Here is a 230,686-nt window from a genome sequence, read left to right as displayed (position 1 = left end):
AAACAAAAATGGTTATTTAGCAAGCGTTCGTTTCTATTCTTTATGTAGTATGTTTGATTCATTTTCGCCTGATACATAACGTCGAACAGAAAAACCCCTTCCATTGCGAAGGGGCTATTATCATACGGCTACGCCTACTGATAAACACCATCATCATTTTAACAACTTTCGTATGAATTTTAAAGCACTTTTTGTAGAAGAGTAACGAATTTTCATGTCGAATGCTGTAGATTGGGCTAAAATGCTTTTATAATGTGAAAAAGTCCGAAAACTTTCTTTCCCATGATAACCCCCTAATCCACTACTTCCAACACCCCCAAAAGGTAAATATGGCGTAGCAAGGTGATAGACAACATCATTAATACAGCCTCCACCATATGAAATATTACTCGTCACTTTCTTTTGTACTTCTTTATCTTCAGAAAATACATATAACGCTAACGGCTTCGGATGTTGCTGGATTGTGCCAATTACATTTTCTATATTGTCGTACTCTATGATTGGTAAAATCGGACCAAAAATTTCATCTTCCATAACAGCATCTTGCCATGTAATATCCGCTAGTACTGTCGGTTCAATATGTAAAGTATCTTTCTCATAGTTTCCACCAATTACGACTTGACCATCTTGTAAGAATCCACATAATCGTTCAAAATGACGCTCACTTACAATACGCACGTAATTTTCATTTTGTAAAGGTTCTTTACTATACTGCTCTGTAATTTCATGTCGCAGTGCCTCAATTAGCTTTTCTTTCACGGAAGAATGCACGTACATATAATCAGGCGCTACACACGTCTGCCCTGCATTTAAAAACTTTCCCCAAACAATTCTTCTTGCTGTCATCTCTATCTTTGCATCTTTATGTACAATACAAGGACTTTTCCCGCCAAGTTCTAAAGTGAGCGGCGTCAACTGTTTCGCTGCTGCTTCCATTACAACTTTTCCAACGCCAACACTACCAGTAAAGAAAATATAATCAAACGGTTCCTTCAGCAAAGATGTACTCTCTTCAACGCCACCTTCTACTACCGCTACAAGCTCTTCCGGGAATAATTCATCTAACATTCTCTTAAGCACTTTTGAAACGCTTGGCGTTAACTCTGACGGCTTTAAAACGATTGTATTTCCAGCTGCCAGTGCTCCTACAAGTGGTGCAATTGCTAATTGAAAAGGATAGTTCCACGGTGCAATAATAAGCGTCACACCATACGGTTCTGGCACTACTTTTCCTTTTGATCCAAAATGAGTAAGTGCTGTTCGAACTCGTTTCGGTTTACTCCACGATGACATATGTTTCAATTGAAAGGAAATCTCTTTTAATACATATCCAACTTCCGTTGTAAACGACTCGTGAACTGACTTATTTAAATCTAATTTCAATGCCTGAAATATTTCTTCTTCAAAACGCTGAATGCCTTCATAAAGCTTCTTCAAATTATTCTTTCTCATTTCGATGCTTCTCGTATGCCCTTTTAAAAAATATTCCTTTTGCCTACTTACAATAGAGGAAATACTCATTCACTCACCTTCTCCCACTATTTTTATCCAATTCTTTCATTATTTATATAAACTTCATATATAACAAATTTCTATTCTTAAGGTTACATTATATATGACTTTTTCAGCTATATAAAATTCATTGCTCACAAAAAAACTACCGAAAGAAAATCTCTCGGTAGTTTTACAGTATTAACGATATAAACGAACAGCACCTGCAGAATTATCATCAGCTTGTCCTACTACTTCAAATTTCAAACCAAGCTTCGGTAAAATACGTCCTGCATCTGGAATCTGTTGATTAATATACGTTTTAGAATCATCAAACTTCGGTACGCCTGCTAAGCCATCATACGTAAATGTTCCACGCGTTGGAGATACGACTTTCCAAGCTGGCGTTTTGTCAAATGAAAACGCTGCATCAGCGATTTGGAATCGTGTACTACTCTTAACTGTTGGTTTACCATTTAAAGTACCAACAATTGCTTCTGGATGAGAATCAACTACACCAAGGAAACCGTGTCCTGGATGTACACCAACCCAGTTATCTGTATAAGCTGAATCTGCATACCATACAACCATACCAGTGTTAAATACTGGACCGCGAGCAAATTTCAACGCGTTATCTGCCCCAGCATAGTTTCTCCACTCAACATAGTAGTTATGTTTTTTCTTCTCTGTTCCGTTAGATACAACGAAACCATCTAATTTTAATTGTGGTGTACCTTCTGCGTCATCAGAGAATACTACTTTACCATCTACTGTTAATGAAGCATTATCAAGAGCGAATCCATTTAATGCTAAACCACCATCAGTAATGTAATCAAATGTTAATTTTACTTTCTTGCCTTTGAATTGACTTAAATCATATGATTTGTCAATCCATTTTCCATTTGTCGAATCTGCATTTCCACTATTTGCTTTCTCACCAAGTCTTTCAATTAACGTTTGTTTACCATCTTCTGTTACAGCGTGTACTTCAAGGAAATCATAACCTGCTTCAATCTCATATAATGACTTGAAATCAAATTTTGCACTCGTTGCATTCGTTAAATCGAACAACGGTGTTTCCATCTTCGTATGAAGATCGTCACCTTTTGTGCTGTAATAATATTGTTTACCAAATGCTGGCTCAATTGTTTTAACATCTTTATCCGGTAAGTTAACACGGATCATGCCTGGTCTTGCTGATTTCGTAACACTTTGATCCAAATATGTCGCTAGACCGATACCTTTATTTAATTTCTCGTAATCTACTTCTACGATATTTGCCCAGTTACCACCGATTGTTTTTTGGAAAAACTCTTTATTTTGTGGTGAGAAACTCGTTGGCGTCGTTCCAGCGATTTTACCAGCCCAGCTTCCGCCACTCATAATAGACCAAGCTTCAATCGGCTCACCTTGACCACTATATTGTGTATCGTACTCATCTGGAAGACCTAAATCGTGACCATATTCATGTGCGAATACACCAACTGCTCCATCTTCTGGTTCAATTGTGTAGTCGAATGCTGCCATCTTTCCACCCCAATATGGTACTTTCGCTTGTGTACCTTCAATTGGGAATGGCTTTGGTCCAACTGTCCAACGGTGCGACCAAATTGCATCATCGCCTAATTTACCACCGCCTGCTTCTTGTCCAACACCCGCATGAATAATCATTAAGTGATCGATTAAACCGTCTGGTTGATTTTTATTCCCATCACCATTTACATCGTATTGATCAAATTGGTCGAACTCTGATAAATCAATACCACTATCTACAGCTGCTTTTAATGCATCTTTTACTAAATCACGTGGCCCTTTTGGTCCTTTATTATCATGGCCTCCGCCCGGAGCATCTGCACCGTAATCAGCAGCTTTACCAGGAACTGTTAACCATTTTGTAACTGTTCCGTCTACAGTATAACTACCACCAGATTGCTCTTCGTAATATTGTTTAAACGTTTCAATTTTACTTCCATCATCTAATGTGAATGGCTCGTTGCCGAATAACATTTTTTCATAATGTTCTTTATTAAAATCGTTAGAATACATATATCCAGGCTCTTTGTCGATATTATTATGTTTAAAGTCAGCGTACTCTACAAGTAAAACGAGTACTTTGTCTTTACGAACTTCACCGTTATAGTCTTTTTGTTTCGCTGGAGAAGTTGGTACTTTACCATTTAGACCGCCTTTAACTGGGCCTGTCGCTGCAGGTGTGCCTGTTGCTGGTTGATTTAATTTTTCTTTCGTGTCTGCTTTCGCATCTTTCACTTTCTTTAAAAAGTCGGATGCATCTTTCGTAAGTTGGTCCCCATTCGCTGCTTCTTTCCCAGGATTTTCACCCTTTTTGTTCTCTACATACTTTTCGACTGCTTTCTTTGTTTCTGTCTCTGAAGCCTTCGAATCAATTACCCCACGTTTTTTTAATGCATCTGCTAAACGTTCTTCCGGAATTAAATGATCATCCACTGGGCTCGTAGCTGTTTTATTCACAGGCGTTTCAGCATATGCAGATTGAGTGCCAGCTCCGAATGAAAGGCCTAATACAGCTGTCAATGCGATTGATGACAAAACTTTGAACGGTTTCTTGTTCATCCCTTATTTCCTCCCCTAATAAATAATATGTATTACAAATTAAATTTTATTAAAAATTCAATATTTTTTCAATATTTAGTCATATTATGTAATGTTTTTAATATATTTGTAAAAATTTCATAGTTAGCATACGAATATATCACAATTCAACAATGTTTTCTGAAAATATTGAAAGTTTTTATCGAACAATTTATAATTTCCATAGAGGGAGTTTAATGGGGATTTTATCTTTGTTTCATCTACACAATATTTGATAATTCACTATATAAAACACAAAATCGGATTTCATTATCATGTATTCTGTAGCAGCAATTATGACCGATAATTAGGGAGGAATTACATTTGTACAAAGATAAGACAGACGCACTGGATCAAGAATGGATTGATTTAATACTTGAAGCTCTAGATGCCGGTATCGCCATGCAAGACATCGAGCAATTTTTCCAACGTATGAAGCCATCCAGTCAGGCTCAATAGGTTTGTTCTTTTTAACGAAGTTTATGTTATAATAATAACATCATAAGACAACTACATATTGATAGAAAGGTGCGCAAATATGATTGGAGAACGTATAAAACGCCTTCGTTTACAAAAAGGGATTTCATTAACTGAACTTGCCGAAAAAGCTGGCGTTGCTAAATCTTACATTAGTTCTATAGAACGAAATTTACAAAAAAACCCTTCCATTCAGTTTCTTGAAAAGATCGCAGCAGTTCTACAAATTCCAGTTGATACTTTACTTCATGATGAAACAACAAAGGAAACTAACCTAGACTCCGAATGGACACAACTCGTTAAAGATGCAATGAACTCTGGTGTCTCCAAAGAACAATTTCGTGAATTTCTTGAATTTACAAAGTGGAAGCAAAATCAAAAATAATAATAGAAAGAAGTGCTTACAACCAGCACTTCTTTTTCTTTATAAAAAAAAGCGGGAATACCCGCTTTTTTTATTATTTTTCTTCCCCAGCTTCTTGGTTAGCATTGAATGTCCATTCTAAATTCAATGTATCACCTTGGAAGATATTTTGGTCTTTTCCATCATCTACAAATTCAAATTGTACCCATAGATAATCCTCTGTACCAGCTGCTAATCCACCCTTTTCTCCCCACTCAGGAGCAAAGATATCTTTAGCTAAAAGATCTGGATCAACTTTTTGTAAGTCTGCTAAAGTTGTTTCGTATACAGGCTCACTTTGTTTATCCCAGTTCCAAAGGAATTTTACTTTAACGTGCTTACCAAAGTCTTCACCAGCATTATCACCTTTTGCATCTTTAACAGTATACTTTGTTGCTAATTTAACGTCTTTAATAGTTAACGAACCGCTGTTTTGTAATAAGAACTCTTTCTTAACAGAATCCCCTGGTTTTAAATCTTTAATATCTACAAGCGTCTTAGGGTTTAATGTAAGGTCTAACGTCCCAGCTGCAAATGTATTGTTTGATACTTCTTTATCGCTAAAGAATGCAAATGTTCCTCCACCAATTAAAGCTAACCCCAATGCTGCTGATGCAACTCCCATACCTAATTTCTTTTTCAGACTCACAATCAATTCCCCCTAGCTTTTTTTTATATTTTTATCACTTATTTTTCAATAAGAGATGTAAAGAAAACTATATTAGCTTAGCTAATATGTGTTCTTTTTTAAAAACCTTATGTTCATTATAACGAACAACCCTATATAAACACAACACATATTTATTAATATTTTCAGTTATTTTTATTTCTCAATATCATTTAGACTTTTCAGAAAAAAACAATGATAATTTATAACTTTTTTCACACTCAAATCATTTAATACTATAAGAAAAAAGAAAAACAAAGAGGTGAGGGCTAACGTTCCCTCACACTCGTATAAATATTACTAGTCTTGCTTATTCGTTCACTCTCTCTTACACCACATTCTTGTTTTCCGGCTGTTTCACTAAAGCAGTTACTCCGCTTTCTTTTGCTCTTCTAGCTTTTTCTGTTCTTCTGCTTTCTTCTGTTCTTCTGCTTTCTTCTGTTCTTCTACTTTCTTCTGTTCTTCTGCTTTCTTCTGTTCTTCTACTTTCTTCTGTTCCTCTGCTTTCTTCTGTTCTTCTACTTTCTTCTGTTCTTCGGCTTTCTTCTGTTCTTCTACTTTCTTCTGTTCTTCTGCTTTCTTCTGTTCTTCTACTTTCTTCTGTTCTTCGGCTTTCTTCTGTTCTTCTACTTTCTTCTGTTCTTCGGCTTTCTTTTGTCCTTCCGCTTCAATTGCAACGTTTAATTGTTGCTGAAGAGCCTGAATTTGCTCATCAATAGCTTTCAAGCTAATTTCTTTCTCAATATAGTCACGCTTCTCTTTGATACTGCGGAAGCCTTCATTTACATATATGGACACTTGCTGCATCGACTCATCTTTATTTACCTTTAATTCTTCTTGTATTTGATTGTAAGGAGCTTCTATTTCAGTATATACATTTTGCAGGGCTTCCTTCTCAGCAACAATTTTCTCACGCCCTTGTTGCCATACAGAAATCGCCTGTTTTATTTCTTCAATAGAAGTTGCTTTCGATTTTCCCTTCATCGTTCCATACTCACGCTCAATAAACTGTTTATGTTTCTCAGATTGCTCTTTTAACGTATTAACTGTTTTCGGAAATATAATTGCTGTAGAAAGCGTCGCTTCTACTTTCGTTTCATGAATGAACGCCGCTTCTGTATGCGTCATAATTTGAGATCCTAAATAAAACGTAATAGAACACATACACGGCAATATAAGCATCTTTTTAAAATTACGCGGTCTTTTCAGCATCTTAATCTCTCCCATCGAACATTACGTTCTTTATACAGAACATTATCTATATTATAGTAAAGAACTATTAAAATTGATAGACAAATACTAGAAAAATAGAAAAAGGGCTATCCATGTGATAGCCCTTTTTCTTATTATCTTTCTTCACCTGCTGTTTGTTGTGCATCAAACGTCCAATTTAATTGTAACTTGTCGCCTTGGAATTGATTTTGATCTTTTCCATTATCAACAAACTCAAATTTCACTTTGAATTTATCAGATTTACCTGCTGAAATACCTTTTTCATCCCAGAACCAAGCCGATAAATCATTATCTACAGCTGTAAGTGTGTCACCTTTTAATTTATCTAAAGTAGTTTGTTTCACAATTGTCTCATGCTTATCTACATTTTTTAAGAATGTTACTTTAATATGTTTACCAAAATCATCTTTATTGTCTTTCTTTACATCTTCTACATTATAATCTGTTTTCAGTAGAACCTTTTTAATATTTAAAGAGCCTTTATTTTCTAGTTTAAATTCTTTTTCAATTGTATCCCCAGGTTTTAAATTCGATACGTTAACAACTGTTGATGGATTTAATGCTAAATCCAGTGTTCCAGCCGCAAATGTATTATTTGACACTTCTTTATCACTGAAAAATGCAAATGTTCCTCCACCAACTAAAGCTGCTCCTAATACTGCTGATGTAATACCCATTCCTAATTTTTTCTTTAAAGTCATGTCCATATCCCCTTAATATATATTTGTTAACTTCCTAAACGGAAAGTATAACCAAACGAACTAGACGGATTGTTCTACTTTTTTATCTTTCTTTTCTCCGTCAATGCTACGAATAGCACCAAAAATAGAAATCGCGGAATACCCAAGTAAAAAGACTCCTGGAATAATAAGAAGTAATGCTGCTCCCGCTTTTGAATTCGCATAATTCAGTAAATAACCAACATACGGAACTGTAATATCTGCATACTTTCCAACTACATTTTCTGCAAGTACTGGCTCTAAATCTGGTCCGTTGTTGTTATCCCCTTTTGTTTCATACATTACTTTTCCATTTGTATCTTTCACACCGATAATACGGTGAGTGATAATTTTTTGATCTTTCTCTTTAAAGGTAATAACATCACCTTTTTGATATTTAGAACCATCTTTGTTTGGTTCTATTGCAATGATTGATCCTGTTAAAAACGTCGGCTCCATTGATCCTGAAAGAACGCTCTTAAATTGATATCCCATCACTGTCGGATCACCACCGCTTGCTTTTGAAGAAATAACTACAAAAGCTAAAAAAACCATCAATGCAAATAAAACAAATGAGATCGCGTTGCTAATTATCTTCCATATTAATTTCATCGTCTCTCTCCCTCTCCGTTGTTTTATATTATTTGAAGTATGCAATATCCGCTTACGTTCTTTAACAAGAACACAAGTAAATGATATAACGAACTTTAAGTTATTGCAATAAGAAAATTTACAATTATTAGTTATTTAAAATATAGAAAAAAGACTGTGCCAAAATTTTACACAGTCTTTTTATTAGTAATTTATTTACCTTCTGATTTCATTCCTTTTGTATTTCGGCGCAACACTACATATAAAATTGCTCCAAATAATATAATCGCACCTATCCCAACACTTATTACTTTCACATTTGAGTCTTTTACTTCAGGCATAGTTGTATCTTTTTTAGGCATCGTAAAAGTGACATCTTCTGTTGAAAGAACATTTACCGTCGCAATTGTTTGATTATTTTTCGTAATATCAACTGCACCAACTACCTCACCACGATGTATTCCTTTATGATATAAAGATTCTTTATCTAATGAAGCCGCCCGGAAAATAGTTTTCACATTTTTCCCTTCATCTTTCTTAAGCATAAGCTCCGCACTTTGTTCCAACTCAGAATTAACATCTTTATTTAAATATGTTGTTTTTTGATGCCAATTATGTTTATCAAGCACCATTTGCTTCGTAAATTGACCGAAAGAATATTCCGCCATCTGCTTCAAATCTTCATAAATTTCAGGTCTTTGAGAAGCCATTACTACGCTTATAATACGATTTCCATCTTTCTCATTTAATAAAACAAGTGTATTACGTGCTTCATTCGTAAACCCTGTCTTACCGCCAATGCTATATGGATTTTCAAAAAAATTAGATTTATTAAAAATAGACACCGTCTGCCTAGACGTCGTAACTGTCGTTCTTTTCGTATTCATCGCTTGTAAAATTTCAGGATACTTTTGCACACCCTTCGTAATCATAGCCATATCATACGGCGTCGTATAATGGTTCGGATCATGCAATCCATTCGGTGTTACAAAGTGGCTATCTTTCGCTCCTAATTGCTTCGCTTTCTCATTCATCATATTAGCGAAATTCTCAACACTCCCGCCAATCCGCTCCGCAATCGCATACGACACATCATTCGCACTCAGCACCATTAAAATCATAAGCGCAGTATTTCTATTAATTGTCTCTCCAGGTTGAAACTCAATTTGATAATTACTCTTCTCTTGATCTAATGCTAATTGTGAAAATGTAAATTGGTCCTCTGGCTTTGTATGCTCCATGAGTAAAATCGCTGTTAACACCTTCGTCGTACTAGCAGGATATGCTCGGTGATATGCGTTTTTATCATACAAAACATCTCCTGTTTTCGCATCAATTGTCGTTGCAAACTGACTAAAAACATTCGGTCCTTCCGCAGGTGGTGGTGCAACTTGTTCTGGATTTACTCCAATATTCGTCTCAGCACGCAATGTTATGGGCGTCAAAAAAAACGAACAAATAACTGTAATAAAAACCAAAATTTTCTTAAAATTTACCATATGACTCTCCCTTTTCCATTTACTCCTTAACAAAATAATAAATCTACCAATCATATGTGATTTGTATTATATTGGAAGAAATTTCACTATTTTTTACTATATCATACTTTTACGATAAAGAACATAAATATACAATAAAAATAAGAAGGAATTACTCTTTCTTATCCTTCTCATCAATCAACGAATCTATTAACTTTTGACTAGCTTCCTCGGGCGTAATCTCATCTGTTATTCCCATAAACGACCAACCTTTAGAATCAACCCACTCAACAAACTCTTGTAAAAATTCATCATGTGTAACATCCACATCAAGAATCGATCCATTAATCGAAATCGTTCTATTTTTAGACACGCGCATCTTGAACGTTTTTCTTACCATTACAACTTTTCTCCCTCTACTTCTGAATATTTATAAAGTGAAACTTTCATCAACCCTCACGAATCGGACTTTTACGGGCATTCCGACCCGAACCTAACTTCTTTACTTTTGCTGAATTTCGAGGTAAGGGATCTTACTGCCCGCAAATAGCGAGATAAAATAATCATGTATCTCTGTTATACATGATTTTCAGTAAATTGTAAAAAGGATATATTGGCCAATTTAAATAGCAAAAATGAAAATCTCTTACCTATGTAAACGTAATACGACATACAATTGCTCATACATTATTAAATAAATTCATAAAAACATACAGTCTAAAACATAATTGACGTTGTTTAAACAACGTCAGTTATGTGGGTTTAGTTGAGTAAGCCATTATAAACTTTTGGAAGATATTATCTAAAATAGTATACTAAACGGATAAAGGATATTTGAATAAAGAAACTGAGGCCTTCTATTTAGCTGGACTCTTAAGTGGTAGACTTAAAGACTAATGCCGGAATTCATATTTAATTTCTATTTCTGTACATAATATCGGAAGAAAGAAGGTAGTGCTGTGAAAACAACAGAAAATTTTACTGACAGGGCCGATATGTATGCAAAATATCGCCCTAGTTATCCTAATGAATATATTGATTACTTGCTTCCAGCTAACCAAGTGAAAGGGAATCGGATTGTGGCTGATATTGGTTCAGGTACGGGGATATTTAGCCGCCAGCTGCTTGAAAGTGGTTTACATGTTATTGGAGTTGAGCCAAATGATGATATGAGGAAGATGGCTGAGCAATCGTTAAAACTATATTCTCGTTTTCAATCCATAAAAGCAACTGCTGAAAATACCACTTTAAAAGAAAATAGTGTAGATTTAGTAACTGTTGCCCAAGCATTTCATTGGTTTGATAAAGAAGCTTTCAAAATCGAATGCCAACGAATTTTAAAACAAAAAGCAAATGTTGCACTTGTTTGGAATAGCAGAGATTTAACTAGTCCACTTATTAAAGAGAATGCAGAAATTTGCCAGAAAACCTGCCCAAACTTTAAAGGCTTTAGCGGTGGAATAGATGAAACTCCAGAAGTATTTAACAGCTTTTTTAAAGATGGAAAGTATGAGTTTAAAGAATATCAAAATGATTTACTTTTTGATTATGAAGGGTTTTTGGGAAGAAATCTATCAGCGTCTTATGCTCCGAAAGAAAATGACGAACAGTATAAAAACTTTATTTTTCTCCTATCAGAGCTATTCGAAAAATACAGTAAAGATGGAAAAATTATTCTCCCGAATTTAACGCGAAGCTATCTAGGCAATGTATAAACGGCCTGATACAAAGAGGCTTTGAACGGAATTAAAACAAGCCTAACCCCTCCCTAAGTGTAGAACGAGGTTAGGCTTGTTTTGCATTTTACCACATCAAATTCAAATGACTTTCGTACAATAAAGTAGAATATATTAGAAAACACCTTAAACTGAGGAGGAACTCAATGGCGCGTTGTACGTATTGTAAAAAGAAGTGGAAAGTAAAAGACATATGGTCGATACTCGTGACATTTGAAAAAGATTGTCCGTATTGTTTTGGGAGGCAATATATGTCTAATGATACTTTTCATCAAGCTAACGCCGCTTTACCACTGTTATTTTTATGCCCTTTAATTGTTGATTTAAGCGATGAAAATCCTTTAGATAAATACCGGAAATAATATAACAGCTACATTCAAAAACTATTTTCTACTGAATTTTCTTCTCATCATTATCCCTTCATACATTACGAGCATAATCGCTTATACTTTCCCTTTTGAAGATCCTGTATCTCAGCATGAAGGGCGCCCCCTGGACAATGTTTATCAATTATGACTTTAATAAACATTGATAGATTTATACTGTTAAACATAAAAAATTAGCATTAGATTCCACTCAAATATTAATCGAAACCCAACACTGCTTGTATTATGCATTTTTGCATACAGTATTGTTTTCTCTTGTAAATAGATAATAATGGTATATAATTAAATCAACGTTTTACCAATAAAAGGTAATAAAAGTAGTGGGATAAGCAAATAACCAAAACGTATTAACAGATTTGTTCTATGTAAATCATGATACATATATGGAATCAAAACTATGAAATTTTATGTAGTGATTAGATTACTACAAGATGAAAGATTCATAGCGAATACACTTAAGGAAAAAACGTTCCATTAGATTAATGTGATATCTATCGAACGAATTGAGAATATACTTAGGGGGAATTTCAAGTGAAAACATTTTGTAAAGTATTATTAACTGGCGCATTAGCTTTAGGCGGTTTAACGGTTATGAACATTGATACACCAAAAGCACATGCTGACGAATGGGATGGTTGTCATTACATTTGTGGTCCTGGTGAAACGGTGAACGGTGTTACAGTTCAGGTACACTCTACACAAGTTACTTTTGGTAACAGCGTAATTGCAAGAATTACAAATGACCGAGCTGAAGAAATTCATTACAATGTCAGCCTTGAAAAGAAATATGGCGATAGATGGGGAGAATTTGAAACCAACTTCCGTTGGCAAAATCAATGGGTCCCAGCTGGAAGCAATGATGAAATTGCAACTTTCACAGGATATGGCGATGATATTTATGAAGATGGAACATATCGTTATAAAGTCGAAATAAAAGGCGCTGACGGTTCTATTGATACAATTTACACAGCAGGAATGACAGTTACAGGACGATAGCTTATGAACAAGCTCCATTATTTATGATTGTATTTTTGAAAATATCATTGATAATTGCGTTGATATTATTATTAAAATAAGCTCTTCGGGGCTTATTTTTTTATACAAAAATTAGAATATGAATATTCGGAAAATTAAACCTTTACACCATTAAAGTTTGTTGCTATTATAGGAATACATCAAATGTTACAATACTCAACAAATTGTACAAATTCTCCGATTACACGAATGAAATGAAAATACATTGCTGATGGTAACATTTATAGTTGGGATCCCGTAGCTCAGCAGGGAGAGCGCCACCTTGACAGGGTGGAGGTCGTGAGTTCGAGCCTCTCCGGGGTCATATGAAAAACCCCTTGATAGTCAAGGGGTTTTCTTTATGTAGCAAATAAATGATTATTATTAAAACTAAATTTTTCCCTACTTCTTTTCTCCATTTTGGAGAAAGACATAAATTATATTAATTATCGCTCTACGTTGTTCGCTAGAACTCGATTCTTTACTCTCTTTTGGGAGCTTTTTAAAATTCTCTTTGAAAAATAGCCTAATACAGCAATTTTTATATTTATTTATATAAATTTCTCAACAAAAAAGATCTACACAGTTTAACTATGCAGATCTTTGTAAATTTAAGTTTAGAAATGAATAGACGAATCCTATTTTCGCCCTAATTTGATTGCCTTTTTGATATTACTAAATGCACCTTTACCATATATTAATACGCCACCGCGGTAAACACGACTCGTTAAACCAATCATCATACATATTGTTGCAATTAGAATTGCTAATGCAAGCGCAATCTCCCATACTGGGATATTGAGGAATCCAATTCGTACAAGCATAACAATAGGAGTGAAGAAAGGTACATAACTAGTAATGGTAACAACCATGCTGCTTGGGTTTGACATTCCATAAATTGCTATATACAAAGCAGCAAGTAACATAAACATCAGCGGCATAACAGCTTGAGAAGATTCCTCTATACGCGTAATGATAGAGCCAAATAGACAAGATAATGAGCCATATAATAAGAATCCTAATGTGAAGAATAGAATCCCATAAAACACTAGAGTTGGAGCAACAGAATTTAAATCAATACTATTTAAAATATCATTTTTCGAATCATTAATTGCTGTTTTATATCCAACAGTTGCGACCAAGCCCCAAATTATGATTTGCGTAATACCAGCCAATAATGTTGAGAATAGCTTTGCATATAAATGTTTGGTAGGCGAAATACTTGAAACAACTAACTCCATAACACGAGAAGATTTCTCTGTTGCAACATCTGTTGCTAATTGTGCAGCATACATTAATATCATTAGATAATTTAGCATGATAAAGACATTAATTAAAATCCCTACACCCTCAGTATGTTCTCCATCTTTAACCTTATCTGAAACCGTTTTGGTATGAATTTCTACTGGCGTTGTTAACACCTTTAATTCATCTTGAGATAGATTCAATTGCTGGGCGAAATTAGAAGATTGTATTTGAGATAAAATCGTTTGAACCTTGCTAACATCTTGCTGATTTACATCCGTCTCAGTTATATACGTAGCCTTTAATTGTTTATTATTCAATTCCTCTACAACGATTGCATATGTATAATCACCATTTTTAACACCTGATTCTGCTTTTTGTTTATCCGTGCTACGTTTAACTTGTATCTTACTATCGACATTTTTAAACACTTGATGAATGGTTGAATATAATTCTTCTTTTTCTGTAACAACAACAACTTGATCGTCCTCGTTACCTGCAAACAAGTTATAAATCTTGTCAAAATTCATCAATCCTATAATTAACATAGAAACTATTATTGTAATAGCAAAATATGATTTTGATTTCACTTTAGATTTATAGTTTTGTAAAAAAATTGTCCAGAAACTATTCATTTTGTGCACCTACTTTCGCAATAAAGATATCATTTAATGTAGGCTCTTCTACTGCAAACTTTTTAACATACCCTAATTTTGTTATCTCTTTAAATAAAACATGTGACACTTCTTCATATGAAATTTTAAGAGTAACTGCATTTTTACGTTTCTTCATACTTTCTACACCTTTTATTTCTTTCAAATGGTCAAAGTCATGATCGCCAACGATTACAACGTTCTTTTTACCAAAATCACTTTTAATTTTGGCAATGTCACCCTGAACAACAGGTACACCTTTGTGCATAATACAAATGTGTTGGCATAACTCTTCCACATGTTCCATACGATGTGAACTAAAAAGAATTGACGACCCTTGTTTTTGCATATCAAGAACAGCGTCTTTTAACATTTCAACATTTACTGGGTCTAAACCACTAAATGGTTCATCTAAAATTAAGAGTTCAGGCTTATGTATAATCGCTGTTATCAGCTGGATTTTTTGCTGATTCCCTTTAGAAAGTTCTCCTACCTTTTTGTTCAGATGCTCAGTAATATTAAAACGCTCCAGCCAATAGTGAAGTTCTTTTTCTGCATCTTTACTTTTCATGTTCTTTAGTTTTGCAAAAAAGTTAACTTGTTCTTTGACAGTCATTTTCGCATAAAGACCACGTTCTTCCGGTAAATACCCAATTTTATCTGTAACACCATAATTTATAGGTTTACCATTCCATGAAATGGTCCCACTTGATTTCGATAAAAGTCCAAGTATCATTCGAAATGTAGTCGTTTTACCTGCTCCATTCCCGCCCAAGAATCCAAATATTTCACCTTTTGGTATCTCGATATTCAAATTATCCACTGCAACATGCTCGTCAAATTTCTTTGTTAAATCTTTAATTAGTAAACTCATTATCCACACCCTTAATTCCCAAGATGATTTATTTATACAATTGTATATCCATAGTCAACCACAATATTTTGCCCTCTAATGGCATCGCTTTTATCAGACATTAAAAATAAAATGACATTTGTTACATCTGAAATTTCAACAAATTTTCTATATGGAATTTTTTTCAATAACTTATTTCCTTCAAAGGACTTCAAATAGCTTTCGTTATTATCGTTTATACTATAGGACAGTGGTATACAATTCACTGTAATTATTCATTTTTTATCTTTCAAAAATGAATAATTACCAACAAATGTTATATTTCGCATTATAAGGTTAGCATAAGATTTAAAATATTTAATATGCAATTTTGCATATTTTAACATTCCTAATTATTTACATAGTGTTTGACCATCTTTATTTAAAGCAGCCCCCACATTCACAAAATTCACTTAAAACAAGAATTTGTTTATCCATACTTTTTCTATAATTTTTCATGAAAGAACTGAAATTAATTAGTACCCCCTGTTAAACACCTAAATCTGATACTTAAACTAACTAATCTTCCTCTAATAAATTGTTTTCTTATTTGACTTCACAATTAATAATACCCAGCAGGTATAGTCACAACATCTTCGTACACCTCCTCATTAAAGCTGAAGGAACACTAATTAAAATCTGGTCCAGAAATTTTACCTTTCTACGTTATAGGATCCGCATAAGAAAACATAGAATACAGTACCTCCTCTGTTACAACTAGCTGTATGTCATAAACCAAAAAATCATAATATAAAATTTATAGAATTAATTTCTTGAGTTCAAACCTCTCCAGGTTCATAAAAAAGAGACACCATATCAACCTTCTGGTATTATCCCCTATAGGTAGACAGTAAAAAAAGAGTCCATCTGATATGATGGACTCAATACTGTTTTATCTGGAGGGGATTTTTTTATGGCAAGAAAAGGACAATCATTTCAAAAATATACAGAAGAACTAAAGCGAGAAGCAGTTCGTCTTCGATTAGAAGAGAGAAAATCATTGCGAGAAATTCGTGAACAACTCGGTGTGAAGAGCGATGCCCAGATTATTGAGTGGGTAAAACGTGCGCAACAAGGGGAGTCCTTTGATGATCAACGTGGTGTCTGGAATCGAAAGAATTTTAATAGTCTAGAAGAAGAAAATGCTTATTTGAAGGCACAGGTTGAGTATTTAAAAAAGCGCAATCCAAATCTACACGGGAAGGAATGGTCCTAAAGAAAGAACGATTTTCTCTTATCGATTCATTACGCCAAGCCTATCCACTCCGATGGTTGCTTCAAATCGCGGAAGTTTCTAAGGCTGGCTACTATAAATGGCGGAAATATCATAACGTGCAGCGTTTACGTCAGAAAAGGGATATGTGGCATAAAGAACATATTTTATCTATTCATCGTCAGCACCCTTACTATGGGTATAAACGTATGACTCGTGCTTTGGCTCGAGAAGGAATGGTAATGAATCATAAACGTGTTCGTCGTCTTATGAGAGAGCTGGGTATTCAATCTATCATTCGAAAAAAACGTCCGTTTTATGGAAGAAAAACATCTGTGGTATTTAAAAATCATTTGAATCGAGAGTTTCAAGCTGAAAAGCAAAATCAAAAATTCGTAACAGATATTACTTATGTACGAATCGGAGAACAATTTGCCTATTTGTCGGCTGTGTTAGATTTATACAACAATGAAATTGTTGCCTGGAAGCTATCTTCAAGAAATGATTTAGATTTGGTTTTAACTACATTACGTCAATTAGAAGGGAAGTCATTAACTACTAAGCCCCTTTTCCATTCAGATCAAGGGTTTCAATATACATCTAAATCCTACGCAAAACAGTTAGAGAAATTAGGATTTGTCGGTAGTCATTCTAGACGTGGAAACTGTTTTGATAATGCGTGTATCGAATCATTCTTCTCACATTTAAAAACAGAGAAGTTGTATTTAGTGTGCCCAAAAACATATGAAATGGCCTACCGAGCAATTCAAGAATATATTCAATTTTATAATACAGAAAGATTCCAAGAAAAACTTCACGGCCTTTCCCCGATAGAATATCGGGAAAAGGCCGTGGCATAATACTCTTTTTATTTCTGTCTACTTGACAGGGAGATGACCATTCTACGTGATATGGTGTCTCTTTTTATCTAATTCAATTACTTCCCACCAAACATCTTCTCCAAAGACTTCGCATTGGCAAACAATACTTCTTTCAAGTTATCGTCAGCAACGATTTTATAGTCGCCATCTTTGTCTTTCTTTAAGTTCAATGTAACTTCGCGAGTTGCCATTGCTGCATCTTTATCTGCTAAGTTTTTGACGATAGTTGATGTCATTGTTTTTTCGATTGCTTTTTCAGATTGTTCTTTGTCTTCACTAAAGGCACTAGCGAACGCCATTGGCATAACTTCTCCCACTGCTTTTGTTACAGCAACGGATAGATCAGCAGATGTAATTTTCACTTTCACTTCTGCTTTGTCATCCTTTTTCGATACTTCTTCTAGCTTTTCAAATTTAAAGGTTTTTGTAATTGCACTTAGCATTGCTTTTGCCTCAGCATCATCTGTTTTTTCATTTAGTTTATTAAATTCCTTGTCACTCTCAACAAATGTACGAGCCTTTTCTACATCACCTTTTTGTATCGCTGTTAAAAATTCTTCTGTAGTATCTTTCGGATTTGCACACCCTGCTAAAACAACTGCTGTTAATCCTACTACCATCATTAATAGCAATAATCTCTTTATCTTTTGCACGCTCATTCTCCTCTTATCTTTTCTAGTAAGTCAGCATTATATAATAGTATGAAACTGACATTACAAACATTTTTTAGTATATCATTTATATGATTCGTTTTCTATTAATTCCCAAAAGATAAAGGGCCTTGCAGCATTCCTACAAGGCCCGGCTTCTATCAATCTGTATCCGTAGCACAAATGAACCACATTTTCTGTTCCCTACTATCTAACACCATCCAAGTAACATCCCACGCAACATCGTAAAACCAATCTGTCCAAGGGCGATAGCTTTCGAACACTTTAATATCTTCGTATCGATCTTGGAACATATATTGACATACATTGACTGCTAATTGTTTTGCGATAACTGGTCGTTCCTTAAACCCTTCATATGCTCCGCCCCACAAAATTTGCGCAGCAATGCTACCATCAAGCATGACTGCGAGCTGCTCTTTAAAACAAAACTTATATTTGTCTGATGTATGTATTTTTAACTCTTCTAAGTTATTGATTATGTCTAAAGAGTTGAAGATTCTTCTAAAGAAGTGCTCATGTCCATCTTTCGAATGTGGTATTTCTTTAAAAAAATTTTCGTTATGCACTTTAAAACAGCTTATTATTGCTCCACCAATTAAGTTTTGTTCCTTAAACGTGTTTATAAGTTGCTCAACAGGTGAGTCATTCGTGTCTATTTTTTCAAACGTTCCCTCTTTCCATCTCATAACGCCCACTACTCTCTATTAAAAATTTGTTTCTTTATTATAAATAGCAAAATAAAAACCAGCAACTTTGAGGTTGCTGGCTTATCTCTTATTCATATTCGAAACAACAACAACTGCTCCAAACACATAATGCCCTGCTACCATCCACATACTCCGATCAAAAATCATAAGCGATAACCAGAGTGATATATTCATAGTAGCAAATAATAAATATAAAATGTAATCTCTCTTTTGTATTGCTCCTCTATTCATCAAAATGTAAGCGGCACCGATAGGAGGAAAAAGACAAATATTTTTCTTAACGACTACGGATGCGGAGTTAGTGTCTGCATATGAACCTCCTTTTCATCATAATACTTGCTTCAACATCGGCCTCACTACCCTATATTCATCACTATAAGCTTCCTTTATGATTAAAGGCGGGTAATCACTTTTTTCTTCCTCAATCATTATGAATACTTCTGTTTTCTCTTGTAATGTATTAGATTCTCTATTTTTAGTAGGTTTTTTACTTGTTTTAATTTTCTTTGTTACTTCGCCAAGTTTTTGCCCAACTTCTTCTACTTTGACAGGTTCATTCGTAACATAGTATTCTTGTTCGTCCCATACTAATATAGGTGGCACTTGTTCTCTTTTGTTACATATTATATAAGTAGTACTAGCTACCAGTAGTATACAAGTTAATAAATAGAAGATAGTTCTTTTATTCAAATACTACACTCCTTATCTATCATTTCATTGGATTATATAACACAAATTATTTACGGTAAATGGATTTGGTGGTAATTTTTAGGTTTAATAATAAAAAAAACCTTACCGAAGTAAGGTTCCGTTTTTACATTCTATAGTGACTGATTAATTAATACGATCATTACAATAATTGCTATAAGCATAACAACTAAACAGCCGATTAATTTATAAAATCCTCGCTTCGTTAACGTCCCACCTTGAACGTCTTTACGAATAAATAAGAATACGGCTAAAAATAATACAAGCCCAATGCCAAAAGCATACATCATTTGCATATGTTAATCTTCCTTTCTCTCCTCCATCTTAATATCTTTTTGCTAAAACAACAAATGAGATAAAGACGGTACTCATTGTAAGTGCCATAAGTATATTCAATAATTCAGTAGCTGATAGTGTAAGTATTTTTAAGTTTAAGCCGATAGAGAAAAGAAGATAATATGCCGTTAATGCAAAAAAGGTTACAAACATTCCTTTATAACGAATCAGTTTCATTCGCTCGTCTTTTTCTTTAAATTGCGGATGCAAGTAGCTTAGACAGAAACACATAATCATCATCCCCAGCAATGGATACGTTATGGCTGGCGGTGCAGAATGCGTCATTATACCTGTTAATATCATAAATCCACTCATAAATAGAAAAATAATCCCCATAATTACAAAGTACTTTTGTGAATAATTCATCCCTATTCCCCCTCTTCTTTTCCTTCATAAATAAATACATGTTCTATTGTTGTCTGAAATGTTTTCGCTATTTCAAATGCTAGCGGAAGTGATGGATCGTATTTCCCTTTTTCAATTGAGATAATGGTTTGTCTGGAAACTCCAAGTTTCTCAGCCAACTTTTCTTGAGATAGTCCAAATTTTTTTCGGTATTCGACCATTTTATTTTCCAAGGAAATTTCTCCCTCCTTCCATATACCGAGTATATATGTAAAGTAAACTTTACGTCAAGTTCCCTTTACATATATTTTGATTATTATTCACGCTATTTATATAGAAGAAACTTTTTTAAATTTCAGCACGTCTATTTTGAAGCGAAACACGGAACACTGTAAATAACTGTTACTATATCTCCTCACTTCTTTTTTTAAAATTTAATATCTCCATATTTGTTTTATCCTTTTAAAATATTTCATTTATTTCTTTATTTCACGAAATGCGTTATTTGTTTTACGGTGTTTTTCGTCATATTTATAGAAACTAACTGTTTATGGAGCATTTTTTATGTTTAGCAACTTTTTTTGTAGAAATCCTTCACTTTCCTTTCAATATTTAACACTATCTAAATAAAGTTTACGATAAATTCATAATTTTTTATTTTTTATACTATATTCCGTTATATTGTTGTATAATATCTATGAAAGCGCTTATTATTTCAATATACATAATTCAAACTGTTTTTATCGAAACATTCTAACTATTATACCTATATTTAAATGCAACAATTATAGCTATTAGTATAGGCATACCAAATATATCCACCCCATTTTTCTGTAAAATTACTTTATAACATGAAAGATTAACTTGGGTGATAAGTTATTGTGAATGTTTTTTTACAAAACAGATAAGTAATAGTGTTTGGTATTATGTAAATTATTGTAATAACATAAGAGTAAAGAAAAACATTTACATTGATTATTGATTCATTACTTATTGAAAAAGAGCAAAATGCACCTTTGTATGGAAAAGGATTATATGCATTGGGAGGTTTAAACAAATGACGAGGAAGAATACAACGACAAACCCTTGGGCCAAGTTCCACGGTCCGAACCTTGGTTATGTTATTGAGCAGTATGATCTTTACGTAACTGGAGCAGGTTCTGTTGATCCGGAATTACAAGAGCTTTTTGAAATTTTTGGAGCTCCTTCGTTTCAAGATGATGTCGTAACAGGGGACAACACAGCAACACATTTTTCTCCTCAAAACACAGGTAACATTGAAAAAATTCTTAAAGTCGTTCAACTTGTTGAGCAGATTCGTTCTTTCGGGCACACGTTGGCTCACATCAACCCGATGGAAGATGCTGCAAATGGACAATCTCTTCTTGAGAAAGCAATGAACGAACTGAGCGATGCTGACTTGAAAGCGATTCCAGCGAAAACGGTATGGCAAGATGCACCAGAAGGTATTCACACTGCACTTGATGTAATTCATAGATTAAAAGACGTTTATACAAAATCTTTAGCTTATGAATTTTCTCATATACAAGATAGTGAAGAACGCGCGTGGTTGCATCAAATGGTGGAATCAAATTCATTGCGTCAACCACTATCAAATAAAAAACGAACTGCTCTTTTAAAACGTTTAACAGCTGTTGAAGGTTTCGAGCAATTCTTGCATAAAACATTCGTTGGGCAAAAACGTTTCTCTATCGAGGGCGTTGATATGCTTGTACCTGTTTTAGATGAAATTGTTCTAGAAGGTGCTAAGAACGGCGTAGAGGATGTCATGATTGGTATGGCTCACCGCGGTCGCCTAAGCGTACTTGCTCACGTATTAGAAAAACCATATAGCCACATGTTTGCTGAGTTCAAACATGCAAAAATAGAAGGCGCAGTGGCTAATTCTGGCTGGACTGGCGACGTGAAATACCATTTAGGTAGAGAACAAGTCGTTAGTAACGAAGAAGTTAGTACTCGCGTTACATTAGCAAATAACCCGAGTCATCTTGAGTTCGTGAATCCTGTAGTAGAAGGTTTCGCACGTGCGGCTCAAGAGAATCGTAAAAAATCTGGTCTTCCAGATCAAGATACTTCAAAATCATTCGTAATTTTAGTTCATGGTGATGCTGCATTCCCTGGTCAAGGTATTGTATCTGAGACACTCAACTTAAGCAGATTGAACGCGTATCAAACAGGCGGAACGATTCATGTTATCGCAAACAATGCAGTTGGTTTTACGACTGATAGCTATGATTCTCGTTCTACGAAATATTCAAGTGACCTTGCAAAAGGTTTCGATATTCCGATTGTTCACGTGAATGCTGATGATCCGGAAGCTTGTCTTGCAGCTGCTAACCTTGCGATTCAATATCGCATGTTGTTCAAAAAAGACTTCTTAATCGATTTAATTGGTTACCGCCGCTACGGTCATAACGAAATGGATGACCCGGCAGTTACGCAACCACAAGTGTACAAAAAAATTAAAAACCATCCAACTGTAAGAGCAATTTATGCAGATCAATTACAAGCTGCTGGTGTTCTAAATGCAGATGAGGTTGAAACAATTACACAGTTTATACAAGAGCAATTAAAATCCGACTATGCACTCGTACCACCAGCTGATACGAGTGATGCAACAATTCACGTTAAAGTACCAGATGTTGTTGCAAAAGGTATTCAGTCAATTGATACTGGCGTTGAGATTGACTCACTTCGTGCAATTAATGAAGGTCTACTATCTTGGCCAGAAGGCTTTAACGTATATCCGAAAGTGAAGAAAATTCTTGAGCGCCGTAAAGATGCTCTTGAAGAGAACGGCAAAATTGAATGGGCACTTGCTGAATCATTAGCATTCGCTTCTATTTTACAAGAAGGTACGCCAATTCGTTTAACTGGTCAAGATTCACAGCGTGGTACATTCGCACACCGTCATATCGTATTACACGATACTGATACAAATGAAACATATTCACCATTACATCGCTTACCAAACATTAATGCTTCATTCTCTGTTCATAACAGTCCGTTATCAGAGGCTGCTGTTGTTGGTTACGAATATGGTTATAACGTATTCGCTCCAGAAACTCTTGTTATGTGGGAAGCGCAATATGGTGACTTCTCAAATACTGCGCAAGCATTATTTGATCAATATGTTTCAGCTGGAAGAGCAAAATGGGGTCAAAAATCTGGCTTAGTTCTTCTATTACCACACGGTTATGAAGGTCAAGGACCAGAGCACTCTAGTGCACGTCCAGAGCGTTTCTTACAGTTAGCTGCTGAGAATAACTGGACAGTTGCAAACTTAACGAGCGCGGCTCAATACTTCCATATCCTGCGTCGTCAAGCATCTATCTTAGGAACAGAAGCTGTTCGACCATTAGTATTGATGACGCCGAAGAGTTTATTACGTCACCCACTTACGCTTTCAACTGCTAGTCAGTTAAGCGAAGGACGTTTCCAACCTGCTTTAGAACAAGAAAACCTTGGCATGAAACCAAATAAAGTAAAACGTCTTGTTTTAAGCACAGGTAAAATGGCGATTGACTTAGCAGCAGAAATCGAGTCTGGTAAACATGAGTACAACTTAGACGAAGTTCATGTCGTTCGTATTGAGCAATTGTACCCATTCCCTGCTGAGAAAGTTCAATCTATTATTAAACGCTTTAAAAACTTAGAAGAAATCATTTGGGTTCAAGAAGAACCTCGTAATATGGGCGCATGGCATTACATGGCTCCAATTCTGTTCGAACTTGCTGGAGATAAAGTGAAAACAGGCTACATTGGACGTCCTGATCGCTCTAGTCCATCTGGCGGCGATCCATTCGCTCACAAAGCTGAGCAAGAACTAATTGTTGCACATGCTTTAGATGTGAAGTATAACTTCCGTCAAGATAAACAAGAAATTGAAGTTTACAGCAACTAAAAAGTAACAATGAAGCTTTCTAGCTTGTTCCTTGGGCAGATATTCTGCCCAAGGCCAGGCTAACAAATGGAGATTACCGAAGACAAAAGAAGAAAAAACACACCGTTAGGCAAATAAGGGGAGGACATTTAAAATGATCGAAATTAAAGTACCTGAGCTTGCAGAATCTATTACTGAAGGAACTATTTCACAATGGCTTATCAACGTAGGCGACAAAGTTGAGAAAGGTGGCAGCGTTGTTGAGCTTGAAACTGATAAAGTCAATGTAGAAATCATTGCAGAAGATTCAGGTATTGTATCGAAGTTACTAGGCGAACCTGGGGATACAGTTGAAGTTGGTGCAACTATCGCAATTTTAGATGCTAATGGAGCACCAGTTGCAGTAAGTACACCTGCACCAGTGGCTGAGCAACCAAAACAAGAAACGACTGAAGCACCGAAAGCTGCGGCACCAAATGCTGAGCAAACTGCAACACTACAAGGGTTACCAAATACAAACCGTCCTATCGCATCACCAGCTGCTAGAAAAATGGCTCGTGAATTAGGAATCGACTTAAACGACGTACGTAGCACAGACCCACTTGGACGCGTGAGACCACATGATGTACAAGCTCATGCTGCAGCACCAAAAGAAGCACCAGCTGCTCCAAAGAGTCCAGCTCCTGCTCCAGTTGCAAAAACGGAATTCGAAAAACCAGTTGAGCGCGTGAAAATGTCCCGCCGCCGTCAAACAATTGCAAAACGTCTTGTAGAAGTTCAACAAACATCTGCAATGTTAACAACCTTTAACGAAGTTGATATGAGTGCGATCATGGAATTACGTAAAGAACGCAAAGATGCTTTCGAGAAAAAACATGATGTACGTCTTGGCTTCATGTCATTCTTCACAAAAGCAGTTGTTGCAGCATTAAAACAATTCCCATTATTAAATGCTGAAATTCAAGGTGACGAGCTTATCATTAAAAAATTCTATGATATCGGTATTGCAGTAGCAGCTCCAGATGGATTAGTTGTTCCAGTTGTACGCGATGCCAACCAATTAAATTTCGCTGAAATTGAAAGTGAAATTCGTGAATTAGGTAAAAAAGCACGTGACAACAAACTTTCATTAAAAGAACTACAAGGTGGTACATTTACAATTACAAACGGTGGTGTGTTCGGTTCTCTAATGTCAACACCGATCCTAAATAGCCCACAAGTTGGTATTTTAGGAATGCATAAAATCCAAGTACGCCCAGTTGCAATTGATAACGAGCGTATGGAAAACCGCCCAATGATGTACATTGCTTTATCTTACGATCACCGTATTGTTGATGGTAAAGAAGCAGTTAGCTTCCTTGTTGCTGTTAAAGATATGCTTGAAGATCCAAAGTCATTATTATTAGAAGGTTGATAGATTAAAAATCTATTAAAGGCTGTAGAATGAATCATTCTACAGCCTTTTTTTATTGTGTTCATACGGGACAAATTTCATGACATAAGGTAATAATGTATGCCTAAACGTAAGGAGGATTAAAATGAATAACCTTCCAATTCATGCAAAACTTAAAGTAAATAAGGATACTTTCTTCCTCCCCGATTCAAACGGGGGTGTCTATTTTCGAAATAACGCCAGTTCATTTCGTATGGACGGTGATGGAATTTATGATTGGATTGAAAAATTAATGCCAATGTTTAACGGGAATTATTCTTTAGCCGAAATAACCGATGGCCTCCCTCTCCCCTATCAAAACCGTGTATTTGAAATTGGAGAGATTTTATATGAAAATGGTTTCGTTCGCGATGCAAATCAAGATGCACCTCATGAATTAAACAGTACATTACTCGACAGATATGCTTCACAAATTGAATTTTTAGAAGCTGATTCTCATTCAGGTGCTTTAAAGTTTGAAACATACCGCGGAGCAAATGTCCTTGTACTTGGTTCTGGGGATATGCTCACTTCCTTAGTTTCTTCTTTATTAGAATCTGGTTTACCTACATTTCATTACCTCGTTACAGATCGGGATGAAACAAACTATGACAGAATACATGAGCTAATAGAACGTGCATATGAAGTTGATAACAGTGTACTCCTTCAAGAAATCGATACTACAATTGACCGTCCCTTGCGTGAAGTATTCGAACCTTTTGATTGGATTTTATATGTTTCTCAAAACGGAGACATTGACGGTTTAAAAACAGTTCACACTATTTGTAGAGAAACGAAAAAGAATTTCATACCAGCTATTTGTTTATCAACACTCGGTATAGCTGGACCTGTCGTAACAGAAAATCGTGATGAATGCTGGGAATCCGCATGGCATCGGCTACATGAAACGACTTTACAAAATGAAAATTCATCGGATTCCTTCTCACCAATTACATCTGCCATGTTAGCAAATGTAATCGTTTTTGAATTGTTTAAACATGTCGCGGATGATTCATATCGTGAAAAAGAATCACAATTCTTTTTATTAAACTATGAAACACTTGAAGGAACGTGGCATCCTTTTATAAAACACCCTCTTGCAACTGATGAAAGTTTTACAATTGATACGATAGAAAATATTTCTGAAAAACTTGAGCATCGGTATGGCCAACATACTTCAACTGATGTATTCCGCTTTTTCGATTCATTAACTTCTAAAGAAGCCGGTATATTCCATGTATGGGATGAACAAGATTCATATCAATTACCATTATCACAATGCTATATTCAAGTAGCTACTCCACTATCAGATGGCCCAGCTCCCCTTCTGCCTCTTATGACTCGTAGTGGATTGACTCATAATGAAGCACGCCGAGAAGCTGGTTTAACAGGAATTGAAACATATGTAGCAGAAATCATTCACCGCCTTATTCCTGAACATAACAATATCGGTATCGGTGCTGGAGAAACGATGACAGAAGGATTTTACCGGGCACTACAACAACATTTAAACAATAAACTGTATGAGCGGCAGTCACATATTCTAGAGGAACTTACAACTGTTGATTTAATTGATATTCAAGATAAACATTGTAAATTTTATTACGATGCTCTCTCTACAATCCATGAAACACCTAAAATCGCAATGAGTGAAGAGATTCTCAGTTTTCCAGTCGTTTGGGTTGGTATAAATGATAGATGGTACGGTGCATCTAATATTAATATGACGTTAGCGTTACGAAACGCACTACAACTATCACTCTTTCACGTTCAAAATGAAGAAATTCCTTACAGAGCTAATATCTTGCCTGAATCCTCTATTATTTTATATGACACGGATTCTTTTAGAGTGGAAATACAAGCGGAAGAAGAAATTCCAAGTGTGCAATCTTTACAGCTTGCCTTACAGCATTTAGAAGAACATAATTTTTATCCCTTCGTGTTCGATTTAGCAATCGAACCATTTTTAAAAGAAAACCTAGACGGTGTGTATGGGGTATTAATTGCAAAGGAGGACGGTTTATGATTCAAAATATATTGCTTATAGGAGATGGCCTTCTTGCAGACTATGTACATGATCAATTATGCAAACAATATTCCATCATTCGTCAGCAGACCCTTACAGAAGAACTTCCTGAAAATATTCATCTCGCTCTCGTATTACATGACGGATCTCCTTCTACTATTCATCATGATGCCGAACTTATTTTTCGCTCAAATCATATTCCATGGCTTCGTGGTTTTACTTCATTTGGCGAAGGTATTATCGGTCCTTACATTCATCCTCTTACGCCTGGATGTTCCCATTGTTCTGATGGACGCCGTTTTATCGCTGGCTTTGATCAAAAAGAAATGTGGGAACTACAGCGGAAATATGCCTTTAAAGCAGATAATGTAACGAGACGTGACGTACGTGCCACCCAAAATGGAATGTTGCAAATGTGCCATCTTATTTGCGCAGAAACAGGAAAAATATTAACTCATAACCATTCTTCTTTAGAAAATGAACTTATTTTACTAAACTTACAAACATTACAATGTACGCGGCATTCTTTTCTTCCAGATCCTCTCTGTCCTGTATGTAGTAATTTACCTGATGATACTGCGGATGCGGCGGAAGTTTCTTTACAACCGAGTTTAAAAGTAAGCACCGAAACGTATCGCTGCCGTTCCATTCATGAGCTAAACACATTTTTAACGAGAGACTATTTAGATTATCGGGTCGGTATGTTGAACGGAAAAATGCAGCATTCTGTATTACCATTCGCTGACGTCATTATAAACATGCCATTAATGTTCGGAAATGAAGGTGTTGCGGGACGAACTCATTCATTTGCAGTGAGTGAAGCAACTGCTATTTTAGAAGGTTTAGAACGATATTGCGGTATGTCGCCTCGAGGGAAAAAGACAAATGTGCATGGTAGTTTTCATGATTTAGAGGAACATGCACTAAATCCCCTCACACTCGGTGTCCATACAAATGAACATTACAATCGTGATAACTTTCCATTCAAGCCGTTTGATCCTGATTATGAGCAAAACTGGGTATGGGGATATTCTTTATCACAAAACAGACCGCTTTTAGTTCCTGAATCAATTGCTTATTATAGCCTCGGTCATCGAGATGCTTTCGTGTATGAAACATCAAATGGATGTGCAATTGGCGGTAGTTTAGAAGAAGCGATTTTTCACGGCATTTTAGAAATTGTAGAGCGTGATGCCTTCTTACTCACTTGGTATGCCGAATTACCTCTTCCCCGCCTGGATCTTAATTCAGCAAATGATACAGAATTACAATTAATGATTCAGCGGTTACGTACGATTACCGGATATGAATTACACGCTTTTAACGCGACGATGGAACACGGCATTCCTAGCTTATGGGTAATTGCAAAAAATACGCGTGAAAATGGAATGAACGTTGTTTGTGCAGGAGGCGCTCATTTAGATCCTATTCGAGCCTTAAAAAGCGCCATTCAAGAAATAGCAGGCATGTTACTTATAACAGACGATGAGCTCGAGCACAAAAGAGAATACTACGAAAAATGCTTACAAGATCCTTATTTCGTTAATAAAATGGAAGACCATAGTATGCTGTATGGATTGAAAGAAACAGAAGAACGTCTTCACTTCCTTTTACGGGAAGATGCACCGGTGCAAACGTTCCAAGAAATGAATGTATCACAATCATTTGATATGGATTTAACATCCGATCTCCACCAACTTTTAAATCGTTTGCATCAATCTAATCTTGAAATAATCGTTGTAGATCAAACCGTTCCCCTCATAGAAAAGAATGGATTACATTGTGTAAAAGTTATTATTCCAGGCATGCTACCGATGACGTTTGGTCACCATCTTACTCGAGTTACAGGACTGGACCGGGTATATACCGTACCGATGACACTTGGATATACAGACGAACCTTTAACGAATGAAAGATTAAATCCACATCCACATCCGTTTCCATAGTAAAGGAGGGATTTCATGCAGCTAGATACTTTTTTACATCATCTCCATTTCTCTATCGATGAAATTATGCCGAATCATGAGGTGGACTGGAAAGACGCACCGCTTCCTTATAAATTATATCGAAATTTACCTACCATCCCGCTCTCCTTAGAAATCCCATTATCTTTACCGAACTCTTCTACTACACCTACTTTAGATGAGATTGGTCACTACCTTTGGTATTCATTTGGTGTAACACAATTATGTCAGCTAAATAGCGAGAGAAATGTATTACGAAGATCTATTCCTTCGGGTGGTGCTTTATATCCGAATGAATTGTATATCTATTTAAAGATTGACGATTACCCAGACGGCATTTACCATTATGACGCCGCACATCACCGACTTATTTTACTTCGCGAAGGAAATTTCGATTCTTATTTGGCAGACACACTCGGTAATCGCTGTAATATAGATGATTGTTTCGGTGCTGCATTCGTATCCACTATGTTTTGGAAAAATTTCTTTAAATACAATAATTTTTCATATCGTCTTCAAGGATTAGATAGCGGGGTCCTCATTGGACAATTGCTAGAATGTGCAAAGCAATTCGGTTATACAAACGGCGTATACTTTCAATTTCTAGACCGTGCACTGAACCATTTACTCGGATTGTCAGAAGGTGAAGAAAGTGTGTATGCCGTTATTCCTTTAAGTACAGAGCCAGAAACTAATTGGTTTCACAATGATTACCGTGAAAATAAAACAGTTACTTCTCATGAGTTGTTGCAACAAATTCCGCCGCTCGCACATGAACATTTCATTCGCTCAAAACATGTAGGTGAATATCCGATGATAACAAAAATAAATGAAGCTTCTATGATCGAATCAACAGCACACTTCCAAACACTACATCATGAAGAGCACTATCAACATAATCCGTACGCTGTACAGCTACCAAAAGTAGAACGGTTATCGTATGATTTCCTACAACTTTGTAAAAAACGATATTCTCCTGATGCGGATTTTATTTTAACGAAATGGGATGAAGCTGAGCTCGCTACTTTACTACAAGAAGCGAGCCTTTCCTTCCCCTATTACAACGACCTTGACGGTAAGTATACAAATGAAAATACACGCGTCTCCTTATACGGATGTTTTTATAGCGTGAAAAATATTGAAAACGGAGCTTACGCTTATAACAGTAAAACACATTCCATACAACCAATTCGATATGGAGACCTTCGCTACCCACTTCAGTCTAGTATGACGATGGATAACGTAAACCTTTTTCAAGTACCACTTTGCTTACATGTAGTCGGACAGAAAGATTACTATACACGTGCATTAGGCTATAGAGGATACCGCATTCACCAAATGGAAGCTGGTATCCTCGTTCATAAACTCGTTTTTGCTGCAACTGCTATGGGGATGGGCGGGCATCCGTTACTAAGTTTTGATACAAATTCATGTGATCAATTGTACGGTATTGATGCTGGGAATGAAACATCTCTTATTCAAGTTCCAGTCGGGGCATATCGGGCGCGGAATTGGTTAAAAGGGGCTTTGCATTGTTAGAAGTACGCCGTCTATCGGCGTGCTTTTTTTAAAGGATTTAATTTATAAAAAGCGAAATGAGTATATATTCTTACATAAAAGGAGAATTTAACTTGAGTATTTTACAACGATTAATCCAGCAAGCAAAAAAGCCTCGCGGGACAATTGGTTCTTCCATGCTTTGTATTATGAACAGTGCACATACGAGACTAACCAATTGGGCATTACAAAAAGTACATATAAAGAAAGATGCAATCATATTGGATATCGGTTGTGGCGGCGGTAAAACGATACACACTCTTTCAAAACGAACTCCACTTGGGAAAATATATGGGATTGATTACTCCGATCAAGCTGTAAAAAATTCTATACAGACGAATATAAAGGATGTTCAAAAACAAAAAGTCCTTGTTCAACAAGCAAGCGTTTCTTCTATTCCCTATCATACAAACTTCTTCGATCTCATAACCGCTTTTCAAACACACTACTTTTGGCCTGATGTGGAACAAGATATAAAAGAACTATTTCGCGTCCTACAACCAAACGGATCCTTTTTATTGGTCGCTGAAACTTTTAAAATTCAATATCATATGGAGAAATGGAAAACGAATGAAGAATTAATAAACCTATTTTATAAGACAGGATTTACAAATGTGAAATGTTATGAAGAAAGAGGATGCCTTTGTGTAATAGGAAACAAATAAAAAAGCAGACCCTTTGTAATCTGTACCCTTTGTAAAGGACATTTTGAAAAAAGTTAGGCAACATCAAGAAGATGGTTTCTGTATCCAACAGGAGTCATCTTTTTTAAATTCCATTGATATCTATAATGATTATAATACGTCATATATTTCTTAATCTCTTGTTTCAATTCATTAAAGGACACGCAAGGTTTTATATGAGCTTCATCTTTCAGATGACCAAAAAATGATTCTTGTGGGGCGTTATCCCAACAGTTTCCTCTTCTTGACATGGATTGTCCTAGGTTTAGCTTTTTAACTAGCTTTTGATAGGTAGGGCTTGTGTAGTGGGATCCTTGATCTGAATGAATATAAGCACCTTCAGTCAATCGAATCCGCGGATTCCTTTTTAGTTTATGGAGAGTTGTCGTTACGAGCTCTAATGTCATCTGTTCTGAAACATGGTAAGCTAAAATTTCATTAGTTGAGCCGTCTAAAATTGTAGATAAATAGGCCCTTTGATTCTTACCGTAAACTAAATAGGTGATATCTGTAAGAAGTGTTTTCCCTGGGGTATTTTGTTTAAATTCCCGATTTAATTGATTTGGTACTATTCGATGTTCTTTTGTAGCTTTAAGCATTCTTTTATAAGGATTCGCTTTGCGAACCGGACAGATAATCTCGTATTTCTTCATAATTCTACGGATACGCTTTAAATTGTAGACAACTTGAAACTGACCCGCCAATGTCATCTTTATCTGACGAGCCCCTTTGTTTCTATTTCTAAATCGAAGTGCTTTTAATATGGTTTCCTTCAAGATTTCATCTCGATCACTCTTTTGTTTCCGTTGTTCTTGAGATGAAACTGAAAAGTAATTATAGTATCCCGAACGGGATACACCAGCTACTTTACACAAATGACTGACCATATTCCTTAAGTTGTATTTCATGATGACAGAACGAATCAAGATGAATTTCTGACTAGGTGGTAGTGTTATTTCCTTCTCATCCTCCCTTCCATAAGTTTGATTTTTTTTAGCAATTCGTTTTCCGCCTTTAGTAAGTTTCGTTCGGCTTCTAAACGGGCATACTTTTCTTCTAACGTAAGCTCTCTCTCAAGAGTTCTTCCAGCGTTTTCGATACGTGTATCCCTTAAACCCAATACACCATTTTTTCTATAAGCAGCACGCCATCTACTTCCCGATGACATAACTCGTTTCATTCCAATCATATCTATATCAAAACCACATTCTTCAAAAATATTTCGAGGTAGCTTTCCTTTTTCATTTTCCTCAATAAAAATATGCTTAAATTCCTCTGTATAAGTGATACCTTTCTGACTTACAGATTTTACGTATAGGTTATTTGATAGAATTTGAATTTCTCTTTCTGTAAATAGTTTTTTTGTCATTTTCAACATTCTCCGATCCCAATTTTCCTTTTATTATACAAGAAATACCCTATAGAATAGACTTTTTTCAAGTGTCTATTCTATAGGGTACATTTTATTGAGGTCTGCTCTTTTTACTAGATTAACTTAAAAATACTCTTAATTTGTCTAGCAAATAACCAATTTTTCGTACCGTAGTTATCATTTAAACTATCTAAATTGATAGATTGTCCGTTAGCAAACTTTAATTCTAACGTAGTATTTTTGTCATTTGTTTTTAAGTTACTATTTGTAATGTCATCATACTTTAATTTTTCAATCTCAACATATTCGTCTTTTTCTTGTCCAATCACGACATGGTCTTGGAAGAAGAAAAAGACTTCTACTTTTTTACCGAAACAAAATACATTTTTCGTATAAATTAATGTCGCGTTATCAAGTCCGACACATACTTCTTTCATTTCTTCCACAACGTGTCCAAAGTCTTCTTCATGTCTTGCATTTGATTCAGCAATCCATTCTTCGATTGTTTTCATGTTAATTGCCATACTGCGCCCCCTGGTTCGTTCATTGCTTCGTTTAAAAAATAAATACTATATGAAAATATAAGCGATACGTAATATGTTTTCAAGGGGAAACGGTATATTCAAAATAAAGTGAAACTTTAATCAGTGGGGTCTTACTGCCCGCAAATAGCAGGATAAAGTTAAATTTCAAAGTAATATAAAAGGAACACCAATTTCATTAAATTTTAAACGTTTGAACAAGACATTCTTCATCATCAATTAGCTGCGCTCTCTCATCAAATTCAATGTTTAATTCTTTATATACTTTCTTCCAAAACGACACTGCTGGTACATTTTTTAGAAGTTCGATAACGAAATATTGTCCTCTTTTCTCTTCTAGTAAATTCTCAACTACTTGTTTACCGATTCCTTTTCCTTTATATTGATTCAATATGAAAATATCATTAATACCAAAATCATTTTCCTTCTTCAAAAACGGACGTTCCAGTAGTAATAAGAATCCTACAATACTATGATCAACTTTTATAAAATACGGCGTGATTCCGTCATTTTTCCAAAACATATGCAAATCTTCGTATTCAAAAAATCCGTTCGCTCCGATAGTTATATTCATAGTGAACTTAGAAAGGTCATGAAGATATAAAGCGTACAAATTACGTAATATTTCTTTTTCTGATTCTTGAACCTTTTGAAGTGCTACAATCATAAAAAAACTCCCCTTCCTCATATGTAACTATTTCCCGATCCTCTTCATTCGACAAAAATGATAATTCCCCTTTAACAAAAAAATAGCACTTTAAAAAGTGCTATTCTGCTCTCCTTGCCGCTTGCTGAATTGGATCCCACACGCTGTTATATGGTGGTGCATAACTTAAGTCGACATCTTCTAAATCGTGAATACTCATTTTATTGAAAAGCGCCATTGCGATCACATCAATCCGTTTATCTACCCCTTCTTCTCCAATTACTTGCCCGCCCAATAATTGTTTCGTATCGGAGCGATATAGTAATTTTAAGTAAAGTGGTTTTGCATTTGGATAATAGCCCGCCATATTTGTAGAATCTACTTTGACTGTTTTATACGGGATGTGTAGCCCTTTCGCTTCTTTTTCATTTAATCCTGTTCTTGCGAGTGTCAAATCCATAAATTTAATAATGCCTGTACCTAACGTACCTTTAAATGCTCTTCGTTTATCCAGCATATTCAGTCCAGCAAGTCGCCCTTGTTTATTGGCAGTCGTTCCGAGCGGGATATGATCATGAATTTCCTTTATAACGTGGTAATGTGTTGCGCAATCACCGGCTGCATATACGTCTTGCACATTCGTTTGCATGTATGCATTTACTTCGATTGCTCCTTTATGATTCTTACGTATATTTGTCCCTTCAAGAAAATCAGTATTTGGCTTCACTCCAACCGACATTAAAACAAGATCTGCTTTATACGTACCTTTATCCGTTTCAATTGCTTCTACTCGTTCATTCCCTTTGAATGCTTTTACATTTTCATTCGTTAAAATTTCAATATGATGCTTATCTGCTTCTTTATGTATATATTCCGCCATATCTGCATCATAAATTGTACCGATATGATCATTTCTCTCAATCATTCTTACTTTCTTACCAAGTTCGACGAAAGTTTCTGCCATCTCAAGTCCAATTGCACCGCCGCCAATAATGGTTACATCTTCAACTTTATTCGTTTCTAGCGTTTTTAATATGCGCTCAGCATCCGGAATTGTTTTTAAAAGATGAACACCTTGTAATTCCCGTCCTTCCCATTCTGGCATAACAGGACGCACGCCAGTCGCAATTAATAAACGATCGTATGGAAATTCAAAGACATCTTTCGTCTTCGTATGCTCTGCGTACACAATTTTCTTCTCCGTATCTACTTTCGTTACTTCATGTCGTACTTTCGCATCAATTCCGTATTTATCACGAAACGTCTTTACATTACGCGCGATTAACTTTTCCGTTGAAGCGATAGCACCACTAATGACATACGGTAACCCACACTGCGCGTACGAATAAATTTCACCTTTTTCTAAAGTTACAACATTTGCATCTTCATCGTTTCTAACAATTTGCATCGCTGCACTCATACCAGCTGCATCTCCGCCAATAATGACATAGTTCACTTTACCACTCCTTCTTTTTTACATACTCTTTACGTTTTCCATATTTTATAGAAATAACACCTACTTCCATTGTAAAGAAAGAGAATTTCATCTTCAAATTTTGTGCACAAACTTATGCCTGAATAGGTAACTGTCGTGTCTTATAAACAACATGTTTAATATCCTATAACAGTAACCAGTTGAAAGTAGGTGAAACATACATGTGCGCCGGCCTTCTCGTCCAGCTTCCAGAGGAACCGATAGAACCGAAACCCGCCCTCCCGCTTGAACAGGAGTTTACGGTTAGTGTAACTTTATACAGTGCTCGTGCTTGGTTATCTGACAATGACACTTTCTCACAAACTATCTGGAAAGCTACCCGCTTCGCTTCTTCATCACATGCTCGCAAGGCCATCTTTCCAGTCGGTACTGTTAAAATTTTAAATTTTTCTGACGATACAATAACAGTTACTGCATCCTCAGAATCAGATGATGCTCTTAAAATAATCGTCCCTCCTCATTCTGAAGCTGCTTTAACGTCTAGTTCTTTATCTGATGTGCAAGCCAGTACATCAGGAGGGGCAAGTAAAGTCACATTTCTCTTTCATATCTTTTTCTCTAGGGAACCTCGTCCAGCCAAATAACGATAGAAAAGGTACAGTAATATACACTGTACCTTTTTCCCGCGCTCTATTCTCTTGATTTAATTAGTTCAATATTATAAGTTTCGATATCTGTTAACTTTCCTGTAAAATAAGGATTTTCTCTATACCAAGACTGTTTTGCAAAATACGCTTGCATATCTTTCGTTTGAAAAATATGTCCATGCCTTGCATATATTTCATTTCTAGCAATTTTCAACTGTTCTTTCGATAAATATGTTAAATCTGTGCTCGTTAATTTTCGAATATCACTATCAGGAAAGATGAAACCATTATATACATACCCAGTTGCGGGCGTTGGAGTAACATTATAAACAACTGTTTTTTCTGCACTTTTCGTTTGGAATGGAAGATTATAAGACGAAAGTGCCGTTACCGTCTCTACTTTTGTCGTTTCCCGTCCATTTTCTCCATTTCGTTCTAAATAAATTTTCGCGCTTCCATCAGTCGCTACAGGCCCCCATGTAATTTCTTCTCCTGCGAGCGCTGTAACTGGTTTTTGATTTACGTACAATGTTGCACCAGGCGCGTTCGTTTGAACTGTAATATATTGACCTTGCAACGTTAAATCTATCGTTACGTTATTTTGGCTTTGTTTCATAAGTACAACCTTTTCCTCACGTGATAGTTTTACGTAGTCATTTTTATATTCTGATTGAAACACTTGATTTCCCGGAAGAAATGGCCCATATTGCTTCTCAAACTTTTTGTCATCTGTCTTATCAATTTCTTTTCCGTTCATTTTTAACGATACGTCTTTTTCATTTGAAAGCAAAGTTGCATAGTACGTCTTCGCTTTCAATTTATATCGATCAAATATAAAGAAATACTTTCCGTCTTTCGTTAATGAAAAATCAGCTCTTTCTATTCCGTCCCGTTGTTTTTCACCTTGTCTCAAATATTCTTTTAATTCATTCACGTAAGATGGATTTTCTTTTATATATGAAAATAGAGGCGTTACGCTCTCTCTCGTTATCATAACCGATGGATCATCTGCCGTAACGATCTCAGCTAATTTCTCTCCGTCCCTCTCTTGTAAAATCGTAATCATCCGGTCTACTTGTGCCACCTGCGTATAATACGACAATCCGTACAAATACAATCCAATAATCGCTATAACAAATAGCGCTAACAGTGTAATGCCAACTTTTACACCACCGCTCATGTTCTTCTTTACTACAGAACGTCCCCTCTTCGTCCCGCAGTTTTGACAAAACTGCACACCATCTTCAAACTGAACTCCGCACTTTGTACATACATTCATCCAGTCAACCACCTTTTCATTAGAAGCCAGTTATTCCCTGTGTTAAGGCTTGAATTATCGTGCTAATGTAAGACCAAAGTACAATGAATGTTGCAATTCCAATTAAAACATTTGCAATAATAAGTGTGTAAACGAGATCTAATCCGCCATTGTCTAGCTTTAATACGGCTACAGTTATACTAATCCCTATATAAGTTGCAGCTACGGATAATAATATCGGTAAGAAAAAGATTAATAAGAAACTAAAAAGAAAAGAAAGGACTAATATGACAATAGCCGGCGTCGCTATCGTTCCCCATATACCGAATACTTCAAGAAACGAAAAAGATGATTTCATCATCTTACCACTTACAAAAATAATAAATCCGACAAATAAAGTTAAAATTAATAAAAAGAAAAAGACCGTTATAGATTCTACAAAAAACGTGGGAGTAGATATATCTGGTGCAAATGTTCTCGTAACTGCTGATGCTGCACTCATCATTCTATAAAAAATACATGCTCCTAAAAAACAAATAAGAACAAGACTTACAATTCCATTTCGTACTTCAATAGCGCCGCTTTGCATAATCGCTGTCGGTGCTTGTAATGCATGTTTAAAAAATTGAAAATAGCCGCTCGCAAACCGCTTCGCTTGCTCTACCGTTTCATTTTGCCGAGCTTCCTTTGCTTGTGCCGCACGTGCTTGTTCCGGCCCTTCTTCTTGGCCACTACTTGCCACTACTTCTTCCGTTAACGAATGTCCACAATTCCCGCAAAATTTTGCCTCCGCTGCATTTTCTGTATGACATGACGGACATTTCATTCTCTTATCCCTCCTTAAGGATATACCGTATAGGGTGTTACAAATTCAATATATGAATTTGTACATAAAACATGACTACAAGAAAAAGATTCTGAAATCCTTCTTCCGAAAGAAAATATATGTGCTAGTAATCTTGAAAAAAAATGCTATTATGAAACAGAATAAATAATATTTTTAACAGATTGGATGACTGGCAATGGAATTGGTAAACTCAATTTTTCAAATACTCCTTACAAGCGTAATCCAATTATTATCTTTAATTGGCGTTATCATTGTAATTGGATTTCTATTAGGCTATTTAGAATCTCTCACACGGATGTATTGGTCGAGAGCTTTTGGACGAAAAGGATTCCTATTAACGGCTTGGATTGGTGTTCCTATTCACGAACTTGGACATGCCATTATGTGCGTGCTGTTCCGTCATAAGATTGTAGCAACGCAGTTCTTCCCGACAGATACAAGTCAAGGGGCTTTAGGTTACGTACAACATCAATACAATCAAAAAAGTGTGTATCAACGGATTGGGAATTTCTTCATCGGCATTGGGCCTATTATTTCTGGTATTACTGCGTTAATCCTTTTAATGCGCTATTTCGTACCAGAATCATATTTTTTATTTAATACAACTCTCGAAAAAACGATTGCTTCTACTTCTATTAATGTAGAAATGATCCAAAACATGCTCTTGTCGACGTTTGTATTATTGAAAAGCTTATTTACAATCGGCAATTTATTGAATCCTTCCTTTTGGTTATTTTTATTTATCGCCATTTGCATTTCCGCGCATATCGCTTTAAGTAAACCAGACATTAAAGGATCAATAGACGGTGTTGTCGTCATGTTTATCGTGTTATTTTTATTCAACATAATAGCAGGACTGTTTCAATACGACAGTAATCAGCTAATTGGACAGGTTATGAAATATAATATGTATCTCATTGCGTTTTCTAGTGTGGCACTGCTGTTCTCTTGTCTTTCTACACTCGTTAGTTTTTCGTTTTATAAAATAAGAAGAGGGCGTTCTTTTTGAACGCCCTCTTCTTATTAATTATTCCCCTTATAATCACAATGCTCAACAGGCACACGAGCATGCCCCTCTTCATCGGTACACCATGACTGTGATTGGAAGGCAAGAAAGATACCGATCCATTCTTCTTCCTTTTCAAAGTGAATGAGTATTCCTCCATCTTGCCATATGCCATCATCACCTTGCCATTTTTCTACATTCCCTTGATTCATATGAATATCATGTATACCGTTTCCTGGTTTGAAATGAAAATAGGAATCTGGTGTATTTTCTTCTGGTCCCCATCTTTCACCAAACGCGTAAATAATTGCTTTTTCTTCTATTGCTCGTTTTATATAACGTTCTATTTTTTCATTTAAATCATTATCTGCTCCTGCTTTTTCGGGAGGCAAAGGAATCATTTGATTTGAGTCAAATAGATTTCCTCTTACATAATCTAAAGCTACTTTCGGTTCATTGTTTTTTATTTCTGTAAAATCGAATGGTAATGTCGGTAAAATATGAATCGCCTCTGACTTAATATTGTTACTCGCAAAATATAAAACTTCTGACGGATAGCTTTGCGATTTTACGTTAATTGCAATACGATAATTTACTCCTGTCTCGCCCTGTAAATGAACTTGATAATGAGGTGTTTTCCCTTTTCCAATCTTTGATTGTATAACTGTACCTTTTAACACACCGTAGTTTTTTAGGGGCATACATTTCATCTCCTATTCATTTAGTAGAAGCTATTCATATTTAAATCATTATCCACTCATAAAAAAAATCCTCCTATGTTAGGAGGATTTTTAATTTCTCAACATATACCAAACAATAACTTCTACCACTACAAGCAAAATCGCACCAAAGATCATTAACGTCGTCTTCTTTAATAGTTCATTTTCACGGTAAGGGATATTACATAAGTAAGCACCTAGTGTAATCCGTGATGGACAAGCAATTGTCGCTACTGATGATGCGGTGTTTTGAAGTGTTGTGACATATTGCCACGGGAGTGCTACGTTTTGTGCGGTTTGCATTTGTAGTTTTATAAACATTGCATTTGATCCTGCGTTACTACCTGTTAAAAATCCACCAATAGCGCCAATAAACGGAGCAACGAAAACGAAAAAGGTTCCAAATGTTTCACCAGCTGTCTTTGCGAGTAATGAATGCATGCCAGATGCACCCATTAGTTCTGAAATGGCGATAAACATTGTCGTCGTAATAGCAAATGGAATCCATTGTTTAATCGTTTGTGAGAGTGATTGTTTAATAATATTAGACGGGATGCGGAAGAAAATAATAGTAAATAAGCAAGTCATACCGAGCCAAAATCCTGGTGAATATAGTAACTCTAGTTTGTAAGAGTATGATTTCAAATCAAGAACCGCATATGATCTGAACAAATCATGTAATGCTGGAACGAGGCGAGAAAGTAAAATACAAACTGTTAGAAATATATAAGGGCTAATAATTTTTATAATGGATACTTCTCTCTCCGTTGCAGCCGCATGTTCTGTTATAAGATTTTGCCCACTTTTTCCTTTTAATTTAATGATAAAAAAGCCAAAGGTAATCGTAACGATAGAACTTAATATCCCGGCTAGTTCAACACTTACGTACGCATTAGAAAGATAGATTCCGAGAGAAAATAATAGAAAGAACCCTACTCCTTCTTTCCACTTTTCTATAACCGCTTGCCAGCCGCCAACAACGTGTAAAGAAAGAATAACGAAGTAAGCAAACATCGGAATACTTAATAGCGCTGTATTTGTGCCAAATGTTGTAAGAGGCATATTTATTAGCTGCGAACCGATAATCGTACCAGTTGCCATTGCGCCCCATGAACTAGCTAGTAAGCCGATGAATGAGAGTAGTACAGCTTGAAATGGTTTATATCCTAGTGAAAGAAAAATAGGTGCTGCAACCATGAAGCCAATACCGAATCCACTTACTGATTCAATAAGCGGGCAAATGCCAAAACACATAAGCAGCATTTGTAATAAGCGATCCTGAGTAACTGCTTCTAGAAAACGTGCTACTTGATCGATGTACCCCATTTTGTTCATGAGGTGAAATAAAAAAATACCGAAAAATAAAACGTACCCGACAATAAAACAAATTAACCATCCTTTAATCGTTGCGTGCACAGTTTCACTTATCCCTAATTGAAACATTGGCGAGAGTAAAACGATTCCAACAGACACAGCATAAGAAATTAACGAGGACCTTAATGACGTTTGTTTAAATAAAAATAAACAAATGAAAATCATCATAATTGGGATAAGTGCCAACAATATGGCCATGTTATCATCTCATTTCGTTTAAAATACAATTTTTAACTATTATATAACAGATACTATAATTTTCAATTGTTTTTACAACAGATTCAAAAAAGGAACCAAACGGCTCCTTTTCATTCACTCCCATTTTCTATTATCCTGAAAAACGGTCTGCTTTCCGACTATTTCTTTCAACACAACAAACACAATGTAAGTACATATTGCTTGCAATATAATATTCCAAAATTTCATTAATGTAAATGAATGAATCCGTAGAAATAATTCGTTTAATAATACAATCGAAACGATACTAAATAATTCTATACTAATCGAAAATAGACATATTTCTAAAATAGACTGTTCTTGAATGCGATTTAAGTTGGAAAAGATGAATACATACCCTAAAAATAGAGCCATTAACTCTATTTTCGTCATGCTAATGAGCCAAGCGTATAGCGGTACAGTTAAAAATAGATATAGTAGTTTACGTCTTAGCATGCCTTCTCACCCTCTAAATTATATGTATTTTCTGTATATTTTAACATTTATTACGCAAAACAAAAAGAAGAGACTACGCCTCTTCTTTTTGTTTTGTTGCATATATTAATTCACATATTTCTTCTTGCTTTTCATTTTCTAAAAGCTCAATGATCTTACTTCCAACGACAACTCCGTCGCATATTGTAACCATTTCTTCTACATGTTCTTTTGTTGAGATGCCAAATCCAGCGACTACTGGTAAGTTGACGTGTGATTTTACTTTTTCTAAGTAACTATGAATCTCCTCTTTAAAGTTTTGACGTACTCCCGTTACGCCCGCTACTGTAACAGCATAAACGAACCCTTCTGATTCACTCGTAATTTTTTCAATTCTTTCAATAGGACTCGTTACGGTAACGAGTGGAATGAGCGCAATGTTTGCCTCTCGAAGTAACGACGCAATAATATTTTGTTCTTCATACGGTAAGTCTGGAACGATGATGCCGTCTACACCTGCTTCTATACAGTTTTCGATGAATCGTTCTTTTCCGAATGCAAGTACTGGATTTAAATATGTCATGAGTACAAACGGAATTTGCACTTCTTTCCTTACCTCTATTAATGCTTGAAAAATACCTTTTACTGTTACACCGCTATCTAGCGCTCGTTTCCCTGCTCTTTGAATCGTTGGACCGTCTGCGACTGGATCCGAAAAAGGAATGCCGATTTCAACGATGCTCGCTCCTGCTTCATCTAAAAAACGAATTCTTTCTTTTAATTTTTCAAAGCCACCATCTCCGCCCATTACGTACGGAATAAATGCTTTCTTACCATTTTCAAACGCTGCTTTAATTTTTTCTACTCCCATTTTTTACACCTCTTCCATATAACGTTTTATACTCTCTACATCTTTATCCCCGCGGCCTGATAAACAAATAACAAGTCCTTCGTCTTTCTTCATTTGCGGCGCTAATTTTAAAGCGTATGCGACAGCATGTGAGCTTTCTAAAGCCGGAATAATCCCTTCTTTTTTCGTTAATAATTGAAATGCTTCTAACGCTTCATCATCTGTAATCGAATGATAAGAAACACGGCCAATATCTTTTAGTAAGCTATGTTCTGGCCCAACACCCGGGTAATCGAGCCCTGCTGAAATAGAATGAGCTTCTTGAATTTGTCCTTCTTCATTTTGCAGAAGGTACATCATCGATCCGTGTAAAACCCCAACGCTTCCTTTCGTTAAAGTAGCTGCGTGCTGTTCTGTATGAACGCCTTTCCCTGCTGCTTCTACGCCGTAAAGAGCAACTTCTTCATCGTGTACGAATGGATAAAACATACCCATCGCATTACTACCACCGCCAATACAAGCAACGACTGCTTCTGGTAACTTTCCTTCTAACTCCTCATATTGTTTTTTCGTTTCATTTCCAATTACACTTTGGAAATCACGGACAATTTGCGGGAATGGATGTGGTCCGAGAACAGATCCCATAATGTAGTGCGTATCGTGCACGTGTGCAACCCAGTAACGAAGCGCCTCATTTACCGCATCTTTTAATGTGCCGCTACCTGCCGCTACACTTTCTACTTTCGCTCCGAGTAATTCCATTCGGAACACATTTAATTTTTGACGTCTCACATCTTCTTCTCCCATAAAGATGACACATTCTAATCCGAGTAGGGCACATACAGTAGCGGTTGCCACTCCGTGTTGTCCAGCCCCTGTTTCAGCGACAACTTTTTTCTTGCCCATTCGTACTGCAAGTAGTGCCTGACCGATTGTATTGTTAATTTTATGAGCTCCTGTATGGTTCAAATCTTCACGTTTTAAATAAATCTTTGCACCACCGCAATACTTCGTCATATTTTCAGCGAAATAAAGCGGTGTTTCTCTTCCAACGTACGTTTTTAAATAATGATTTAATTCCTTTTGAAACGCTTCATCTTGCATCGCTTCTTTATATGCTTCTTCTAGTTCTAATACAGATTGCATTAACGTTTCTGGAACGTATCGTCCTCCATATATACCGTAGTGACCTTTTTCATCTGGATATGCGTAATTCATTTGGAACACTCCTTCGCTTGTTTAATAAATTGTTTTATTTTCTTTAGATCTTTCTTTCCTTCTGTCTCTACTCCGCTACTTACATCGACCATGTATGGCTGAATAGTTCGAATCGCTTCTTCTATATTAAGAGCGTTTAATCCACCAGCTAATATCGTTTTCTCTCGCAACTCTTCTGGCATATGCACAAGTAGTTCCCATGAAAATGTCTTCCCATTTCCTCCGTGAAACTTTTCTTTCGGGCTATCAAACAATATATAATCCGTTTCATATGTTTGAGCATTTTTCATATCACTTTCTGAAGTTACTCCTAGTGATTTTATAGACGGAATATTCAATCTTCTAATTTGATAATTATCTTCATCTCCATGTAGTTGTACATGTGTTAACCCGCACTCATCTGCAATTTTCTGGATCACTTCTACTGATTCATTTACGAAAACACCGATTTTTAACACGTTGGCTGGAAGCTCCTGAATGATTTCTTCCGCTCTCTTTGGAGTGATTTTCCGCTTACTTTCTGCAAAAACAAATCCGAGTGCATCTGCGCCGTATTCGCAAGCACGTTTTGCTGTTTCCATATCAGTGATGCCGCAAATTTTCACTTTCATATATTCACCTTACAGTCTTCAAAAAAGTTACTAATAGAAGATGATGTCATAAGTGCCTCTCCAATTAATACACCTTTTGCTCCTGCTTTTTTAACACGAATAATATCCTCTTTTGAATGAATCCCGCTTTCACTAATCCAAAGTAATTTCTCCTCATTCAATCTTTTTCCAAGCTTTTCAGTTTGGCTTAAATCTACTTCGAACGTTTTTAAATTACGGTTATTAATACCAATAACGTGCGGATTTAATACAATCGCAGTTTCTAATTCCTGTTCATTATGAACTTCAACAATCGCTTCCAATCCTTTTTCTAACACGTAGCTATACAACTCTTTTAACTTCTCTTTCGTTAACGCTGCTACGATTAGTAAAATAATATCTGCTCCCGCTTCATACGCTCTATCGATTTGAATCTTATCGATTATGAAATCTTTACATAAAAGCGGAATGTTACTTTCTTCTCTTGCTGTTTGTAAATCGTGAAACGATCCTTTAAAAAATTGACCATCTGTTAAAACAGATACTGCTCCTGCACCACATTTCTCATATGTTCCCACTTGTTTTCGTACGTCAACGTGTAAATTGATATCTCCTTTTGATGGTGATGCTCGCTTTACTTCTGCAATGACAGTAAACTGCTGTAACGCTTCTACAAGTGAATGTGTCTTTCTTTTTGTTTTTACTGGTGTATATATTTCATATAACTCCGCAACTTCCTTTTTCTTCTGTTCTACAATTTTATCTAAAATCGTCCCCACTTTAGTTCACCCTTTCTAATTTTTCGTTGCTTGCTACAATTAATAAGTTTAATTTGGCTAATGCTTTTCCAGAGTCAATGCTATGTGCCGCGAGTTTAATTCCTTCTTCAATCGTTTCCGTTTTTCCATTTGCGAAAAGAGCTAGACCTGCATTTAATAAAACTGTATCACGATAAACACTCTTTTCTCCGCTCAATACTTCAAGCGTAATCTTTGCATTTTCTTTTGAATTCCCCCCTCTAATTTCTTCATTTTTCACTCTTGAAAAACCATACTTTTCTGGATTAATACTCTTTTCTACTATTTCATTATCTTTTAAAAGGACTACGTGATTTTCCCCTTGTAATGACGCTTCATCTAAAAAACCACTTCCATTTACGACAAGCGCTTGTTTCCGGCCTAACTTTTGTAATACTTGTGCAACTGGTAATAACATATCTCGTTTATAAATACCGACAAATTGTGTTTCTAAATTCACTGGATTTGTTAAAGGGCCAATTAAGTTAAAGATCGTCGGCACGTTTAACTCTTTTCTTATTTTCATAATGCGCCTTAGTGCTGGATGCATCGCTGGTGCAAATAAAAATGCAATACCTACATGCTCTAGTAAATAATCAATTTCGTTTGGCGTACTACTAATATTTACACCTAGTTCTTCTAATAAGTCTGCACTTCCTGTTTTACTAGAAACAGCACGATTACCATGTTTTGCAACCTTTACACCTGCTCCTGCCAGTACGAATGCTGATGTTGTGCTAATATTAAACGTTTGAGCATCACCACCACCCGTCCCGCAATTGTCCATTGCTCCTTGTATATGGTTCGAAAACGGCAATGCCTTTTCGCGAAGAGCTCGAACGAGACCGTATATTTCTTCTGCAGTTTCACCTTTCGCTTTCAGTAAGACTAAGAAAGCTGCAATTTCACTTTCTAATATGTTTTCACTTAATAAAAGTAGTCCTGCTTTATACATTTCCTCTTCTGTTAAATGTTGACCCTCCACTAATTTACGAAGATAGTTGTTCATACTCTTTCCTCCTCTTTTACTTCTGTTAAAAAGGCACGGATTAACTTTCCGCCTTCTTCTGTTGCGATTGATTCCGGATGAAACTGTAATCCGAAGAGCGGATAATAATTGTGACGGACTGCCATTATTTCTCCGTCGTCCATCGCTGTCGCTAATATGTCAAAGCACTTTGGCAAGCTCGTTTGCTCTGCAACAAGGGAATGATAGCGCATCGCCGTTAGGGGCTGTGTAACATATGAAAAGATTGACGTTCCGTTATGTTTCACACGCGATGTTTTTCCGTGTTTAATACGCTCTGCTCTAACAATGTCTCCTCCAAATGCAGATATGATCGCTTGGTGGCCAAGACAAATCCCTAATATGGGAACGTTCTTATAAAAATGACGGATGACGTCGATACAAATGCCAGCATCCTCTGGTTTTCCTGGTCCTGGTGAAAGTACAATTCCTCTTGGATTCATCTCTTCTAACTGTTCTATCGTTATTTCATCATTTCTTACAACTACAATTTCTTCTTCATGTTCGCCTAACAGTTGATACAAGTTATATGTGAACGAATCGTAATTATCAATAAGTACAATCATTTCATTACCTCCAAAAGCGCTCTCGCTTTATTTAATGTTTCTTCATATTCAGCTACTGGATCTGAATCGTAAACGACTCCTGCTCCTGCCTGAACGTATGCTTTTTCATCCTTTACGACCATCGTTCGAATGGCGAGCGCCATATCAAGATTTCCTGAAAAACTAACGTATCCAACTGCACCAGCGTATACATTTCTTTTTTCATTCTCTAGTTCATTTATAATTTCCATCGCTCTAATTTTCGGAGCTCCAGAAACCGTCCCTGCTGGTAAGCAATACGCTAACGCATCAAATCCGCCCATTTGTTTTCGCAATGTTCCGTAAACTTCAGATACAATGTGCATAACGTGAGAGTATTTTTCTACTTTCATATATTTATCTATCGTAACCGAGCCGATTTCGCTCACTCTACCAATATCGTTTCGCCCAAGATCTACAAGCATCATATGCTCTGCTCGCTCTTTCTCATTGCCTAACAGTTCTTTTGCGATTTCCTCATCTTCCCTCTTCGTTTTCCCCCTCGGCCTTGTACCAGCAATTGGATTCGTCATCACTTTATCCTCCCTTACTGATAGTAAACTTTCCGGCGAAGAACCGAGTACAACATAATCTTGAAAATCGATATAGAACATATATGGTGATGGATTTGCAATTCGAAGTTTTCGGTATAACCCGAATGGATCCCCAATACATTCACTTTGTAAACGCTGTGATAATACGACTTGGAATATGTCTCCTGCTCTTATATATTCTTTCGCAATTTCTACCATCTCACAAAACTCTTTTTCCGTTATAGAAGAAGTAAATGATAATGTGGATTGTATTGCATTTACTTCAGCTTCTTCTCCTTGTAGCACTTCCTCTTTGTATACTCGCAGCCTTTCGTATACTTCTTCATAATCTGCTGAATCATCTTGCTTGCATACATATACAAACGACAACTTTTGGCGTAAATGATCGTAAACGATAAACTCACGATATAGTAAAAGGTGTACTTCTGGAATATTTAATGGGTCGTGTAAATCCGCTCCAATGTTTTCATACTGCCGAATGACATCATACCCAATATAACCAACTGCTCCTCCGCAAAATGGAAATGGACTGTCTACTTGTGATGGTGCAATTACTTCTTCTAACACTTGTAGTACGTTACCTTGTAACTTTTCTGCGCGGCCGTAAATCGTTCGTTCCACTCCCGTACCAACGCTTTTCACTTCTCCATAAGGATTACATCCCAAGTAAGAATAACGCCCTTTATCTTGATGAAGCTGTGAACTTTCTAATAAGAATTTCTTCTTCCCTTTCATACGTCTATATAAAGAAATTGGCGTAATGCTATCTCCTTCTTCTTCAGTGATTACTAAAAATGTCTTTCTCTCTCTTTTTTGTTTTATAAATTCTTCTTTCGTCATCATGTCCTTCACCTCGCTCTGAAAAATAAAAAAGTCCTCTACATATCGAAAATATGTAGAGGACGATAAATATACCGCGGTACCACCTCGTGTTGGATGCAAAAGCATCCCGCTTTGTTCAGGTACAAAATTTATACCTTATCCTTGTAACGGCGGAACCCGGGTTGCCTACTGAAAATAATTGTTCAGCATACCTCTCGTAAGCCCATTCCGTATACGGCACCGTACCGGGCTCCCACCTATTCCCGGCTCTCTGTAACGTCTCCAATATACGTACTCTTCTTACTTAAACGATTTCATTTATTTAATTTTTTATACACAAAAAGGGAGTACTCATCCTATAGAAAGGACGGGTACTCCCGTGGTGCCACCTTAATTCGTTACAAATGTAACGCACTTTACCGTATCAAAAACAATACGTGTCTCTTGTATCGATGAGATCATGTCGCCAAAGCCTACTTCTTTCGTTTCGGTTTGGAAGCTCCGAAGCCCATTCCACATCAATTCCATACTGATTCGCACCAACCATCAGCTCTCTGACATGTTCATCATGTGTACTCTTCTTCATCAACGCTTGCATTTTTTTAAGTTGCACTCATTATAGACCTGACTTTTTTCACAAGTCAATACTTTTTCAAAAATTTTATTTTTCTTTCCTTTCAATATTATATTGACAAAACAACCTCTTTTTATGTAAATATAATAAATACTCTATTAAAAATAAGGTTTTTTGTATGAATATTATATATTAAAAAAGTAAAATGACATCAAAAAACGCTTACATTTCTGAAAATTCGTATTTCTATATGGATTTTTCAGAATAATCATGATAGATTATAAAGTGAAACTTTAATCAGTAGGGGTTTGTTCATCCCACTGATTATTAGTTAAATCAATCGGGCATTTACGGGCAGTTGCTCTCCCACCTAACTTCCTTGCCCAGCCAATTTTAAGGTGGGAATTTTACTGCCCGTTTATGCGGGATAAATATGCATAACGCATCAAAAGACATGACAAAAGGAAGGGGAACTTCATGAGTACGCAGATGTTAACTTTAACTTCAATCTCTATTTACATGCTCGGGATGTTAGTAATCGGCTATTTCGCCTATAAACGAACGTCCAACTTAACAGATTATATGCTTGGCGGGCGTACACTAGGCCCCGCAGTAACGGCATTAAGTGCTGGAGCATCCGATATGAGTGGTTGGCTTTTAATGGGATTACCAGGTGCAATGTTTAGCGTTGGATTAAGTAGTAGTTGGATTGCGATCGGCCTAACACTAGGCGCATACGCAAACTGGCTTTATGTTGCTCCTCGCTTACGTACCTACTCAGAAATTGCAAATAACTCTATTACTATTCCAGAATTTTTGGAACACCGTTTCCACGACAAATCTCATATGCTACGTTTAGTATCTGGACTTGTTATTATGATTTTCTTTACTTTCTATGTAGCTTCAGGATTAGTTTCAGGCGCTGTATTATTTGAAAATTCATTTGGTATGAACTACCACGTTGGATTATTCATTGTTGCAGGCGTTGTTGTAGCTTACACATTATTTGGTGGGTTCTTAGCAGTAAGTTGGACAGACTTCGTGCAAGGAATCATTATGGTAGTCGCTCTTATTCTTGTTCCTATCGTAACAATTATGAATTCGAACGGACTTGGACCTGCATTTGATACAATTCGATCTGTAGATCCAACACGTCTAGATATTTTTAAAGGTGCCTCTACTTTAGGAATGATTTCTCTATTCGCATGGGGCCTTGGTTATGTCGGACAACCTCATATTATCGTACGCTTTATGGCAATTTCTTCTGTAAAAGAACTTAAAAGTGCACGAAGAATTGGTATGAGCTGGATGATTTTCTCTGTTGTTGGAGCTATGTTTACTGGTCTTATTGGTATTGCTTACTATTCACAACAAGAGTTGACATTATCTAATCCAGAGACAATTTTCCTTGAACTTGGGAAAATTTTATTCCATCCACTTATTACTGGATTTTTATTAGCAGCCATTCTAGCAGCGATTATGAGTACAATTTCATCACAGCTACTCGTTACTTCTAGTGCTGTAACTGAAGATTTATATCGTACATTCTTCAAACGTTCTGCATCTGATAAAGAACTTGTATTTGTCGGTCGTATGGCTGTACTTGTTATTGCATTAGTTGGGTGCGCATTAGCGTTTAAACAAAATGATACGATTTTAGCTCTTGTTGGATACGCTTGGGCTGGATTTGGTTCTTCATTCGGACCTGCTATTTTATTAAGCTTATATTGGAAACGTATGACGAAGTGGGGCGCACTTGCCGGTATGATTTCTGGTGCCGTTACTGTTATTATATGGACTCAATTCAAATTCTTAAAAGATTTCTTATATGAAATGATTCCAGGTTTCGCTATTAGTTTACTAGCCATCGTAATTGTTAGTTTACTAACACAACCTTCAAAAGAAGTTAAAGAGCAATTTGAGGATTTCGAAAAACAACATCGTCATAATTTATAAAAAAATCTCTGCTGTTATCATAACAGCAGAGATTTTTTACAGTTCGACAATCTTTTTATCAAATTTAACAAATTCTTTATGTTTCGTTAAATTTAACATAACACTACTCCTTTATAGTATGAGTATCAGCACTTATACAGAAAGGGGACTCCAACATGTTAGCAGCTTTCCAGCAACAACAAACACGAAAATTTTCACCTATCACAAATACTTCTGCGTCTTGTTTAAACATGCAACCTAACCCGCCTAAAATTTCAATTGCTCCTTCTGTTATTTCAGTCATCGGTGTTCATATGGAAAAACATAAATTAAAAATAAAAACGGGACAAAACATTGTGTTATCAGCTTCCATTTTACCAATACAAGCAACGAATAAAGAGCTTATTTGGTCAAATATGAATTCTGATATCATCACCATATATCCAAAAGGTGACACCGTGACGATTACTGGAAAAAGTGCAGGTAAAGCAGTCGTAATTGTCACAACTGCTGAAGGCAAATTTCGTGACCTATGTGTCATTCATGTACAACCTTATATGACAAATCCAAAGTAAAAGAGTGGCTTCGTAGCCACTCTTTTACTTGATTTCAATATTTGAGTTTTTACTTTTTACAAGGTTAATAAAAAATTGGATATAACCATACATTTTTTTTGATGGAAACTCTACTAAACTTTCCCCGTCTTGATTTAAGTCAATGAATCTCCTCCTCTTCCCTATTACAATGAAAACAATATTAGAAAAGGAGGACATATTATGACTGAACGAAAGTACGCCTTATTTGCTAGCACATCTCTTCTTGTTATGGCATTCATTGCATTTTTCTCTTACGGTTTTGTTCATGGAAACCTCGTTATACAAGGAGATGCGAGTACAACATTCCATAATATCCAAACTTCAAATTCACTTTTCAAAGCGGAAGTTTTTGGGTGGATTATCATTTTTATCACTGATATTGTCGCTGCGTGGGCTCTTTATTTCTTTCTAAAACCAATTCATACTAGCCTCTCATTACTAGCCGCTTTGCTTCGTCTTATGTATACAGCTATACTTGGGATTGCTATATTCAATCTAATATTGGCATTATTGCTTTCAAAAAATACAATTGCAAATCCAGAAACATATACAATGTTGTTTCTCAGTGCATTCGAATACATTTGGTCTGTAGGATTGATCATTTTTGGATTGCATCTTTTCGTTTTAGGCTATGTAGCTTTTCTCTCTAAACAGATACCAAAGTTTATTAGTATACTGCTGTTCATTGCTGCTACCGGTTATATGCTAATTCACGTCATGAATACAATGTTTACACAATACGATACAATGATTTCACTCATACAATCACTATTCCAATTACCTATGATTGCAGGTGAATTAGGACTTGCGATATGGCTACTATTGAAAGGTGGTAAACACTCTAATTAAGCCGTTTCTTAATTCTACTTAATGATTCTGGTGTCATGCCAAGATAGCTTGCTAGCTGATATTGTGGAACACGATGAATTAAATACGGGCGTTTTCGTAACAATGTTTTATATCGCTCTTCTGGTGTCGATGAGATAAATACAGCAAGTTCATCTTGTACTTCACCGAAATTGTACTCGATCATTTTACGCGTCATTTCTTCTAATTGTGAATACTTATTATACATGTCCTTTTCACTATGTAGATCACCAACAACTACAGTACAATCTTCTAAACACGTTAACGTATATGATGAAGATTTATCTTGTTTATGATGGTTGAAATTCGAAATTGCCTGCTCTTCTGTATAAAAATTTGATGTAACTTCTTTCCCTGCTTCATCTATACTATGTTGCCTAACGCATCCTTTTAATACAAAATAACATTTTAACGGAACATTTCCTTGTCTTAGGAGCACTGTTCCTTTTTTATATTCTTCAATTTGTAATTCACTGAGAATCATTTGCTGCTCTTCTTCACTTAGTGTTGTAAATCTATTCATATACTTCTTTAATATCTCTTCCATTTTCTTCCCCCTTCTACGCCCGTATTTCTATAAAACAAAAAGAGAAGTATCACAACTTCTCTTTTCTCCCCTAACACTATAATTCCTGTGTATACACTGGCTCATTTACGACATTTTTTGCTGTTCGCTTTTGTTGCTGCAGTAAGAAAACAGATACACCAAACAATACGAGCATGCTACCGATCATTTGCATTGCATTTAATTTTTCTCCAAGTAAGAAGAACGCAAGTATAGATGCTCCAACAGGTTCTCCTAAAATACTCATTGAAATTGTCGTTGCATTTACATAATTTAATAGCCAGTTATTAATTACATGTGACACTGTCGGCACAACCGCAAGTAAAAGAAAAACAGTCCAATCCCACTTCGTATAACCTGTAAAGGGTACTTGTAATATAACATTATAAATCCCCATAAAAAGACCTGCGAACGCAAAGACTGTAAAGCTATAAATCCAGTGCGATACTTTCTTCACTGTCGTTTGCCCGATAAATAAATAACCGACAACCGCTATTACACTTAGAAAGGATAATATGTCACCATAAATTGCTTGCTTACTTAAACCTAAATCTCCCCAACCAATGCACATTACTCCTAAAATAGCGATTCCCATCGTTGCAATGGCTGAATATGTTGTTCTTTCTTTAAATAGAAAAAAACCTCCAACTAAAGATACGATTGGTTGAAGTGCCAAAATAATTGTTGAACTAGCAACTGTTGTATGCTTTAAAGATTCAAACCATAAAAGAAAATGAAGTGCTAAAAAGAAACCAGATCCAATTAAAAAGCCCCAATCTTTCATTTGAATCCTATTAAATTCCTCTCTTTTTTTCCATACGATAGGCAGCATAATAAGTACGATAATCCATAAGCGGTACATACTTAATATTGAAGATGGTGCTGAGGACATCTTTACAAAAACTGCTGCAAAGGAAATGGCAATTATAGAAATTGCTAATGGTAGTGCGATTGATTTTTCTTGTTTCAAATCCTGTCTCCCCTCTCACCTGTCAAAAATCCCACTTCATTATATCCGTTTTCTTTCGCAACTTAAATACTAATTTTTTAGATTCTTCGTATCATTATGGTAAAATAGAAATTAAGGCACCAATTAGTGAATATTTCTTTCCTTTTCACTACAAGCGTCGCTCTTACAATCGTTACAGTAAATTTTTATTTAGGGGGATCTACATGAGTCAAACAATAGGGAGAATTGAAGAAATTTCATTTTATAGCGCATCACTTCAAGAAGATGTTACACTTCTCGTTTATTTACCAGTAAATTACACACCACTGCACAAACATACAGTTGTAATTGCACAAGATGGTAGAGATTATTTTCAGCTTGGTAAAGCGCACCGTGTAATTGAGCGCCTTCGTGAAACCGAAGAAATTGACCGTACAATTATTGTCGGTATTCCATATAAAAATGTACATGATCGTAAAGAAAAATATTTCCCAAATGAAGTAAAAAATGCTGCATATATTCGTTTCCTTGCTCATGAACTTGCACCATATATTGATGAAAATTATCCAACGTACCAAATGGGAAAAGGTCGTGTTTTAATTGGTGATTCTCTTGGCGGAACAGTTTCCTTTATGACTGCACTTATGTATCCGCATACATTCGGTAAAGTCGTTATGCAATCACCATTTGTGGATGAGACAGTGATGAACTTAGCAAAAGAATTCAAAGATCCACAGGCGTTAGAACTGTATCACGTCATCGGTACAGAAGAAACGGCTGTAAAGCGTACTGATGGACAAGTATCTGATTTCGTAGGGCCGAACCGTGAGTTAAATACACTTCTTACAGATAGAAACTTCATCACGCATTATGAGGAATTTGAAGGCAATCATACTTGGAAATATTGGCAGACTGATTTACCGAAAGCCTTCTCTCATATTCTATCAATGAAATAATAGAGAGCAGTATTCAGAATAATTTGATATAATAGATAAAGAGATTTATTTATCTCAAAATCTAACTAGACTTACAAAGGGAGGAATTGGAACATGAAATTAGGCATTGTAATTTTTCCATCTAAAATGATTCAAGATAAAGCGAACGGATTGCGTAAACGTTATGACCCGCACTACGCATTAGTTCCGCCACATATTACATTGAAAACACCCTTTGAGGCGCAAGATGAACAATTAGAGTCGATTGTAAACGAGTTACATACAATCGCAAGTAAAACGAACCCTTTCACCCTTCATGTTGGGAAAGTTGGTTCATTCGCACCTGTTAATAACGTCCTTTACTTTAAAGTAGAAAAAACACCTGAACTTACTTTCTTAAATGAAGAAATGCATAGCGGGTTATTCACGCAAGAACGCGAATATGCTTTCGTACCTCATTTAACAATCGGACAAGGCTTATCAGATGCAGAGCATGCTGATGTGTTGGGCCGATTACGTATGAAAGATTTCTATTACGAACAACCAATTGATCGTTTCCATCTTCTATATCAATTAGAAAATGGAACATGGACTGTACACGAAACATTCCGTCTTGGAAAGGGGAACAACTAATTTGCACGCACAGATTGTACAAACGGACGAACAACTAAGAGATGCATTCTCTGTACGTAAACAAGTGTTTGTAAATGAACAACGTGTCTCTGCTGAAGAAGAGTACGATGAGTTTGAAGAAATTTCAACACACGTTGTTATATATGACAATGATGTTCCAGTTGGTGCTGGACGTTTTCGCATCCTTGATGGTATAGGAAAAATGGAACGCATTTGCGTGCTAAATTCCCATCGCAAAAAAGGGATTGGAAAAATTGTTATGGATTCTCTTGAAGCGTATGCAAAAGAAAATTCGCTACCGAAATTGAAACTTCACGCTCAAACACATGCCGAAGATTTCTATAAAAAACTTGGATATGTAACAAGTTCTGATGTATTTATGGAAGCGAATATCCCGCACGTCGTAATGATAAAAGAATTGTAATTTGAAAGCAGGAGGTGATCCCTCCTGTTTTTTTACATTGCTATTTTCTTTTTCTTCCGCTAAAGTTAAATGTTGATGCTATAGTTTTGAAGGTGAACATATGACACAAGAAAAATTTTCACAAAAATCGTTAACACACGCTGATATTCCGCGTGCGACATATCATATTCCGAAAACATCTACCCATTTAATTATGGAAGAAGATGTAGATGCGGCTTATTTCCGCGCTCTTGAACAACAAAATGTTTTTTTAAACGAAAAACAATTAGAAGCCGTGCGCACAACAGAAGGTCCTGTTCTTACACTAGCTGGTGCCGGAAGCGGGAAAACATCTGTTTTAACAACTCGCGTTGGTTATTTAGTAAATGTAAAACAAGTTCATCCACGAAATATTTTATTACTTACATTTACACAAAAAGCAGCTGAAGAAATACGAAGTCGTGTTGCGAAGTTACCAGGTATGAATCATGCAGCAAGTAGCTACGTAGTTGCTGGTACATTCCACTCTGTTTTCTTAAAATTACTTCGTAGTCAAGGTTATAATCAGCAAATTTTAGCAAATGAAAAACATAAACAAATTATGATAAAGAAAATCTTAAAAGAATTGCGTTTAAAAGACGATTATGATGCTGAAACGATGCTCGCGATGATTTCACTTGAGAAAAACAAATTAAATCGTCCGAAAGATGTAAAAGCGAAAACACCAGTCGAACAAGAATTTAAAGAAGTATACGAACGTTTTGAAGAGGTAAAACAAAGATACAATTATATTGATTTCGATGACATCTTATTGGAAACATATTATATGTTAGAAAATAATGCTCCTTTACTAACTCAATTACAACAACGTTTTCACTATATTGAAGTAGATGAGTTTCAAGATACATCGTATGCACAATATGAAATCGTAAAATTGTTAGCCACGCCAAGAAATAATTTATTTATCGCAGGTGATGACGACCAGGCGATATACGGCTGGCGAGGAGCAAGTCACCAAATTATTTTATCTTTTCCAAAAGAATTTGATAACACAACAATCATTGCACTAAATACGAATTATCGATCCAATCCCTTTATCGTCGGGCTTGGAAATGAAGTTATAAAATTAAATCAAGAACGTTTTGATAAAGAGCTATACTCTGTTCGTGAGGAAGGTGTACAACCTTTTTATGCAAGACCTGCTACGACTCTTGATGAAGCAAATCAAATTTTGCAGCTTATTCAAGAAAAAGTAGAGAGTGGTGAACGTAACTTTAAAGATTTTTGTTTACTGTATCGCACACATTCTGTAAGTCGTTCGTTACTTGATCAGCTTACCATTCATAAAATCCCGTTTATTAAACACGGAGCGAGCCAATCATTTTATGAACATTCTTTAATTAAGCCTGTATTAGATCATTTAAGACTCGTGATTGAGCCGTTTCGACTAGAATCACTTTCAAACATATTGCCGACGATGTATATCGGACGTGATGATTGTATTTCATTTATTGAACGTGAACAATGGAAATATGGTGAGGGGCGCTTCCCTTCTCTTCTTCATTTCTTACTATTAAATCCAAGCTTAAAACCTTTTCAAGTGAAAAAGGTAAATGAGCGCATCGATTTTATTAAGTTTATTAAAGAATTAGAACCGAAAAAAGCATTAAAAGAAATCATTCATGGTAAAGGAAAATATTTAGAGTACTTACAAAATAACGATCGTTCTTCCTTTACAATGCATAAAGACATACAAGAAGAAATGTTGGAAGAATTAATGGAGTCTGCAACTCGTTTCACCGATATTCCAGCTTATTTACAATTTATCGACGAGGCGATTCAAGGTCAAAAAGAAATGGAAGCATTAAAAACAATGCCGCAAAAAGATGCCGTTTCACTTATGTCAATTCATAACGCAAAAGGCCTTGAATTTCCATGTGTCTTTTTACTTGGAGCGAGTGATGGAATCCTGCCTCATACTTCTTCTTTAAAAGATGCAAATGATCGTGTTACGGAAACTTCTGAAGCGTTAGAAGAAGAACGCCGATTACTTTATGTTGCCATTACACGTGCGAAAGAAGAACTTTACATTTCTTCTCCGCAATTTTTCAGAGGAAAGAAATTAGATATATCTCGTTTTTTATATACTGTGCGAAAAGATTTACCTGAAAAGACATCCACTAAATAAGGATGTCTTTTTTTATATCACGTTATGTACATCCCTCCTATATAAATTCCTTGTTTTTATCGTGAGAATTAACGTAATATCAGCCATATCCCACTCATATTGTAATAGTGTATGTCAGAACTCACGAGAAGGAGTGAACATAATGAGCTGCAATTGTAATGAAGATCATCAACATGAGTGTGATTTCAACTGTGTATCGAATGTTGTTCGTTTTATACATGAACTACAAGAATGTGCAACGACAACATGTGGATCTGGTTGCGAAGTTCCATTTTTAGGTGCACATAACAATGCATCAGTAGCGAATACACGTCCTTTTATTTTATACACAAAAACTGGAGAACCTTTTGAAGCATTTGCACCATCTTCAAGCCTTACTAGCTGCCGATCTCCTATTTTCCGCGTAGAAAGTATAGATGATGATGACTGTGCTGTATTGCGTGTATTAACTGTAGTTTTAGGTGATGGTACCGCTGTACCACCTGGTGACGACCCAATCTGTACGTTTTTAGCTGTACCAAATGCAAGACTAATATCAACCTCCACTTGCATTACTGTTGATTTAAGTTGCTTCTGCGCTATTCAATGCTTACGTGATGTTTCTATTTAAAACTAAATAATGAGTTAAGCATGGATTGGGTGGCAGAGTATTCTGCCACCCAATCCATGCTTAAAGAGTATTCTTATGTAAATTTCTTAAAATTGGGAACTTGTCTAGAACATAGAACCTGTCCTTTTCATTAACTGAAAGTAGAAACAGATAAAGGAGTGAAAAACATGTTCTCTTCTGATTGCGAATTTACTAAAATCGATTGTGAGGCGAAGCCAGCTAGTACACTACCTGCCTTTGGTTTTGCTTTCAACGCGTCTGCACCTCAGTTTGCTTCACTATTTACACCACTATTATTACCTAGCGTAAGTCCAAACCCAAATATTACTGTTCCTGTAATAAATGATACAGTAAGTGTCGGAGATGGCATTCGAATTCTACGAGCTGGTATTTATCAAATTAGTTATACATTAACAATTAGTCTTGATAACGTACCTACTGCACCAGAAGCTGGTCGTTTCTTCTTATCATTAAATACACCAGCTAACATTATTCCTGGATCAGGTACAGCAGTTCGTTCTAACGTTATTGGTACTGGTGAAGTAGACGTATCCAGCGGTGTTATTCTTATTAACTTAAATCCTGGTGACTTAATTCAAATTGTGCCAGTTCAGTTAATTGGAACTGTAGACATTCGTGCTGCAGCATTAACAGTTGCACAAATTAGCTAGTAAAAAGCGGTATTTCTTATACAGAAATACCGCTTTTTATATATAATAAAAAACACTCACAGTAGCATGAGTGTTTCATTCTTCATATTGTTTTATTGTGTTCTTCTTTTTCCCACAATTGCATCCCTTTTTCTTCACAAATCCTTGTTGTTGTAATTGTTCTTGATATGCCTGTTGTTGTGCTTGGTGTTGTTGCTGTATATGATACCACTGCTGCAGGTCATATGAATTCTGCCTTAGATTATTGCTCACAGCAAACATCTCCTCTACTGTCAATTCTGTCTATTTACTATATGAACAACTCTTTATTTCCGTTCCCTCATTCTTTTAAACTCCGCTTTTTCTCGTATTATGAAAATATATTATTCTCCCATAAAATATCCTGTAATTGTTTCAATGATTGCTGCCGCTCCTGCAATAGCTAATAATGCAAGTAACGGTTCCGCAACGATAGGGATCCAATTATATAAGACTAATAAAAAAGCACTAACCCATACACCTGTACACCAATAACAGCTTAATAATTCGCCAATCCACTTTCTTAATCCATTACCTTTCACTTTTGTAAACGTTGATACACTTCCATCCGGCTCCGTAATCTCTAATTCATCAATAAATGGTCTTCGCAAAAAGGCTGTAATTTTATCATAAACAATTAAACGAGTGAGCCTAAAAGCAGCTAACGCAAAAATAAAAAATAAAAGCCAGCTTGTAAACAGCATAATTCCACCTACCCTTATCCTCTTTCGCCTATTTAAAAAAAAAGGTCTTGAGATTGTGACCAAATCTCCTCGACTCCAATATCTTATTAATGTAAATACAAACAAGAAGATAAGGAGTGACATTAATGAGTTGTAACGAAAATAAACACCATGGCTCTTCTCATTGTGTAGTTGACGTTGTAAAATTCATCAATGAATTACAAGATTGTTCTACAACAACATGTGGATCTGGTTGTGAAATCCCATTTTTAGGTGCACACAATACTGCATCAGTAGCAAATACACGCCCTTTTATTTTATACACAAAAACTGGAGAACCTTTTGAAGCATTTGCACCATCTTCAAGCCTTACTAGCTGCCGATCTCCAATTTTCCGTGTGGAAAGTGTAGATGATGATAGCTGTGCTGTGCTACGTGTATTAACTGTAGTATTAGGTGACGGTACTCCGGTACCACCTGGTGACGATCCAATTTGTACGTTTTTAGCTGTACCAAATGCAAGATTAATATCTACAACTACTTGCATTACTGTTGATTTAAGCTGTTTCTGTGCGATTCAATGCTTACGCGACGTTTCTATCGTAAAGTAAACTAAAAAACTATTGGGGTGGTAGAAGCTTTCTACCACCTTTACATATTTAAAAACCGGCCATACTAATCGATTGGATATCATCTATAGACAACCTAATATCTCTCATACTATTTTGCGGCATAATAGATACAATGCCATGACGATACGATATGATCGATCCAACATATGAGACTGTAGCTGTTTTTATTCTGCATCTTACTTTCGGAATGTAATGAGGGCGGTTTAGTAAAAAATGAATTTTTTCATCATTATTCATATCCTTAAATGATTTATTATACGGGACAGTTCTTACTGGTTCTGGTTCTTGCTCTTCTTGTTCTATGTGTTCTTCTTTTTCTTCTTCTATTTTTTCTTCCACTTGCTGCTCTTCTTGTTGTTCTTGTTCTATTACCTCTTCCACAGCACTTCTTACAATATTTTCTTGTCTATTACTTTTCTCTTTTTGATCTTCATTTTCAAAGTTTGTCAGGATAATCCTTTTTATTTTCGGTGCAGCAAGTTCTAAACTTACTTGCGTGATATATAACAACGGTTTTCCAACTGTTGAACTTTTATTTTTATTCTTCACACTCGTCCCTCCCACTTCCATACGTAGCTAAATAAATCGTGTACTATTATAGTTATATTCATCACGTGGTAAGAACTTTCGTTAAAAATCGTTCTTTCTAAGAACAAATAAAAAGGACAATCTCAGCATTTAGAGATTGTCCTTTAAAAATTAATATTATATTTATCCTAGGATATGATACCCTGAATCAACATGAATGTTTTCTCCTGTTACACCGCGTGCTAAATCACTGAATAGGAATACTGCTGTATCGCCAACTTCTTCTTGCGTTGTTGTACGACGAAGTGGTGCGCGCTCCTCAATTTCTCTTAAGATTGAGTTGAAATCGCCTACACCTTTTGCAGATAACGTACGAATTGGTCCTGCAGAAATAGCGTTAACACGAATACCGTGTTGACCTAAATCGTTCGCTAAATATTTCACGCTCGCTTCTAATGAAGCTTTCGCAACACCCATAACGTTATAATTTTTCACAACGCGCTCGCCGCCAAGGTATGTTAATGTTAAAATATTTCCGCCTTCTGTCATTACTTTCTTCGCTTCTCTTGCTACAGCTGTTAAAGAGAATGCGCTAATATTTTGTGCAAGTAAAAATCCATCGCGAGAAGTATCTACAAATTCACCTTTTAAGTCATCGCGATTTGCAAAAGCAATACAATGTGCTACACCGTGAATAGTACCTACTTCTTGTTTAATTGTTTCAAAGCAAGCTGTAAGTTCCTCATCATTCGTTACATCACAAGGTAATACAAGTGATTCTTGTCCTTCTAATGTGTCCGCTAATTCACGAACGTTTCTTTCTAAACGTTCTCCTGCATATGTGAATATTAATTTTGCACCTGCATTATGCAAAGAGCGAGCTATTCCCCATGCAATACTTCTTTGGTTCGCAACGCCCATAACAACAAATGTTTTCCCTTGTAATAGTTCCATGATATATCCTCCCAGAAATACTTATACTTGTTATTAGTACCTGATACTATAATTATAGTACCATAAAACCGCTTAAAGGCAAACAAAAAAGTCATTAACAGAAATTTGTTAATGACTTTTGGTTTCTATAAAAAACCGCTCTAATCCTTCTTCCCAAGACGGCATTTGTGAAAAACCATTTAATCGTAGCATGTTATGTTGAAAAATAGAATATTTGGGCCTCGCAGCCGCAGCCCCGAATTCTTCCGTTGAAACAGGTAATACATTCACTTTCATATTGGCGTACGAAAATATCTTTTGTGCAAATTCAAACCAAGAGCATGAGCCTCTGTTTGATACGTGGTATGTACCGTATAAAGAAGTATGAATGAGCTTATTAATAACCATATTTAAATCCGCCACATACGTAGGAGAGCCAACTTGATCCGCTACAACAGATATTTCATTTCTTTCTTTTCCTAATCGCATCATCGTTTTGACAAAATTATTTCCATATTTACCATATAGCCACGATGTGCGAACGATAAAATATTTATTATGTAACTCTTTGACAAACTGCTCCCCCGCATACTTAGAGGCCCCATATATATTTATCGGCGCTGGACTATGAAATTCGTCGTATCCATCTGGTCTGGCGCCTTGAAATACATAATCAGTACTAATATAAACTAGCTTCGCTCCTACTAATTGTGAAGCAACCGCTACATTTCGAGCTCCGATTGCATTTATTCTATATGCAAGGTCCTGTTCTTTCTCCGCATGATCTACTTTCGTATAAGCAGCACAATGAATAATTATATGTGGTTTTATTTCTTGTACCACTTGTTGTATTCGGGATATATTTGTCACATCTAATAACTTTTTATCAAATGGATATATATCATATTCTTCAGAGTCTAACTCTTCAAATAGTTGCTTTCCTAATTGACCGTTTGCTCCTGTTATGATAACCCTCTCTTTCATTTAACATGCCCCTTACTGGTCTTTTAGTGGTTTCCACCATTCCTTATTCTTTTCATACCATTTCACCGTCTCTTGTAATCCTTGTTCAAACGTATATTTCGGTTCCCAATCAAATTCATTCTTCATTTTCTCTGCATCAATCGCATAACGACGATCGTGCCCTAAACGATCTGTAACATATTCAATGTCTTTTTTTGTTTTTCCTAAAAGATTAATAATTTGTTCCACAACTTCTACATTTGTTTTTTCATTATTTCCACCTATATTATATACTTCTCCTACACGCCCCTTATGCAGAACAACGTCAATCGCACTGCAATGATCCGTTACATGTAACCAATCTCTTACATTTAATCCATCGCCATATAACGGTAATTTTTTTCCTTCCAGTGCATTCGTAACCATTAACGGAATTAATTTTTCAGGATATTGATACGGCCCGTAGTTATTGGAACAACGCGTTACTATAACTGGTAATTGATATGTTTTATAGTAAGATAGAGCTATCATGTCCGCACTCGCCTTACTTGAAGAATATGGACTATTTGGAGCTAACGGTGTTTTCTCTGTAAACTTCCCTGTTTTTCCTAAAGAGCCATACACTTCATCCGTTGACACTTGCACAAGTTTTATATGCGAATATTTTTTAACTAGTTCTAATAAAGTGACCGTTCCAATTACATTTGTATCATAAAAAGGAATCGGATTTTCAATACTACGGTCCACATGTGATTCAGCTGCAAAATTTACAATCACTTGTACATCCCGCTCTTTTATAACGTGTTCTAATAGCTCTCCATTTTGAATTTCTCCCTTTACAAAAGAGTAATTCGGGTGATCCAGAAGAGATTTTACGTTATTTAAATTCCCGCTATATGTTAAGGCATCGTAATTAATAATTTTATATGTTTCATAACTTTGTAGCATGTAATGAACGAAATTACTTCCAATAAATCCAGCCCCACCTGTTACTAATATATTCATAAACAACGCTCCTACTTAAAAACTATCTTCATATTCCTCTAATAATGGTAATATCTGATCCTTATCGGACAATATAGGATCGGTTACTGGCCAAGGAATTGCTAAATCTTTATCTTCCCAAAGTAATCCTGAGTCATGCTCTGCGCTATAATATTCATCTACTTTATACATAACGATAGTATGCGGAACAAGCGTGCAAAATCCATGCGCAAACCCTTTTGGCACTAGTAATTGCCGATGGTTATCTGCACTTAAAATATATCCTTTCCATTGTTTAAATGTTGGTGATTTTTTTCGTAAATCAACGATAACATCATAAATTGCCCCTTGCATAACTTGAATGAGTTTCGTTTGTGCTTTCGGTTTTTTTTGAAAGTGTAGTCCCCGAATCGTTCCTGCCTTAGCCGAATAAGATACGTTATCCTGTACAAATGAATACGTTATCCCTAATGTTTCTAGCACCTGCTTATTATAACTCTCTGAAAAAAAGCCACGCTCGTCTCCAAACAACCTCGGTTCTAACAATTTTGCATCGGTAAAATTTGTTTCTACAACTTTCATATTCTCACCTATTCTCCGTTAAACTGTTTCCCAAAATTAATATCACGCGCTAACGTATTCGCCTTTTGAAGCGAAGCATGAGTTCCCGCATCAGTCCACCAGCCGCTCATTTCATTATAAGTAAGTACCCCTCGTTTTAAATACCAATTATTTATATCTGTAATTTCAAGTTCTCCCCGTGCAGAAGGTTTTAATTCTTTAATATAAGAAAAGACTTTCGAATCATACAAATAAATTCCCGTAACCGCATAAGAACTTTTCGGCTCTTTCGGCTTTTCTTCAATTTCAACTATTTTTCGGTTTTGAATATGTGCTACGCCAAATCTTTCGGGATCTTCTACAGATTGCAATAGCACTTTCGCACCTTCTTTTTGATTTGCAAACTCTTCAACATACGGAAGAATATCATCTGAAAAAATATTATCCCCTAATATAACTACCATACGATCATTCCCGACGAAATCTTCACAAAGCCCTAACGCCTGTGCGATCCCGCCCGCTTTATCTTGCACACGATACGTAAAGGACACTCCAAATTCATGACCACTCCCTAAAAAGCTAACAACATCCCCCATATGCTCTTTACCCGTAATAATCATAATATCTGTAATATCGCATTGTTTTAGCTTATATACCGCATGATAAATCATCGGATACCGACCAACAGGAAGTAAATGTTTATTCGTTACTTTCGTTATTGGATATAATCTCGATCCAGTACCACCTGCTAAAATAATTCCTTTCACTTTTCATCTCTCCTTTATGATGGAGATAATATATCTTTGTAATGTTCTACAAACACTTTCCGGTACTTCTCATATGTATCCGCATCAAACTCATCCCCGTTGTAATGAATACACCATAAATTTGCTTGATTTGGGATACCAATTAAATAACCAGCCCTTTGAAACTCTAAAGACTGTGACACATCATAAAAGTGAAACCCTTGAAACAAATCTTCTCGCCACGGAATATCATACTGCGTTGCCATGAATAAACCATCAATTGCCTGAACTGACAAAAATGGTTGATTACCATAAAAAACCTGATCTAAATTTAATAATTGATAATTCCGTCTTCTATACTCAATCACTTTCCCTACTAAATTTTTTCCTTCCCACCATATCCCGTTATTCGGTAAAAACTGAGCCCCAGCGACTCCTATTAAACCAAGCTTTTCATTTTCTTTAAAAAGAGATATAAGTGTAGAAAACACGTCTCGATTAATAAGATATGTATCTTGATGTATATACACTTTGTATTTCGCTGGATATGAAAGGGCTCGGTTGTATGCACTTGCCATACTTTGCGCATCTCGTATCGGAAAAATTTGCACGACATAACCAGAGGGAACAAAAATGTTTCTTATTTGGCTCTCACATTGTTTGAAAAGCTCCTCATTATTTACACAAACAACGACTAATATTGTATGATCTTTCATTTTTGTCCCCCCTTTTATTCTTCCTTATTTACATCTGACATATAGTGTTCCACAAATATTTTCCGATACTTTTCATAGTTCGTCATATTCACATCAAAATGATAATGGATACACCAAGCATCGCGCTGTACAGGTACACCGACTGTATATCCTGCTTTTTTAAATTCAAATGATTGAGATACATCATAAAAATCAAATCCGTCAAATAAGTCTTCTCGCCACGGAACATCATATTGTGTCGCCATTAATAAACCATCAATACATTCTACAGGAATAAATGTTTTTGATTCATGATACGGTTGTTCTAAACTTGCCATATAAAACAAATCATTCATATAACCAATGACTTTTCCTACAATTCCACGCCCTTCGTTCCATACGCCAGTCGGAGGAACATATTGCGCTCCAACCATCCCAATCATCCCAAGGTTTTCATGTTCCTCAAATAATTGAAGTAATCCGTATAAAAAAGCCCTATTTATAATAAAAACATCTTGATGTAAATACACTTTATACTTCGCTGGATGCGAAATGGCTTGATTGTATCCACTCGTCATACTTTTCGCATTTCGAATCGGCATAAATTGGACAATATACCCTGGCGGTACTAACAATTGCAATATATGTCGCACGCAGTTTGCATACAATTTCCGATCATTTATGCATGTAACAAATAATATTGTTTTGTCTGCAGCACTCATAATTGTGATTTTTCAGCTTCAATAATATACTGAAATACAACTGTCTCAGCCATGAAGCCACTTCCAAGACGATATTTTTTACAAATTCCATATAACTCCTCAATAAGCGGCTCATACATTTTATGATCAACATATACACGATCTACTTTACTAATTGAATATCCTGCTTTTAAAAACATTCTTAGCATTTCATTGAATGTAAAGAAACGAATATGTGTTTTATCTAATAAACCATATTCTGTATACGTCCAATTTCCAGCAAGTAAGGGAGCTAATACTGAAATATGAGCAACGTTTGGTATACTTGCTAAAATCACACCATTTTGCTTTATATATGGCTTAACCTTTTCAATCACAGCCCACGGATCAAATAAATGCTCTAATACATCCCCAAATAGGACGCAATCAAATTGCCCCTCCTCATAAGGAAGATCTATTTTTTCTATATCCCCTAAAATAACATGATCTAGTCTTTCCTTCGCTTTTTCTGCCGCCTCTGGAAATGCCTCTATTCCTGATACACGTGTACCGTTTTCTTTAATAGCTGCTCCCAATGCACCGCTCGAGCAACCAATATCAAGAACTTCTTTCCATTCCTTTTTTATATGCTTTAATAAATTCGGATTCGCTGCATTATAATAATGCTCGGATTTTTCTTCATATAAAGAACTTTTTTCGCGATTCATTTCACACACTCCTTATGCAAATTGAATTAGAAATATAAATCTCATATGAATTCTATAAAGTGCAGATTTTGTTCATCCCCCAATGATTATTAGCCCGCAAATAGCAGTATAAAATCTTTTATTTATATTGGTTACGTTACTGATACTCTAATATATAACCAATCTATTAGAGTTAGAATAGCGATAAATCATTTCTAAAAAACGAAACCTATTACACTTTATATGGTTTATCAAAAACTCCCCGAAAATATTTACGGTTATATTCAATTGCAGCATTATTCGGAACATAAGAAGCTGCTAATTCATTGTAATAATACGCTTTATCCTGCTCCCCTAACCTGCTATAACAAATACACATTTGTAAATAGGGTAGCCATGTGTAGCTAGCTGGACTATGGAAAGGACTTTCCGTTGCCATTGGTACTTCCGTGGCAAGTTTAAACCAAAATATCGCTTCATTATATTTTTCTTGTTCCATATATATATATCCTATTCTTGTACAATTCTCTCCTCTAGGGACGTCATACCGAAACGACTTCACACAAGATTCGATTGCCTTCTCCCACATTCCTAGCTTTGCATAGCAATCTCCTAACTTACCACATGCATAAATTTTCTCTTCATACCATCCTTCGTCTTGATTAAGAAATGTTTCATATAGAAGAACTGCATCATCATATTTTTGGTTATCCGTAGATTCATTTGCGTAATAAAATAAATCTCTCGGACTTAATTCTTCACCTGCCGCTACAGTATTTTGAAAAATTTTCAAATTACGATTTGTTACTTTTTTTTCTTTTTTATGTGTAATAGCAACATTACTACTAAAAACCTCACCAGAAATAGCTAAATACTCATGAACCTTTCCAAACCATTGAAATTGTTTTTCACGCTTTACAAGTCGATTTCTTTTTGTACAATATAAAGGTTTCCCGTTAGAATCCATTGCAAGATGATAAGGCATCGAAACAGCATCAATTTTAGGATCTAATTCTCTTTTTAAAAGTTTCAATGCTTCTTGAGCATCTTCTAATAAGACATCATCTGCATCTAGCCACAATATATACTCTTGCGTCGCTTTTGAAAAAGAAAAATTTCTTGCTGCTGCAAAATCATCAATCCACTGGAAATCATATATGTTAGAAGTGTATTTCTCTACGATTTCTTTCGTTCGATCGACGGAACCTGTATCAACTACTATAATTTCATCCACAATTTTTTCAACTGTTTCTAAACAACGGGCTATTGTCTCCTCCTCATCTCGAACAATCATACATAAACTAATTGTAATTCCTTGCTTGTTCAACATAATCACCCTCTTCCAAATCAATCATATGTTATACATATACTAAACTTTCCATTTTTTTAAATTGTTCAAGTAGTTTAAGATTTCTTTTCAATAATTCAAATGTCCGTGTCATTTTCTTTCGGTTTTGCATCTACTATATAATGAACGCTTTATGGAGGTGAATTTATGTCAAATAATAATTATTCAAATGGATTAAATCCCGATGAATCTTTATCAGCTAGTGCATTTGACCCTAATCTTGTAGGACCTACATTACCACCGATACCACCGTTTACCCTTCCGACTGGGCCGACCGGGCCGACTGGACCGACTGGACCTACGGGGCCGACTGTACCTACCGGGCCAACTGGACCGACTGGGCCAACTGGACCTACGGGACCTACAGGACCTACAGGACCGACTGGTGGCACTGGGACTACTGGACCTACGGGGCCTACTGGTGGCACTGGGACTACTGGACCTACGGGGCCTACTGGTGGCACTGGGACTACTGGACCTACGGGGCCGACTGGTGACACTGGGGCTACTGGACCTACAGGGCCGACTGGTGACACTGGGGCTACTGGACCTACGGGGCCGACTGGGGCTACTGGGGCTACTGGACCGACTGGACCGACTGGACCATCTGGACTAGGGCTTCCAGCAGGATTGTATGCATTTAACTCCGCTGGGATTTCTTTGGATATTGGACTTAATGCTCCAGTACCATTTAATACTGTTGGATCTCAGTTTGGTACAGCAATTTCTCAATTAGATCCTGATACTTTCGTAATTAGTCAAACTGGATTCTATAAAATTACCGTTATCGTATACACTGCAGCAGTAAGTCTATTAGGAGGACTTACAATCCAAGTAAATGGGGTATCTGTTCCAGGTACTGGGGCCACTTTAATCTCAGTTGGAGCACCTATCGTTGTTCAAGCAATTACGCAAATTACGACAACTCCATCATTAATTGAAGTAATCGTTACAGGGCTTGGGCTATCATTAGCTGTTGGTACAAATGCATCTATTATTATTGAAAAAATCGCTTAAATTTTTACTTAGCAGTAAAACTGATATCAGTTTTACTGCTTTTTCAATTTCAAATTCAATCATGAAACATTCGCTATCTACATAATCATATTGTTGTATGACATTTTGCAGGAGGCACAAATATGGAAAGTAAATCTGCTGTTCAGCTTTATCTCGAATTGCTAAAGAAGACCATTTTATTTGAAATATGGTTAGAATATGAGGCATACTTACCCGCATCTCTACATATTTCAAAAGAACTAGAATTCGAGCCAGTTACAGTCCCCCTCCCTTTATTCATTAAGCAATATGCTGAAAACCATAACTTAAAAATTGTAAAACCAAATGTTTCAAAAAGTGAACGCCATGATGGAATGGATTGGCCAAGAGCAGCACATAGCATGATCGGTCGAGAACGTATGAACCAATTACAAGAGGCAATGGAAACCGTTGTTCGTGAAAATATAGAGGGAGATTTTATTGAAACAGGTGTATGGCGCGGAGGATCGTGCATTTTTATGAATGGTTTTTTACAAGCAAACAACATTACGAATCGTAATGTGTGGGTCGCTGATTCATTTGAAGGTTTGCCAGCACCGAATCTAGAACAATATCCAAAAGATTACGGTGATTATTTGCACACATTCGATTATTTACGCGTCTCTTTAGAACAAGTACAAGAGAATTTCAAAAAATATGATTTACTAAATGATCAAGTGAAATTTTTAAAAGGCTGGTTTAAAGATACTTTACCAACAGCACCAATTGAAAAAATAGCAATTGCACGGCTTGATGGTGATATGTACGAATCCACAATGGATGGTCTCGTGAACTTATATGATAAAGTTTCTAAAGGTGGCTATATAATTATCGATGACTACGGGCTACCGCCATGCGCTGAGGCTGTGACAGACTTTAGAAACCAACGAAATTTAAAAGCCCCTATTACTAAAATTGATGTATTTGGCGTTTATTGGAGAAAAGAATAAAAAAGATTTAATCTATAGGAGATTTCATTTTCACTCATCCTTCTCTCACTTCTAATCCAATTAAGTATTCTTTTTCGGAATCTCCTTACATATAACAATTGTTTTCCTGTGTTCTCTCAATACAAATTGAAAATTTTATTAATAGATTTACTGCATCTTCTCATACAAGAAAGGGGTATACTCATGAGTGAACTTAACAAAGAAATGACTTTACTCCCCCCTCCTGAACTCGTCCAATATGTAGGTGGCGACTTCAAAAAAGTTGGAAAAGAGTTCCTAAAGCATTTTATTCAAATTGGCGCTTTAAAACCAAATGAAAAAGTATTAGATGTAGGCTGCGGCGTCGGTCGAATGGCTGTACCATTATTGAATTACTTAAATGATGATGGAGCGTATTATGGATTTGATTTGTTTAAAGATGGAATTACTTGGTGCCAAAATAACATTTCAACTATGCGTAATAATTTTCACTTTGAACATGTTGACATATACAATCAATTCTATAATCCAGAAGGAAAAGAAGATGCCTCTCAATATCGTTTCCCCTATGAAGACGGGACATTCGATTTTATCTTTTTAACTTCTGTATTTACGCATCTTCTCCCAAAAGAATTAGAACATTACGTATCTGAAATTGTACGTGTATTAAAAAAAGACGGGAGATGTTTCATTACATTCTTTCTTATAAATCCTGAATCGTCCTATTATTTAAATGCAGGACAAAGTACATTAGGTTTTTATCATCGAATCGAAAATTGCTACGTTGTAAATAAAGATATTCCGAATTTCGCAGTTGCTTATCCTGAGACAGATATTTGCAATCTATTGAATAAGTACGGCCTAGAAATAATCAATAAGCCGCATTACGGTTTATGGTGCGGCAGACATGAATATACAAGTTACCAAGATATTGTTCTTACAAAAAAAAGCTTCTGAAAGGAAGTTATGTATGATGAATGAAAAAAATCCACCTCTCGTTTCCATCCTTATTCCCACTTATAATCGGCCTCATTATTTCAAAATTGCTCTAGAAAGTGCATTGGCACAAACTTATTCTAATATTGAAATCATCATCGGAGATGATAGTACAAATGATGAAACAGCAACTTTAATACGCGAACAATACTTACCAAATTATAAAAATATAACATACATTCGAAATATTCCTACTCTAGGACAATTTCACAATGACCTTATGCTCATAGAAAAATCAAATGGTGAGTATATAAATTTTTTAATGGACGATGACGTGTTTTATAAGCATAAAATACAAAAAATGATGACCTATTTTGAGCAAGATCCCAATAAAAATCTTGCTCTTGTTACTTCTTATCGAGTACGCATTGATGATCATGGAAATCTAATAGGTGATTCCCATCCAACACAAAGGTTATATAGTGAAGACACCCCATTAAACGGGATATTTTTAGGTAATTGGATGTTAAAAGGTGGACACAACATTATCGGTGAGCCTACAACTACCTTGTTCCGAAAGGAATTGCTCACTGAACCTTTTGGCACTCTTAAAGAGCGACAATATTCTTGTAGTGTTGATATGGCCTCATGGATTTCTTTACTTTCTAAAGGAAATGCAATATACATTTCTGAGCCTTTAAGTCAATTTCGCTACCATGCTGGACAACAAATACACAATAAGCTCCTTCAAGGTTGTGAAGATTTCACACACCTCGTTATAACAGCAAAAGAATATGGCTTTTTACAAAATACTACAGACTATAGAGCAGCTCTACTTAGTGCTTACCAATGGTGTAAAAGTTCCTTAAAATACTATCTTCATCAACTAGATATTTTTCCTGACGCACATGTACGTCTTTCCCATTGTTTGGATATAATTATTAAAGAGTTAAACAATTAAACTACTCTGCAAAATTAAAAGTGTATGGACTATATGTGAATCATTCGTATAGTTCATACATTCTTTCTCATACTATAAAGTGAAACTTTAATCAGCTCTCACCAATCGGGCTTTTACGGGCAGTTGATCCCCCACCTAACTTCTTCGCTTTCGCTGAATTTTGAGGTAGGGGTCTTACTGCCCATTAATGCGGGATAAAATCCATTACTATAAAGAGCAGTAGAAAGGAATACCTACATTGAAAGATCCAAATTCTCAATATCAAATAGACTACGTATTACTATTTATTTTATTTGCCATTGGGATTGTTAGTTGTTGTGCTATTGCAAGTGCGCAAGCCTCTTTACCGCCATTTTTACAAAACGTCAATTTTGTACTAAAGCAAATCCAATGGTATTTCATTGGATTTATAGCCATTGGTGTTATTATGATTATCGACTTCGATCGTTATCAAAAAATTGCTTGGTATTTGTACAGCTTTGCAATGGTACTACTTATTGGACTAGAACTTCAAGTACCAGGTGCCGTTACAATTAAAGGCGCTACCGCTTGGTACAGGCTCCCAGGCATCGGAAATTTTCAGCCTTCTGAAATTATGAAATTATTTTTAATTATCGTCATTGGACGAATTATAGCAAACCATAATGAGAAATATTTTTCCCAAACAATACATGACGATTTTTTACTACTTGGAAAAATATTTGCAACAAGTTTGCCACCACTACTACTCATCGCAAAGGAACCAGATTTAGGAAATACAATGGTCATTTCAGCGATGCTTGCAGCAATGATACTAGTTTCTGGCATACGATGGCGTTTTATTTTCGGATTAGTTTCAGCTACTTTCGTTGCTGGAACTACATTAATATATATTTTTTTTACTCACACAGATTTCTTTAAAGCACACATTTTAAAAGAATATCAATTAAATCGCTTCTACGGATGGTTAGCACCTTACAAATATGATGCACAAGGCTATCAATTAAGACAAGCATTCTTAGCGACTGGATCCGGAGAAATGCAAGGAAAAGGGTGGGAAAATGGACAAGTATATTTTCCAGAACCACATACAGATTTTATTTTCACTAATGTCGCTGAACAATTTGGATTTCTAGGCGCAAGTGTCATTATTTCTCTTTTTTTCTTACTCATTTTTCGAATGATTCATATTGCTTTAGAAAGTAATGATCCTTTCGGTAGTTACATTTGCGCTGGTACAATCGGAATGTTTACTTTCCAAGTATTCCAAAATATCGGGATGACAATCGGATTACTTCCCATTACAGGGATAACATTACCTCTTATGAGCTACGGAGGAAGTTCACTGCTTACATACATGATTGCGATTGGATTCATTTTAAATGTTCGCTCAAGAACGAAAATCTTTATGTTTAAATGAACAACACAAAAACGCTATATTTTTATCTCTATCCTTTTTTAGATATACTAATGAAAAATACGATGGAGGTTTAAATATGAAATATGACATTATAGGAGATATTCATGGATGCTTCCAAGAGTTTCAAAATTTAACAGAGAAGCTAGGATATAACTGGAGTAGCGGTCTACCGGTTCACCCTGACCAACGTAAACTTGCATTCGTTGGCGATATTACAGACCGTGGTCCTCATTCATTACGTATGATTGAAATTGTATGGGAACTTGTCATACATAAAAAAGAAGCTTATTACGCTCCTGGAAATCACTGTAATAAACTATATCGATTTTTCCTTGGGCGTAATGTAACAGTCGCTCACGGACTTGAAACAACTGTTGCTGAATATGAGGCACTTCCTCCTAATAAGCAAAACATTATAAAAGAAAAGTTTATCACTCTTTATGAACAATCACCGCTCTACCACATACTAGATGAAAAAAGAGTAATCGTATGTCACGCTGGGATTCGGCAAGATTACATAGGAAGACGAGATAAAAAAGTACAAACCTTTGTATTATATGGCGATATTACAGGAGAAAAGCATGCCGATGGCTCACCTGTCCGTCGCGATTGGGCGCAAGAATACAAGGGGCAAGCTTGGATTGTATATGGACATACACCAGTAACAGAACCTCGATTCGTCAATCAGACAGTCAATATTGATACTGGTGCTGTATTTGGTGGCAAATTAACCGGATTACGTTATCCTGAAATGGAGACTATCTCTGTCCCTTCTTCTTTACCTTTTGTCGCTGAGAAATTCCGTCCAATTTCATAACTACCTTACTTAGCATTATTTAGGCAGATCTCATATAAAACTAGGTAAAGTAATTAAAAAAAGATGCAATAAAGTGCATCTTTTTTTAATTACACTACATATAATGTCGCAGGAGGTGACAGAATGAAGAAAAAATCTTCTAAACAAAAAAGAAAATTTCCCCCTTTATATCTGCCCATGTACGGAATTAACAACTGGTGTAGTATTCGGGCTGCAGCGATAGAAGAACTGGAAGAACAAGAGTCATCAAAAAAAAGCAAAGTAAAACCAACATATGTCTCTTTAGAAAATGCTGTGATGAGCCGCATAATCGATCGCAGAAAAATAAAGATGCAACAAAAAAATAAACAGCTCTCAAATCAAGATGAACAGGTAATACATTCTAATCAAGCAGAAGAAAAGACGGAAGAAAATATTTCTGTAGCAATAAATAAAAAAGTGGAACCAGAAATTCCAGCTGCTATTATAAACAAAGTAAAAAAAATAAAAGAGGCATTGGCTTCATCGAATGATATACAAACTGAAAAACCCCTCATAATTGAGACACCTACACCTGAAAATACAAAAGTTAAAAGGGGCGGCCGATATGCATATGCAGAGGGGCTTCACTCTCATGCGGAGGGCATGGCAGCACATGCGGAAGGCTTATTAACACACGCAAAAGGTTCTTTCTCTCATGCAGAAGGATCAAACTCAAAAGCAACTGGACATAGTTCGCATAGTGAGGGAAGTGAAACGACAGCAGGCGGGGCTTATTCTCATGCGGAGGGTAAACAGACAATTGCTTTAGGCGAAGCAGCACACGCAGAAGGAAACGCAACTATCGCTAACGGATCCTCTTCTCATGCGGAAGGTCATCATACATCAACAGCTCATTTTGCAGGTAGCCATATTATGGGGCGCTTCGGCATTGCAGAAGAAGCTTATTCTTGGTTTATTGCAAATGGTGTAAGCGACACCGACCATAATATCGGGGCTAAATGGCTTGCTCATAATGGAGAAATGTACATTGAGGGCGCGTCTTACAATGCAAGCGGAACGGATTTTGCACAAATGTTTGAAACCGAAGGTTATAAACCTATTGATGTCGGTTATTTCGTTACATTTAGTAACGAAGAAAAAATTCGGATAGCTACTTCACGCGATTCGTTCATTTTAGGAATATCTAGTGCAACCCCTGCCCTTATAGGAAATAGCGGGGCTTTAAGTTGGCAAAAACGTTATAAAACAGATAACTTTGGAAAACGCCAATATGTATGGACGGAAGCCGAAGAAATACAACCTCTTTTAAATACAGAATGGGATCCAACTTGCAAATATGTAGCAAGAAAAGATCGCGCCGAGTGGCTTCCTGTCGGATTAATTGGACAAATGTTAGTACGTGATGACGGCACTTGCGAAGCACATGGATATTGTCGTCCAAATGACAATGGCATTGCTACAAAAGCCGAAAGTGGATTTTTCGTTATAAAGCGTACGGGTGAAAACCAAATTTTAATATTATTCCGCTAAGAAAAAAGGGAACAAAATTCTTTATAATATAAGAATTTTGTCCCCTTTTTAAGTATGCCGCAACACTTCTTGCATATCGCTTGGAAGCTTTATAGTGAAAGACATCTCTTTCTCTAAAATAGGATGATAAAACGTCAAAGATTTACTATGAAGTGCTTGCCGTTTCATTTCATCCCTTCTCCCTCCATATAAGCTATCACCAAGTAACGGATGTCCTATATGAGCCATATGCACACGAATTTGATGCGTTCTTCCTGTCTCAAGCTCAAGCGCTACATGTGTCTTATGATATGTACTATCAATTACCTTAAAATGAGTAACTGCCCTTTGTCCATCCTCACAAACCGTTCGCTCAATAATGCTATCAGATTTTCGACCAATTGGTGCATCAATCATTCCTTCTCGTTCTACAATCTTTCCGTGAACAATTGCTTCATACGTTCGTTTCACAGCTTTTTGTTGATGCTGCTTCGATAAAAGATGATGCACGAAACGATTTTTTGCAATAAGCATAAGCCCCGAAGTATCACGATCTAAACGTGTTACGATGTGCACTGTACTTGCAAGGTGCTGCTTATCATAATGAGATAAAAGCGCATTGGCAACACTCCTTGTCGGATGTTCTCTAGACGGAATCGTTGACATGTTCGCCTCTTTATTAATGATAAGAACCGCGTCATCTTCATATACAATGCTTAAAGGGATATCTTCTGCCATCATCCCTTCACTTCTTTCCTCAACTGGAAAAAAGACACGTAATTCTTCACCAGCACGCAACTGATGACGAACACTCGCATGTTGACCATTTACTTCAATTGCCCCGCCGTGAAACTTTATATCCGTTAAAGCGGCTTTAGAAATACATTTCGTTTTCAAAAATTCCCTAACTAAAGTTCCCTCTTCAGCCGGACCTATATCCCATTTCAATGTAAATCTGTTCAAATATATAACCCTTTCTATTTATCCGCAACAAACGAGTCACGAACTCGTTTCCAGAACGGGAATGGACGGAAACGAACAAATCGTACTTTCTCGTTTGCGACCCGATACTGGATTGATTTCACATCTTGATGAACCATCGTTAAATGATCCACTGTAATTTGTAAGTTCATTCCTGCAGCTGGCTTTAACACACATGTATGATGCTTCGGCAATACGAGCGGCGATCCTACAGTACGAAATACACGATTGTTAATGGACGCCATTTCTGCAATTTGTATCGCTTCAATAGATGGGTGAATAATCGCTCCGCCAAGCGCTTTATTATACGCGGTACTTCCTGAAGGAGTAGAGATACATAGGCCGTCTCCGCGGAATGTTTCAAAATATTCTCCGCGTATTTCTACTTCTGTTACTAATGTACCTTCTGCACTTTTTACAGTCGCCTCATTCATCGCTAAATACTGTGACTCTTTACTTCCATTCACATAGCGAATAATAACTTCTAAAAGCGGATATTCCACCACTTGGAATGGTGTTTTCGCAATTGCAATTACTAATTTCTCTACTTCTGTCGGTAACCAATCTGCATAGAAACCTAGATGTCCTGTATGTACACCAACAAATGCTGTTTCATCCAATCGATTATAATAACGATGAAACGCATATAAAAGCGTTCCATCTCCCCCAACAGAAATTACAATATCGGGTTCCTTTTCATCCATTATAAATCCAAAATCTAGCAAGTACTCTTTCATCGTGCTTGCCAGTGTATCTGATGATTGATCTCCCTTTGACATAATTGTAAATTTCATCGCCCAACACCCTTTAGTTTATGATTCAGAATCTTTCGTTTCTTGCTTTCTTGAAAAAGCCTTTTGCGCTTCTTGAATTTCAAGACGAATAGAAGACATTTCTTCATCTAATAAAAACGCCGCTTCAGCTGCACGTTGCAACCTTATTTTAATATCTTCAGGAAAACGTCCACTATATTTATAATTTAAAGAATGCTCAATTGTTGCCCAAAAGTTCATTGCTAGCGTGCGTATTTGGATTTCTACCAATACTTTTTGTTCACCCTGAATCGTTTGAACAGGATAACTAATGACAACATGATAAGAACGATAACCACTATCTTTCTTTTGCGTAACATAATCACGTTCTTCCACGATTTCAAAGTCATTTCGTTTTCGAAGATATTCTACAACAGGCTTAATCTCATCAACAAATTGACACATCATTCTAAGCCCAGCAATATCCTGCATATCTTCTCTCAATCGGTCTAGCGGTACATTTCTCTTCTCCGCTTTATCAATAATACTTGCAACCGACTTTACCCTTCCTGTTACAAACTCAATTGGAGAATGCTCTGTTAACATTGCAAATTGAGTACGCATTCCTTTTAGTTTCACTTTCAGCTCTGCCACCGCTTGGTGGTAAGGTGCTAAAAATTCTTCCCAATTTCGATTCATTTCAACCACCACCAAAATCAATCCATTTGCTTATAGAAATACTTTTTCTACAGCAGTTACTAGTTCTTCTCCGTAATTTGCATTACCTTCAATATTTTCAACTAAATATTCTACTTCTTCTTTTAATCCTTCTAATTCCATTTCAATGTCATTCACGCGAACGAACATAACCACATCGCTATTCATCGCTTCATGCATTGCTTCCCAGCATGTGTGCGGAATACTTACATAAATGAAAGATGATTCATTTTCTAAGATATATAAAAATGATAAATTGTCTGAGTCTACAAGTACGTGATTACGCGCACTTAACTCCTTTACCTCTATTTCACTATTTTCCGCACAAAAAATAAGAGCATTCTCTCTCTTTTCTACGCTCTTAACTTGGATTTTATTTTGCATGCTCTAACTCCTCCATCTCAACTTCCTGTCTTACTTAACAGTATTATTGTATCATAACATGGACGCAAACAAATAAAACATTGAACCAAATTTATGAAAAAGCGATAATGTGTAAAGAATTATTTTTCAAAAGGAGATTATACAATGACACAAGAAATTGAAATTGAATTCAAAAATATCGTTACAAAAGAAGAATTCGATACATTATGTAAATCGTTTTCTATTGAAGCATTTACAAAACAAGTGAATCACTACTTTGAAACACCTGACTTCTCGTTAAAAGAAGCTGGCTCTGCACTTCGTATTCGTCATAAAGGAAAAACTTATACGTTAACGTTGAAACAACCTGCAGAAATTGGTTTATTAGAAACGCATCAAGTCGTAACAGAAGACGAAGCAAAAATGATGATGGAAACAAACACAATCATTCAAGGAGCAGTAGTAGATCAATTACACAAATTACAAATTCCTGTTTCTGCTTTAACATATATGGGTAGTTTAACAACAGAAAGAGCAGAAACATTATTTAAAGGCGGAACGCTTGTCTTTGATCATAGTTTCTATTACAATCACGATGATTATGAAATTGAATTTGAAGTGCAAGATGAAGAAACAGGAAAAGCTGCATTTATTGATTTATTAACGCAACATAACATACCCGTTCGCCATACAAATAACAAAGTAAAACGCTTTTTCCTTGCCAAACAAAACAAAGCACGCTAAAGTGAAAATTCCACTAGTGAATATGTTTCACTAGTGGATACATCTCACTAAAAAAGGTTACACCCGTAGAATAAGCAAAGAATCTTTGAGAAGGCTGTTTATTTGCCCTCTCGAACATTCCATTGCTACAATAGATATACATTTCATGGAAAAAGGAGTTTATAAAGGATGAGCAAGCAACCGATGACACCATTTGAAGCAATTGGCGGTGAACAATGCATTGCAATATTAGTAGATACATTTTATTCCTATGTCAGTAAACACCCTGACTTATCTCCCATCTTCCCGGAAGATTTAACAGAAACCGCTAGGAAGCAGAAGCAATTTTTAACCCAATATTTAGGTGGTCCTAATTTGTACACTGAAGAACATGGTCATCCTATGTTAAGAGCACGCCATCTCCCGTTTGAGATTACCCCAAAACGAGCAGAGGCTTGGCTATCATGTATGGAGCAAGCAATGGATGATACTGGAGTGCATGGTCATATAAGAGAGTTTGTTTTTGAACGTTTAGCATTAACCGCTCAGCATATGGTTAATACTCCAAACGAAACAGGTGAAGTGTAATGGATAAGCAGGAAGCAAAGCATATAAATATGCCATCTCCTTCCGCATGCGAGCATAAGTCTGTAGAAGCATATTTATTTATTGATCCACTTTGTAAAGATTGCTGGGAAATTGAGCCTTTTATTATTAAACTATGGCTTGAATACGGGAAATACTTCTCTATTCGTCATATCGTAACAGGGAAAGTGGATGGAACGAACGCTTCCTCACACAAATGGAATAAACCTGCTAATATTCGATTTGTGTGGGAAAAGACAACCAGTTTACAAGGTTTTTCATGTGATGGAAAGGTACATATGCAAGAAGCATCGTCAACACCATATTTAGTTTCGATGGCAATTAAGGCAGCGGAGTTGCAAGGCCGAAAAGCAGGTTCGAAGTTTTTGCGAAAACTCCAAGAATACATTTTCCTTGAAAATGTATCAAACCCTGATTGCGAACTATTACTTGCATGTGCGAGAGATAGCAATATTGATGTAGAAGAATTTAAAAAAGATCTACATTCTGCTAGTGCAAAAAAAGCTTTCCAATGTGACTTGAAATTCACGAATGAAATGCATATTACAGAAATACCTTCCCTCGTCTTTTTTCATGCGAACTCAGATGAAGAAGGTATTAAAATCGCTGGAAATTATTCCTACGATGTATACGTACAATTATTGAAAGAACTTGTAAAATGTGAAATTGAGCCAGAACCATTACCACCTTTAGAAGTGCTACTAGAAGCAACACAATTTATATCTTCAAAAGAAGTAGCATTTATTTATGACTGTCCGCAGCAAGAAATTGAGCGCGAACTAAAAAAATTACAACTGAAACGAAAAGTACAAATGATTGAAGTAAAATGCGAACGTTATTGGAAATGGATAGCAAAAGAAAAAGACCTGGTGTAAACACCAGGTCTTTTTCTTTACGGCTTATAAAAATATTAAAGGGGATGGGAGAAATTTTCACGTTCAAACAAAGGGGTATATGTTTGTATGTGAATTCGTTCACGCTTATTATATTACAAGATTCGACGTCAGATGACAACCCCTTTTGTCGAATTTCACACTTTTGTCACATTCTAAACGTTTTCATTTTTGAATAAGCTATAAAAAAGGTCATTTAGGGGGTTTATTTATGAAAAAATCTTATATTGCTCTTCTCTTTCTAGCTGTCATCGTTTCTTTTTTCTTGTACATCCTCTCTCTACTACAAGCTTTTCCTAAAATTATTGCCTTACCTCTTTTATTCGGAATCATCGTTATCACACTCTCTTATTTCAATTATAAAAAACGATTCAAAGGGTTTTAAGTTCAAAAATCAGCCGTAAAGCTATCCTTTCAGTTAGAAAAAATAAAGAAATTCATCTTTTTTTCAACAAATATCGACATTAAATCTATTCAACAAAAAAGACGAGGATACAATCCCTCGTCTTTTTTCATTACTTTTCTTCAAATAATAATGCTTCTAATTCATTTAATTTCTCTTCAAATACTTGTAGTGCCTCTTTTACTGGTTCAGGAGATGCCATATCTACTCCTGCTTTTTTCAGCACTTCAATTGGATAATCAGAGCTTCCTGCTTTTAAGAACTCGTTAATATAACGTTCTACTGCTGGTTGTCCTTCTTCTAAAATCTGTTTAGATAGAGCTGTCGCTGCACTAAATCCTGTTGCGTATTGATATACGTAATAGTTGTAGTAGAAGTGTGGAATACGAGACCATTCTAAACCAATCTCTTCATCGATTACTAAAGCGTCACCGAAATATTTCTTATTTAAATCGTAGTAAATTTCCGTTAGCATGTCTGGCGTAACAGCATGTCCTTCTTGTACTTTCTTATGAATAATATGTTCAAACTCTGCAAACATCGTTTGACGGAATACAGTACCACGGAACCCTTCTAAATAATGATTTAATAAATATAGACGCTCTTTCTTATCTTCTGTCGTTTTTAATAAATAATCATTTAGAAGCGCTTCATTACAAGTAGATGCCACTTCTGCTACGAAGATGGAATAATCACCATATACGTGCGGTTGTGTTTTTCTTGTATAGTAACTATGCACCGAATGACCAAACTCATGAGCAAGTGTAAATAAATTATTTACATTATCATGCCAGTTCATTAAAATATACGGATTTGTTCCATATGCACCAGATGAATATGCCCCGCTTCGTTTTCCTTTATTCTCATACACATCTACCCAGCGATTTTCATATGCCTCTTTCAAAATATCAACATATTCATCACCAAGTACGTTTAAAGATTTTAATAAAAGGTCTTGCGCTTCTTCGTATTTCACATTCATTTTCACTTCTGGTACAAGTGGTGTATATAAATCATACATATGAAGCTCATCAAGTCCTAGTGCACGCTTACGAATATCGATGTAACGGTGTAATAAATGTAAGTTGTCATTTACTGTTTCAACGAGTTGATCGTATACTGCTTCCGGAATATTATTATTGCTCAATGCAGCTTGGCGAGCAGAATCATATTTACGAACACGCGCATTGAAATTATTACGTTTTACTGCTCCACTTAACGTACTTGCGAATGTGTTTTTAAATTTTCCGTACGTTTCATATACAGCTTTAAATGCATCTTTGCGAACACGAGGATCATCACTTTCTAAAAACTGAATGTAACGGCCATGTGTAATTTCTATTTCTTCTCCGTCTTCCCCTTTAATAGATGGGAATTTTAAATCCGCGTTATTCAACATACCGAATGTATTGCTTGATGAACTCATTACTTCAGATGCTTCCGCTAATAAAGCTTCCTCAGCTTCTGATAATACGTGCGGGCGTTGACGTGTAATTTCTTCTAATGCATGTTCATATACACTTAAATCTCTATTTTCCTTCAAGAATGTTTGCAGTGTATCTTCTGAAATCGATAAAATTTCAGGAACAATATACGCTGTGCTACTAGATACTTGTGAATATAAATTTGTTGCGCGATCATTTAATGCTTGATATACAGAGTTTGTTGTATCTTGATCGTAACGCATATGAGCATATGTATATAACTTACCTAATCGCATTGAAATTTCATCTTCATATTGCAATGCCTCAAGTAAATTGTCCGCAGAGTCACCAAGTTTCCCTTTAAATTCAGTTAACTTCGGCAATAGCTCTTTAATAGCTTGAAATTCTTTTTCCCATTCTGCATCCGTTTGGAAAATATCTTCTAATCGCCACGTACTTGCTTCTTCAATCTCGTTGCGATCTGGTAATGCTTTCGCTTTGTTTTGTTCAGACATTCTTTAAGCCCTCCTTTAAATATCTCTACTTAAGTACAATTCGTTTTTTTCTTATGTAATTCCTTCACAATCATTCTTTATTATATCCCCTTTTCCTCCTCTCATGTTAAAATTTGCCTCAAATAAAGATAGCGCATGTATTAAGCAAATCTCATCATGTTTTATAATCTCCTCCTCTGTTTTTAACATCATGACATCCCTTATTTTCCGGTACGTATAAGTTCCCACTTTACGCAAAACACCTATATAGCATAAAAATGTCATATATTCAGTAACTGCCACTTTCCATATATGCTTTGAAAAGTACGGAAGTATCCGCCTTTTCGTATACCTTTTTACATAACTACACACGTATTGAAGAGAAATACACTCTCCCACTGCAAGCTTCCCTATACACTTCATATATAGAAAAGCTTGCCATATAAATGGGTTTGTTTGTAAAGCAAATGCAGAAGGGAGTGGAACACCAATTTCAGAAGGAAAGCTTGCTGGGGTACATTTAAATTGATATAAGAGGCGTAATAATGACTTATAATTATAATTCCAAATCGGCAGGGCATTTTTGCGGAAGTAGTTCTTTCTCTTCTTCCACTCTTCACCCAATCTTTCTTTCCCGAAAGGAACGGGAGAAAAAAGCATTTCAAAAGTAGTCGTATCAGTTGGTAAATATATAGTATGTGAGAAAAAGACATTTGTAGAAAAGGGAGTGACAAATGCACATTTCATAAATGATTTTTGTTTCGGACAGAAGAAAATAAGAAGTGGCTGAGGATAAGATTGTAAGGAGAAAGCCATAAGTGAGGAAAATTTCATCCAATATGCAGATTGCTTTTTCAATTGATTTCCACCAACGATCCAAATGACCTGTATACCAGCTTGCCAATACGAATATGTTCTTTTGTACAGCTGCTCTATAGCGAGGTTTGCACATTGGTATTCAATTGCAATTTTTCTGCCCGCCCTCTCTACAAAAACATCTGGTCGTTGCTTAATTTCTGGAAGGTAGTACTCTATATCCACCTGAAAGTTTTGACGCTTGAACCATCTATATAACAATTCTTTACCGTGCATATGATACGTTGATTCCGCTTCATAAAAGGCAAGACATGAATCCACTTTTTTATGAGCAAAATGCCAACTTTTTTGTTTCCCTAATTTCATTTGCACTTCCTTTCCACAAGCTACACAAAAGAATCGTTCTTGTTGACGCATACGGCGCAAAAGCTTTTCATTACAATTATAGAGTAAATGAATTTTCTCTCCGTTTTCTCTTTTAGCGATAAATATCGTAATCACACCCTTTCAGCTCCTTATATTCTACAATTTGTTACAAATTCCTTTTAAAAAAGAGATATCCCAATTTCGGACATCTCTTTTTATAATAAAGGTGATAATAAGCGGTATGTTGATTCAACAATTCGTCTATGAAGACGTCTTTTATGAAAATGATCAACATGAATTTCACTTGATTCTTCTAAATCATCTTTAAAGTCTTGAACAAGTTTTCGAATGCTATCTGTATCATATAAAAAGGCATTTACTTCAAAATTCAAATGAAAACTTCTCATATCCATATTAGCTGTCCCAATTGAAGCTAAATCAGAATCGACGATGACAACTTTACTATGAAGAAAACCTTTTTCATATTCATATATCTTTACACCTGCATCTAAAAGCTCTGGGAAGTAAGATCTCGATGCGTAAAAGACAGTACGCTTATCCGGTTTACTCGGCATTAATAAACGAACATCAATACCAGCAAGTGCAGCAACCTTTAATGCGGATAAAATATCATCATCCGGAATAAAATACGGCGTTGCAATCCAAATGGATTTCCGAGCAGAAGCAATCATGGCAAAATATAAATGCTTAATCGTTTCCCATTTATTATCAGGCCCACCTGCAACAAGCTGCACGCCTCCCCAATGCTCCCCCTCAACTGCTTTCGCTTGTAAATATTCAGGGGCTAGCACAGCCTCACCAGTCATATAAAACCAATCTTGAAGGAAAATAAGCTGCAAACTTTGTACAGCTTCACCACGCAAATATAAATGTGTGTCTCGCCAAAAGCCGAAGTACTTATCCTTCCCTAAATATTCATCACCAATATTTAATCCACCTACAAAGCCTTCTTTTCCATCAATAATAACGATTTTTCGATGATTTCGATAATTAATTTTATCGTTTAAAATCGGAAAGCGTACAGGGAAGAACGGAATCATTTCGACTCCTGCATCGTTTAATTCTTCAATATACGATTTTGATAATTTAAAACTTCCAACCGCATCATACAAAAAACGAACGACTACGCCCTCTTTTGATTTTTGTATTAAAATATCTTTAATTTCCGTTCCAAGCTTATCATCACGCACAATGTAATATTCCATATGAATGTGATGTTTCGCTCGTTTTAATCCATCTAAAATGGCCTGAAACGTTTCATCTCCATTTGTTAATGTTCTCGTTTCAGTTTGAAATGAAATATTTAAAGCGCCTAAGCGATCCGCTAAACGAAATAACAGCTCTTGATGCTTATGATTGCGTAAAATCCGTTCTTCGTAATCTTCATGCCCCTTATATTGTAAAAACGCTTGTTCATCGAGCAACGCCTTCTTTTGGAACATTCTCTTCCTCCGAAAGTTCTGTCCGAATAATAAATAAGCGAAGAATCCAAATACCGGAAAAATACCTAACACAATGAGCCATGTAAGTGTTTTTGACGGATGACGGTTCTCTAAGAAAATAACGCAACCAATTAAAAACGCAGATACTGTAAATAAAATACTAATAATACCTAAAACCGAAACATCTTTTATCCCAATCACATCTGAATAAAATGCTACATCAATAAACATACGTAACGAAACAAATAATGCGAACAATAGCAGTATAAAGAAAATCAGCTTTAACGTATTTTTCATCTCTTACCTCCTAACTAAGAAAGCTTTCCTATTCTTCATATAAAAAGCCGATTTCATACTACAGAAATCGGCCTACGTTTTAGCAGGAAAATTATTGCGAATCGTTTCAAGCGCATGCTCTTTCACAATTTGTTTTCCATACTCACTTACACGATGAATTGTTAAAGTTGATTCTTCTCCATATTCTAAAATAATACTTAAAATACGATCGATTTCTTCTTCATCATGTAGCACTTCATCGAATTCCACATATACATAATAGCGGTTCTCAAATGAATACAGCTCATCTTTTATATCTTCAAAGATAAGACGATGACTTAATGAAATGACATCTTCAAAATCATTAAACTTAATTAAAAAGCCAAACGTACCATCTTCATTAAAGTTTGTTCCTGTTTGTTCTTCTACCTCTTCGACTAATTCTTGCTGGAATAATGATTCGATGCCTTCATCTAGAGGAATATCTATAATTTTGTCTACCCCTATCGGTAGTTCCAGCTTTTGCCCGTCCTTTGAAAGCTCTGCTTTCGTGACAAGTACTTCAATCCCTTTATCGACTGCTTGCACTTGAATCCATAACGGCCCATCAATAAAGAAATCGTCATGATCACGAGCTTCGTCCATCATCTCCCAAAAGAGCTCTTCACTTCGTTCGCGATCATACCAAATCTCTTCACGATTAAATCCTCTATCCTCTATATCAATGTACGTAATAAAAAATTTCATCGTATGATCATTAATTCTTTCAATATCCAAAATACAACTCTCCCTTCCTGCTTAGAATTGTTATGAAGGGATTCCCCACTCATATGACAAATCAATAGATTCTTGTACTCTCATTTTATGATAAGATTCTCCAGAATGGAAATAAAATCGATTTATTTTACAAAAATAGTTATATGCCTATCTTTACTCGATCAACTACGTAAATATATTATTATAGCGATTTCTTACTTACAAAAAATTTGGACATACATTTCCACATTCCCCCGTACACTGTAATAAAGTGAAACTTCTATTAGAAGAGATTATTTAACAACAACTTTCTTCATCACATACATATAGTTCGCTTATTAAAACATCATAAATGGAGGCAGACGAATGGACTTAGAGTTTTTAACATCCGTACTAATGATTGTCGGTATCGATGTTGTATTAGGTGGTGACAATGCAATCGTCATCGCACTAGCTAGCCGAAATTTACCTGAATCGAAACGAAATAAGGCTATTTTGATCGGTACTCTTTTAGCGATTGTACTAAGAATTGTCCTTACTATACTAGCTGTCTATTTACTCGACATTCCATTTCTACAATTGATTGGCGGGGTTTTACTTACATTAATTGCAGTCAATTTATTAACCGATAATAGCAACGATCTTTCTTCTATTCAAGGAAAAACAACTTTATTTCAAGCTGTGCGGACAATTGTTTTCGCGGATCTCGTTATGGGGTTTGATAATGTTATTGCCATTGCAGGTGCAGCTCACGGGAGATTTTTACTCGTCATAATCGGCTTACTCATTTCTATCCCGATTATTATTTGGGGCAGCAAACTTATTTTAATACTTATGGAGCGATTTCCATTCCTCATTTATTGCGGTGCAGCAATTCTTGCCTATACTGCAGGAAAAATGGTTACACATGAAGACAGACTTGCAACCTTTTTTCATAACAATCCAAGTTTCACTGCAAGCATTCCTTATTTGTTCATTTTCACTATTTTATGCATCGGCTTTATTGTACAACAAGTTCGATTACGCAATGTGAAACATTAAAAAAAACCTTCTACTATATAATAGGTAGAAGGTTTTCATATTATTATAATTAATTTACAAGACGTTGTGCTTCACGTAATTGGAACGTTCTTACTGTACGTGGTAAGAAACGACGAATTTCGTCTTCGTTGTAACCAACTTGAAGGCGTTTCTCGTCAATCATAATTGGACGACGTAAAATCCCTGGATAGTCACGAATCATCTTATATAAATCTTGAAGTGGTAAAGACTCTAAGTTTACATTCAATTCTTGGAAAACTTTCGAACGAGTAGAAATAATCTCATCCGTTCCGCTTTCTGTCATACGTAAAATCTCTTTAATTTCCTCAATCGTTAATGGATCTGAGAAAATATTACGTTCTGTATAGGGAATATGATTTTCCTCTAGCCATAATTTCGCCTTTCTACAAGACGTACAGCTTGGAGAACTATATAATGTTACCATACAAAGCTCACTCTCCTTAAAGAGTACAAATTCTGTACTAAATACAGTTTTAATTTCTAACTTCAGCAATTTTTCGTGATAACTTGTCTTATTGAAAAGTACAAAAATCACATTTCATGTAAGCAACAACTTATAATAAACAACAATTACTTTTAATAAGTAACTTCTATAATCATTATACAATAGATTTTGCAAGAAATATACAGTAAATTTCCTGCTAGTTGAGAAAACTCTCCCGTGTATTTCACTGCTATGTAACATGATTACGCTCATTTCAGCTGTACTTTAACAATAACTTTCAACCCTTTTACTACTCACTTCCCATAGATTTTTCATATAATATATAGTTATTTATCTATAATCTTCCCTATGAAAAAGAGAACGTTTTCTTACTTTTTCTTGATAAATCAATTAAGAAATGTAAGACTATACAAATGAGAATAAAAAGGAACATTTGTTCTTATTTTAACAAATATCCTCCCTCCTGTCTACATGATTTCTAAAGTAAATTAAATATTTTTCTGACATTTCTTTCTTTTTCATTTTTTATCTCATACAATAAACATACAGACAGGCAAAGGGGGAGTTTTCAAATGATTGCTTTTTTTATTGATTTTATTACGGTTGCTGCCCTCATCATCGGAATAACAGCATTGATTGGTGTCATTACAAATAGCATCGGCGAAAAGCTCTTTGGTGGAAAAGAAAAAATGAAGTTTGTTAACAAAAGTTTGGATGTACAATCTGGCTGGAACCAAGTTGGCGGAAAAGGCATTTATAAGAAACGAACGTATTAAAAAAAGCAGGTGATCACCTGCTTTTTTTTCTTATTTCTCTACTGACGCCCATTTAAAGCTTAAATCGCCGCCATATTTATGGTTATACATATTTTTAATTGAATCTCTTTGTAAATATGCTCTACCACGTTGATATACTGGAACGATCGCAGCATCATCAAGTAACATTTTTTCTGCTTCTAATAAGTTCTTCCAACGAGCATTTACATCGCTTCCATCTTTTTTCGCCTTCATAATGATTTCATCGTATTTTGGATTAGAGTACTTCATCTTATTTTGTGACCCATCTGTTACAAACATATCAAGATATGTAATTGGATCTGGGAAGTCCGCACTCCATCCAGAGAATGACATGACATAATCGCCCGCATCTTCTAATTTTAGTTTTTGTGCGAATGGTTGTTGTTTAATTTTTACTGTTAAACCTGGTAAATTCTTTTCTAATTCACCTTTTAAATATTCACCAGTTTTCTTTGATAACTCTACATCTTCATTTAATAATTCTAATTCGATTTCATTTTTACCAAGTTCTTTTTTACCAGCTTCCCAATATTTCTTCGCTTCTTTCACGTTTGGTTTTACAATATCCCCGTTTACAGCACGGAAATCTTTTTTATCTGGTCCTTTAATGAAGTTATCAGGAATTAATCCTGTCGCTGGCTTAGAACCGTTATTTAATAATGTATCCACGAATGGCTTACGGTCAAAAGCAAGTGAAATTGCTTTACGAATATTTTTATTTGCTAAAGCTGGATCTTTTTGATTTAAACGAAGGAAGAATACAGATGTATCTTCTACTGTTTGGAAATCTGGTTTTCCTTTATATTTATCAATAAACTCCGCTAATAACGACGCTCGATCAATTGCATTTGTTTCATATAAGTTAATTGGCGTAGATGTATCTTTTACAATATTAAAGTTTACTTCTTCAATCTTCACTTCTTTATTGTCCCAATATGACGCGCTCTTTGTCATTTTAAAGCTACGTTCATGTTGCCAATCACTTAATGTAAATGGCCCGTTATAAAGAGTTGTATTCGCTTCCAAACCAAACTTCGTACCTTGCTCTTTCACAAACTTTTCATTCACAGGATAGAAGATTGGATATACCATTAAATCTACAAGGTATGGAATTGAATTATCTAATTCCACTTCTAATATATAATCATCAATCGCCTTTACCCCTAATTGATCCGGACTCATCTCTTTTTTATTAATTTTCTCTGCATTTTTTATATCATACATAATGTACGCTGATTTCGCAGCTGTATCTGGGTTAATCGCTCTTTGCCATGCATATACGAAATCTTTTGCCGTCACAGGCTCACCATTTGACCATTTTGCGTCTTCACGTAATTTAAATGTATATTTTTTACCATCTTCTGATTTTTTGAATTCCTTCGCTACACCAGGAACTAGCTTATCATCTTTTCCTAAACTGTATAAGCCTTCCATCGTATTAGTCATTACTCTTGAAGAAACTGCATCAGCTGATAACGCTGGATCCATCGTTGGAATTTCTTGTGTTTCAATTAAGTTAATAACTTGCTTCGCACCGCTTTTTCCGCTATCCCCTTTAGCGTTTGCTTGCGATTCATCTTTTTGATAGCTACATGCCCCTAACATCATGCTCATCGCTACTGTTGATGCTACAAAAACTGGTATCTTTTTTTTCATACTTCCACCCTCCAAAAAAATGTTAACCCTTTCATTTTCAAACAAAAAGAAATATATATATGTTCTAATAATTCATATTATACACACAAATATATTTTTTGTATATTTATATTTCTATTTCATTAAAATTTTCCGTTAAAAAATATACCTTTGTAAACGTTTCATATTGCTGATTATTCATACTAAAGTGTTAAAAATAATATTTTTTACACTTTTCTAAATTATCAGAGAAAAACGAATTTTATATCTCATAATATTTTATGTATAATTATCCTTTTGTTTTTATCATAAAATAGCACTCTCTTCATAATAAAAATATGTAGGCTAAAATGAGTGCAAAGGTTAAGAAAGTATGTTACGATACATTTTGCTAAAAATAGATATCGGTAAAGAGGGGACGGACATGGCAGCAATTCAGGCAAAAAACGGGCCTACTGAGAAATTAAGTTTATTCTTATTAACATGGCCTATTTTTCTAGAAGTTTTTCTTTTTATGTTAATGGGGATCGCTGATACTTTCATGTTAAGTGCATTATCAGACGATGCTGTATCTGGGGTTGGTGCAGCGAATCAATATCTTCATATTGCGATTTTGGTATTAGAAGTCATCGGGAACGGCGCTGCTATCGTTGTATCTCAATACCTCGGTTCCAAACGCTTTATGGAAGCATCTAAAATATCAGCATTAGCCGTCACATTAAATTTAATAGTTGGGCTCGTTATAAGCGCTGGTTTTCTTTTATTTTCGAAACATATGATGCTCGCAATGAACTTACAAGGCGATGTACTAACGTATGCGCAAAACTACTTATCTATCGTCGGAGGAGCCATCTTCCTACAAGCTATTATTAACTCATTAGCCGCAATTATCCGTGTACACGGTTTTACAAAGCAAGCGATGTTTATTTCACTCGGAATGAATATGATTCATATCGTTGGAAACTACGTACTCATTTTCGGGAAATTTGGTTTCCCTGAGCTCGGTGTACAAGGGGCTGCAATTTCTTCCGCTATCAGTCGATTGATCGCACTTATTGTTTTCTTCTGGTTACTATACCGCGTTATGGAATATCGTGTGAAATTACAATATTACTTCACTTTATCCAAAGAATACATTGGGAAAATTTTAAAAATTGGCATTCCATCTGCATTTGAACAAGTGATGTATCAAGCTTGTCAAATCGTCTTCCTTTATTACGCAACGTACTTAGGAACGGAATCATTAGCTGCTAGACAATACGCTACTAACATTTCCATGTTCACTTATTTATTTGCAATTGCAATTGGTATGGGAACAGCCATTATTATTGGCCGCCTCGTTGGTGGTGGCGAAAAAGATGAAGCATACGAACGCTTGTGGAAAAGTGTAAAATGGGCAATTGGTGTAACTTTATGTATGGTCGCTCTCGTTATTACATTCCGTACACAATTAATGGGACTGTTTACAGATAATCCGCACATTATCGGGTTAGGCGCAAGTGTTCTTTTACTAAGTGTACTACTTGAAACGGGACGTACGATGAACATCGTCATCATTAATTCGCTTCGTGCAGCTGGTGATGCAAAATATCCTGTTTTAATCGGTGCATTCTCTATGGTGTTAATGAGTTTACCACTAGGTTACTTTTTCGCCTTTCATTTAGATATGGGGCTCGTTGGTATTTGGCTAGCAATCGCCATCGACGAATGGACACGTGCCATTATTATGTTCTTCCGCTGGAAAAGTAGAGCATGGGAGCGTTATGCACTTGTTAAACCTGAAGAACAAGAGGAGAATGTTTCTGTTCAAGTTCAGTAATTTTGCATATGGATATCACTAATGATACATGAGATTTATATCGGCGATTCTTTAAATATATCGACTGACCGACAAATGTATACAATTCTTTTATATAGTAGAAAAGAGCCATCCTTCCATAACAGAAGAATGGCTCTTTTTCTTATTGATAAATCTCTTTATATTTCTTGTACTCCGCTTCCGAACATAGTACGAAATGTCCTGGGCGAATTTCACGCATTGTTGGTGCTTCACTACCATAATTATGCTGTGATGGATCATATACGATACGTTTACGATTGCGCTCATAATCTGGATCTGGAAGTGGAATCGCTGATAATAGTGATTTCGTATATGGATGAATTGGATTCGCATATAATTCATCACTTGTTGTTAACTCAACGATTTGGCCACGGTACATTACACCAATACGGTCACTAATGTATTTTACCATTGATAAATCATGGGCGATGAATAAGTATGTTAAACCTTTTTCTTTTTGTAGCTTTTTCAGTAAGTTTACAACTTGCGCCTGAATCGATACGTCAAGTGCTGAGATCGGCTCATCGGCAATGATAAATTCTGGGTCTACAGCAAGCGCTCGAGCGATACCGATACGCTGACGTTGTCCACCTGAGAATTCGTGTGGGAAACGGTTTGCGTGCTCTTTATTTAAACCAACTGTGTTTAATAGTTCATGAACACGGTCCATGCGCTCTTTTTTACTTTTCGCTAGTCCGTGAATATCGATACCTTCTGCAATAATATCCCCTACTGTCATACGAGGGTTTAATGATGCATATGGATCTTGGAAAATCATTTGCATTTTACGGTTGAATTTCTTCAGCTCTGCGCGTGATTTTTTACCATGTACATTTTCACCATCGAATAACACTTCACCAGCAGTTGCATCATATAAACGAATAATCGTTCTTCCAGTTGTCGATTTACCACAACCTGATTCTCCTACAAGACCAAATGTTTCTCCGCGGTAAATATCAAATGAAATATCATTAACCGCTTTGACAACACCACCACTCACGTCGAAGTGCTGCTTTACATTTTTTACTTCAATTAATTTCTCACGTTGTTTAGTCATGTTGTTCACCTGCTTTCATTTGAAGAATGCGTTTTTCAACGACTGCCGGCGGTTTTACTTCTGGAGCTTGCTCGTGAAGTAACCAAGTTGCCGCATAGTGCGTATCACTTACTTTAAATAAAGGTGGGTCCATTTCAAAATCAATTTTCAGTGCCTGTGGGTTACGTGGTGCAAAAGCATCTCCCTTTGGCGGCTTCAATAAATCCGGAGGTGTTCCAGGGATTGCATATAACTCTTCTTCTGAACCATCTAAACTTGGCATAGATGCGATTAAACCCCAAGTATATGGATGTTTCGGATTGTAGAAAATTTCATCTACAGTTCCAATTTCAACAACTTTACCAGCGTACATAACTGCCACTCGGTCCGCAACGTTTGCTACTACACCTAAGTCATGCGTAATGAAAATGATTGCTGCTTCTGTTTTTTGCTGAATGTCTTTCATAAGTTCTAAAATTTGCGCCTGAATCGTAACGTCTAGCGCTGTTGTCGGCTCATCGGCAATTAATAATTTCGGGTTACAAGCTAACGCCATCGCAATAACTACACGCTGTCTCATACCACCTGAGAATTGGTGAGGATATTGTTTTAAACGAGCTTCTGGATTTGGAATACCTACAAGGTCAATTAACTCTAAAGCAACTTTACGTGCATCTGCTTTACTCATCCCTTGGTGTTTAATTAGACCTTCCATAATTTGATTTCCAATTGTCATCGTTGGGTTTAATGATGTCATTGGATCTTGGAAAATCATCGCAATATCTTTACCGCGTACTTGCTGCATTTCTTTTTCTGTTAATTTTGTTAAGTCACGACCTTCAAATACGATTTCACCATTTTTAATGCGTCCAGGAGGATTCGGAATTAATCCCATTAACGCTTTAGAAGTAACTGATTTCCCTGAACCAGATTCTCCTACAATCGCCAATGTTTCTCCTTTTTTCAAATCAAAAGTAACGCCGCGTACAGCTTGTACTTCACCTGCATGTGTATCAAAGGAGACTTGTAAATCTTTTACCTCTAACAATGTTTTCATCTTTGCCTCTCCCCTCTTTTACTTACGCATTTTTGGATCTAACGCGTCGCGTAATCCGTCTGCCATTAAGTTAAACGCTAAAATTAATATACTGATGACAACCGCAGGGATGAACATCATATGCGGATACGTTTGAATAGATTTATAACCATCATTTACAAGAGAACCTAGTGACGCAAATGGTGGCTGAATTCCTAAACCGATGAAACTTAAGAACGCTTCACCAAACACCGCTGATGGAATTGTAAACATCGTCATTACGATAATAGGTCCCATTACGTTTGGAATTAAATGTTTCACAATTAATTGTGTATTTGTTGCACCTAATGTACGAGATGCTAATACATATTCTTGGTTTTTTAACTTTAAGATTTGTCCACGAACAATACGCGACATCCCTATCCAACCTGTAATCGCCATCGCAAGTGTAATTGACCAAATACCAGATCCCATAATGATTACCATTAAAATAACGATGATTAAGTATGGAATACCGTTAATAATCTCCATAATACGTTGCATAATGTTATCTACTCTACCGCCGTAGAATGCTGAAATACCTCCGTATGCAACCCCAATTACTAAGTCAATTGCTGCCGCTAAAAGAGCGATATATAATGATACGCGTGTACCTTCCCATGTTCTTGTCCATAAGTCACGGCCAAGGTCATCTGTACCAAACCAGAAGTACTCTTTAATATCACGTTTTTCATATTGGTCAACACCATATTGATCTGTACCGTCAAATGGTAACCAATGAACATTTTCAATAACTGGAATTTTTGGTGGTAATTTCGCACGACCTAAATCTTGCTCTTTATACGAGTGTTTACTTACCATCGGTCCAAAAATCGCTAATAGCGCAATGATAACTAACAATACAAGGCCAAGCATCGCACCTTTATGTTGGAATAAACGTCTTCTTACATCTTGCCAAAACGTTAAGCTTGGACGGGCAATGACTTCATTATCAACATTATTTTGATTGGCTTGTTGAAATAAATCTGGAGATAATTTTTGTACATCTTTCATCATTTTTTCCCTCCCGCTAAACGAATACGAGGATCAATAATTCCGTATAAAATATCGACAATGAAAATAACTAAAATGAAGATCGCACTATAGAAAATCGTAGTTCCCATAATAACTGTATAGTCATTTAAAGTAATCGATTTAACGAATTGTTCCCCAAGTCCTGGTACAGCATAAATTTGCTCGATAACAAGTGTTCCTGTAATTAATGCCGCAACCATTGGTCCTAAAATTGTTACAACTGGAATTAACGCGTTACGAAGTGCATGTTTGACAATGATAACGCCTTGGCTAATTCCTTTCGCTTTCGCTGTTAAAATGTAATCGGCTTGCATAACTTCAATTAATTCTGCACGAGAGAAACGTGCGATTGTCGCGATAACTCCCATCGATAATGCAATTGTAGGCATTACAGTAAACTCTGGTCCTTTCCAGAATGCTACTGGGAACCAGCCTAGTTTTACCCCTACGAAATATTGCAGTAATGCGGCGAATACGAATGATGGTACCGACATTCCGAGTACCGAAATAACTGTTGCACTATAATCTACCCACGTATTATTACGAAGTGCGGCAACAATACCTAAAATTAAACCGATAAATGTTCCTAATATAATCGCTTGTAAACCTAATTGGGCTGATGGTCCAATACGATCCACAATCATGTCTGTTACCGGGCGGTTATCATATTGGAATGATACCCCTAAATCACCTTTTGCTAAGTTACCTAAGTAACGTGCATATTGAACTGGTACCGGATCATTCAATCCGTATTTTTCAAGAATGATTTCTTTTTGTGCCGGTGATAGCTTCTCCTGGTTTTTAAGCGGAGAACCCGGAAGTAATTTCATCAAAAAGAAAGTCATTGTAGTAATTAAAAATAATGTCAAAGCCATGTACACGAAACGTTTTAATACATAACGTCCCATAGTCAAGCACCTCCCCGTTTTTCTCAAAAGCAATAAGATAGTTTAAAATATTCTTACTTTTATTTTTTTAAAATAAGAGCATATGCCCATCATAGGCATATACCCTTGTAAACGATGGAAAAAAAAGATTATTTTTGTTCAACAGATGCCCATTTGTAAGTTAATTTACCACCATAGTTAATTGGGATAATATCTTTTACGGCACCTTTTACTACATACGCTGAACCTTTTTGGAAGATTGGAGTGATAACTGCATCCTCTTTAATTAACATCTTCTCTACTTCTAGAAGGTTGTCCCAGCGAGCTTGTAAATCTTTTGTATCTGTTTTAGCTTTTAGGATTAACTCATCATATTTCTGATTAGAATACCCTGTTTTATTTTGAGAACCATTCGTAACAAACATATCTAAATATGAGATTGGATCTGGGAAATCTGGTCCCCAAATACCAAACGCAATATCATATTGCTGAGAATCTTCTAATTTATTTTTTTGTGCGAATGGTTGCTGTTTAATTTTAATTGATAAACCTGGTAAGTTCTTTTCCATCTCACCTTTTAAGAATTCCCCAACTTTTTTAGCATCTTCATTATCAAAGTTTAAGAATTCTAGTTCGATTTTATCAGTTCCAAGCTCTTTCTTCGCTGTTTCCCAAAGCTTTTTTGCTTCTTTTGGATTTGTTTCAACTAGCTTTCCATTTTCAGCTCGGAAATCTTTTTTATTTGGACCTTCAGCGAAATCTTTTCCAACAAATCCGTAAGCTCCAATTGCGCCGTTATTTAAAATAACTTTTGCAATGTTATCACGGTCAAAGGACATTGAAATTGCTTTTCTTAAGTTTTTATTACTTAAGTACTGATTACTTTGATTAAATCTTAAGTAAGCAACCCCTGCCTCTTTTCTTGTTTGGAACTCTGGGCTTTTTCTAAACTTATCAACAAATTCAGACGTTAAAGCCGCCCGATCAATCGCGTTTGTCTCATATAAATTTACATCAGTTGCTGTATTTTTTACAATATTAAAGTTGATTTCTTCGATTTTAACCGTTTTATTATCCCAATATGAAGGATTCTTCTTGAATTGGAAACTTTGTTCATGTTTCCAATCACTCATAACGAATGGACCGTTATATAATGTTGTATTTGCCTCTAAACCAAATTTATCACCTTGTGCTTTTACAAAGTTTTCATTTAGTGGGTAAAATACTGGATAAACTGTTAAATCGATAAAGTAAGGAACGGGATTGTCTAATTCTACTTCTAATGTATAATCATCAATCGCTTTTACACCTAATTGGTCAGCAGGTAATTCTTTTTTATGAATTTTCTCTGCATTTTTAATATCGAACATAATGTATGAATACGTTGCTTTTGTATCTGGATTTACTGCTCTTTTCCATGAATACACAAAGTCTTTAGCTGTTACAGGTTCCCCATTCGACCATTTCGCATCTCTTCTTAATTTAAATATGTATTTCTTCCCATCATCTAGCTTTTCGACATCTTCTGCAACTCCAGGCATTCTCTTTTGGTCTTTGCCAATACGATATAAACCTTCCATCGTATTATTTAATGCTGTAGAAGATGAAGAATCAGATGCTAATGATGCATCCATTGACGGAATTTCAGATAACTCTGTTAAATTAAGAATCTGTTTTCCGTTACTACTACTCGTAGCGTTCTCTTTCCCTTTTGCTTTTGCGTCATCTTTTTGGTAGCTACACGCGCTAAGCAACATACTTGCAGTTAAAGTTGATGCAAGTAATAACGGTATCTTTTTCTTCATGTTGTGTTGCCTCCCCTAATTGCACTTCCTGTACCCTCACTTGTTAAAAAGTAGAATTGAAAGAATAATCTCCAAGTTTCTACAATTTTCATTATACATATAATATAACAATTGTGAATATAGTTTTTTGTTTTTTTGTTAAAATTTTTAATAAAATATTTATATTTTAAATTTTTCGTAAAGGGATACATTAACATTGCTACCATCATCTTAAAATCAGACCTTTAATTGCGTATAATTTTCAAAAAATTAATCCTAGTACTTATTATAGCTTTTATAGTATAATAATTCTAGTAATATTTTGACGGAGGGGAATATTTTGAATAAAGTTTTTTTTCATACTTGTATACTAATTTTTATAGCGATGATTGCTTCTAGTATTGGCGCATTCCTCATTTCATCTCAATTTTTGTTGAACTTTGTCAACATTTTGTTTTATATTGCACTGTTTTTTATTCTTATCGGCGGTTTTTTATACATATTTCAAAATGGTTTTTTCAATGTAACCATTTACGCATTCCAAAGAGTATTTGGTACGAACAAAAAGATTGACTCTTTAATTGAAGAAGTCGAGGAACCTACAGATAAGAAAGAACGTATTTATAAAACATATTCATTCAAATGGACATATCCAATTTGTATTACAGGTATCTTCCTTGGGTTGTTCTCGACCCTTATTAGCTTTACTATTTTGATGTAGTTTGCAAACACTATCCCATATGATATAATAATCAGCAAAACATTTTGTTATAAAACTTTAGTTCTTTCATATTAAAAGAGCTCAAGTAACAATAAATAAATTTATATGTATGCGATGATAAAGAAGAGTACATATTGAGGCAATTTCAGAGAGCTTGTGGTTGGTGTGAACAAGTAATTGTACAGTATGGAATGGGCTTTTGAGCACCAAACCGAACCGAAAGTAGTAGGCTTTGGCGTTATATCCTAACGTTATTATGGATTAGAGAGATTTCACAGTAGTGAAATAATTAGGGTGGTACCGCGGTCCATTCGTCCCTATAGTTTTTGGGATGAATGGGCTTTTTTGTTTGCCTTCTCTCCCCCCCCATCACGCATTCAATTTTAGGAGGAATTACTTATGTCAGTTATCTTTTCTGGTATTCAGCCAAGTGGAACGATTACACTTGGAAACTATTTAGGCGCAATGAAGCAGTTTACAGAGCTTCAAAATGAACACGACTGTTATTTCTGTATTGTAAACCAACATGCGATTACAGTACCTCAAGATCCCGTCGGACTTCGTAAAAACATCCGCAGTCTTGCTGCACTTTATGTAGCATGCGGCATCGATCCTGAAAAAGCTACTTTATTTGTACAATCAGAAGTACCAGCACACGCTCAATTAGGATGGATCATGCAATCTGTTGCTTACGTTGGAGAATTAGAACGTATGACGCAATATAAAGATAAAGCTTCGGGTAGAGATTCAGTTCCAGCTGGATTACTTACGTATCCACCATTAATGGCTGCTGATATTTTACTTTACAACACTGAAATCGTACCAGTTGGTGATGACCAAAAGCAACATATGGAATTAACACGCGACCTAGCAGAGCGTTTCAACAAACGCTTCCGTGAAGTGTTCACAATTCCTGAAATTCGTATTCCAAAAGTAGGCGCTCGCGTTATGTCATTAACAGAACCTACGAAGAAAATGAGTAAATCTGATCCGAATCCAAAATCAATGATCAGTATGCTTGATGAACCAAAAACAATTGAAAAGAAAATTAAGAGTGCTGTTACTGACTCTGAAGGTATTGTGAAATTTGATAAAGAAAACAAACCTGGTATCTCTAACTTATTAACAATCTACTCTTCATTCTCTGGAAAAACAGTTGAAGAAATTGAAGCAATGTACGAAGGAAAAGGATACGGCGACTTCAAAGGCGACCTAGCGCAAGTAGTCGTAGAAGCAATTCGTCCAATCCAAGACAAATATAACGAACTAATCAACTCACCAGAACTAGACGAAATTCTAGACAAAGGTGCAGAAAAAGCAAACCGCGTTGCATTCAAACAACTACGCAAAGTAGAAAACGCAATGGGACTAAGCAGAAAACGTAGGTAACATATAAAGTGGAAGCGGCTCGTTCAGCTCTGACTGGCTAAGGTTCTTTCGCATAAAAGGAGCTTTTTTCCTTCTTATGCGGAAGGTTCTTAGACACGAAGAGCTTGCCGCTGGAGCTGGATTACATATAAGGTGGAGGCGGCTCGTTTAGAATGTGAGGGGGATGGAGCTCCTGACGTAGAGGCGCTTTTTGCCTCGCAGGAAGGCGCGAAGCCACCGAACATTCTTGCCGCTGGAGCTGGATTACTACAAAATTAAAAAACCGCCAATTGGCGGTTTTTTAATTTACCTTTTGCTCATTTTCCATTTCCCATAACTTTTCAAAAAATGGCTGTCCTTTTACGAGACGCTCGCATAATTGTTCATGCTTATCAGACCAGCCTGTTTTCGCTTCATCATACAGCTTAACCCAAATATCTTCAAATTCCATATGTTGAACCATTCCATATGCTGATGGATCCCACTCTGTGAACCAATAGCGAATTTCTGCTGTATTTTTCGTTGTATGTAATTGATCTAACGCCATAAATAATAATTGTTTTAGCTGTCTTTCTTTACGAGTCAAGCCATTCATAATGAAAGGCGATGGTGATAAAATGTGATGTTCTTTTTCTGTTTCTTCTACTTGGAACTCATACTTTTCTGCTTGTACGTTTTCTACCATCTCATATACCATCTGCTCTTGGCGTGGTATAAGTCTGCTTTTGCGAATTGGTACATTGTAACCAATTGTGTCAATCGCAATAATTCCTTTTCCATCTGTAACAACAAAGCAATACTCTTGCTGCAAACGTTCATGATTTTTACGAATATAAGCCTTATGATGTACGTCTTCCAGCATTTTTTGCGGAAGCTCTAACAATTCGTTCTCGATGTAATGATATAATGTGGCATCTACTTTTAATAATGGCACTTGATCTAATAGCTCAATCGTATCATCTTTCCGCCATTCGTAAAAATGACAAACGTTATACCCATTTTCTTCACCTTCAAACCAATTTACCCATACATCATGTAGATATAACATTCACTACCCCTCACTTCACTACTGTTTGTACCAATCATTATGTTCATTTTTGCTTAACTTTATTCCACTTGAGGAAATATATTCTAATTATTATTTTTTCTTCTATTAATACTAAAAAAACAGGAAATAGAACTCCTGTTTTTTTATATATGAAATGTACTTGCTTTATTCAATATTTCTTTTGCATCTATAGATAATAAAGAAAGTGTATCTTCTCCTTCCAAAGTTACACAATCTTTGACAATATGAAATCCAAGCGCATAGCCAAGCATCTTCGGATAAGAGTGAAAGCCATTTAATAAGATGTCATGTTCCCTTGTTCCTCGTTTTATACTTATTCTTTCATGTACAATATTTTTCCAATAATAAATAGCCTCTTCCTTTGAAAGATACGCCGTCCACGGTGCATTGTTTTTTTCTGTATACCTTTCTGTTACTGCTTGTTCAGCTAGCCCTTCCATAATCATCGTATCAAGTAATGTATATTCTGTTTCTTTCGTCTCAATTTGATGTAACCTGCATATGTGATGATATTCATGCGCTAATAACACTTTTAATTCTTCTACCGAATTCCGTCCACATACGAATAAGAAAATAACATGACGCATAGATAATCCAGCCCTACCGTTATACTCTTCTTGTACAGTTCGATTATAGGAATCTGATAATAAAATAAAGACAGGGACATCTGGACCTTTTAACCAGTTTTTCAGTTTATCATACTCCAGGCTCAATTCTTTCCAAATTTCCTTTTCCTCTAATTCTTTAATTTCCTTTTCTCCGCGCATAATCGGGCGATACATCCCTTTTGAAATTAAAAAGCGATACAACCTTTCTTTTGGCAACGGAATATACTTCGTAAATTTCTCACAAAGTTTTTCTGGCCGCCCATAATATAAATGTAGCCATTCAGCTGTTTCAACAATCCCCATCTTTATCCCTCCTTTTTCTTATGTATATGCTACAGGAGAAAAAGGCGTAAAAATAAATAAGGAGTTTTTTCGCAATATATTGCGAAAAAACTCCTTATTTCATCTATTATTTATACGATTTAAATACTAACACTGCGTTATGACCACCAAATCCTAATGAGTTACTTAATACTGCATTTACTTCTTGGTGTCTCGCTTGATTCGGTACGTAATCTAAGTCACATTCTGGATCTGGTGTCTCATAGTTAATTGTTGGCGGAATTACTCCGTCTGTAATTGATTTAATAGAGAAAATCGCTTCAACAGCACCAGCTGCTCCTAATAAGTGACCTGTCATTGATTTCGTTGAGCTAATCGCTACTTTATACGCGTGCTCACCGAAAGTTTCTTTAATTGCCATCGTTTCATATTTTTCATTCGCATCCGTACTTGTACCATGCGCATTAATGTAATCAATATCTTCTGGCTGTAGGCCTGCATCAGCTAAAGCTTGACGCATTGCACGCACTCCGCCTTCACCACCAGGAGCAGGCATTGTAATATGGAACGCATCTCCAGTTGCACCATAACCAGCAATTTCCGCGTAAATGTGAGCACCACGCGCTAATGCGTGCTCTAATTCTTCAAGAATTAGAATACCTGAGCCTTCACCCATTACAAAACCGCTACGGTTTTTATCAAATGGACGGCAAGCCGTTGCTGGGTCTTCATTAAATGTTAATGCTTTCGCTGAGCTAAATCCTGCGAATGCCATACTTGTTAGCGGTGCTTCTGCTCCGCCTGTAATCATTGCATCAGCATCACCACGCTGAATTGCTTTAAATGCATCACCAATTGAGTTTGCACCAGATGCACAAGCCGTTACAGAACAAGTGTTAATTCCTTTTGCTCCTGTTGCGATTGATACTTGACCTGCTGCCATATCCGGAATCATCATCGGTACGAAGAATGGGCTCACGCGGCGTGGGCCTTTCTCAGTAAAAATCTTAAATTGTTCTTCGTATGTTTCCATACCGCCAATACCTGATCCAATCCATACACCAATTCGAGGTCCGTTTTCTTCTGTAATTTCAAGCTTTGCATCTGCAACTGCCATTTTCGCTGCTGCTACTGCATATTGTGTAAAGCGGTCCATACGGCGCGCTTCTTTTTTATCAATATATTTCTCGACTTCAAAGTCGTTAATTTCTGCTGCTACTTTTGCTGGAAATAGTTCCGGATCAATTCTTGTAAGTCGTCCGATTCCAGATACACCCTTTTTAATGTTTTCCCATGCTGTTTCAACATCTGTTCCGACCGGTGTAACAGCTCCTAGTCCTGTAATTACGACCCTCTTTTTTTCCATACAAAATACACTCCTTTTTTTCTCTCAGTCCTTATTTACCCCAACGAAGAGCGACTGCTCCCCATGTTAATCCGCCACCAAAACCAACAAGTATAATTAAATCACCATCTTGAATACGTCCATTTTGCAATTCCTCTACCATTGCAATTGGAATTGAAGAAGCTGATGTATTACCAAACTTTTCAATTGTCATACTCATTTTTTCTTGTGGTAAATTTAATCTCTCTCTTGCAGATTCCATAATACGAATATTCGCTTGATGCGGTACTAAGAAATCCACATCCTCTTTTGTAAGACCAGCCTTATCCAGCACGCGAAGACAAGATTCACCAAGTTGACGAACGGCAAATTTAAAGACTTCTCTGCCATTCATCATAACATACTCGTCTTGATATAGATGCTTACCGCCGCTTCCGTCTGCTCCTAATTCGAAAGATAGAACGCCTCTTCCTTCTGAAACTGCTCCCATTACGATAGCACCGGCTCCGTCTCCAAATAATACCGCTGTATTTCGATCATTCCAGTCTACAATTTTAGATAGCTTATCACTACCAACTACTAATACGTTTTTATAAGTCCCCGTTTGAATAAATTGCTGCGCTGTAATCATTCCGTACATAAAACCAGCGCATGCTGCACCTACATCCATTGCAGCTGCATGTTTCGCTCCAATCGCTTCTTGAATGACACAAGCTACTGCTGGAAACGCACGATCTGGTGTTACTGTCGCCACTAAAATAAGATCGATATCTTCTCCGCTAACCCCTGCATCTTCAAGTGCTTTTTTTGCAGCCTCTACGGCCATATATGAAGTATCTATTGTATCATCGGCAATGCGTCTTTCTGCAATTCCCGTTCTCGTACGAATCCATTCATCGGATGTATCCATTATTTTTTCTAAATCGTGATTTGTGACTACTTTTTCTGGCACATATCTTCCGATCCCTAAAATGCCCACGTTCACATCGCAGCCCTCCGTTTTATATCAATTATTATGACTTGGTACTAATTTTAAAACATAAATGTATTTTTGTCTAGAATATATTTCGCATAAAACAGAAAGCTAACGCATTATCCACTTTATTTTTCATTAAAAGAAACAGAAACATACCTCTCAAATATAAAAAGACTCAAACCCTTCTGTTCACGGTTCGAGCCTCTCTTCCATCTAAAAAGATGTTTTTTATTCTTTATCTGCTTTTCTTCTAAACTAGAGAGTTCTCCTCACTACCTTTCCTTTATCCTCTTCATATCTCTGGTTTTCCCCCAGGCGAGAATAAAAAAGGCCCTGACCGCTTCTATCCACGGTTCGAGCCTCTCTTCCACCTTAAAAAGATGCTTTTTATTCTTTATCTGCTTTCCTTCTAAACTAGACAGTTCTCCTCACTACTTTTCCTTTATCCTCTTCATATCTCTGGTTTTCCCCCAGGCGAGAATAAAAAAGGCCCTGACCGCTTCTATCCACGGTTCGGGCCTCTCTTCCATCTTAAAAAGATGCTTTTTATTCTTTATCTGCTTTCCCAAGCTCGTAAGCTTCGTTCATAACTTTCATTAACAACTCTAACACCGGCTGTGCCTTCTCCATATCAAGTGCAATTCCATTATCATCTAAAATTGCCTTTGCTTCCGGTAAATGCTTCATTGCGATTTGTAAAAACTGCATGCTTTTTTCGTTCATATTATACTCTTCCTCTCCATTAAAACTTTCACATACAATAGTGTAACACGCGTACTACCCTTCGTATAACTCTTTATATTTTTTCATGTGTGCCAGTTGCTTATTTAAACCGTATTCTAACGGAGTATTTCTTTTTATCGAAATTACTTCGATAGCCTCATCTCTTACTTCGCTGTTATTTTTATTTACTTTATCATCCGCGCGTAAAAGATTCATACCTTTTTCCCATAATGACTGTTTACCACTAAGTAAATTGTATATACCAAGATGCGCCCCGTTCGTTCCATGTTCCCATAAGTATTCACATACATCTTCAACGTAAAGTAAATCATTCCCCTTTTCCTCAATCGTACAACGGCACTCTTTTTCAACTAATTCTGATAAAATAAGCTGATGAAACATCATAAAGGACGGTTGCCACGGTCCATATAATGTTGGAACTCGAAATACACTATATTGTAAATTCCCTTTTTTCAATCCTTCTTCTACTTTCAAAAATAGGCGCTTATTTTCGGATTCATCTGTACTGCCTACTTCAATAGAAGAAATTAAATTTAACTTCACTTTTTGTTCTTCACACATTCTTATAATTCGCTTTAAATATTGTAATATGACTCTTTCATTCCGAAATCCACTTTGCTGATTTGGCTCATATAAGCAAAAATAAACAGTATCGAATCTCTCTTCCTCAACCGATCTCCATCCATCTTCATCTCTTATCGAATAATACGTAAATAACGCATTTCGCCCAATTAATAATAACTTCTCTTCATTAATTTTGGTCATACTATCGAATTCATCAAAATCAAGACCATAGACTTCCACTTCTTCTGCAATCATTTTATTTACAAGGTGATAACCTACAAACGTAAGTGCACCTATTATCAGCACGCGTTCCATACCACCAATCCTTTCCCTCTGAAACAAATAGCTCCTCATTTATGTATATGGGAGCTTCATAATTCTTCTTCATATTTTTTAAAGAAATCAGTCGTTTGCCTAACCATTTTATATTTCACATCTTGCAGATGGAACAAGACAGAAGTATCACATTGATTTAGTTGCCTCATTTTCTCATATCTACGCAACTGCTGTTTTCTTCCTCTTTTTTCTTGTGTTGATACGAAAATTTTAACAGGTACACAAGATGGAAGAAGCGTAAATGATTTCTTATTTATTTTTGATTCTAATTCTTCTTCTTTGGCATCATACGCCAAACTTAATTCCTTCACGAGTCTCTTGTAAAAAAATTTATGCTCTTTCTCAAAACTTACATATTCTGGTAAATCTAAACACGGATTTAGCATAACAACAGAACGAATACATTCAGGATATTTGTTCATCATTTCAAGTGCTACAAGCGCTCCCATACCATCTGCCATAATGTGCATTTTCGCATTTAACGTCTCTTTTCTCAAAACAACATCATATAAACGTTTTGCCAGACGAACAGATTGATCGTTTCCCCAATGTCTTCCGTATAAATTAGAGGAAAAGACCGTGTAGCCTTGTTCAATAAGACCATGTAAAAAATAAGATTTACCCGCATGTTGTGTCCATAAACTTGTACCATTCTCAATAAAGTAGTTATAATCACCGAGGAGCATAACAGAAAATCCATTTGGCTTCTCCGGTAAATAAATGACACATGGTTCTTTTTCTAAGTAAAAAAAACGTTCCGTAATACTCATTTTTCCCCCGCCTTATTTTCTAAACATATAAAAGTACTCTTTTATAATGTATGAACGGAATGCAAATTTGCGTTGAAAAATCTACAAATATTTTTCTATATTCTTTTTTCAATTGTGTTACAATAAGGACAGATTGAACGAATAGAGGTGTAAAATATGCGTTTCATTTGGGCATTAATTTGGTCGTTCTTACTTGTACATATGATGAGCTATGTAATCGGCTCTATGACTGGCGGTACATACGACTTTAACCAAGCGTCTATTTTCTCAGTTGTTCTTGCTGTGTTAGTACTAGCAATTTCAGCTGCAATTCCAAACGAGCCAGTAGAACAACACTAAAAAAAGAGTCCGGATTTTATCCGAACTCTTTTTTATTTTTATTTCACATGAACGACTAATTCGTTATTTTCTACATCAACAACTACGTGACTATTGTCAGTAATTGTTCCTGCAATTAATTCTCGTGCTAATTTCGTTTCCACTTGACGCTGTACGTATCGTTTTAATGGACGAGCTCCGTACATTGGGTCGAAACCAGCTTCTACAACAAATTCTTTTGCTGCATCTGTTAATTCTACTGTAATGTGACGGTCAGCTAGACGACCTTGTAGTTCTTTTACAATTTTATCAACAATGCCTTTAATTTCATTCGTTGTAAGAGGTTTGAATAAAATAATTTCATCAACACGGTTTAAAAATTCAGGGCGGAAATGTCCTCTTAATTGTCCCATTACAAGATCTCTTGATTCCTCTTTAATCGAACCATCTTCTTCTAATCCATCTAGTAAATGAGCAGATCCAATATTTGAAGTCATAATAATAACTGTATTTTTAAAGTCCACTGTACGACCTTGCGAATCTGTAATGCGCCCATCATCTAACATTTGTAATAAAATGTTGAATACTTCTGGATGTGCTTTTTCAATTTCATCTAATAAAACAACGGAATATGGTTTACGTCTTACCGCTTCTGTTAATTGACCACCTTCCTCATATCCTACATATCCAGGAGGTGCACCAATTAAGCGTGACACTGCGTGTTTCTCCATATACTCAGACATGTCAATGCGAATCATTTGCTCTTCACTATCGAATAAAGACTGCGCTAACGTTTTTGCAAGTTCTGTTTTACCAACACCTGTTGGTCCTAAGAAGATGAAAGAACCAATCGGGCGGTTCGGATCTTTAATACCAGCGCGAGCACGAAGAACTGCGTCTGACACTAAGCTTACTGCTTCCTCTTGTCCGATGACACGCTCTGATAAGATTTGCTCTAAGCGTAATAATTTCTCGCGTTCACCTTCCACGAGTTTCGCAACAGGAATACCCGTCCAGCGTGAAACAATATCTGCAATTTCTTCTTCACTTACTTCCTCACGTAATAAACGATTTTCTTGTTTATTATGCGCGCCCATTTCTTCCGCTTCTTTTAACTCTTTTTCAATTGCTGGAATTTTCCCGTGACGAAGTTCGGCTGCTTTATTTAAATCGTAATTACCTTCTGCTTCTTCTAATTCACGACGCAGACGTTCTAAATGTTCACGTAAGTCACGAACTTTGTGAATGTCTTCTTTTTCTTTCTCCCACTTTGCTCTCATACCACTTGCAACTTCTTTTAAATCCGATAATTCACGTTGCAATGTTTTTAGACGCTCTTGGCTACCACGATCCGTTTCTTTTCCAAGAGCCGCTTCTTCAATTTCCAGCTGCATAATGCGGCGCGTTACTTCATCTAATTCTGTTGGCATAGAATCGATTTCTGTACGAATTGTTGCACACGCTTCATCAACAAGGTCAATTGCTTTATCAGGTAAGAATCGATCTGAAATATATCGATCTGATAAAACTGACGCTGCTACAATCGCACGGTCATGAATATTTACACCGTGATAAATTTCAAAGCGTTCTTTTAATCCACGTAAAATTGAAATTGTATCTTCAACAGTTGGTTCTTCTGCTAATACTTGTTGGAAACGTCTTTCTAGCGCTGGATCTTTCTCAATATATTTGCGATATTCATCGAGCGTCGTCGCCCCGATACAATGCAGTTCACCACGCGCAAGCATCGGTTTTAACATATTTCCTGCATCCATGGCTCCTTCTGTTTTACCAGCTCCAACTATTGTATGAAGTTCATCAATGAATAATAAAATGCGTCCTTCACTCTTTTTAATTTCATTTAATACAGCTTGCAGACGCTCTTCGAACTCACCACGGAATTTCGCACCAGCTACGAGTGCACTCATATCTAACGCAAAAATCGTTCTATCTTTCAATCCTTCAGGTACATCCTTTTTCACAATACGCTGGGCTAGCCCTTCAACGATTGCTGTTTTACCAACACCTGGCTCCCCAATTAAAACCGGATTGTTTTTCGTTTTACGTGAAAGAATACGGATTACACGTCGTATTTCACTATCACGGCCGATTACAGGATCGATTTTCCCTGCTCTCACTTCCGCCACTAAATCACGACCATATTTTTCTAACGCTTCATAAGTTGCTTCTGGATTTTGACTCGTCACTCTTTGATTCCCCCGAACTGTCATTAAAGACTGTAATAAGTTATCTTTCGTAATATGCAATCTTGTAAATAATTGATTTATATCGCCTTTTTCTTCAGAAAAAGCAAGCAACACATGTTCTACTGAAATGTAATCATCCTGCAGTTTTTCTGCTTCTTTCCCTGCTCTTACAAGCAGTTGTTGCAGAGCGCTCGTTACATACAATTTTCCAACTTCTGCACCGCTCCCCGTTACAGAAGGTTTCTTTTTAATTAAACTTTCAGCACCTTGCTTTAATGCTTCTATATCAACATTCATTTTTTGAAATATACGTACTGCTAATCCATCTTGCTCTTCTAATAATGCAAGTAATAGATGAACAGTATCCACCTCTTGGTGATGATGAGATACCGCTAAAGATTGGGCACTCATAATCGCCTCTTGTGTTTTTGTTGTCATTTGATTTAAGTCCATCTTTACAGCCCTCCAAAAGTTTGACTTTCTTTGACCTTTGATTTGATTATACGCCAACTGACTTTTTTATACAATAATTTTGCCTATGTATTTTCAAACTTATTATTTGAAAAAGAAAAAGAGAGCATTCATTATACTGCTAAAAAATACGGTAAATGAAATTACAATGTGTAACGACAAAAAAGCCGCAATAATGATTGCGGCTTCTGTTACGGTTTTCTTTTATATGTCCACTGGCGGTTATGATTCGTGTTATCCGGAAACTTTTCACCGGCAGTTAATTTCACCATTTGCGGATCTTTCACCATACTTCCCGTTTCACCAATTTCTACGTAAATGCCATCATTCGGCGCTTTTTGTCCAGAACGAAACCTGCGATTTTGTCCCATCTTCATTCTCCTTCCATGACGTCTTGCCTCATTAGTATATCCATTTTAAAAGAAAGCTTTTCTGTCATGTTTAGGAAACAGTACTACATCTCATTCTTGTACATATATATGAATGACACAAGCGTAAGCAGGGATTTCTTTCCTACTTGTAGAAAAAAAAAGAAACCAACCTACTCTAGGCTAGTTTCAAAGGAGAGTCAAACATATACGAGAAGATTACATGTTCATTATATGCCTCACCACACGAGCAATGTAACCCTTTTCACAATTTGTACATAATGAAAGAAACATTGTTTGAACTTTCTAAAAAGATGTTGACTTTTCTTAATTTCCAACGATAAATAGTAGACACCACAGCACTTTGAGACGTAAGATGGATATATAGTGAAATTTCCATCTATGGTGATTTCACCGAGCCTAACCTCTTATTTCTGCATATTAAAAACGGAAATACAGATAGATACAAAAAAATTATTATAAGAGGTGAAATTATGAACAAACAACATTTAATCGCATTAGACTTAGACGGCACTTTATTAACAGACAACAAAATAATTTCCACTCGAACGAAACATACAATTGCAAAAGCAAAGGAACAGGGACATATTGTTGTTATTTCAACAGGACGTCCATTCCGTGCTAGTTACGATTACTATAAAGAACTTGATCTTAACACACCTATCGTAAACTTTAACGGCGCTTACGTACATCATCCTCTTGATTCAAACTGGGGAACACATCACTCTCCTCTTGAGCTAGCAACAGCGCAAGAAATTGTCCGAGCTTGCTTTGATTTTGGCGTAAAAAATATATACGCGGAAGTAATGGACGATGTGTATGTTCGTGAAATTGATGAAGATAAAAAACATATTTTCGAATTCGGCTCTCCTAAGATTTTTACCGGAGACTTATTAAATATTTTAAACGATCATCCAACTTGCTTATTAATTGACGCACATGACGAGCATTCTACTGCAATTCGTCAACATTTAACGGATATGCATGCGGAAGTAATCGACCATAGAAAATGGGGCGCACCTTGGCCGATTATTGAAATTGTGAAAAGCGGATTAAATAAAGCAGTTGGATTACAAAAAATTTCTAGTCATTACAACATTCCACAAGAGCGCATTATCGCTTTCGGTGATGAAGATAATGATTTTGAAATGATTGAATTTGCTGGTCATGGCATCGCAATGGGAAATGCCATCCCTGAATTAAAATCACTCGCAAACCATACGACGTTAACGAACGAAGAAGATGGTATTGCTTTATATTTAGAAGAGGTTCTTGGGTTGTAATCTAAAAATTCCCTACTTATAGTTTCCTGCCAAATGTCCATACTATAAGTAGACGCATGAGACATTGCGTCGATTGTTTTCAGCTAAATAAAGGGGGTTTTTCGAATGGGTAAAAAGAACAAATCAAAACGTTTTATCCAACAAGGAGCCGATGCTGTTATGAAGCATGATGCAAGATTCCCGTACAGAGGTACATTAGCTGAGGCAGAAAAAGCAAGAAGTAACTCTTCTTTTGGAGGGGTTTAAATGGGGAACTTACTATTCCAACAAGCTAGAGATGCTGTTGAAAATGCCGTATCTTGTTCAAGCGGTACTGAGCAACAAGATCTCGTGTATAGAGCAAAAAATGCTTTGCAATCCGCTTACGCAAACTCTTCAACTGCTGAAAAAGTTCAGCTCCGTGAAATGCAAGAGCAATTGCAAAACATTACGAATTTACATTAAAAAAGAGGACCAACTTTGGTCCTCTTTAATCTTTCCGAAACAATCCGAACACCCCAACTGTTTGCAGTATATTTGTAAATGCACCTGGGTCCACTTGTCTAATAATCCTCTCTAATTCGTATAACTCGTAACGGGTAATAACCATCATTAACATTTCTTTATTTTCATTCGTATAAGCACCTGTTGCTGGTATCGTTGTAATCCCTCTTACTAATCGCGAGTGAATCGCCTTTCTTACGTCTGCCCCATTCTTCGTAACAATTAATGCTGTAATCTTTACATGACGAGTATGAATTGCATCAATAATTCTCGTTGATACATATAAAGTCACTAGCGTATACAACGCTTTTTCCCATCCATATACATAGCCAGCAGCGATAATGATAATTGCATTAAAAAAGAAAAAGTATGTACCGACAGGCTTATCTTTTATTTTTGATAAAATCATGGCGATAATATCTAATCCACCTGTAGAAGCACCCCACTTTAAAGCAATCCCTACTCCAATTGCCGAAATAATCCCGCCAAAAATCGCATTTAATATGATATCATTCGAAACCGCTCTAACAGGGATGATTTCTAGAAACAGAGTCATAAATATAACACAAAGAAAACTAAAAAAGGTGAAGGCCTTTCCAACCTTTTTCCACGCTAAAATAACGACAGGAATATTAAATAAGCTAAACAATACTCCCGTAGATATGTGAATCGATAAAAAATCACCTAATATTTGTGATAATAATTGAGACAATCCAGCAAAGCCGCTCGCATACACTTTTGCTGGCGTTAAAAATAAATTCATCCCAATCGCGTTTAATAAACCTGCGATGATTACAACGATTAACTTCTTTATAAGTTCAGTATAATTCAACTTCAAATCCATTTCGAATCCACCTTTACCCTTCATAAATGCACCGCTATACATAGTCTTTACGAAAAAGGAAATGATAAACGTACAACGTTTAGAAATGGAGTTGATACATATGCCACATACGAGTGATAACGACAAAAAAGCACGCGATAATAACGCAAAACGCACACAAAAAAATGAGCAAGAGCAAAAAAATGAGCAAGAGCAAAAAAATATTCAGCAAGGTAAACGTGCATACTCTAAAAAGACCGATCACCTTTGATTCCATCGTACATCAACAATTATGTTGATGTACTTTTTTACATTTTAAAGGAAAAAAACATTAAAAATTCACTTCATGTTCACTTCTATATTCTACAATAGCGATAACATATTCGGATGAGGTGTTGGCATGAGAGGGAAACATATTTTCATTATTACTGCACTAATAAGTATATTGATGTTATCTGCTTGCGGACAAAAAAACGGCTCAGCTACAGTCGCTACAGCAACAGACTCGACCATTACAAAGGATAACTTCGAAAAACAATTGAAAGATCGTTACGGAAAAGACATGCTATACGAAATGATGGCACAAGACGTCATCACAAAAAAATATAAAGTATCTGATGAAGAGGTAAATAAAGAAGTAGAAAAAGTAAAAAAACAATATGGAGATCAATTCAAAAAAGTATTAGAAAATAATGGTTTAAAAGATGAAGAGGATTTCAAAAATCAAATTAAGTTCAAACTTGCTATGAATGAAGCGATTAAGAAAAGCATTACAGAGAAAGACGTAAAAGACCACTATAAGCCAGAAATTAAAGCGAGTCACATTTTAGTAAGTGACGAAAATGAAGCGAAAGAAATAAAGAGTAAACTAGATGCTGGTGCTTCATTTGAAGAATTAGCAAAACAAGAATCACAAGATCTACTATCAAAAGATAAAGGCGGAGACCTTGGATACTTCAATTCAGGTACAATGGCTCCTGAATTCGAAAGGGCTGCCTACAAACTAAATGTTGGACAAATTAGCAATCCCGTAAAATCATCAAACGGTTATCACGTTATTAAATTAACTGATAAAAAAGATTTAAAACCTTACGATGAGGTAAAAAACTCTATTCGCAAAAACTTAGAGGAAGAACGTACTGCTGATCCTGTATTCAGCAAAAAATTGTTACAAGAGGAATTAAAAAAGGCAAATATTAAAATAAATGATAGTGATTTGAAAGATACATTTACTCTTGTTTCTCCGCAAGGAAATTAAAAAAGCACAACCTTATTTTTTTAAATAAGGTTGTGCTTTTTAATCTTTCATCAATATTTCCAACTTTTTCTTCAAGCTTTTGTAATGCCAATTGATGTGATCTAATTCTATCTCCACTTCAATTAGCGCATCTATTAATTCTTCTTTAGACTGTTGTGAGTTCATAATATTTTCAAGTAATTGTTCGAATCTTTCAGTGCTCTCATATATATCATGTAAATCAACTGCTGCTATTTCGTGTTCTTTTTCAAGGGATAATACCGAGAGACTCTTTATCAATTGTTCCAGTACATTATCTTGCATTTTCGTACCTCTCTTTCAATATCTCATCATCATAAGAAATTATAAGATATACTGCGTTATAAAATTTCATATACACACCTTTTCGTCAAAGCGTATTACCCACACTTATTTTTGTTTAATAACTCAGATATCTAATCCCGGATAGCCCCTAAATATTAGGGCATTCATTCAAGCCCATTGCTAATTATCATACTTCCAATTATCCATAAAGTTTCTATTTCACGGATGCTCTCTAGTTTCTTTATACTCATCAATAATATATCCTGAATAAGCAGTAGCCTGCCTCTCATATCCAATTCTCGTTAGTCTTATATCATTAATCCATTGAAAATAATGTGTTAGTTCATGCGCAATAGTAAACAAATATCCTCCCAAAGCGTCATCTTTCCCTCTTTTCTCTAGCTCATCGTAATAATCTCCTGTCGAAATACGAATATACGGCTCATCATTTCGATCAAATGGTTCAAAGAAAGTACCATAGACCAACTCACCATCCATCGCCTTTATTTTATATGAAGATTTTACATAAATAGGTACTCTAATTGGAAAAAAATATTCTCGGCGTATCCATTTACAAAACTCTTTAATAGCTCTTCTCACTTCAGGATCAACATCTTTATCGAATTTTACTCGTAGTCCCATGCGATGACTCTTCTCTTCTAGATTATAATATTTCCGCCAATTTGTTAGTATCCAAATATGCATATAATCATCCTAATTATTTTATATTTTTAATACTGTCAGCGTTGTAAAAATTCAAAACACAGTGTAAAAGCTATCACAATTTTATACATAAAATGAAACTTTAATCAGTGATGATCTTACTGCCCGGCAAATAGCAGGATAGGCAGTACAAACACTGCGATAAATCTCTTATATTCTTTTAGCCTTTTTAATGAATCACATAAGAAATACTACAATCAAAATCTCACTTAAAAAACTACATAATAATTAACCATATATTTTTAAAACTTTATAACATACCTCTTCTATAACTTTAGTTTCCATCCTGCCTACTTCTTTCACAATATCTACCTTATAGAGCGAATACATTATTAAAAATAAAAAGAACTATCCCTTCTCTTAAAAATTCAGAGAAAGAATAGTTCTTTTTTCATCCACCTTATTTCTTAAAGTACGTCCAACCTTCTTCTTGGTAAACCTTTTCTTCTTTCATCAACTTACCAAGTGCGCGCTTAAATGCAGCTTTACTCATGTTAAAGCGTTCTTTAATATCTTCTGGATGGCTCTTATCCCAAAACGGCATTGCTCCGCCTCGTTCTTCCATATATGCATAAATTACTGCAGCATCATCTTCCATTCCTTCTTCTTTACGAGGAAGAAGTGAAATGTTAATTGTACCGTCATCTTTTACGTCAATAATACGGCCCGTTACACGCTGACCGATGCGGACTTGTTCTTTTCTTTCTGTATGGTGTAGGAAAGCACGGAAATGCTCATCCGTTAGTATGAATGAACCAACTTGAAGTGAACGATATACACGTCCGTTTACGTTTTTATTACGCATAGATGGCGTTGCATCTACGATAATTTCTTGCATATCACTGTCTCTTGCCGGAAGAGCAATTAAACGATCACGATTCGTTAATTTTAACGTACAATATAATTCGTCGCCTACTTCTGGCCATACCGGCATATAAATCGGGAACTCATCAGCTGGAATTAGTATATCTTTTGACACACCAATATCAACAAACACACCTAAACTAGGAATAACTTCTACAACCTTTACCCAGTTCCAATCATAAGTTGTAATAATTGGTTCCTTCATTGTTGCTGAAATACGATTTTGGTGATCAAGGTATAAGAATACATCAATCGTATCGCCTTCTTCAATTTCTCCAGCCACTTCGTTTTTATGTAGGAAAATTTCTTCTTCTTCATTCCCAACCATATATCCGATTTCCGTTTCGCGTAAAACAGTTACCTGTTCAATCGATCCTATTTGCAAATACATATTTTTTAATTCCCTTCTATATATATAAAATTATCTTTTTTATCATTCCAAACAAAAGTTAATTATAACATGATTTTTCCTATATTTGTCCAACTGCCCAAAATTCACTATAATAAAATGAGGTTACATGAATATAAGTACGAAAACACTTAAGTCTAGACTCGTTTTCAGCTATACTTTAGTATGTACAGTACATAAAAAGATTAGAAATTTATTTGGAGGTGCTAACTATGGCAAAAGATAGTTCTTTTGACATCGTTTCGAAAGTAGAATTACCTGAAGTAACAAACGCAATTAATATCGCATTAAAAGAAATCCAGAACCGATATGACTTTAAAGGAAGTAAAAGTGATATTAAATTAGAAAAAGAAGTACTTGTTTTAACTTCTGATGACGAGTTTAAATTAGAGCAAGTAAAAGACGTTCTTATCTCTAAACTTGTAAAACGTAACGTTCCAATTAAGAACTTAGATTACGGAAAAGTTGAAGCTGCAACTGGCAACACTGTTCGCCAACGCGCAACACTTCAACAAGGTATCGATAAAGATAACGCGAAAAAAATTAACAACATCATTAAAGAAATGAAATTAAAAGTAAAAACACAAGTACAAGATGATCAAGTACGCGTTACAGCAAAAAGCCGTGATGACTTACAAGCAGTAATCGCAGCTGTTCGTAGCGCTGATTTACCAATCGACGTACAGTTCATTAACTACCGCTAAAAAGAAAACTCCTCTTAATTAGAGGAGTTTTCTTTTTTGTCTTGTAGAGACAATATTACGAGAACAAACTATAGAAAAAGGTATATGCGGTGAAAATCGCTAAGTGAACAGGGTCTAACCATACGCACACTTTACAAGTGACCGTATGATTAAACTAGGCCTTATTGTAGAATTTGTTTTATACATGTATTTAGCAGACCTTATTGAAAATAAGAAAAAGACACCTCAAGACGTTTCCCCCTTCGATTTGAATTACTTTTCTTAGTAACTACACCCTAGACCAAAGTCATCTTAAAAATCGCTGTAACTCATAATTCCTCCCCCCGCCAAAACGTAACAATTTATGAGTATAAGAATATTTCCCAACCTTTAATGTATTGTAAAATTAATAAGGAACTTAAAAAATGTTAATTAAAAAAGAGTTAGAAGTGGTTATATGAAGAAATTAATACTATGGTTTTTATTGGCCACATTCTCCCTAAATACTGTAGGATGTTCTAATAATGCGAATTCACTAACGGATAAGTCTAACTGTATCAACAAAGCTTGGTACAAAAAAACTATGTCATGTAATCATTTAAAAAACATTAAATAGTTAATGATAAAAGTCATAAAAAAAGACACCTCAAAGCGCCTTCCTCCGACTTGAACCATCTTAATTTTAATTATATTTGGATGGAGTTAAAAAGAAGCATAAATGGTTAATAAAGATGCAGACTTCAAAATAAAAAGTACACTAAGTAAACTCTTATTCAAAAATTTATATTAAACACTAATATTTTAGAAGAAAGTTTATAAGTTTAGAACCTACAGGGATTTTCCCTGTAGGTTCTATTATATTTCAAGTAATCCCCAAATGAATTATGAGTGGCTTTTTTCATTTTGGTTTTCAAAATATTTTTCTTTAACCATTTTTATCAGATTTTCTTTTTCTGTTAGTTCAAATATAAATAATGCTTTTTTCATGTTATTTGCAATATCTTCTTCATTCTGTTGTTTAAATCTCAATAAATTCCATCCCTTTAAATAGTAAAGTTCACCTAATAAGTATAAAGTATTTAGATTAATAGCTAATTTGACTTTGTGAACATATTCCATGACATAATTCGGATTGTGATATATTTTTTTAATTCTAAGCTCTTTAATGGTAATACCCAAATCGTAAAATTCCATTTTCCACCTACTATTTAGCACTGTATTAGTATAAGAGTATTCTCTAACTTTTAATGTAATGTAAAATCAATATAGTTACAATTATTGATTGCTTCAAAGATTCTTCCCTATCGGTGCTAACACAAAAAACAGGTTAGGAAGAACATCCCCTTCCTAACCTGGCCCTCCTCTCACTAGGGACGTTTTCATTCTCACATCGTTTCTCTTAAGAAATTTCATATCAACAGAATAAATACTATCGCGCCACCGAACAAACTTACATATACAATAAGAAGACATGAACATAGAGCCAGCAACTTCTCATCTACGTTTCCTTTTAACTGCAATTAAAAACGCAATAAATAATACATTCACACCAACGATTAAGGAGATAAATAACCAATTCACACCTGTTTCTCCGTTAACTTTATACACGTTTGATTCTTCACGCTTTAAAACGAGATAAAATTTTCCGTTTCCCTCTCTTATAATTTCATCCTGCAACAATCCTCTTAACTCTTGTTTTTCACCAATTGCACTTGCAGGTAAGGAGACTTTTTGTGTTTCTTTCGTATTATTAATTGCTACTAAAGTTACTTCATCTTTATATTTTCGTTTTAGTATGCTCATCCCGCTCTTATCATACAGAAGCTCAAACGTACCGCGTCGTAAAGACGGTCTCGCCTGCCTAAGTTCACCTAGTTTTGTTATGTGCTGCATAAATTTTTCGTCTGACTTAAAATCCATTAATCGTCTATTATCGGGTACACTTCCTCCATCTAATGCAATTTCAGTTCCGTAATAAAAATTCGGAATTCCAGGTGATGTTAACAAATAAGTAAGCGCCAGTTTTAAACGTGATGGCGGATAATACATATTTTCTTTTGCAATACGCGCATATCTTTTTGTTTCTTGATCATCTAAAAACGTAACAAATTCTCCTTCTTTTTTACTCACATCGTATAACGATTTCACCGATACATCTGCTTTAGAAAACGATTCTACTATTTTTTCGTTGTATTCACCATCCTCCTTTGTCATAATACGAAAATCTTTCTTTATCACTTGCATATCTTTTTGCGCGTTATCCCAAAAGGAACGCGGCTTTTTTTCACTATGTATAACATAGCTTCCGTCTAAATCAACTTCTTTTATCCACCATTTCATTGCGTCAATTACCTGTCGTTCGTTTTCTCCAAGTGGAAATTGAAATACAACTTTCATTCCTTTTGCATGAGCTTCTTTTACAAGTTCTTTCACATCATTGTCTGTCCCGAAATGTTCATTTACCTTTTTAAAATTTTGCACGTCTAATCCATCGTACTTTCCACTTTCAAAAAGCGGCGAAAGCATAACGGTAGTAAAACCCATTTCTTTTATGTAATCCAACCTTTTTATAATTCCTCTTATATCCCCGCCTTGATACCCTTCTAAATTACCAACTTCTAACTGCTTGTCATTTTTCGGTTCTCCATTATTGAAGCGATCAATCATAATGGAGTATATAACTTCATCTCGCCACTCTCTTTTTTCGTCTGCAAAAGTATGTATTGGTACAAACAAAACAACAGCTAAGCAAAAACAAATGAATAGTTTCCTAGTCCGTATTTTTCCCACACGCATCCCCCAAGTTCTTTAATTGTAAGAATATTATACCAATTTTCTGAATGAAGCGCATATGTCGATTTTAATCCTCACAAAATAATTCATGTTAGGTTTTATTACATCATATATATAATCTTCTGAATTTTTAGTTGATTTTCGGTTTAATTTCGAATATGATATGAAACATAACAAATATATGTTATTTTTTCTAACATTATAGGAGGAGAGATCATGGATATGGGAGATACAGTTTTTATGTTTATGGCGACAGTAATGGTCATGTTGATGACACCAGGATTGGCACTTTTTTATGGAGGTATGGTTCGCAGCAAAAATGTACTCAGTACAACGATGCATAGTTATAGTGCAATGGCTATCGTTTCGATTCAATGGATTGTTATCGGCTATTCTTTATCATTCGGACCAGATTGGCACGGGCTTATCGGTACACTTGATTGGTTCGGTCTAAACGGAGTTACCTACGCACCAAATCCAGACTACTCATCTACTATTCCTCACAATTTATTCATGATGTTTCAACTCATGTTCGCCATTTTAACTCCAGCTTTAATTTCAGGTGCATTTGCTGAAAGAATGCGATTTTCTGCCTTTCTTATTTTTATCCTTCTATGGACAACAATCGTTTACAATCCTGTCGCTCATTGGGTATGGGGCGTCGGTGGGTGGCTAAGGGAACTTGGCGCCCTAGACTTCGCTGGCGGAAACGTCGTTCACATCACTTCCGGAGTTGCTGGTCTTGTATTAGCTATTTTCCTTGGAAAACGAAAAAACATAAATGGTTCTTCTCCTCACCATTTGCCATTTACAATGTTAGGCGCAGGTTTATTATGGTTTGGCTGGTTCGGCTTTAACGTCGGCAGCGCATTATCCTTAAACGACGTAGCGTTAACTGCATTTATTAATACAAATATAGCCGCCGCTGCCTCGGCTCTAACTTGGATGCTTTCTGAATGGTTCTTCCAATCAAAACCGACCGCAATGGGAGCTGCTTGCGGAGTTGTTTCTGGTCTAGTCGCTATTACACCAGCTTGCGGGTTCGTTACACCTTTCTCCGCCCTTCTTATCGGAGCAATTGGTGGTATATTATGCTTTGGCGCCGTTTTCTTCTTAAAAACAAAATTCGGGTATGACGATACACTTGATGCCTTTGGATGCCACGGCATCGGAGGAACTTGGGGCGGTATTGCAACAGGACTATTTGCAACTACTGCCGTAAACGGGGATGGTGCGAACGGATTGTTTTACGGAAACGCCGCGTTACTGTTTAAACAACTTGTAGCAATCGGGGCAACCTATGCCTTTACAATCATAATGACGTACACCATTATTAAAGTTATTAGCTTTTTCCTCCCCGTTCGAGTAGATGAGCACGAGGAACACATGGGACTTGATATTTCGATGCATGGTGAGAAAGCTTATGAGTATGTAGAAGAATCGGCAAATTAAAACGAAAAAGGTGTACTCCGTTCTAACACGGGGTACACCTTTTTCGTATATTCATAACGATACAATTATCTCAAACTATTGGTATGTAAATATCCTTATCTATCTATTCATATAAACATCTTACCTTTTCATTAGTGCATTTAAAACGAGTTGTACTGCAACCGCATCATCTAAATAGCCGATTGGAAATATATAATCCGGAATTACATCGACCGATAATATAAAGTAGATCAGCGCACTTCCCATTAAAGCAAGTTCTGCAGTCGTTCCCTTCTTCTTCGTAAATCTTTCATACAATTCTTTTAAATCATTAATAAACGGGCCAATACTGCTTACCTTTTGAATCTTTTCAAGAAACCCCTTTTCAATCGTTTCTTTGCCTTCTTCTGTTTGCGAATATTGTTCATAATTCGTTAATTGCTGCTCTACATTCGATATACTAAACTTTTGATCATAGAGCTGTGCGGATTCAAGTAAATGTTCAATGTTATTAATGGAAACATGAATATCCGATTGCTCCTCCTGTTTCGTTTCAATAGAATAGCCTGCTGCCACAAACAAATCACCAACTGGAACACCAAGACTCTCCGCGAACTTTTGCAAATGCTTCGGATTTGCCTTTCGCTTACCATTTACAATCATTGAAATAGTAGCCGTATCAATTTCAGTAAGCAAACTAAGCTTTCGCATCGATAAAGACTTTTCCTTAAGTAACTTTTTCAACAACAATCCAAGATTACTTTTTTCATTATCTTGAGACATATCTCATTCCCCTTTATTCACGAGAATAACCATAGTTATTATAAGAAAAACAACTATAATCTCTATACAATTCATATTAACAAATTTTTTCGACTATTTACAAGATAGAAGTCCTTTATATGTTTACATTTTGTAAACAAAAAAGCTATCTTAAAAAATTAAGATAGCTTTTCAACTCATTTTAACCATTTCCGTAATAATAAAAATACACTACCACAAATTATGTAAGAACTCACGAATGTGACAATTGCTATAAAAAATGAATGATGCATAGAAAAGGTCAGTACCATTAATAAGAAAGATACGAAGATTAAATCCAATAAAATAAAATACCCCGAACTTAAAACACTTTCTACTAATTGTAACTCCGATTCTAATTCAGAATATTTCAGTCTTTTATACAGTAATCTCACTTTCACTCACCTTCTATGAATTAATCAAAAAATGCAGCAAAGGCAATAACTAATAATAATGTTCCACTAATCAATGTACCAAACTGACCTAAAGTGAATTTACCGATGCGAACGTGAGCTATCTTTCTTCCCAACACAACTCCGCCCCATACTGTAATAAAACTACCAACTGCAGCTGCAATACAAATAGCAATTGGATTCAAACCGAACAAACCCGCTCCTAATCCATTTGTGAGCGCATTAGCAGATAAACCAATCCCAAGAAAAATAGACTCCACAAAACCGATTTCCCCAGATTTACCGATATTTTTCGTTAAGCCATTTATTTCAGTGTCCCCCACTTCTCCTTCAATCTCTTGCACCGAAACCTTCCGAGGAATTGCTAGTAAGATGATTCGGAGACCGATTATAACTAATAAGAACGAACCGATTACAACCGGCATTATCCCAGGTAAAATTTTTGATAGCCATAAGCCAAAATATATTCCTACTACACTAAATAAAAAGCAAATTACCGAAATAATAAAATTTGATAGATGACTAATTTTTATATTTCGAATGCCATAAGAAATCCCTACCCCTAAGTTGTCAATACTTGATGAAAACGTTAGCGCTAATACCATCATCCATGCTGCCATTTCGTTCACCCCTTCGTATTGTTGAACATCCCGGAAACTAACGTGACATACATAGCATGGAATATGAATATAGGGAGAAAATAACTCCCTATATTCCTTCCACTTAACAGCTCTGTTTAAAAACGGGGTAGAGTGAACCACTTCATTATATTCATGCGATTCACTTTTCCTTTTTCACGAACGGATTGAAAGATATCTCCCGTAAAAGATCCCATTTTAGTAGCAATCTCTTTTTGCATCGCCTTATTTTCAGATGCCGCTTTTACACTCAAGTCTAGCGCCTGTTCAAAATGTACTAACGCTTTTTCTAAATGGTAATCCACATCTTGTTCAACAGCTTTATGCGTCATTTCTTACTTCCTCCTTTTCCTCAACCTTTGCAGCTGCTTCAATTATCTCTTGTTCATTAGAATGTTCTTCTTCAACATAAGAAAGTTCTTTCTCGAATTGTTTTTGCATTCTATCCATTTTCGCTTCTACAATAATATCTTCCACTTCTTCTTTAATCGTTTCAAAAGTAGACTTCACACCTTTTGCACCTGATTCAACAAGTGGACGGAGTGTATTTCTTACAACAGGTAATAAAGCGGCACTTGCTAACGCTAAAGTAGATCCAATAACAATTTTTCGTATCATTTTCATTACTCCTTTACACTGTTTTTAATAATGCTAGTTCATTAACTACCAACTTTTTCGAGTCATCATTCTTATATGAGATTAATTTAATAATAGGTTTTGAAATTTGAGATACTGTACCAGCTACAAAAAGAACAGGTACCCATTGCATAAATGTTAATGGAGCGGTATGGAATATACGAGCAAATGGCGGAACATATATAGCTGATAATAATACAAGCCAAGACGTTCCTAACGCCGTCACAAAGAAACGATCTTTTGACCAATCACGCATCGTTTCGTCCGATCCTTCTTGTCTCCAAGAGAATGTTTGAATAAGTTGACCTGCAACTAATGCTGCAAATGCTGATGTTTGCGCTACCGCAAGAGGCACGCCAGCCGCTAAGCTCATACCGAATAAAGCAAGTGACCCTGCTCCAAGCAGTATTCCTCGCGTTACAACTTTTTTGTACAACTCTTTATCAACAATGTCTTGACGTTTCGTTTGCTTCGTTTTGTTTCCAGGATTTACAGCTAAAATCATCGCTGGTAAAGCATCTGTAATAAGATTCATTAATAAAATTTGAATTGGTACTAACGGAATCGGCATTCCCGCAATAACTGCCGCACTTGTCACTAATACTTCAGCTAAATTTCCCGTCAATAAACATCCAACCGCTTTACGAATATTACCAATAATCGTTCTACCTTCTTTTACCCCTTCCACAATGGAACCGAAATGATCTTTTTTCAATATAAGATCGGCAGCTTCTTTCGTTACTTCTGTTCCTGTTTGCCCCATCGCAATACCAATGTTCGCTTTCTTTATAGCAGGTGTATCATTTACACCATCCCCAGTCATCGCTACAATTTGACAGTCCGCTTGGTATGCAGCTACTATACGTAACTTATGTGCCGGTGTTACGCGAGCAAAAACAGAAGTATTTTTTACAATTTCTTTTAATTGTTCATCTGTTACATTGTCGATTTCTACCCCTGTCAAAACACGATCATCACGATTCCAAATACCGGTCTGCTTCGCAATAGAAATTGCCGTAGTCGGATGATCCCCAGTAATCATGACAGGTTTTACACCAAGTTCAATCGCTTCACGAATACTCTCTTCCACTTCAGGTTTTGGCGGATCAATCATACCAACTAACCCAACAAAAATAAGGTCATTATTCTCAACATTACTATACGCAAAACCTAATACACGTAATGCCTGTTCTGCAAAACCTTCATTTTGTTGTAAAATGACCTCTTTTTCTTTATCACATAACGGATAGATTTCACCGTTATGTTGATACCATTTACATCTAGTAAGGATCGCCTCTACAGATCCTTTCGAAAACTTATACAATGATTCATTTTCCTTACAAACGACACTCATAATTTTCGTCTCAGAATCGAACGGTTCTTCATGATGTCGTTCAAATGATGCCATATCCTTATATGAAACACCCGCTTTAGAAGCAAAACTTAATAAAGCCCCTTCAGTTGGGTCACCTTTCACAATCCACTGATCGTCTTCATGTTCTAACTTACTATTATTACAAAGAACACTAATTTGCAGAACGCGAACAAAATCTGGATGTTCTAACGGCGTTTTTTCACTTTCATGATAAGTCGCTTCTTCTACTTCCATCTCTACAGCAGCTGCGACTTTAGACGACGTTACATCCGATATTGTACCAACTGGTTCATATCCATCACCCGATACACTCCACATACGATTTGGTGTGGCAATGACTTTAACTGTCATTTCATTCTTCGTAAGAGTACCTGTTTTATCAGAACAAATAACAGTTGTTCTACCTAACGTTTCTAAACTAGAAAGCTTCCGAACAAGTGCATTTTGCTTTTGCATACGAAAGATTCCTGCACTTAAAGCGATTGTAATCATAATCGGTAAACCTTCTGGCACAGCAGATGCTGTAAGAGCAACTGATGTTGTAATCATTTGCGTAATCGGTAAACCGCGTAGCAATCCTGCTACAAGCACAATACCGCCAGCCACAAATGCTCCTTTAATAAAGGTTTTACTAATAGACGTCACCTTTTGCTGTAGTGGTGTAGGCTCTGTTTCTTCCCCCTTCATTAAGGAAATCATATAGCCCATCTCTGTACTCATCCCGGTTTCCACTACTATAGCTCTCGCCTTGCCGCGCGTTACGGATGTGCCCATAAAGAGCATATTATTCTGCTCCGCTAACGAACATTCTTCCCCTACCGCATCCACTTTCTTTTCAACTGGTAGAGACTCACCCGTTAGCATCGCTTCATTAACTTCTAAATTCCAAGAGTCTATAATACGAAGATCCGCAGGTACGCGGTCTCCAGCTTGAAGGCAGACAACATCACCTGGGACGAGCTCACTACTTGCTACCTCTATCTCTTCCCCTTCACGGGTTACTATACAATTTGGCGCACGGAATTGATTTAAAGCTTCTACTACTTTTTCTGCTTTTCGCTCTTGAAGGGTTCCAATTACCGCATTGACGACGAGAATTGTCCCCATCGCTAATCCATCAAACACCCCACCTGATAATACAGATAATCCAGCTGCTCCAAGTAAAATAAGCGATGTAAACTCTTTAAATTGCCCCATAAATGAAACAATCCAAGGAACAGACTGCTTCGGTTCAATTCTATTCATTCCATACTTTTCTTGTCGCATTTGCACTTCTCGAGCGCTTAGCCCTTGCTGTTTCTCCACTTGTAAATCTTTTATTACATCTTCTTGCGAGAGTGCATACCATTTTGTAGAAGTTTCTCTAGCTACCGAGTGGTTCATATTCAGTAACTTTTTATTAGAAAAAATCTTCTCACTTACTCGCTTCGCTCTAGATAAAAACGTTAAAGATAGAGCATTTGCCATTAAAGCGATAATAGGTGCCGTGAATATAGACCAAACAGCCAGCATCTCCCCGGCAATATTCCATATTTTCGCTACTCGAAAATGTTCTTTCACTAATAAATCGATTTGTTTCGCATAGGCGATTGACTGAAATATATTTTTCATTTCATAATAAGATACAGACGGAAATTCAATATTATCCTCACAAACAAATAATACTTCTTCCCCATCCGAACGAATACGCTCCACACGCTCTACAACATCACTATGTTGCCAACTTGCATCAATACCGTGCTGCGAAAGAACACTATGATTTACATGTAAACTATTTTGCAAAACTGCAAACTTCCACTGATTTTCACCTAATTCTTTCATTATTTCTGTGAATTCAGGTGTAATCGTCATTTTCGATCCAACTAACAATCCTACACATTTTTTACCTTTAGCAACGAACTGAACGTTAAATCCTTCTTTGCCAAGTCCTTTCGCTTCTAACTCATAAGCACTTATATCTACACCATTTCGCTGCACAAATACTTTACTCCCGATAAAGGATGGAATGCCTTGTATGTCACCTTTTATCCCTTCGTCATCAACTTCGATTTCAAAAGCTTTCCTTAACGTTCTTCCTGTTTGCTTCGCTCGTTGCACAACTTCCTCTTTCCAATCATGCCCACTTTTCTCCAGCAGTGAGGCTGCCGTGCACCAAACTTGCCCTTCATCTTCTGAAATGCAGCTAATCTCCGCTTCTTCATGACAGAATATACGCGATACATCGTCAAATACGATTGTTCTCGTTCGGGACAGTTGAGATAATGATCCTTCATTTGGAATAAGATATCCTCTTTCCCTCGCAACGAGATCTCCTTGTCGCCATGCATACTCAGCAGACGAAACTGCAGGTTTCGGATTCGCAGCTAATAAAACCGCCATTCCGCGTAGTGGATTTCTCGTAAAGGCCCATGTTGCTCCCCCAAAAAGCATGCCCCATTTCGATTGCTTTTCACTGTATGCTTTAATCTCCGGGGATAAAATTCTTTCTTTATACGAATCTTTCTCTTCATTTATGTTCGCTTGACTACGCTTCCAATTTAAATAATTTAATAGACTAAGTCCCGCTAGTACGACGATATTTTCCCGCGCTAGTGCGAGTGCAAGCGTTCCTATGCCAAGCACTAGATCAGAATTCACTTTTTTGCTAGCAACCATTTTTTTGAATCCTCGTTTTAAAAACGGGTATCCCGTCAAAACAGATAAAGCCCCCGACAAGTAAAAAAGCCCTGGACTTCTAGCTAAAGCTGATCTTCCCATAAATAGTTGCTTTATACCGAACGCACCTAATCCAGCGACAGAAAGCGCTAGTGGCAATGGAACACCTTCACCTTTTTTCTCGTAAGAAATTACACTAGATGAAGAATCTTCTGCTTTCTTCGTTTCTTCAATATTGTTAAAGTTAGTATTCTTTGTAGTTTGTTCTTCTAGGAGTTTAATTATTTCACAAACGGTATGTAGAGAGGTCTTGTTGATATCGTAAGTAATCAGGGCTCTTCCTGTAGAGATAGAGGGACTCACTTGATAAATACCTTCCACGTCACGAAAACGTTCTACTATCAAGTTCGCCATGTCCAAGTTGTATTTTAGTTTATATATTTCAATTCGAATTCTTCCAGGTAACGATCGTATAAATCTCGTTTTTAATAATTTACTCTGCATCATCATCCTCCTTATCCTTGTAAAGGAAGTAAAATCACTTACTATCTAAGGAGTAACAGGTATGCTTTCGTAATCTACACTCTGCTCAGAATGATATGCATTTACACGAGACGCCCATTTTTCCTGGAATTTAGAAATAGTTGTCGGTACAGCTTCTACTGCTCCAATAATTGGCGATACTGTTTTTACTGCCACTTTACGTGCCGCTTCTTTTACTTTCGGTAAAGCTTCTTCCATTTCTGAACTAGCATTTTGAATTTGTTCTTTTGCACCGAGAAAAGCAGATACTGTTTTTACCGCTAGCTTTCTTAGCCCCTTTCTCGCTTTTGGTGACGCTAATATAACCGCTGCTACTCCAACCGCTATACCGATTGGTGATTTCATAAATTGAAACATGTACATTTCTCCTCACTTAATTTTTTCGAATTTGTAAAATGAATCAATCTTATCCTACCAAGTAAACATGTAATTCATTTCATCACATCCTTTTTTTGTAAAAAGTATATATAGAGTATATATTTACGTTTGTATTATTTCAACAATTTATTAGTTTTTTGTAAATTTTATGTTAATTCAGAAAATATTTTTGTAAACACTCCTATTCCTATGCAATTAAACAGGTAATATATTCCATGTTTTATTACTCAATTGTTGAAATTATATTGAGAATTTATTTTGTTTTTTCGCAAATCACAAACTAAGACACGCACTTTTACGAAACAAATTTTATATACTATAAAAAATGCTACAAGGAGTGATTTTCATGAGCTTATCTTATTGGAAATACGCGATTCTTACTCATATCACTGCAAATTTCCGTACCTTTTTATTCAATATCATTGTCGCTATTTTAGGAGAAATCGCCCTCTTTCTTGTCCTCAGTTTTATTCCAAAAAGATTTCATAAATTTTTTGCATAAAAAAGCCTGAGTTCCTATCTATCGTAGAACTCAGGCCACTTAGCCTTATTAAATAATGGGAACTTGTTACATAGATTTCTCAATACCCAATCTGGTATTAGGGAGAATATATCAGCGATTTTTTGAATATATCAACGATTTTTCAAATATATCGATTGTTTCTTTCAATATATCAACGGTTCGACACAACATATCGATTTACCAACAAATTGCGACATGTTTTACATGCAAAATACCGACATAACTTTATACAAAAAAGACGACCGAAACCCGGTCGTCTTTTCCTATTTATTTCGGAGCATTTCCTACATATTGCGTAATATCAACATTTAATGCCTGCGCTAAACGCATACCGTATTCTTGATCTGCACGGAAGAAGTTACAAACAGCTAATAATTTTGTGCGTTCATTTACGTCTTTTAGATCATTTGTTAAGTTTGCAATTAAGTTATCTTGCTCTTCTTTAGAGAATGAACGGTAACGCTCACCTGCTTGTTTGAAGTCATTTGGTTTCTCAATTTTTTCACGAGATACATAGCCTTCTACTTTCATAGTTGAATCGCGGTAAGCTTTGTCTTCAACTGGATTCTCTGCATGACGACTCGGTTCGTAGTTGATTGTAGATGGGTTTTGATTCACTTGCATCGCACCATCACGTTGTTGATTATGAACAGCTGCGTATGGGCAGTTTACAGGAATTTGTAAGTAATTTGCACCAAGACGATAACGCTGTGTATCTGGGTAAGAGAATAAACGACCTTGTAATAATTTATCTTCCGATGGCTCAATACCATTTACAGTTGCACTTGGAGAGAACGCTACTTGCTCTACTTCTGCAAAGAAGTTTTTCGGATTACGATTTAACGTCATTGTCCCTACTTCCATTAATGGGAAGCGATCTTCTGGCCATACTTTCGTTGGATCTAGTGGATCAAAGTCTAAAGAGTCCATTTCATCTAATTGCATAACTTGTACGTGTAAATCCCATTTTGGGTAATTTCCTTTTTCGATTGCATCGAACAAGTCACGAGTTGCATGATTGAAGTCTTTCCCTTGTACTTCTTGCACTTCTTTCGCATTTAAGTTACGTACACCTTGCTGTGGTTTCCAGTGGTATTTAATATAAACAATTTTACCTTCTTCATTAATCCATTTAAATGAATGGACGCCGAAACCCTCCATTTCACGATAGCTTGCTGGTGTACCGTAATCAGAAAATACCCATGTCATCATATGTGTAGATTCTGGACTTAACGTCATGAAATCCCAATAACGATCTGGCGTTTGAATATTCGTATCAGGTGCTGGTTTTAAGGAATGTACCATATCAGGGAATTTAATTGCATCACGAATGAAGAAAACTGGTAAATGATTACCTACGATATCGTAGTTTCCTTCTTCTGTATAAAATTTAACAGCAAACCCACGTGGGTCACGTGCTGTTTCAGGAGAACCTTGACCATGAATAACCGTTGAAAAACGAACAAATACAGGCGTTTCAGTTCCTTCATTTTGTAAAAATGCTGCTTTCGTATATTGCTTCATACTATTTTTCGTTACGAATACACCGTGAGCACCTGCACCACGTGCATGCACAACACGCTCCGGAATACGTTCACGATCAAAGTGCGCAAGTTTTTCTACTAAATGATAGTCTTCTAATAATACTGGTCCACGACGACCAGCTGTACGAGAATTTTGGTTGTCTCCAACTGGAGCACCTTGGTTTGTTGTTAAGCGATTATTTGGATTCATCTAGGGGGATCCTCCTCTTTCTTTCGTAGTAATCATTATTTATTTAAAATTATTATAAATTAATTATTATTTAAAACTAAATCTTTGTCAACTATTTCCTTCACTTTTTTGGAAACAATTTCAGCCAAACAGTCGATAAATGCAGATTGTGCATTCGGCATATTTGGTCTGAAATATTTGGCATTTAATTCATCCGTTACAACTTTACATTCATAATCGTTGTCATATAAAACTTCTAAATGCTCCGCTACAAAACCAACTGGGCAATATACGAAAGATTCGTACCCATGCTCTTCATATAAATCTTTCGTTAAATCTTGCACATCTGGACCAATCCACGGATCTGGAGTATTCCCAGCACTTTGCCAACCCGTTGTATAGTTTTGAATATTTGCAGCTTCTGCAATTAAATCTGCCGTATGCTTTAGTTGTTCTACATATGGGTCTCCTGTTGCAATAATTTTTTCTGGCAAACTATGCGCTGAAAAAATTACGACTGCTTTCTCTTTATTATCAATTTCTGTAAACGTCTCTTTTATTTGGTCTGCCCAATACGAAATAAATTTCGGTTCATCATACCATTGTTCAATTGGTTCAATAACAGGACCACCAATTTCTTGCGAAAGACGAATAGCACGGTCATTATACGCTTTAATGCTAAATGTAGAGTAATGTGGCGCTAATACGATACTAATCGCTTGCTCAATCCCATCACGCTTCATTTCTTCTACCGCATCTTCTATAAATGGTGCAATATGTTTTAAACCTAAGTAACAAGTAAATTCATACTCTGTAAATATGTTATTCATTGAATCTGTTAATTTATGCGCCTGTTCTTTCGTAATTTTTGCAAGCGGTGAAATTCCACCAATCGCTTTATAGCGCCCAATTAAATCTTCAAGCGCTTCTTCTGATGGCGTACGCCCGTGACGGATATGTGTATAATATGCCTCTACATCGTCTAATGATTCTGGTGTTCCATACGCCATTACGAGTAAACCTATTCTTTTCTTTGTCATCTATATAACACCTCAATTTTATAAATGAGAATCTTTTTCAGAACGTTTGTTTCCAATTATAACAAGTAATAATAAGTACGTCAAAATAATAATTCTAATTAAGTATTATTTATAAGGTGATTTTGAATTTTATATGATAATTTCTTTAATAAAAAGCGGCTTACATAATTGTAAGCCGCTTTTCCCTTATTCCTTAATATTTACCCCATATTCTTTAAACCAAACATGAATTTGTGCTAAATGAGCTAAAAGCTGTGGCCCAGTCATCAATTGACCAAACACTATATAACTACAATAAAAGAGCACAGCGTGTATATAAAGTGCGACCAACACTCTATATACCATCCGCCTAATCCATCTAGGCAAACACTTGCTGTACTCTTACGAACTATTTTACAGTACGTAAGGGCTCCTTAGCAACAGTTTGCTTACACTTGGCATTCTGTTGCTCTTTTGTATATGCAAAGGGGCCTACATTATGAAAAAGAAACGTATTGATGTTATCGCAACTAAAGAAGCCTTCCGCAACTTATCATTATTCAAAGATGTGGACGAACTAAATAGAGCTATACGTGCATACAGAGACACTATCCGTATGTCTATTAAGCGTACAGATGTAAAATCTAAACTCATTACATTACTTGAAATTTTAAAGCGCCACAGCTGCAAATATGTAGGTGTTAGTTTCCTGTGCAAAAACAGAATCGCTGAAAAAATGGAAGTTTCATATAAAACTGTACAACGTTTAATGAAGAAGCTTGTGGATCTAGAGATGATTAAACAGGTGGCAATGAAACGTAAAAAAGATATGCTTCAAACTTCTAACGCTATTATTATTCAACCTATTGTGGAAGAAGTGTCCAACAAGACACAAGGTGAACGTCCTACAAAGTGTCCTACCATTAAAACAAAACCTGTTTCCTTAAAACAAAATATAAAAGATATAAACAAACGTAATAGTAATGAGAATAGCAATAATCCAAAAGAGAATATGGAACAAGCTGACTTTGTTGCTCATTGGGTACCAGAGCGTTTTATTTCTTTAGTTGGCTCTTTTTACAGTGAATCTAAAACAATTCAAGAACTGTGGAAGGTCGTAAGACAGTGTAATAAAATCGTTAACCATACAACAGGTGATACAGCATTTACTAAAGAACAAGAGTTAGCTATTGGCTTAAAAGCTATTAAAGAATTTGTTATGAAAATTAAATCCGGAGTAAAAATGAAAAAGGGTAAATTCGCTTATTTCAACGGGATTGTAAACAACTTAATGGACAAGTGCTACTTCGATAAAGAATTTATGGCCATATAAAAAAACACCTAGCTAAATTAACTAGGCGTTTCGATTTTCAAAATATCCATGAATTGAATTTTATGTATTGCATTTGGTCCATCACTCACTACAATTCTATTCAGTTGTTGTTCCAGTTTAATTATTTTACCTTGGATAACATCTGGTTCTTTATATTTTCGATACACAGTAAATACTAATTCTGTATCATCTTGCACTGCCAATTGAATTAATTCAGCAGCCTCTTGTTGTTCGAATTCATCCATGTATGGTCTAGGTTCTTTTTTAGTAGCCTTTTTCTTTGGTGGTTTTGGAATTGCTGTTGACATATGATCTCACCTCATTATTTATTTTTAAGCATATTGATAGTTATTTCTAACTTTATCAACAGAAAGTATATTAGCTAATTTCAGCATTCTAACTTGTTTTTTTTGCATGTAATACACTAATACACGATCTTCATATATCTTTCTAACAATCACAGTTCTTTGAGAGAAATCTCCTGAACCGTTTAAATAAATTAATTCAATTGGTAGTTTTTGATTGAACGAGCATTTAAGTAAATGATTCATAAGATGACCTCCAAAAGAACATTCGTTTGCATAAATTATAGAACGAACGTTCTTTTTCGTCAATAAATTACAAACTAACATTTACAGTTGTTGTATGAAATTGGTATGATTTAGGTATAAATCTATGGAGGGAAACTATATGAAAAAACCGTTTTATAAAAAATGGTGGGTTTGGATTATTGCTGCACTAATAATAATTTTTGTTGCTGCTGGTGTTAGTGGTAATAAAAAGGATGGCACTAAACCTGCGGTTGCAGAAAATAAAGAGGCTAAATTAACAGTAGATGACTACACAAAAAGAGTAGAAAAAGCATTAAAAGAGATGGGAGAAAAAACAAAGCTAAAAATTAACTCAACTGAAATTTTAAAAGACGGGAGAACGTCTATTGGTTTATCAGACAATATTATTATTGTTTTAGAAACTGATAATAATAAAAATATAAAAAAAGCTTCATTAGCAATGACTCCAAATGCTTATTTTACTGAGATGGAAGACTTTAAATTCGCTTTCTTATTATTAATAGGAACGATGGATGATTCACTGAGTTTTGGAGAACGTAATTTAGTTAAACAAGAACTTGGTCTTAGTGACGAAACAGTATTTAGTAAAGATCATACAAAGGTTTATCAAAAAAATAAAATAAGGTATACATATAAAGGTAGTATAAAAGAAAACTTTATTCTACAAGCAGAATTGCGAAAGTAGGTGTTTAAAATAAAAAGAGATTCTAATTTTATGAAAGTTGTTAGCTCTATTTTTAAGGGGTTTCGTTTAATAAGTAGAATTATAAATCCGATCTTAAAAGCATTATCTAAAAGTAAATTTTAATTACGTAGAAATAAAAAAGCCGTCATTATGACGGCTCTTACTTTAGTCTTCAAACTTCACATATTCACCTGAAACCCATTGGTCTCCACCCACATTATACCAACCATCTCTATATCCCCACGACTGATACTGTTCTCCTTGGTACACATTTTTTACAATGCCATAATTAGTTCCTGGACCTCTACGAACACGCAATACATCCGCTGTAATAGTAACTATTCCTACACCATTATTGACTGATTGCGAACTTGTCGGTGTGCTTTCTCCAGTATAATGAATGTATGATGAATCATTATAAATCCACTGATCGCCACCAAGGTTTAGCCATCCATTGGATTGTCCCCATACTTCGTAGGACTCACCTTTACCTAATTGACGAATAACCCCGTATCCAGTACCTGGACCTTTACGAAGGTTTATGCCATTCCCCTCAATATACGCAATACCTGTCCCGTTAGTTGACGGTGGAATAAGCGTAGGAGTTACTTTACCATCTCCATTGTATGCATTTTGGACTCTCTCGATAAAGCTATCCCAACGTCCTTCTGCCAACATACGATGAGGACAGTACTTCCCACTCCATGATTGGTGTGTACGAACTTTATGAATTGGAATATCGTACTGTTTCATTAGTTGAGCTACAACGATGGCTGCATTGTCTTCCGCTTTATAATATCTATCTCCACCACTTAAAGAGTAGCAAATTTCAACCCCAATAGATTTACGATTACCATTCCCGTTACCGTCGCCAGTATGCCAGGCGTTACGCTCTAAAGGGATTCCTTGTACTGCTTCTTTATCATCTACCGCAATATGAAACGACACTTGGTTGCCATTACGAATCATATACGATACTTCATTTTCTGCTGTAGCATCGTTGTAAGTATTGTGGACTGTAATGAATTCCGGATTCATTGTGTAAGGACACTTTATACCATATTTACTTGGGTCAACTAGTTTTTTTCTAATTTCCATTATTGAACATCTCCCTTTTTCTCTTCTTGTTTTTGTTTACCACCTAAAATTTCGACTGCATTTGTTAAAGCTGAAGGCAAAGGTATTCCCATACGCCCTGCATTTTCTAAAAGTGAAAGCAACTCATTTCCAATAAAGAAAAAGATCGTCGCTTCACGAATAGCGCTATTGCTTCCTAGTGCCGAATCTAATTGAGCTGCCGCTCCTACCAAAAGAAAAAGCACCACCTTTTTGGCGATGCCTTTGAAACCCACTTTACTTTTTAATTCTCCGTTATATCCTGCTGCAATCATGCCAGTTAAATAATCAATAACTGCCATCGTCACTAAGATTTTCAATGTTGTATCCCATCCTCCCAAGAAATACCCGCAAAAGCCACCGAAAGTGGCAATAAAGGTTTTTAATAATACATCAATACGATCCATCTTTTCATCTCCTTTTTTAGCAATAAAAAAAGACCAGCTATTGCTGCTCCTGCTCTGTTTGTGTGTTATTTTCATTAGTTGGTGTTGGCGGTTCTTGAGATGGGTAATTCCCTGTAAGTGATGCATAACACTCTAAACAAATGTTCTTTTTCGCAAATCCCATATCTAGTGAGTACAAACGCGCTCCGCGTTTACATATTTCACACAGCGTAGCAATCCGAAACTTTACTGTCCCATCCATTTCTCTCCATACTTCAACCCTGCTAACACCGTTTAGAAGACCTGCATTATTTAACATATCGGCAGGTATTTGAACAAAAATCCCTGTATCTGTGCGCTCTGCATCCACCAACCTCCCCATAAAAGGAAAGCTTTCACCTGCTTGAAGTGGCATCATTTGATTCTCATTCATTCTTATCGCTCCTTTCTATCCAAGTGCATTAAATTTCCAACCGCTTGGAGTACTCGCATAAAAACCCGCTCCCATATTACCGTCTGTAAAACGAATATGACCCCATTGTTGGAATCCACCGCCACCTAAGTTAATTCCCTGCATTGCTCGTATATTCCTAAAGATTTTAACTTCTTTTTCAGTACTTATATCAAACGTCTGTCCGTCTGGTGCTGGAGATATATTGTTATTTACACCGCCTACAGCGAGTCCGTTAAACGGCTGAATGCCATCTGCTCTTTCTGCTGCAGCACGATCCCAATTATACATAGATGCATATTTCCCACTGTACAGTGTTACACCACTTACACAAATCGCTGTCCCTTGTCTCATGTCAGCATTTCCAGAACAAACTTTAATAATCAATGCGTGTTGTTGCGGAATATAGTTTGTTGGCACTTTGAAAGTAAAAGAATACCTTCTGATTTCTCCATAATAGGTAGATGGCTCAGGGAAGTCCATCTTTTGTTCACTCAATATGTCGTAACTTACGTTATCTCCGAATTTAACGCAGCATACGTGTATTCTCGGTTTTCCTGTCTTACGCACGCCATTTATCATGGCAGTTCTAAAATGAGCGGATGCTGTATATTCGTTACCAGGATGTATACCGTTATTCACGATCGCTTCCGGATAGTTATACATATCTACCCTTGCAGCATTCACCATCTGCTCGTAATCGAATATATGTGTATTCTTTTCTATTACGACATTTCCCCAGGACTTCCAAGTAAGGCCATATCCACCTTCAAATCCATAATAATCGTTATGTCCAATGTTTTTCTTTGTAACACTAGAAAAGTCTGGATCTGCTATTAGATTTCGTCTTGATACCGCAGTTGTTTTTGTACCCCATTCGTCTTGAAATAGGAAGTCTAGCATTTTAACAGTTACACCATCTTTATCAATAGTGATCTTATCACCATCAATTCTAATAAGATTCGTATCAATGCCTTTTGCAGTTAACCATTTCACCATTGTATCGGCATTAATATTCAGTTTCTCCGCATCGATTGTAATCTTACCAGGTGACATATTAATAGAAGTAATGATACCGTCTTTTAAAATCTGCGCTAAAATCCCCTCATCTAACACTTCTAACTTAGATTCTGTTTTCTTTACATAGGCATTATAAGTCTCATTTATAAACGTTTCTTGTTTTCCAGAGATAATTGAAACGCCTTTTTCAGTAGCACTAATACTTCTTTCTAACTCTGTAACTTTCTGATTGTATTTCTCAGTAGCTACTTTATTAGCAATATCATCTATCATTTTATCAATATCCGTTTGATCTTTGGGATGTAGCCAAAATTCTGTAGCTATTTTACCACGCTGCAACATAGGTAACGCAATCCATAACGTTCCATTCCTTCTCAACCAAGGTTTATAACGCGCTTTAACAGCCCCAACTGGAACTGTTCCGGCAATAACAGATCTAATCCAATTAGAATTCGCAGTTACATTGATACCGATTGATGATTGTGAAACTCGGCTACCTTGGGCATTTAGATACTCAATTTCTAACACGAAACCTTGTCCTATGTTATTGGACATAAAGTAACCCGAAGCTACAATGTCTTCACCAGCAGTTACGTCTATCGTTTGATGAAGGCTATACCATTTATCTTCAGTCAATCCAGTCGCATGTAATTTAGCCGTTGTATAGCCTCTGTATGTTACAGAAGAGTCAATAACAGCACTATTACCATTTTGTGTCCAGTATTTGAAGCCCTGAGCGAATGCAGCGTTCCGTAGATCATTTATAGAACCCAATCCACCAACATAATCCTCAACATCTTTCTTTTTCATTGTTAACTTTAATGCGTCAGAATGTTGACCTATTGTTGTAGTAGCCTCACTAATCGTCTTTCCTTGCGCAGTTTGTGTTTCCTGTAATTTCTTAACACTTGCAGTTGTTCCTTCTGCATTCTTTTCTACAGTGTTAACACGTTCATCAAAAAAGGTTTGTGTTTTTTCTACCGTTTTAATACTTTCTTTAATACCATCCACACTTTTTTCAATCTCTGTTGTTTTCTTAGTGAATTCATCATTCGTTACTTGATTTTCTGGAGCTGGTGTCCAATCCTGTGGCTTATTCCCTTTATATAAAGCCACCCATTCTACAGTTGCCTTTGTAGCATTATTTGGATAATTATATAAGTTTAATCTCCGTTCATTCCCACTTGTAGTTGCAACAGCTTTGAAAGTTACATAAGTTATTCCGTTAGCATAGACACTTGTTGCATATCCAACATTATTTGAACCACCATTCTGCCAAATTCCAAATTGTTGACCCTGCGGGACACTTCCTTTAATTACAAAAGTATATTCCTCACCTGCAACAAAATTTTCAGTTAGAGAATATGGATTGATTAGATAATCTGTTTTTTCGTATTTAGCATTTGAATCTAATAACAGATTACGTCCTCCAGATTTATCATTATTAACCTTTGTTTCTACTCTTGTTAACTTTTCACTAATCTTCCCTGCTGCTTCTTTGATCTCTGTTGTTACCTTGGTTAAAACATTCCCATCTGCAAGATCTTCAGGAGCTGGCCGCCAAGAATATCCTTTGCTACCTATAGTCAATTGTGGTGAACTTTGCTGATACCAACAACCAGCAGGAGGATTCACGTCAGGTTCTACACGAAAATGACTCTCGTTATCCGTTCCTGTTGATGCCATCATGCCCGCTGTCACTACGAACGAAACACTTACACTTTGCCATTGATTAGTAGATTTATTTGGACGGATGCCGGTAGCCCCTGCTGCAAAATAGAAAGTGTGTTGTAAGTCTTGGCCGTTCGGTAAACCTTTTACACGAGTAAAAATTGAATAGGTTACTTTATCTCCTACTTTTACAACTTTTCGATCTACTAAATCTTTGAAGTTATAAGCTAAAGCGGTCCATGATGATTGAGTTTCTACGACTGTATTCCCTTGAAAAACATCCTTCGAAATTTTGACTTTATCTGCTGACTTAAGCCACCAACGATTGTCCGCTTGCGCAGAGGTCAAAGCACCATCAAAAGATTTGGAACCGATTAACAAGTTTCTTACATCGTCATTAATGTTTGCTACACTTTCTTTAACTTCAGAAATAACTCTCTTATTTCCGTCCACATCATTTACTAAGGTGTTGATTTTACTTGTAGTATCAGTACTATTTTTCGTTAATGTTTCAATAGAAGTTTTAAATCCCTCAGAATCCTGTTCAAACTTGGTTACTTTTTTATCAATTTCACCTTGATCTCTTTGTACATCAGAAATAGTTCTCGTAACTTTTTGAAGGCTTTCTGTTACTTGATTAAATTGCCCAGTGGCTTCTTCTTGCGCTTCTTCCACTTTCTTATTTAATTCTTCTTTTGTAAGTTTAATATCCTTATTAACCTGCTCCAGTGTATCTTTTTTAATTGATTCCACATCAGGAATAAGAAGCTCCCACCCTTTACCATTCCACACTTTTAACATACCAGGTTTACCGTTACTAATATCTCGCCATAATGTTTTACCTACTATAAGATTATCAATTGGTGGGTTTTTAGCTTCAATAATATTTACCGTATTATTTTTTAGATTTTCTTGAACTTTTTCTGCTAACTCTTTAGCTGCTTGAGATTCTTTTCGTATGGTTTCAATTGTTTTTTCATTCTCTTTCACCAGTTTGTCTAGCTGATCTAGCATTTCTTGTTTACTACCTAACGAACTAAGAATTTGATTGTAAATCTTTCGTAATTCTTCGTTAGGATCTACAATTTCTCGATAATCTCCAAATACATATTGATCTTGTGTAGGATCAGTAAAAGATTCGTCTCCAGCTATTGCTCTTGCTTCTAAATAAAGTTTTGGTGTAAATCCTGTATCTTTAATTCGGATTGTGTCACCCTCATTAATCAATTCATGTGCTAATCCAAATACACGTCCTATGGATGCCGCTTTTACCTCATAAGAAACAGACGCATTTACACGTTTCTTCATTTCTATTTCCATTAAAGTTTTCAAACGGTCAGGAGACATGTTTTCATTGTCAGTTTCTGGACTATAAAAACCAAATTTATGTTTACCTTTTTCATTCCATCGTTGAAAAGCATCAATATTAGTAATATAAGGAAGACCATTATTAATTTTTTCTATCGTAATAATGTTATCGCCTTCACCTTTCACAAAACCAATTAAAGCTGTACAGATATTTTGCGAGTTCTCAATTCGCTTAATTCCAATTAAATCTTTCCCTAATTCAATTGTTTTCCCTGTATCCTGCCCGCGTTTTTTCATCATATCAACATACCGTTCGATATGATTCCCTACAACTTCAGTTCGATATTGAATTTCTAGTTCAAATAGAGAAGCAATCTTTTTCAAAAAACTTAATGGATCAATAAATTCATCAACGGTCATAGAACGGAAACTTTCATAAGAAATATTTCCTTTTTTCCATTTCGTTCCCTTAAGAGCTATATCTACATACTCCCCTACTGTTTTTGCTTCAAATTTTTGTGGATCAATATAATTTGCTTTACCAAGTAAAATCCATTCACCAGACGCGTAAGTTGTAAGGGATCTATTATTAGAATCTTTTTCTGTTTCAGTAATTGTGTATGGAACAATTCGTCCACCCCTTACCTCTTTTAAAACCAAATTTTGTTGCGTAAGCGCTGCGGCTTCTTTTGTACCATCAAAAACCGTAAAATCTAGCTTATCAACATTATTTTTAATCTCCCAATGCCTATTGTCATTCCAATAATCCTTTGATTGAATCGCTCCGATAATTTGATCTGTTTGTGAATCAACAACATGTAATATTCCACTTGGTGTTCTCATCTAAATCGCTCCCTATATGTAACCTTTGCTGTTCCTATATCGGAAGGTATGATTTCAAGTTTATTCGTCCCTTTATTGATAACAGGAAAATTACTAAAAATATCTTTTATGTTAATAGCGTTTTTCCCTTCAATACTGACATGACTGCTTTCTGTATCAATCACAACTTTGTCACCAACATCGACTATATAAGGTGGTGTATTTTGATTATTTAAATTCACTTTCCAAAATTTCAAATCAGAAACTGTCATCGCTTCTACTGGCGGAACATCTTGCCACTGCATGATACTAATTTGTATTTGAGCTGCTTTTTCCATATGTTTATTGTCTTTATCAGTCCATCTTGCAAAACGCTCTGCATCATCTTTTTCTGTTCCAGGAAGAAACTTTGAAATATACGCCTCCCAATCATTACCCGTTCTAGCGATCCACAACCTACCATAATACTGATTCCACGTATTGGGATAATCACCACTCTCATAAATTAAACCTGTTTTTCCAGGCTTATTATCATATCCAATTACCATCGTTCCAAAATTTTGTTCAGCTTGCCAATAGAGGTCATTCATGGCAATCTTTGAAAGAACTTTGCTATTTTCATCGAGTATCGCTATCTCAACTCGTCCCATTTCATTAATGTTTTTACTCTTACATGTAACATGGGCTTGCATAATAAAATCTTCTACTGGTCCACCAGGGATGCTCTTTTTAACAGCTGCCCCATGCCATCCATTACCTGAGCCATAGTCCGAACAATAGAATTGGTAACTATCTGTTTTCATTTCACCAACCGGATTACCATCTTCCATAGAACTAACCTTACTCCACCCTACAGTTGTGGACATATCATCCCATATAAGACGTTGATTTCTTTCTACAGGCAATTGCTCCATTTTTAATGGCAGTCCAATACGAAAATAATCTGGTTCCTTTGCATATTTATCTTCAAACCATACATCTAAAAAAGTATGTGGCTTTTTAATATCAATTTCAATAATCGGATTGGAATGCACAGAGCCTTTGTTTTGGACATTGGCAATTAACCCCTGGCCGTCATTTTCAAAATCAACCGTTTTCTCATTTCCTAACTTATAAGGCATTGGGCAAACAAAGTTCAAAATACCTTTACCTAACGTAACAAAATCCTCTGAATCAAAATCTTCATCAATAACCGCTAAGTATGTCCTATCAGGTGTTACATCAAAGACTAATTCAACAGGTTTTTCCGTAATTAACCACTCTGCTATTTCTTCTTTTACTGTTTCTAAGTCTGATCCATCAGGAACGATAATTCCGACTGGAACAGGTAAAACTCGCATTTCAGTTTCTGTCGTTAATAATCTTGCACCTGGATAACCTGGAACACTTAAAAAGTTCCGTTTTAATGGCGCCCACGCTGGTTTTTTCCAACCTTTTTCGATTTGAATAAAATCCTTGCGTATATTGTTAAATGTAAAAGAGCTCACGTTGCCACCTCATTTCTTTTCAAATTAAAAGAGACTCAAACTTAAAAGTCTGAATCCCTCTGTGTTTCTCTTTCTTGATATTCGGTTGTATAGCGATACGTACCACGCGCTACATCTCGTCCCTCTAAAACAACAGGAACCTCCACAACTAAATCGCCACCAAGCGTTGGAATGACTCCACCGCCAGATGATCCTGAAGAATAATTAATCACTTGATTCGCAACACCAGCTGCCATAGCTTGTCTACTATTTGACATATTTCCATACACACCACTCATAACACTCTTTAACCCTGATAATTGACTCATTGAACTAGCCATCATCCGGCTCATATCACTCATTAGTTGATTCATAGTTCCAGTGATACCGAGTGATCTTTCTTTTGAAGATAACGGCGTAACTGTGATAGAATTCCCTCTTTTAGTAAACAGTTCGGGTCCTTTTTCTCCAGTAATAAATGAGCCATCTCCTACAGGCTTCCCGCCTTTAGCGAGCATTGGTACATGTGGAATAGTCGGCGCGCTAACTCCTGGTATATTGTTTAATAATTCTGCTGGTGTATTAAAACCATCTATAAATTTATTTATGATACGAATAATTCCATTGATAGCTGTACGAATACCACTTTTAATACCATCCCATACACCTAATACTGCTGATTTCATGCCTTCAAATGCTCCACTAACGGCATCTGTTACCCAACGAACAGGCGTCATAATGGCTTCTTTTAATCCATTCCAGACAGAAGATGCGGTTGACTTGATACCTTCCCAGATGTTTGAAAGTGTAGATTTAATACCATTCCAAATGCTACTACTTGTGCTACTAATCATGTTCCAAACCGTTGAAATCGCTTCTTTGATGCTATTGAATACAGAACTCGCTGTGGAAACAATTGCGTTCCATAAGCTAGATAGATAGCTTTTAATCGTATTCCATACTGCACTTGTTGTGGAGCTAATCGTATTCCATGTATTCACAATCCAATCTTTTATTGAGGTGAATATTGGTGTTACAAAAGCTACTAACCCGTTCCAGCACGATTGTAAGAAATTCTTAACAGCATTCCATACAGACGTTGTTGCTGAACTGATTGTATCCCACACAGCAATGATCCAGGACTTGATTTGTTCAAAAATCGGCATAACAAACGCTACAAGCCCATTCCAACAGGAAACTAAGAAATTCTTAATTGTTTCCCATACAAGACTTGTAGTAGAACTAATGGTATTCCAACATTCAGAAATGAAATTCTTGATACTTTCAAATATTGGCGTAGCAAAGTATAAAATAGCCGTCCAAATCGCTTGTAAGTATTGTGTAATAAAATTCCATACAGTTTGAATCACTGTGGAAATACCGTTCCAAATCATAGAGAAGAAATCAGCAATTCCTTGTAAAATAGGAGTTAGAAAGGCAACTAGTCCATTCCAAGTATTAACGAAAAACTCACTAATCGCTGTCCACACTTCGGAAGTGGTTTCGCTAATACTATTCCAAACTTCCGATAATGTTTCAACTACTCCATCCCATATTCCAGTCAAATACTCCACAATGGAATTCCATATTTCTGTAGTAGTTTCAACAATAGAATTCCATATTTCAGATAAAGACTCAACTATCCCATTCCATAACTCTATTAAGTATTCTTTAATCGAATTCCAAACTTCCGATGTAGATTCACTAATACTATTCCAGGTTTCACTTGCCCATTGTACAATTCCATCCCATACGCCTACTAAGAATTCCCCAATTGCATTCCATGCATCAATGGTCCATTGTTTGATGTCGTCCCAATTTTTATAAATGGCAACACCTAAAGCGACAACAAGTGCTACTATTATCGGAATAATAGCAACCAACCCTGTCATCGCCCATCCTATACTTGTTATAACAGCAACTATTGGCGCTAAAGCCATGAATGCTCCTGCAATTACACCAATAGCAACTGCGATAGCTGCCAAAGTAGCTGCTAATTCAGGATTATTGGAAATCCATTCAGAGAATTTAGAGACAAGATCTGCTATAACTTCAAGAACAGGCTGAAGAGCAACTTGTAAATCTTGCATGGCTTGTTGAAATTTAACCGCTGGAGATGCATCTATTTTAGAAGTAGCACCCTGTAAGTCCTCTACTCCTTTTTTTAAATCGACTTGTTTACCTTCCGCTTTCAAAATGGTGTCGATAATTTTCTTCCCTTGGTCTTCCCAAAGAGTACCGAACATCTTCGTGCCAAGTGCATTTCTGTCTGTTGCATTTTCAACACCGGCTAAAGCTTTGGTGGCTTCAAGCATCGCTTTTTGTCCACCTTCGCCACCTTGAGCGATAGCTTGACCCCATTTTTCAAACTGATCCGCCGAAATTTTTGTTTTATCTAAAACCGCTTGCATAGATTTATCTACACCTGCACCAAACTCAGCCATTTTGATACGTCCTTCTTTAACACCGTCTAATAGGTTATCGATATTCCAACTCTTAGTATCTACTCCTGCTGACATAATTCCTTGGACTTCTTTAGCCGAAAATCCAGCTTGAATCATTTGATCCCCATATTCAGCGATAATATCTAATTGTTCTGGTGGAAATCCTGTTTTTAATAATGTATTAACTAGCCCCAATGCTTCCTCGTTCGTAATACCTAACGTTGCACCAATCTCATTGGTTTCTTGTATAAGTTCATTAAAATCAATTCCAGCGTAGGAGGCTGCAATAGTCGCTGCTCCTTTAACTATAGCGGCATTTGTTTCGTCAGAAGCATCTTTATTTAATGCCCACTGTCGGCGAACTCCTTCTAATGCCTCTTCAGCATCAATACCATACGTACTAACGCCCCTAATCGCTTCTTCCACTGATTTTTTCGAAGACTCTGGAACATCGAAAGTGATATCAATCTTAGTTTTCAATTTTGACATATCCATTGCTTTTTCAACTGCACTAGCAATACCGCCACCAGCTGCCATTCCACCAATGACGTTTTCAAGTCCTACTTGGAGCCCTTCAAACTTCTTCTCTGTTCTCTCAGCTTCTTGTTGTAAATCTCTCAACTCATTTCGTACTTGCTGAATTGAATTCCCAGCATCCACAGATCGTAGCGCACGTTGTAACTTTTCAATATCAGCTTCTGTTCCTAATGCTTCGCGTCCAATAATCCCAATTGCTTGTTCTAATTGCTTACTTGTTGCTGCACCGTTTCGAATTGCATTTACAAGACGATTACCTAATGCGCCTGCAAAATCATCAACGCTTTTTCCTGTAGCACTAAACAACGTTTCTAATTGTCTTGTTGAACTCGCTACATTCTCTTGTTCAGATTTCATATTACCAAGCTTATTTTTCAGCCCATCAAGTGATCCTTGTGTAAATTCAATTTCACGCCTAAACGCGCGGTACTGTTCTTCAGAAATTTTTCCATTTTGAAATTGTGCTTGCACTTGTTGTTCGGCTGCCTTCAATTTATCTAGCTTTTCCGTTGTATTTTCAATTTGTTGCGTCAATAACTTTTGCTTTTGAGCTAAAGCTTCCACATTACCAGGATCAAATTTCAAAAGACGTTCTACATCTTTTAATTCATTTGTTAAATCATTGCTGCGTTTATTCACATCTTTTAATGCATTTTGAAGACCTGTGGTTTCCCCACCAATTTCAATGGTGATCCCTTTAATCCTTCCGGCCATAATTTAACCCCTTTCTTAGAATGAATCAAAGTCTTTTTGGTTTGCTTTTCTGACTTTTTCTTTGTCTGGATTCTCCATTTCAGCGAATTCAGCAATGTAATCAAAGCAATCACCAATCGTCATGACGTCCAGATCCCAATGCGTTAATTTCGCTTTATAACAAAGAGCAAGGAACGTATCAGTGGTTAATTCTTCATCACTGAACGTCCCTTGCTCTCCATTACTTTTGTTTATTTTTTTTTTGCTCCCATTGTACTTTGAATCATATCCATAATTTCCGGGATAATATCCGAAATAGGGAATTCATCAAAACCGTCTAACCATGTAATTGGTTCGGCAATTTCTGGATTTGCTGTTTTCGCATATAACCAAACTAAATCATATACAACTTCAAAATCTAGCTTACTTAAATCCGCATTAGCTAAATCAATAGTGGCTAGTGAACCCTCTTGAGGATTTGAAGGAGACAAAATCCCTAACTTAAACATATCAGCAAATAAATCACGTCTGAATTGTGCTTTATATCGTTTAACAGTAGCTGCTGTACTTTTTAATCGGACTTGTTTTCCATCTATTGTAATTGTCTTTTCCATTTACTATTACGCTCCTTTTGGTGCTGCTGGTTTTTTAACGTACACTTCCTTGTACCAATTTTTATAAATTTCTTGCGTTGTTTTAGATGTTGTTTTTGTTTTAACCATAGGTCTTCCCCCTGGTGCTAAAATAATTGGACTAGAAACAAACTTCAGTTCATTTGTATTTGGCTCAGCTGAACTTGTTTTTGTTTTAGATGCAAGTGTTGGACGACTTGCTGAACAGTTATACATAACATGTCGAGTTGCATTGACATCACCATCAAACTCAAATAATAATGCGAATGGTTTTCCTTTTGCATCAGCCAATTCATTCAATACACCATCTGTTTCGTCTAATTCCTCACCAAGTGCATCAATAGCAAACTTTTCTGGGATAGTAGCAATACTTAATGTTCCATCGTAACCCTGATTATTACTTGCTGCGTAATAAAGCATGTCATCCGCATAGAATTCAATTAAATCACCGCGTGGCTCAAATGTTAGTTCCACTCCACCAGGTAATGGAATTGGTGTACCAAATGTAACTAAGAAATCCTTAATATCTAATGGCACGTAATGTACATTTTTCAAACCGAATGTTACCTTGTTTTCATTCATTTACAACAACCTCGTTTCATATATTTTTTGAAATAGTTTTTCAGATTCAATAAAAGTCCCATATGACTCATATGGAATCTCATAATCATCCAGGACTTGTTCTAGCTTGGCTTCTGCAACTAAATCCTTCTTAGTTGTATAAAGCTCTATATTTACATCATTTATTTTGTGATAGGTCTTATTGTCGGCTGCCATGTTAGGTGATCCATCTACAAAGTAGCAAACATAAGGCGGTGAAGGTACGGGAACACCTGGTGTTTCAGTGAAATGCGAATAAGCCACAGGATAACCTGTAGCCTCAAGAATTTTCTTTAGTTCACCTAATGTCATTGCCCAATCGCCCTTTCAACACGTTCAACAAAATCATGAATCGCATGTTCTTCAGCTGGTGCAATATGAACCTTTGCTGGTACTCGTCCACCATTTGCCTTCGCATGACCTTTCTCCAGTAAATGAGTAAGCTGCGGTTTTAAAGCATTATGAACAATAATTGCGTTCCCATCCTTCTTTTTTCGCCAACCTTTACTATACCTACCTGTATTTTTAGGGCTTTTTTGCTTTAATTCACCCACTAAATTATCCGCTACCTCTTCCTTCGCCACTTCCATGTCTTCCTCAATTACATTGGCATATCTTTGTAGTTCCCTAGCAATTTCATTGGATAAATCATCGATATTAGCCACCTGTCTTCACCTCACAATAGAGTTCAATTCTTTCATCGTCTCTTTCGTATGTGCGATAAATGTTGTATTTCTTGTTGTGATACTGTACTTTCTGTTCTTCTTGATAATCCAATGTGTAAACAATCAATACACATTTGGGCTTAAAACCATTTTGACCAGCTTGAAAGAATTCATTTTGAGAAACACTTTTTTTCTCACAAAATACTTGTCTTGTAAACTCTTCTGCTACTTCTATTTGTCCTAAATCGTCTGTAGTAGTCGTTACAACTGGAAAGAATACAATGTCATTCATTTGTAATCACCTGCTAAAGTGAGATGATTTTTCAACATGTTATACGATGCCTGGAATCTTTCAGCCTCTTTGACCTCAGCAACAAATTCTGCTTTGCAATATACTTTTATCGCTCTTTTGATTAACGGATCATCGTCATGATTCGCTTTAATAGAAGAAACACCCGACAACATTAAGTCGTGTCGAGCTTCCTCTATTGCATCGTTTATTTCATCGTCAAGGGCATCATGAGAAATGCGCAATGCCTTTTTTATATCTTTTAAAATCATGATTCGTTACCCCTCAATGATTGTTCAGCTGACATCGCTTCCTCTTTCCCTTGCACTTTTTCACCATTCGATAATTCATACCATCCACCGCCAGTATGCTTAGGGAATGTAGAAATCTCTTTATTTCCTTTTAAGAATCCTTTTTCAATTAAAAAGGCAACACGTTCCGAATCATTTGACTCGTACATATCGCCTTTTGAATATCCAACTTTTGTTTCTTTATCAATGAAAGCATTCAAGACTAAATGATTCATTGTATCACTCCTTTATTAAGCTGCTGGAGCTTTTTTTAAAACAACTAAAGAGTTTTTGTCTACTACTTTACCATCCACAATCATAATTGCCTTTGTAACTTGATCGTCAGTTTCATTGTCTTCATATTTCTTAACACCCATTTGGTAGTTTGTATTCAGAATATAATCCTTGTAATTAAATAAGAATGCAAATGTTGTTCCTTCAGTAGCCGTTGCGAAACTATCAACATAATTACATAGAACAACTGGACGACCTAATAAAATGCGTTCTGGTTTACCGGAAATCCCGTAATTTGTACGTGCAATCGGCTGGCCGTCTGCATCTGTCATTGCCGAAAATTCCATAAATGTCTTTTTCGTCATCGTCCAAATCGCGCTTGCTTCATACTCAAGTGGTAAAGCCGCTTCTGCATCTGTTAACGTTTTGTAGTTAATTTTCGCAACATCTAATGCTTGTCCGTCAACAGGTGTTTCCGCTAGAATCCCTTTTGGCTTACCAGACCCATCACCACTAACAATCGCTTGTTCAATCGCTTTTGTCATAGCTTCCACAATATTATTAATTAATGTTGTTTCAAATACCGCAAGAGACATTGTTTCTACTTCAAGAGAAACCGCTACGGCACAACGTAATTTGTGATAGTTGAAAGTAATGCTTCCTGTAGTTTTCTTTTGTTTATCACTTCCAGAACTTTCAGCAACCCATGTTGCGACTGGTTTAACTGTTGAAGTTGGTACTGTTACGCCGCCTTTAATAGCTGTACGAGTAATTAAAGGTAGAATCATTCCTACCGCTTCAATCTTTTCGATAATTTTATCTAATACTGTTTGTGGGATAACAGAACCGATGTCACTTGTTTTCGTAACAGCATTTGCACGTAATTCAGCTGGAATTGTTTCACCGCGTAATACGTAATTCATAAAAGCATTACGATATTCAACTGTATTTGTACCAAGTTCACGTTTTTCATTTGATGGATCCGTATTAAATGTTTCAATCTTATTAGTACCAGCTGCATTTCCTTCATTAATTGAACGTGCTTCATTTAAAAGTTGTTCACGCTTCTCAATCGCTGCCAACTGATTATTAATATCTCGTAACTCTGTTTCAATTGCATCAAGGTTATCAATAGAGCGAGTTTCATCACTTAATAATTCACTGATTTCAGATTTACGTTTTAATAATTGTTCTTTATTCATGTTCAAAGTCCACCTTTTATAATAATGTTTGTAAATATAGTCTTCTGCGCTTTTCCGAGCGCTTTTTTTCTTCTGTAAAATGTTTATAAGGATCATATCCCCTAGCACTTACTTCTGAATCTGGGTAAGCTGGGAAAGCTACTGCGCTAACTTCTAATAGTTTTGCTTTTGTAACAGTTCGTAGCATCAAATCATCATCTGGTTCTTGGATTTCTTCGCTTATCATGCTAAACCCAAACGAAACACCATCTACATCTCCACGCTTAATAGATTTGTAAGTGTCATTACCTAGAGTTGTATCTGGTAAATCCAATTCAAAGCGTAAGCCCACGGCATCCTCGCTCAAACGTAACGTATTATTCTTTGTTCTTCCCAGCACTTTAGATGTATCATGAGACCATAAAAAACGTTGGTCATCATTTTGTAATGTTTCTGTGAATGCTCCATTTTTAAATTGCTCACGAAACTTACGATAATATCCCATAACTACGGATTTCTTTTCCCACTTTACTGCATAGCCTATAAGTGTCCGATTTCCGTTATCATCTTCTCTAATTTCAATCTTCTGTGTTACTATTTCCCTTGTTTCCGTCTTGTCCATTATCCCCACCTCCTCGTATGATAAAGTTAGGTTTTTTAGGAAAGGGATTTACCTATAAACCCGTGAGTATCTAGTTATATGAGATACTTATATTTGTAGATAGAGTGTTGCCGACCACCTCCTTGAATCTTTGTATTCGGTTGAAAGAATGGTACCTCTGTCTAATAAGTAGTTTACGAATGAGTTGGATGTTGATGACCATTGGTCATTCTTCGTATCTCTTACGAGGTAGTAGCGCTTATTAGTTCAGAGGAGGACAACACTATCTAACACTGATTAAAATAGGGGTGTAAGCTATGTTCTATTTAGGTATTGATATCGCTAAACATAAACATTATGCGTCCATTATCGACCAAACTGGAAAACCTATTACTAAGCCATTTCCCTTTCAGAATCATAAAGAAGGCGGACAAGCACTGTTAAATTGGATGTACCAATATATTGAGTCTCCTACAGAAATACTGATTGGAATGGAGGCAACAGGACATTATTGGTTAGCCGTTTATTCTTTTCTACTTGATCATGGCTTCTCAGTCGTTGTATTAAATCCAATTCAAACCAATGCTTGGCGAAAAGGAACAGAAATTAGAAAGCGAAAAACAGACGCCATTGATGCCACTATGATTGCCGATATCATTCGATTCGGCCGTTTTGTTGAAACCCCACTTGTGGACGAGAAAATGTTCGCTCTAAAACAAATGAGCCGCTTTCGTAATGCGCTTGTAAGTAATATGAGTGATTTAAAACGAAAAGCTCTTGTCGTATTAGATCAGACTTTCCCAGAGTACCAAAGCATCTTTTCGGATGTTTTTGGTAAAACTTCTTCGCAAATCTTACTTGAATATGCCTCTCCTAGTGACTATGAACAGATATCTATTGATGATTTAACACAAATAATTGAGCAAACCAGTCGTAATCGACTGGGGAAGAAAACAGCCAACAAGCTAATGGAATTAGCCTCTAATTCGTTTGGTGTTACCTTCTGTAAAGACGCTTTTTCCTTCCAACTAAAAATGTTGATGGAACAAATTCGTTTTATCGAAGATCAAATCAAAGAATGTGAAGAAGAAATGTCACAACTTTTAATTGATTTAGATACTCCTATCATGACAATACCTGGTGTTGGGCCCATTTTAGGAGCCACTATACTAAGTGAAATTGGGGATATTCACCGCTTTGACAAACCATCTAAACTTGTCGCTTACGCAGGCATTGATGCCTCTGTGTCCCAATCTGGACAATTTGAAGCCTCAGGTACGTCTATATCCAAACGTGGTTCTTCTCATTTGCGTAGAGCCTTATTCCAAGCGGCTATTACAGCGCATAAACATGACCCTGTATTAAAAGCTTTTTATGAAAAGAAACGAAAGCAAGGAAAGCACTACTATGTTTGTATAGGGGCGGTAGCTAGAAAGCTGTGTTACATTATCTATGCCATTCTTAAAAGCAATAAGCCTTATGAAGTACCACCTCACACAACAGAAACATGACCTTTTCATTTTTTTTGAAAATCCTTAGGTTTATTTGGCACGCCCTTTTTTAGAAAAACACCCCCTATTTATATAAAAAACTCCCCTTGACTTCTCATAGTTGGTCTTTAACAGTTGTATTTCCGTCTTTAACTAACGCTGTATCTAGTCTTCGAATCGGCTTGTCGCCACCTTCAATTGGACCTACAGAGAGAATAGAACGCCATTCATTCGGTGTCATTGCTCCTCTATCAACCATTTGAACTAAATTCATTTTAGTCTGCATAGAAGCATATTGAAGGCTTGCTGCTTCGAAAATAATTTTGTTCCCAAAGCCACGTTCCCTACGTGAAAAAAACTTCCTGGTAAATTCCCCAGAAAGTTGCATTGCTAACGGTTCAATTTCAGATTCATAGTAAGCATTCCATTCATCCTCATTGTATTTACTTTGAATGATTTTTTCGTTTGTATTAAAGAAGTTATAAATTCTCTGTGTTGTTTCTTGCATTTGTTTTGAATCTGGAACAAATGCTTCTGGTTTAACTTGTTCTAAATCATAGCGCGGATCAGATGAAGCTGCTCCACCGTTTTCATTATCAATACTCAAATAATTTTTCTTGAAATTTTGAACTTGTGCATCAATGTCCTCTTGTTTTAAAACCGATTTGAATTTTAATATCCATTTCACCACTGCACTATTTTTAATTGCTTTCACAATTCCTTGATCGGTAGTTGTAACAATATCCATTAAGGAAGATAAAGCTTTACCTGGATGTTCACCAAAGAAATCATCTTCGTTAAAATCTTTTCTAAGGTGGATAACATCGACATATGGAACGGTCATTCTCTTCCCATTTTTAAAATAAAAAGTAAGAAAAATATCACCTTGAGCTCCCTCTACAACTTCTACTGTTACACATGGCAAAGGATAAATTTCAATTGGAACTCCTAATTCGTCCCGTTTGATATATGCAAAGGCGTTATGGTTCAGCTCTAGCTGTACAGTCATTTTTTCTTGGAATATTTGACCTGTCATTAATGGATTCGGTTCTTCTAAAATGAATCTAATATACGGCTCTGGATTTACTTTAAATTCATTTGCATTATCTCGTATATGCTTTGCTATTAATTTACCAACAGCCTTGGCTTTAGGACGTATACAGGCTCTGATAATATCACTTTGATAGATATTCCCATTCCACGAGAAAAAGCCCCCTCCATTATCGTTTATCATTTCAAAACGGGTCGTAGTAGGCGGTTGTTTTCTACCGAATATTTTGTTGAATAACCCCAATTCCTCACCTCCCTCAAATCATATTTAAGTAATCATTACGTTTTTCTTGAAGCACAACATATGCATTTAAAAGCGCTGCGGTTCCGTCAATTCTTCTACGCTGATTATTTGTTTTGTTCGGCTGTATGTTCAGGTTTTTATCCACATCAATGGCTGTATTCGATAAGCACCATTTATCAATGCTATTATTGTTGTAATTTACTAAATTAGACTCTAAATCTGCTCCTAATAATTTCATAGGGCTAGAAAGAGTTTGTTTCCCTTGGGCAACTGGAATCATTGCTTCTTTACCAAAGTAGCCTTCCATTTCCTCCACCCAATATTTTGCGGACCATCTATCATAACCGATCCACGGAATATAAATACCTAATTCATCCCTGACTTCTAAGAACCATTGTGTTACAAATTTATAATGAACTGAATTACCTGGTGTTGTTCTCAATATTCCTTGTTCTGCCCATAAATTATATGGAATCTTATCTTCTTTACTTCTTTGCTCAAGCAAATCTTCAGGAAGCCAATACATTTGTAATACATAGACATGCGGATCGTTTGGAAGCATAAAAATAACCTTCGCTGCGGTTAAATCAGTTGTTGAAGATAAATCACAACCGCCAATCCCATAAGAAGGCTTTAATTTTGCTACATCAAAGGTAGCCTTGTTATTTAATTGTTCAAATGTTAACCAGGCTTCTGTACTTGTTTCGCGGATATTAAAATCTTTTGTTAGTAAGTTCTTAACTAGCAAAGAATTTGCTTTCGCTTTGTTTACCTTTGTTTCAAGTTGGTCTATCTTTTTTATCGTACCTAAACCAGGATTAGCTTTTTTCCATTTAGTATTATCAGTCCATTCCTCTCTTTTATCCAACTCATATATGATTGGTAAAAAGCGATCGTCTTTATAGCCGTCTGGATCGTCCAAACCATTTAAAAGCATTTCGGCTTCTTCATATTTCATATCGTAAACTGATTCACGAATGGTTCCAGCTGTTGTAATCATAAATATCATTGGTTGTTCCCTTGAAGAAGTACCATCCACTATAACGTCATATAGATTCTTATCCTTCCAAGCATGTATTTCATCCATCATCGCTCCATGAACATTAAGACCATCAAGTGTTTCTGAATCACTTCCCAAAGGTTTAAACGTACTATCATTAAAATCTGCATTTAATTCACGAACAAGCGGTTTAATTCGTTTTAATAATACGGGGGATTTCTTAACCATCCTTTTAGCATCTAGCCAAACTAATTTCGCTTGGTCTAATTTAGTAGCAACTGCATATATTTCTGCACCTGGTTCACCATCGGCAACTTGCAAATACAACCCTATTCCAGAAGCGATTGTTGACTTTCCATTTTTACGAGCCACAATTAAGAGTACTTCTCTATACTTTCTCGTCCCATCAATTTTATGAACAAATCCAAAAGAAGCTGCTAAAAATGCTTTTTGCCAAATCTCCAATTCAATTGGCTTACCGCCCCATTTACCTTTTGAGTGTTTGCAAAAATTCTCAATGAATTCTATTACATGATTGGCTTTATTCGCATCGTACTCAAATACAGAAGAGGTATCGTATATATCATTAACGAGTTTCTTATATATCCGCCTAACTTTACTAGATACAGTTACTTCCCCTGCTTCAATGAGATTGTAATACTCAATAATTGGATTATAAGTTAATGGATACTGTTTTCTTATTCGTTTACTCATTTTTTATTCACAAAGTCTTCAAACCCATCATCCTCTTCTTTAGGCTGTTCTTTCGGAAGCAAGTCAGTTAGTTGTTTCATTACCTGTACATGGTTTTTTATCATTGTATTGTATACTTCAACAGCTGAAGATTTTTTAACTCCAAATTGATTTGCTCCGTTTTGGTATTGTTCCGTAACACCATTCTGATTAATTTCTTCTTGCAGATCTTCTAAAGTGACAGCCATAAAAGCAGCGTTTTTTATGAGTGAAGAAACAGCTCTCTTTTTCTTCGGCTCTAAATTCTTTAATAAACTGTTTAATCGTGTCATCTCTCTCTTAATTCGTTTTTCTTTTTCTATATCTAAATTATCGCTCATAAAATTTCACTCCTCCCATGACCACACCCCCTATAGCAATGACCTGTGTGTTACGTGAAGCTCCCCTCTCGGTCCCCCTAAGGGGCTTTGCTTTATTTTTGAAAGGGGGGGCTTGGTTCTTTTTGTTCCTGATTCTTTTCTGCTAATAAACTATCAATTAGTTTATTAATTATATTTAGATGCGCTTCTTTTTCTTCTTCTAACTCTTTATCTGCATCTATCTCTTCTTTTAACGCTTCAATTATTTTAAGTACATCCGATAATTTTTCTTTACTTACATGTCCATCTAGTTCCTTGGTATCAATAGCATTAAAGACTATGCTAAGAGCAATAGCTTTCTCTAGCTTTGTTAGTTTCATATATTGTTTGTTTAGTACCCGCTCTACATCACATGTACAAATATCCATTCCCTTATTAGAATAGTTATTAATCATGAACTGTAACTTGTCTACTTGTTCTTTATTTAACACCTTACCATTACACTGCATCTCTAATCCCTCCTAATTAATTCACCGTTCTCATTAAACATTACATCTTCCCTCATCGGACTGTACTTACTAAATGTCTTAGTGTTATGACATTGTAAGCATAAGTATTGTAAGTTCTCATGGTTCAATGTGATGTCTGGATTGTTTATATTTACTGGTGTAATCTCCACTATATGGTCAACGATATATCCAGGTACTTCTTTGCAATGCTCACACATTCCATCTAATGTTGCAGCAATATATGCCCCCCTACATTTCTTCCATGCTGTTGATTTATAAAAGCGTTTTGCATATTCCTTAGCCATTCGCTTTGCTCACTCCTTACCATTCTCCTAATAACTCTCGTAACTTCGGGTGTCTGTATTCGTACCATTTATAGAAAGATAACCAAAATGCTTTTATTGTATCTTCATCACTTAATTGGAATTCTTCTTTTAAAAATTGGAATGATTCATTGTAGTGAAATCTTTCTACACTTTCACGCCAATTAACTAATGTACCTATTAAATAATGTCGTGTCATTTACTAAGCACCACCTATGTAATTTTCACATAATAAAAAGCACCCAATTTGGGTGCTCGATATACTGATATATTCATAAAAAAACATATAAAAAAACAGAGAAATTTACCCTCACCTATTGATACGCATAGCAATGCGTGTTATAATAAGTATAGAAAGTTGAAAGGAGGTAATAACGATTTCTAGTAGGGAAGTAATTAAGAGGTTAAAAAAAGAAGGATGGTTTATAGTGAACATTGAAGGCAGCCACCATCAGTTCAAACATCCTTCTAAGATTGGTAAAGTGACTGTGAAACATCCTTGCAAGGATATTCCAAAAGGTACACTTCGCTCAATCTATAAGCAAGCGGGTTGGTTATAAACCACCCCTTGCTTTCCCTAATTATACAAGAAATCGTTATAAAAACAAATTATGAAAAAAGACTATTACGTTTATCCCGCTATCCTTGAAAAGTCTTCAGATGGTTACGGTATTTACTTTCCAGACCTTCCTGGTTGCGTTTCTCATGCAGATACACAAGAAGACGCTTTAAAGGAAGGTAGAGAAGCATTAGGACTTCACTTATATGGTATGGAAAAGGATAATGAATCAATTCCCGAACCGACACCAATTGATAAATTAGAATTAGATACAGACGAAAATTCTTTTTTAATTGATGTTTGGATGCCACCACTTAGAAATAAAGACAAAACAACTTATAAAAGAAAAAATGTAACTCTTCCTTCTTGGTTAGAAGAATACGCAACTCATAAAGGCGTTAATTTTTCCGAGATCCTTGTAGAAGGTTTGGAAATGCATTTGGGCATTAAAGATAAAAAGAATACACCATAAAGGACGCCATGAGCGTCCTCTTTTTTATATAAGCTATTTGTTTACTCATATTCATTTTTTTATTCTTCTTTGAACCGACACTATAGATAGGCACGTATCAGCTCAAAGAAGAGCAAAAGCTCTCCTTATGGACCGTTTAATTATTTTGTATTCCTGCATAATCACAATTAGATTCTAAAGTTCTCTTTGTAATTATTTACTTGCCCTATAAACGCCAGTTCATTCAAACAGACATCCATAAAGCTTTATTCGGTAACCAACCCATTCAAATTTTACAGTTACTATTAAAAATAGAAAAGAGCAACCATGCACCAGTCGCTCTTACGTAAAATTCTATGCTATTACTATAATTCATTTTTTCAATAGATACCATATGTAAAACTTACTGTAAGAAAAGTGTAAGTTCCTCAGCAAGCTTTATCCTTCTAGAAATTTCAGCATGCTTCTGATATACATAACTACTACTATAGCCTAATTCCCTAGCTATAGATTCTAATGTTTTTCGTTGCACATACTTACCAAATAGAATTTTATTTTCTAGTCCTTCAAACTTACCAATTAATATTTTGAGGTCGTACTGATCGTTCATCTTATTCGCTAGTTCATATTCTATAGCCGCTATGTGTTCCTCTATTTTCGCACCATCTGAATCAGCAGTTAACTTATACTTTGATAAATCACCAACACTCCAACGCATTAATTCTCTTTTACTTCTATGCAATTTATTTTCTAAATAAATGATTTCATCTTCCAACTTTTTATAATCTTTAAACCATTCAAACAAGGGTTGGCTCACCTGCTTCCTCTTTCACCATGTAAACTCATTTCTTCATGTTACGTTTATTTAACTGTTTTCTTAAATGCCCGTAACTCACATTAAACTTTTTAGCAATTTCAATATATTTCATCCCATGTTCTTTAAGTTTCATGGTTTCTTCACAAATTGTATTCCATTCGTCTTCTGTTCTTTGTATGGATGTTTTAACAAAAACTTTACCACCCAAAACAACCCCTATTTCATTCAATCTCTTCCCTACTTCACACTTTGTCCAACAATACACAAAATCACGAGAACATTTATTGTCACACTGACGGCAATGATTATCTGTTAATCCTAGTATTTCCACCCTCGCTTCTTTTGGACTCATATAGTAACCATTCCTAACTTATCTACATGATATAAATAATCAACAGGTGCTCTATTAGTTTGTGGTACTATATACGCTCTTTTCTCAAATTCCTCTCTTGGAATAGACTTTCTTCCTCCGTCATACAGCATGGCTTCATAGTATTCTGCTACTACAGAAACAGGAACAAAATAAATAACCTGATCCGTTCTGAATTCTATTAAAAAGAAACAAAGTGCTCCCTGTTCTTGTGTATCCTTTAAATAGTCAATCTGGTGCCTACTTATATTATCTAACGGGAAGCTTGTGGTTTTTTCAGTAGATTTCGCTTCAAAATAAACAGCTCTTCCTTTGTACACACCGTCATAATCTACTGTAGATTTACTTTCCCATGCACTTTTAGTTATATTGCCTTTCTTATCTGTCTTTATCACTTTTATTGGTGTAGGGCGCTTATTAAATACTCCTACATTCGCCGCTTTATACATACGGCATGTATTGTTTAATAAAAGCTCAAATAACATTCCTCTATTTGCGTAACCCATGATACACCGTCTCTTTCCACTAAAATAATTATTTTTTACAAATTATAATCTTGTACTACCTGGCTTAAGAACTCTCTTACCGCGTTCTTCTTTCTTGCTTCGGGTTTAATTACAAGCTCAGTTACCTTAAATCCCAGCAATTCAGCACCTTCTATATTTCCCCTAAGCAAGTTATGTAAATTATGACTATAATACTCATCCGTTACCTCAATCACCAATTCAAGCTTATGACCAGCAGGAAATGTAAGCATTTTTGTTGCTTCTCTATATAATTCATCTTCTTCCATTCTCTTGTTGTGTCTTTGTAATTTTTCTTCAAAATCTTCAGATTTACTTATCTTTATCATTCTGTCTCACCTTTATCTAAAATAAGAATTTTGTAAAAAAATTAATAAATTCTCCAGCATTGTGCACTCTATACCTAAAAGGACTAATTATGAAAATTCTAAAATTCATCATCTTTACATTTGCCTGGATTATATATGCTGCATTTTTGTATGCCATATTCTTTTTATGATTATTTTTTATATACATAAGCTTAAGAATTATAAACTCTTTAATTTTCATCTTCCCAAAATAACTATTTTGTCCAGTTTTCTAATAGCTCTACATTCTCATAGATATTACCTTTTACATGATTTAGATTTAATTCACTCCACAGCAATTCAGCATGATCCACTCCGTTACAAATCCACCAAGCGCCTTCCATCTGCTTAACTGCTCCTGTGAATCCATCTGTTTCTTCCATACGATCATGAAATTCTTGATAGACAATGTCCCCTTCGTAAATTTCACTGCCTTTTACATCCTCAATTCCCGTGTATCGAAGTAACTCAACATCTTTCAAAGGAGAGATATACACCGCATAACAAATGCCATCAACGATATGTGCCAATTGCACTCTTTCTTTAGCAAAGTCTATAAATCCGACTTCATACATTTTCTCCATAACCTTGTCCCACGCCCGAAACTTAATATCTTCCATCTCTCATTCTCCTTTACGAATAATTTTTTTTACATTACACATACTATCTACGAGTCAGCTACATTCTTTCAAAACGGAGCTTTACCCCTCCGGACTGTTTAGGCATTTGGCAGGTGATTTGGTCAATTACCTGCCATTCCGATTAAAATAACGCTTTTGTTAAAAACTTTTTGTCCATGTAATCATTAGCAATGACTTTTCTGTTGACGGGCCACATTGATTCTTTATTTCTGGATCTAACCATCTATCCCCGAGATGATGTTCAGCTACTTCCTGTGCTATCTCAATAAATTCCCAATCAGATATACCCTTCAAATATTCAAGAGCTTTTTCTTTATCCATATCAACACTCCCCGTTTCTTAACAAAATTCAAATTTGATAACATTCCAGGACTCCCTCATTTAAGAAAGTCCTGGAAATATAGTTTATTTAACTTGAACCAATGGATTAGCTTCTCCACTTACTTGTGGTAACTTGCCATCCCATTTTTCAATTTTTTTAATTTCTACAATTTCTGGAGTTAAAGACTTCTTAATAATCTCATTTGCTTCAGCTTTTCCTCTCGCTTCCTCAATGGCTTTCTCTGCATTGATTGTAGCTTGCTTTTTCTCAATCTCTGCTTTTTCAAGGTTTTGTTGAGCATCTACTACTCCTTGAATCGCTTTTGCTGTATTTGCATCTGGTTTAGGAGCTTCTAACGTAACAGAATCTACTAAGAAGCCAGTAGTATCTACCATTTTTCTAAACTCCTTTTCTATTGCCCCATTAATTTCCCCTTGATGTTGGAATACTTCAAGAACTGAATAGTTAGAGAAAACGTTTAATGTAGCTTTCTTAAGTCGAGTTTGTAACCACCCGTTCTCAATCACATCTGGGGCCTGTCCTTTGAACTTGTTATAAATCTTAGGAAGTTTCTCTGCATCATTCATGTAATCATAAGATAGACTCACTGTTAACGGCTTTCCATCTTTGGTTTGTACGCTAAATTTATCTACTTTAACCGTTTCTGTTGAAATAGGATAAGCTGTTACACGTTTAAATGGTGAAACTAAGTGCCATCCTTGTCCTAAGGTCTCCTTTTCAATTCCTGTACTTCTGTTATAAACAACACCTGCATGTCCCTGGTCAATCACCTTTACACTCATTGCAGTTAAAATTCCACCTGTTAAAAGACTGAATCCTACTACTGCTGCACCTACGATTTTCTTTGTATTCATTTTATTTTTCCTCCTTGAACATGTTTTTAATTTTTAATACTACGTTTCCAATACACTCAAAAACTCCTAATTTACCAGCTATAATCCATAAAAATGACAACACCATGATACACACTATAATTCCTACAAATAACGAGAACATTGCATCACTCCTTTCTTTTTAGCTTCACAGCAATCCAGCGTGGTATTTTTGTATATTTTAAGAGTGCAAACATGGTAGTTTCCGTATCCCCATTCGCAAATGACCAACAAACTCTTCCCATCATTCTGTCCCACTTAAACGTTGGATCAATTTTTTCTTTGTATGGCCATAACGTTTTGTTCTCTTTAATAGTTATATTTCCCATACCTTTCCTAGCTTTTTTAAACCATTTGTAATCTTTATTGTTACCCTTACATGCATATAAACCATATTGAGTGCCTCTTGCATATCGCATTTTAAATGTATCCCCTTATCCTTTATTTGAGATTGAGCAAACTATTTATGCAATTGCTTTATCCAGCCATATCCTCATCAAAGAAAAGGATTTCTAAATTAGCTGTTGCAACTTCATACATTTGATTTGAATTCATGAGTTCTACAGTTGCTCTATCTTCTATTACATGTAACACACGATATGCATACACATCATCAGTTACAATATCACCAGAACGATACTCGTTCGGCTTACGTCCTTTTTGAGCAAATACACGTCTTACACTTTCTGCGTTGATTTCCTCAACTGTGGCATATCTACATTTATTCGCATGATTGTAGCCCCAATCACCATGTATTGTTCCTTCGCATCCCCACGATCCCCATAATTCCACTTTATTGTTAAATGTATCTTTAATCACTCGTTTCACTTGTGTAATAACTTTGTTATCCTTCAATTCGCATACAACCCATTGACCAGCAGCTACATTCTTTTCATCAATTTGGAAATTCATTCCCTATCTCTCCTTAATTAAAGATTTATGAATTCAAACTAATTTGCTATATAAGTTAGCTTTCTACGCTTCATTATTTCTTCTCTTGATGGTATAACCAACTTTGACCAAGGTGAAGCTTCTTTTGCCTTCTTTCCACATTCTGATCGTGTTAACACTGGAGTTGTTATGGCTTCTTCTACAGTCCACTTCAAACGTTTAACTCTGTCACGTGCCGTATTATAACTAATACCATTTAATTCAGCTTGTTCCGCTTGTCCATCAGTTAACACTTTATTTTTACATTTTGAATTGACTTGTTCCGCCAATTTTAATGCTTGATACTTATCTATAGGTGGCTTACTGATTGCATCAATCAATCTCCAACCTTTTTTTATTCTTGCTGTATAAGTTGAATGAGAGATACCATTTTTCAAAGCTATTTCTTTAATGTTTTTCCATCTATTTGCGTTATATCTTGATGGTTTTGTCATTGCAATTTCTTTGTCCCATCCCAAATTTCTAATCCTACGTGTCAGTAATTCATTACTAATTCCATTCTTTGCAGCCGCCTCATATTCTTCTGGAGTTATATAATAATCATATGGATTCCGCATGAGTATCTTCTCCTATTCAATTGTTAGTTAAGTTCTTGAATTTCTTTTAACGATCTATTCGAAACTTCAATACTACGAATCTTAAAACTATAATTCTTACGATATTTTTCACGAATTTTTAACGCCGCTTCTTCTTTCGTTTCAGCTTCACAAAATTCTAATTTAAATCCTGATTCTGTAACAATATCCACCATGTATGTATCTATAAGTGGCTCATAAATAAAATCATGATCTATTGTGATTTGTTCAGTCATTTAGCTCACCTTCTATCGGTGAAAGTGTAATAATCATTTGTTGCTCTAAAACGTTCCCTATCACAGCATTCATCCATAAATTAGGATTCATTTTTCTCATTAAAAATTCGATGACTACAATTAACTCTTCGGTAGATAAGGAAACAAATTCTCCTAAAGGTTCTTGATTGAACCTGCCACCACATTTTTCAATTGTTAGACCTACTTCGTTGTCAATCACGTACCTTTTTGCAGTTACTAAATCAAATTGACGGACTTTCTCACGGCCGAATCCTATTATTAATTCCTTTAGTACGTCATGAATGACACGAAAATCTAACACTTTTACTTTCTGTTCAAGCTGCTCTCTACACTGCTTGCATAAAGTCCTTTCCAAACCAGAAATATATATTTTACTCATATCAGACTCAGGAAAAGGATTTTCGCATTTATAACACTCTTCTCCAATTACATCTTCAAATGGATTTAACATGTAAATCGCTCCTATGATTTATATTTGTTTAGCATTTCTTGCAATCTCTCACGCTCTTCATCAATAGATTGCGAGTTTTGCTTTTCAATTTCTTTTTTAGTTGGCTCAACATCTTCACGTAACCAATCTGGAACAATTTCTTTTCTATTTGAACGACCTGGTCCCGAACCATTCAATCGCTTATTCTTACTCATTTCAAAGCGTCTATCTAATGCAGCAACATCATCTAATGTTTTTACTTTTTGCTTTTCCCAGCTTTTCAAAATAGCCTTAATATAATTCCATTTTGGTTTATTTTCATCAATGGCTTTGTGAGCAGCATGTTTAATTAATTCGCTACCAAACGAATCACAAAACTCTCCTAATTCCGTAATGGCAATTTCACTTAATGGAATTCCTTCACCTTTTAAAAAGTTATAACTGACTTTAAATTCTTCATCGACTAATACATGTGATTTCGATTCTTTATTATCATCATGATAATAATTAGTATTTTGTATATTATTAGTACTTAGTAAAGAATTAGTATTTAGTAGTCGGCATTTTTCCATAGGGTGGTTCGTCCACTCGGTGGTTTCACCATCATGTGGTTCATCCATAGGATGGCTTTTCCACTCAGTGGTTTCACCACTAGGTGGTTTATCCACCCTATGGTTTTTGGTATCTATGGTTGGTAACTCATAAACAATGGTTTCCCAATGTGAAATTTTCCCTGTTTCTGAATTTTGGATTGGATATCTCTTCAAATACCCTGCCTTTTTCAACTCTTTTAGGGTACTTGTTGTTGTTTTCTCGCTATCCTTGGCATGTTGACTTAATTCAGTAGCATGAAATGTCCAATCATCCGGTAAAGAAAGCATGTAGGCTAATAATCCCTTCGCCCTCCAACTTAAGTTCTCATCACGCAAAGGCGTATTGTGTATCACCGAATAATTCGTATCCTTTTTCACTCGAAAAATACCCATATTTCCTACCTCTCCTATTTTCAAAACATTTATTAATTGTTATAATACGTATTATTATTTTTTCTTTAGGACCCGTTGCAGCGGGTTCTTCTCTTATGCATTCTTGCGAATTCTTTCAACTACTTCTTTTCTGCCACCAACCTTTTCAAGATGATCTGCTACACGAAAAACCTCTGTTTTTTCTGCTTCACGATCACTTTTCTGTTTCTTAAAATACATAGCTGATAACTGTTTTGAAATCTCTAAATCTCTTATACCTTGCTTCTGATAAGCGTTATGTAATTCAAGATACAAAGTTTTATTCCTTTCCTTATTTGCCTGGTTCATTTGTTTATATAACAGATGCAGATTTTGTATACACTCTCTACGCTCCTCTTCTAATTCCAAAGCCTTTTCTAGATGTTCCGGAAAAACTCGGCTTTCTATTCCCATCTTTTAAAGCCTCCCTTTCTAAGCGATCACTTTCATCAAACTTTCGTTCAATGAAAGTACCACCTTTATAAACTCCATACGCAAGTATCACAATCCCTAATCCAAAGATACAGACATTCGTTGTACTTTCTACCGTTGTAATATCCATTAGGCTAAAACAAACACCTTTTCAGACTCAATTTCTTGCGCTAAAGCTTCTTTTAAATACTCTTTAATGTTATTCATCGCTTCTAACTTCCAAGCCCCACCATCGGCTTCAAACAAACCACAACGTGCCCCTTCACGCATTCTGAATACAAACTTACTTTCGGGTTGTTCTACTTCAACAAATGTTCGATATGGGCTTAATTGCACTGGATTAGGTACTTTTGCATTCCCTCTACTCGCAACTCCTGTTTTCACCGTTACAGCTTGTGATACACCATCATCTCCAATTTCCTTCACATCATTTTCTACAACGGTACCAACTACCTGTAAAACGATGTCTCGATGATTGTTTTGTACAAAACCTGATTGCAATGCAATATTAAATTCTTCTCTGTCATAAAAACTTCCAAAATTAAAACGTGGAATGGACGCTTGTGCTTCGATATAGGTACTTCTAGCCTTATCTCCATTAACCGCAGTAAAGCATCTTACCGTTGTTGGGTTTACAATATGAATCATTACAGGTTCAGTTGTGTCAAATTCTGATTTCACGTAACCTACTAAACCAGATAAACTACGAACAGTAATCTCTGCTGGTGTCGGTTCTTGCACAAGATGTAATCTTTGTGTTGAATAAGTTTGTTCCCCGATTTTATGTGTTTCAATCGTTCCAATCTCTAGTACCTTTTCAATTGCTTCTCTTGTCATAGTCATTTTTTATTTCCCCTTTTCTTAATTAGATTTACTTTTCATATAATCGATTACTACCGTTTGCTTTTCAGCAACCTGATTTTGTTCCTTCTCTTCTACTTCTTCTACAGGTTGTCCAACATCTGTTTTCACATCACCCTGTAGATCCATATAAAACTGTCCCTGGATCCCGGAAGCTAACTCTTGACCAACTAAATTTCCGTTTTGATCCATATCTAATAGAATCTTAGATTCTACCGCTTCTGTTGGCGCTAGTTTCGAAGTGGCTTGAACTTGACAATTCCATACATCACGCTTTTTATCACCAGCAAACGAAAGTGTTAAAACAATCTTTCTTGCTTTTTTAGGATCAGTATTTAAATCCGCCATATTTTCCATTACACGCTCAAACTCTTGATGAAATCTTTCAGCAAGTGCTCCATCAGCAAATGTATTTAAATCAATCATGACTTCCATTATTTCTCTCACCTAATCCTTCCTTCTTAAAATTCAACATCTACTTGAATATCAATGTTCATAGGTATTTCTTGCGTTACACGAATTGATTTTGGACTTACACCTTTTTGAATCAACTTTTTAACTTCTTCTTTTGCAGCTTCTTTTGTGTGAAACTCACTGATACCTGGAAAACCTGCGAAATTACTAGTAATCACTAAAATCTTTTGTTGCATGTTTGCTCCTCCTACTGAACTTCCGCCATATTTATTTGTGCATTTGTAGCTGTAATTTCTTCTTCTAAAATGATTGGAAGTGAATATTCTTCATTAATGATTTGAATCGCTCTATCTAAATGATGACGTTTAATAGCTTTATAACTACTAATCCCAAACTCTCTATGTAATTGACTATAAATATCGCTATACACTTTTTTTCTAAGGCTAACATCCCGATAAGCATTAGATTCTTTACCACCTAATAGAAGAACACCTAACTTTCTTACAACCTTTGATACTTCATCACATTCGATAGCATATAAAGGGGCGTTTTCTCTTAAATCCTTCACATCGGATTTAATCTCCTGAATTTCCTGGGTATGTCCTTCTAAAGCTTGAAACGTTAACTTTAAAACTCCCATTGGATCTGTAGGTATTTTTTGTTGATTTTGTATATGTTGCTTCATTCGTTTAAACTCTTCAATAAACTTGATTTTCATTTGAACAGCTTCTTTTGTGTTATAACTCATTACAACTAATGTAAAAGCTTCTTCTGTCAGATCGATTTTAGGATAACGACGCCCTCTATTTTCATAAGTTCGCTCCTTAAAATTCAGGAGTGAAAATTCATAACCTGCATACTCCATTTGAGTTCTGATATCAGCCATAACATTGTCATGACGTTTATTGAATACTTCCGCAATCTTCAAGCTATCTGTAACAACTTTTCCGTTGTTTTCAAATACTAGTGCTTGTTCGTTTGCTACTGTTAATTGATCCATATTACTTTCCTCCTCTACAAACTCGGAATAACTTTAGTTTTATCCGTATTACGATGTACCAAATGCAATTCATTACTTACTTTTTTAAAAATCAACCAATTATCAGGATTCAAATTGTATGATTTAATATGAACCTTTTCTTTTTTTGTTGGCTTTTTACCATTTTTCAATTAACTCACTTCCCTTTTGCTCATGTCCTTTAATTTGCAGAACCAATATTTATCGTCAAATTTCGCGAATATGTTAAAAAAATTATTTACTTTCATTTTTTATATTTCGTTGTTCCACTTTTCTTTGAATGATTAACTCTCGTGCAGCTGGTATTAGCGGTGTTAAAAATTCCTTCCACTGTTCCCTTGTAAGGATTACTTTCACCACATACCCATTTTCATCACGAATAATTTGTCCCCCACTCATCCTCAATCACCTCAATGCATCTATATGTTTGTGGGACACTAGGACTATCCATTTAAATCAAAATTTCATGAAACAATATTCTTCAAATTATTCGCTCTCTCTTGAACGCGTTTTTTCATAAGTACGAATTTTTCGTACTTAGGTCCAAAAAATATATCCTCATAAGGAACATCAAATAAGTACATGTACTTTTTGATTAATTCATCTGGAATGTTTGTTGAATCTTGTTCATATAACCATAGGGTTTTTGGGGATACTTCTAATATATCCGCAAGTTCTGCTTGATTGAACCCTGCACTTTCTCTAAGTTCATTCAATGTTCTTTTCAAGTAATCCATTTTGTTACCCCCTTCCTTCAATATTTATTGTATTACTAAATTTATGTAATTTCAATACAAAAGTACGAAAAAATCATACAAAACGAACACTTTACGAATAATTCGTAATGTGTTATATTAAAAATGTAGTTACAATAGGAGGTGACGGTATGACTGATTTACAAAAACAAACTATAGTAAAAAACATAAAGAAATTTTTAAAAGAAAATGATATGACTCAATCGGATCTAGCTAGTCAAATAGGAATCGCAAGAAGTACCTTAAGCGATTATATGAATTACAGAGCCAAACCAAGTTCAGGGGTTTTAGAAAAAATGGCTACTGTGTTTGGAGTGACAAAATCTGATATTGATACAACTTATAAGAATTCAAAAGTTGAAATTGTAGATGGAGAACTCCAATTAGTTCAAGAAAAACCTACTGACAATGAATCAAAAAAGGAAATCCCTATTATTGGTAAAATCGCAGCTGGCGTTCCATTGGAAGCTGTACAAGATATAGTTGATAGAATTGCACCTCCATACAAAACTCACAATATCGATGAATTATTCGGACTTGTTGTTAACGGTGAATCCATGAATAAAATTGTCCCTAACGGCCATTACGCCGTACTAAAAAAACAACCTGATGTCCAAAATGGAGAAATAGCAGCTGTAATTGTTAATGGACATTACGCAACTTTAAAAAAGGTGTATAAATTTACAGATTTAATGATTTTAGAACCTTGTTCACATGATGAAAGTTTTAAGGACCAACAATACTCACAAGATAACTGCGAGGATATAAAGATTATAGGAAAGTTTTTATACAGCGTAAGTCCAATCATTCAATAATTAGGCGGTGAAAAGGTGTATGTAGTCGGCAAGTGTCGACTGAATGAAATATTGAAAGAAAAGAAATTAACTCAAGTAGATTTAGCACTGAAACTTGGCATGGCTAAACAACAAATACATTCTTACGCAAACAATGACAGGGTTATGTCTTATCAGACCGCTAAAAACGTTGCTTCTCAACTCAATATTAATATGGAAGATTTATACGAATTCATTCAGTCGGAAAAACAGTGAGTTTTTCTCACTGCACCTGAAAGTCAACTACTTGATTGACCTCAATTCATAATGCACCTTATTGAAACTTATATTTTCACATAGTATTCGTCTAATAAATTAAAAATATACATAAAATATTGATTAAGAAAGGGGTTTAGTTAATGAAATGTGTCATTTATAGACGTGTATCAACTGACATGCAAGTTGAAGAGGGGATTTCATTAGATATGCAAAAACTTCGTCTTGAACAATACGCCAAATCGCAAGATTGGATAGTGGTAAATGATTACTGCGATGAAGGATATAGCGCCAAAAATACAGAACGACCTGCTTTTCAACAAATGATAAGAGATATGAAGAAAAAACAATTTGATATTATTCTTGTTTACAGATTAGATCGCTTTACTCGTTCCGTTTCAGACTTACATTCAATTCTAAAAATAATGGATGAATATAATGTTAAATTCAAAAGTAGTACAGAAATATTTGATACAACAACCGCTACTGGAAGAATGTTTATTACCTTAGTTGCAACACTTGCACAATGGGAACGAGAAACAACAGCCGAACGTGTACGAGACTCCATGCATAAAAAGGCTGAATTAGGGCTGAGAAATGGAGCTAAAGCACCTATGGGATATAACCTAAAGAAAGGCAACCTATATATCAATCATACTGAAGCAGAAATTGTAAAATACATATTCGAAATGTATAAAACAAAAGGTGTAGTAAGTATTGTGAAATCTTTAAACAGTCGTGGTGTTAAAACTAAACAAGGGAAAATATTTAATTATGATGCAGTACGTTATATCATAAATAATCCAATTTATATTGGGAAAATTCGATGGGGAGAGGATATTCTAACAGATATTGCCCAAGAGGATTTTGAAACTTTTATCAATAAAGACACTTGGTATACCGTCCAACAAATACAAGATAGTAGAAAGGTAGGAAAAGTTAGATTGCAAAATTTTTTCGTATTCTCTAATGTTCTAAAATGTGCAAGATGCGGAAAACACTTTTTAGGAAATAGACAGGTAAGGTCTCATAACAGAATTGCTGTGGGTTATCGGTGCAGCTCAAGACATCATCAAGGAATATGTGATATGCCTCAAGTTCCAGAAAATATACTTGAAAAAGAATTTCTAAACCTTTTAGAAGATGCAGTCGTTGAGCTGGACGCTTCTGATGAAAAACCAGTAGAGTTGAGTAATTTACAAGAACAATATAATAGAATTCAGGATAAAAAAGCACGTCTAAAATTTCTATTCATAGAAGGTGATATCCCTAAAAAGGAATATAAAAAAGATATGCTAACACTAAATCAAGAAGAAAACATAATTCAAAAGCAACTCGCTAATATAACTGACACTGTATCTTCAATTGAAATAAAAGAACTTTTAAATCAATTGAAAGATGAATGGAACAATTTAAACAACGAATCTAAGAAAGCAGCAGTAAATGCAATTATATCTTCTATTACAGTTGATATAATAAAACCTGCTCGTGCGGGTAAGAATCCAATTCCACCTGTAATCAAAGTTATGGATTTCAAATTAAAATAAACACAACCTAACTGCATTTATTTAATGTAGTTAGGTTGTGTTTAATTGACCAAACCATGGTGTTTGAAATGCACTGCCGCCAGACTGAATCAATCCGCTCAACTGCTCTTTATCAAACAGTTCGTGTAAAATCGAACCTTTATCCGTTAATAGATTTTGAAGCCATACTGTTACTGCGTTTGTATAGTGTGGATTGTGCGTTTTCGGATACGGACTCTTCTTTCTATATAAGATGTCATGCGGAAGTACATCTTCTAACGCTTTACGTAATAGACCTTTTTCGCGGTTTTTATACATTTTCATTTCCCAAGGAATATTCCACGCATATTCGACAAGACGATGATCTGCAAATGGAACACGTACTTCTAAACTTGCCCCCATACTCATGCGGTCTTTTCTGTCTAATAATGTGGTCATAAACCATACCATATTTAAATAAAATAATTGGCGTCTTTTTGCTTCTAGCGGACTTTCCCCCTCTAAAATAGGAACTTCTTGAATCGACTCTTCATAACGCCTTTGTACATATTGTTGTAAATTTAATTTATTTCTCCATTCTTTTTTTAGAAGTTGTTCACGTGCCTCTGTAGAACGCATCCATGGAAATGCACTCGATTGTAAATCATCTTCTCTATAAAACCACGGATATCCACCAAATATTTCATCTGCACATTCTCCAGATAAGCCAACGACAAAATCTTGTTTAATTTCTCGGCAAAACCATAATAATGACGAATCGATATCTGCCATACCAGGCAAATCACGAACAAGTACTGCTTCAGTTAAATACTCTGCTAATTTTTCATTCGAAATGACGCAGCGATGATGGGTTGTTTGAAATGTCTCAGTCATTAAATTAATAAACGGAGCATCTGAATTTGGCTGGAATGCATTTGCTTTAAAGTATTTGTCATTATCTTCGTAATCAATAGAATACGTGTGTAATTGCCCTTTTCCCGATCTCTCATATTCTTTCGCTGCAATAGCTGTAATAGCGCTCGAATCTACACCACCTGATAAAAAAGTACATAGTGGTACATCAGAAACAAGCTGTCTTGTAATAGCATCTTGTAATAAAAAGCGCGTTTTCTCTACTGTTTCTTCAAAAGAGTCTTCATGTTTTTTACTTTCCACATTCCAATATCTCCATATACATAAACCGTTCTTTGAAAATGTCATCGCATGACCTGGACGTAATTCTTTTATACCAGCATAAATACCGTGGCCAGGCGTTCTTGACGGTCCGAGTCCGAATATTTCTGATAACCCTTCTAATGTTACTTCCGCCTTCACATCTGGATGCGACAATATCGCTTTTAACTCCGAACCAAATAATAAGCGTCCGCTATCATATTTATAAAAAAGTGGCTTTACACCTAATCGATCTCTCGCAATAAATACTTGTTCTTTCTGTTCGTCCCATACTGCAAACGCATATATACCGTTTAAATGATCGACACATTCTTCTTTCCATTCAATATAAGAAGCTAATAATACTTCTGTATCAGAATGACCTTTGAACGTATACCCTCTTCTTAATAATTCCTTTCGAATGTCTTCTGTGTTATAAAGTTCACCGTTATAGCAAATGGCATAATTCGTTTCATCTTTTAAACAAGTCATCGGTTGTTTCCCCCCCTCAGGATCAACAACAATTAACCGTTTATGCCCAAATGCGACATTTCCTTTAATCCAAATTTTATTATCATCCGGCCCCCGCTTCGCTAACGTCTCAGCCATCTTCGTAACGACATCTCTTTCTCCTTCTAATGAGCGTTTATAATCCACCCATCCTGTAATCCCGCACATATAAATCATCCTTCCATCTTATTTCTTTTCTTGAACGTGCAGTAATCCCCACCCTAAGAGTGCGGATCAAAAAATAAAAAACTTGACGATAACCTACTATCCACATATGGAATAGCATTCTCACTCAGTAAAACGTGTTTTATTGTATGCCCACCTATGTCTAGATGTGTCTAGTTATAAAGAACGCACGAACTGTCTATAACAGGAATAACTACTTTTCATAAAGGAGAAATCGTATATGATACAACGTAAACATATTTTATATAACCAGCCCCGTGCTCATACAGTCGGTAATGTAGAATATATAAACAATGAATGGGTATTCTTTGATGATGAAAATGATGAAGCGTTTCTATTAGAAGATATTGCCGAAGATGGGTTTGAAATTTTGTATAATAACAATTGGTTACCAGCCCGTTTCTATGAACAAGATGTATTACAAATCGCCAACGAGCAACACCATTTGCAAAATGGTGAAATGGTACGTATTCGAAAAAAGTTACTTCTTAGCTATAATGAATGGCTCGAGGAATTACCTGACTCTGTCTTCACATTATTAACCGAATCATTGCAATCACTTCACTACTCTTTATATGATTGCATGTATTGTCATAATTATTTATCTTTCTTACCGAAAGAGGAGTCACGCGAAGGAGTAAATATTCTTTTGTTTGATAACGACGAAATGATCTGTACACTGCAGCACCATTTCGTCCGTCACACTACGTCAAATAAAAATATGTTCCGTTTTACGAAAGTAAATGGAGAAGAGTTGCATATCGATGCGACATAAAATAAAAAACCACCTTATCTCCCAAGTCTTTGAGATTATAAGGTGGTTTTATTTTTATTTGAATACGTACCAGCCAAGTGGCAATTTCAGTCCTAAGTATAATACTGCTACTAGCGCAACAATAAATAAGCCCCAAACCGCCCCTGTTGGTTTGTTTTTGCTCATTTTTACAAGAACCATTTCCATTCCGCCGATAACTAAAATACCAGCTAACATTTTCAAGCCATACCACATGTGCATGCTACCTGTTGCTGTCTTCACAATACTCATGTACAACATGAAGCCTGTCACAATAATGATGATATACATTAGGCGAAGCCCCATATGTACACCCTTACCTTTTCTTCCTGCTGAATAAAGTGAATACGCAACGAAGAATAAAATTAAACCTAACGCCCATGCTGTAATATGCATATGTACCATCGTATCCCTTACCTCCTCTTTTCACACTTTTTCACTCTATATGATAACATGTTCATTTATTTTCAGGAAATGTTTCGCTTTTTTACATTTAAATGCTATAATATTTAGAGTATTTACAAACTTCTTGTAATAACAAAAGGGGGAACAATCATGATTCAAACTAAGGATATTATCGAACTTACAGACACATACGGAGCAAATAACTATCACCCACTTCCAATCGTTATTTCTAAAGCAGAAGGTGTTTGGGTAGAAGATCCTGAAGGAAACCGCTATATGGACTTATTAAGTGCATATTCTGCAGTAAACCAAGGTCATCGTCACCCGAAAATTATTAACGCTTTAATTGACCAAGCTAATCGTGTTACGTTAACTTCTCGTGCTTTCCATAGCGATCAATTAGGTCCTTGGTACGAAAAAGTTGCGAAACTAACTAATAAAGAAATGGTACTTCCAATGAATACAGGTGCTGAAGCTGTTGAAACTGCAATTAAAACAGTTCGTCGCTGGGCTTACGATGTGAAGAAAGTAGAAGCAAACCGCGCTGAAATCATCGTTTGTGAAGATAACTTCCACGGACGTACAATGGGTTCTGTTTCTATGTCTTCAAACGAAGAGTACAAGCGTGGATTCGGTCCAATGCTTCCTGGCATCGTTGTAATTCCTTACGGTGATTTAGAAGCATTAAAAGCCGCAATTACACCAAACACAGCAGCATTCATTTTAGAGCCAATTCAAGGTGAAGCAGGAATTAACATCCCACCAGCTGGTTACTTAAAAGAAGCTTTTGAAGTATGTAAAAAAGAAAACGTTTTATTTGTAGCAGATGAAATCCAAACTGGCTTAGGCCGTACTGGTAAAGTATTTGCTTGTGACTGGGACAATGTAACTCCTGACATGTACATACTTGGTAAAGCACTTGGCGGCGGCGTATTCCCAATCTCTTGCGTAGCAGCAAACCGCGACATTTTAGGCGTATTCGAGCCAGGTTCTCACGGTTCTACATTCGGTGGTAACCCACTTGCATGTGCTGTTTCTATCGCAGCTCTTGAAGTGTTAGAAGAAGAAAAATTAACAGAGCGTTCTCTTCAATTAGGTGAAAAATTAGTTGGGCAATTAAAAGAGATTGATAACCCAATGATCACTGAAGTTCGCGGTAAAGGTTTATTCATCGGTATCGAATTAAACGAACCAGCTCGTCCTTACTGTGAACAACTAAAAGCAGCTGGTCTACTATGTAAAGAAACACATGAAAACGTAATTCGTATCGCACCACCTCTAGTAATCTCTGAAGAAGATTTAGAGTGGGCATTCCAAAAAATTAAAGCTGTATTATCGTAATGATAGAGAGGTTGTCCGACATGTTGGGACAACCTCTTTCTTTTTATATTCATTTACATTAAGATAATTTTGTAATTTTCTGTATTTTAAAATCGTAAAGGAGGTGCGATATGCTATTAAGATATGGTAAACATATTAACTATTTAGCTACATCTTTTATTTTAGTTACATTCTTTGGCTTCCTACTTTCCACAACATGGCTTACTCACTACTCAACTCCTACTACATTCACACTACTGAAAGCATCATTTTGGACTGCTGTTATTCTTACTATCATTGGTTTTGGACGAGAAAAAAGCGCACTTACGGTTATACTATTTGGCATTTGTACACTTGCATTCATTGGTCTTTACACTTTTTCCGTTATTGATTACCTCTATAACCCAAGGCCATAAAAAAGAGCTATCTTTTAACAAGATAGCTCTTTTCTTCACTTCACTACATTTCGCAAAGTACCAATTCCTTCTACTGTAATAACCACTTCATCACCAGCATGTAAAAACTTCGGTGGTGTGAAACCTTTTCCGACACCAGCCGGGGTTCCTGTTGCGATAATATCGCCTGGTTCTAAAGTCATTCCTTTACTTATCGTTGAAATAATTTCTTCTATTGAAAAAATCATTTTATTTGTGTTGGAAGTTTGCCTTACTTCTCCATTTACTACCGTTTCAATGTGTAATGCATTCGGCGCATTAACCACCGATTTATGAATTAAATACGGTCCCATCGGACAAAATGTATCGAAGCTTTTCCCAAGGAAAAACTGTTTATGTTTTCTTTGAATGTCTCGAGCTGTTACATCATTTATAATCGTATAACCAAAAACATGCTCAAGCGCTTTTTCTTTTTTTATTTGCTTCCCTCGCTTACCAATAATGATAGCTAATTCTCCTTCGTAATCTAGTTCGTCCGTTGCATGAGGGTGACCATTAATTTGCTCATTTATGCCAATAACTGTTGTTGGTGCTTTCGTAAAAATCATTATATTTTCTGGAATAGACTCTATTCCGCCCATTTCTATGGCATGCTCACGATAGTTTTTTCCAACGCACAAAATATTCTTTCTTGGCCTTGGAATCGGTGCTAATATTTTCACCTCTGTTAACGGATAATACGCCGCTTCCCCGTTCTCTTTTGCCCAATTTACAATTTCACATACTTTCTCAAAGCATTCAGTTCCTCTTTCAATACACTCTAACATTGTAATAGGGATTGTAACCTTTTCCCCTTTTTGTCTTTGCGCTTCTCTTAAGTGTAATACCTTTTTTTCTTCTTCATCCACAATACCTACAAATACCTTTTCTTCTTTCTTCGCCGTTACAAAACGCAATATTTCCACTCTCCATCCTAAAACTCATGCCCTTTAATTGTATTCGCATCCGTAAGAAAAAAACCTTCTCATACACGCTAATTTTTACAATATTCTTCTCATACCCTATTCGTTACGCCTTTATATTTGGCATAAAATGTAGAAATTTTACTTTTTTTAGCGAAGGTATTTCTTTTTTATGGAGTTTTTGTATAATATGTACTACATATATACTAAAAATTTCATTTAGAGATGGAGCCGATTTCAATGTTTGAGCAAGCGATTGAAAAAAAACGTGAAAAAATGATTTATTTTGCTGAACGCTATGGAATGACTTCTCAAAAAACAGTGGATTGTAGCCAAGAACTGGACAGGCTCTTAAATGTAATTTGGCATGTACATACGGATTTTCACCCAAATCAAACACTCGACACACACACGCAATAGCGTGTGTGTGTCTTTTATTTCAAAAAAACACACATTTTATTGAAAACGCCCATACAATAGTAGAAAAGAAAATTTTAAAAACGAAGGGTGTTTTATATGCCAGCTATGGTCGGACATATTCGTATCGTCAATATTGGATCAAGTGGTATTTTTCATATTGGAGATGTATTTGCGATTAGGCCTATTAGTTACTCACGTGCTTTCGCCGGGGCCGGCTCTTTCAACGTTGGAGACAATGTTTCTGTCTACAATTATCAAAGTGCAACGACTGTCAACGATTCAGATGTAATCGATCAAGCGATAATTGGCTCAACTTAAAGGAGGCAATTGCATTGAATTTTTATGTAAACCAAAGTATCATCATCAACAGTATTAAAATTGATAGCATTACAACCTCTTCTGTGTTCCAAATTGGTACTGCCGGAAGTATTAAAGCCCTATCTAAATTTTCAAATACGGGCGGATTTACGGAGCCGCTTCGCCCATTACAGGCGAAAGGACAAATTATTTCTATCAAACCATCAACTAGTTCTTCTTAAGACATCCTTGTCATAAATATATAGCAGGAATATTTTTACCCTCCCTATTGAAAAGGAGGTTTCACAAATGAATCAAGATATATATACTTACTTACACCAACTTCAACAAGCTCTTCAAACACAACAAGCAGCCATCCTGAATTTAGAAGATCAAGTGCGCCAACTCCAAGAAGAGCTTAACGAATTAAAAAATCGCCCCTCCTCTTCTGTAGGAAAAGTGGAATACAAATTCGATCAATTAAAAGTCGAAAATTTAAATGGTACTTTAAATATTGGTTTAAACCCATTTTCAGCAAAAGGACAACAAATTGAAGATTTTCAAGTGGATACAGAAACATTGAAGGTAAACCCTGAAACTGAAACAAACCCAGACTTTTATCAAGGTATCCTCCAAGAAATGCATCGATACTTAGATGAAGAAGCATATAATCGTATTCTCCATTTTGAACAAGAAGAGCGAACACCGCTTGATGAAATGTATCGACAAATGATGGTGGATGACATAAAAAAACAGATGGAGCATCGACTCCCTTATTATTTATCACAAGTGCAATCATATGAAGGTATTTCAACAGATCCAGATTATTTACGAGATATCATTATTCAGGCAATGAAACAAGATATTGACAAAGCCTTTCTCTCCTTTATTCAGCACATACCGGGAAATTTCCGAAAGGAGTAAGTATGTATGAACCTTAACGTTGTAAACCGTGAGTTAAAAGTCGGACAGATTAAAATGAACGGTGTATCGTCGTCCGCACTCTTTTTAATTGGAGATGCAAATCTCCTCATTCTATCTTCTATTCTCGATACACCATTTGAAACAGTTACAGAGGGTCCATTTGTACCATTAGTAACAGATGTCCCTCCTACTCCAGGTTAAGGAGACTGAGAAATTATGTTGCATCATGTGTCTATTGTCCAAAATGTTTCTATTATTTCTTTAGGGATTGCTGCTGTATTTCAAGTTGGAGATGCAAACCAAATGGAATTAAAAAGTAGAGCTATTGCCGTCCACCGTGAAATTCCTTTTTATATACGGGGAGAAGGTCGCTTTGATGCTTTTGAAATCTTTACAGATGAACACATTACAATTCCAAAACGAACGACAGATGTAAAATTAAACATTGTAAATGAATGCCCTTTTATTGAAGTTAATAACGTTGAATTACGCACACTTTTAAATTCTGGTTGCTTTCAAATTGGAAATGTTGATTATGGTTTTAATAACTCTCGTATTATACAAATCCGCCAATATATTACGGATGAACCTTCCGCACAATAATTCATATAGTAATTAAAAAGCTTAGTAAAGTAGGTGGATGGTATGCCTTCGGTTGTAGGAAATCTCGTCGTGCAAAACAGTAACGGCTCTTTCAACTTAGGAGATTTTTATAACGTATCTCCGAAAGAAAACACGAAAGCCTATAACGGATCTGGAGCTTCCAATGTTGGGTTTGTCGTGAATACGTTTAACGGTGTTAGTGCAACGAATACATTTGATTCTGATGTGGCAGATCAAGATCAGATTGGAACAGCGTAAAAAAAGTAGGAGATATTCTCCTACTTTTTTCTTTTATCTAATTCAAAATTATTAAAATAAAATTTTAATAAGCAAGAGCTTTACTGTCCACAAATAGTGGTATAAACAAGTAAGTAGTGAAGAGGCACTATTTCATTTTATTTAAATGATAACCCGCTCTCCTCCAAAGCCCTCCTAAGCTTCGGCAAAGACGCAGGTCCCATACCATGCAGTTTTAATATTTCTTTTTCACTATATTTTGAGAGTTCTTCTACAGTTTGAATTCCATGGTGTTCTAATGCCCTTCTTGCTGGCGCTGAAAGAAGAGAGAGAAAACCTTCTTTTGGTTTTCTCTCTTTCTCACAGACTGGGCAAGTTGGACAATCGCTACTTTTATAGTACTCGTGTCCCTGTTCACAAGTTCTTAACGTTTTTTCCGTTACCATTTTCAAGCCCCTCTATTCTTCAATATTTACAACGTGATTCCCATCAAAGAAGTATAAACATTTCTCTTTTACAGGATGTTGTAAGCTTTTCTCCAGTGCTTTTGCATATAACGAAAGCTGCACTTTATATCGATCTTCTAAAATTGGTTTCGCTTGTTCAAATCCGCCTGGAAATTTCCCTTCAATCGTATCTGTTTTGAAGTCGATTAACGTAATGCCATCTTCCTCTTCAATCATGCAGTCGATAACCCCTTGGACAAGAATCGATTCCCCGCTATTCCCTTGCCAATCTTGATATGCTTCTTCTGCTGCAAGCATCATCGTAAATGGAACTTCACGCTCAACACTTTTCGCCGCTAATACCCTTTTACCTAAGTCACTGTCAAAGAATGAAATTACTTTTTCAATCGCTATTTCTTCCGCCTGCTCGAATGTTAATAATTCCTTATTTACCATTCCAGCAATTTGCTCTTGAAGAACTTCAACCGTAATCGGCTTCTTCAAATCAACATGCTGCATAACGGCATGGACTGCTGTTCCGCGCTCTGCGTACGTTAACCCTTTTTTCTCCATAAAGCGCGGACGTGTTTTAATTGGTGCACGTAGTTTTTTAATAAAGGCGTTATCACTACCATCTTCTGATTGATAATTTCTCTTTATTTCTGTAACAGATTGCTTCGCACGGTGAGATGTTGCTTCCTCATATCCGTACTTCCACATTAATCTGTCGTACACTTCATCTTTTCGTTCACTTTCTAACGGCACAGCCTTTTTCTCACGAAGCGCTTCTAACAATTCTTGTTTCTCTTCTTGAACTGGCTCTGGTGCAAGTAGCGTATTACCGTCCACAACTTCTACTTTCCAGCTAGTGTCATACCCGTAAATTTCATCTGGAATACTTCCTTGTCCTAATTCAAGAAGCATTTCACTATCACGGTGTCTATATAATGAAGGGGCAATCCAGTCTAAATAACAAGACGCCCCGGCACGTATGTGATCTGGTAATAACCATTCACTATGTTCCCTCGCATCAAGCCATTTTTCCATTTCCTTATTTGCATCCTTAACTGTTCCGATTAAAATTAACTTCTCTTTCGCGCGCGTCAACGCTACGTATAGTACGCGCATTTCTTCCGCAATTAATTCCATTTTCATTTTACGCTTAATCGCAAGCTGTGATAATGTTGTATATTTAATTCGTTTACGCGGATCGATAAATTGCGAACCGAAACCGAAATCTTTATGCAATAAGAAACGTTTCATTAAGTCTTGTGTATTAAAACGACGACCGAGCCCAGCTACAAATACAACCGGGAACTCTAACCCTTTACTTTTATGAATCGTCATAATGCGAACAACGTCTTCTTGTTCACCGAGGGCCCTCGCCGTACCCATGTCATCACCGCGTTCTAAAATACGTTCAATAAAACGTAAGAAGCGGAATAATCCTCTAAATGATGTTGCTTCGTATTGTCTTGCGCGGTCATATAGTACGCGTAAGTTTGCCTGCCTTTGCTTTCCAGCTGGTAAACCGCCAACGAAGTCGTAATAACCTGTCTCACCGTACACTTTCCAAATTAAATCAGAAAGTGATTGTTGACGTGCAAATTCACGCCATCCTTGCAGTAAGTTATAAAACCACTCTAATTTATCATGAAGTTCTTGCTCCTCTTCAAGTGGTGCCCCTTTTAAGAATGAGCTCATTACTTCATAAAACGAGCCTTTCTTTCCATGAGCACGAAGCGTTGCAAGTTCTTCATCGCTCAATCCAACGATTGGAGAACGAAGTACAGCTGCAAGCGGAATATCTTGCATCGGATTATCAATAACGCGGAATACGTTCATCATAATATTTACTTCCGTCGCTTCAAAGTAACCAGTCGCAAGGTCAGCGTACACTGGAATTCCTTGTAATTTTAACTCTTCCATAATTTGCGGGGCCCACGGCATGGAGCGAAGTAAAATAACGAAGTCGCGGTATTGTACTGGGCGCATACTATCATTTTTACGGTCATACACTTCATAACCTGAATCAACCATCGCTTTAATGCGCTGCGCCATAAGACGAGCTTCAAGCTGTGCTTTTTCGACTTCTGCACCTTCTTCTCCGTCTATTACTTCTTCTTCCGTTTGCTGAATGCACAGTAGTTCTGCCGCTACATCTTCACCTTCTGGATAGGTAGCACCTAACTTTAATTCAGCGTCTGCATCGTAGTCGATTTCTCCGACTTCTTCACCCATAATTTGTTTGAAGATAAAGTTCGTACCTGCTAACACTTCATGACGACTACGGAAGTTTTTCGCTAAGTCGATCTTCATTCCACCGCCCAATCCTTCTTGTGTGAAGCGTTTATATTTTCCTAGGAATAGTCCTGGTTCGGCTAGTCGGAAACGATAAATCGACTGCTTTACGTCACCAACCATGAACAAGTTTCCTTCACTCTCAGAATCTTTCGTTACGAATTTAATAATAGATTCCTGTACAAAGTTCGTATCTTGATATTCATCGACTAATACTTCAGCAAATTTATTACGATATTGGAGCGCCACTGCTGACGGATTCATTTCACCATTTTCACTTTGTTCACTTAAAATTTGTAAACAGAAATGCTCTAAATCTGTGAAATCGACCATTCCTTTATCTCGCTTCATCGCTTGGAAACGCTCTGTAAATACTTTTACAAGTTGAACAAGCTTTTCTAATACTGGGTGCATATCTTGAAAATCTCGTAAGAAACTTTCAGGTTTTCGGCTAAATAACTCTTCTTGTAATTTCTTCACTTCATCTTTCGCTTTATTACGAAGAGAGTCTACTTGTTTTACAACATCTTCATTGTAATCACTTTTCTTAATACGCTTTAACGTTTGCCACGATACGTTTTGCATCGCTTCATACAAACTTGTCCACGACTCCTGAGCAGCTGATGATAGCGTTCCAAGTAAAGCTACATCTGCTTGCAGGGTTTCAATGCGAGGCGCTGGACCGTCAGGAAGCATTGCGAGTTCAGTTGCCTTACGAATATGCTGTTCCGCTGTTTCAAGCTGGAATTTCACATCTTCTAATAAATAAGAAGCATATACTAAATCTTCAATTGTCTTTCCTTCTACGTCATATGCTTCTACTAATTTATCAAGCCATTTTTCCGGATTTGGATGCGCTCTTGACTCTGTATGAAGCGCTAAAATCATACGTTGTAAGTCATCATCACTACGGTCACTCGTATAACGATCAACAAGTTCAAAGAAGATTGTATTATCTTCGATTCCGTACTCTTCTTCTAATATGTCATCTAGCACTTCTTCTTTTAACAATTCATTTTCTGTTTGATTCGCAATACGGAAACGAGGATCAACATCAAGCATGTAGTAATATCCTCTAATTACTTGTAAACAGAATGAGTGAATTGTTGAAATGGAAGCTTTATTTAATAGGCTCAGCTGCTTTCTTACGTGTTGAGAGCCTGGTTCATCAATTAATACCTTTTCTAACGCTTCCCCGATTCGGTTTTTCATCTCTTGCGCCGCTGCATTCGTAAATGTTACAACGAGCAGGCGGTCGACATCGACTGGATTCTCTTCATTAATAATCTTTTTAATAATACGTTCAACTAATACTGCTGTTTTCCCTGACCCAGCTGCAGCCGCAACTAAAATATCACGTCCATTCGCTACAACAGCTTTCCACTGGTCATCTGTCCATTGACTACCTTCTGGTTTTTCAGGCCAATTTTCTATCATTCTCCGCCAACCTCCTCTCTTATTTTCTCCATCGCTTCGCTATCTTTCATATCTTTTAACGATCGGAACTGATTATCTTCAAGTGACTCATCAAATTGACAAACAGATTTGAAGTTACAGAACGTACATGCTGCTTTATTTCCCATTTTATAAGGAGCAATATCGATAACACCTTCTGTAATATCTTTTCCGATATTTTCAAACGTATGGTGTACATATTTTTGCAGTACGTTAAACTCTTGCTCACTTGCAATACTTGAACGCGCACTAAAGCTACCGTCTTTTTTCAGGCCAGCAGAAATAATATCTGAACTTCCTGTTGAAAGTTTGTTATCCATTAAACGAACAACGTCAGCATCTCCTAATACGAGTCCTTTCATTTTAAATTTCTTTAAAATTTCTTTTTCAATTTCAGCTTCAGATGCGTCACCTTTCATCTCAACGATTGGGTTATGAATATGGAAATACAATACACCAGCTGGTGATGCTGCGTGACCTTTTTTCATCCACGTCTGCGCATTCGAAGTAACAACATCTAAATACGTTAACATTTGAAGTGCTAATCCGTAATACACTTCCGTTAAATCTAACGCTTTTGAACTTGATTTATAATCAATAATACGTAAGAACGTCCCGTTTTCATCTTCTGCCTTATCAACACGGTCAATACGGCCGACAACTTCCATCTTCACACCATTTGGTAATGAGAATTCCATCGGCGGAAGTGATCCTGTACCACCCATACCGAACGGCACTTCTAAATCAACTGGTACGAATCCGCTTGACTTCGCATGTTCACGAAGAATGATTGACGTACGGAAAATGATTTGTTGTAGTTTTTGTTTTAAATAGAAATGACGGTTTGAACTTAATAAAATTTGTCGTTGTAATAACGGTGCGATTTCTTCTATTACTAAAACAGAAAGATGCTCACACTCTTTTATGGATAAATCCGCCCAAGTACGGTTTTCACGCAATAGCTTGTCCGCAATTTTCTTTAATGCCGCATGGAATAATTCGCCGATGTCCGGCGCATCAAGCTTGAAAATATCACGCTCTCTAAGCGATAAACCGTGCTGCGCAAAATGAGCGTATGCACAACGGTTAAATAGTTCCATACGAGAGACGCTTCCTTTAATTATATCTCCGTATAAATCTCTACTTACTGCTGTACTTAGTTTCTTCGCACGATTTCGATAGAATAAACTTGATAAGACGCGGCTACTTTTTTGTTTCCATTCATCTGAAGTTACGTAGAAATTATATACGTCCCACCAAAAGTCTAAATTCCCTTCAAATCCGTATCGCTTCCACGTTTGTAGTTGCTGCATAACGTAAGATAACGTTACTTCTGGCGTTGCTACGTATGAAATTTGTTCTGAACGTGATAAATCGTTTACGTCATTGGTAATAAATGAATCTTTCACATTAGGGAACATTCTTTTTATTTTCTTAATAAAGCTAGACGCAAGTAACGTCTTTCCTTCTTCATCTGCAAGCGGGCATGAAATATATAACTTCTCAGATGCTCTCGTTACCATTTGATACATAACGAACTGTTCTTCTAACAAAGTTTGTCTCGTCGTTGGCGCTAATTCAATCCCTGCTGCACCAAGAACTTCTCTTTCTTCATCAGAAAGCATACCTTCGTCCATAGGTGCTGCTGGAATAACACCCTCATTTACACCTATAATAAACGTTGCTTTCACGTCAGATAACCTGGAGTGATCAATATTAGCAATTAACACTTGGTCTAATGACGGCGGAATGTTAGCAAATTGAAGTGCCTCAAGACCTGTCGACATAACGTCCGTAAACATAGAAAGAGACATTTTCTCTTCACCAAGCATCTCTACAAACGTATCAAGAAGGCTCATTACTTCTTCCCATACTTGTTCATGATCTGTCGCAAATAAGAAATCTCCACTTTCTTCTGCACGTATACGTAATTCTTCTAGTTTTTTCGGAACATCCAGCTCTTCTAGAAATAAGTAAACTGCTTCACACATTTGCATAACTGTTCCTGCACGCTTTAACCTTTTTTGCATGCGAATAACAGGTGTTCTTACAACGTCACGCAATCGATTTATTTTCTCTTCCATTTCACGTTCACTATCTGTGATCATCCCGTTCGTATCATCAAGAGAACGATAACGGCGATACATCCATGGATCCTCTGAAGTCCACCTCTTTCCTTGTACACCGTACGCTAAACAGTAATTTTCAAATTCATCCATTTCTTCACGCATCGTTTCTTTTCTTACGTCTAATGGATATAAAAGCTCTGTTTTCACGCAGCGGAACACCGCATCATAACGCCAATTCCCACTAATAATCTCGAGTGCAGAACGAATACATTCTACTAATGGGTGGTGTGACATCGGGCGCTTTTCATCGATGAAGTGTGGGATATTATAATCTGTAAATAACGTTCGCATCACATCGTAATAACTTTCCCCATTACGAAGAAGAACCGCAATATCTCGGTAACGATAGTTTTCCTCCGCCACAAGTTTACGAATTTCACGCGCAACACCTTCTACCTCTGCTCGTAAATTCGCAGCTGTACTAATCGTTACACTCGCTTCACCGTTAAATTTTTCATTCGGACGCGCTTCATAATGAGCTTCTAAATGCGCTAATGCCGGAGAATGAAAACGCGGCTGTTCCATAAGTGGAATTGTTTTTTCAATTTCTATTTTCTCTTCACGCGCTACTTGTTTGATTTTTTCATACGTTAACGTCGTTTCATAAAATAAATCGAGTTCATTTACTGGCTGTGCTAACGTTTTTTCATCTATCGTTAACGTGATCGTAACTCTCGCTCCGCAAATCATAAGCTGTCTTACAATCTCTAACTCTTGCGGGGAAAATGAATGAAATCCATCTATATAAATTTCCGCACCATTTACATATTCAGACTGCGGAAGCTTTTCCACTAGCAATTGTAGGTAGTCTTCTGAATCTAAATATTTTCCAATTAAAGCACGTTCAAAATCATCGTATAATAGCTGTAAATCATACACTTTATTCGCTAGTAACTTTTGTTCGGCACTGCTACTATGCGCATCCAATTGTTGCCACATTTCATATACGTTAGATGGCGTTACATTGTAACGTTTAAACTCTGCAATCATACTGCCAAGATGTTCAAAGAAACCGTTTTGCTCCGCTGCTTTTTGGAACACCGATAATCCATCTTTACGAGACTCTACAATTTTACGGAGTAACATATGTACACCCGCTTCATCAATATGAAGACGACTCGCTCCGCCAACTTCTTGTAGTACCTTCCACGCTAATCGTGAAAAACTAAAAACTTGTGCCCGAATAGAACCTCTTACATCCTCACTTCCAATTAACGCCTGCTGCGTCTGGAATGTCATCTGTTCTGGCACAAGATATAATATTGTTTTCCCTCTCGGGCGTTGTTTTAACTCTTCTTGCACTTCGCGTAAACAAAGTGTACTTTTTCCACTTCCCGCTCTACCAATCACAAATCGAAGTGACATGTAACCCCACCTTTCACTTACATAACGAACGTTAGTTTGCTACTATAATTGTATTATAGTACACGAAAAAAGACAAACTGAGTTGTTTGTCTTTTCTATACTTCTACTTCATTATATCAACCTTTTGAAAAATTCGTTTGCACCTCTTGAATTGGCCAATATCGCAAATCAACTTTACCGACAACTGTATCAGCTTTTACAAAGCCAAAGTGTCTACTATCCCAGCTCCCGAGCCGGTTATCACCTACTACAAAAATAAACCCGGGTGGCACCAGCTTTTCTTTCGTTAACTCTTCTAATGTAAAGTCGCCTGTTAGTTGCCTTCCATTTATCTCTTTCTTATACTTCTCTAAATACGGCTCATCAATAAATTGACCGTTTATATATAACTTATCCTGCTTATATTCAATATGATCTCCAGGTAAACCGATAACCCGCTTTACATAGTCCTCTTTTTTATTCGCATGAAATACCACAACGTCAAATCTGTTCAAGTCCCCAACTTGATAACTCACCTTATTTACAACTAGCATATTGCCATCTTGCAATGTCGGCATCATTGACTTCCCCTCTACAACATACGTTGAAAAGAAAAACGTTCGAAAAAATACAGCTAATAATACACCAATTAAAATTGTTCGTATCCACTCTATGCCTTCTTTTTTCAAAGTTTTCTTCATCTGCTTCTCCCCTTATCCTTTAATACTGAAGCTTTCCTTTACAAAGAAGACTATTCTTAATGTAGTTCTAACTTTACTTCGATTTTCTTACCGACATACCATAAAATAAAAATACCAATCGCTACAATAACTGATTTCACTGGATTATGAATAAATGACATTAAATCATGACCGATATACGTTAAAATAAAAATCATCACAAGTTTTCCGAATGCTAACGCTAGACCAAACTGTTTTACACTAATTCGGGATAAACCAGCGACAACATTTATGAGCGCTGACGGTGTAAACGGAAAACAAAATATAACAAAAATCGGTGCGAATCCTTTCCTTTCAACCCACCCCATTGCTTTTCGTACTCTCTCATGCTTATTTACAAACGAAAAGAAACGACTGCGACCAAAATGGCGGATGATGAAAAAGACAAGTAATGCACCCATTACTGATCCAAGCCATGAATAAAGAAAACCGAGCCAAAAGCCAAATGCAACAGCATTCGCCAGTACAAATACAATAAGCGGTAATGCTGGAATCAACGCCTCTATCATCGGTAAACCAATACCAAGAAGTGGTCCGAACGCTTTATAACTCTCAACAATATGATCCATATTTTCTGGTGAAAAATACTCTTTGATTGTCTGAAAATCCATTCTACACTTTACCCCTTTACTCTAAATACTATCCCTACTGTATCATTGCTTATATGAAAGAGGAAATGGTAGATACGACATACGGAGATGTATTTATTAAAGTTTCCATATCTTTCATAAGAATTCCTTCATTATTTAGCTATGATAATCTATCAATATTCGACAGGACGTGTCGTTCATTTTGTTATTTAGATTGTTTTTCGGTTTTTATCGGTAAATGAAATTATACTGGTGATTTTCTAAATATATCAATTACAACTCGTTTTTTCTAATATATCGCCTTATCTACAAAGACTGACTGACAAACAAAAAAGAATGGGGATTCCCCCATCCTTTCACACTTCGCCTTCCTTCACAAAATACACCTTCTCATAAGCGGGTCTTAATGTTGATTCCTCTTTTTTATCGACCTCTTTAAAACAAGGATTCCCTTGTTTTTTCCTACGATCTTCATATTCAGTACGTAATTTCGCTGTACGATTTTGTTGATTTTCAAAACTAGTTTTTGATATTTCTAATTTCACAGCAAAGCCATTTATAAATCTAATAATAAGATTTCCATCTTCTAATTCTTTATTACTTTCAATATAAAAATGAGACAACCAAGCGCACTCTTTTCTAGAGTAAGAATAGGTAGGGAAAAAATAAAGTTGATCTGCTGGACTAATCGCAATCGGTGCTTTATGTGTAATATGAGTTAACTCTTTCGTTCCTTCTTTTCTGCCTAAGAAACTAGAGCCATGCTTGCGGCAACTTCTTTCTATAATATCTAGAGGTTTTTGAAATACGAAAAAAGAATCATTCATTTCAACGACTCGCGTAACAATTTTCTTTTCACTTAGAATAACAGGAAGTAAGGCCATCGTATTTTTCGTTACAACATAATTTTCGACATAGCGTTCCACTTTACTTTCCATACTCCATTATCTCCTTTTTTCCATTTATATTAGCAGCTGCATATATAATTTTAGCATCTATGAAAAGGAAATAGCTTACAAGTTCCGCTTTTTTACAATTTTTTATCATTTATCAAACATTTGTTAAACAATAAAATCACAATATAGAAATTAATTAATTTTAAAGTTATAAAAACAGCATTTATACTACCTATAAATATTTATTATCCATTCCTCATTTCACATCATTACAACAACTAACTTTGCTATAATTAAAATGTAAATCCAATATATGGAGGGCCACTATGGAAGAAAAAGAGATTCAACCATCGATTCAAATGAAAAATAGTAGCGTCATTATCGTGAAAAACTCAGCTAGTATTATATTCGGTTTATTTTTCATTCTGCTATTCTTTGCCAAACCGTTTCGTAAATCAAAATGTCCAGAATGTAAAAAACGTGAGAAGAAAAAATCAGGGCAAGAACAATAAAAGGCCTTCCTTTATGGAATGCCTTTTTACATTTGTAGTATCATTTTATTTATTCTTCTTCCCCCTAAAAAACGACTATATTTTCTTCCAAGGTTCTCTACATCTTTTTTGATTTGTAATATAATCCTTATATAAAACATGAGAAAGAGTATTTGTACTTGTTACCCGCTTTTAATTTTTATTAAAAAATTAAAATTTGTACATCTTTATCCATCACTAACAATTCGTTAATTAGTTAACTTTGCAATATAAGTTTTGTATATAATGTCATTCAAAAACAAAATATATATAAGTAGCTATTTATAATTACATTGCTTTTTATCGAATTCTAAAAAGGAGTTGTATACTATGGATAAAGAAAATCCATTAAATCAGCAGGTTAATAGCATTCCCTCAGATGCTCTGAATACCCCTAGTAAGGAACAAGAACAACTGTTAGAAACATCATCTCAAAACGTACAAAATTCCAACAACAACGCTAACAAAAAAGATGTTACTCAAGGTCTATCTGGAAAAGATTTCTCCATTTCAACAGAGAATACAAATTTATAGTTATTTACTATCATACGCAGCAAATGCTCTTGCTGAACTAATTCTTCTACAGAAACTAATACGCATTCCAGATAATTTTTTACCAGTTGTAACATCGAAAAAGAGATTTAGATATAAAAACAGGCTCTAAAAAAACTTTCTCCACAACAAAAAAAGGATGGCATTAGCCATCCTTTTTTCCATCATCAACTATAAAATTATAGTTTGATTACGTTTTTAGCTTGAGGTCCACGGTTACCGTCTTCGATTTCGAAGCTAACTTTTTGACCTTCTTCTAAAGATTTGAAACCGTCAGTTTCGATTGCTGAGAAGTGTACGAATACGTCGTTTTCGCCTGGAACTTCGATGAAACCGAAACCTTTTTCGTTGTTAAACCATTTTACTTGTCCTGTTACTGCCATAATTATTTCCTCCTAAGAAAATACAAATTTTAAATTTTTTAGTCTTCCTGTCTAAAAAAAGAATCCACACATTATCAAATACGAAACATAAACTAGTTCTCACATACTTTTTCTCGTTCGTTTTCAGCACTTGATAACATATGGATTGCTTAATTTAACTATTCAACTGACATCATCATAGCACATTAAAATAAAATGTACAATCTTTTTCGAAAATAGAATTTCTAATTTTTAGTATTTCTTATAAAATATAATTATCTCTATTCTAAATAAGGAGGAGTTTATGACCAATAAAATTCCTAGAAAAACATTAAAAAGAATTGAAGAGGATATTGAAAATAATAATCTTGGAAAAGCAAGAGATAGATTGCATGGCCTCATCTTTACATACCCAAATGAATTACATCTTCGAAAACAACTCGGAGATATTTATTATAAATTACAATATCCAGAAATGGCTGGACGTTACTGGTATCTAGAAGAGCATAAAACAGGTATTATGCATGAATCATGTTTATTATTTGAAAAATCAATGGGAAATAGTCCTCATCATATTGCACGTGCTTTAAAGTTTAAAGGCGATTCTAACCATATAAAAGGGTTGTATAAAGATCAACCTTTATCTTCAGTGCAGAAGAAAGTAGCAGAGGAGTTAATTTATGAGTATAAAGAAACATGGAAAGATAAGCTAGTTCCTTTTGGCTGTCTAGCATTGCTTGCTTCCCTCCTCTTTTCTGCCGTTGTTGGTCTATTCACTATTTGGAATTGGATTTTTTAATCACAGGGGGAATTTTCACATGTCAAACTACGCTAAAGAAGAAAGGCTAACAGGGGGAAACGTCTCAAGCGTATATCGTTCTGAAAATACTGTTCGGCGAGAGTTAAAGCCAGGCAGTGAAAAGATTCATAAGCTATTGCAATATTTAGAAAACAAAGGATTTCATTATGCTCCAAAGTTTTTAGGTGTAGATGAAAAGGATAGAGAGATTTTATCCTTTATTGAAGGAGAAGCTGGCAATTATCCTTTAAAAGAATATATGCGATCTAATGATGTATTAAAAGAAATAGCAAAGATGCTCCGCCTTTACCATGATGCTGTAAGTGATTTTCCGTTATTAGCTGATTGGAAACCGATGGATCATACTCCAAATAACATTGAGGTTTTATGTCACAATGATTTTACCATATATAACATTATTTTTAATAATAAGAAGCCAGTAGGGATTATTGATTTCGATGTTGCTGCTCCTGGTCCAAGACTATGGGATATCGCTTATACACTCTATACTTGTGTGCCTTTAAGTAGAGTGTATTATACTGAATCCGGTGAAGCCGTTCATTATGACTCATCGCAACATGCAGATCGTATTAAAGAGAGAGTGAATTTGTTCGTTCAGTCCTATGATAAAAATATGGATGAAGATTACTTAGGAATGGTGTTGCTTCGATTAGAAGGGTTATGTACATATATGAAACGAAAAGCTCAAGAAGGCGACTTGAATTTCCAAAGAATGATCGATGAAGGACATCTAGAGCATTATGAGAAAGATATGAAGTTTATTCGTGATCATAGGGCTGAGTGGAGTTGATTTAGTAATAAAGAAAAGTTAGTATCGTTTTTTGCCGACAACTCAATCTCTCTTTTCGAATCGTTTAGAAAATAACAAGGGGCACCTTTCAAAAAGGTGCCCCTTCCTTTTATTTCGTAAACTGTGCTTCTTCCGTAGATCCTTTTAACGCTGTCGTTGATGAAGTTCCGCCTGTAATCACTTGTGCCACTTCATCAAAGTAACCTGTTCCTACTTCGCGTTGATGACGTGTTGCAGAGTAGCCATGTTTTTCAGCTGCGAATTCTGCTTGTTGTAGTTCAGAGTATGCTGCCATGCCGCGCTCTTTATAGCCACGTGCTAGTTCAAACATACCGTAATTTAATGAATGGAATCCAGCAAGTGTTACGAATTGGAACTTGTAACCGTAAGATGCGATTTCCTTTTGGAAGCTTGCAATTGTTTTTTCATCTAGTTTTTGTTTCCAGTTAAATGAAGGTGAGCAGTTATATGCAAGTAGCTTCCCTGGATGCTCCTTATGAATTGCGTCCGCAAATCGTTTTGCATCTTCTAAATTCGGTTCTGACGTTTCACACCAAACGAGGTCTGCGTACGGTGCATACGCTAAACCGCGCGCAATTGCTTGATCAAGACCTGCATTTGTACGGTAAAATCCTTCTGGTGTTCTTTCTCCTGTAATAAATGCTTTATCAACAGGATCAATATCGCTCGTAATTAAATCAGCTGCATCCGCATCTGTTCTTGCAACGATAATTGTCGGCACTCCCATTACATCTGCTGCAAGGCGTGCAGAAATTAAATTGCGTACTGCTGTTTGCGTTGGTAGTAATACTTTTCCGCCTAAATGGCCACATTTTTTCTCTGAAGATAATTGATCTTCAAAATGCACACCTGATGCACCTGCTTCAATCATACCTTTCATCAGTTCGAATACATTTAATTGCCCACCAAATCCAGCTTCTGCATCTGCTACAATCGGTACGAAATAGTCTGTATCATCGCTTCCTTCCATATGCTGAATTTGATCCGCACGTTGAAGCGTTTGATTAATTCGTTTTACTACAGCAGGTACGCTGTTCGCTGGATATAAACTTTGGTCTGGATACATATGCCCAGAAAGGTTTGCATCAGCTGCTACTTGCCAACCACTTAAGTAAATCGCTTTTAACCCAGCTTTTACTTGTTGCATCGCTTGGTTTCCTGTTAATGCGCCAAGTGCGTTAATATAGTCTTCTGTATGAAGCGATGTCCAAAGCTTCTCAGCACCACGACGCGCTAACGTATGTTCAATATCAATTGACCCGCGCAGGCGAATTACATCTTCTGCCGAATATGGACGTGTGATCCCTTTCCAACGCTCATCTAATTCCCAGCTTTCTTGTAACTTCTCGATTCTTTCGTTTTTCATTTGTTCCATCCCCTTTTCATTTTTTATAAAATTTCATAACCCGGTAATGTTAAAAATGGTACGAATTCATCATTTCGAACGAGATTTGTAAACAACGTTGTCGCCTCTTGGAATCTCCCTTTCTTAAAGGCTTCCTTACCAATCTCTCTTTCTATTTTTGCTAATTCTTCTTCTTTTAATTCTTCCATTAATTCAAGCGTAATATTACGACCATCATTTAGTTTTCCACCTTCATGACGAATCCATTGCCATACTTGTGCTCTTGAAATTTCAGCTGTTGCCGCATCTTCCATTAAGTTATAAATGGGTGCTGCTCCCCGTCCGCTTAACCAAGATGCAATATATTGAATACCTACGCTAATATTCATGCGAAGGCCCTCTTCTGTAATCGTTCCCACCGGTACCTCTAGTAAATCGTTTTCTGTTACACATATTTCTTCACGTCTTCTAAAAATTTGATTTGGTGTTTTCATAATGTGATTAAACACTTCCATTGCAACCGGTACAAGTCCAGGGTGGGCAACCCAAGTCCCGTCATGACCGTCTAAAGCTTCGCGTTCCTTATCAGCACGCACTTTTTCAAAAGCTGCTTCATTTGCTTCTGGATTATTTTTAATCGGAATTTGTGCCGCCATTCCTCCAATTGCTGGTGCATTACGGCGGTGACATGTTTGAATTACTTTCAAAGAATACGAACGCATAAATGGCGCCGTCATCGTGACTTGTGCTCTATCTGGTAGTAAGAATTTATTATGATTACGGAAACTCTTTAAAAAGCTAAAAATATAATCCCATCTTCCGCAGTTTAAGCCAGCAGAATGATCTTTTAGCTCATACAAAATTTCATCCATTTCAAACGAAGCGTGAATCGTTTCCAGTAACACAGTTGCTTTAATCGTTCCATTTGGAATGCCGATATATTTTTGAGCAAATACGAATACATCATTCCATAATCTCGCTTCTAAATAACTTTCCATTTTCGGTAAGTAAAAGTATGGGCCGCTCCCTTTTGCTAAAAGAGCTTTCGCATTATGGAAAAAGTACAAGCCGAAGTCTACTAAGCTACCCGACATATTTTTCCCATCAACTTGCATATGCTTTTCCTCTAAATGCCATCCTCTTGGACGTACAATGAGTACAGCTGTTTTCTCATTTAATCTATATTCTTTCCCTTTATCATTTTCATGTGAAATCGTTCCCTTTACTGCATCTCGTAAATTGATTTGGCCTTCCACTGCATTTTCCCAAGTTGGTGAATTCGAATCTTCAAAATCCGCCATAAAAAGATGCGCTCCTGAATTTAAAGCGTTAATGACCATCTTTCTATCTACCGGTCCAGTAATCTCTACACGGCGATCCTCTAAGTCTTTTGGCAGCTTGGCAATTGTCCAATCCGCTTCACGTATGTGTTTTGTTTCTTCTAGAAACTTCGGAAACTCCCCTGCATCAATTCTCTTTTGTTTTTCTACACGTTTTTGTAAAAGTTCTATGCGGCGCTCATTAAAATTCTCATGTAGTTCCTTCAAAAAACTAAGCACCTCAGGTGTCAATATTTCGCTGTACGCTGGTAACATTTCTCCAACGAGTGTAACCCGTGAAGTTTGCGTCGACATATTAGCATCCCCTTCTTAAACTGTTTTATAACAGATTTGATTTCATGTTTTATATTATATAACAAATCTTCAGAAAAGGAAGTTTTTTTTGAAAATTCATTTCGTTTTTTTCAAAACGCCATTCTTTCGCGCTTTATTTCATACAAAAAAGGCCGCTGTTATACAACAACGACCTTTTTGTATTATTTTTGAATTTCACTTTGACTAGTTAAACTTTATTACTGCCCTTGTTCCATATCATGCAATATTGCTCTATGTAAAAACTGTGCGTATTGTTCTCTCGTTACCTTCATAGACGGACCGAATTTACCTTCTCCGATTCCCATTGTAATACCATTTGTTTGTACTGCACTAATTGCATTCGTTGCCCATGAATTTGCTGAAACATCATTAAAGTTATGAGATCGCTTTGCCTGTAGGTCAAAAGCATTCGTAAGAACTTGTGCCATTTCCGCACGCGTTAACGTCGCCTTCGGTCTAAAGTTTCCATTCTCGTCTCCCTGGAAAATTCCGATTTCCGTTAGAGCCAATATCTCCTCGATAAAGCTTGTTGAATTTTCATCGATATCTCCATATGGGTTTTCATATTCATCTTGTTCTTCCATATCAAACACACGGTAAATTAAAGCTGCAACTTGCTCACGTGTTACATTATCCCCAAAACCGAATATTCCATCGCCATATCCCAAAATTATTTCTTGTTCCGCTAATTCATGAATTGCCTCATATGCCCAATGTCCTTTTGGTACATCTTTAAATACAATTGTATTTGCTTTTTGCAACGGTGCACTTTCCGCTTTTACACTATTACTCTCTGCTGAGAATAACACCCCACCCATAATTGTTAATGCTGTAGCTGTTTTTAATAATTTTTTGCTCATCAAATTATCTCCCCAATATGTATATGTTTTTTTAAAAATATACAGAATAAATGGTATAGTGACAATATATTTTCCGACACATTTCGTGACGGTTTTGTGAATCATATTACACATCATGTCTTTTTCATCGGGTTGATTATAAAGCTTGTTTATAATCATAAAAATACATAAATACGAATAATAATTCTTTTTTAAACAAACAAAAAAGCACAAATTTTTCTATTTGTGCTTTCATATTTCACTCTACTTCCAATCCTCTTTCAAATGATAATTAATAATCGCATTATTAATAAACTGAGCATATTGTTCTCTAGGTACAGGGCGATTTAATTCATACATGCCATTCCCAGTTCCTCTCACAACATTATTAGATTGTAACGCACTAATTGCATCTTCTGCCCAGTGACCTTTTGGAATATCTTTAAATGTATGTTTTTGTTTCGTTTCAAAATTAAATGCTCGTTTTAAAATGACAGCCATTTCCGCTCTAGAGATTGGTGCTTTCGGCCTAAAATCCCCTTGGCCATCCCCTGTAAAAACACCACGTTTTGTTAACGCTAAAATTTCCTTTTTAAAAGTGGTTGTACTATCAGAAACATCTTTATATGGATTCGCTACTGGCCCTTCTTCTTTTATCTCAAGTGTTCTGTAAATAGTCCCAGCTACTTGCTCACGTGTTATAAGATCGCCAACACCATACTTCCCGTTTCCATACCCTAATATAATTTTATGATACGCTAAATCCATAATAGCATCATATGCCCAAAATCCGTATGGAACATCTTCAAACACAATCATTTGTGGATACTCTTCCGCTTTTACAGGTGTCACATTCGCCCCTGCAAATATACCTCCTGCCATTGTCGCAATCATCATTACACCCAATATTTTTTTCTTCATTATCCTCTCTCCCTATTTCATTCAAATAAAATGAACTTCATTGTTTCAGGAGTACTATTTTTTTTGTGAATGTAAGATAAAATGCAAATCTTCTAGAAGAAATATTCCCACTACCTTTCTGCTTTATACCCCCTTCTTTCTTTTTCAAAAAGGAAGTTGTCACATCTAAGGTGTTATATACTAAAACATTCTACAATCTCTTTATAAACTCCTTTTCACTTTATAACTTCCCTTTATTGGCACCTAAAGGAGATGCCTAATGGAGATTACTATATTCATGGTTTATATTTCAGAGGTAGCATCCCCCTTCACTGATAACTCGCTTTCGCTGAATTTTGAGGTGGGGGTCTTACTGCCCAGCAAATAACGGGATAAAAAAATCATCCTTTTTTCTTAAAAGAGGATGATTTTTTTATATTTATTAACACTCAAATATGCTACTACTTTTGAAGAGTAAATTGGGCAACTATTTGTTTTAATTTTCCTGCTGCGTTATGCATATGTTCAATTGAAACCGAAATCTCTTGAACAGATTTTTCTTGCTGTTGAATAGACTCTTTTACCCTATCAGTTCGGTCAGATGATCTTTGGGAAATTTGAGCCATGTCTTCTGCAGAAGCCGAGATTTCCTCACTACTCGCTGCAATTTCATCTGTAGACATAGATACCGTTTGAATTTGCTCAGATACTTGCTGTACTTTTTCTGTAATTGTTCCAAATACTTTTTCTGTATGCATTACTACTTGTGTACCTGCCTGTACCTCATTATCTACTTTCCCCATCATATGTACCGTATGGTTCGTTGTTCCCATAACTTGAGTAATAAGATTCTCAATTTGTTTTGCAGAATCACTAGATTGTTCTGCTAATTTCCGCACTTCATCTGCCACAATTGCAAATCCTCTACCACTTTCACCAGCACGTGCAGCCTCAATTGCGGCGTTTAATGCTAATAAGTTAATCTGGGAGGTAATACCTTGCATAACATCAATGATTTTAACAATTTCTTCTGATTGTTCTTTCATAGTCTCTACTTGTTTCACACCGCTATGTACCGAATTTTGGATTGTATCCATCTGTTGAATCATTTGTTTCATTAATTTGTTACCACTCTCTGCATCTAATGCTGATTGAGCAGATAATTCATTTACAGAGGATGATGTATTGACTATACTCTGCATTCCTTGCGTCAACTCTTCCATCGCACCCGCAGTTTGTTCCATTGCTTGCATTTGACTCTCTGCACCATTTGCAACTTCTTCAATATCCATAGTGATTTTCTTCGCTGCACTACTAGATACTTCTGATGCAGATACTACTCCGTCTGCATGTTGGAATAAAAGCTGAATATTATTCTCTACTTCTTGCATATTTGTTCTTAGCCCTGCAATCATCTCGTTAAAATTACTTACTAATATACCTAATTCATCCTTAGCAGTATACTCACCATGTACGGTTAAATCTCCTTCTTTCGCTCTTTCCATCATACGACTAACCGTTTGTAAAGGAGCAACTATGAGCTTGCTAATAATATAACTTACTATACATATAACGATTGTAGTAACTACTACAAGAATGATAAAGGTAATAACGGAACGATCAATCATTTTTTGAGAATCTTTAAATACTTGGTCAGCTAAATTTGAAACATACGATTCTAGATCCACTGCATAACCAGCTAACTCTATTCCCTTCGGTTTTAATTCCTTCTGAAATTCATTTACCATTTGTGGCTCATTTGTTGCCTTCGCCTTTTCAAATAATTTTTTATATGTATCTTTATAACTTGGCAAAGATTTCTTCATCTTCTGAAATAGTTCATCCTCTTGCTTACTTAAATTAAAACCATCATCATATTCTTTTAATAAAGAATCATATTTTTTAAGATCCTTTTCAATATTATCAATTATCCCCTCTTTATTTGCCACTTCATTTTGTGATGCCGTAATTAATTCTAGTAAGTTATATTCTAATGAATTTTGTGTACGAAGCATTCCTTCTAATAAAATTGCAGAATATTGATAATCATCTACTACAACCTCTGTATCGTGCTTAATCTTATTAATAGAATTAATTGCTACACTGCTCATAATTACCATACCTAAAACTGCTAATGAAATAAGCGCTAATAATTTATATTTCACTTTTAAATTTTGTAAAAAATACATTTTTCCACCTTTATTCCTTTATATATAGATTTTTAGAATTTTATAGCTTATTATTTACAAAATCGTAATAAAAAGCAATGATAAATATTCCCAATATGAAACTTATATCTCTATAAAAAAAGAAGTAGCTATCATGCTACTCCTTTTTGCTTTGTTTCTCATATTGTTCAAACGTATGAATTCTTTCAAAAATTGGTGGGTGCGTGTATAAGAAAAATTTTACTAACGCAGGCGGATTTACTTGGCTTAAACTTGTTTTTGATAAATATTGAAAAGTTTTCACACCAGATTTCCCATCCTTCGTCATATTTAAAGCATATTGATCTGCCGCTCTTTCTTCTATACGTGAAACGTAGTTTGTTGCTGGTTGTGCTGCAAAAGAGAGGACAGAAGAAATTAAGAAAAATAAAGGTAAAATGGAGAAACATGCTACTTTTGAAATTTGCAATGTATCTCCCCATTTGCGAATACACATATTTATAATACGACTAATTAAAAACATACCTATAAACGATAGCAATACATAACTTGCAACGCCAAAATATATATGTTTCATAACATAATGCCCCATTTCATGGGCCATTATAAATAAAATCTCTTTATCTTTTAACTGCTTAAGTGTTGTATCCCACATTACAATACGGGCGTTAGGGCCAATTCCTGTTACGTAAGCATTTAATGCATTCGTTTTTTCTGACATATTTACTTCATATACGTGTTTAGCAGGAATGTCCGCTTTGTCTGCTATCGCTAAAATTTTCGTTTCTAATTCTTTATTTTTCAGCGTCGAGAAGTCGTTATACAGTGGATCAATAACGACAGGCTGTATGAATGTTAAAAAGATTGTAAATGGAACAGAGAGCGCCCATCCTGCGAGCCACCATCTCTTCGGAAATTTACGGATAAGCCATAATAGAACGGTAACTACGATTAACATAGTCGCATAACTTTCCCAAAAACCGATAACATGATCTTTTATCCAGCTTTGTGTACTTTGTGTTGAAATGCCGTAATCAACGGACACTTTCCGGCCAATCCATTGCATCGGTAAGGCAAGCACTGTTGTCAATAATGATAAATAAAAGAAATAAATCGCAACTTGCAAAACACTTATTTTAGTCGTTTCCTTCGACCATTTCTCAAACTTTCTTGAAATACCTAGCACAAGTACAAATAATAAAATAATCCATTCAAGAGGCGTCGCTAAAAAGTATAGTAAATTTTTCACGCGCGAATAATCTTGGCTTAGCGTAAGCTCTCTCGTACTCATAAACGTTTCTGGATCTGCACTCGTTCCCTTATACATGTCCGGAATAAGTTCATGATTCCATCCAAATAAATACCAATATATAAGTAACGCAAATCCAACGTACAAAAAAAGCGACCAACCGATAACCTTCTTCACGCTATTCCCTCCTCTATGCTGCCTGTCTATTATTATTGTAAGTTCGTACACGCTAAATTAGAACAAGCTTATTATGTGAATTGCTCTGGATCTTTTTATTTACATAAAAAAACTCTTCTACATAAGAAGAGTTTTACCTATCTTTAAACACTTTCTTCGGTTCACAATCCGTACACTTACAAACCAACACGTACCCTACTTGCTTTTTAGATAAAATAAAAAGCCTCTTTAAGGAAGTACATCTATTAATAAACTAAAATCTTGTAAAGAGAAAGAACTATATTTCATAATACCCTGTACAGCTAAAAGTAAAACCAGACCGATCACACACATATAGTTAACGCTTTCTTCATTCTTTTTTTCAGTAACCACTCCACCACTTATACATAAAATCCCTAGCAAATGGAGCGCTAAATACATGAAAAAATAAGCTTCCTCCCAGCGCAAAATAACATTCACTGTCGTTATTAACACTAGACTAAGTAAAATCAAATAAAAAAACTTATTTGATGATATCGTTTCATTCATATAATTTTATACATCCCTTTCAAATTTCGAATTAATGATGTTTCAAAGCTATAAAGTAAATGATTGTTTTTATACCATAAAACAAAAGGAAAGCCACCATTACTTTCTCGAATACTTTATGAATCCACATATACTTCTCTTCATTCTTTTTGAAGATGCGCTTCATCATTTCTTCTACAATTAGACCAAATGTTAGTAAAACCCCGAACACAATAAGAAGAGAAATAATATTTTCTTTTAAATGAGTACTAGAAAATACGTAATACTCTGGAAACACAATCGTATCTACTACAGGTTGAAGCCAATGACAAACACTTCTATCACACATATCTGTAATAGACGTAGAATCTATAATGTCTTTTAATATTTTTTCAACCGTCTTCTTCATCTTATTTACTCCCGACTACATCTGAAAAGCTCTTTTCCTGCTCTGCATATATAACCGGCACTTCTTTACTCCAATATTTGCGATTAACAAATAAAAAGATAAGTACTAAGTTTAATCCTGTTATAAAAATAATAAGTCCAGGAAAGAATGTCGTATAATTTGAGAAATCGGCAAAACTAATAATTTTTTCTCTACTTATTAGAAAAGACGCACCTATTACAAATGCATTGTTTAACATATGTATTGCAATTGGCATGAGTAAACTTTTCGTACGAATATATACGATTGACAATACGATGCTGAATATGGCTGCACCGAGGAAATCAACATGTAACAACGCAAACAATATTGCTACAACGATGGTCGCTATGCTCGTTCCCCATTTTGTTGCAAAACGTTGAAGTAAAAATCCGCGAAAAACAATTTCCCCGATAATTGGTGCGATGAATACGACCCTAATGACTTGAGATACATATCCCCCAGTACTATCTACAATTGGTTCATGCAGGGCGTTCATAATAAAGTCCGGTGTAATCCATGCAAAACTATACATATACAAAATAAGATACCCGTAACTAAACATGCATAACATAACCGTAATGTATAAAACTTGTACCAAGTTAAATGTTTCATTTTTATTAACAAATAATGAAAATGAAATGTGGTGCTTTCTATACTCATAAGAAATCCATACCATCGGAAGGATATAGAATATAAGGATATTTATAAAAGAAGAATTTTGTATATGAAATATACTTGTTAGCAAATCGCCACTACTTCTCGCTATTAAAATTAATAGTGCAAATACAATTAAAAAATATCTAGCTCGCATCACTTGAAACGGGTTCACACTCATCTCCTCCCCTATGTTACTTTTATCATATCATTTGATTCTTAATTTTTTGCGAAAGAAAACCTTAAAATTTCCTTAAAAATTCCATAAGTTACAAAATGATGATATGATATTCGAGAAAATTAGGAGGGATATTTATGTACCAAGCAAATATTTTACTCGTTGATGATGAAACAGCAATTTTACAATTACTAACTACCATTCTTGAAAAAGAAGGCTTTTCTCATATTACAACTGCAACATCAGCTGAAATAGCTTTATCTCTAACTAAGCAAAACAATTACGATTTAATTATTTTAGATGTAATGCTTCCTGGACAATCTGGTTTTGATATTTGTCCAATCATTCGCCAACAAACAGATTGTCCAATTTTCTTCCTATCAGCAAAAGCATCTGATTTAGATAAAATATCCGGATTTTCATACGGTGCAGATGATTATATTACGAAACCATTTAATCCATTAGAAGTAGTAGCACGTATGAAAGCACAGCTTCGGAGACATATGAAACAAACCGTACCACACGAACAAAAACCACACTCAATTTCATTTGGAAGATTTGAAATTGATCAGCACTCTGCAGAACTAACAGTAGATGGGCACATTGTCGAATGTTCTGCTCAACTCTTTCAACTACTACTCTTCTTTTGCGAGAATCCGAACTACGTATTTTCGAAAGAGGAAATATATGAAAAAGTTTGGGGAGCACCTGCCTATAATGGCGATGACAACACTGTTATGGTCCACATTCGAAAACTACGTGAAAAAATTGAACACGATCCAAGTAAACCAGAATATATAAAAACCGTTCGCGGGCTTGGTTATAAGTTCGTTACAAAGTAGGGTGACGATATGAATTTTAATAAACGACTTATTATTCAATTTATCATGCAACACGTTTTTGTTTTAGTTACATTACTTATCGCTGTAGTTGCTGCTTTTACTTATTTAATTTTTCTTCTTACTAGTACTTTATACGAACCTAACATTCCGGATTCTGATAGTTTTACAATTTCAAGATACATCTCTTCAGAAGATGGGCATATTTCGTTACAATCTGAAGTGCAAGATTTAATAAAGGAGAAAAATGATTGGCTCCAAGTTGTAGATGAAAACGGAAAAATCCTCTACCACTTTAATACACCAAATGATGTTCCGGATGCTTATACGAAGACATCTTTAGTCGCATATATACAGCATCATATCGAAAGCAATTATAAATTTACATATTGGGAAATTGAATTAGAAGAAAAGAAAGCACTTGTTATTTATGGTGGTATGTTAAAAAGCAATGCGTTACTGACAGCAATTCAAAAGGATCACTCCTCTTTAACGATGGATTCGTTCACATTAACAGATCAAGAAAAACAGTTACTGTCTAAAGAAAAAGCAGCACTTCAAATATTTAATCAAAATGGCGAAGAGGTTTTTTCCTATCCAACTGGAAAGAAAAAAACATTTTCAGCAATACAAATCGCCCTTAATGAAAAAGAGCCGTGGAATCATAAAGAAAATACGTCTAGCTTTTACGATGCAAATAGTGGCAACCTTCTCGTTGTGACTGCGAAAAATGATCACTACTATCCAGATGACGAAATTGAAGATGTATTTACTAAGAAGTTTCTCATCGGATGCGGATTAATCCTTCTTATCGTATTTGTTTATTTAGTCATTCTTTCTATTTGGTACGGTAATAAATTCGGGAAACCGTTATTACATGCGATGCGCTGGCTTAAAAATATCGCTGGCGGAAAGTATGAAGAACCTATTAGTAAAAAAGGAAAACCTGTCAGGTTCCGGCGATCTGGTAAAGAAAAATGGTCATTCCGTTTGTTTAGAGATGTAACAAGTTCACTAGAACACCTTTCTATTACACTCAAAAAAAATGATGCGATGAGGCAAGTCCTCCAGCAAACACGAGAAGAATGGATTACCGGTCTAACACACGACTTAAAAACACCACTTAGCTCTATTATATGGCTACGCATTATTACTCGAATCGGATCAATATAACTGGACTGATCGTGATATTCAGCAATTTGGTAGTGTTATGAAAGAGAAATCTCAATATATGACGACATTAATTGATGATTTAAGCTTAACGTATCAATTAAAAAATAACAGCCTTCCTGCCCAACACGTAAACATTGAAATCAATCAGTTCGTTCAAAAAGTATTATTGCAGTTTATTAACAATCCAACACTACAAAATCAAAATATTGAATTCGTACCGAGCTCAAATAAAATTCAATATTTCATTGAAGAAAAATGGTTTCAGCGTATTATCGAAAACTTACTCGTAAACGCGGTAAAACATAATAATGAAACGACTAATGTCATCGTAAAACTATCACAAAACGCTAATTCCTTTACACTCTCCATTTCAGATGACGGAAAAGGAATGGATGAAAAAACGAAAGAACTTCTATTTGAACGATATTACCGCGGAACAAACACAGAAGAAAGCAACATCGGAACTGGACTTGGCCTAGCCATTACAAAACAGCTCGTTCATGCTCATAACGGAACAATTTCCGTTGATAGTGCACTCGGAAAAGGAACGACGATTATCCTTGTATTTCCGTTTCGTTCGTAAGAAAGATGCTATGTGGCGTCTTTTTTTCTTTTCTGGGAGAGTTTTGCGGTAATTGAAATTATGCAGATCGTTTTTTTTGAGGTGTTTTAGCGGTATATGAAATTATATCGGCGATTTTTTGAATATATCGGCGCAACTCGAATTATATCAGCGATTTTTTGAATATATCAGCGCAACTCGAATTATATCGGCGATTTTCTAGATATATCGACTTACCGACAAAAACCGACAATACTAACCTACTTCCCTACTATACAAAGTAAAAATAACCCTTCATAACTCACTATGAAAGGTCACTCCATATTTCAGCTATTTCCCTACTAACACAAACACATTCTCATCAGGTGCTTCCATTACTGCAACATGTCCTGATTCTGTTGGAAATGGTTCGCGAATCCACTTTACATCTTTATTATCTTTTAAACTCTCATACGTTTGTTGTACATCTTCTACTAATACTTCGACTTCCGTAAAATTAATATCCGGATGATTGCTTATTACTAACTCCGAACTTTTCTCATCTGGAAATTTCAATCCTATTAACGTCCAAATAGCTCCTTCTTCTAGTTCTCTTTCTATCATCCAGTTTTGCTTCATTCCCATTTCTTTATAGAAAGAAACTGATCTTTCTATATCTTTCGTATGTATAGATACACATTCTAGTTTTTTGAACATTTTCCCATTTCTCCTTTTATGAAAAAGCGAACCATCTCCCAATGATTCGCTCTTACCTTATTATTTTTTCTTCACCGGTATCCAAAGCTCTACTTGTGCAAACTCACTCTTATCTTCGTGGCAACGCTCATCGTACAGTTCAAACTCTGTAACTCCGCAATGTTCATACCCTGAATGCGGAAACCATTCTGAGAATACTGCATTCCAAGTTTGGTGAATAGACGATACCATTTCTTTATGAGGAACTTTCGGCGTTGTAAATACTGCATATGTTGCTGCAGGGAAAGTACGCTTTGCAATTTCATTTGGTACATTTTCAAAGTCTGTAACTTCCATTCCAATAATATAAGTGAAGTCCCCTGTTTCTAAATTAAAATCAGTACATAATCCAAGCTCTACCCATTGGCTCGTATCTTTACGATTCGGAATCGTTGTTCCAAGATCTTTTTGTAAATATTCTTGCCAAAATGCTGGGATGTCTTGATGGTTCTTCCCCTCTTTACTTGTCGTCTTCAGTTCATAACCTGCCATTAAAAATTCTGGTTTATTTACAATACGATATTCCATTTGTATGCCTCCTAAATACGGATTTAATTTTCTTTGCTTTACATTCACTCTGTAATACATCGGTGTTTCGATTTCTTGTTTTCGATATTCACTCGGTGTCATTTGAAATAATTTTTTAAAGGCTCTCGTGAACGTTTCGTGAGATTGAAAGCCATGCTCAAATGCGATATCAATAACTTTTTCATCCGTATGAGAAAGTTGATAAGCTGCCCGGGCTAACCTCCTCTTTCGAACATACTCCATTACTGTATCACCTACTAACGCCTGAAATACACGATGAAAATGCGACTCAGAAAAACCTGCAACCCGCGCTAAATTACGCAGCGTTTGTTTTTCCATTACATCTTCCTCAATATAATCAATTGACCTTTGAATTTGTGTTTCATAGCTTTCCATCTCTGTTCACCCGCCTTATATGTATTATGATAAAAGAGAATCCTATCCAATTCTTGACGTTTTTTACTATAATTCCATAAAAAATTGTAACTTTTTTATATGTATTTCGTTGTTATGTATGAAGGGAGGGAAATGTAGTGAAACGCAAACAATCATTAGAAGACATTTACTCCGAGCATATGCAAGATTTATTTCGCTATCTTCTCTCCCTAACCGGAGATTCCCACTATGCAGAAGATCTCATGCAAGAAACCTTTTACCGAATGCTCGTCCATATTGACTATTATAAAGGAGAAGAAATTAGGCCGTGGTTATTTACAATTGCCTACAATGCCTTTATCGATTGGTATCGTAAAGAAAAGAAATATAAAACAACAGAAGTTGCAGAATTCCATTTACCAAACGTTCCAAGTACAGAACATGAATATTTCGTAAAACATGAGATTGCTAGTTGGTTAGACAGTTTATCTTCTCTTCCGCTCGAAAGACGAAATGCCCTGCTACTACGAGATTACTATGGATTCTCCTATAAGGAAATAGCAGAAATGACTGGTCTCTCATTAGCGAAAGTGAAAATTGAATTACACAGGGGACGAAAAGAAATAAAAACCATAAAGGAGTGATACAGATGGGCTGTGCAGAATTTAAAAAACTATGGAAGAAGTATGAAAATGGAACGCTCACGCATGATGAACAAGAACTGTTAGAAAGTCATATTGAGTCATGTGAAGCTTGTGAAGCTTACTTAGATGAGCTGTTAACAAAAACAGAACCAATTAAGAAAAAGTTACCTCCAAAAGATCTTAAAATTCCTTTTTGGAGAATTAAGTGGAAACATCGTTTACAAACGTTTGGTTTTATATTATCAATTTGCATCGTTATCTATATAATCGGCGGGGTATTATCAGCCTTTTATTTTCAAGCTAATAATGATAAAAGGCTAAAAGAAATTAGAGAGGTTCCTTCTCTGGCACTTGAAGCAACTATTCCAAATAGCCGCGTTATGGGAGGCGGAACAAGTGTAGAAGCTTTTTTCCGTACGAATAGCCAATTTGATTTAGTAAGAACCATCGGTAAAAAAGAAATGCCCCTCGGTACAATAGAAACAAAAAGCTTCTTATCATCTGTAGATATCACGAAGCAAACTTGGATGAATCCGTTCTATCAACCAAAACTCTTCTTTGTTCATCCCAAAACAGAGCAGGGTGATTATTTAAAGGATTCATCAAAAAAAGTATGGGATACACTTGCAAAAGTACATGATGGAACCGTTGCAGAAGTAGCAATTTCTTTTGATAAAGCTTACACTTTAAAAGAATTAGAACCGCTTTTATATAGCATATTCGAGGCACAAAAACTCCCTCCAACTCCTGTATGGTACGCTTTAGATACAGGACAAGAAAGAAAAAATGTAGATGACTATATCCTACATGGCGGAGAAGCTATAGGATTTCCAGAATATGTAAGATTCCTCGATAATGAAACTGACGGGCAGAAAACGCAAGAAGACAAAGTAACCGAAATGATGCGCGTCCTTTCTATCCATAAAAAAACAGTAAGCAAAATAGCAGCGCTTTCTGAGAAAGAACTAAACTTAGATAAACGTTATCAATATGTAAAGGATAACGGTGTAAAAGTATACGGAATTGTTATTACTGGCCCATCGAAAGAGTTATTAAAATTACAAAACTCCCCGCACGTACGTTATGCGACTCTTGGAGATATTGAGATTTGGAATTGGTTTGATTATTAATAAAAAAGAAGTAGCGCTCTAAAAACGATGCACTACTTCTTTTTTAATTCGAAATCACTTTCACATACATCCCTCTCACCGCTTTTTCATAAGCAATATCACTCATCTGTCTTATGTTTTCTGACACAACAGACGACTGAACGATTTTCCCTTCACGAAGTAACGGCGGATCAATAAGACGCACTTTATTTTTCTGATGTAAATCATAATCGTTTCTATCTTCTTTTACCTTTACATTTCGATGAACTTTGCTTAATAAAGCTTCTACTTCGGGGTCATTACATTGCTGCAATTTCGAAATAAGCTCCTCATCTTCAAGAAGAAAATCATCTGCATGAATAATCCTTTTATGAAGAGCTACCTTTAACGTTTTCGCTAACATATCATTTCCGTAAATATTCATTGGTTCCATAAAGAAATCGATTACTTCCTTGTAATACGTTTCTGTAAACCATTCTGCCATTTCGACACTTTGAACAACCATTTTCCCATCTACAGCGATGACATCTTCTAAAAAACTGTGAACTTCTTCTAAAGAAACATACCCATATGTATACATATCTCGTAATGTATAATCCACTCTGTCTGCGCATAATTCTGGTGCTGACCTTTCGAGTAACGTCCATTTCGAATCATCTAACAAAATATCTTCATAGTTATAACCATACTTCGCAAGAATCGCTGGAATTTCTGAGTTTTTCACAACAGAACTAAATATCTCTTCATGATAACTTTCATCTTCATTATGAAAAACGTAATCAATCACGTGGGAAAAAGCAGTATGCGATACGTCATGCAGTAAACTAGCGATCTGTTCTTCTACTGAACCACCTAGTTTTTTCACTAACAACATAACACCAACTGAATGATCAAAGCGCGTTACATTCCATTTCTCGTTCATTAAGTAACTTGCGCCTGCTTGATGAATTCCCTTTAGTCTTTGCATAGATTTACTTGAAATTAATTCTTCTACTACTTGATCCACTTCAAATTCTCCGTATAGTACATCTAATATGATCACTTACAATCCCCCTTTATTTTGATCGAGTCTTATAATCTTATCTCTTTTATGAAATTAGCACCAACATAAATATTTATTGTTATTTGTTTTTATTAAAAAAAATAGAGAGCCATCAGCTCTCTATTTCATAACCCCTATTCAAATGTAACTTCTACCTGCACAATCTCCGACCTACTACCAAGTCTAAGCGGTGGTCCCCAAAACCCAAATCCAGAAGAAACAATTGCGTGGAACGCGCCTTTTTGTGCGTATCCCCAGTCTAGCTCGTACATTCTTCTCGTTACAATATGATTGGGCGCCATTTGTCCGCGGTGCGTATGACCGGATAATAATAAATCTACACCTGCCGCTGCTGCTTGTTTCAACTCAAATGGCTGGTGATCCATTGCGATAACAGGCATCGATTTATCTACCGTACTCATTAATTGTTCAAAGCTTTGACGATCTCGCTCTGTTTTATCTCTTCTTCCAACGAGATAAAAGTCATCTTCAATTGTAATTACTTCATCTAAAAGAATACGAATATCAATCTTATCCATCTCTTGTAAAAACTCTGGAACCGCTCTACCGTAGTATTCATGGTTCCCTAAAACACCATATACGCCTAATGGTGCTTTCATTTGTTTCATGATTGGTCCCATATTCTTTTGAATGAACACACCTGGATGATCATCGATAATATCACCTGGCAGTAAAATAATATCAGGTTCCATCTCATTTACATGACGAACAAGTCTTTTTAAATGCGAAACGCCAGACAGTTTACCGAAATGCATATCAGAAGCCATCGCAATGCGTAAACTTTTACGCCCCTCTACCTTTTTCGGTATGTGCACCTCGTACTTTCTTACTACCGGACTATACGCATTAAATACTCCATACGCAAAGATAAAGATAAATGCAGCTATCACAGCCGCCCCTGTCCAAATAATTGCCGCTTCTTTCTCTACTGAAAACTGTAAAAGAAAGACCATAATATTAGCTAATGGCAACAACATAAGCGCATATTGTATAACTGCAAACCAAATCGAACCTATCGTTCGCAGAAATGGCAAAAACTTAAACACTTGCACGAGAATGTACGCATATGAAATAAATGCAACTATGAAAGCATAATATCCCCAAGATTCCCAGCCAAATACCGCATGAAGCCAAACCCATCCGTTCCAGCCAATGTAAAACATAAGTAGTGTGTATATAATTAACATGGTAAATATATTGAGATAACGAAGATTCTTCACAGCCAGCCTCCTTATTGATTTCTTTTATTATAACTTGTTATGCACTTATAACGTAAATATTAAGCACTTCGCTCATCATAGTAAAAACCTATAGTTGTTAGACTTGTATCTAACAACTATAGGCACCATTTATATCAACATTGTTTTTACAAATGCTCTTTATAAAAACTTGTTAATTTTTCAACTGCAATTTTTACTGGTTCTGGTTGGTCGTATAAATCGTAATGACTCGCACCTTCCACAACAAGTAAATCTTTTTTCTCTGAAGCTGCTTTCTCATAAAGCTCATGACCATCTTTATAAGAACCAAATGCACCTTGCTTACTGCCGACAATAATTTGCAGCGGCTGCGTTAATAACGTATCTGCTAAATGGAACGCATCAAAACCAATTACCGATCCCATGCTCGTAAAGTTTAGCTTATTTGGAGAGTTAACACTTTGCCCTCGTGGCGTTGTGTAATACTCAACTGCTTCTACAATATCTATATCGGTCATACCCGCTGCTACTAACTCTTCCTGATTTTTAGGAATCCAATTTGTAATCAGTTCCTCTGCTCCGCGTGCTTCAGCAGTACGTTGTTTACCAATCGCCTCTAACACCCCAATTGGATCAGCTTCACGATTTAATCGGCCAATATTTGCACCAACAACTGTGCCAACTGCTTTAATGCGGCGCTCTGTCATTGCGGCATTTACCGCATAACCACCGCCCGCACAAACGCCTAACACACCGATACGTTCTTCATCTATATAAGAAAGAGTAGTCAAATAATCTACCGCTGAGCGAATATCTTCAACGCGCGCAGCTGGTTCTTCCATATATCTCGGTGCACCTTCACTTTCACCTTGATACGATGCATCAAACGCAAGCGTTACATAGCCTTGTTCTGCTAACTTCTCTGCATATAATCCTGCCGTTTGATCTTTACAGCTACTACCTGGATGCACACAAACAATCGCTGCATTTTGTTTCTTTCCCTCAGCACCTACAGGAATATTTAAAATACCTGCAACTTGTAATCCTCTTGCATAAAAACGGACATTTCTTTTCGTAACTGCCATATATAAAACCACCCTTACTTCATTTTTAATTTACACTTGTGAGAGTTAATACTCACGTGTATATTTATAATAAAGCGAGCAACCACTTGTTTCAATGACCACATTTACGCATTTGGGTGATAATACACACGTAACGAAATATGTGTATCAATAACGGAGGAACACGATATGGAGAAAATCGATAGAAGAATTATAAAATCACAAAACGCCATTCAATCGGCATTTATAGAAATGTTAATTACAGATGGATTTGATGAAATTACAGTTAAAAACATTACCGAAAAAGCAAACATCGGAAGAAAAACGTTTTACTTACACTATCTAGATAAGTACAATTTATTAGATAAAATTGTGGACGATCATTTAGACCAATTAAAAGAAATATGCTACGAGAAGCAAAACAAAGAATTTATAGAAGGAACAATCATATGGTTTGAATACTTCAAAGAACACAAACCATTTTTTGCGGCACTATTTAGAAGTAACAGCACCTTATCATTTCAAAAAAAATTACTAACTTTCATCATGGGTGAAATAGAGAAAAAATTAAATACAGACACATCAGTAAATAAAAACATCGATAAACATATCGTCTTAAAATTTTTAGGAACAGCTGTAATGGGCATTTTAGAGTCTTACGTGTTGGATGAAATTGATAGTGATGTTGCGTTTGTTGCGACGCAAGTTGGAGAATTGATTAGGAGGAATATATAAAATGAAACTTTAATCAGTGGGGATTTATTCATCCCCTACCTAACTTCTTTGCTTTCGCTGCATTTTGAGGTGGGGGTCTTACTGCCCAGCAAATAGCGGGATAAAATAAAACCGCATCAATTTCCTTAATAAGGATTGATAAAATGCTATTATCGTTATCCTTCAAAACTCATCTATGCAATTATGCATAACCATCCATTCCGTTTTATTTTCATGTTACGATATAAATGTAATACGACATATATCGACAAAGATAAAAGGAAGTGATTGTATGAAACGTTCTAAAACATACTTAAAATATTTAGCATTATCCGCTGTTTTTGCTAGTAGTGCTATAACTCTTTCAACACCTGCTGCTTACGCTCAAACAACATCACAAGTTGTAACAGATATCGGGCAAAATGCAAAAACACATACGAGCTATAATACATTTAATAATGATCAAGCTGATAATATGACAATGTCTTTAAAGGTAACTTTTATCGATGACCCTAGCGCTGATAAACAGATTGCCGTTATTAATACAACTGGTAGTTTTCTAAAAGCAAATCCTACTATAAGTGATGCACCTATTGATAACTACCCAATCCCTGGCGCTAGTGCAACATTACGTTATCCTTCACAATATGATGTTGCATTTAACCTTCAAGATAACAGCGCTCGTTTCTTTAACGTAGCGCCTACAAATGCTGTAGAAGAAACGACTGTAACATCTAGCGTATCTTATCAACTTGGTGGCTCTGTTAAAGCTTCTGTAACGCCTAATGGCCCTAGCGGTGAAGCTGGTGCAACTGGTCAAGTCACTTGGTCTGACTCTGTAAGCTATAAACAAACTAGTTATAAAACAAATTTAATTGACCAAACAAACAAAAACGTAAAGTGGAACGTATTCTTTAACGGATATAACAATCAAAACTGGGGTATTTATACACGTGACTCCTATCATTCTTTATATGGAAACCAACTTTTCATGTACTCTCGCACATACCTATATGAATCTGATGCAAAAGGTAATTTAATACCGATGGATCAACTTCCAGCGCTAACAAATAGTGGTTTCTCTCCTGGTATGATTGCTGTTGTTATCTCTGAAAAAAATACAGATCAATCTAACTTACAGGTCGCTTATACAAAACACGCCGACGACTACCAACTTCGTCCAGGCTACACATTCGGAACTGCAAACTGGGTTGGAAACAACGTAAAAGACGTTGATCAAAAAACATTTAATAAATTGTTCACACTAGATTGGAAGAATAAGAAATTAGTAGAGAAAAAATAAAGTGAAAAAACGAAGGGACTATTTAGACTCTTCGTTTTTTACTTACTCATAATAAGATCCTGCGAGTAATACCGTCGCTATGAAATTCCATGATATATTTTTAGGCATCTCTTCACCTTTATTTTGAAAAGCACCATCACAATCATTTAGCCATGCTTCCATTGATTCTAAATAATCTTCTAATGTTATATTCTCCCACTCATCTTTATTTTCTTTGAAATCTTTTTGAAAATAAAACAGGAATTCTACTAATTTTTCTTTTGAATCTACACCATTAGCCAACTCATAAATATCCATATTATTACTCCTTTCAAATACAAGTAAAATCCTCGATCTCTTCAACACAAAAACATTCTTTTTTATAAAATGCTATATTTCTCTTCCAACCAATCTTCTATAACATATTGTCCTGCTATCCCTGAAGGATTTTTAATTTTCTTCCCTTCTTCTTCACTAACCATTTCAAAATCGATTAAAGGACCATCTGCTCTCCCTCGGCTTACAAAATAAGTCCCCTGATCCTTATTCTCAAACACAAAATCTGGAAGATTATACTCCCCCGGATCAAACAATTCCATTGGTAATCCACCAATAATTTTCCAATCACCATCTAACCAACCAGACCAGGCAGTATACGCCGTAAATAATACTTCTTTTTGATTCTTGTAATAGTTTTTAAACTCGCTTATCCGTATTTTTTCATCTGTAAATAAAGAAAAATATTCTATATATGTTTCCCCATCATATGGCCGCGTAACATTTTGGCCTTTCACTAACATGCCGTACCCATACTTATTAATATTTTTAAGATTTATCGCAAAAACTATCCCTGGCTTAAATGATTTTTTGCGACGCTTTTTTAATTTAAACTTACAATCTACTACTTCTTGTTCCTCTAAAGAAAAACTATCACTCTGCATTTCTAATGCATTTTTTAACATTATCTCTAACTCATTTATATTTGGTAATCTGTGAGGCCCTTCATTATATATCTTTTCAATCTCTTGAAAAGCATCCATTAAAATATCAATGCTTTCATCACTTATAATCAATTTATCCCCTTTTATTTCCTCTTTATAAAAAGACATATTTTCTCTCCTTTACTCTCTTATACATATCCCTTGAAGACTCTCTTTTTCTTTCTATCACACTAAAACACGCACCACTTCTTCTAATAATAAACCCAACCATTCATCCAATTTGTTTCAAAACACTCTAATACATTCAGCCTTCTTTCCATAGTACTATTTCAAGATCATACTCATTCTTTAGAAAAGTAAAGCCACTTCTCATAGATGCATCTACTACAATAAGGCTAGAATAAATTAATGATCTTTGAGCATCATCATATCCAATGAAATGTAATACTTCTTTTATATATAACATGAAATCTTCCAACTCTATTTGCACACCAAAGTCCCAATTTTCATGTGCATACCATAGAATAATCTTCTTAGACAATAAACTAGTTAATTCACGTTCAAATTCTTTTATTTCATTGATAACTTGTTCAGCATTTAATTTACTCATAACTTTAATAGGATTCGGTGTTTCATCAATTAAAAAGTTTACTAATGAAGCAATTTTCTTCCCGCTAATAATCTCAAATTCTTTTATAGACGGACATAACATTAAAAACTTTTCTCTAGTAGCCTTTTCCTCGACCTTTTCTCTTAACATTGCTATTTTCTTTAAACGTTCATTCACATTTATCACCTCATACATTCAGTAAATTAACATAATAAAGCGTATCATCCGTTTGAAAATACATAACCGATCCACAGCTATAATAATTAACAAATTGAATCGGCTCTCCAAAATGTTCATAGTACTTTTTCTGAATGTCACTTAATTTATTTTTTCGAAAAAAATTCATTTATGCTCTACAACCCTCTTTCTACTATACAACCTTGTTATTAAAGATAGATTTCTTCTTTCCAACTACTGGATTTAGATTGAACTACTATTAGATTTTCACTTTCCCATTTTAAGGTACCCAAAAATCTTGCATACACCATTTCATTTCCTACTTCTTCCACCAATAGTTGATCTCGAATCTTTAATCCCTTTTCATCATACACTTCACATCGTAGTTGGAAACCTTTAACACGATGAATTCCTTTTAATATCGCTATCCTCTTACGGCTTGGGCTTTTCTTAGGTGTCTTCCCAACTAAAAATATTCCTTCATAGTTTTGCTTCACAATTTCATCTAAAGATTCCTCTATATACCCTTTAACAACAGATGATGAAAGAGTAGAGTTTTCTTCAAGTCCAGGGACAACATATTGGCGTACTAATTTGCAAAACTCTTTGTATTTCTCTTCAACTGAATTTAATGCTAAAAAGTCCATAAAATCATATGGAACATATATACGAATTTCACCCAAAGCTCTATTCACTTCATATGAAATATCAGTGTTTTCGTTAGCTAAACAAAAGACAGTTACTTTTTCAATCTCTCTTAATCCCATCTCAAACTCGCTAACTTTCTTTGAGAAAATTAGCTCAAAAATTCTAATTTCATGTACAAGCAAATAATGTTTTTTAGGACGTTTTTTTTTCCAATCGTAAAACTTTACTTCAAGCAATATAATTCACTCCTTTAAATTTATCACCATGCATCGGGGACCTATGATACCTTTTATTAATTTATTAAACTGTACTCCTTTTTCATTCTATCTTATCTATATTTTTAATATGCTCTACTCACAACGCACACGGTGACATAACAGCCATAAATACATCACTTCTCTCACCTGGTGCTATATACACTCCTTCTGCATCTAAATATTCAATGGAAAAGGCTGCTAGCTCATACGCCATTTCTTGATCGCATTCAAAAAGTGGATTTATAAAAACCTCACTTCCTGTAATCTTTTGTAAATCTTTCAAACAGTTAGACTTACTTCTTGCATAATCAGCCACATTCTCATTAGCCCAAGACCACATCCAACTGTTACTCTTTTCAGACCAAGAACCTATAAAAACAACACTAAATTCAAGTAATACTTGACCATTTTTTTTAAACTGTAATATACATTGATCTTGATCATACCAATACTCATCAAAGTTATAGATATTATAATCTGAAATGAATTTTTGCTGTTTACTTTCTAATTTGTCATAACACATAACAAGATAATTTTCGAATTGTTCATCCGTCATTGCCAATTATCACACGCTCCCTTCCTTCAAGATCTCCGCTACAAACAATATATCTTACTCTCTCAAAACCTATATAAAGTGAAACTTTAATTAGCCCTTACCAATTGGGCTTTTACCAGTAGCCCCCGCCCACATATCATATACGTTTCTATTACTAAGATATCTTAATATATACAAAGAAAGAAGAACTTATATAAGCCCTTCTTTCCGTAAATAGTTTCTTTACTTCGTCTAATTTATTTTATCACGATAAATAAATTCAACATTACACAAATGCACCCCAACCATCTGTATATCCACCAAACTCTTCACCCAGTTTATTCAATTCCTTTTGCATCTCTACAATATCCTCATAAATTAAGAACATTTCTTTAGAACAAGTACACGTCCAATCTTCAAATTCTTCATTATAATCTAATTCACAATTTAAGCCCAGCTCTTGTAGTCTGCCAATTATTTTTTCTCCATTACCTTGATCAGGAATTGCAATAAAGAAATCTACTATATGTTTTTTATTAAAATCTATACCTTGCTTGTATAACATATTTAATACTTGTCCATCTTCATCTTTTGGGAATTTCATTATTTCTCCCCTTTTCTATAGCATATAATAAACCTTCATTTGGAACAAAAAATATTCCATTACTTAAAGTCCTCTTTACCCGTTATTTTTAAGTTTTTTCCATTCTGTATACCTAATATCAATCACTTCTTTTAATTTAAAGTAATTTTCCCAAGTATCTTGCACTTGATATAATGTATCACACTCTAAAAATACATCATCATAATCATCTAAATATAAACCTTTTTCAAAATCAAAATAATCTATTGCAAATTGATTCCCTTCATCATTTAACATGTCATCGCTTAAAACCCCATCCCAGAACATATAAACTTGAGTTCCAGTCATTTTTCTAAGCTTAAATTTATTAATTTCCTCTTCAGTCTCTTCTAAAAATTCATCACTAAATAAATTATTATCAATAATCCAACCTAAGAACATTCCAGTATGTACAAATGCTTGCTCCATCGGTAATTCTTGTGGGAAATCTCCTTCATAATGATATTTAGCTTTATCGTAAATTATTGTTTGGAACAAGATTCTCACTCCTATTTCACATAATATAATTGAGCTCAAATAAATAATTCTTTGATACACTTTTTAAAAAGGTAAGTTGACTAGACTCTGTGGGGTTTTTGCTTCCAAAGGCTAAGTCTATCGCTACTGCTCAAGGTTACAGTGCACCATCATCACTCGCAGGCACTATCTCAAACCGGCTAAAATTCGATATGGGCTTTCCAGTATTATAAAACCTGTAAATAAAAACCCCTATAAGTTACATTCGAAGTTTGTATCTAATCATAAAAACGTCAAATGTTTCCTTCTAGGGGTTACCAATATTTATGATTAATAGAAAATCTAGAGTTTAATGTTTTTCCAACCAGAAAAACCAGATATAAACAATTAACCCCACTATAATCACGAAAATGAATAACTAACCTTGTTTATCCTAGATTCATATTAGAAAGAAAGTTTTCAAATAACTCCAATTCAAATTTATCCCTCGTCTTTAAATACTCTCTCTTTTTCTCAATGATTTGTTCTAATATCTCTTCTTTATTTAATAACAAGGCTAATCCAATAGCATTTTGTGCTCGCGTCCCATCAAATATTGTCCCTATTAATCCAGCCTCATCATCATCTCTTACACATAAATCAAATACATTTTCCATATCTACATACTTATCAATATATGGAATGAAGTATTCCTTAACTTCTTTTAAAATATCCATAGTAACAGGTAAAATATCTTCTTCCTTTTCAACACGCCACCTTTTTTGCTCTCTATAGACTAAATTCCCTAAATCAACTCCAATTGTATAGGTCTCCTTTTTCTCTCTAATTGTTAAACCGTCAGCCCATTGATTTTTCATATTTTCTAATTCATCAAAACGAATTCCCACATCCACCGTCACATCAAAATCTTCTAGGTGATTGATAAAGGCTAAATGTATACCGATTTTTCCTTTATCAAATTTTTTCACCAGGTCTTGTTGTGTAGTTATAGTCTTATAACCGTCTTCTTTTAACTCTTCACCTAGACCTTGCAGTAGCTTTAATTTTAATTCTTTTTTGTTCATATAATTCCTTCCGCTCTCTATTTTGATTTGTCCCACGAGGATTAGATACATGTCCTATCCTATATATAAAGAAAAAAGAGCCTATATTCGCTCTTCCTTCATATACACATTTAACAAATGCATCTTTCTAACCACTAACTTTTCTGGTGATATATTAATAGCCTCTAAAAGCAAACTGAATATACAAGTATGTACCAACACCATAAATAACAAAAGCAACTATAGTAATTAGCCAATTTTCACGAGTTTTTTGTACATACTTCGAACATGCCCAAAAAAGAAGTAAAATAATTAATTGAATTGCAGTCACTTTTGAGACAGCAATTATAGTAGTTTCCGTAACAAATACTACCCATGTCCCGAACAACATCCGAATACAAAAAATAATCGCCCCAATACGTGTTTCAGTATATTGTTTATTTATATTTATAAAAAATATATCTTGCAACATAACAGTTAATGTTAATACAACTACTAAAGCCAAGATAGAAATGAATTCTAAAAATTCTATAAGCACTTTTAGTCTCCCTTTTGACATCATTTTATTATAATTTTCATTAAAGATTCTTACTATCATGTAACTAGGTCTACAAATACCCTCTCATTATCTATACAGTTTTCGCATACATAATATGAAAATAACAGCTAAGAGCATAAATAATAAGTGCAATCATTGTAATATACCACTTTCCTCTGTACTTCTTTACACACTGCATAAGCCCCCAAAGGAAAAGTAATATAATTGATTGAATCACTAAAATATTTAGCGTCCCTAACAGAGTAGCTGTCATAGGGTAAATGATCCATATACTCACCAATGAACGTATAGCCATGACCGTAGCAAAGATTCTCCTATAATGAGACAGTCTTATACTACCTATGCAGTACTCTTGTAAAAATACGATAGATGCTACTAGCATATTTAAAACCAAAATTAATAAATATCCAAAAAACTCTATCAACTCTAAATTCTCCTTCATAAATTTATTTACGATTTCCTATCGCATCAAAAGTTAACAATTCACTCCGAAGTTTTACAAGTTACTTTTTCAAAAATACTAGCTAATATTCCAATAATCATCAAAGAGATTACTATTCATACATTCATTTTATTACTCAAGGACGACCTATTTAAAAATCCAATTTTTTAGCGGACTTGAAATAGTCTTGAAATTTATCATCGATGTCCTCATCTTTACTAAAAAAAAGCGTTACATACGAATCCCAACAAACAATTTCAAGTTTTGCTTGAGGGTGCTGAATATTTGGACTTGGTACCCAGAGCCCTTCATTTCCATTTGCATAGGGTTCTACAAGCAAATTATTAATATCAATGTTTATAGACTTATCAAACGCAGATAGTACACCCCAAATAAATTGAGGATTATATTTCTTTACGAGATTTGAAAGATCTTCACCTGCTATCCAAACTATTGGATGCGACATTTTAGGATAATCTCGGATAAGTTTCTCTTCCTGATGTGCGACATTCTCCATGTCTGTTATAAGCCAATTAAACTCTTTTTCCCTACCTTGAAATGAGTCAAAAACGGAAGCTAAAACTGTATATTTAGATCCATGTAAAATGAAGTTCATCCAATCCCTCCAATTAGTAACAATCGATAAGTTAGCCTTCTTGAACTTATTATGTGTAGATAATTAAACAAATACCAATGAATACTGTTACTATACACAATATAATAGTTGTTGCAGTATCTAGCAAAATGCTTACGACTAGGAAAATTATTGATTTAAGAGCAAAAGAAGGCCCTTTTTCTTTCCATTGACGATAGATTTGCATCATTGCATAAATTAATGGAATCATACCACCTATAATCAGAATAATCCCTATTATTTTCCCCATGTTTCCCCTCCTTTTAAAGATTCGAATCAATAAATATACTATATAATCATACACCCTCAAAATATATCCTTATATTTTTGAAGTTATTTTACACATACAAAACCCTCTAATCATAGCTACACTCGTATTAAGCGCATTGTTAAAAGTTATATAATCTTTCATTCTGTAATTAATGGAACTTTCCATCTGCTAAAAACGTTGCCATACAGCTTAACATTTTCTAAGGTATTAAATTTCCTAAGATATCAATTAGCTCTTCTAATGCTCTTCCCAAATCGTTTATATTGTCTCGTTCATCAAAACCTTTCTCCATTAATTCATCTTCTATAATATCTCTCAATTTATTTATTTTTTCAGTTTCTATCATACGTAAGTCTTCATAAGCATTTAACCATAGTAAATGTTTATTTTGTGATTCTAATGTCTGTTTCAATAAAATCTGCATCTCTTTATTTAATTTAAACAAACTTATTTTTTCCTTTCCTTATGTATTTTGAACCTTTAGCAAAAGTTGTAATTACTTTACCTTTTTTATTTAAAACTACTACAGCCTGTTTACTAGTATATTTAGTTCTACCGCCACTTTGTATAACTTTTTTACCAGTTTTAACAACATTTAAAATGGCCTTAGATGATACTCCTACACCATCACGACTAATTGCCTATACCATTTCTTTCCTTTCATAAACTCACCTCGCTGAAATATTTTTCAACACAATAATGTTACATATTCAAATCTAAATGAAATAAAGAGTAAAGTAAATGCAGTTTAAAAATAAATACATCTATCATAAAAAAAGAAAAGACGATTTCTTTTCTCATTAATGCTTGTAGTATCCCACCCCATTTAATGATTGATAAAATAAGAAAAGGGCTTTTTTGGAATCATCGGTTAAACTTGCAATTTAGTTGCAGAAGGAACAAACTGATGATGCGGAAAAACGTAGTATATAGAAGACTATGTAAGGAGTTTGTCATATGATTGATAACAGAATTTCGAAAGATTATGACCATGAAATAGATGATTCTTTAAAAGAAATTACAGATACAACCATCTTACTTAATTTTCAAAAAGCGATTGTAAGTTTATATCCTCATCTAATACCAATTCATGCTTTTGCCTATGACGCATGGGATGATATTGTAATGCCATTGTTTTATGAGATGGTATATAAAACCTTTGCTTTTAAATACGGGATAGATATTAACTTTAAAGAAACTCATACCTATATGTTTTCGCTTAATAGTTATAAAGGGATACATCACATCGAGTGTGTTCCAAAGTGCACGACATTTAAGATTTATATTAACGAAGAATGGATTGAAATGGATAATAAAAGTTTGAAAGAAAATGTATTTGTATTTAAGTCATTTGGGGATGGATTGCATTTTCTAACTGGTGGAATTGAAATTGCAGATGCTTATCGTGTAGGATTTGACCTTGTTGAGGTTGATATTGTTTCTACCATAACAGGTCTTCCATCTAAAACAAGTATTTTTATTGATAAAGAGCATGTAGACTTTGTGTTTGTTGCAGAAACATATGATACAAATATCCAAAATTAAAAATTTTATGTAAGAAAGTAGGAAGAATATCTTCATTACTACTCATATCAAATAGTTGTTTGAACACGCTCCGCTATTATATATACAAACTTCCTACTACATTTCATATGAGAAAAAGTTATTACGATAAACAAAGAAAAGGTCTCCTAAAATATCTTTTAGGAGACCTTTTCTTATTAATAGATTTTGTAATTTAAGAGTAAACACTCTTAAATTACAAAATCCTCCGGAATAAACACTTTCACTTCTTTCGGCTGTACGTATACGAAATCACCCGCTTGAATGTTCAGCTGTTTGAACTGTTCTTTCGTAATTTCTGCTTCTAAATATTCATCTGTTTCGTCTCGTTTTAATTCTACATATACGATATTTCCGACTGCGTGAGAATAAGATACTTTTGCTGGGATTGCATCTACACTTTGTTTCGTACGAGAGATTGATAAGTCATGCGGCCTTACATAGGCTATTCCGTCTACGTTTGAAACGTGCTTATGCTCTGGTGCTTCTAGTTCGACCGATCCTACATTTAGCTTTCCTTTATGAACGCGGCCGTGAAATAAATTTACATTTCCTAAAAAGTCATATACAAACGGACTTGCTGGATTTTCATATACTTCTTCCGGTGTTCCCATTTGTTCAATGCAGCCTTCATTCATTACAACGATGCGGTCTGCAACGTCTAACGCTTCTTCTTGATCATGCGTTACGAATACGCTCGTAATTTGAAATTCGTCATGTAATTTTCGGAGCCATCTTCGTAATTCTTTTCTCACCTTTGCATCGAGTGCACCGAACGGTTCATCAAGTAATAAAATTTTCGGTTCGACTGCAAGTGCCCGGGCTAGTGCAATACGTTGACGTTGTCCACCAGATAATTGCGCTGGATAACGTTTAGCAAAGCCATCCATTTTTACGAGCTTTAATAATTCTGTTACCTTTTCTTCTATCGCTTCTGCTGACGGTCTTAAGCTTTTCTTTCTTACTTTTAAACCGAAAGCGACATTCTCAAATACATTCATATGTTTAAAGAGCGCATAGTGCTGAAAGACGAAACCGACTTGCCTGTTTTTCACGTGAATGTCTGTTAGATCTTCCCCATCAAATGAAACAGAGCCTCCATCCGCTTCTTCTAATCCTGCAATAATGCGTAATAACGTCGTTTTCCCAGAACCTGACGGGCCTAATAAGGCAACAAGTTCACCTTTTGGAATATCCAAATGAATGTCTGTTAGTGCTTGAAATGTACCATATTGCTTTGATACACCTTGAATTTGAATACTCACCGTAATCCCCCTCTTATTGGCGTTTTTCCATTCGCCATTCAATCCAGTTTTTTATAATGAGTGTACACACTGCAATTAATGACATTAACGTCGCTACTGCAAATGCTGCTGAAAATTGATATTCATTGTACAAAATTTCAATATGGAGCGGCATCGTGTTCGTAATGCCACGCACGTGACCTGATACGACAGAAACGGCTCCAAACTCACCGATAGTACGGGCATTACATAGAATCATGCCGTATAAAAGACCCCATTTGATATTTGGAAGCGTAACGCGCCAAAACATTTTCCAGCCACTTGCGCCAAGTGATAAAGCTGCCTCTTCTTCACTTTTCCCTTGCGCCTGCATAATCGGAATTAATTCACGTGCAACGAACGGGAAGGTTACAAAGATTGTTGCAATAATAATGCCTGGTACAGAGAAAATGAGTTTCACTCCATGTTCAAGTAACCATTCGCCAAGAGCACCCCTCGGTGTGAAAAGTAAGACGAATACTAATCCTGCGATAACTGGTGACACAGCAAACGGCAGTTCAATAAGAGAGAGTAATACTTGTTTTCCTTTAAACTGAAACTTTGTAATAAGCCACGCGGCCGCTACCCCAAATATCGTATTAAGCGGCACAACGATTAACGCAACGAGAAGCGTTAATCTAATTGCTGAAAATGCTTCTTGATCTGTAATAGCGGCAATGTATACATCCATCCCTCTTTCAAAGGCTTTTAGAAAAATAGTTATGAGTGGCAGTAATAGAAAGAGAGATAAAAATAAAACTGTAATCGTAATTAATACGCCTGGTACAAGCTTAGATTCTTTTTTAGCTGATACGCTTTTTACTATTTTCTTTTCTAATAATGTTGGTTCCATTTTCTCTCCTCCTATTCACTTTTTAGTTCATGCCTTCTACTCCAGCTTTGAATCATATTAATAAGAAGAAGGAAAAGGAGGGAAATAATAAGCATCACGGTCGCTACAGCTGTTGCCCCCGCGTAATCATATTGTTCTAGTTTCGTCATAATCATCAGTGGTGCAATTTCTGTTTTCATCGGCATATTACCTGCGATGAAAACGACAGATCCGTATTCTCCTAATGCTCTTGCAAATGCGAGTGAAAAACCGGCAAGAAGAGCGGGAAAGATTTCTGGTAAAATGATTTTCACAAATATTTGTAAGCGGGATGCACCTAAACTCGAAGCTGCCTCTTCTACTTCTTTATCAATATTTTGCAGCACTGGTTGCACCATTCGAACGACAAATGGTAAACCGATAAAAGTAAGCGCAACGATAATTCCGAGTGGTGTAAAAGCTACTTTTATATGAAACAGACTAAATATTTTCCCAATCCATCCATTTTCCGCATAAAGCGTTGTAAGTGTAATACCAGCTACAGCTGTCGGAAGTGCAAACGGTAAATCAATGAGTCCATCTAATAGTCTTTTTCCTGGAAATTTGTAGCGTACGAGCACCCATGCTATTAATAAACCGAAAATGGCATTTACAATAGCAGCTGCAAATGAAGTTGTAAAACTAACTTGATAGGAATGCAACACACGCTCGTTCGTTATAACCCCAGCGAACTTCTTCCAACCTAACTGTGAAGTTTGAATAAATACGATAGAAAGTGGTATAAGTACGAATAAACTCATGTACAACATTGTAAATCCAAGCGATAATCCAAACCCTGGTAAAACACGTTTCTTCCTCATCCTCTTTCACCTCATCCCCCTTTAGCAGTACGCATTATTTTTGATAAATTTTATCGAATACGCCGCCGTCATTAAAGTGTTTCTCCTGCGCTTTTTTCCAGCCACCAAATAGTTCATCTACTGTAAATAATTGAACTTTCGGAAATTGAGATGTATATTTTTCTGCTACTTTTTCATTACGTGGACGATAAAAGTTTTTTGCCGCAATTTCCTGTCCTTTTTCTGAGTACAAATATTCAAGATACCCTTCTGCTACTTTTTTCGTTCCTTTTTTATCAACGACTTTATCTACAACCGCTACTGGTGGTTCTGCAAGTACACTAATAGAAGGGGTTACAATTTCAAATTTATCTTTTCCAAGCTCTTTTTGGGATAATAACGCTTCATTTTCCCATGCGATTAATACGTCACCAATTCCTTTTTCAACAAATGTTGTCGTTGCTCCGCGCGCTCCTGAATCTAATACTTCTACGTTTTTATAAATTTGGCTAACAAACTCTTTCGCCTTATCTTCACTATTATTATATTTTTTCAGTGCGTATCCCCACGCCGCTAAATAGTTCCAACGTGCCCCGCCTGATGTTTTTGGGTTTGGTGTAATGACAGACACACCTTTTTTCGTTAAATCATCCCAGTCTTTAATACCTTTCGGGTTTCCTTTTCGAACAAGAAATACAATTGTTGACGTGTATGGAGTGGAATTATTCGCAAGTCGCTTCTGCCAATCTTCTGCTAATTGTTTTTTCTTACTAATCGCATCAATATCATAAGCAAGTGCTAGTGTAACAACGTCTGCTTCTAAGCCATCAATAACAGAGCGCGCTTGACTTCCAGATCCCCCGTGTGATTGTTTTACATTTACTGTTTGCCCGTGCTTCTCTTTCCAATACTTCGCAAAATCTTTATTGAAATCTTGATATAACTCCCTCGTTGGATCATAAGAAACATTTAAAAGCTCAACTGTTTTTTTATCTCCACTTCCTTCAGAATTACTAGTGGATGTTGCCGAACCACACCCTGATAAAAGTACAACTGCTGATAATAAAACACCTGTACTTTTCATAAACGCTGTCTTACCCCACTTTTTCATCGTTAAGCCCCCTTAGTTTATACAATAGAAAAAGGCACACAATATATTCACAAATGTGAACATTGTGCGCCTTCAGTTTATCTGATTAGCTTCTAATGTATTCTATTCGATTTCTTTTCATTTTAATTCTGTAATTCGCATGTGTCAACTTGGAATTTGAATTTTCTTATTAAACTAAAATATTGGCATACGTTGAGCCCAATGATTTTTCAAATCAGCAAATTCTTTTGGTAACTTACTATTTTCATTCCATTCTAATTTATATGCATTTACTAACACCGTAGCCATTGATTCACAGTCCACTACTCCATTTTGATTAAAATTACCGTTCTTATCACTTTCAGAGTTCATCCATAATTTAACAAATAAGATATTGCACCCGACGTAAGCGTTAATTTCTTCTGTTCTACGTATGTCCCCTCCTTGTTGGTCATATACAGGTTTAAATATATGGCACCACAGCTTAATCAATACAAAAAAAATGAGGCAACCACCTCCAAAGATGGTTGCCTCATTTTTACACTTGCATCGCTTTCTCTCTCAATGCTCTTCTTAACAACTTACCCGTCGTATTCTTCGGCAATTCTATTAAAAACTCAATGCTTTTCGGCACTTTATATTTCGCTAAATGTAACGTACAGTAATGCATTAGTTCTTCTTCTGTTACGTTTGCTTGCTTCAAAACGACGTACGCTCGCACAGCTTCTCCTAAGTTTTCATCAGGAACACCGATTACGACAACTTCCGCTACTGATTCGTGCGTATATAATACTTCTTCTACTTCACGAGGGTATACGTTATAACCGCCAACTAAGACGATATCTTTTTTACGATCCACGATATAGAAGTAACCTTCTTCATCCATTTTCGCCAAGTCACCTGTATATAGCCAGCCGTCTTTCAATGTCGCAGCTGTATCTTCTGGTGCATTATAGTATCCTTTCATAACGTTAGGTCCGCGAACAATTAATTCACCGACTGCGCCGACAGGTACTTCTTCCCCAAGTTCATTTACAATTTTATTTTCTACATGCCAAATATTTGTGCCAATTGATCCTGGTTTCCGAGGACGATCTAGCGGATTGAAACAAGTAACTGGTGATGCTTCTGATAAACCGTATCCTTCTGAAACAATAACGTTAAAACGTTTTTCAAAGTTTTGCAGAAGAGCAACAGGCATCGATGCACCACCGGAAATACAAAGGCGAAGCGTCTTCACATCTTCTGCGCTTGCTTCTTCAAATAAATATAAATAATTGTACATCGTCGGTACGCCAGCAAAGATCGTTGGTTCGTACGTGCGACAAATACGGAATACTTCTTTCGGACTAAATTTCGGTAACATTAAAATCGTTGCCCCGTTCACAATCGGTGCATTTACCGCAACTGTTAAACAGAATACATGGAACATAGGCAGTGCCGCAACAACGCGGTCATCAGCCGTATATTGTAAATACGACGCCACATCGTTCGCATTACTATATAAATTTTTATGTGTTAACATAGCGCCTTTCGGTTTTCCAGTTGTGCCCGATGTGTATAGAATAACCGCTACATCTTCTTCATCTAGTTCAGGACCTTCGTAAGTTGTATCTCCAGTCCCCACAAAACTAGTAAACGTTTTCATTTTTTCGGTTTCTGTATGGTTAAAATCTGATGAGGTTTCGCATATGATGATGTTTTCTAATGAAGGAAGTCTTGTTGTAAGAGATTGTATAACAGGTAGAAGGACGTCGAGTACGATGATTGTTTTTACATCTCCATTTTGTAAAATATAATGCATTTCGTCTGCTGTATAAATTGGATTAACTGGAATAACAGTTGCTCCGGCTTTCATTGTTCCGTATAAACCGACCAAAAAATGTGGTGAGTTCCCAACAACTAATGCGACATTGTCCCCTTTTCCAATGCCCATTTCTGCTAAATTGCTAGAAAACCTTGTGACCATTTTGTTTAATTGGTCATATGAGACCGACTGATCCATAAATATATAAGCCGGTTTTTCCCCCTTCTTTTTTGCCGTTTCAGCCAAAGATTGAACGAGATTCACAAAAACCCCACCTTTATAAAATTTAGAATATTTAAAAATTCTAAATTAATTATATTAAAAGAAAATTAAAGTGGCAAGTGATATTCTATTAACTGCATATAGACAGATCACCTTCTCTTAGTTTACTTTGGAAAAATAAGGGGATTTTATTTACAAGTAATTTATAACACTAGACCAAAAATCATTTTAGGATAATATGCACTCATCTTTTCTCTAAGTTTATCAAGTTCCTCTTTATGTAACGTCGTATGCTTTCCAAACAAGTTAAGAGCGTCCGCTCCATCTTCATGAAAATAAACTGTAACATATAATGCCGGTAACCCTATATTGTCTTCATCTATTGATAAGATGACATCTGGTGTTTTATTAACAGTGCTGAATGTTTCATTTCTTTTCCACTTCTTATTTTGAAACATGTCTTGTATATCATGTATCTTTCGTTTGTTATCTGTATGCGTAAAATATATAACATTATCCTCAGCCGGTTTTCCGATAGACAAAATTGTACGACTTGAGGGCGATCCACTGTTACACGCTGTCATTCCGACGGCGAAGCTGAGTAATAATACAACGTACATTACCCTTTTCATTTCGATTCGCCTCCTTTTGAATATATATATTCCTTTACGAGGGGCAAATGTCCTGTGATTTTATGTTTTGTGGTAAATGAAATTATATGAGCGATTTTTCAGTTATATCAGCGCCGCTCGATTTATATCGGCGATTTTTCAAATATATCAGCGCAACTCGGTTTATATCGGCGATTTTCCAAATATATCAGCGCAACTCAATTTATATCAGCGATTTTTCAGTTATATCGACTTACCGACAAAACCTGACAATCTACGCAAAAAAGAAAGAGGCTGCCCGTTATGGAAGCCTCCCT

Annotated in this window: 253 protein-coding genes, 1 tRNA gene, 4 pseudogenes and 3 other annotated features; of the genes and pseudogenes, 79 read left to right on the top strand and 179 right to left on the bottom strand. The window is 35.8% G+C overall.

Annotation, left to right across the window (positions count from 1 at the left end):
* Positions 1-153: 153 nt before the first annotated feature.
* Together ACXKY9_RS05875 and inhA1 are read right to left on the bottom strand one after the other, a co-directional pair.
* Positions 154-1,521 carry an aldehyde dehydrogenase gene (locus tag ACXKY9_RS05875; protein ID WP_000028382.1) on the bottom strand — a complete coding sequence of 456 codons (1,368 nt, stop codon included), beginning with the start codon at positions 1,519-1,521 and terminating at the stop codon, positions 154-156.
* A gap of 171 nt (positions 1,522-1,692) precedes the next feature.
* Positions 1,693-4,083, bottom strand: a complete 2,391-nt coding sequence (inhA1, locus tag ACXKY9_RS05870) for a M6 family metalloprotease immune inhibitor InhA1 (RefSeq protein ID WP_001035947.1) — start codon at positions 4,081-4,083, stop codon at positions 1,693-1,695.
* Positions 4,084-4,425: 342 nt separating this feature from the next.
* Here inhA1 and ACXKY9_RS05865 point away from each other — a divergent pair, with 342 nt between their 5' ends.
* Both ACXKY9_RS05865 and ACXKY9_RS05860 read left to right on the top strand, forming a co-directional pair.
* Positions 4,426-4,560 carry an anti-repressor SinI family protein gene (locus ACXKY9_RS05865; protein ID WP_000276219.1) on the top strand — a complete coding sequence of 45 codons (135 nt, stop codon included), beginning with the start codon at positions 4,426-4,428 and terminating at the stop codon, positions 4,558-4,560.
* A gap of 79 nt (positions 4,561-4,639) precedes the next feature.
* On the top strand, positions 4,640-4,963 hold the full coding sequence (locus tag ACXKY9_RS05860; protein WP_000578885.1) for a helix-turn-helix domain-containing protein: 324 nt from the start codon (positions 4,640-4,642) through the stop codon (positions 4,961-4,963).
* Positions 4,964-5,036: 73 nt separating this feature from the next.
* On the opposite strand, the gene calY is transcribed toward ACXKY9_RS05860, so the two are convergent.
* From calY to ACXKY9_RS05830, 6 genes are all read right to left on the bottom strand, one after another.
* Positions 5,037-5,630, bottom strand: coding sequence for a biofilm matrix protein CalY (gene calY / locus ACXKY9_RS05855; protein ID WP_000053713.1), 594 nt, complete (start codon positions 5,628-5,630; stop codon positions 5,037-5,039).
* 387 nt (positions 5,631-6,017) lie between these two features.
* Positions 6,018-6,860 (bottom strand): DUF4047 domain-containing protein, encoded by an 843-nt coding sequence (locus tag ACXKY9_RS05850; protein ID WP_015382237.1) that lies wholly within the window; start codon positions 6,858-6,860, stop codon positions 6,018-6,020.
* A gap of 134 nt (positions 6,861-6,994) precedes the next feature.
* A complete protein-coding gene (locus ACXKY9_RS05845) occupies positions 6,995-7,582 on the bottom strand; it encodes a CalY family protein (RefSeq protein WP_000172854.1) in 588 nt (195 codons plus the stop codon).
* 60 nt (positions 7,583-7,642) lie between these two features.
* Positions 7,643-8,212 carry a signal peptidase I SipW gene (gene sipW / locus ACXKY9_RS05840; protein WP_000767792.1) on the bottom strand — a complete coding sequence of 190 codons (570 nt, stop codon included), beginning with the start codon at positions 8,210-8,212 and terminating at the stop codon, positions 7,643-7,645.
* A 191-nt stretch (positions 8,213-8,403) separates the two neighbouring features.
* Positions 8,404-9,690 carry a D-alanyl-D-alanine carboxypeptidase family protein gene (locus ACXKY9_RS05835; protein WP_000247031.1) on the bottom strand — a complete coding sequence of 429 codons (1,287 nt, stop codon included), beginning with the start codon at positions 9,688-9,690 and terminating at the stop codon, positions 8,404-8,406.
* Positions 9,691-9,841: 151 nt separating this feature from the next.
* Entirely contained in the window at positions 9,842-10,069 is a 228-nt protein-coding gene (locus tag ACXKY9_RS05830; protein ID WP_000251856.1) for a hypothetical protein, read from the bottom strand.
* 559 nt (positions 10,070-10,628) lie between these two features.
* Here ACXKY9_RS05830 and ACXKY9_RS05825 point away from each other — a divergent pair.
* The 4 genes from ACXKY9_RS05825 to ACXKY9_RS05810 all read left to right on the top strand — a co-directional run bounded on the left by ACXKY9_RS05825 (position 10,629) and on the right by ACXKY9_RS05810 (position 13,130).
* Positions 10,629-11,384: a class I SAM-dependent methyltransferase gene (locus tag ACXKY9_RS05825; RefSeq protein WP_000858666.1), complete on the top strand. Its 756-nt coding sequence runs from the start codon at positions 10,629-10,631 to the stop codon at positions 11,382-11,384.
* Positions 11,385-11,551: 167 nt separating this feature from the next.
* Entirely contained in the window at positions 11,552-11,767 is a 216-nt protein-coding gene (locus ACXKY9_RS05820; RefSeq protein ID WP_000090205.1) for a hypothetical protein, read from the top strand.
* A gap of 555 nt (positions 11,768-12,322) precedes the next feature.
* Positions 12,323-12,787, top strand: coding sequence for a hypothetical protein (locus tag ACXKY9_RS05815; protein WP_000846430.1), 465 nt, complete (start codon positions 12,323-12,325; stop codon positions 12,785-12,787).
* Positions 12,788-13,057: 270 nt separating this feature from the next.
* Positions 13,058-13,130 (top strand) — tRNA-Val (locus ACXKY9_RS05810).
* A 313-nt stretch (positions 13,131-13,443) separates the two neighbouring features.
* Here the strand turns inward: ACXKY9_RS05810 and ACXKY9_RS05805 are convergent.
* From ACXKY9_RS05805 to ACXKY9_RS05795, 3 genes are read right to left on the bottom strand one after another with little or no spacing between them, the layout of a single operon-like run.
* Positions 13,444-14,685, bottom strand: coding sequence for an ABC transporter permease (locus tag ACXKY9_RS05805; RefSeq protein WP_001084161.1), 1,242 nt, complete (start codon positions 14,683-14,685; stop codon positions 13,444-13,446).
* Positions 14,678-15,577 (bottom strand): ABC transporter ATP-binding protein, encoded by a 900-nt coding sequence (locus tag ACXKY9_RS05800; protein ID WP_000054715.1) that lies wholly within the window; start codon positions 15,575-15,577, stop codon positions 14,678-14,680. Before ACXKY9_RS05800 ends, ACXKY9_RS05805 begins: the two co-directional genes overlap by 8 nt.
* Before the next feature lie 32 nt (positions 15,578-15,609).
* A complete protein-coding gene (locus ACXKY9_RS05795; protein ID WP_228161125.1) occupies positions 15,610-15,822 on the bottom strand; it encodes an SDR family oxidoreductase in 213 nt (70 codons plus the stop codon).
* Positions 15,823-16,508: 686 nt separating this feature from the next.
* Here ACXKY9_RS05795 and ACXKY9_RS05790 point away from each other — a divergent pair.
* Positions 16,509-17,668 (top strand): IS3-like element ISBth8 family transposase gene (locus ACXKY9_RS05790; RefSeq protein ID WP_087874946.1). Its coding sequence is split into 2 segments (ribosomal slippage): positions 16,509-16,767 and positions 16,767-17,668, totalling 1,161 coding nucleotides; the frame shifts between segments, so codons are not numbered across the junction.
* A gap of 77 nt (positions 17,669-17,745) precedes the next feature.
* Here the strand turns inward: ACXKY9_RS05790 and ACXKY9_RS05785 are convergent.
* The 7 genes from ACXKY9_RS05785 to ACXKY9_RS05755 all read right to left on the bottom strand — a co-directional run bounded on the left by ACXKY9_RS05785 (position 17,746) and on the right by ACXKY9_RS05755 (position 20,689).
* Positions 17,746-18,342 (bottom strand): DUF4878 domain-containing protein, encoded by a 597-nt coding sequence (locus ACXKY9_RS05785; RefSeq protein ID WP_001169504.1) that lies wholly within the window; start codon positions 18,340-18,342, stop codon positions 17,746-17,748.
* A 158-nt stretch (positions 18,343-18,500) separates the two neighbouring features.
* Positions 18,501-19,046: a hypothetical protein gene (locus ACXKY9_RS05780; RefSeq protein ID WP_001267329.1), complete on the bottom strand. Its 546-nt coding sequence runs from the start codon at positions 19,044-19,046 to the stop codon at positions 18,501-18,503.
* Positions 19,047-19,127: 81 nt separating this feature from the next.
* Positions 19,128-19,301: a hypothetical protein gene (locus ACXKY9_RS05775; protein ID WP_153580444.1), complete on the bottom strand. Its 174-nt coding sequence runs from the start codon at positions 19,299-19,301 to the stop codon at positions 19,128-19,130.
* A 93-nt stretch (positions 19,302-19,394) separates the two neighbouring features.
* Positions 19,395-19,757: a hypothetical protein gene (locus ACXKY9_RS05770; protein WP_001042765.1), complete on the bottom strand. Its 363-nt coding sequence runs from the start codon at positions 19,755-19,757 to the stop codon at positions 19,395-19,397.
* A gap of 131 nt (positions 19,758-19,888) precedes the next feature.
* Positions 19,889-20,071, bottom strand: coding sequence for a DUF3976 domain-containing protein (locus ACXKY9_RS05765; protein WP_001178294.1), 183 nt, complete (start codon positions 20,069-20,071; stop codon positions 19,889-19,891).
* A gap of 28 nt (positions 20,072-20,099) precedes the next feature.
* Positions 20,100-20,477, bottom strand: coding sequence for a hypothetical protein (locus ACXKY9_RS05760; protein ID WP_001109895.1), 378 nt, complete (start codon positions 20,475-20,477; stop codon positions 20,100-20,102).
* A gap of 2 nt (positions 20,478-20,479) precedes the next feature.
* Positions 20,480-20,689: a helix-turn-helix transcriptional regulator gene (locus ACXKY9_RS05755; RefSeq protein ID WP_000428506.1), complete on the bottom strand. Its 210-nt coding sequence runs from the start codon at positions 20,687-20,689 to the stop codon at positions 20,480-20,482.
* A gap of 824 nt (positions 20,690-21,513) precedes the next feature.
* On the opposite strand from ACXKY9_RS05755, the gene odhA reads away from it, so the two are divergent.
* The 6 genes from odhA to ACXKY9_RS05725 all read left to right on the top strand — a co-directional run bounded on the left by odhA (position 21,514) and on the right by ACXKY9_RS05725 (position 32,004).
* The gene (gene odhA / locus ACXKY9_RS05750) at positions 21,514-24,381 is read left to right on the top strand and encodes a 2-oxoglutarate dehydrogenase E1 component (RefSeq protein WP_000197134.1); all 2,868 of its coding nucleotides are present in this window, start codon (positions 21,514-21,516) and stop codon (positions 24,379-24,381) included.
* A 133-nt stretch (positions 24,382-24,514) separates the two neighbouring features.
* Entirely contained in the window at positions 24,515-25,774 is a 1,260-nt protein-coding gene (gene odhB / locus ACXKY9_RS05745) for a 2-oxoglutarate dehydrogenase complex dihydrolipoyllysine-residue succinyltransferase (RefSeq protein ID WP_000569926.1), read from the top strand.
* A gap of 124 nt (positions 25,775-25,898) precedes the next feature.
* On the top strand, positions 25,899-27,818 hold the full coding sequence (locus ACXKY9_RS05740) for a putative thiazole-containing bacteriocin maturation protein (RefSeq protein WP_001061562.1): 1,920 nt from the start codon (positions 25,899-25,901) through the stop codon (positions 27,816-27,818).
* Complete coding sequence (locus ACXKY9_RS05735; RefSeq protein WP_000615607.1) at positions 27,815-29,764, top strand: TOMM precursor leader peptide-binding protein; 1,950 nt, start codon at positions 27,815-27,817, stop codon at positions 29,762-29,764. The genes ACXKY9_RS05740 and ACXKY9_RS05735 overlap by 4 nt, the downstream gene beginning before the upstream one ends.
* A 15-nt stretch (positions 29,765-29,779) precedes the next feature.
* Positions 29,780-31,321, top strand: a complete 1,542-nt coding sequence (locus tag ACXKY9_RS05730) for a SagB family peptide dehydrogenase (protein WP_001175533.1) — start codon at positions 29,780-29,782, stop codon at positions 31,319-31,321.
* Between the two features lie 92 nt (positions 31,322-31,413).
* Positions 31,414-32,004, top strand: coding sequence for a class I SAM-dependent methyltransferase (locus ACXKY9_RS05725; protein ID WP_000025734.1), 591 nt, complete (start codon positions 31,414-31,416; stop codon positions 32,002-32,004).
* Positions 32,005-32,057: 53 nt separating this feature from the next.
* Here the strand turns inward: ACXKY9_RS05725 and ACXKY9_RS05720 are convergent.
* From ACXKY9_RS05720 to ACXKY9_RS05705, 4 genes are all read right to left on the bottom strand, one after another.
* Positions 32,058-33,400 (bottom strand): IS3 family transposase gene (locus ACXKY9_RS05720; protein ID WP_087942833.1). Its coding sequence is split into 2 segments (ribosomal slippage): positions 32,058-33,019 and positions 33,019-33,400, totalling 1,344 coding nucleotides; the frame shifts between segments, so codons are not numbered across the junction.
* A 107-nt stretch (positions 33,401-33,507) separates the two neighbouring features.
* Positions 33,508-33,918: a DUF3908 family protein gene (locus ACXKY9_RS05715; RefSeq protein ID WP_000996783.1), complete on the bottom strand. Its 411-nt coding sequence runs from the start codon at positions 33,916-33,918 to the stop codon at positions 33,508-33,510.
* A 196-nt stretch (positions 33,919-34,114) separates the two neighbouring features.
* Complete coding sequence (locus ACXKY9_RS05710) at positions 34,115-34,603, bottom strand: GNAT family N-acetyltransferase (RefSeq protein WP_000634325.1); 489 nt, start codon at positions 34,601-34,603, stop codon at positions 34,115-34,117.
* Positions 34,604-34,703: 100 nt separating this feature from the next.
* Positions 34,704-36,038, bottom strand: coding sequence for a CoA-disulfide reductase (locus ACXKY9_RS05705; RefSeq protein WP_001110195.1), 1,335 nt, complete (start codon positions 36,036-36,038; stop codon positions 34,704-34,706).
* A 200-nt stretch (positions 36,039-36,238) separates the two neighbouring features.
* On the opposite strand from ACXKY9_RS05705, the gene ACXKY9_RS05700 reads away from it, so the two are divergent.
* Positions 36,239-36,661: a hypothetical protein gene (locus ACXKY9_RS05700; protein WP_000332423.1), complete on the top strand. Its 423-nt coding sequence runs from the start codon at positions 36,239-36,241 to the stop codon at positions 36,659-36,661.
* Between the two features lie 46 nt (positions 36,662-36,707).
* Here the strand turns inward: ACXKY9_RS05700 and ACXKY9_RS05695 are convergent, their stop codons facing one another.
* Together ACXKY9_RS05695 and ACXKY9_RS05690 are read right to left on the bottom strand one after the other, a co-directional pair.
* On the bottom strand, positions 36,708-37,943 hold the full coding sequence (locus tag ACXKY9_RS05695; protein ID WP_001099939.1) for a TcaA 3rd/4th domain-containing protein: 1,236 nt from the start codon (positions 37,941-37,943) through the stop codon (positions 36,708-36,710).
* Between the two features lie 19 nt (positions 37,944-37,962).
* Positions 37,963-38,748, bottom strand: coding sequence for a zinc ribbon domain-containing protein (locus tag ACXKY9_RS05690; RefSeq protein WP_000650090.1), 786 nt, complete (start codon positions 38,746-38,748; stop codon positions 37,963-37,965).
* 196 nt (positions 38,749-38,944) lie between these two features.
* Here ACXKY9_RS05690 and ACXKY9_RS05685 point away from each other — a divergent pair, with 196 nt between their 5' ends.
* Positions 38,945-39,778: a hypothetical protein gene (locus tag ACXKY9_RS05685; protein WP_000424532.1), complete on the top strand. Its 834-nt coding sequence runs from the start codon at positions 38,945-38,947 to the stop codon at positions 39,776-39,778.
* Positions 39,779-39,792: 14 nt separating this feature from the next.
* Here ACXKY9_RS05685 and ACXKY9_RS05680 read toward each other — a convergent pair whose 3' ends face one another.
* From ACXKY9_RS05680 to trpE, 10 genes are all read right to left on the bottom strand, one after another.
* Positions 39,793-40,476 carry a DUF2278 family protein gene (locus ACXKY9_RS05680; RefSeq protein ID WP_001128612.1) on the bottom strand — a complete coding sequence of 228 codons (684 nt, stop codon included), beginning with the start codon at positions 40,474-40,476 and terminating at the stop codon, positions 39,793-39,795.
* A gap of 90 nt (positions 40,477-40,566) precedes the next feature.
* Complete coding sequence (locus tag ACXKY9_RS05675) at positions 40,567-42,066, bottom strand: L-lactate permease (protein ID WP_000996238.1); 1,500 nt, start codon at positions 42,064-42,066, stop codon at positions 40,567-40,569.
* A 114-nt stretch (positions 42,067-42,180) separates the two neighbouring features.
* Entirely contained in the window at positions 42,181-42,540 is a 360-nt protein-coding gene (locus ACXKY9_RS05670) for a DUF4029 domain-containing protein (RefSeq protein WP_000946131.1), read from the bottom strand.
* A gap of 73 nt (positions 42,541-42,613) precedes the next feature.
* On the bottom strand, positions 42,614-43,390 hold the full coding sequence (gene trpA, locus ACXKY9_RS05665; protein WP_000537815.1) for a tryptophan synthase subunit alpha: 777 nt from the start codon (positions 43,388-43,390) through the stop codon (positions 42,614-42,616).
* Between the two features lie 3 nt (positions 43,391-43,393).
* Positions 43,394-44,587, bottom strand: a complete 1,194-nt coding sequence (trpB, locus tag ACXKY9_RS05660; RefSeq protein WP_001105021.1) for a tryptophan synthase subunit beta — start codon at positions 44,585-44,587, stop codon at positions 43,394-43,396.
* Positions 44,584-45,198, bottom strand: a complete 615-nt coding sequence (locus ACXKY9_RS05655; RefSeq protein ID WP_000865122.1) for a phosphoribosylanthranilate isomerase — start codon at positions 45,196-45,198, stop codon at positions 44,584-44,586. Before ACXKY9_RS05655 ends, trpB begins: the two co-directional genes overlap by 4 nt.
* Positions 45,195-45,956, bottom strand: a complete 762-nt coding sequence (trpC, locus tag ACXKY9_RS05650) for an indole-3-glycerol phosphate synthase TrpC (RefSeq protein ID WP_000536700.1) — start codon at positions 45,954-45,956, stop codon at positions 45,195-45,197. The genes ACXKY9_RS05655 and trpC overlap by 4 nt, the downstream gene beginning before the upstream one ends.
* 1 nt (position 45,957) lies before the next feature.
* Positions 45,958-46,983, bottom strand: coding sequence for an anthranilate phosphoribosyltransferase (gene trpD / locus ACXKY9_RS05645; protein ID WP_001067372.1), 1,026 nt, complete (start codon positions 46,981-46,983; stop codon positions 45,958-45,960).
* Positions 46,980-47,567: an aminodeoxychorismate/anthranilate synthase component II gene (locus ACXKY9_RS05640; protein WP_000636321.1), complete on the bottom strand. Its 588-nt coding sequence runs from the start codon at positions 47,565-47,567 to the stop codon at positions 46,980-46,982. Before ACXKY9_RS05640 ends, trpD begins: the two co-directional genes overlap by 4 nt.
* The gene (gene trpE / locus ACXKY9_RS05635; protein WP_002100838.1) at positions 47,564-48,982 is read right to left on the bottom strand and encodes an anthranilate synthase component I; all 1,419 of its coding nucleotides are present in this window, start codon (positions 48,980-48,982) and stop codon (positions 47,564-47,566) included. The genes ACXKY9_RS05640 and trpE overlap by 4 nt, the downstream gene beginning before the upstream one ends.
* Positions 48,983-49,034: 52 nt before the next feature.
* Positions 49,035-49,279: a binding site (T-box leader), on the bottom strand.
* A gap of 42 nt (positions 49,280-49,321) precedes the next feature.
* Positions 49,322-49,559 (bottom strand) — a binding site (T-box leader).
* A gap of 453 nt (positions 49,560-50,012) precedes the next feature.
* Between trpE and putP the strand changes: the two genes are divergently transcribed.
* The 3 genes from putP to ACXKY9_RS05620 all read left to right on the top strand — a co-directional run bounded on the left by putP (position 50,013) and on the right by ACXKY9_RS05620 (position 52,915).
* Complete coding sequence (gene putP, locus ACXKY9_RS05630) at positions 50,013-51,491, top strand: sodium/proline symporter PutP (protein WP_000107212.1); 1,479 nt, start codon at positions 50,013-50,015, stop codon at positions 51,489-51,491.
* A gap of 155 nt (positions 51,492-51,646) precedes the next feature.
* Entirely contained in the window at positions 51,647-52,045 is a 399-nt protein-coding gene (locus ACXKY9_RS05625) for an Ig-like domain-containing protein (protein WP_000878734.1), read from the top strand.
* A 201-nt stretch (positions 52,046-52,246) separates the two neighbouring features.
* A complete protein-coding gene (locus ACXKY9_RS05620; RefSeq protein WP_000140099.1) occupies positions 52,247-52,915 on the top strand; it encodes a DUF4386 domain-containing protein in 669 nt (222 codons plus the stop codon).
* Here ACXKY9_RS05620 and ACXKY9_RS05615 read toward each other — a convergent pair.
* Both ACXKY9_RS05615 and ACXKY9_RS05610 read right to left on the bottom strand, forming a co-directional pair.
* On the bottom strand, positions 52,908-53,480 hold the full coding sequence (locus ACXKY9_RS05615; RefSeq protein ID WP_000391242.1) for a Crp/Fnr family transcriptional regulator: 573 nt from the start codon (positions 53,478-53,480) through the stop codon (positions 52,908-52,910). The two genes, ACXKY9_RS05620 and ACXKY9_RS05615, sit on opposite strands and share 8 nt — an antisense overlap.
* 76 nt (positions 53,481-53,556) lie before the next feature.
* Positions 53,557-54,468 carry a DMT family transporter gene (locus ACXKY9_RS05610; RefSeq protein WP_000806940.1) on the bottom strand — a complete coding sequence of 304 codons (912 nt, stop codon included), beginning with the start codon at positions 54,466-54,468 and terminating at the stop codon, positions 53,557-53,559.
* A 203-nt stretch (positions 54,469-54,671) separates the two neighbouring features.
* Between ACXKY9_RS05610 and ACXKY9_RS05605 the strand changes: the two genes are divergently transcribed.
* The 6 genes from ACXKY9_RS05605 (at position 54,672) to exsF (ending at position 59,887) form a co-directional block, all read left to right on the top strand.
* On the top strand, positions 54,672-55,403 hold the full coding sequence (locus ACXKY9_RS05605; RefSeq protein WP_000084013.1) for an alpha/beta hydrolase: 732 nt from the start codon (positions 54,672-54,674) through the stop codon (positions 55,401-55,403).
* A 93-nt stretch (positions 55,404-55,496) separates the two neighbouring features.
* A complete protein-coding gene (locus ACXKY9_RS05600) occupies positions 55,497-56,015 on the top strand; it encodes a YjcG family protein (protein WP_000765863.1) in 519 nt (172 codons plus the stop codon).
* Position 56,016: 1 nt separating this feature from the next.
* The gene (locus tag ACXKY9_RS05595; RefSeq protein WP_000543288.1) at positions 56,017-56,439 is read left to right on the top strand and encodes a GNAT family N-acetyltransferase; all 423 of its coding nucleotides are present in this window, start codon (positions 56,017-56,019) and stop codon (positions 56,437-56,439) included.
* Positions 56,440-56,539: 100 nt separating this feature from the next.
* Positions 56,540-58,606 (top strand): ATP-dependent helicase, encoded by a 2,067-nt coding sequence (locus ACXKY9_RS05590; RefSeq protein ID WP_000191202.1) that lies wholly within the window; start codon positions 56,540-56,542, stop codon positions 58,604-58,606.
* A 142-nt stretch (positions 58,607-58,748) separates the two neighbouring features.
* The gene (gene cotY, locus ACXKY9_RS05585) at positions 58,749-59,216 is read left to right on the top strand and encodes a spore coat protein CotY (protein ID WP_001277719.1); all 468 of its coding nucleotides are present in this window, start codon (positions 58,749-58,751) and stop codon (positions 59,214-59,216) included.
* Between the two features lie 167 nt (positions 59,217-59,383).
* Positions 59,384-59,887, top strand: a complete 504-nt coding sequence (exsF, locus tag ACXKY9_RS05580) for an exosporium protein ExsF (protein WP_000492943.1) — start codon at positions 59,384-59,386, stop codon at positions 59,885-59,887.
* A gap of 75 nt (positions 59,888-59,962) precedes the next feature.
* Here the strand turns inward: exsF and ACXKY9_RS05575 are convergent, their stop codons facing one another.
* Both ACXKY9_RS05575 and ACXKY9_RS05570 read right to left on the bottom strand, forming a co-directional pair.
* The gene (locus ACXKY9_RS05575) at positions 59,963-60,148 is read right to left on the bottom strand and encodes a hypothetical protein (RefSeq protein ID WP_021727509.1); all 186 of its coding nucleotides are present in this window, start codon (positions 60,146-60,148) and stop codon (positions 59,963-59,965) included.
* 101 nt (positions 60,149-60,249) lie between these two features.
* Positions 60,250-60,609, bottom strand: coding sequence for a DUF1360 domain-containing protein (locus tag ACXKY9_RS05570; protein WP_000899664.1), 360 nt, complete (start codon positions 60,607-60,609; stop codon positions 60,250-60,252).
* 125 nt (positions 60,610-60,734) lie between these two features.
* Between ACXKY9_RS05570 and exsY the strand changes: the two genes are divergently transcribed.
* Positions 60,735-61,199: an exosporium assembly protein ExsY gene (exsY, locus tag ACXKY9_RS05565; protein ID WP_001277743.1), complete on the top strand. Its 465-nt coding sequence runs from the start codon at positions 60,735-60,737 to the stop codon at positions 61,197-61,199.
* 48 nt (positions 61,200-61,247) lie between these two features.
* On the opposite strand, the gene ACXKY9_RS05560 is transcribed toward exsY, so the two are convergent.
* The 10 genes from ACXKY9_RS05560 to ACXKY9_RS05515 all read right to left on the bottom strand — a co-directional run bounded on the left by ACXKY9_RS05560 (position 61,248) and on the right by ACXKY9_RS05515 (position 69,347).
* Positions 61,248-61,790 (bottom strand): spore coat CotO family protein, encoded by a 543-nt coding sequence (locus ACXKY9_RS05560; protein ID WP_002196304.1) that lies wholly within the window; start codon positions 61,788-61,790, stop codon positions 61,248-61,250.
* 141 nt (positions 61,791-61,931) lie between these two features.
* Positions 61,932-62,702: an enoyl-ACP reductase FabI gene (fabI, locus tag ACXKY9_RS05555; protein WP_000421886.1), complete on the bottom strand. Its 771-nt coding sequence runs from the start codon at positions 62,700-62,702 to the stop codon at positions 61,932-61,934.
* Positions 62,703-62,810: 108 nt separating this feature from the next.
* Positions 62,811-63,665, bottom strand: a complete 855-nt coding sequence (rfbD, locus tag ACXKY9_RS05550; protein WP_000664656.1) for a dTDP-4-dehydrorhamnose reductase — start codon at positions 63,663-63,665, stop codon at positions 62,811-62,813.
* A 12-nt stretch (positions 63,666-63,677) separates the two neighbouring features.
* Positions 63,678-64,649 (bottom strand): dTDP-glucose 4,6-dehydratase, encoded by a 972-nt coding sequence (gene rfbB, locus ACXKY9_RS05545; protein WP_001024159.1) that lies wholly within the window; start codon positions 64,647-64,649, stop codon positions 63,678-63,680.
* Between the two features lie 15 nt (positions 64,650-64,664).
* Positions 64,665-65,210 carry a dTDP-4-dehydrorhamnose 3,5-epimerase gene (rfbC, locus tag ACXKY9_RS05540; protein ID WP_000869415.1) on the bottom strand — a complete coding sequence of 182 codons (546 nt, stop codon included), beginning with the start codon at positions 65,208-65,210 and terminating at the stop codon, positions 64,665-64,667.
* An 8-nt stretch (positions 65,211-65,218) separates the two neighbouring features.
* Positions 65,219-65,956 carry a sugar phosphate nucleotidyltransferase gene (locus tag ACXKY9_RS05535; protein ID WP_000676160.1) on the bottom strand — a complete coding sequence of 246 codons (738 nt, stop codon included), beginning with the start codon at positions 65,954-65,956 and terminating at the stop codon, positions 65,219-65,221.
* 14 nt (positions 65,957-65,970) lie between these two features.
* Positions 65,971-66,651, bottom strand: coding sequence for a glycosyltransferase family protein (locus tag ACXKY9_RS05530; protein ID WP_000651531.1), 681 nt, complete (start codon positions 66,649-66,651; stop codon positions 65,971-65,973).
* 14 nt (positions 66,652-66,665) lie between these two features.
* Positions 66,666-67,352, bottom strand: coding sequence for a glycosyltransferase family protein (locus ACXKY9_RS05525; RefSeq protein ID WP_001271187.1), 687 nt, complete (start codon positions 67,350-67,352; stop codon positions 66,666-66,668).
* Positions 67,349-68,038 carry a class I SAM-dependent methyltransferase gene (locus tag ACXKY9_RS05520; RefSeq protein WP_001078432.1) on the bottom strand — a complete coding sequence of 230 codons (690 nt, stop codon included), beginning with the start codon at positions 68,036-68,038 and terminating at the stop codon, positions 67,349-67,351. Before ACXKY9_RS05520 ends, ACXKY9_RS05525 begins: the two co-directional genes overlap by 4 nt.
* Positions 68,039-68,249: 211 nt before the next feature.
* Positions 68,250-69,347: a glycosyltransferase gene (locus ACXKY9_RS05515; protein WP_000932913.1), complete on the bottom strand. Its 1,098-nt coding sequence runs from the start codon at positions 69,345-69,347 to the stop codon at positions 68,250-68,252.
* Positions 69,348-69,512: 165 nt separating this feature from the next.
* Here ACXKY9_RS05515 and ACXKY9_RS05510 point away from each other — a divergent pair, with 165 nt between their 5' ends.
* The 7 genes from ACXKY9_RS05510 (at position 69,513) to ACXKY9_RS05480 (ending at position 76,954) form a co-directional block, all read left to right on the top strand.
* Positions 69,513-70,382: a BclA C-terminal domain-containing protein gene (locus ACXKY9_RS05510; protein WP_000069731.1), complete on the top strand. Its 870-nt coding sequence runs from the start codon at positions 69,513-69,515 to the stop codon at positions 70,380-70,382.
* Positions 70,383-70,504: 122 nt separating this feature from the next.
* Entirely contained in the window at positions 70,505-71,350 is an 846-nt protein-coding gene (locus ACXKY9_RS05505; RefSeq protein ID WP_000444386.1) for a TylF/MycF family methyltransferase, read from the top strand.
* 183 nt (positions 71,351-71,533) lie between these two features.
* Complete coding sequence (locus ACXKY9_RS05500) at positions 71,534-72,286, top strand: class I SAM-dependent methyltransferase (protein ID WP_001292838.1); 753 nt, start codon at positions 71,534-71,536, stop codon at positions 72,284-72,286.
* Positions 72,287-72,299: 13 nt separating this feature from the next.
* Positions 72,300-73,226 (top strand): glycosyltransferase family 2 protein, encoded by a 927-nt coding sequence (locus ACXKY9_RS05495; protein WP_002004643.1) that lies wholly within the window; start codon positions 72,300-72,302, stop codon positions 73,224-73,226.
* Between the two features lie 238 nt (positions 73,227-73,464).
* Positions 73,465-74,625, top strand: a complete 1,161-nt coding sequence (locus ACXKY9_RS05490; RefSeq protein ID WP_000654700.1) for an FtsW/RodA/SpoVE family cell cycle protein — start codon at positions 73,465-73,467, stop codon at positions 74,623-74,625.
* 76 nt (positions 74,626-74,701) lie between these two features.
* On the top strand, positions 74,702-75,442 hold the full coding sequence (gene prpE, locus ACXKY9_RS05485; RefSeq protein ID WP_000872695.1) for a bis(5'-nucleosyl)-tetraphosphatase PrpE: 741 nt from the start codon (positions 74,702-74,704) through the stop codon (positions 75,440-75,442).
* Between the two features lie 123 nt (positions 75,443-75,565).
* A complete protein-coding gene (locus tag ACXKY9_RS05480; RefSeq protein ID WP_000730516.1) occupies positions 75,566-76,954 on the top strand; it encodes a peptidase G2 autoproteolytic cleavage domain-containing protein in 1,389 nt (462 codons plus the stop codon).
* A 48-nt stretch (positions 76,955-77,002) separates the two neighbouring features.
* Here ACXKY9_RS05480 and ACXKY9_RS05475 read toward each other — a convergent pair whose 3' ends face one another.
* Genes ACXKY9_RS05475 through ACXKY9_RS05460 form a run of 4 tightly spaced genes read right to left on the bottom strand, consistent with a single transcriptional unit; the run spans position 77,003 to position 79,767 of the window.
* Positions 77,003-77,896 (bottom strand): RluA family pseudouridine synthase, encoded by an 894-nt coding sequence (locus ACXKY9_RS05475; RefSeq protein ID WP_001079131.1) that lies wholly within the window; start codon positions 77,894-77,896, stop codon positions 77,003-77,005.
* 14 nt (positions 77,897-77,910) lie between these two features.
* A complete protein-coding gene (locus ACXKY9_RS05470; RefSeq protein WP_000673190.1) occupies positions 77,911-78,708 on the bottom strand; it encodes an NAD kinase in 798 nt (265 codons plus the stop codon).
* 18 nt (positions 78,709-78,726) lie between these two features.
* On the bottom strand, positions 78,727-79,365 hold the full coding sequence (gene yjbM, locus ACXKY9_RS05465) for a GTP diphosphokinase (RefSeq protein ID WP_001081482.1): 639 nt from the start codon (positions 79,363-79,365) through the stop codon (positions 78,727-78,729).
* A gap of 30 nt (positions 79,366-79,395) precedes the next feature.
* Positions 79,396-79,767 (bottom strand): UPF0738 family protein, encoded by a 372-nt coding sequence (locus tag ACXKY9_RS05460; RefSeq protein WP_001180006.1) that lies wholly within the window; start codon positions 79,765-79,767, stop codon positions 79,396-79,398.
* 144 nt (positions 79,768-79,911) lie between these two features.
* Here ACXKY9_RS05460 and ACXKY9_RS05455 point away from each other — a divergent pair, with 144 nt between their 5' ends.
* From ACXKY9_RS05455 to ACXKY9_RS05440, 4 genes are all read left to right on the top strand, one after another.
* A complete protein-coding gene (locus ACXKY9_RS05455; protein WP_000191125.1) occupies positions 79,912-80,490 on the top strand; it encodes a CYTH domain-containing protein in 579 nt (192 codons plus the stop codon).
* Between the two features lie 168 nt (positions 80,491-80,658).
* The gene (locus tag ACXKY9_RS05450; protein ID WP_000043386.1) at positions 80,659-81,057 is read left to right on the top strand and encodes a globin domain-containing protein; all 399 of its coding nucleotides are present in this window, start codon (positions 80,659-80,661) and stop codon (positions 81,055-81,057) included.
* Entirely contained in the window at positions 81,057-81,950 is an 894-nt protein-coding gene (locus ACXKY9_RS05445) for a ClpXP adapter SpxH family protein (RefSeq protein WP_000360656.1), read from the top strand. The genes ACXKY9_RS05450 and ACXKY9_RS05445 overlap by 1 nt, the downstream gene beginning before the upstream one ends.
* Positions 81,951-82,179: 229 nt before the next feature.
* Entirely contained in the window at positions 82,180-82,353 is a 174-nt protein-coding gene (locus ACXKY9_RS05440) for a hypothetical protein (protein ID WP_000750355.1), read from the top strand.
* Between the two features lie 130 nt (positions 82,354-82,483).
* Here ACXKY9_RS05440 and pepF read toward each other — a convergent pair whose 3' ends face one another.
* The 4 genes from pepF to mecA all read right to left on the bottom strand — a co-directional run bounded on the left by pepF (position 82,484) and on the right by mecA (position 87,987).
* Entirely contained in the window at positions 82,484-84,310 is a 1,827-nt protein-coding gene (gene pepF, locus ACXKY9_RS05435) for an oligoendopeptidase F (RefSeq protein ID WP_000003348.1), read from the bottom strand.
* A gap of 51 nt (positions 84,311-84,361) precedes the next feature.
* Positions 84,362-85,606: a competence protein CoiA gene (locus tag ACXKY9_RS05430; RefSeq protein ID WP_000628331.1), complete on the bottom strand. Its 1,245-nt coding sequence runs from the start codon at positions 85,604-85,606 to the stop codon at positions 84,362-84,364.
* An 80-nt stretch (positions 85,607-85,686) separates the two neighbouring features.
* A complete protein-coding gene (locus ACXKY9_RS05425; RefSeq protein ID WP_000799197.1) occupies positions 85,687-87,231 on the bottom strand; it encodes a cardiolipin synthase in 1,545 nt (514 codons plus the stop codon).
* Between the two features lie 72 nt (positions 87,232-87,303).
* Positions 87,304-87,987: an adaptor protein MecA gene (mecA, locus tag ACXKY9_RS05420; protein WP_000350716.1), complete on the bottom strand. Its 684-nt coding sequence runs from the start codon at positions 87,985-87,987 to the stop codon at positions 87,304-87,306.
* Between the two features lie 345 nt (positions 87,988-88,332).
* On the opposite strand from mecA, the gene ACXKY9_RS05415 reads away from it, so the two are divergent.
* Positions 88,333-89,007: a TerC family protein gene (locus ACXKY9_RS05415; protein WP_000362615.1), complete on the top strand. Its 675-nt coding sequence runs from the start codon at positions 88,333-88,335 to the stop codon at positions 89,005-89,007.
* 49 nt (positions 89,008-89,056) lie between these two features.
* Here ACXKY9_RS05415 and spx read toward each other — a convergent pair whose 3' ends face one another.
* Entirely contained in the window at positions 89,057-89,452 is a 396-nt protein-coding gene (spx, locus tag ACXKY9_RS05410; RefSeq protein WP_000258267.1) for a transcriptional regulator Spx, read from the bottom strand.
* 593 nt (positions 89,453-90,045) lie between these two features.
* On the opposite strand from spx, the gene ACXKY9_RS05405 reads away from it, so the two are divergent.
* Positions 90,046-90,249 (top strand): hypothetical protein, encoded by a 204-nt coding sequence (locus tag ACXKY9_RS05405; RefSeq protein WP_000559971.1) that lies wholly within the window; start codon positions 90,046-90,048, stop codon positions 90,247-90,249.
* Positions 90,250-90,279: 30 nt separating this feature from the next.
* Here the strand turns inward: ACXKY9_RS05405 and ACXKY9_RS05400 are convergent, their stop codons facing one another.
* Complete coding sequence (locus ACXKY9_RS05400) at positions 90,280-91,926, bottom strand: peptide ABC transporter substrate-binding protein (protein ID WP_000727248.1); 1,647 nt, start codon at positions 91,924-91,926, stop codon at positions 90,280-90,282.
* A gap of 352 nt (positions 91,927-92,278) precedes the next feature.
* Between ACXKY9_RS05400 and ACXKY9_RS05395 the strand changes: the two genes are divergently transcribed.
* Positions 92,279-93,724, top strand: coding sequence for an MATE family efflux transporter (locus ACXKY9_RS05395; RefSeq protein WP_002100828.1), 1,446 nt, complete (start codon positions 92,279-92,281; stop codon positions 93,722-93,724).
* 142 nt (positions 93,725-93,866) lie between these two features.
* Here the strand turns inward: ACXKY9_RS05395 and ACXKY9_RS05390 are convergent, their stop codons facing one another.
* From ACXKY9_RS05390 to ACXKY9_RS05370, 5 genes are all read right to left on the bottom strand, one after another.
* A complete protein-coding gene (locus ACXKY9_RS05390; RefSeq protein ID WP_000166348.1) occupies positions 93,867-94,802 on the bottom strand; it encodes an ABC transporter ATP-binding protein in 936 nt (311 codons plus the stop codon).
* Entirely contained in the window at positions 94,795-95,838 is a 1,044-nt protein-coding gene (locus ACXKY9_RS05385) for an ABC transporter ATP-binding protein (RefSeq protein ID WP_000854346.1), read from the bottom strand. Before ACXKY9_RS05385 ends, ACXKY9_RS05390 begins: the two co-directional genes overlap by 8 nt.
* Positions 95,839-95,856: 18 nt before the next feature.
* A complete protein-coding gene (gene opp3C / locus ACXKY9_RS05380; protein ID WP_000974106.1) occupies positions 95,857-96,873 on the bottom strand; it encodes an oligopeptide ABC transporter permease in 1,017 nt (338 codons plus the stop codon).
* On the bottom strand, positions 96,870-97,799 hold the full coding sequence (opp3b, locus tag ACXKY9_RS05375; RefSeq protein WP_000534172.1) for an oligopeptide ABC transporter permease: 930 nt from the start codon (positions 97,797-97,799) through the stop codon (positions 96,870-96,872). Before opp3b ends, opp3C begins: the two co-directional genes overlap by 4 nt.
* Positions 97,800-97,927: 128 nt before the next feature.
* Positions 97,928-99,583, bottom strand: a complete 1,656-nt coding sequence (locus tag ACXKY9_RS05370) for a peptide ABC transporter substrate-binding protein (protein WP_000727219.1) — start codon at positions 99,581-99,583, stop codon at positions 97,928-97,930.
* Positions 99,584-99,902: 319 nt separating this feature from the next.
* Here ACXKY9_RS05370 and ACXKY9_RS05365 point away from each other — a divergent pair, with 319 nt between their 5' ends.
* On the top strand, positions 99,903-100,283 hold the full coding sequence (locus tag ACXKY9_RS05365) for a DUF3899 domain-containing protein (RefSeq protein WP_001044997.1): 381 nt from the start codon (positions 99,903-99,905) through the stop codon (positions 100,281-100,283).
* 105 nt (positions 100,284-100,388) lie between these two features.
* Positions 100,389-100,605: a binding site (T-box leader), on the top strand.
* Between the two features lie 77 nt (positions 100,606-100,682).
* Positions 100,683-101,672 (top strand): tryptophan--tRNA ligase, encoded by a 990-nt coding sequence (trpS, locus tag ACXKY9_RS05360; protein WP_000110985.1) that lies wholly within the window; start codon positions 100,683-100,685, stop codon positions 101,670-101,672.
* A 280-nt stretch (positions 101,673-101,952) separates the two neighbouring features.
* Here trpS and ACXKY9_RS05355 read toward each other — a convergent pair whose 3' ends face one another.
* From ACXKY9_RS05355 to ACXKY9_RS05325, 7 genes are all read right to left on the bottom strand, one after another.
* Positions 101,953-102,699, bottom strand: coding sequence for a YjbA family protein (locus tag ACXKY9_RS05355; RefSeq protein ID WP_000966128.1), 747 nt, complete (start codon positions 102,697-102,699; stop codon positions 101,953-101,955).
* A gap of 143 nt (positions 102,700-102,842) precedes the next feature.
* A complete protein-coding gene (locus tag ACXKY9_RS05350; RefSeq protein WP_000513275.1) occupies positions 102,843-103,631 on the bottom strand; it encodes a DUF2268 domain-containing putative Zn-dependent protease in 789 nt (262 codons plus the stop codon).
* Positions 103,632-103,737: 106 nt separating this feature from the next.
* Positions 103,738-104,976 carry a beta-ketoacyl-ACP synthase II gene (gene fabF, locus ACXKY9_RS05345; RefSeq protein WP_000412656.1) on the bottom strand — a complete coding sequence of 413 codons (1,239 nt, stop codon included), beginning with the start codon at positions 104,974-104,976 and terminating at the stop codon, positions 103,738-103,740.
* Between the two features lie 31 nt (positions 104,977-105,007).
* The gene (gene fabH / locus ACXKY9_RS05340) at positions 105,008-105,940 is read right to left on the bottom strand and encodes a beta-ketoacyl-ACP synthase III (protein WP_001100533.1); all 933 of its coding nucleotides are present in this window, start codon (positions 105,938-105,940) and stop codon (positions 105,008-105,010) included.
* Positions 105,941-106,477: 537 nt separating this feature from the next.
* Complete coding sequence (locus ACXKY9_RS05335) at positions 106,478-106,654, bottom strand: ComZ family protein (protein ID WP_001986215.1); 177 nt, start codon at positions 106,652-106,654, stop codon at positions 106,478-106,480.
* Between the two features lie 54 nt (positions 106,655-106,708).
* Positions 106,709-107,581: an NAD-dependent epimerase/dehydratase family protein gene (locus ACXKY9_RS05330; RefSeq protein ID WP_000487722.1), complete on the bottom strand. Its 873-nt coding sequence runs from the start codon at positions 107,579-107,581 to the stop codon at positions 106,709-106,711.
* A 29-nt stretch (positions 107,582-107,610) separates the two neighbouring features.
* Positions 107,611-108,345: a lipase family protein gene (locus tag ACXKY9_RS05325; protein ID WP_000028691.1), complete on the bottom strand. Its 735-nt coding sequence runs from the start codon at positions 108,343-108,345 to the stop codon at positions 107,611-107,613.
* Between the two features lie 156 nt (positions 108,346-108,501).
* Between ACXKY9_RS05325 and ACXKY9_RS05320 the strand changes: the two genes are divergently transcribed.
* Positions 108,502-108,684 (top strand): YjzD family protein, encoded by a 183-nt coding sequence (locus ACXKY9_RS05320; RefSeq protein ID WP_001211116.1) that lies wholly within the window; start codon positions 108,502-108,504, stop codon positions 108,682-108,684.
* A 38-nt stretch (positions 108,685-108,722) separates the two neighbouring features.
* Here ACXKY9_RS05320 and clpB read toward each other — a convergent pair whose 3' ends face one another.
* Together clpB and ACXKY9_RS05310 are read right to left on the bottom strand one after the other, a co-directional pair.
* Entirely contained in the window at positions 108,723-111,323 is a 2,601-nt protein-coding gene (gene clpB, locus ACXKY9_RS05315) for an ATP-dependent chaperone ClpB (protein WP_000365401.1), read from the bottom strand.
* 209 nt (positions 111,324-111,532) lie between these two features.
* On the bottom strand, positions 111,533-111,712 hold the full coding sequence (locus ACXKY9_RS05310) for a YjzC family protein (RefSeq protein WP_000531421.1): 180 nt from the start codon (positions 111,710-111,712) through the stop codon (positions 111,533-111,535).
* A 491-nt stretch (positions 111,713-112,203) separates the two neighbouring features.
* Between ACXKY9_RS05310 and ACXKY9_RS05305 the strand changes: the two genes are divergently transcribed.
* The 3 genes from ACXKY9_RS05305 to ACXKY9_RS05295 all read left to right on the top strand — a co-directional run bounded on the left by ACXKY9_RS05305 (position 112,204) and on the right by ACXKY9_RS05295 (position 113,457).
* Positions 112,204-113,013 (top strand): Cof-type HAD-IIB family hydrolase, encoded by an 810-nt coding sequence (locus tag ACXKY9_RS05305; protein ID WP_001041232.1) that lies wholly within the window; start codon positions 112,204-112,206, stop codon positions 113,011-113,013.
* Between the two features lie 105 nt (positions 113,014-113,118).
* Positions 113,119-113,259, top strand: a complete 141-nt coding sequence (locus tag ACXKY9_RS05300) for a hypothetical protein (RefSeq protein ID WP_000516816.1) — start codon at positions 113,119-113,121, stop codon at positions 113,257-113,259.
* Positions 113,260-113,457 (top strand): DUF3813 domain-containing protein, encoded by a 198-nt coding sequence (locus ACXKY9_RS05295; protein WP_000527407.1) that lies wholly within the window; start codon positions 113,260-113,262, stop codon positions 113,455-113,457.
* Between the two features lie 25 nt (positions 113,458-113,482).
* Here the strand turns inward: ACXKY9_RS05295 and ACXKY9_RS05290 are convergent, their stop codons facing one another.
* Complete coding sequence (locus tag ACXKY9_RS05290) at positions 113,483-114,340, bottom strand: YitT family protein (protein ID WP_000364432.1); 858 nt, start codon at positions 114,338-114,340, stop codon at positions 113,483-113,485.
* A gap of 100 nt (positions 114,341-114,440) precedes the next feature.
* Between ACXKY9_RS05290 and ACXKY9_RS05285 the strand changes: the two genes are divergently transcribed.
* Together ACXKY9_RS05285 and prsA are read left to right on the top strand one after the other, a co-directional pair.
* A complete protein-coding gene (locus ACXKY9_RS05285; protein WP_001120849.1) occupies positions 114,441-114,590 on the top strand; it encodes a DUF3941 domain-containing protein in 150 nt (49 codons plus the stop codon).
* A 129-nt stretch (positions 114,591-114,719) separates the two neighbouring features.
* Positions 114,720-115,577, top strand: coding sequence for a peptidylprolyl isomerase PrsA (prsA, locus tag ACXKY9_RS05280; RefSeq protein WP_001214215.1), 858 nt, complete (start codon positions 114,720-114,722; stop codon positions 115,575-115,577).
* 39 nt (positions 115,578-115,616) lie between these two features.
* Here the strand turns inward: prsA and ACXKY9_RS05275 are convergent, their stop codons facing one another.
* From ACXKY9_RS05275 to ACXKY9_RS05265, 3 genes are all read right to left on the bottom strand, one after another.
* Positions 115,617-115,880, bottom strand: coding sequence for a hypothetical protein (locus ACXKY9_RS05275; RefSeq protein ID WP_001153798.1), 264 nt, complete (start codon positions 115,878-115,880; stop codon positions 115,617-115,619).
* A gap of 219 nt (positions 115,881-116,099) precedes the next feature.
* On the bottom strand, positions 116,100-116,585 hold the full coding sequence (locus ACXKY9_RS05270) for a hypothetical protein (protein WP_000548429.1): 486 nt from the start codon (positions 116,583-116,585) through the stop codon (positions 116,100-116,102).
* Between the two features lie 418 nt (positions 116,586-117,003).
* Entirely contained in the window at positions 117,004-117,858 is an 855-nt protein-coding gene (locus ACXKY9_RS05265; RefSeq protein ID WP_000281260.1) for a CvfB family protein, read from the bottom strand.
* 230 nt (positions 117,859-118,088) lie between these two features.
* Here ACXKY9_RS05265 and ACXKY9_RS05260 point away from each other — a divergent pair, with 230 nt between their 5' ends.
* On the top strand, positions 118,089-118,580 hold the full coding sequence (locus ACXKY9_RS05260; RefSeq protein ID WP_001040149.1) for a YajQ family cyclic di-GMP-binding protein: 492 nt from the start codon (positions 118,089-118,091) through the stop codon (positions 118,578-118,580).
* Positions 118,581-119,441: 861 nt separating this feature from the next.
* Here ACXKY9_RS05260 and ACXKY9_RS05255 read toward each other — a convergent pair.
* Positions 119,442-119,660 (bottom strand): annotated as a pseudogene (locus ACXKY9_RS05255) (hypothetical protein); the annotation flags it as partial.
* A gap of 393 nt (positions 119,661-120,053) precedes the next feature.
* Positions 120,054-121,355, bottom strand: coding sequence for an alpha-amylase family glycosyl hydrolase (locus ACXKY9_RS05250; RefSeq protein WP_044157395.1), 1,302 nt, complete (start codon positions 121,353-121,355; stop codon positions 120,054-120,056).
* 213 nt (positions 121,356-121,568) lie between these two features.
* Between ACXKY9_RS05250 and ACXKY9_RS05245 the strand changes: the two genes are divergently transcribed.
* Positions 121,569-122,804 carry an ammonium transporter gene (locus tag ACXKY9_RS05245; protein ID WP_000367127.1) on the top strand — a complete coding sequence of 412 codons (1,236 nt, stop codon included), beginning with the start codon at positions 121,569-121,571 and terminating at the stop codon, positions 122,802-122,804.
* Between the two features lie 120 nt (positions 122,805-122,924).
* Here the strand turns inward: ACXKY9_RS05245 and ACXKY9_RS05240 are convergent, their stop codons facing one another.
* The 10 genes and pseudogenes from ACXKY9_RS05240 to ACXKY9_RS05195 all read right to left on the bottom strand — a co-directional run.
* Positions 122,925-123,566, bottom strand: a complete 642-nt coding sequence (locus tag ACXKY9_RS05240; protein WP_000076219.1) for a DUF1232 domain-containing protein — start codon at positions 123,564-123,566, stop codon at positions 122,925-122,927.
* A gap of 176 nt (positions 123,567-123,742) precedes the next feature.
* Entirely contained in the window at positions 123,743-123,979 is a 237-nt protein-coding gene (locus tag ACXKY9_RS05235; RefSeq protein WP_001238640.1) for a hypothetical protein, read from the bottom strand.
* A 20-nt stretch (positions 123,980-123,999) separates the two neighbouring features.
* A complete protein-coding gene (gene ytaF, locus ACXKY9_RS05230) occupies positions 124,000-124,617 on the bottom strand; it encodes a sporulation membrane protein YtaF (RefSeq protein WP_000741933.1) in 618 nt (205 codons plus the stop codon).
* Between the two features lie 116 nt (positions 124,618-124,733).
* Entirely contained in the window at positions 124,734-124,967 is a 234-nt protein-coding gene (locus ACXKY9_RS05225; RefSeq protein ID WP_000148974.1) for a hypothetical protein, read from the bottom strand.
* Complete coding sequence (locus tag ACXKY9_RS05220) at positions 124,957-125,253, bottom strand: hypothetical protein (protein ID WP_000619724.1); 297 nt, start codon at positions 125,251-125,253, stop codon at positions 124,957-124,959. The genes ACXKY9_RS05225 and ACXKY9_RS05220 overlap by 11 nt, the downstream gene beginning before the upstream one ends.
* Before the next feature lie 13 nt (positions 125,254-125,266).
* Complete coding sequence (locus ACXKY9_RS05215) at positions 125,267-129,805, bottom strand: cation-translocating P-type ATPase (RefSeq protein WP_001190887.1); 4,539 nt, start codon at positions 129,803-129,805, stop codon at positions 125,267-125,269.
* Positions 129,806-129,850: 45 nt separating this feature from the next.
* Positions 129,851-130,201 carry a YtxH domain-containing protein gene (locus ACXKY9_RS05210; RefSeq protein ID WP_000486133.1) on the bottom strand — a complete coding sequence of 117 codons (351 nt, stop codon included), beginning with the start codon at positions 130,199-130,201 and terminating at the stop codon, positions 129,851-129,853.
* An 811-nt stretch (positions 130,202-131,012) separates the two neighbouring features.
* Positions 131,013-132,479, bottom strand: coding sequence for a catalase KatB (gene katB, locus ACXKY9_RS05205; RefSeq protein ID WP_001069180.1), 1,467 nt, complete (start codon positions 132,477-132,479; stop codon positions 131,013-131,015).
* 59 nt (positions 132,480-132,538) lie between these two features.
* Positions 132,539-133,498, bottom strand: a complete 960-nt coding sequence (gene hemH / locus ACXKY9_RS05200; protein WP_000163133.1) for a ferrochelatase — start codon at positions 133,496-133,498, stop codon at positions 132,539-132,541.
* 186 nt (positions 133,499-133,684) lie between these two features.
* Positions 133,685-133,777: pseudogene (locus ACXKY9_RS05195) on the bottom strand (aspartate--ammonia ligase); the annotation flags it as partial.
* Between the two features lie 199 nt (positions 133,778-133,976).
* On the opposite strand from ACXKY9_RS05195, the gene ACXKY9_RS05190 reads away from it, so the two are divergent.
* Positions 133,977-134,810, top strand: a complete 834-nt coding sequence (locus ACXKY9_RS05190; RefSeq protein ID WP_000730207.1) for a hypothetical protein — start codon at positions 133,977-133,979, stop codon at positions 134,808-134,810.
* A gap of 17 nt (positions 134,811-134,827) precedes the next feature.
* Here ACXKY9_RS05190 and ACXKY9_RS05185 read toward each other — a convergent pair whose 3' ends face one another.
* Positions 134,828-135,118 (bottom strand): YolD-like family protein, encoded by a 291-nt coding sequence (locus ACXKY9_RS05185; protein ID WP_000100788.1) that lies wholly within the window; start codon positions 135,116-135,118, stop codon positions 134,828-134,830.
* A gap of 24 nt (positions 135,119-135,142) precedes the next feature.
* On the bottom strand, positions 135,143-135,361 hold the full coding sequence (locus ACXKY9_RS05180; RefSeq protein ID WP_228221469.1) for a hypothetical protein: 219 nt from the start codon (positions 135,359-135,361) through the stop codon (positions 135,143-135,145).
* A 139-nt stretch (positions 135,362-135,500) separates the two neighbouring features.
* On the opposite strand from ACXKY9_RS05180, the gene ACXKY9_RS05175 reads away from it, so the two are divergent.
* On the top strand, positions 135,501-136,067 hold the full coding sequence (locus ACXKY9_RS05175; protein ID WP_000742862.1) for a hypothetical protein: 567 nt from the start codon (positions 135,501-135,503) through the stop codon (positions 136,065-136,067).
* Positions 136,068-136,232: 165 nt separating this feature from the next.
* On the opposite strand, the gene ACXKY9_RS05170 is transcribed toward ACXKY9_RS05175, so the two are convergent.
* The 15 genes from ACXKY9_RS05170 to ACXKY9_RS05100 form a co-directional block, all read right to left on the bottom strand.
* The gene (locus ACXKY9_RS05170; RefSeq protein WP_000405773.1) at positions 136,233-137,165 is read right to left on the bottom strand and encodes an N-acetylmuramoyl-L-alanine amidase; all 933 of its coding nucleotides are present in this window, start codon (positions 137,163-137,165) and stop codon (positions 136,233-136,235) included.
* On the bottom strand, positions 137,165-137,590 hold the full coding sequence (locus ACXKY9_RS05165) for a phage holin family protein (protein WP_000373898.1): 426 nt from the start codon (positions 137,588-137,590) through the stop codon (positions 137,165-137,167). The genes ACXKY9_RS05170 and ACXKY9_RS05165 overlap by 1 nt, the downstream gene beginning before the upstream one ends.
* 37 nt (positions 137,591-137,627) lie before the next feature.
* Positions 137,628-138,002 (bottom strand): hypothetical protein, encoded by a 375-nt coding sequence (locus tag ACXKY9_RS05160; RefSeq protein WP_001004976.1) that lies wholly within the window; start codon positions 138,000-138,002, stop codon positions 137,628-137,630.
* Positions 138,003-138,017: 15 nt separating this feature from the next.
* Positions 138,018-142,862, bottom strand: coding sequence for a phage tail spike protein (locus ACXKY9_RS05155; protein ID WP_015382232.1), 4,845 nt, complete (start codon positions 142,860-142,862; stop codon positions 138,018-138,020).
* Positions 142,859-144,328, bottom strand: a complete 1,470-nt coding sequence (locus tag ACXKY9_RS05150; RefSeq protein WP_000094123.1) for a distal tail protein Dit — start codon at positions 144,326-144,328, stop codon at positions 142,859-142,861. The genes ACXKY9_RS05155 and ACXKY9_RS05150 overlap by 4 nt, the downstream gene beginning before the upstream one ends.
* 41 nt (positions 144,329-144,369) lie before the next feature.
* Positions 144,370-148,002 (bottom strand): hypothetical protein, encoded by a 3,633-nt coding sequence (locus ACXKY9_RS05145; protein WP_015382231.1) that lies wholly within the window; start codon positions 148,000-148,002, stop codon positions 144,370-144,372.
* 230 nt (positions 148,003-148,232) lie between these two features.
* A complete protein-coding gene (locus tag ACXKY9_RS05140; RefSeq protein ID WP_000415929.1) occupies positions 148,233-148,595 on the bottom strand; it encodes a hypothetical protein in 363 nt (120 codons plus the stop codon).
* Between the two features lie 6 nt (positions 148,596-148,601).
* Positions 148,602-149,195: a major tail protein gene (locus tag ACXKY9_RS05135; protein ID WP_001004921.1), complete on the bottom strand. Its 594-nt coding sequence runs from the start codon at positions 149,193-149,195 to the stop codon at positions 148,602-148,604.
* Complete coding sequence (locus tag ACXKY9_RS05130) at positions 149,196-149,525, bottom strand: hypothetical protein (protein WP_000172080.1); 330 nt, start codon at positions 149,523-149,525, stop codon at positions 149,196-149,198.
* On the bottom strand, positions 149,522-149,878 hold the full coding sequence (locus tag ACXKY9_RS05125) for an HK97 gp10 family phage protein (RefSeq protein WP_001273706.1): 357 nt from the start codon (positions 149,876-149,878) through the stop codon (positions 149,522-149,524). Before ACXKY9_RS05125 ends, ACXKY9_RS05130 begins: the two co-directional genes overlap by 4 nt.
* Positions 149,871-150,170, bottom strand: coding sequence for a phage head closure protein (locus ACXKY9_RS05120; RefSeq protein WP_000998123.1), 300 nt, complete (start codon positions 150,168-150,170; stop codon positions 149,871-149,873). The genes ACXKY9_RS05125 and ACXKY9_RS05120 overlap by 8 nt, the downstream gene beginning before the upstream one ends.
* Positions 150,167-150,439 carry a head-tail connector protein gene (locus tag ACXKY9_RS05115; RefSeq protein ID WP_000600950.1) on the bottom strand — a complete coding sequence of 91 codons (273 nt, stop codon included), beginning with the start codon at positions 150,437-150,439 and terminating at the stop codon, positions 150,167-150,169. Before ACXKY9_RS05115 ends, ACXKY9_RS05120 begins: the two co-directional genes overlap by 4 nt.
* A complete protein-coding gene (locus tag ACXKY9_RS05110) occupies positions 150,436-150,693 on the bottom strand; it encodes a hypothetical protein (RefSeq protein ID WP_001016250.1) in 258 nt (85 codons plus the stop codon). The genes ACXKY9_RS05115 and ACXKY9_RS05110 overlap by 4 nt, the downstream gene beginning before the upstream one ends.
* 15 nt (positions 150,694-150,708) lie before the next feature.
* Positions 150,709-151,893: a phage major capsid protein gene (locus tag ACXKY9_RS05105; protein ID WP_001031425.1), complete on the bottom strand. Its 1,185-nt coding sequence runs from the start codon at positions 151,891-151,893 to the stop codon at positions 150,709-150,711.
* Positions 151,894-151,909: 16 nt separating this feature from the next.
* Positions 151,910-152,494 carry an HK97 family phage prohead protease gene (locus ACXKY9_RS05100; protein WP_000361708.1) on the bottom strand — a complete coding sequence of 195 codons (585 nt, stop codon included), beginning with the start codon at positions 152,492-152,494 and terminating at the stop codon, positions 151,910-151,912.
* A gap of 296 nt (positions 152,495-152,790) precedes the next feature.
* On the opposite strand from ACXKY9_RS05100, the gene ACXKY9_RS05095 reads away from it, so the two are divergent.
* Positions 152,791-153,984, top strand: coding sequence for an IS110-like element ISBth13 family transposase (locus ACXKY9_RS05095; protein WP_000499523.1), 1,194 nt, complete (start codon positions 152,791-152,793; stop codon positions 153,982-153,984).
* 94 nt (positions 153,985-154,078) lie between these two features.
* Here ACXKY9_RS05095 and ACXKY9_RS05090 read toward each other — a convergent pair whose 3' ends face one another.
* From ACXKY9_RS05090 to ACXKY9_RS05065, 6 genes are all read right to left on the bottom strand, one after another.
* Positions 154,079-155,257 carry a phage portal protein gene (locus tag ACXKY9_RS05090; protein WP_000522435.1) on the bottom strand — a complete coding sequence of 393 codons (1,179 nt, stop codon included), beginning with the start codon at positions 155,255-155,257 and terminating at the stop codon, positions 154,079-154,081.
* 13 nt (positions 155,258-155,270) lie between these two features.
* Entirely contained in the window at positions 155,271-156,959 is a 1,689-nt protein-coding gene (locus ACXKY9_RS05085; RefSeq protein ID WP_033676369.1) for a terminase large subunit, read from the bottom strand.
* A gap of 8 nt (positions 156,960-156,967) precedes the next feature.
* Positions 156,968-157,330 carry a hypothetical protein gene (locus tag ACXKY9_RS05080; protein ID WP_001282601.1) on the bottom strand — a complete coding sequence of 121 codons (363 nt, stop codon included), beginning with the start codon at positions 157,328-157,330 and terminating at the stop codon, positions 156,968-156,970.
* Between the two features lie 92 nt (positions 157,331-157,422).
* On the bottom strand, positions 157,423-157,818 hold the full coding sequence (locus tag ACXKY9_RS05075) for a hypothetical protein (protein WP_001149928.1): 396 nt from the start codon (positions 157,816-157,818) through the stop codon (positions 157,423-157,425).
* A gap of 2 nt (positions 157,819-157,820) precedes the next feature.
* Positions 157,821-158,123, bottom strand: coding sequence for an HNH endonuclease signature motif containing protein (locus tag ACXKY9_RS05070; protein ID WP_001051281.1), 303 nt, complete (start codon positions 158,121-158,123; stop codon positions 157,821-157,823).
* Positions 158,124-158,139: 16 nt separating this feature from the next.
* Positions 158,140-158,340, bottom strand: a complete 201-nt coding sequence (locus ACXKY9_RS05065; protein WP_000196707.1) for a hypothetical protein — start codon at positions 158,338-158,340, stop codon at positions 158,140-158,142.
* 172 nt (positions 158,341-158,512) lie between these two features.
* On the opposite strand from ACXKY9_RS05065, the gene ACXKY9_RS05060 reads away from it, so the two are divergent.
* From ACXKY9_RS05060 to ACXKY9_RS05050, 3 genes are all read left to right on the top strand, one after another.
* Entirely contained in the window at positions 158,513-158,701 is a 189-nt protein-coding gene (locus tag ACXKY9_RS05060) for a type II toxin-antitoxin system HicA family toxin (RefSeq protein WP_080546591.1), read from the top strand.
* A gap of 51 nt (positions 158,702-158,752) precedes the next feature.
* Positions 158,753-159,172, top strand: coding sequence for a type II toxin-antitoxin system HicB family antitoxin (locus ACXKY9_RS05055; RefSeq protein ID WP_000711196.1), 420 nt, complete (start codon positions 158,753-158,755; stop codon positions 159,170-159,172).
* Between the two features lie 200 nt (positions 159,173-159,372).
* Positions 159,373-159,501 carry a hypothetical protein gene (locus ACXKY9_RS05050; RefSeq protein WP_003286080.1) on the top strand — a complete coding sequence of 43 codons (129 nt, stop codon included), beginning with the start codon at positions 159,373-159,375 and terminating at the stop codon, positions 159,499-159,501.
* Positions 159,502-159,554: 53 nt separating this feature from the next.
* Here ACXKY9_RS05050 and ACXKY9_RS05045 read toward each other — a convergent pair whose 3' ends face one another.
* The 22 genes from ACXKY9_RS05045 to ACXKY9_RS04940 all read right to left on the bottom strand — a co-directional run bounded on the left by ACXKY9_RS05045 (position 159,555) and on the right by ACXKY9_RS04940 (position 169,744).
* Positions 159,555-159,956 carry a hypothetical protein gene (locus ACXKY9_RS05045; RefSeq protein ID WP_033676375.1) on the bottom strand — a complete coding sequence of 134 codons (402 nt, stop codon included), beginning with the start codon at positions 159,954-159,956 and terminating at the stop codon, positions 159,555-159,557.
* Positions 159,957-159,993: 37 nt separating this feature from the next.
* Positions 159,994-160,320: a hypothetical protein gene (locus tag ACXKY9_RS05040; protein WP_038413362.1), complete on the bottom strand. Its 327-nt coding sequence runs from the start codon at positions 160,318-160,320 to the stop codon at positions 159,994-159,996.
* The gene (gene recU / locus ACXKY9_RS05035; RefSeq protein WP_000540088.1) at positions 160,317-160,844 is read right to left on the bottom strand and encodes a Holliday junction resolvase RecU; all 528 of its coding nucleotides are present in this window, start codon (positions 160,842-160,844) and stop codon (positions 160,317-160,319) included. The genes ACXKY9_RS05040 and recU overlap by 4 nt, the downstream gene beginning before the upstream one ends.
* 35 nt (positions 160,845-160,879) lie before the next feature.
* Complete coding sequence (locus tag ACXKY9_RS05030) at positions 160,880-161,191, bottom strand: hypothetical protein (protein ID WP_000590880.1); 312 nt, start codon at positions 161,189-161,191, stop codon at positions 160,880-160,882.
* 233 nt (positions 161,192-161,424) lie between these two features.
* Positions 161,425-161,829, bottom strand: coding sequence for a YopX family protein (locus ACXKY9_RS05025; protein ID WP_000389429.1), 405 nt, complete (start codon positions 161,827-161,829; stop codon positions 161,425-161,427).
* Between the two features lie 159 nt (positions 161,830-161,988).
* Positions 161,989-162,171, bottom strand: a complete 183-nt coding sequence (locus ACXKY9_RS05020; RefSeq protein ID WP_000356654.1) for a hypothetical protein — start codon at positions 162,169-162,171, stop codon at positions 161,989-161,991.
* 84 nt (positions 162,172-162,255) lie between these two features.
* Positions 162,256-163,047 carry a prohibitin family protein gene (locus ACXKY9_RS05015; RefSeq protein ID WP_001093039.1) on the bottom strand — a complete coding sequence of 264 codons (792 nt, stop codon included), beginning with the start codon at positions 163,045-163,047 and terminating at the stop codon, positions 162,256-162,258.
* Between the two features lie 146 nt (positions 163,048-163,193).
* Positions 163,194-163,484 (bottom strand): hypothetical protein, encoded by a 291-nt coding sequence (locus tag ACXKY9_RS05010; RefSeq protein ID WP_001268033.1) that lies wholly within the window; start codon positions 163,482-163,484, stop codon positions 163,194-163,196.
* A 58-nt stretch (positions 163,485-163,542) separates the two neighbouring features.
* Complete coding sequence (locus ACXKY9_RS05005) at positions 163,543-163,977, bottom strand: hypothetical protein (protein ID WP_001010921.1); 435 nt, start codon at positions 163,975-163,977, stop codon at positions 163,543-163,545.
* Positions 163,978-164,015: 38 nt separating this feature from the next.
* Positions 164,016-164,573, bottom strand: coding sequence for a hypothetical protein (locus tag ACXKY9_RS05000; RefSeq protein ID WP_015382228.1), 558 nt, complete (start codon positions 164,571-164,573; stop codon positions 164,016-164,018).
* A 23-nt stretch (positions 164,574-164,596) separates the two neighbouring features.
* Entirely contained in the window at positions 164,597-164,827 is a 231-nt protein-coding gene (locus ACXKY9_RS04995) for a hypothetical protein (RefSeq protein ID WP_000139235.1), read from the bottom strand.
* On the bottom strand, positions 164,820-165,299 hold the full coding sequence (locus ACXKY9_RS04990; RefSeq protein WP_000933912.1) for a hypothetical protein: 480 nt from the start codon (positions 165,297-165,299) through the stop codon (positions 164,820-164,822). The genes ACXKY9_RS04995 and ACXKY9_RS04990 overlap by 8 nt, the downstream gene beginning before the upstream one ends.
* A gap of 11 nt (positions 165,300-165,310) precedes the next feature.
* Entirely contained in the window at positions 165,311-166,264 is a 954-nt protein-coding gene (locus ACXKY9_RS04985) for a DnaD domain protein (protein WP_000510888.1), read from the bottom strand.
* Between the two features lie 93 nt (positions 166,265-166,357).
* The gene (locus ACXKY9_RS04980) at positions 166,358-166,558 is read right to left on the bottom strand and encodes a hypothetical protein (RefSeq protein WP_015382227.1); all 201 of its coding nucleotides are present in this window, start codon (positions 166,556-166,558) and stop codon (positions 166,358-166,360) included.
* A 70-nt stretch (positions 166,559-166,628) separates the two neighbouring features.
* Complete coding sequence (locus tag ACXKY9_RS04975) at positions 166,629-166,844, bottom strand: hypothetical protein (RefSeq protein ID WP_015382226.1); 216 nt, start codon at positions 166,842-166,844, stop codon at positions 166,629-166,631.
* Positions 166,844-167,557 carry a hypothetical protein gene (locus ACXKY9_RS04970; RefSeq protein WP_000178947.1) on the bottom strand — a complete coding sequence of 238 codons (714 nt, stop codon included), beginning with the start codon at positions 167,555-167,557 and terminating at the stop codon, positions 166,844-166,846. The genes ACXKY9_RS04975 and ACXKY9_RS04970 overlap by 1 nt, the downstream gene beginning before the upstream one ends.
* An 18-nt stretch (positions 167,558-167,575) precedes the next feature.
* Positions 167,576-168,010, bottom strand: a complete 435-nt coding sequence (locus tag ACXKY9_RS04965) for a hypothetical protein (RefSeq protein ID WP_000453494.1) — start codon at positions 168,008-168,010, stop codon at positions 167,576-167,578.
* 26 nt (positions 168,011-168,036) lie between these two features.
* Complete coding sequence (locus ACXKY9_RS04960) at positions 168,037-168,225, bottom strand: hypothetical protein (RefSeq protein ID WP_001186272.1); 189 nt, start codon at positions 168,223-168,225, stop codon at positions 168,037-168,039.
* A gap of 11 nt (positions 168,226-168,236) precedes the next feature.
* Positions 168,237-168,989, bottom strand: a complete 753-nt coding sequence (locus ACXKY9_RS04955) for a Rha family transcriptional regulator (RefSeq protein WP_000372563.1) — start codon at positions 168,987-168,989, stop codon at positions 168,237-168,239.
* A gap of 14 nt (positions 168,990-169,003) precedes the next feature.
* Positions 169,004-169,159: a DUF6906 family protein gene (locus tag ACXKY9_RS04950; protein WP_000788388.1), complete on the bottom strand. Its 156-nt coding sequence runs from the start codon at positions 169,157-169,159 to the stop codon at positions 169,004-169,006.
* Positions 169,160-169,241: 82 nt separating this feature from the next.
* Complete coding sequence (locus ACXKY9_RS04945; RefSeq protein WP_000014074.1) at positions 169,242-169,406, bottom strand: hypothetical protein; 165 nt, start codon at positions 169,404-169,406, stop codon at positions 169,242-169,244.
* 65 nt (positions 169,407-169,471) lie between these two features.
* Positions 169,472-169,744: a helix-turn-helix transcriptional regulator gene (locus ACXKY9_RS04940; protein WP_000385074.1), complete on the bottom strand. Its 273-nt coding sequence runs from the start codon at positions 169,742-169,744 to the stop codon at positions 169,472-169,474.
* A 149-nt stretch (positions 169,745-169,893) separates the two neighbouring features.
* Here ACXKY9_RS04940 and ACXKY9_RS04935 point away from each other — a divergent pair, with 149 nt between their 5' ends.
* From ACXKY9_RS04935 to ACXKY9_RS04925, 3 genes are all read left to right on the top strand, one after another.
* A complete protein-coding gene (locus ACXKY9_RS04935; protein WP_000130922.1) occupies positions 169,894-170,577 on the top strand; it encodes a LexA family protein in 684 nt (227 codons plus the stop codon).
* 15 nt (positions 170,578-170,592) lie between these two features.
* Positions 170,593-170,811 carry a helix-turn-helix domain-containing protein gene (locus ACXKY9_RS04930; RefSeq protein ID WP_000289677.1) on the top strand — a complete coding sequence of 73 codons (219 nt, stop codon included), beginning with the start codon at positions 170,593-170,595 and terminating at the stop codon, positions 170,809-170,811.
* A gap of 143 nt (positions 170,812-170,954) precedes the next feature.
* Entirely contained in the window at positions 170,955-172,358 is a 1,404-nt protein-coding gene (locus ACXKY9_RS04925; RefSeq protein WP_000650392.1) for a recombinase family protein, read from the top strand.
* Between the two features lie 30 nt (positions 172,359-172,388).
* Here ACXKY9_RS04925 and asnB read toward each other — a convergent pair whose 3' ends face one another.
* Positions 172,389-174,167, bottom strand: a complete 1,779-nt coding sequence (asnB, locus tag ACXKY9_RS04920; protein WP_000333967.1) for an asparagine synthase (glutamine-hydrolyzing) — start codon at positions 174,165-174,167, stop codon at positions 172,389-172,391.
* Between the two features lie 238 nt (positions 174,168-174,405).
* Here asnB and ACXKY9_RS04915 point away from each other — a divergent pair, with 238 nt between their 5' ends.
* The gene (locus ACXKY9_RS04915) at positions 174,406-174,960 is read left to right on the top strand and encodes a DUF2777 domain-containing protein (RefSeq protein WP_000616049.1); all 555 of its coding nucleotides are present in this window, start codon (positions 174,406-174,408) and stop codon (positions 174,958-174,960) included.
* Positions 174,961-175,014: 54 nt separating this feature from the next.
* Here the strand turns inward: ACXKY9_RS04915 and ACXKY9_RS04910 are convergent, their stop codons facing one another.
* Positions 175,015-175,383: a YisL family protein gene (locus ACXKY9_RS04910; protein WP_000233495.1), complete on the bottom strand. Its 369-nt coding sequence runs from the start codon at positions 175,381-175,383 to the stop codon at positions 175,015-175,017.
* A gap of 150 nt (positions 175,384-175,533) precedes the next feature.
* On the opposite strand from ACXKY9_RS04910, the gene rocD reads away from it, so the two are divergent.
* On the top strand, positions 175,534-176,724 hold the full coding sequence (rocD, locus tag ACXKY9_RS04905; protein ID WP_000616658.1) for an ornithine aminotransferase: 1,191 nt from the start codon (positions 175,534-175,536) through the stop codon (positions 176,722-176,724).
* Between the two features lie 110 nt (positions 176,725-176,834).
* The gene (locus ACXKY9_RS04900) at positions 176,835-177,119 is read left to right on the top strand and encodes a hypothetical protein (protein ID WP_000926864.1); all 285 of its coding nucleotides are present in this window, start codon (positions 176,835-176,837) and stop codon (positions 177,117-177,119) included.
* A gap of 35 nt (positions 177,120-177,154) precedes the next feature.
* Here ACXKY9_RS04900 and ACXKY9_RS04895 read toward each other — a convergent pair whose 3' ends face one another.
* Positions 177,155-178,054 (bottom strand): fumarylacetoacetate hydrolase family protein, encoded by a 900-nt coding sequence (locus ACXKY9_RS04895; protein ID WP_001213086.1) that lies wholly within the window; start codon positions 178,052-178,054, stop codon positions 177,155-177,157.
* Between the two features lie 246 nt (positions 178,055-178,300).
* Between ACXKY9_RS04895 and ACXKY9_RS04890 the strand changes: the two genes are divergently transcribed.
* The 7 genes from ACXKY9_RS04890 (at position 178,301) to gerPF (ending at position 180,562) form a co-directional block, all read left to right on the top strand.
* Positions 178,301-178,480 carry an aspartyl-phosphate phosphatase Spo0E family protein gene (locus ACXKY9_RS04890; RefSeq protein ID WP_000462845.1) on the top strand — a complete coding sequence of 60 codons (180 nt, stop codon included), beginning with the start codon at positions 178,301-178,303 and terminating at the stop codon, positions 178,478-178,480.
* 96 nt (positions 178,481-178,576) lie between these two features.
* Complete coding sequence (gene gerPA / locus ACXKY9_RS04885; RefSeq protein WP_001111187.1) at positions 178,577-178,798, top strand: spore germination protein GerPA; 222 nt, start codon at positions 178,577-178,579, stop codon at positions 178,796-178,798.
* Between the two features lie 14 nt (positions 178,799-178,812).
* Positions 178,813-179,019, top strand: coding sequence for a spore germination protein GerPB (gene gerPB, locus ACXKY9_RS04880; protein WP_001012508.1), 207 nt, complete (start codon positions 178,813-178,815; stop codon positions 179,017-179,019).
* Between the two features lie 67 nt (positions 179,020-179,086).
* Positions 179,087-179,701 carry a spore germination protein GerPC gene (gerPC, locus tag ACXKY9_RS04875; protein WP_001070761.1) on the top strand — a complete coding sequence of 205 codons (615 nt, stop codon included), beginning with the start codon at positions 179,087-179,089 and terminating at the stop codon, positions 179,699-179,701.
* Positions 179,702-179,707: 6 nt separating this feature from the next.
* The gene (gerPD, locus tag ACXKY9_RS04870) at positions 179,708-179,902 is read left to right on the top strand and encodes a spore germination protein GerPD (protein WP_001052807.1); all 195 of its coding nucleotides are present in this window, start codon (positions 179,708-179,710) and stop codon (positions 179,900-179,902) included.
* A gap of 15 nt (positions 179,903-179,917) precedes the next feature.
* Positions 179,918-180,304 carry a spore germination protein GerPE gene (locus ACXKY9_RS04865; protein WP_000902319.1) on the top strand — a complete coding sequence of 129 codons (387 nt, stop codon included), beginning with the start codon at positions 179,918-179,920 and terminating at the stop codon, positions 180,302-180,304.
* 42 nt (positions 180,305-180,346) lie between these two features.
* On the top strand, positions 180,347-180,562 hold the full coding sequence (gene gerPF, locus ACXKY9_RS04860; RefSeq protein WP_001141566.1) for a spore germination protein GerPF: 216 nt from the start codon (positions 180,347-180,349) through the stop codon (positions 180,560-180,562).
* Positions 180,563-180,699: 137 nt separating this feature from the next.
* Here the strand turns inward: gerPF and ACXKY9_RS04855 are convergent, their stop codons facing one another.
* The 6 genes from ACXKY9_RS04855 to ACXKY9_RS04830 all read right to left on the bottom strand — a co-directional run bounded on the left by ACXKY9_RS04855 (position 180,700) and on the right by ACXKY9_RS04830 (position 190,484).
* Positions 180,700-180,987, bottom strand: a complete 288-nt coding sequence (locus ACXKY9_RS04855) for an RNA polymerase alpha subunit C-terminal domain-containing protein (RefSeq protein ID WP_000255727.1) — start codon at positions 180,985-180,987, stop codon at positions 180,700-180,702.
* Between the two features lie 12 nt (positions 180,988-180,999).
* A complete protein-coding gene (gene addA, locus ACXKY9_RS04850; protein ID WP_000572259.1) occupies positions 181,000-184,725 on the bottom strand; it encodes a helicase-exonuclease AddAB subunit AddA in 3,726 nt (1,241 codons plus the stop codon).
* Positions 184,722-188,237, bottom strand: a complete 3,516-nt coding sequence (gene addB, locus ACXKY9_RS04845) for a helicase-exonuclease AddAB subunit AddB (protein ID WP_000058598.1) — start codon at positions 188,235-188,237, stop codon at positions 184,722-184,724. The genes addA and addB overlap by 4 nt, the downstream gene beginning before the upstream one ends.
* 116 nt (positions 188,238-188,353) lie before the next feature.
* Positions 188,354-188,917, bottom strand: coding sequence for a signal peptidase I (gene lepB / locus ACXKY9_RS04840; protein WP_000751910.1), 564 nt, complete (start codon positions 188,915-188,917; stop codon positions 188,354-188,356).
* Between the two features lie 56 nt (positions 188,918-188,973).
* Positions 188,974-189,567 (bottom strand): TVP38/TMEM64 family protein, encoded by a 594-nt coding sequence (locus ACXKY9_RS04835; RefSeq protein ID WP_000347518.1) that lies wholly within the window; start codon positions 189,565-189,567, stop codon positions 188,974-188,976.
* A gap of 335 nt (positions 189,568-189,902) precedes the next feature.
* Entirely contained in the window at positions 189,903-190,484 is a 582-nt protein-coding gene (locus ACXKY9_RS04830; RefSeq protein ID WP_000444439.1) for a competence protein ComK, read from the bottom strand.
* 284 nt (positions 190,485-190,768) lie between these two features.
* Here ACXKY9_RS04830 and ACXKY9_RS04825 point away from each other — a divergent pair, with 284 nt between their 5' ends.
* Positions 190,769-190,954 carry a hypothetical protein gene (locus ACXKY9_RS04825; RefSeq protein WP_000391373.1) on the top strand — a complete coding sequence of 62 codons (186 nt, stop codon included), beginning with the start codon at positions 190,769-190,771 and terminating at the stop codon, positions 190,952-190,954.
* Positions 190,955-191,302: 348 nt separating this feature from the next.
* Positions 191,303-191,506, top strand: coding sequence for a hypothetical protein (locus ACXKY9_RS04820; protein WP_000356923.1), 204 nt, complete (start codon positions 191,303-191,305; stop codon positions 191,504-191,506).
* Between the two features lie 197 nt (positions 191,507-191,703).
* Here the strand turns inward: ACXKY9_RS04820 and cspA are convergent, their stop codons facing one another.
* Positions 191,704-191,907, bottom strand: a complete 204-nt coding sequence (gene cspA / locus ACXKY9_RS04815) for an RNA chaperone/antiterminator CspA (RefSeq protein WP_000301518.1) — start codon at positions 191,905-191,907, stop codon at positions 191,704-191,706.
* 283 nt (positions 191,908-192,190) lie between these two features.
* Here cspA and ACXKY9_RS04810 point away from each other — a divergent pair, with 283 nt between their 5' ends.
* Together ACXKY9_RS04810 and ACXKY9_RS04805 are read left to right on the top strand one after the other, a co-directional pair.
* Entirely contained in the window at positions 192,191-192,685 is a 495-nt protein-coding gene (locus tag ACXKY9_RS04810) for a DUF6584 family protein (RefSeq protein ID WP_000182395.1), read from the top strand.
* A 19-nt stretch (positions 192,686-192,704) separates the two neighbouring features.
* Positions 192,705-193,496 (top strand): phosphotransferase, encoded by a 792-nt coding sequence (locus tag ACXKY9_RS04805; RefSeq protein ID WP_000073798.1) that lies wholly within the window; start codon positions 192,705-192,707, stop codon positions 193,494-193,496.
* A 109-nt stretch (positions 193,497-193,605) separates the two neighbouring features.
* On the opposite strand, the gene aceA is transcribed toward ACXKY9_RS04805, so the two are convergent.
* The 10 genes and pseudogenes from aceA to ACXKY9_RS04755 form a co-directional block, all read right to left on the bottom strand.
* Positions 193,606-194,883: an isocitrate lyase gene (gene aceA, locus ACXKY9_RS04800; protein ID WP_000787346.1), complete on the bottom strand. Its 1,278-nt coding sequence runs from the start codon at positions 194,881-194,883 to the stop codon at positions 193,606-193,608.
* A gap of 23 nt (positions 194,884-194,906) precedes the next feature.
* A complete protein-coding gene (gene aceB / locus ACXKY9_RS04795; RefSeq protein WP_000107349.1) occupies positions 194,907-196,496 on the bottom strand; it encodes a malate synthase A in 1,590 nt (529 codons plus the stop codon).
* Between the two features lie 218 nt (positions 196,497-196,714).
* Complete coding sequence (locus ACXKY9_RS04790; protein ID WP_113623467.1) at positions 196,715-197,482, bottom strand: S-layer homology domain-containing protein; 768 nt, start codon at positions 197,480-197,482, stop codon at positions 196,715-196,717.
* Between the two features lie 138 nt (positions 197,483-197,620).
* Entirely contained in the window at positions 197,621-198,277 is a 657-nt protein-coding gene (locus tag ACXKY9_RS04785) for an S-layer homology domain-containing protein (RefSeq protein WP_000727094.1), read from the bottom strand.
* A 440-nt stretch (positions 198,278-198,717) separates the two neighbouring features.
* Positions 198,718-199,509, bottom strand: a complete 792-nt coding sequence (locus tag ACXKY9_RS04780; RefSeq protein WP_404978265.1) for a methyl-accepting chemotaxis protein — start codon at positions 199,507-199,509, stop codon at positions 198,718-198,720.
* A gap of 156 nt (positions 199,510-199,665) precedes the next feature.
* Positions 199,666-200,445: pseudogene (locus ACXKY9_RS04775) on the bottom strand (MCP four helix bundle domain-containing protein); the annotation flags it as partial.
* A 136-nt stretch (positions 200,446-200,581) separates the two neighbouring features.
* Positions 200,582-201,850 carry a M48 family metallopeptidase gene (locus tag ACXKY9_RS04770; protein ID WP_000755729.1) on the bottom strand — a complete coding sequence of 423 codons (1,269 nt, stop codon included), beginning with the start codon at positions 201,848-201,850 and terminating at the stop codon, positions 200,582-200,584.
* Positions 201,851-202,078: 228 nt separating this feature from the next.
* Entirely contained in the window at positions 202,079-202,378 is a 300-nt protein-coding gene (locus ACXKY9_RS04765) for a DUF2101 family protein (protein WP_001006050.1), read from the bottom strand.
* 31 nt (positions 202,379-202,409) lie between these two features.
* A complete protein-coding gene (locus ACXKY9_RS04760; protein WP_000754343.1) occupies positions 202,410-202,766 on the bottom strand; it encodes a hypothetical protein in 357 nt (118 codons plus the stop codon).
* Position 202,767: 1 nt separating this feature from the next.
* A complete protein-coding gene (locus ACXKY9_RS04755) occupies positions 202,768-203,616 on the bottom strand; it encodes a CPBP family intramembrane glutamic endopeptidase (RefSeq protein ID WP_001067989.1) in 849 nt (282 codons plus the stop codon).
* 140 nt (positions 203,617-203,756) lie between these two features.
* On the opposite strand from ACXKY9_RS04755, the gene ACXKY9_RS04750 reads away from it, so the two are divergent.
* Positions 203,757-204,461: a response regulator transcription factor gene (locus tag ACXKY9_RS04750; protein ID WP_000283864.1), complete on the top strand. Its 705-nt coding sequence runs from the start codon at positions 203,757-203,759 to the stop codon at positions 204,459-204,461.
* Between the two features lie 9 nt (positions 204,462-204,470).
* A pseudogene (locus tag ACXKY9_RS04745) lies at positions 204,471-206,214 on the top strand (sensor histidine kinase).
* 309 nt (positions 206,215-206,523) lie between these two features.
* Here the strand turns inward: ACXKY9_RS04745 and ACXKY9_RS04740 are convergent.
* Together ACXKY9_RS04740 and ACXKY9_RS04735 are read right to left on the bottom strand one after the other, a co-directional pair.
* The gene (locus ACXKY9_RS04740) at positions 206,524-206,889 is read right to left on the bottom strand and encodes a VOC family protein (RefSeq protein WP_000473643.1); all 366 of its coding nucleotides are present in this window, start codon (positions 206,887-206,889) and stop codon (positions 206,524-206,526) included.
* 60 nt (positions 206,890-206,949) lie between these two features.
* Positions 206,950-207,852, bottom strand: a complete 903-nt coding sequence (locus tag ACXKY9_RS04735) for an AraC family transcriptional regulator (RefSeq protein ID WP_000446853.1) — start codon at positions 207,850-207,852, stop codon at positions 206,950-206,952.
* Positions 207,853-207,989: 137 nt separating this feature from the next.
* Between ACXKY9_RS04735 and ACXKY9_RS04730 the strand changes: the two genes are divergently transcribed.
* The gene (locus ACXKY9_RS04730; RefSeq protein ID WP_000823982.1) at positions 207,990-208,475 is read left to right on the top strand and encodes an RNA polymerase sigma factor; all 486 of its coding nucleotides are present in this window, start codon (positions 207,990-207,992) and stop codon (positions 208,473-208,475) included.
* Positions 208,476-208,480: 5 nt separating this feature from the next.
* Positions 208,481-209,605 (top strand): anti-sigma factor, encoded by a 1,125-nt coding sequence (locus tag ACXKY9_RS04725; RefSeq protein ID WP_000501652.1) that lies wholly within the window; start codon positions 208,481-208,483, stop codon positions 209,603-209,605.
* Between the two features lie 43 nt (positions 209,606-209,648).
* Here ACXKY9_RS04725 and ACXKY9_RS04720 read toward each other — a convergent pair whose 3' ends face one another.
* From ACXKY9_RS04720 to ACXKY9_RS04710, 3 genes are all read right to left on the bottom strand, one after another.
* On the bottom strand, positions 209,649-210,626 hold the full coding sequence (locus ACXKY9_RS04720; RefSeq protein WP_000584686.1) for an HD domain-containing protein: 978 nt from the start codon (positions 210,624-210,626) through the stop codon (positions 209,649-209,651).
* Positions 210,627-210,760: 134 nt separating this feature from the next.
* Positions 210,761-211,867: a metallophosphoesterase gene (locus ACXKY9_RS04715; RefSeq protein ID WP_000793767.1), complete on the bottom strand. Its 1,107-nt coding sequence runs from the start codon at positions 211,865-211,867 to the stop codon at positions 210,761-210,763.
* 146 nt (positions 211,868-212,013) lie between these two features.
* On the bottom strand, positions 212,014-212,931 hold the full coding sequence (locus ACXKY9_RS04710) for an alpha/beta hydrolase (protein WP_000301565.1): 918 nt from the start codon (positions 212,929-212,931) through the stop codon (positions 212,014-212,016).
* Positions 212,932-213,099: 168 nt separating this feature from the next.
* On the opposite strand from ACXKY9_RS04710, the gene ACXKY9_RS04705 reads away from it, so the two are divergent.
* On the top strand, positions 213,100-213,645 hold the full coding sequence (locus ACXKY9_RS04705; protein ID WP_000410998.1) for a TetR/AcrR family transcriptional regulator: 546 nt from the start codon (positions 213,100-213,102) through the stop codon (positions 213,643-213,645).
* 271 nt (positions 213,646-213,916) lie between these two features.
* Positions 213,917-214,927, top strand: a complete 1,011-nt coding sequence (gene cytK2, locus ACXKY9_RS04700; protein ID WP_000830636.1) for a beta-channel forming cytolysin CytK2 — start codon at positions 213,917-213,919, stop codon at positions 214,925-214,927.
* A 42-nt stretch (positions 214,928-214,969) separates the two neighbouring features.
* Here the strand turns inward: cytK2 and ACXKY9_RS04695 are convergent, their stop codons facing one another.
* The 14 genes from ACXKY9_RS04695 to ACXKY9_RS04630 form a co-directional block, all read right to left on the bottom strand.
* Positions 214,970-215,224: a DUF7660 family protein gene (locus ACXKY9_RS04695; protein ID WP_000356076.1), complete on the bottom strand. Its 255-nt coding sequence runs from the start codon at positions 215,222-215,224 to the stop codon at positions 214,970-214,972.
* Positions 215,225-215,286: 62 nt separating this feature from the next.
* Positions 215,287-216,015, bottom strand: coding sequence for an Imm26 family immunity protein (locus ACXKY9_RS04690; protein WP_000011705.1), 729 nt, complete (start codon positions 216,013-216,015; stop codon positions 215,287-215,289).
* A gap of 136 nt (positions 216,016-216,151) precedes the next feature.
* Positions 216,152-216,634, bottom strand: a complete 483-nt coding sequence (locus ACXKY9_RS04685) for a YxiF family protein (RefSeq protein ID WP_001005737.1) — start codon at positions 216,632-216,634, stop codon at positions 216,152-216,154.
* A 10-nt stretch (positions 216,635-216,644) separates the two neighbouring features.
* Positions 216,645-216,803, bottom strand: coding sequence for a hypothetical protein (locus ACXKY9_RS04680; RefSeq protein ID WP_001008989.1), 159 nt, complete (start codon positions 216,801-216,803; stop codon positions 216,645-216,647).
* Between the two features lie 40 nt (positions 216,804-216,843).
* Positions 216,844-217,518: a hypothetical protein gene (locus ACXKY9_RS04675; protein WP_000895167.1), complete on the bottom strand. Its 675-nt coding sequence runs from the start codon at positions 217,516-217,518 to the stop codon at positions 216,844-216,846.
* Positions 217,519-217,636: 118 nt separating this feature from the next.
* Entirely contained in the window at positions 217,637-218,101 is a 465-nt protein-coding gene (locus ACXKY9_RS04670; protein ID WP_001251759.1) for a DUF6882 domain-containing protein, read from the bottom strand.
* Positions 218,102-218,360: 259 nt separating this feature from the next.
* Positions 218,361-218,678 carry a ribonuclease E inhibitor RraB gene (locus ACXKY9_RS04665; RefSeq protein ID WP_000671650.1) on the bottom strand — a complete coding sequence of 106 codons (318 nt, stop codon included), beginning with the start codon at positions 218,676-218,678 and terminating at the stop codon, positions 218,361-218,363.
* Positions 218,679-218,753: 75 nt separating this feature from the next.
* Positions 218,754-219,194 carry a DUF7832 domain-containing protein gene (locus ACXKY9_RS04660; RefSeq protein ID WP_000487868.1) on the bottom strand — a complete coding sequence of 147 codons (441 nt, stop codon included), beginning with the start codon at positions 219,192-219,194 and terminating at the stop codon, positions 218,754-218,756.
* 407 nt (positions 219,195-219,601) lie between these two features.
* Positions 219,602-220,237 carry a hypothetical protein gene (locus ACXKY9_RS04655; RefSeq protein WP_001034376.1) on the bottom strand — a complete coding sequence of 212 codons (636 nt, stop codon included), beginning with the start codon at positions 220,235-220,237 and terminating at the stop codon, positions 219,602-219,604.
* A 154-nt stretch (positions 220,238-220,391) separates the two neighbouring features.
* A complete protein-coding gene (locus ACXKY9_RS04650; RefSeq protein ID WP_000904358.1) occupies positions 220,392-220,754 on the bottom strand; it encodes a hypothetical protein in 363 nt (120 codons plus the stop codon).
* Positions 220,755-220,845: 91 nt separating this feature from the next.
* A complete protein-coding gene (locus tag ACXKY9_RS04645; protein WP_000569001.1) occupies positions 220,846-221,199 on the bottom strand; it encodes a hypothetical protein in 354 nt (117 codons plus the stop codon).
* Positions 221,200-221,368: 169 nt separating this feature from the next.
* On the bottom strand, positions 221,369-221,833 hold the full coding sequence (locus ACXKY9_RS04640; RefSeq protein WP_001009372.1) for a hypothetical protein: 465 nt from the start codon (positions 221,831-221,833) through the stop codon (positions 221,369-221,371).
* A 49-nt stretch (positions 221,834-221,882) separates the two neighbouring features.
* The gene (locus ACXKY9_RS04635; protein WP_000516160.1) at positions 221,883-222,101 is read right to left on the bottom strand and encodes a hypothetical protein; all 219 of its coding nucleotides are present in this window, start codon (positions 222,099-222,101) and stop codon (positions 221,883-221,885) included.
* Between the two features lie 220 nt (positions 222,102-222,321).
* The gene (locus tag ACXKY9_RS04630) at positions 222,322-222,567 is read right to left on the bottom strand and encodes a hypothetical protein (RefSeq protein WP_000475561.1); all 246 of its coding nucleotides are present in this window, start codon (positions 222,565-222,567) and stop codon (positions 222,322-222,324) included.
* 512 nt (positions 222,568-223,079) lie between these two features.
* On the opposite strand from ACXKY9_RS04630, the gene ACXKY9_RS04625 reads away from it, so the two are divergent.
* Positions 223,080-223,667 (top strand): hypothetical protein, encoded by a 588-nt coding sequence (locus tag ACXKY9_RS04625; RefSeq protein ID WP_000566763.1) that lies wholly within the window; start codon positions 223,080-223,082, stop codon positions 223,665-223,667.
* Between the two features lie 209 nt (positions 223,668-223,876).
* Here the strand turns inward: ACXKY9_RS04625 and ACXKY9_RS04620 are convergent, their stop codons facing one another.
* The 7 genes from ACXKY9_RS04620 to ACXKY9_RS04590 form a co-directional block, all read right to left on the bottom strand.
* Positions 223,877-224,950 (bottom strand): sulfate/molybdate ABC transporter ATP-binding protein, encoded by a 1,074-nt coding sequence (locus tag ACXKY9_RS04620; RefSeq protein ID WP_000027104.1) that lies wholly within the window; start codon positions 224,948-224,950, stop codon positions 223,877-223,879.
* A gap of 13 nt (positions 224,951-224,963) precedes the next feature.
* Positions 224,964-225,821: a sulfate ABC transporter permease subunit CysW gene (gene cysW, locus ACXKY9_RS04615; protein ID WP_000433833.1), complete on the bottom strand. Its 858-nt coding sequence runs from the start codon at positions 225,819-225,821 to the stop codon at positions 224,964-224,966.
* 11 nt (positions 225,822-225,832) lie between these two features.
* Entirely contained in the window at positions 225,833-226,660 is an 828-nt protein-coding gene (gene cysT, locus ACXKY9_RS04610; RefSeq protein WP_001227879.1) for a sulfate ABC transporter permease subunit CysT, read from the bottom strand.
* Positions 226,661-226,694: 34 nt separating this feature from the next.
* Positions 226,695-227,750, bottom strand: a complete 1,056-nt coding sequence (locus ACXKY9_RS04605) for a sulfate ABC transporter substrate-binding protein (RefSeq protein WP_000758703.1) — start codon at positions 227,748-227,750, stop codon at positions 226,695-226,697.
* A gap of 174 nt (positions 227,751-227,924) precedes the next feature.
* A complete protein-coding gene (locus tag ACXKY9_RS04600; protein WP_001999272.1) occupies positions 227,925-228,101 on the bottom strand; it encodes a hypothetical protein in 177 nt (58 codons plus the stop codon).
* 166 nt (positions 228,102-228,267) lie between these two features.
* Positions 228,268-229,800 (bottom strand): fatty acid--CoA ligase family protein, encoded by a 1,533-nt coding sequence (locus ACXKY9_RS04595; protein WP_001055200.1) that lies wholly within the window; start codon positions 229,798-229,800, stop codon positions 228,268-228,270.
* A 161-nt stretch (positions 229,801-229,961) separates the two neighbouring features.
* A complete protein-coding gene (locus ACXKY9_RS04590) occupies positions 229,962-230,390 on the bottom strand; it encodes a hypothetical protein (RefSeq protein WP_000832614.1) in 429 nt (142 codons plus the stop codon).
* Positions 230,391-230,686: the final 296 nt, after the last annotated feature.

Source organism: Bacillus sp. 2175, assembly GCF_057812155.1.
Note: the sequence above shows the minus strand (reverse complement) of the source record. Positions and strands in the feature narration are given on the sequence as shown.

What these genes read in the sequence shown, in the direction of transcription:
- aceA (WP_000787346.1), bottom strand. Translation starts at nt 194,883, where the DNA reads ATGAAAAACGAAAGAATCGAGAAGTTACAAGAAAGCTGGGAATTAGAT.
- trpA (WP_000537815.1), bottom strand. Translation starts at nt 43,390, where the DNA reads ATGGGAGTAGAAAAAATTAAAGCAGCGTTTGAAAATGGTAAGAAAGCA.
- ACXKY9_RS04935 (WP_000130922.1), top strand. Translation starts at nt 169,894, where the DNA reads ATGACTGATTTACAAAAACAAACTATAGTAAAAAACATAAAGAAATTT.
- addA (WP_000572259.1), bottom strand. Translation starts at nt 184,725, where the DNA reads ATGATAGAAAATTGGCCTGAAAAACCAGAAGGTAGTCAATGGACAGAT.
- ACXKY9_RS05290 (WP_000364432.1), bottom strand. Translation starts at nt 114,340, where the DNA reads ATGGATTTGAAGTTGAATTATACTGAACTTATAAAGAAGTTAATCGTT.
- ACXKY9_RS05670 (WP_000946131.1), bottom strand. Translation starts at nt 42,540, where the DNA reads ATGCTAAGACGTAAACTACTATATCTATTTTTAACTGTACCGCTATAC.
- exsY (WP_001277743.1), top strand. Translation starts at nt 60,735, where the DNA reads ATGAGTTGTAACGAAAATAAACACCATGGCTCTTCTCATTGTGTAGTT.
- gerPD (WP_001052807.1), top strand. Translation starts at nt 179,708, where the DNA reads ATGAACCTTAACGTTGTAAACCGTGAGTTAAAAGTCGGACAGATTAAA.
- aceB (WP_000107349.1), bottom strand. Translation starts at nt 196,496, where the DNA reads ATGTCGACGCAAACTTCACGGGTTACACTCGTTGGAGAAATGTTACCA.
- ACXKY9_RS05690 (WP_000650090.1), bottom strand. Translation starts at nt 38,748, where the DNA reads ATGAAATGTCCGTCATGTCATACAGAAAATGCAGCGGAGGCAAAATTT.
- ACXKY9_RS04990 (WP_000933912.1), bottom strand. Translation starts at nt 165,299, where the DNA reads ATGTTAAATCCATTTGAAGATGTAATTGGAGAAGAGTGTTATAAATGC.
- ACXKY9_RS05510 (WP_000069731.1), top strand. Translation starts at nt 69,513, where the DNA reads ATGTCAAATAATAATTATTCAAATGGATTAAATCCCGATGAATCTTTA.
- ACXKY9_RS05265 (WP_000281260.1), bottom strand. Translation starts at nt 117,858, where the DNA reads ATGTATTTGCAAATAGGATCGATTGAACAGGTAACTGTTTTACGCGAA.
- ACXKY9_RS05245 (WP_000367127.1), top strand. Translation starts at nt 121,569, where the DNA reads ATGGATATGGGAGATACAGTTTTTATGTTTATGGCGACAGTAATGGTC.
- ACXKY9_RS04865 (WP_000902319.1), top strand. Translation starts at nt 179,918, where the DNA reads ATGTTGCATCATGTGTCTATTGTCCAAAATGTTTCTATTATTTCTTTA.
- ACXKY9_RS05215 (WP_001190887.1), bottom strand. Translation starts at nt 129,805, where the DNA reads ATGCAGAGTAAATTATTAAAAACGAGATTTATACGATCGTTACCTGGA.
- ACXKY9_RS04855 (WP_000255727.1), bottom strand. Translation starts at nt 180,987, where the DNA reads ATGGTAACGGAAAAAACGTTAAGAACTTGTGAACAGGGACACGAGTAC.
- ACXKY9_RS05320 (WP_001211116.1), top strand. Translation starts at nt 108,502, where the DNA reads ATGCGTTTCATTTGGGCATTAATTTGGTCGTTCTTACTTGTACATATG.
- ACXKY9_RS05010 (WP_001268033.1), bottom strand. Translation starts at nt 163,484, where the DNA reads ATGCGATATGCAAGAGGCACTCAATATGGTTTATATGCATGTAAGGGT.
- ACXKY9_RS05620 (WP_000140099.1), top strand. Translation starts at nt 52,247, where the DNA reads ATGACTGAACGAAAGTACGCCTTATTTGCTAGCACATCTCTTCTTGTT.
- ACXKY9_RS05460 (WP_001180006.1), bottom strand. Translation starts at nt 79,767, where the DNA reads ATGCAAAATAAAATCCAAGTTAAGAGCGTAGAAAAGAGAGAGAATGCT.
- ACXKY9_RS05525 (WP_001271187.1), bottom strand. Translation starts at nt 67,352, where the DNA reads ATGAGTGCTGCAGACAAAACAATATTATTTGTTACATGCATAAATGAT.
- ACXKY9_RS05675 (WP_000996238.1), bottom strand. Translation starts at nt 42,066, where the DNA reads ATGGCCATATTGTTGGCACTTATCCCAATTATGATGATTTTCATTTGT.
- cotY (WP_001277719.1), top strand. Translation starts at nt 58,749, where the DNA reads ATGAGCTGCAATTGTAATGAAGATCATCAACATGAGTGTGATTTCAAC.
- ACXKY9_RS04725 (WP_000501652.1), top strand. Translation starts at nt 208,481, where the DNA reads ATGGGCTGTGCAGAATTTAAAAAACTATGGAAGAAGTATGAAAATGGA.
- ACXKY9_RS05075 (WP_001149928.1), bottom strand. Translation starts at nt 157,818, where the DNA reads ATGCAGTGTAATGGTAAGGTGTTAAATAAAGAACAAGTAGACAAGTTA.
- yjbM (WP_001081482.1), bottom strand. Translation starts at nt 79,365, where the DNA reads ATGAATCGAAATTGGGAAGAATTTTTAGCACCTTACCACCAAGCGGTG.
- gerPF (WP_001141566.1), top strand. Translation starts at nt 180,347, where the DNA reads ATGCCTTCGGTTGTAGGAAATCTCGTCGTGCAAAACAGTAACGGCTCT.
- ACXKY9_RS05400 (WP_000727248.1), bottom strand. Translation starts at nt 91,926, where the DNA reads ATGAAAAAAAAGATACCAGTTTTTGTAGCATCAACAGTAGCGATGAGC.
- ACXKY9_RS04600 (WP_001999272.1), bottom strand. Translation starts at nt 228,101, where the DNA reads ATGAACTCTGAAAGTGATAAGAACGGTAATTTTAATCAAAATGGAGTA.
- ACXKY9_RS05030 (WP_000590880.1), bottom strand. Translation starts at nt 161,191, where the DNA reads ATGATAAAGATAAGTAAATCTGAAGATTTTGAAGAAAAATTACAAAGA.
- ACXKY9_RS04790 (WP_113623467.1), bottom strand. Translation starts at nt 197,482, where the DNA reads ATGATTCACAAAACCGTCACGAAATGTGTCGGAAAATATATTGTCACT.
- ACXKY9_RS04740 (WP_000473643.1), bottom strand. Translation starts at nt 206,889, where the DNA reads ATGTTCAAAAAACTAGAATGTGTATCTATACATACGAAAGATATAGAA.
- ACXKY9_RS05100 (WP_000361708.1), bottom strand. Translation starts at nt 152,494, where the DNA reads ATGGACAAGACGGAAACAAGGGAAATAGTAACACAGAAGATTGAAATT.
- ACXKY9_RS05120 (WP_000998123.1), bottom strand. Translation starts at nt 150,170, where the DNA reads ATGAATGACATTGTATTCTTTCCAGTTGTAACGACTACTACAGACGAT.
- ACXKY9_RS05140 (WP_000415929.1), bottom strand. Translation starts at nt 148,595, where the DNA reads ATGGAAAAGACAATTACAATAGATGGAAAACAAGTCCGATTAAAAAGT.
- ACXKY9_RS05520 (WP_001078432.1), bottom strand. Translation starts at nt 68,038, where the DNA reads ATGAATCGCGAAAAAAGTTCTTTATATGAAGAAAAATCCGAGCATTAT.
- ACXKY9_RS04735 (WP_000446853.1), bottom strand. Translation starts at nt 207,852, where the DNA reads ATGGAAAGCTATGAAACACAAATTCAAAGGTCAATTGATTATATTGAG.
- odhB (WP_000569926.1), top strand. Translation starts at nt 24,515, where the DNA reads ATGATCGAAATTAAAGTACCTGAGCTTGCAGAATCTATTACTGAAGGA.
- lepB (WP_000751910.1), bottom strand. Translation starts at nt 188,917, where the DNA reads ATGAAGAAAACTTTGAAAAAAGAAGGCATAGAGTGGATACGAACAATT.
- ACXKY9_RS05135 (WP_001004921.1), bottom strand. Translation starts at nt 149,195, where the DNA reads ATGAATGAAAACAAGGTAACATTCGGTTTGAAAAATGTACATTACGTG.
- opp3b (WP_000534172.1), bottom strand. Translation starts at nt 97,799, where the DNA reads ATGGGACGTTATGTATTAAAACGTTTCGTGTACATGGCTTTGACATTA.
- ACXKY9_RS05390 (WP_000166348.1), bottom strand. Translation starts at nt 94,802, where the DNA reads ATGACTAAACAACGTGAGAAATTAATTGAAGTAAAAAATGTAAAGCAG.
- ACXKY9_RS05190 (WP_000730207.1), top strand. Translation starts at nt 133,977, where the DNA reads ATGAAAAAGAAACGTATTGATGTTATCGCAACTAAAGAAGCCTTCCGC.
- ACXKY9_RS05025 (WP_000389429.1), bottom strand. Translation starts at nt 161,829, where the DNA reads ATGGAAGATATTAAGTTTCGGGCGTGGGACAAGGTTATGGAGAAAATG.
- ACXKY9_RS05270 (WP_000548429.1), bottom strand. Translation starts at nt 116,585, where the DNA reads ATGCATATTTGGATACTAACAAATTGGCGGAAATATTATAATCTAGAA.
- rfbB (WP_001024159.1), bottom strand. Translation starts at nt 64,649, where the DNA reads ATGAATATATTAGTAACAGGTGGGGCTGGATTTATTGGAAGTAATTTC.
- ACXKY9_RS04940 (WP_000385074.1), bottom strand. Translation starts at nt 169,744, where the DNA reads ATGGATTACTTGAAAAGAACATTGAATGAACTTAGAGAAAGTGCAGGG.
- ACXKY9_RS04690 (WP_000011705.1), bottom strand. Translation starts at nt 216,015, where the DNA reads ATGTCTTTTTATAAAGAGGAAATAAAAGGGGATAAATTGATTATAAGT.
- ACXKY9_RS05730 (WP_001175533.1), top strand. Translation starts at nt 29,780, where the DNA reads ATGCAGCTAGATACTTTTTTACATCATCTCCATTTCTCTATCGATGAA.
- fabI (WP_000421886.1), bottom strand. Translation starts at nt 62,702, where the DNA reads ATGGAACTATTACAAGGGAAAACATTTGTTGTTATGGGCGTTGCGAAC.
- ACXKY9_RS05765 (WP_001178294.1), bottom strand. Translation starts at nt 20,071, where the DNA reads ATGCAAATGATGTATGCTTTTGGCATTGGGCTTGTATTATTTTTAGCC.
- ACXKY9_RS05830 (WP_000251856.1), bottom strand. Translation starts at nt 10,069, where the DNA reads ATGGTAAGAAAAACGTTCAAGATGCGCGTGTCTAAAAATAGAACGATT.
- ACXKY9_RS04955 (WP_000372563.1), bottom strand. Translation starts at nt 168,989, where the DNA reads ATGGATCAATTAACAGTAGCAAACGAACAAGCACTAGTATTTGAAAAC.
- ACXKY9_RS05105 (WP_001031425.1), bottom strand. Translation starts at nt 151,893, where the DNA reads ATGAATAAAGAACAATTATTAAAACGTAAATCTGAAATCAGTGAATTA.
- ACXKY9_RS05240 (WP_000076219.1), bottom strand. Translation starts at nt 123,566, where the DNA reads ATGTCTCAAGATAATGAAAAAAGTAATCTTGGATTGTTGTTGAAAAAG.
- ACXKY9_RS05145 (WP_015382231.1), bottom strand. Translation starts at nt 148,002, where the DNA reads ATGGCCGGAAGGATTAAAGGGATCACCATTGAAATTGGTGGGGAAACC.
- ACXKY9_RS04910 (WP_000233495.1), bottom strand. Translation starts at nt 175,383, where the DNA reads ATGGTACATATGCATATTACAGCATGGGCGTTAGGTTTAATTTTATTC.
- ACXKY9_RS04965 (WP_000453494.1), bottom strand. Translation starts at nt 168,010, where the DNA reads ATGGAAGTCATGATTGATTTAAATACATTTGCTGATGGAGCACTTGCT.
- ACXKY9_RS05715 (WP_000996783.1), bottom strand. Translation starts at nt 33,918, where the DNA reads ATGGCAATTAACATGAAAACAATCGAAGAATGGATTGCTGAATCAAAT.
- ACXKY9_RS05220 (WP_000619724.1), bottom strand. Translation starts at nt 125,253, where the DNA reads ATGATACGAAAAATTGTTATTGGATCTACTTTAGCGTTAGCAAGTGCC.
- ACXKY9_RS05590 (WP_000191202.1), top strand. Translation starts at nt 56,540, where the DNA reads ATGACACAAGAAAAATTTTCACAAAAATCGTTAACACACGCTGATATT.
- ACXKY9_RS05355 (WP_000966128.1), bottom strand. Translation starts at nt 102,699, where the DNA reads ATGTTATATCTACATGATGTATGGGTAAATTGGTTTGAAGGTGAAGAA.
- ACXKY9_RS04625 (WP_000566763.1), top strand. Translation starts at nt 223,080, where the DNA reads ATGATTGATAACAGAATTTCGAAAGATTATGACCATGAAATAGATGAT.
- ACXKY9_RS04960 (WP_001186272.1), bottom strand. Translation starts at nt 168,225, where the DNA reads ATGCAACAAAAGATTTTAGTGATTACTAGTAATTTCGCAGGTTTTCCA.
- prsA (WP_001214215.1), top strand. Translation starts at nt 114,720, where the DNA reads ATGAGAGGGAAACATATTTTCATTATTACTGCACTAATAAGTATATTG.
- ACXKY9_RS04710 (WP_000301565.1), bottom strand. Translation starts at nt 212,931, where the DNA reads ATGGCAGTTACGAAAAGAAATGTCCGTTTTTATGCAAGAGGATTACAA.
- ACXKY9_RS05275 (WP_001153798.1), bottom strand. Translation starts at nt 115,880, where the DNA reads ATGCAAGATAATGTACTGGAACAATTGATAAAGAGTCTCTCGGTATTA.
- prpE (WP_000872695.1), top strand. Translation starts at nt 74,702, where the DNA reads ATGAAATATGACATTATAGGAGATATTCATGGATGCTTCCAAGAGTTT.
- rfbC (WP_000869415.1), bottom strand. Translation starts at nt 65,210, where the DNA reads ATGAAAGTTGTAGAAACAAATTTTACCGATGCAAAATTGTTAGAACCG.
- ACXKY9_RS05005 (WP_001010921.1), bottom strand. Translation starts at nt 163,977, where the DNA reads ATGAATTTCCAAATTGATGAAAAGAATGTAGCTGCTGGTCAATGGGTT.
- ACXKY9_RS04995 (WP_000139235.1), bottom strand. Translation starts at nt 164,827, where the DNA reads ATGACTGAACAAATCACAATAGATCATGATTTTATTTATGAGCCACTT.
- ACXKY9_RS04925 (WP_000650392.1), top strand. Translation starts at nt 170,955, where the DNA reads ATGAAATGTGTCATTTATAGACGTGTATCAACTGACATGCAAGTTGAA.
- recU (WP_000540088.1), bottom strand. Translation starts at nt 160,844, where the DNA reads ATGGGTTACGCAAATAGAGGAATGTTATTTGAGCTTTTATTAAACAAT.
- ACXKY9_RS05685 (WP_000424532.1), top strand. Translation starts at nt 38,945, where the DNA reads ATGGAATTGGTAAACTCAATTTTTCAAATACTCCTTACAAGCGTAATC.
- ACXKY9_RS05000 (WP_015382228.1), bottom strand. Translation starts at nt 164,573, where the DNA reads ATGCGGAATCCATATGATTATTATATAACTCCAGAAGAATATGAGGCG.
- rocD (WP_000616658.1), top strand. Translation starts at nt 175,534, where the DNA reads ATGATTCAAACTAAGGATATTATCGAACTTACAGACACATACGGAGCA.
- ACXKY9_RS04705 (WP_000410998.1), top strand. Translation starts at nt 213,100, where the DNA reads ATGGAGAAAATCGATAGAAGAATTATAAAATCACAAAACGCCATTCAA.
- ACXKY9_RS05350 (WP_000513275.1), bottom strand. Translation starts at nt 103,631, where the DNA reads ATGGGGATTGTTGAAACAGCTGAATGGCTACATTTATATTATGGGCGG.
- ACXKY9_RS05040 (WP_038413362.1), bottom strand. Translation starts at nt 160,320, where the DNA reads ATGAGTCCAAAAGAAGCGAGGGTGGAAATACTAGGATTAACAGATAAT.
- ACXKY9_RS05055 (WP_000711196.1), top strand. Translation starts at nt 158,753, where the DNA reads ATGAAAAAAGACTATTACGTTTATCCCGCTATCCTTGAAAAGTCTTCA.
- ACXKY9_RS05640 (WP_000636321.1), bottom strand. Translation starts at nt 47,567, where the DNA reads ATGATTGTACTTATTGATAATTACGATTCGTTCACATATAACTTGTAT.
- ACXKY9_RS05800 (WP_000054715.1), bottom strand. Translation starts at nt 15,577, where the DNA reads ATGAGTTTACTAATTAAAGATTTAACAAAGAAATTTGACGAGCATGTT.
- ACXKY9_RS05300 (WP_000516816.1), top strand. Translation starts at nt 113,119, where the DNA reads ATGGGTAAAAAGAACAAATCAAAACGTTTTATCCAACAAGGAGCCGAT.
- ACXKY9_RS04975 (WP_015382226.1), bottom strand. Translation starts at nt 166,844, where the DNA reads ATGGATATTACAACGGTAGAAAGTACAACGAATGTCTGTATCTTTGGA.
- ACXKY9_RS05805 (WP_001084161.1), bottom strand. Translation starts at nt 14,685, where the DNA reads ATGAATAGTTTCTGGACAATTTTTTTACAAAACTATAAATCTAAAGTG.
- ACXKY9_RS04655 (WP_001034376.1), bottom strand. Translation starts at nt 220,237, where the DNA reads ATGAACAAAAAAGAATTAAAATTAAAGCTACTGCAAGGTCTAGGTGAA.
- ACXKY9_RS05415 (WP_000362615.1), top strand. Translation starts at nt 88,333, where the DNA reads ATGGACTTAGAGTTTTTAACATCCGTACTAATGATTGTCGGTATCGAT.
- ACXKY9_RS05395 (WP_002100828.1), top strand. Translation starts at nt 92,279, where the DNA reads ATGTTACGATACATTTTGCTAAAAATAGATATCGGTAAAGAGGGGACG.
- addB (WP_000058598.1), bottom strand. Translation starts at nt 188,237, where the DNA reads ATGTCACTTCGATTTGTGATTGGTAGAGCGGGAAGTGGAAAAAGTACA.
- ACXKY9_RS05095 (WP_000499523.1), top strand. Translation starts at nt 152,791, where the DNA reads ATGTTCTATTTAGGTATTGATATCGCTAAACATAAACATTATGCGTCC.
- ACXKY9_RS05175 (WP_000742862.1), top strand. Translation starts at nt 135,501, where the DNA reads ATGAAAAAACCGTTTTATAAAAAATGGTGGGTTTGGATTATTGCTGCA.
- ACXKY9_RS04635 (WP_000516160.1), bottom strand. Translation starts at nt 222,101, where the DNA reads ATGGGGAAAATAATAGGGATTATTCTGATTATAGGTGGTATGATTCCA.
- ACXKY9_RS04890 (WP_000462845.1), top strand. Translation starts at nt 178,301, where the DNA reads ATGTTTGAGCAAGCGATTGAAAAAAAACGTGAAAAAATGATTTATTTT.
- ACXKY9_RS04985 (WP_000510888.1), bottom strand. Translation starts at nt 166,264, where the DNA reads ATGGGTATTTTTCGAGTGAAAAAGGATACGAATTATTCGGTGATACAC.
- trpD (WP_001067372.1), bottom strand. Translation starts at nt 46,983, where the DNA reads ATGAACAACTATCTTCGTAAATTAGTGGAGGGTCAACATTTAACAGAA.
- ACXKY9_RS04605 (WP_000758703.1), bottom strand. Translation starts at nt 227,750, where the DNA reads ATGAAAAAGTGGGGTAAGACAGCGTTTATGAAAAGTACAGGTGTTTTA.
- ACXKY9_RS04830 (WP_000444439.1), bottom strand. Translation starts at nt 190,484, where the DNA reads ATGGAAAGTAAAGTGGAACGCTATGTCGAAAATTATGTTGTAACGAAA.
- ACXKY9_RS04970 (WP_000178947.1), bottom strand. Translation starts at nt 167,557, where the DNA reads ATGACTATGACAAGAGAAGCAATTGAAAAGGTACTAGAGATTGGAACG.
- ACXKY9_RS05080 (WP_001282601.1), bottom strand. Translation starts at nt 157,330, where the DNA reads ATGAGCGATAATTTAGATATAGAAAAAGAAAAACGAATTAAGAGAGAG.
- rfbD (WP_000664656.1), bottom strand. Translation starts at nt 63,665, where the DNA reads ATGAAAGAGAGGGTTATCATAACAGGAGCAAACGGTCAATTAGGAAAG.
- clpB (WP_000365401.1), bottom strand. Translation starts at nt 111,323, where the DNA reads ATGGACTTAAATCAAATGACAACAAAAACACAAGAGGCGATTATGAGT.
- ACXKY9_RS04760 (WP_000754343.1), bottom strand. Translation starts at nt 202,766, where the DNA reads ATGAAGAAGACGGTTGAAAAAATATTAAAAGACATTATAGATTCTACG.
- ACXKY9_RS05560 (WP_002196304.1), bottom strand. Translation starts at nt 61,790, where the DNA reads ATGGAAGTGGGAGGGACGAGTGTGAAGAATAAAAATAAAAGTTCAACA.
- ACXKY9_RS05065 (WP_000196707.1), bottom strand. Translation starts at nt 158,340, where the DNA reads ATGACACGACATTATTTAATAGGTACATTAGTTAATTGGCGTGAAAGT.
- ACXKY9_RS05250 (WP_044157395.1), bottom strand. Translation starts at nt 121,355, where the DNA reads ATGCGTGTGGGAAAAATACGGACTAGGAAACTATTCATTTGTTTTTGC.
- ACXKY9_RS05780 (WP_001267329.1), bottom strand. Translation starts at nt 19,046, where the DNA reads ATGAGATGGAAAGAGGGAACGTTTGAAAAAATAGACACGAATGACTCA.
- ACXKY9_RS05760 (WP_001109895.1), bottom strand. Translation starts at nt 20,477, where the DNA reads ATGAATTATTCACAAAAGTACTTTGTAATTATGGGGATTATTTTTCTA.
- ACXKY9_RS05695 (WP_001099939.1), bottom strand. Translation starts at nt 37,943, where the DNA reads ATGAATGTATGTACAAAGTGCGGAGTTCAGTTTGAAGATGGTGTGCAG.
- ACXKY9_RS05160 (WP_001004976.1), bottom strand. Translation starts at nt 138,002, where the DNA reads ATGAATGAGAATCAAATGATGCCACTTCAAGCAGGTGAAAGCTTTCCT.
- asnB (WP_000333967.1), bottom strand. Translation starts at nt 174,167, where the DNA reads ATGTGCGGGATTACAGGATGGGTGGATTATAAACGCTCATTAGAAGGA.
- inhA1 (WP_001035947.1), bottom strand. Translation starts at nt 4,083, where the DNA reads ATGAACAAGAAACCGTTCAAAGTTTTGTCATCAATCGCATTGACAGCT.
- ACXKY9_RS05385 (WP_000854346.1), bottom strand. Translation starts at nt 95,838, where the DNA reads ATGAAAACATTGTTAGAGGTAAAAGATTTACAAGTCTCCTTTGATACA.
- ACXKY9_RS05295 (WP_000527407.1), top strand. Translation starts at nt 113,260, where the DNA reads ATGGGGAACTTACTATTCCAACAAGCTAGAGATGCTGTTGAAAATGCC.
- ACXKY9_RS05835 (WP_000247031.1), bottom strand. Translation starts at nt 9,690, where the DNA reads ATGGTAAATTTTAAGAAAATTTTGGTTTTTATTACAGTTATTTGTTCG.
- ACXKY9_RS05310 (WP_000531421.1), bottom strand. Translation starts at nt 111,712, where the DNA reads ATGGGACAAAATCGCAGGTTTCGTTCTGGACAAAAAGCGCCGAATGAT.
- ACXKY9_RS04785 (WP_000727094.1), bottom strand. Translation starts at nt 198,277, where the DNA reads ATGAAGAAAAAAATATTGGGTGTAATGATGATTGCGACAATGGCAGGA.
- ACXKY9_RS05570 (WP_000899664.1), bottom strand. Translation starts at nt 60,609, where the DNA reads ATGCTGTTTACAAGCTGGCTTTTATTTTTTATTTTTGCGTTAGCTGCT.
- ACXKY9_RS05405 (WP_000559971.1), top strand. Translation starts at nt 90,046, where the DNA reads ATGATTGCTTTTTTTATTGATTTTATTACGGTTGCTGCCCTCATCATC.
- ytaF (WP_000741933.1), bottom strand. Translation starts at nt 124,617, where the DNA reads ATGGCAGCATGGATGATGGTATTAGCGCTAACGTTTTCATCAAGTATT.
- ACXKY9_RS05370 (WP_000727219.1), bottom strand. Translation starts at nt 99,583, where the DNA reads ATGAAGAAAAAGATACCGTTATTACTTGCATCAACTTTAACTGCAAGT.
- pepF (WP_000003348.1), bottom strand. Translation starts at nt 84,310, where the DNA reads ATGTCTGAACAAAACAAAGCGAAAGCATTACCAGATCGCAACGAGATT.
- ACXKY9_RS05500 (WP_001292838.1), top strand. Translation starts at nt 71,534, where the DNA reads ATGAGTGAACTTAACAAAGAAATGACTTTACTCCCCCCTCCTGAACTC.
- sipW (WP_000767792.1), bottom strand. Translation starts at nt 8,212, where the DNA reads ATGAAATTAATATGGAAGATAATTAGCAACGCGATCTCATTTGTTTTA.
- ACXKY9_RS04915 (WP_000616049.1), top strand. Translation starts at nt 174,406, where the DNA reads ATGATACAACGTAAACATATTTTATATAACCAGCCCCGTGCTCATACA.
- ACXKY9_RS05495 (WP_002004643.1), top strand. Translation starts at nt 72,300, where the DNA reads ATGATGAATGAAAAAAATCCACCTCTCGTTTCCATCCTTATTCCCACT.
- cspA (WP_000301518.1), bottom strand. Translation starts at nt 191,907, where the DNA reads ATGGCAGTAACAGGACAAGTAAAATGGTTTAACAACGAAAAAGGTTTC.
- ACXKY9_RS05225 (WP_000148974.1), bottom strand. Translation starts at nt 124,967, where the DNA reads ATGACGCATAAAGCTGTTGAACAAGATGTGGATTACCATTTAGAAAAA.
- ACXKY9_RS05845 (WP_000172854.1), bottom strand. Translation starts at nt 7,582, where the DNA reads ATGACTTTAAAGAAAAAATTAGGAATGGGTATTACATCAGCAGTATTA.
- ACXKY9_RS05185 (WP_000100788.1), bottom strand. Translation starts at nt 135,118, where the DNA reads ATGTCAACAGCAATTCCAAAACCACCAAAGAAAAAGGCTACTAAAAAA.
- ACXKY9_RS05450 (WP_000043386.1), top strand. Translation starts at nt 80,659, where the DNA reads ATGAGCAAGCAACCGATGACACCATTTGAAGCAATTGGCGGTGAACAA.
- ACXKY9_RS05325 (WP_000028691.1), bottom strand. Translation starts at nt 108,345, where the DNA reads ATGAGTATTACGGAACGTTTTTTTTACTTAGAAAAAGAACCATGTGTC.
- ACXKY9_RS05875 (WP_000028382.1), bottom strand. Translation starts at nt 1,521, where the DNA reads ATGAGTATTTCCTCTATTGTAAGTAGGCAAAAGGAATATTTTTTAAAA.
- ACXKY9_RS04640 (WP_001009372.1), bottom strand. Translation starts at nt 221,833, where the DNA reads ATGAACTTCATTTTACATGGATCTAAATATACAGTTTTAGCTTCCGTT.
- ACXKY9_RS04750 (WP_000283864.1), top strand. Translation starts at nt 203,757, where the DNA reads ATGTACCAAGCAAATATTTTACTCGTTGATGATGAAACAGCAATTTTA.
- fabF (WP_000412656.1), bottom strand. Translation starts at nt 104,976, where the DNA reads ATGGAAAAAAAGAGGGTCGTAATTACAGGACTAGGAGCTGTTACACCG.
- ACXKY9_RS04825 (WP_000391373.1), top strand. Translation starts at nt 190,769, where the DNA reads ATGGAAGAAAAAGAGATTCAACCATCGATTCAAATGAAAAATAGTAGC.
- ACXKY9_RS04820 (WP_000356923.1), top strand. Translation starts at nt 191,303, where the DNA reads ATGGATAAAGAAAATCCATTAAATCAGCAGGTTAATAGCATTCCCTCA.
- odhA (WP_000197134.1), top strand. Translation starts at nt 21,514, where the DNA reads ATGACGAGGAAGAATACAACGACAAACCCTTGGGCCAAGTTCCACGGT.
- ACXKY9_RS05260 (WP_001040149.1), top strand. Translation starts at nt 118,089, where the DNA reads ATGGCAAAAGATAGTTCTTTTGACATCGTTTCGAAAGTAGAATTACCT.
- ACXKY9_RS05575 (WP_021727509.1), bottom strand. Translation starts at nt 60,148, where the DNA reads ATGTTTGCTGTGAGCAATAATCTAAGGCAGAATTCATATGACCTGCAG.
- ACXKY9_RS04835 (WP_000347518.1), bottom strand. Translation starts at nt 189,567, where the DNA reads ATGGATTTTCAGACAATCAAAGAGTATTTTTCACCAGAAAATATGGAT.
- ACXKY9_RS05020 (WP_000356654.1), bottom strand. Translation starts at nt 162,171, where the DNA reads ATGGATAAAGAAAAAGCTCTTGAATATTTGAAGGGTATATCTGATTGG.
- ACXKY9_RS05820 (WP_000090205.1), top strand. Translation starts at nt 11,552, where the DNA reads ATGGCGCGTTGTACGTATTGTAAAAAGAAGTGGAAAGTAAAAGACATA.
- ACXKY9_RS05530 (WP_000651531.1), bottom strand. Translation starts at nt 66,651, where the DNA reads ATGAAAGATCATACAATATTAGTCGTTGTTTGTGTAAATAATGAGGAG.
- ACXKY9_RS04680 (WP_001008989.1), bottom strand. Translation starts at nt 216,803, where the DNA reads ATGAATTTTTTTCGAAAAAATAAATTAAGTGACATTCAGAAAAAGTAC.
- cytK2 (WP_000830636.1), top strand. Translation starts at nt 213,917, where the DNA reads ATGAAACGTTCTAAAACATACTTAAAATATTTAGCATTATCCGCTGTT.
- ACXKY9_RS04805 (WP_000073798.1), top strand. Translation starts at nt 192,705, where the DNA reads ATGTCAAACTACGCTAAAGAAGAAAGGCTAACAGGGGGAAACGTCTCA.
- ACXKY9_RS05740 (WP_001061562.1), top strand. Translation starts at nt 25,899, where the DNA reads ATGAATAACCTTCCAATTCATGCAAAACTTAAAGTAAATAAGGATACT.
- ACXKY9_RS05700 (WP_000332423.1), top strand. Translation starts at nt 36,239, where the DNA reads ATGTGCGCCGGCCTTCTCGTCCAGCTTCCAGAGGAACCGATAGAACCG.
- ACXKY9_RS05605 (WP_000084013.1), top strand. Translation starts at nt 54,672, where the DNA reads ATGAGTCAAACAATAGGGAGAATTGAAGAAATTTCATTTTATAGCGCA.
- ACXKY9_RS05170 (WP_000405773.1), bottom strand. Translation starts at nt 137,165, where the DNA reads ATGGAAATTAGAAAAAAACTAGTTGACCCAAGTAAATATGGTATAAAG.
- ACXKY9_RS05480 (WP_000730516.1), top strand. Translation starts at nt 75,566, where the DNA reads ATGAAGAAAAAATCTTCTAAACAAAAAAGAAAATTTCCCCCTTTATAT.
- ACXKY9_RS05425 (WP_000799197.1), bottom strand. Translation starts at nt 87,231, where the DNA reads ATGAAAAATACGTTAAAGCTGATTTTCTTTATACTGCTATTGTTCGCA.
- spx (WP_000258267.1), bottom strand. Translation starts at nt 89,452, where the DNA reads ATGGTAACATTATATAGTTCTCCAAGCTGTACGTCTTGTAGAAAGGCG.
- ACXKY9_RS05015 (WP_001093039.1), bottom strand. Translation starts at nt 163,047, where the DNA reads ATGAATACAAAGAAAATCGTAGGTGCAGCAGTAGTAGGATTCAGTCTT.
- ACXKY9_RS04945 (WP_000014074.1), bottom strand. Translation starts at nt 169,406, where the DNA reads ATGAGTGGGGGACAAATTATTCGTGATGAAAATGGGTATGTGGTGAAA.
- ACXKY9_RS05655 (WP_000865122.1), bottom strand. Translation starts at nt 45,198, where the DNA reads ATGAAAGTGAAAATTTGCGGCATCACTGATATGGAAACAGCAAAACGT.
- cysT (WP_001227879.1), bottom strand. Translation starts at nt 226,660, where the DNA reads ATGAGGAAGAAACGTGTTTTACCAGGGTTTGGATTATCGCTTGGATTT.
- katB (WP_001069180.1), bottom strand. Translation starts at nt 132,479, where the DNA reads ATGAATCCAAATAATCGCTTAACAACAAACCAAGGTGCTCCAGTTGGA.
- cysW (WP_000433833.1), bottom strand. Translation starts at nt 225,821, where the DNA reads ATGGAACCAACATTATTAGAAAAGAAAATAGTAAAAAGCGTATCAGCT.
- ACXKY9_RS05680 (WP_001128612.1), bottom strand. Translation starts at nt 40,476, where the DNA reads ATGCCCCTAAAAAACTACGGTGTGTTAAAAGGTACAGTTATACAATCA.
- ACXKY9_RS04810 (WP_000182395.1), top strand. Translation starts at nt 192,191, where the DNA reads ATGACCAATAAAATTCCTAGAAAAACATTAAAAAGAATTGAAGAGGAT.
- opp3C (WP_000974106.1), bottom strand. Translation starts at nt 96,873, where the DNA reads ATGATGAAAGATGTACAAAAATTATCTCCAGATTTATTTCAACAAGCC.
- ACXKY9_RS05440 (WP_000750355.1), top strand. Translation starts at nt 82,180, where the DNA reads ATGAAAAAATCTTATATTGCTCTTCTCTTTCTAGCTGTCATCGTTTCT.
- ACXKY9_RS04780 (WP_404978265.1), bottom strand. Translation starts at nt 199,509, where the DNA reads ATGCAAGCAATGGAACAAACTGCGGGTGCGATGGAAGAGTTGACGCAA.
- ACXKY9_RS05210 (WP_000486133.1), bottom strand. Translation starts at nt 130,201, where the DNA reads ATGTTTCAATTTATGAAATCACCAATCGGTATAGCGGTTGGAGTAGCA.
- ACXKY9_RS05860 (WP_000578885.1), top strand. Translation starts at nt 4,640, where the DNA reads ATGATTGGAGAACGTATAAAACGCCTTCGTTTACAAAAAGGGATTTCA.
- ACXKY9_RS05515 (WP_000932913.1), bottom strand. Translation starts at nt 69,347, where the DNA reads ATGTTGAACAAGCAAGGAATTACAATTAGTTTATGTATGATTGTTCGA.
- ACXKY9_RS05285 (WP_001120849.1), top strand. Translation starts at nt 114,441, where the DNA reads ATGCCACATACGAGTGATAACGACAAAAAAGCACGCGATAATAACGCA.
- ACXKY9_RS04590 (WP_000832614.1), bottom strand. Translation starts at nt 230,390, where the DNA reads ATGAAAAGGGTAATGTACGTTGTATTATTACTCAGCTTCGCCGTCGGA.
- ACXKY9_RS05600 (WP_000765863.1), top strand. Translation starts at nt 55,497, where the DNA reads ATGAAATTAGGCATTGTAATTTTTCCATCTAAAATGATTCAAGATAAA.
- ACXKY9_RS05165 (WP_000373898.1), bottom strand. Translation starts at nt 137,590, where the DNA reads ATGGATCGTATTGATGTATTATTAAAAACCTTTATTGCCACTTTCGGT.
- ACXKY9_RS05505 (WP_000444386.1), top strand. Translation starts at nt 70,505, where the DNA reads ATGGAAAGTAAATCTGCTGTTCAGCTTTATCTCGAATTGCTAAAGAAG.
- ACXKY9_RS04900 (WP_000926864.1), top strand. Translation starts at nt 176,835, where the DNA reads ATGCTATTAAGATATGGTAAACATATTAACTATTTAGCTACATCTTTT.
- ACXKY9_RS05615 (WP_000391242.1), bottom strand. Translation starts at nt 53,480, where the DNA reads ATGGAAGAGATATTAAAGAAGTATATGAATAGATTTACAACACTAAGT.
- ACXKY9_RS05155 (WP_015382232.1), bottom strand. Translation starts at nt 142,862, where the DNA reads ATGAGAACACCAAGTGGAATATTACATGTTGTTGATTCACAAACAGAT.
- gerPA (WP_001111187.1), top strand. Translation starts at nt 178,577, where the DNA reads ATGCCAGCTATGGTCGGACATATTCGTATCGTCAATATTGGATCAAGT.
- ACXKY9_RS05710 (WP_000634325.1), bottom strand. Translation starts at nt 34,603, where the DNA reads ATGATTGTAGCACTTCAAAAGGTTCAAGAATCAGAAAAAGAAATATTA.
- ACXKY9_RS05110 (WP_001016250.1), bottom strand. Translation starts at nt 150,693, where the DNA reads ATGAATCATTTAGTCTTGAATGCTTTCATTGATAAAGAAACAAAAGTT.
- trpB (WP_001105021.1), bottom strand. Translation starts at nt 44,587, where the DNA reads ATGAATTACGCATATCCAGATGAAAAAGGTCACTACGGTATATATGGA.
- ACXKY9_RS04765 (WP_001006050.1), bottom strand. Translation starts at nt 202,378, where the DNA reads ATGAATGAAACGATATCATCAAATAAGTTTTTTTATTTGATTTTACTT.
- ACXKY9_RS05470 (WP_000673190.1), bottom strand. Translation starts at nt 78,708, where the DNA reads ATGAAATTTACAATTATGTCAAAGGGAGATCAATCATCAGATACACTG.
- ACXKY9_RS05070 (WP_001051281.1), bottom strand. Translation starts at nt 158,123, where the DNA reads ATGGCTAAGGAATATGCAAAACGCTTTTATAAATCAACAGCATGGAAG.
- ACXKY9_RS05305 (WP_001041232.1), top strand. Translation starts at nt 112,204, where the DNA reads ATGAACAAACAACATTTAATCGCATTAGACTTAGACGGCACTTTATTA.
- ACXKY9_RS05455 (WP_000191125.1), top strand. Translation starts at nt 79,912, where the DNA reads ATGACACAAGAAATTGAAATTGAATTCAAAAATATCGTTACAAAAGAA.
- ACXKY9_RS05735 (WP_000615607.1), top strand. Translation starts at nt 27,815, where the DNA reads ATGATTCAAAATATATTGCTTATAGGAGATGGCCTTCTTGCAGACTAT.
- ACXKY9_RS05850 (WP_015382237.1), bottom strand. Translation starts at nt 6,860, where the DNA reads ATGCTGAAAAGACCGCGTAATTTTAAAAAGATGCTTATATTGCCGTGT.
- exsF (WP_000492943.1), top strand. Translation starts at nt 59,384, where the DNA reads ATGTTCTCTTCTGATTGCGAATTTACTAAAATCGATTGTGAGGCGAAG.
- gerPC (WP_001070761.1), top strand. Translation starts at nt 179,087, where the DNA reads ATGAATCAAGATATATATACTTACTTACACCAACTTCAACAAGCTCTT.
- ACXKY9_RS05130 (WP_000172080.1), bottom strand. Translation starts at nt 149,525, where the DNA reads ATGACATTAGGTGAACTAAAGAAAATTCTTGAGGCTACAGGTTATCCT.
- hemH (WP_000163133.1), bottom strand. Translation starts at nt 133,498, where the DNA reads ATGACAAAGAAAAGAATAGGTTTACTCGTAATGGCGTATGGAACACCA.
- ACXKY9_RS05445 (WP_000360656.1), top strand. Translation starts at nt 81,057, where the DNA reads ATGGATAAGCAGGAAGCAAAGCATATAAATATGCCATCTCCTTCCGCA.
- ACXKY9_RS05180 (WP_228221469.1), bottom strand. Translation starts at nt 135,361, where the DNA reads ATGAATCATTTACTTAAATGCTCGTTCAATCAAAAACTACCAATTGAA.
- ACXKY9_RS05335 (WP_001986215.1), bottom strand. Translation starts at nt 106,654, where the DNA reads ATGAACGAAAAAAGCATGCAGTTTTTACAAATCGCAATGAAGCATTTA.
- ACXKY9_RS05115 (WP_000600950.1), bottom strand. Translation starts at nt 150,439, where the DNA reads ATGATTTTAAAAGATATAAAAAAGGCATTGCGCATTTCTCATGATGCC.
- ACXKY9_RS04665 (WP_000671650.1), bottom strand. Translation starts at nt 218,678, where the DNA reads ATGAAATTCCCAAAAGATGAAGATGGACAAGTATTAAATATGTTATAC.
- ACXKY9_RS04695 (WP_000356076.1), bottom strand. Translation starts at nt 215,224, where the DNA reads ATGGATATTTATGAGTTGGCTAATGGTGTAGATTCAAAAGAAAAATTA.
- ACXKY9_RS05625 (WP_000878734.1), top strand. Translation starts at nt 51,647, where the DNA reads ATGTTAGCAGCTTTCCAGCAACAACAAACACGAAAATTTTCACCTATC.
- trpE (WP_002100838.1), bottom strand. Translation starts at nt 48,982, where the DNA reads ATGATGACGAAAGAAGAATTTATAAAACAAAAAAGAGAGAGAAAGACA.
- putP (WP_000107212.1), top strand. Translation starts at nt 50,013, where the DNA reads ATGAGTACGCAGATGTTAACTTTAACTTCAATCTCTATTTACATGCTC.
- trpS (WP_000110985.1), top strand. Translation starts at nt 100,683, where the DNA reads ATGTCAGTTATCTTTTCTGGTATTCAGCCAAGTGGAACGATTACACTT.